Here is a 229774-nt window from a genome sequence, read left to right as displayed (position 1 = left end):
CTAATCCTAGCAGGATTAGTGAATGTCTTTCCAGTATTCCTTCTTCAGTGCGTAAGCAACGACGAAGAGGACTGCCAAAAAGGCCAGAACGAAGAAGCCCAGGGTACGACGGAACTCCTGCTGCGGCTCGCCCATCCATACCATGAAACCGACCAGGTCGGACACGGCCTTGTCGAACTCGGCCGGAGCCAGTTGGCCCGGAACGGCCAGTTCCAGCTTGTGGGTTTCGTGGTTGCGAACTTGCTGACCTTGCAGGCCATACAGGATGTGCGGCATGCCAACGTTTTCGAAGATCACGTTGTTCCAGCCGGTCGGACGGTTCGGGTCGCGATAGAAGGAACGCAGGTAGGTGTACAACCAGTCTGCGCCGGCGGCTGCATTGCCGGCTTCGCCACGGGCCCGGGCGACGATGGTCAGATCAGGCGGGGTGGCGCCGAACCACAGCTTCTGTTCATCGGAACGTGCCGCAATGGTCATCAGGCCACCGATCTTGTCGGAGGTAAACATCAGGTTGTCCTTGACCTGGGACTCGGTCAGACCGAGATCCATCAGGTTCTTGTAGCGCATGTAGGACGCACCGTGACAGTTCAGGCAGTAATTGACGAACAGCTTGGCGCCGTTCTGCAATGCCGCCTTGTCGCCCACCGAGCCCGGCCACTTGTCGAGTTGGACATGACCACTGCTGGCCAAGGCCATGACCGGCGCGAAGAGCAATGCGATCAGGAATTTTTTCATTTTAGGCATCCTCTCACTTGAACGTCACACGGTCCGGGACCGGGCTGAACTTGTCCATCCGTGACCACCACGGCATGCCGAGGAAGAATCCGAAGTAGAACACCGAACAAATCTGCGAAACCAGTTCACCCATCGGCGACGGCGACAGGGTGCCGAGATAGCCAAGGATGAAGAAGCAGATGACGAAGATGGTCAGCAGGGTCTTGTAGATCGGGCCGCGGTAGCGGATCGACTTGACCGGGCTGCGATCGAGCCAGGGCAGGAAGGCGAAGATGACGACCGAAGCACCCATGGCGACCACGCCCCAGAACTTGGCATCAAGACCGAACAGCGGATAGGTCACGGCGCGCAGGATCGAGTAGAACGGGGTGAAGTACCAGACCGGAGCAATGTGCGGCGGGGTCTTCAGCGGGTCGGCCGGATAGAAGTTCGGCGTTTCGAGGAAGTAGCCGCCACCTTCCGGTGCCCAGAACATCACGGCGGAGAAGACCATCAGGAAGACGATCACGCCGACGATGTCCTTGACTGTGTAGTACGGGTGGAACGGGATACCGTCGCGCGGAATGCCGTTTTCGTCCTTGTTGGCCTTGATTTCGACACCGTCCGGATTGTTGGAGCCGGTTTCGTGCAGGGCCAGCACGTGAGCAGCGACCAGACCGATCAGGACGAGCGGGAAGGCGATCACGTGGAAGGAGAAGAAGCGGTTCAGCGTTGCATCACCGACGACGAAGTCGCCGCGGATGATGATGGACAGGTCCGGCCCGATGATGGGGATGGCGGAGAACAGGTTGACGATAACCTGGGCTCCCCAGAAGGACATCTGCCCCCACGGCAGCAGGTAGCCGAAGAAGGCTTCGCCCATCAGGCACAGGAAGATGCCGACGCCGAACAGCCAGGTCAGTTCACGCGGTTTGCGATAGGAACCGTAGAGCAGGCCACGGAACATGTGCATGTAAACCACGATGAAGAAGGCCGAGGCACCGGTCGAGTGCATGTAGCGGATCAGCCAGCCGCCCGGCACGTCGCGCATGATGTACTCGACGGAGGCGAAGGCAACCGGCACGCCGTTGGCGTTGACCGCGGCATCCGGCTTGTAGTGCATAACCAGGAAGATGCCGGTGACGATCTGGATGACCAGAACGAGCAGGGCCAGGGAGCCGAAGAAGTACCAGAAATTGAAGTTCTTCGGGGCGTAGTATTCGGACAGGTGACCCTTCCACATGGAAGTTGCCGGGAAGCGGGCGTCGAGCCACTCCAGGGCATTACCGGCCAGCGAACCGTCGGACTTGTATTTTTCGAAATTGCCAGCAGCCATTTCTTATGCTCCCTTCTTGTCTTCGCCGATCAGGATGCGGGTATCGGCCATGTAGAAGTGCGGCGGCACTTCGAGGTTGGTCGGAGCAGGCTTCGACTTGTACACGCGACCGGCGAAGTCGAAGGTCGAACCGTGGCAGGGGCACAGGAAGCCGCCCAGCCATTCGCCCGGCATGCCTTCTTCGGCGCCCTTCTTGAATTTTTGCGACGGCGAGCAGCCGAGGTGGGTGCAGATACCGACGACGACCATGATTTCCGGCTTGATGGAGCGGGTATCGTTCTTGGCGTAAGCCGGCTGCTGGTTCTTTTCGGACTTCGGGTCAGCGACCGCGTCGGCCAGCTTGGGCAGGGTGTCCAGCATGTCCTTGGTGCGGTTGATGATCCACACCGGCTTGCCGCGCCACTCGACGGTCATCATCTGACCCGGTTCGAGTTTGCTGATATCGACTTCGACCGGAGCGCCTGCTGCCTTGGCGCGTTCGGAAGGAAGCAAGCTGGAGACGAACGGCACAAGCGCGGCAACCGCACCTGCCCCGCCCACGGCTGCGGTCGCGACGACCAGACGCCGCCGTCCGCAGTCCACTTTTCCTTGATTGCTCATTACGCTGACCCCTAAAGGAATTGGATGGGATAAAAATAAACGCTCAATTATACGACAAGGGAACCGTCGTTAAAAGACGCTGTCACCCAGAACAGCTCTTTCGCTCGCGCAAAGCCTGCGCCAGCGTACCGCTGTCGACATATTCCAACTCCCCGCCAACCGGCACACCGCGGGCGATCCGGGTGACACCAACCCCCTTGGGCTTGAGCATCGCGGTGATGTAATGCGCAGTCGCCTCGCCCTCGTTGGTGTAGTTGGTGGCCAGGATGACCTCCTTGACCACGCCGTCGAGCGCCCGCGCCATCAGGCGATCGAGACCGAGTTCGCGCGGACCGACGCCATCGAGCGGCGAAATGCGGCCCATCAGGACGTAGTACAACCCCTGATAGCTCAGGGTCTGCTCCATCATGTTCATGTCGACCGGCGTCTCGACCACGCACAGGACGCTCGGGTCGCGGCGCGGCGACAGGCAGCGCTCGCAGACTTCAGCTTCGGAAAAGGTATTGCAGCGCTGGCAATGGCGAATCGCCTGCAGCGCGTGCTGCACCGCATCGCCCAGGCGCTGAGCACCGGAACGATCGCGTTGCAGCAGATGGTAGGCCATGCGCTGCGCCGATTTCGGCCCGACTCCGGGCAGGCAACGCAAGGCCTCGATCAGCGAATCGAGCGCTGAAGGATTCACCGAATCAGAACGGCAGCTTGAATCCGGGCGGCAGATTGAGGCCGGCCGTAAAGCCCGCCATCTTTTCCTTGCTCAGCGCCTCGCCGCGGCGCACGGCGTCGTTCAGGGCGGCAGCGACCAGATCTTCGAGCATTTCGCGATCGTCCATCACCGACGGATCGATGCTGACCCGGCGCACTTCGTGGGCACAGGTCATCACCACCTTGACCATGCCAGCCCCGGACTGCCCCTCGACTTCGAGCTGGGCCAGCTGATCCTGGGCCTTCTTCATGTTTTCCTGCATTGCCTGCGCCTGCTTCATCAGGCCACCCAAGCCACCCTTCATCATGTTCATTTCTCCGTTAGACGATTGGTTTGATTGATGTTTGTACGACGGACGCTCCCAGGGTGTCGATCGCGTCGCGAACGAATCCATCCTGAGCGATCGCGCTCTCCGCTCTTTCCTGCTGCTCTTGGCGCTGCTTGCCTACCGTCGCGGCCGGCGTATCGACCTCGTTTTCGCCCAGCTCAATGCGCAACTGCACCGGGCGGCCGAGATATTCGGCCAGCGCCTGCTGCAGGCGCTCGGGATTGGGCTTCATCTGCAGATGCGCCTGCTTGGGCGACAGGCGGAGCAGGCATTGGCCGTCGGTCAGTTGGCGCAACTCGCAATTCTGGGCCAACTCGCGGGCCAGGCCACTGATAGCCAGCGCGGCAACGATCTGGTGCCAGTCGCTTTCGCCCGCCGCGGCCGGAACCCGAGGGGCGGCAGCGGGTGCAACTTCGGGTCGCGCCTGGACCGGCGCCGAAACGGGCGGCTGAGCAGCTTGTACTGGCGGGCTCGGCGGCCGGGCGGCAGGCGCCAGGTGGGCACGACTGCGCGCGGCAACCGAACCGACCACATCGGCCACCGTGCTCGGACGGAAAGCATGCAGGCGGAGCAGGGTCATGACAAAACCCGAATATTCATCCGGCGCGCTGGCCAGCTCGGTCCGCCCAACATTGACGATCTGGTAGGCCAGCTGCACAAACTCAGGAGAAAACGCCTCGGCCAGCGCCTGAATGCGCTCCTTTTCCGGCTCGTCGTCATCGATGGCCGCCGGCACCCACTGTATGATTTGGATGCGCGTCAGCAAGGCCCCCAGCTCCTGCAAGGCCGCCGAGAACGACAGGCTGCGCACGCCCATGTCGGTCGCCACCTGCAGCAGCGCAGCGCCTTCGCCGGCTTGCAAGGCTTCGAGAATAGCAAGCAGGAAATCCTGATCAACCGTGCCGAGCATGCCGCGGACCTGCGCCTCCTCGACCTTGCCGGCGCCGTGGGCGATAGCCTGATCGAGCAAGGACAAGGCGTCGCGCATGCTGCCGGCCGCCGAACGGGCGACCAGTGACAGCGCCGGCATGTCGTAGGGAACGCCTTCAGCTTGCAGGATGTGGGCAAGATGCCCGGTGATGGCCACCGCCGGCATCTGCTTCAGATTGAACTGCAGGCAGCGCGACAGCACGGTGACGGGAATTTTCTGCGGGTCGGTCGTCGCCAGGATGAACTTGACGTGCTCCGGCGGCTCTTCCAGGGTCTTCAACATGGCGTTGAAGGCCGAATTGGACAGCATGTGGACTTCGTCGATCACATAGACCTTGAAGCGGCCGCGCGTCGGGGCATAGACGGCGTTCTCGAGCAACTGCCGCATTTCGTCGACACGGGTATTGGTCGCCGCATCGACCTCGAGCAGATCGACGAAACGACCGCTGTCGATTTCCTGGCAGGCGGAACATTGGCCGCACGGGGTAGCCGTGATGCCGGTCTCGCAATTCAGCGACTTGGCGAGAATACGCGCGATGGTCGTCTTGCCGACGCCGCGGGTGCCGGTAAATAGATAGGCATGGTGCAGGCGTTGTTCGGCAAGGGCGTGCGACAAGGCGCGCACCACATGCTCCTGCCCAACCAGCGTCGAAAAATTGCGCGGCCGCCACTTGCGCGCAAGAACCTGATAACTCATGCGCCCCACACCCACGGAGAAAAAATGAAAATGGCGAGCCTAACCCCCGGCACTTGCAGTTAATGGCTGTGGCTGCTTCCTTCCGGACCTGACCAGGTTCACCACCCTGCAATGCGGGGAGACCCGCCGTTGCGAATTCTAACACAGCCCTTCCGCCCCAGACGGCGAAAGCTGGAATTAAGTTGCCGCCCGGCAAGCGGCGGAAACTACTCCGCCGCCTCGGCCACCCGACGGGCACGCACGGCGGCTGCCAGCTTTTCCATGACTGCGACGCTGTCGTCCCAGTTGATGCAAGCATCGGTGATGCTCTGGCCGTAGACCAGCGGCATGTCCGGCGACAGATCCTGGCGGCCTTCGACCAGATGCGACTCGACCATGACCCCGACAATGCGCTCTTCGCCGCCGGCGATCTGCTCGGCGACGCTGTCGCAGACTTCTATTTGCAGCTTGAACTGCTTGCGGCTGTTGCCGTGCGAGAAATCGACCATCAGGCGGGCGGCGAGGCCGGCCTTGGCGATTTCCTGGCAGGCGGCGTCGACGCTCGGTGCATCGTAGTTCGGCTCCTTGCCGCCGCGCAGGATGACGTGGCAGTCCTCGTTGCCCATGGTGGACACGATTGCGGTGTGACCGGACTTGGTGACCGACAGGAAATGGTGCGGCGAATTGGCCGAACGGATGGCGTCGACGGCGATGCGCATGTTGCCGTCGGTGCCGTTCTTGAACCCGACCGGGCAGGACAGCCCGGAGGCCAGTTCGCGATGCACCTGCGACTCGGTGGTGCGGGCGCCGATGGCGCCCCAGGCGATCAGGTCAGCCGTGTATTGCGGCGTGATGGTATCGAGGAACTCGGTAGCACACGGCAAGTCCAACTCGTTCACTTCGAGCAGGATGCGGCGCGCCAGGCGCAGGCCTTCGTTGATGCGGAAAGTGTTGTCGAGGCGCGGATCGTTGATCAGCCCCTTCCAGCCCACCGTGGTGCGCGGCTTTTCGAAATAGACGCGCATGACGACGATGAGGTCTTCGGCAAAGCGCTCGGCCTCCTTCGCCAGCTTCTTGGCGTAATCCATCGCCAGGTCGTAGTCGTGGATCGAGCACGGGCCGATGACGACCAGCAGGCGGTCGTCAGCGCCATGCAGCACACGATGGATGGCCTGGCGGGCGGTATAGGTGGTCTGCGCGGCACGACTGGACACCGGGTATTCGCGGAAGACGTGGGCCGGCGGCACCAGTTCCTTGATTTCCTTGATGCGAACATCGTCGGTATTCGGCTTGCTCGTTTGCGTGCTGTGCGGCGTCGTCATGACCAGACCCATTCAAAAATTGCTGAAAACCAGTCATTCTACCGGATGTCCATGGATGATTTCGACCCCGCACCCTCGCCGGAAATCAATGCCCGCCCCGTGAAGGGACGCGGCGCGGTGGGCAACGTCGATCACCGCTTCACGAACGAAACGCGCCGGGCCGTCGATGACGGCTGGCAACAGGCCGAACCGTCGCTGCCGCAAACCCGCCTGCACGTCGACAGCGCCAAAAGCATCATCAGCCGCAACGATTCGCCCGATCTCGGTTTCGACCAGTCGCTGAACCCCTATCGCGGTTGCGAGCACGGCTGCATCTATTGCTACGCCCGCCCAACGCATGCTTGGCTCGGCCTGTCGCCGGGACTCGATTTCGAAACGCAGATATTCGCCAAGCCTGACGCGCCGCGCCTGCTGCGCGAGGAGTTGGCCAAACCGGGCTACGTCTGCTCGACCATCGCCCTCGGCACGGCAACCGATGCCTACCAGCCGTTCGAACGCAAGGAAAAGCTGACCCGCGCCATCCTGCAAGTGATGCTGGAAACCCGGCACCCGGTCAGCGTCGTCACCAAATCGTCGCTGATTGTGCGCGACATCGACCTGTGGGCCGAGCTGGCCGGCCAGAAACTGTCGCATGCGGCCATTTCGCTGACCACGCTGGACGGTCCGCTGGCGCGCCAACTCGAACCGCGGGCCAGCGCGCCGCACGCCCGCCTGGAGGCGATGGGCGAACTGGCGGCGGCCGGCATTCCGGCCACCGCCCTGATCGCGCCGCTGATTCCCGGCATCAACGACCACGAACTGGAAAAGCTGCTCGCCGCCGCCAAGGAGCATGGCGCGAGCAGTGCGCGCTATACGGTGCTGCGCCTGCCGTACGAAGTTGCGCCCCTCTTCCGCGACTGGCTGAACTGGCATGCGCCGGAAAAAGCCGCCCGCGTCATGTCGGTGCTCTACGATCTGCGCGGACAACGCGCCAATGACCCGAATTTTGGCAGCCGGATGACGGGGCTCGGTCATTATGCCGAACTGCTGCGCCAGCGCTTCGCCCTGGCCTGCCGGCGCCTAGCGCTAAATCACGACTGGCCGCAACTCGATACCACGCGTTTCGTCCCGCCGCCCGCCGGCGACGCGCGCGCAACGCGGCAACTCAGCCTGTTCTGATTATTTCGGCAGCTTTTCGTACAGGCCGACGACGCCTTCCATTTCTTCCAGGATGCGTTCGCTGGTCGTCGCCACCGCAGTCTGCGGACGCTTGTCGCCCCCGACTTTCTGGCCGAGCGCGTTCTCGAAGAAGAACCACTGCTGCTTGACCAGCTCCAGGGTGTCCTTGATCTGCTGGGTATTGGCCGGGGCCGAACCCAGTTCCTTCAGGGCCTCGGCGAACTCCTTGCGCGCCTTGTCGAGATTGGTCGCGCTGCTCGCGTCGGCCACGCCCCAGGCCGTCGCCTGGTAGAACTTGGCCATGCGCTGGGCCAGCATGCGCTGGCGCCCCGACAGGTTGACCAGACGGCCGGCGGTGGAGGACGACTGCTTCTCGAGCTGAACGGTGCCTTGCTGGGCGAGGGCCAGCACTTCATCCGACAGCGCCAGTACCTTGCGGCCGCCGTCCTGCGACGGTGCCTTGCCGACCAGCACATCCTTGTAGGTCAGCCACGATTTTTCCAGATTGACGTAGGTCGTCTTGATTTCCGGGGTCGGCGCATAGTTCTTCAGCTCGACGAGCTGACGGTCGAAAGCAGCGACCGAGTTGTCGAGTACCTTCTTGCTGCGCTCGATATCGACTTCCTGGCCGATCTGGAAATATGCCTTGGCCATGCGCTGGGAGAGCATGCGCTGGCGCCCCGCCTTATTGATGGCGGCATTGATGTCGCTTATTTGAGCGAGCGCGCCTTCACTGGCCAGACCGAGAAAAAAAACGAGGCAAACACCCAGAAAAGTCTTCAAGAAGACCTCCGCAAAAAAGAGGGACGATCCTGAAGACTAGCGGCTACGCAAAACGTTCCACCATGATATGCATCAACAACGCTACCTGCGAAACTGAATCAGGGCAGCTGGGCCAGATAGTTGGCGACGGCCGTCACGTCTTCGTTCTTGAGGGGGGCCGTGGCGATGGTCATCAGCTTGTTGTTGCGGATGCCCGTACCATCACGGTAGCGAGTGATAGTCGATTGCAGGTAAGGCAGTTTCTGGCCGGCGAGGCGCGGATACAACTCGCCGCCGCGCGCCTGTTCGCCGTGGCAGCGCACGCACAGCTTGGCGAACAATTCCTTGCCCCGGGCGGCCTGCGCCACGTCGGCCTTGGCCGGCGGAACCTGCTCGCTGGCGTAGAACAGGGCGATCTGCAGGCGGTCGTCATCCTTGAGCACCTTGATCAGCCCTTCCATGAACTGGTCCTTGCGCTCGCCGGCGCCGAACTTGCGAATCTGTTCAAGCAGGTAGGCCGGATTCTGGCCGGCCAGGTTGGGCACTTCCGGCGACTTGCTGATGCCGGTTTCGCCATGGCAGTTGGCGCAGAAGAACGAAGCCTTGCGCCCGGCCTCGGCAGCCGCCTTCATGGCCGCCGGATCGCCCTGTATGGTTTTCAGACGTTCCTGTGCCGATGGTTGAGCCAGCGCCGAAGCGCTTGCCAGAAGAAAACCAGACGCGATGAGAAATAGCCGCACGAGCATTACCCCTACCAAAGAAGTGGTAATTATGCAGTACCCCCAACCGTCAGTCCATCGATACGCAAGGTTGGCTGGCCGACGCCGACCGGCACGCTCTGGCCGTCCTTGCCGCAGGTGCCGACGCCGGGGTCGAGCTTCAGGTCGTTGCCGATCATCGAGACGCGGGTCAGCGCATCCGGACCGTTGCCGATCAGCGTGGCGCCCTTGATCGGACGCGTCACCTTGCCGTCCTCGATCAGGTAGGCCTCGCTCATCGAGAAAACGAACTTGCCGCTGGTGATGTCGACCTGGCCACCGCCGAAATTGGCTGCGTAGATGCCCTTCTTGACCGACTGGATGATTTCCTGAGGGTCATGCTGGCCGGCCAGCATCATGGTGTTGGTCATGCGCGGCAGCGGCAGGTGAGCGAAGGATTCGCGGCGCCCGTTGCCGGTCGGCGCGACGCCCATCAGGCGGGCGTTCAGGCTGTCCTGCATGTAGCCCTTGAGGATGCCGTCCTCGATCAGCACATTGCGCTGGGTCGGGTTGCCCTCGTCGTCGAAATTCAGCGAACCGCGCCGGTCGTTGATGGTGCCGTCGTCGATGACGGTGACGCCCTTGGCCGCCACGCGCTGGCCGATGCGGCCGCTGAAGGCGGAGCTGCCCTTGCGGTTGAAATCACCTTCCAGGCCGTGGCCGACCGCTTCGTGGAGCAGGATGCCCGGCCAGCCGGAACCGAGGACGACCGTCATCTGGCCGGCCGGGGCCGGTTCGGCATGCAGGTTGACCACCGCCTGATGCACGGCCTCCTTGGCGTAGCGTTGCAGGATTTCGTCGTCGAAATAGCCGAAGTCGAAACGCCCGCCGCCGCCGGCGCCGCCCTGCTCGCGCTTGCCGTTTTCCTCGACGATGACCGATACCGAACAACGGACCAGCGGCCGCACATCGGCGGCCAGCCGGCCGTCCGAGCCGGCAACCAGGATCACCTCGTATTCGCCGGCCAGCGAGGCCATGACCTGCACGACGCGCGGGTCGATGGCCCGGGCGTAGCCTTCCAGGCGTTCGAGCAGCTTGACCTTGGCGTCGGCCGGCAGCGAGGCGATGGGATCGTGCGGCACGTACAGCGAGCGGCTGGCCTTGATGGCCTGCAAGGCGGGCAGCGTGCCTGAATGCCCGGCGGCAGCGATGGCCCGCACAGCATTGGCCGCATCGCCGAGCGCTTGGGAACTGATATCGTCGGAATAGGCGAAGGCCGTCTTCTCGCCGGAAATGGCGCGCACGCCGACGCCCTGGTCGATGTTGAAGCTGCCCGACTTGACGATGCCCTCATCCAGGCTCCAGGCCTCGGAACGGGAATACTGGAAATAGAGGTCGGCATAGTCGACCTGGTTTTTCATGATTTGTCCGAAGGTCCGCGACAAATCCCCCTCGGTCAGCGAAAAGGGGGTGAGCAGCAGGGACTCGGCTTGCGCCAGGGCAGTCGGTTGGGTCATGAAGCTTCCTTACAGTTTGCGATGGGCGAGGGCCGGCAGGCTCTCGCGGATTTCGGCGATGCGGTGGTGGTCGAGATCGGCGATGACGACGCCCGGCCCCTTGGCCTTGCGGTCGACAATCTCGCCCCACGGATCGATGATCATGCTGTTGCCGTGCGTTTCACGGCCGCTCTCGTGCCGCCCTCCCTGTCCGACCGCCAGCAGGTAGCATTGGTTCTCGATGGCGCGGGCACGGAGCAGGATTTCCCAGTGCGCGCGGCCGGTCGTTTCGGTGAAGGCGGCCGGCACCAGGATCAGATCGACCGGCGCCAGCGCCCGGTACAGCTCGGGGAAACGCAGGTCGTAGCAGATCGACAGGGCGACCTTGCCGAACGGCGTGTCGACGGCAACCGGTTGGTCGCCGGCTTCGATGAAACTGGCTTCATCGTAGGCCTCGTCGCCCTTGCGGAAACCGAACAGGTGCACCTTGTCGTAGCGCGCCACGCACTGGCCGGACGGATCGAAAACCAGGCTGGCGTTGCGCATCTTGTCAGGCGTCGAAGCGGCCAGCGGGATGGTCCCGGCAAACAGCCAGATGCCATGCCGACGTGCGGTTTCTTCCAGCCAGGCCTGGATCGGCCCGGCGCCGAAGGTTTCCCGGGCGCGGACGCGGTCGGCATCGGCGGCGCCGATAACTGGGAAATACTCGGGCAGGACGACCAGTTGTGCGCCCTGCGCCACGGCGTCGGCAACCAGGCGTGCCGCCGTTTCCAGGTTGTCCGCCACACGCGGCCCGGAGACCATCTGCACGGCGGCGATCCGGCAATTCTGCTTGCTCACGGCTTGTCTTCCTCTTCGCTCTTCGGTTTCACTTCCTGCGCCGACTCGCCGGCCTTGTCCACCTTGGGATCGGCCCACGTTCCGGTGACATGATAGCGGTAGCTGAACAAGCGGTTGATGGGATTGTTCGGCATCACCGTGTTGGCCAGCAGCGCCGCCGCGCCGACCACCGGATTGACCAGCACCGCGCCGACGGCGGCGACGTTGCCGATTTCCGGGCGGACGACGACCTGCAGATTCTGCGTTTCGGCCTTGAGGTCGGTTTCGCCCTGCATTTCGATGCGCGCGGCTGGCCCCTTGATGCGCAAGGGTTCGATGGTGCGCATGACCCCCTTGGTGATCGAGAATTTGCCGTCGATACTGTCGAAAGCCAGGCCATCGCTGAAGATGTCGCGGAAATCCAGGGTCAGGCGGCGCGGCAGCGATTGCAGCGAGATCAGGCCGAGCAGTTTGCCGACCCCGGGCTCCAGCTTGTTGAACTGGCCTTTCTCGGCCTCGACGGCCAAGCGGCCGGTCAGCGTCGGGTAGTGGATGCCGGTCAGCGGACCGCTCCATTGCAGGTCGCCGGTCAATTTGGCTGTGCCGCGGCGTACCGCGTCGGCGTAGCCCAGGCGGTCGAGCAGCTTGCCGACATCCTTGGCCGTCAATTCGAAGTCGAGCCGGGTCTGGTGGCGGCCATTGTTGATCCACACCCCCTTGCCCTTCAAGGCGCCATCCGGGTTCTGCAAATTGAGCGTATCAAGGTTCCACGCCCCCCTGTCGTTGCGTGCCTTCAACTCCAGCTTGCCCAGCGCCTTGTCGCCGATGTGCAGGTCGTCCACCGACAGGCTCATGCCGGGCAGCGTATTGATCAGCGTCGTGCTGCCTTCGCTCACTTCCGCCGCCGGGCGTAGCAGCAGGCGCTTGAAATTGCCCTCGACCCAGCCTTCGCCGGCGCTCTTCCAGAATACGTCGCCGACCGCTTCGCGCGTATTGAGGCCGATCTGCCAGCCGTTGTCGCGCGGCCGCAGCGTCGTGTCGACATTGCTGAAATCACGCTCGAAAACACGCAGCGACGGGGTTTTCAACGTGACGAGGCTGAGTGCCAGTCCGCCCTGATCCCCCCCTCCGCCGCCCCCGCCGGTGGCGCCGTCCGGCAGATAGTTTTTCCACAGGTCGGCATCGATGCGCGGCGCCGCCACGCGGACCGCCAGGCCCTTGTCCGGCAAGCGGGGTTCGGCGTCGCCGACGGCGAACACACCGCGCTCCCAGTTCTCCCCCCGGCGGACGACAATGCCCTGGCCGACCTTGCCCAGCGTGATCCGGTACTGCTCGCGCAGGGCGTCCGGATTGGTCCGTTCGATGCGCAGCGGCAGCGCCATGGTCGACGTCTTGTTCAAGGGCTCAGGCAAGGGCGAACTGACGCCGACCAGGTCCGACTCGACCACCACCTCGGCATTGCGCTTGCGGATGGCGATGTCGGCCTTCCATCCGGCACTGCCGGTCAGGTGGTTGATCAGCGGCCAGCCGAAGTAACCGCTCACCTCCTTGATCTGCGCCGTCCCGGCGGCCTGTACCGCTACCTTGTCGCCGACGCTGCGGACCTGCACCTTGAGCGGCCCGCCGAACACCCGGCCGGCGATGTCCTGGGCCGTCGCGCTGTTCTCGGTCAGTTGTAGGCGGCCATTGACCTGGGTCAGCGGCGGCAGGCCGGCCAGTGGCTGCAGCTGGTTGTTCTGGAAGCGGTAATCGCCGCGCATCTTGGTATCCTGCGCGTGGCGCAAGGGAATATCGAGTTCCAGATTCAGGCTGCCGTTGCCGGCGGCCTTCATGCCGTTGGTGAAATGGTCGATGGTCTCGGCGATCGGGCTCTGCTCGATGAAACGCAGGAATTCGCTGGTCGGCCCCTGAGCCAGGCCGCGCACCAGCAGCATTTCCTCGTGCGACTCGAAATCCGGAATCTGGACATGCACGCCGGACAGGCTGGCGCCGAGGATGCGCCCCTTGCTGGCGACGATGCGCATACCAGTGTCAAAACTCATGTCGGCCGCAATGCCGTCGATGGCCGGCCAGCCCGGCACGTAATCGACCTTGGCGTCGGCCGCCCTGGCGGTAACCAGGAACTTGCCGCCCTTGCCGTCGCGGAAGGGGAAGTCCTGCAGCTTGCCTTTGAGAATCAGCTTGCCGTCGTAGCCGTGCCCGGCGACGATGCCACGCCTGATCCAGGCGCGCGCCTCGGCATTGACGACATGCGGCATGTAGCGCCAGACGGCGGTCGCCTCGGCCCGGTCAACCTTGGCAGTCAGGTCGATTTCCCCCGGCCCGTCGCCGGTATAGCGATAGACACCCTGCGCCGATCCGGCCGCATCCGGCCCGGCGAATTCCAGCTTGTCGAGGCGGATATCGGTGGCCCCGGCCGTGTTTTTCCAGCTTGCCTTGGCCTTCAGGGCGGTCAGCGCAATATGCGGCTCGGGGAAAATGGCCGGCAGGGAGAGCGCTGACTTGCCCGAATCGACGACCAGGTCGCCGCTCTTCTCGTTCACATCGACCGTGCCGGACAGCCCCTCGGCGCCGGGGAAATAGCCGCCTGGCTCGAGCCCGAGTTCATGGAAGCCGGCCTTCAGGCTGTAGCGCTGCAGCGTTTCGCCATCCAGCGTCCATCCCGCCCGCAATTCGGCGATACGCCCTTGCGGCTTGTGCTTGTCGAGCAATTCCCGGCTCTTCGGATCGAGCGGCATGTACGCGGCGAGCTTGGCGAGCACTGCCAGATCGAGAAAACTGGCGCTGGCATTGCCCTGGACGACGGCAGTTTGCGGATTCTGGCGCCATTCCAGCTTGAAGTCGGTGGGCGCGACACGCACGCCATCCTGGGTCAGCAATTCGACCTTGTGCCCGGCCAGCGCCCATTCGTCGGCCTTGTAGCGCCCTTCCAGACGGCCGCGCATGCTGGCCAGGTCGAGTTCGGGCAATTTGCGCCCGAGGCGGATGCGCAGTTCCTCGAGCGCCACATCGGCCGTCAGCTTGCCGGCGCCATCGTCGAGGTCGCCCCACACGCGCAGGGCGCCCCGTCCTTGCGGCAGCAGCACCGGATAATCGAACCACGCCCGCCAGCCGGCGAGGTCGGCATAGTCCAGCTCGACGAAGATCTTGCCGGTCAGGTGTTCCAATGCATCGCCTAGGTCGCCCTTGACCTCGCCGCGGATGTCCACCCGCGCCGCCAGCTTGTCCGGCGGTGCTGCCGACAGGCCGAAGAGATGGCGCCGACCGCTGTTGTCGAGCGCGAACTGCAGGTCTTCGAGAACCAGCGGCGGCGCGTTGCGCAGGCGGTCATCCCAGACGATGGTGGCGTCGCGGATACGGATGCGCTTCTGTTCGAGCACCCACTCGGCGAAGGCCGGGTCGCTCTCGCCTTCGGTATCCATGCCAGCGACGGTGAGCTTGCCGGTGGTTTCGCGGCGAACGTGGAGGACCGGCCCGTCGAAAGCGAGCAGTGCCAGGGTCGGACGCATACGCAGCAGGCTCTGCCAGGACAGCACGCCTTCGACACGGGACAGCGAAAAGGCCGGCATGCCCTGGCGGTCGGCGACCACCACGTCGTCGAGCACCAGATCCGGATTCAGCCCCTCCCAGCGCGCCTCGATGCGGCCGATGCTGACCGGCTGGCCGACCGCCTTGCTGGCCGCTTGTTCGATCTGGGCGCGGTAGTCGGCGACCTTGGGCAGCACCGCATAGCGCAGGCCAAGGACCAAGGCGGTGAACAGCAACCAGCCGACGAACAGCAGCCAGCCGCCCCAGCGCAGGCCGCGGGCGACCGCGGGCTTGGCCAGGACAGGCCACAGCCAGTGCAGACGGTGATAGACCGCAGCACGAGTATCCGGCGATATGACACCGGAACGGCGGCTCAACGGCTCATTCACCGGCGGATCCGTTTTGCCTTTGGGGGTTATAGCTCACTACAATCAGCAATTCGCCAAAACCTGCATTCTATCCTTTTCGGCCTGCGCGCCGCCCGAACATCATCATGGACACACTGCCCGATCCCCGCTGGCAAGCCGCCCTCGACCACAGCCGCTACCTGAGCAATCTGCTCTATGCGCGCCCCGAGCTCATTCCCGAACTGGCAGCGACGTGGCAGCAGCCGCTGAGCGAGGAATTGCTGATGGTGCCGCTGCGCCGCGATTTCACCGACGACGATGCGCTGCGCTCTGCGCTGCGCTGCCTGCGCCACCGGGCGATGGCGCATCTCGTGCTGCGCGACCTGTGCGGCCAGGCGCCGCTGGCCGAAATCGTGGAGAGCATGACCCTGCTCGCCGACGTCACCACCAACTTCGCACTCGACTACTATCATCGGCAGCTCGCCGACAGCTACGGCGAGCCGCTCGACAGCCAGAGCCGCCCACAGCGCCTGCTGGTTATCGGCATGGGCAAGCTTGGCGGCCGCGAGCTGAACGTGTCGTCCGACGTCGATTACATCTTCATCTACCCGGAAGAAGGCGATACCGCCGGCCCGAAAAAGAGCATCGAGAATTACGATTTCTTCAACCGGCTCGGCAAACGGCTGATTGGCGCCCTCGGTGACCTGACGGCCGACGGCCAGGTTTTCCGGGTCGACATGCGCCTGCGCCCGAACGGCGATTCCGGCCCGCTGGTCTGCTCGCTCGACGCGCTGGAAAACTACTTCATCACCCAGGGCCGCGAATGGGAGCGCTACGCCTGGATCAAGGGGCGCGCCATGAACGCCGGCGCAAACCTGCAGCCGGAATGGGTCACCGCGATGCAGAAGATCGCCCGCCCCTTTGTCTTCCGCAAGTATCTCGATTTCGGCGCCATCAACGCCATGCGCGACCTGCACGCGCAGATCCGCCGCGAAGTGGCGCGCAAGGACATGGCCGACCACATCAAGCTGGGTCCGGGCGGCATCCGCGAAATCGAGTTCATGGCCCAGGTCTTCCAGCTCATCCGCGGCGGGCGCGACCCCGCCCTGCAGATCCGCCCTACCCTCGCCGTCCTCGCCCTGCTCGCTGAGCGCAAGCTGATCCCGGCCGACACCGAGCGTGAACTGCACGATGCTTACGTTTTCCTGCGCCGGCTGGAACATCGCCTGCAGTACGTCGAGGACAAGCAGACGCACATGCTGCCCGACACGCCGGCGGAGCGCGAGAAGATCGCCCTGAGCATGGGCTTTGCCGACTGGAACGCCCTGCAGGCCGTGCTTGGCAAGCATCGCGAAATCGTCAGCCGGCATTTCGAGGCAGTGTTTTCCGACCCGGAAGCCGGCGAACACCCCCTGATCGGCCTGTGGCTCGGCCAGACCGACCCGGACACCGCCATCGAAAGCCTGGGCAATCTCGGTTTCCGCCACCCCGCCGAGGCCATCGCCCGCCTGACCGACCTGCGCGCGTCCAACCGCTACCAGCAATTGCCGGCGGCCAACCGTGCGCGGCTCGATGCCGTCGGCCCGCGCCTGATCGAGGCCGCCGGCGCAACGAGCGATCCTGACATCACCCTGGTGCGCGGCCTGAGCTTCCTCGAAGGCATTGCCCGGCGCGGCGCCTATCTGGCCCTGCTGCAGCAATATCCGATGGCCCTGCGCCGGGTCGCCGACATGATGTGCGCGTCGAACTGGGCGGCCGACTATCTGAACCGCTATCCGCTGCTCCTCGACGAGCTGCTCGACCCGCGCCTTTACGAAATCGCCACCGACTGGACCGGCTTCCGCGAAAGCCTGCGCGACAACCTGGCCCAGCACGCCGGCGACACCGAGCGCGAAATGGACATCCTGCGCGAAGTGCATCACGCCCAGGTCTTCCGGCTGCTGGCGCAGGACCTGGCCGGTCTGCAGACCATCGAGCGGCTGTCCGACCACCTGACCGAACTGGCCGACACCATCGTCCAGGAAACCCTGCCGCTGTGCTGGCAGACCATTAAGAAGCGGCACTGCACCAGCCCGAAATTCGCCGTCATCGGCTACGGCAAGATGGGCGGCAAGGAACTCGGCTACGCGTCCGACCTCGACCTGGTCTACCTGTACGACGACGATGACCAGGAAGCCGCCGAGCATTACACCCGGCTGAGCCAGCGGCTGAGCACCTGGCTGTCGAGCCAGACGCCGGCCGGCATCCTGTTCGAGACCGACCTGCGCCTGCGCCCCAACGGCGACTCCGGCCTGCTCGCCGTGTCGGTCGATGCCTTCCGCGACTACCAGCTGAAGAACGCCTGGGTGTGGGAACATCAGGCCCTGACCCGCGCCCGCTTCTGTGCAGGCGACCCCGCGGTCGGCCGCCGCTTCGAGGAAATCCGCATTGAAATCCTGCGCCAGCCGCGCGACCTGGCGACGCTGCGCGACGAAGTGGTCGCCATGCGGCAGAAAATGTATGACGCGCACGCCCTTAACAGCGCCACCGACTTCGCGCTGAAACACGACCCGGGCGGCATCATCGACGTCGAATTCATCGTCCAGTACCTCATTCTCGGCTATGCCCACCACCACGCCGAACTGACCGGCAATCTCGGCAATATCGCTCTCTTGCGCATTGCCGGCGAACTGGGGCTGATCGATCCGGCGCAGGGCAAGGCGGCCGGCAATGCCTACCGCGAATACCGCCGCCTGCAGCATGCCAAGCGTCTATCCACCACGCCCAAGGCGCCGATTCCGCGCGACGAGGTCGAAGCGCACATCACCGCCGTGCGCGGGCTGTGGCAGGCGGTGCTGGGCGGCTGAGGCATCAACAACGACAAGGGCCGCCTGGGCGCTACGCCAGGCGGCCGGTCATGTTCGGAAAATCAGGGAAGCTCTGCGATCGGGCCGCTCAGCGCCAGTGGCGATGTTCGCCATGGTGCCGATGATGATGCTCGCGCCAGCCGTAGCGCGGTCCCTCATCGTAGTAATAGCCGCTATAGCCATAGGACGGAACGACGACGCGCGGGACGTAAACCGGCGGTGGCGGCGGCGCATAGACTACCCGTGGCGGGGCGTAATAAACGGCCGGCGGCGGGGCATAGTAGGCGGGGTAACCCGCTTGGACACTGATGCCGACGTTCGGGCCATGCGCGTGTGCGGCGGACAATAGCCCGGCCGACAGGGCCAGGCCGAGCAGAACAGCTCGGAGAGTTTTCATGATCGGTCTCCTTTTGCGACAGATGTGGCAGATGCCTATACCGATTAGAACGCGCGAAGCGGCATGTGGTTGTCCGTCTTAACAATTGGAAACAAAAAGGCCGCGGCTGCGGCGCCATGAAAAAGCCGCTTTTCGGCGGCGGCGCGGGCTTCCCGCCGTTTTTTACAGGTCTGCGGTGTGCACCGGCACGCGCTGGCCTCGGCGGCTAGGCCTGCTCCCAGGCCCGGCTGAAGGCGTACTTGAGCAGGGCGCTGGTCCCTTCGATGCCGACCTTGCGCTTGATGTTCAGACGATGGGTTTCGACCGTACGCACGCTCATCCCGAGCTGGGCGGCGATCTGCTTGTTGTTGGCCCCTTCGGCGAGGATGGCGAGTACTTCCTTCTCGCGGTGGGTAAGCAGCGCCGGGGCGGCGGCTGGTGAAGCGAGCGGCAGCACGCCGGACGAGTAGTAGCTGCCGCCGGCGAGTACCGCCTCGATGGCGGCGAACAGCTCGGTGGCCGGCGCGTCCTTGAGCACGTAGGCGCGCGCCCCGGCGGCCATCGCCTTGGCGACGTACTCCGGGCTGTCATACATGGTCAGCACCACCAGTCGAGTGGGCAGGTCGCCGCCGGCGAGGCGGCCGATCAGGTCGAGGCCACTTTCGCCGCGCAAGCCAATGTCGATCAGCGCCAGATCCGGTCTTTGATCGCGGATCAGTTGTTCACCGGCCTGGGCGTCGCCGGCTTCGCCGATGACGCTCAGCCCGGGCAGCGATTCGATACAGATGCGCACCCCGTCGCGGACGAAGGGATGATCGTCGACGATCGCGACGCGGATGGTTTCAGGCTGGGTCGTCATGGTTTTCCTTGGTGCCGTGAGGCGGGGCGAAGAGCGGGACGGCCACCCGTATTTCCGTCCCCTGCGGGCCGGAGGCGATGGTCAGCGCGCCGCGCAGCGCGACGGCCCGTTCGCGCATGTTGTGCAGGCCGATGCCGTCGCTGGCGCCAGGCGTATCGGTGGCGAAACCGTGTCCATCATCGATCAGGCTCAGGCTCAGTTCGTGGGCATTCTGCTCGGTGACGATGCGCACCGAGGCGGCGCCGGCGTGGCACTCGACATTGCACAACGCCTCCTGGGTGATGCGGAACAACGTGGTGGCGACGGCCGGCGACCACTCGCCGCCGCTCCCGCGGTGCACGACAGACACCGCCAGGCCGGTGCGGCCCGAGAATTCGCGGCCGAGGTGATCGAGGGCGGCGAGCAGGCCGAGGTCGTCGAGGATGGCCGGGCGCAGGGCGTGCGAGATGCGCCGCACCTCGCCCAGGGTCTCGTTGAGCCGGCCGACGCCGCGCTCGAGCAGCGGCGCGGCGGCGGCGACCCGTTCGCTGCCGGCCGTCAGGTGGTTGAAGGCGGATTCGATGAAGAACTTCACCGAGACCAGCATCTGCGTCACGCCGTCGTGCAGTTCGCGCGCCAGCCGGGCGCGCTCCTCTTCCTGCGACGAGACGACCTTGCCGGCCAGTTGGCGCAGCTCGTTTTCGGCCAGGCGATGCTCGCTGATGTTGAGCGCCAGACCGCCCGCGGCGACCAACAGCGCGGCGACCAGCGCGATGCCGGCGACGATGGTCAGATTGGCGTCGATCTGCCGCGCCGATTCCTGCTGCATGCGCTCCAGCGTTTGCGCGACGTCGTCGAGATAGATGCCGGTGCCCAGCATCCAGCCCCAGCGCTCAAGCGCCAGCACGTAGCCCAGTTTCTGTTCGGTGCGATGGGTCGACGGCCGCTCCCACAGATAGGGCACGTAGCCGCCCCCTTCCCTGGCCTTGGCCAGCAGACGCTGGATGGTGGGCACCCCGCTGGCGTCGCGCAATTCCCACAGGTTGCGGCCGACCAGTTCGGGCTGGCGCGGATGCATCAGGTTGTTGCCCTGCATGTCGTAGACGAAGAAGTAGCCGTCCTCGCCGAATTCGAGGCGGGCCAGCACGGCCTTCACCGCGTCCTTGGCCGCCTCGTCGTTACGCCCGCCGTCGTAGATTGGAGCGATCGCCGCCCGCGCCAGCTCGATGTAATGGCGGAGTTCGGCCTCCTTCATGGCATTGAGCACCGGCCCGACGGCGGCGGCTTCCTCGCGAGCCAGGGTTTTCCCTTGGCGCAGGATGGACAGCGCGATGGCGAGGCAGGCGACGACCAGCGGAACGACCGCCAGCAGAAGGATCTTGCGGCGCAGGCGGCGTTCCGGCGCTTCCGGACTACGTGCTAGCGCGTAGTCGTGCTGCGTAGTAACTCGGATTTCTTCCATTCGCCAGTCCTTATACATTTGCCCGAGAGCCAACCTGGGCCGACAGCTAGTGTAGCGGCTGGCGCGCCGGGGCGGACTTAGTAGATTCCATACCATCACAAAAGTGAGGAGACACATGAAAACCATCCAGCGCCAACTCGGCTGGGCGGCCGTTGCCGTTCTCGGGGCCTCTGCCCTCGGCATCGTCGCCCTGCAGCGCGGTGAAAGCATCAACGCCCTGTGGTTGATCATCGCCGCCGTCTGTACCTACCTGATCGCCTACCGTTACTACAGCCTGTTCATCGCCGACCGGGTCATGCAGCTCGACCCGACGCGCATGACGCCGGCCGTGCGCCACAACGACGGCCTCGACTACGTGCCGACCAACAAGTACGTGCTGTTCGGCCACCATTTCGCCGCCATCGCCGGTGCCGGCCCGCTGGTCGGCCCGGTCCTCGCCGCCCAGATGGGCTACCTGCCCGGCATGCTGTGGATCCTGGCCGGCGTCGTATTCGCCGGCGCGGTGCAGGACTTCATGGTCCTCTTCATCTCGACGCGCCGCGACGGGCGCTCGCTGGGCGACCTGGTCAAATCGGAACTGGGCGCCATCCCCGGCGTCATCGCGCTGTTCGGCACCTTCATGATCATGGTCATCATTCTTGCCGTGCTCGCCCTGATCGTGGTCAAGGCCCTGGCCGACTCGCCGTGGGGCACCTTCACCGTCGCCGCCACCATCCCCATCGCCATCCTGATGGGCATCTACAGCCGCTACATCCGTCCGGGCCGCATCGGCGAAATGTCGGTCATCGGCTTCGTTCTGCTCATGGCCTCGATCATCTACGGCGGCGACGTCGCCGCCAGCCCGACCTGGGGCCCGCTGTTCACCTTCGACGGCAAGCAGCTGACCTGGATGCTGATCGGCTACGGCTTCATCGCTTCGGTGCTGCCGGTATGGCTGCTGCTGGCGCCGCGCGACTACCTGTCCACCTTCCTGAAGATCGGCACCATCCTCGGCCTGGCCGTCGGTATCGCCGTCGTCGCGCCCAACCTGCAAATGCCGGCGCTGACCAAGTTCGTCGATGGCAGCGGCCCGGTGTGGGCAGGTAGCCTGTTCCCATTCCTTTTCATCACCATCGCCTGCGGCGCCGTGTCCGGCTTCCATGCGCTGATTTCCTCCGGCACCACGCCGAAGCTGCTCGACAACGAGAAGAATGCCCGCATCATCGGCTACGGCGGCATGCTGATGGAGTCCTTCGTCGCCATCATGGCCCTGGTCGCCGCCTCGGTGATCGATCCGGGCGTTTATTTCGCCATGAACAGCCCGGCCGCCGTCATCGGCAAGACCGCCCAGGACGCCGCCCAGGTCATTTCCCAGTGGGGCTTCGTGGTGACCCCGGAAATGCTGCTGCAAACCGCGCAGGACGTCGGTGAAAACAGCATCATCTCGCGCGCCGGCGGCGCTCCGACCCTGGCCGTCGGCATGGCCCACATCCTGTCCAGCGTCATCGGCGGCAAGACGATGATGGCCTTCTGGTACCACTTCGCCATCCTCTTCGAAGCCCTGTTCATCCTCACCGCCGTTGATGCCGGCACCCGCGCCGGGCGCTTCATGCTGCAGGACCTGCTCGGCACCTTCGTGCCGTCGCTGAAGCGCACCAACTCGCTGGTCGCCAGCCTGATCGCCACCGGCCTGTGCGTCGCCGCCTGGGGCTATTTCCTGTACCAGGGCGTGGTCGACCCGCTGGGCGGCATCAACACCCTGTGGCCGCTATTCGGCATCGCCAACCAGATGCTGGCCGGCGTCGCGCTGATGCTGGGCACCGTCGTGCTGTTCAAGATGAAGCGCCAGCGCTACGCCTGGGTCACCATCGTGCCCACCGTCTGGCTCCTGGCCTGCACGCTGACCGCCGGCTGGCAGAAGGTCTTCCACGAGAACCCGAAGATCGGCTTCCTGGCCGCCGCCAACAAGTACCAGACGGCGCTGGCCGACGGCAAGCTGCTGGCCCCGGCGAAGAGCGTCGAGCAGATGCAGCAGATCGTCCTCAACAACTACATCGATGCCGGCATGGCCATGATGTTCCTGTTCCTGGTGGTCAGCATCCTGTGCTTCGCCGTGCCGGCCTGTATCAGGGCGCTCGGCAAGGGTGAGCGCAGCGACGCCGAGACGCCGTTCGAACCGATGCCCGAAGGGGCGTCGGCTTAAGGCGGCAGACCGATGTTTTCGGACCTCGCCCGCGTCGGCAAGTATCTCGGCCAGGCCGCCCGACTGATGGTGGGCGTCCCCGACTACGACGCCTACGTGCAGCACATGCGGCTGACCCACCCGGAGCAGCCGGTCATGAGCTACGAGGAGTTCTTCCGCGAGCGCCAGGAGGCCCGCTACGGTGGCGCCGACGGGCGCCCCGGCCGCTGCTGCTGAACGGGCGGCGCACCGCATCCGCCCCGGACGGCAGACCGCCGCCCGGGGCAACCTCACGAGATGACCATGAACCCTGACCTGACCCTGATCCCGGTCACCATCCTCACCGGCTTCCTGGGCGCCGGCAAGACCACCCTGCTCAACCGCCTGCTGGCCGCCAGCGGCGAGACACGCATCGCCGTCGTCGAAAACGAATTCGGCGCCGTGGGCATCGACAGCGGCCTGATCGCAGACGCCACCGGGCGCCCGGACATTACCGTCGTCGAACTGGCCAACGGCTGCGTCTGCTGCAGCGTACGCGGCGAAATGAGCCGTGCCCTGGCCGATCTGGCCGAGCGCCGCGCCGCCGGCGAACTGCATTTCGACCGCCTGCTGCTGGAAACCACCGGCGTCGCCGACCCCGCTCCGGTCGCCCAGGCCTTTTTCGTCGACGAAGGCGTGCGCGACCGCTACGTGCTGGACGGCATCGTCACCCTGGTCGACTGCGTGCATGCCGAACGGCAGCTCGACGAGCAGCGGGTGGCCGCTGCCCAGATCGGTTTCGCCGACCGCCTGCTACTGACCAAGACCGATCTGGCGGACGCCGCGCAGATCGACGCCCTCATCGCCCGCCTGCGGCAAATCAACGCCCGGGCGCCGATAGCCCCGTCGCCGACCGCTGCGACAGAGGTCCGGGCGCTGCTGCAACTCAACGCCTTCCACCTCGACGAAGTGCTCGAAGTCGATCCGGGCTTTCTCGCCGGCCATCACCCGAACGGCCTGGCGCGCAGTGGCCAGGCTGCTCCGCAGACCGACGGGCATTCGTGGAACGACGACGTCTCGTCGCTGGTCCTCAGCCACCCCGGCGCCGTCGATCTGGAAAAGATCGGCGCCTTCGTCGAAGACCTGCTGGAGCGCTACGGCAACGACCTGCTGCGCTACAAGGGCGTCCTCGCCGTGCAGCAGCGCGCCGAACGCCTGATATTCCAGGGCGTCCATCGCATTGCCGGCTTCGACTACGGCCGGCCGTGGGGCGAGGCGGAAGAGCGGGCGGGCCGCATTGTCATGATCGGCCGTCGGCTCGACCAGCCGGCGATCCGCGCCGCCTTCGCCGCGGCTTGCGCCTGAGCAACAGTCGCCGGCCATTTGGTCCGCTGGAATTGAAAAAGCCGCTGAACAGCGGCTTTTTTCTTAGGCGGAAGTGCGTCGGCTACTTTTTCAGCGAATCGCGGATTTCGCGCAGCAGCACGATGTCTTCCGGGGTGGCCGGGGCTTCCGGCGCTGGCGCCGGCTCTTCCTTGCGCAGGCGGTTCATCTGCTTGACCATCATGAAAATGATGAAGGCCAGGATGATGAAATTGACCAGGATGGTCAGGAAGGAACCATAGGCGAAAACGGCAATCCCGGCTTTCTTCAGGTCGGCCAGCGTAGCCAGGTTGTTCGGATTGTCGCCAAGAACGACGAACAGGTTGGAGAAATCCAGCTTGCCGACGACGCGGCTGACAATCGGCATGATCAGGTCGCCGACGATGGAATCGACAATCTTGCCGAAGGCGCCGCCGATGATGACGCCGACCGCCAGGTCCATTGCATTGCCCTTGACGGCAAATTCCTTGAACTCCTGAATCATTCCCATGCTGTTCCCTCCGTGGCGTGATTGACGCTTTGATTATTCTCTCCGGCCAAGCAGCCGGTCAAGCAATTTTCATAACTGCGATTTAGCCGGGAAGGCCTTGCCAAGCCGCTCGACGGCTGCCCGCAGCGTCTCCTCGCGCTTGGCGAAACAGAAGCGCACCACGTTGTCATCCCGCCCGTCGGCATAGAAGGCGGAGACCGGAATGACGGCGACGCCGACCTCCCGGGTCAGCCATTCCGCGAAGGCGCGGTCTGGCAGGTCGGAGATGCGGTCGTAGCGCGCCAGCTGGAAGTAGGTGCCGCGACAGGGCAACAGTTCGAAGGGCGTCGCCGCCATCAGTTGCCGGAAGAAATCCCGCTTTTCCTGATAGAACGCCGCCAACCCGAGATGGCGCGACGCATCCTGCATGTACTCGGCGATCGCCAGCTGCGACGGGGCATGCACGGTGAACACGTTGAACTGGTGCACCTTGCGGAATTCCGCCATCAGCGCCGCCGGGCCGACCACGTAGCCGATCTTCCAGCCGGTGATGTGGTAGGTCTTGCCGAAGCTGGAGACGACGATGGTGCGCGCCGCCAGCTCGGGATGGCCGCACAGACTGACATGCCGCTCGCCGTCGAACAGGATGTGCTCGTACACCTCGTCGGACAGGATCACGATGTCGGTGCCGCGCACCAGTTCGGCCAGGCGGTCCACATCGGCCGCCGTGAGCAGGCTGCCGGTCGGGTTGTGCGGCGAATTGACGATGATCATCCGCGTTTTCGGCGTGATCAGCGACGCCACCTGCGCCCAGTCCGGCGCGTAGTCGGGGAATTGCAGCTGGGCATGCACCGCCTTGCCGCCGACCGTCTCGATGGCCGGCACATAGCTGTCGTACACCGGTTCGAAGACGATGACTTCGTCACCCGGCCGGACGAAGGCGGCAACGGCGGTGAAAATGGCCTGCGTCGCCCCGGCCGTGACGGTGACCTCGGATTCGACATCGAAGCGCGTGCCGTACAGCGCCGCCACCTTGTCGGCGATGGCCTGGCGCAGTTCCGGCAGGCCGGCCATCGGCGGGTACTGGTTGCGGCCGGCCAGCATGTGGCGGTGCATGGCGTCGAACAGCGCCGGCTCGGCCTGGAAATCGGGGAAGCCCTGCGACAGGTTGACGGCGCCGCACTCGGCGGCCAGCCGGCTCATCACGGTGAAGATGGTCGTTCCCATGTCCGGGAAGCGGGAGTCGATGCGGACGGCGGTTTCCATGGCGGGCGACGGACGATGATCAAGCGGCCACTATGCCACAGCTGTTCACCGGCAGACGAGGACGTCGCACTGCGATTCAGCCAGCAGGTGCTTGGTCGTGCTACCGAGCAGCAGTTCCTCGAACATCCCCTCGCCGTGCTTGCCGACCACGATCAGGTCGCAGTCCGATTCCTGTTCCTGCTCCAGAATTCGCTGCGACACGTCGCCGGGCACGACGAGTTGGCGAATCCGCTCCGGCGCCAGGCCGCTGGCGGCGACCAGGCGATCCAGCCCGGCCCGCGCCCGCTCGGCGGCGAGGGCGCGGTAATGGCCGATCTTGGCGTCATCGACGCCGGCATAGCGCAGCTGCCCCTCGAAGGGCACGTCGAAGGCGTGCATCACAGTCAGCTTGGCCGTCGGTGCCAGCATCGCCGCCAACTGCAGCGAGCGCAGCGCGATGGGCGAAAAATCGACAGGCACCAGCAGGTGGCGGTAGGGCTCGTGCGGTGGTTGCTTGACCACCAGCACCGGGCAGCGCGCGGCGCCGAGCAGGCGTTCGGCCGTCGAGCCGAGCAGGATGTGGCGCAGGAAACTGCTGCCCCGCGCGCCGAGCACCAGCAGGTCGGCCGACAGCGCATCGGCGTGGGCGAGCAGGCTGGGCAGCAGGTCGCCGTCGGTCACGGCGACCGCCGGTGCGACGCCGTAACGCCGGTGAATGGCCTCACCCAGCACCTGCAGCGTGCCGCGCAGGCCGTCGAGCAGGGCCTGTTCGATCCCGCCCTCGCCGGCCGCCAGCAATTGCCGCAACTGTTCGAGCGGGGCGCGGCCGGTGACGTGGACCAGGGCCAGCCGGGCATTGACCCCGGTGGCGACCAGGGCCGCCCGCTCGGCGGCATGACGTGCCGGCGCCGACAGGTCGGTCGCCGCGACGATGTTGTTCAATGCTGCCATCCGGATGCCTCCTTTCGCTTCAGGCGACGACGGTTCAGGCCTTGCCGGCCAGCTCCGCTATCCGCCGCGACACATGGCCGGCCATGCCCTTGGCCAGCTCCTCTTCGCCGAAAAAGACCGTGCCCAGCCCTTCCTTGCGCAGCAGGGCCGACTCGGCCTCGCCGTGGGTGCGCAGCACGATGTCGATGTCCGGGTTCAGCGTGCGCGCCACCTCGGCCATCTTCCGCACGTCGATCGCGTCCGGCGTCGCCACCACCAGCATCGCCGCGTCGGCGATGTGCGCCTGGATCAGCACCGCTGGCTCGGCGGCATCGCCCGACACGGCGGGGATGCCCTTCTGGCGCAGGCTTTCGACCAGCTCCCGGTTCTGCTCGGCGACGACAAAGGGGATGTCCAGCCGGCGCAGATCCTCGGCGATGCGCTGGCCGACGCGGCCATAGCCGACCAGCACGACCTGGCGCTCGAGGTATTTGCGCTCCGTCGTCATCGGCAATTCAGCGTAGGGGTCGCCGCGCTGCTCCAGTTCGCGGGCCAGCGCCGAGCGGCGCAGGATCCACCGACGCAACGGGTCGATGGCCGAGAACATCACGGGGTTGAGGGCAATCGAGAACAGTGCCCCGGCCAGGATCAGGCTCATTCCCTCCGCCGACACCAGGCCGAGCGCCTGGCCGAGGCCGGCCAGGATGAAGGAGAACTCACCGATCTGGGCCAGGCTGGCGGCAACGGTCAGCGCCGTGTTCAACGGGTAGCGGAAGACGAGGACGATGGCCAGCGCGGCCAGTGTCTTGCCGAGCATGATGATGGCGACGACGCTGAGCACGCGCAGCGGCTGCTCGACCAGGATGCTGGGCTGGAAGAGCATGCCGACCGAAACGAAGAAGAGCACCGAGAAGGCGTCGCGCAAGGGCAGCGATTCCTCGGCCGCACGGTGGCTGTATTCCGACTCGCGCATCACCATGCCGGCAAAGAAGGCGCCGAGGGCGAAGGAAACGCTGAACAGCTGGGCCGCGCCGTAGGCGATGCCGATGGCCGCCGCCACCACCGACAGCGTGAACAGTTCGCGTGAGCCGGTGCCGGCCACCTGCCAGAGCAGCCACGGAATGACCTTGCGGCCGACGATCATCATCAGGCCGATGAAGGCACCGACTTCGAGCAGGGTCTTGGCGATGGTGATGGCGAGCGAACCGCCGGCCGCCCCGCCCGCCGCCGTGCCGCCCAGCATGCCGGCCAACGGCGGCAGCAGGACGAGGACGAGAACGGTGGCCAGATCCTCGACCACCAGCCAGCCGACCGCGATGCGCCCGTTCATGCTGTCGAGCACGCCGCGCGCTTCCAGCGCCTTGAGCAGGACGACGGTGCTGGCGCAGGACAGCGACAGGCCGAACAGCAGACCGTGTCCCCAGTCCCAGCCCCAGGCCGTCGCCACGCCCAGGCCGAGCAGGGTCGCACAGCCCATCTGGACGACGGCGCCGGGCACGGCGATGCGTTTGACGGCGAGCAGGTCGCCGAGCGAGAAATGCAGCCCGACGCCGAACATCAGCAACATCACACCGATTTCGGACAACTGCGCGGCGATGTTCAGATCGGCGACGAAGCCGGGCGTTGCCGGTCCGATCAGGATGCCGGCGACCAGATAGCCGACCAGTGCTGGCAGCTTGATGCGCTCGGCGATGAAACCCAGAATCAGCGCCATCCCGAAGCCGGCGGCGAGAGTCGTGATCAGTGAGATATTGTGATCCATAATGCCTTTCTGTTTAACCGATTAGCTTTTATCATCGGCTCGCCTTCCGTTCCAGCGAGGCAAAACGGAGCTTCGCTCAGATAAAACCGAACAGTTGATCAACCAACTACGGTTTTTGTTCATAGCTTGACCGCTTTTTTCCGTCGCAGTTGCATCGGTTTGCCGCTACCGCGCCCGGAGCGCGCCCCCTGTGCCAAAATGCGCCCCATGAACATCGACGGCATCCCCACTCGCACGCTGCGCGCCCACCCCGAGCGGCGCGTCATCGACATCATCGACCAGACCCGGCTGCCGCATGCGCTGCACTGGGTCCGCGTCGCCACGCTGGAGGAAGCGGCGCACGCCATCCGCGCCATGCAGGTGCGCGGCGCCCCGCTGATCGGCGCCACCGCTGCCTACGGCCTGGCCATCGCGCTCGATTTCGAGGCCTCCGACCGGCGCCTCGACGAAGCGGTCGCCGTGCTCGGCGCCACCCGCCCGACGGCGGTCAACCTGCACTGGGCGCTGGCCCGCATGGAAAAGCATCTGCGTCCGTTGCCGGCCGAGGCACGTTGCGCCGCCGCCTGGATCGAAGCCGCCGCCATCGCTGAGGAAGACGTGGCGCAGAATGCCGCCATCGGCCAGCACGGACTGAAACTGTGGAACGATCTGATCGTCGCCGACGGCCAGACGCTGAACATCATGACCCACTGCAACGCCGGCTGGCTGGCCACCGTCGATTGGGGCACCGCCCTGTCGCCGGTCTACGCCGCGCACGACGCCGGGGTGCCGGTGCACGTCTGGGTCTCCGAAACCCGGCCGCGCAACCAGGGCCTGCTCACCGCCTGGGAGCTGGAACAGCATGGCGTGCCGCACACCCTGATCGCCGACAACGCCGCCGGGCTGCTCATGCGCTCGGGCAAGGTCGATGCGGTGATCGTCGGCGCCGACCGCATCGCCGCCAACGGCGACGTCGCCAACAAGGTCGGCACCTACCTGAAGGCGCTGGCCTGCGCCGACAACGGCATTCCCTTCTACGTCGCCGCACCGCGCTCGACCCTCGATTTCGCCTGCCGCGAGGGCGCCGACATCCCGATCGAGGAACGCGACGGCGACGAATTTCGCCTGGTGCATGGCCTCGACCAGCACGCCCAGCCATCCGCCCTGCGCCAGCTGCCGGCCGGCGAGGATGTCGCCAACCCGGCTTTCGACGTGACGCCGAACTGGCTGGTCAAGGCCATCATCACCGAACGCGGCGTCTGCCCGGCCAGCCGCGAAGGGCTGCTCGCCCTCTACCCGGAAGAAGCCGGTGACTGACCCGCGACTTGACCTGATCGCCGCCGCCCAGGCCATGCAGCCGGCCGGGCTGAACAAGGGCACCTCGGGCAACGTCAGCGTGCGCCATGGCGACAGCTTCTACATCACGCCGACCGGCATGCCCTACGCCCAACTGGTCGCCGACGACATTCCGCTGATGGCCCTCGACGGTTCGCACCAGGGCGCGCGCAAGCCGTCGTCGGAATGGCGTTTCCACCGCGACCTCTACGCCGCCCGGCCGGAAGTCGGCGCCGTGCTGCACGCCCATTCGCCCTTCGCCGTCAGCCTGGCCTGCCTGCGCCGCGACATTCCGCCCTTCCACTACATGATCGCCCGCTTCGGCGGCGACACGATACGCTGCGCCGACTACGCCATTTTCGGCTCGCCCGAACTGTCGGCATCGGCCATGACCGCCATGGCCGGCCGCCAAGGCTGCCTGCTCGCCAACCACGGCCTGCTCGTCGCCGGCCGCGACCTCACCGAAGCCCTGGCGCTGGCCATCGAACTCGAGGAGTTGTGCGAACAATACTGGCGTGCCTGCCAGTTGGGCGAACCGGTCCTGCTCTCGGCTGGCGAGATGGCCGATGTCCTCGTCAAGTTCGCCGGCTACGGCCAGCAATGAGCCGCCCGCACGACCTGTCGCGCTGGGCCCACCGGCACCAGTACGGTACCGGCAACGCGGCTGCCGAACGCAGCACGCGCCTGGTGATGTGGATCACCATCGCCACCATGCTGGTCGAGATCGTCGCCGGCTGGTGGTTCAATTCCATGGCGGTGCTCGCCGACGGCTGGCACATGAGTTCGCACGCCCTGGCCATCGGCCTGTCGGCCTTCGCCTATGGCGCCGCCCGCAAGTACGCCGACGACCCCAGCTTCGCCTTCGGCACGTGGAAGATCGAAGTCCTGGCCAGCTACAGCAGCGCGCTCTTCCTGCTCGCCGTGGCCGCTGCCATGGTTTTCGGCTCGCTCGAACGGCTGTGGTCGCCGCAACCCATCCATTACCCGGAAGCGATGGGCGTCGCCGTCGTCGGCCTAGTCATCAACCTGGTCTGCGCGCTGATCCTCGGCGGCGCGCACGCGCACGGCCATGAGCATGGACACGGCCACGATCACGGCCATCACAGCCACCACCATGACCACCATCACGATCTCAACCTGAAGGCCGCCTATATCCACGTCGTCACCGACGCGTTGACCTCGGTGCTCGCCATCGCCGCGCTGGCCGGTGGCTGGCTGTGCGGCTGGGCCTGGCTCGACCCGGCGACCGGCCTGGTCGGCGCCGTGCTGGTCGCGCTATGGGCGAAGAACCTGATCGTGCAGAGCGGCCGGGTGCTGCTCGACCGCGAAATGGATCACCCTGTGGTCGACGAAATCCGCGAGGTCATCGCCGCCTTGCCCGCCGACAGCGGCACGCAACTGACTGACCTGCACGTCTGGCGAGTCGGCAACGGCGCTTATGCCTGCGCCCTCAGCCTGCTCACCCACGACGCCACGCTGACGCCGCTGGATATCCGCCAGGCGCTCGGCGTACATGAGGAAATCGTGCATGCCACCGTCGAGATCCACCGCTGCGACGAATGCGCCTGAGCGGCAGGCGAGATCCCCGCCCTAGGACACGGCGCTGCCCGCCCCCGCAAACCCGCAGGGCAAGAAACAGGCGCGGCCCATCGCTTGCGGTGAGCGCCTTCTAAAGCAGTTCGTTCCGTTCGCGCTCGACCCGGGCGATGTAGCGCTGGATGCGGTTCTGATCGGCTGGCGGCAGGTCGTTGAACTGCAGCCCGAGGCGCCACTGACGCTGGCCGGAACGCCCTTCCAGTTCGGTGACGTGGCGCAGGGTGGCGGAGAAGCGAAGGTCGTGCTCGTCCTCGGGCAGGGCGAAGCGACAGTTTTCCAGCACCGTGCCGGGCACTAGGCCGTCCGGCAGCATTCCCGCGCTCAGGCCGACGCCGGCCACCGAGATATCGTGTCCAGGCTGGGTCAGCAGCGCGCCGCCGGCCAGCCGGCCCAGGAAGGACAGCGGCCGGCCACGCGGCGTCTCGATCCGGAAGGTGTCGCGGCGTTGCAGGCGGACCAGGGTTTTCGGCAAGGCCACCGCGAAGGCTTTGCTGCCGCTGAAGAGAATCTCTCGGGCGCGGCCGGTGGCGAACTGGACATGGATGCCGTGCGGCCGGCCGACGAAGACATTGCGCTCGCTGGCCAGGAAGCGCTGGTTGAGTTCATTGCTGCCGCTGCAGTCGAAGACCAGGCCCTTGTCGTGATGGGCGGAGAGCAGGGTGGTCAGGAACAGCTCGTTGCCGAAGTGCACGGAAAAGCGATCGCCGTCGCGGGCAAAGCCGCTGAGCATGAAGCCGACCGGCCGCGCCCCGCTGATTTGGAAGCGGTCCTCGATCTCGGCTTCGGACAGTTGTGCAATCTGGCTCATGTCGCTTCGAGTACGCGCAACAGTGAGGCCGTATCGTCACGTCCCCAACCTTGCGCCATCAGTGCATTCAACTGCTGCCCGACGACCGCTGTCAATGGGACCGGAACGCCGCTTTGCCGCGCCGCGGCGAGCACCAGGCCGAAATCCTTGTGATGCAGCCGCGCCTCGATGCCGGCGGAAAAATCGCGGCGCACCATGCGATCGCCCATCACGTCTAGAACGCGGGAGGCCGCCGAGCCGCCGGCCAGTGCCTGGCGCACCTTGCCGCAATCGACGCCTGAGGCGGCGGCCAGCCGCATCGCCTCGGCCGAGGCCTGGATAGCGGCAACCATGATCATCTGGTTGCAGGCCTTGGCGACCTGCCCCGCCCCGTTCGGCCCGACATGGACGATGCGCTTGCCGAGACATTCGAGCAACGGTCGCACCCGTTCCAGCACGTCGGCATCGCCGCCGGCATAATGGCCAACGTGGCGTCGATGGCGCCCTGCCCACCGCCGGAAACCGGCGCGTCGAGCATGTGGATGCCTTTCTCGGCCAGCCGGGCCGCAATGCGGCGAGCGACGTCCGGGGCAATGGTCGAGCAGTCGATCAGCACCGAACCCGGCGCCATGCCGTCGATCAGGCCATCCTTGCCGAGCGCCACGCCTTCGACATCGGCGCTCGACGTAATGACGGTGAACACCACCTCGCAACACCGTCCCAGTTCGGCCGGCGTGGCGCACGGCGTTGCCGGCAGGCCGGCAGCACTTTCCGGGCGGCGCGCCCAGACGAACAATTCATGCCCTGCCCGCTGCAGGTGCAAGGCCATCGGGCGCCCCATGACGCCCAGGCCGATGAAACCTACTTTCATTCCTGTCCCGACAATTTTTCCAACAATTTGAGCACGGCGATGGAGTCTTCCTCGCCGTAGCCGCTGCCGACCATGGCGTTGAACATCTGCGCCGTCGCCGCCGAACCGGGCAGGCAGAGGCCCAGTTCATGCGCCGTCTGCATGACGATGTTCAAATCCTTTTCATGCATCCAGCTCTTGAAACCGGGTTTGAAATTGCGATCCAGCATGCGCTGGCCGTGGTTCTCGAGGATGCGCGAATAGGCGAAGCCGCCGAGCAGGGCCTCGCGCACCTTGCCGCCGTCGACGCCGTTCTTGGAGGCGAAGGCCAGGGCCTCGGCCACCGCCAGCACGCCCATGCCGGTCATGATCTGATTGGCCGCCTTGGCCACCTGGCCGGCGCCGGACTGGCCGACGTGGATGATGTTCTTGCCCATGCAGGCGAAAGCCGGCTGAGCCTTGGCAAAAGCCGCTTCGCTGCCGCCGGCCATGATCGACAATGTGCCGGCGATGGCACCGACTTCGCCGCCCGACACCGGCGCATCGACGAAATCGATGCCGGCCGCGGCCAGTTCCTCACCGATCTTGCGCGCCGCGCCCGGTGCGATGGTGCTCATGTCAACGGCGACCAGGCCCGGCTCCGCGGCGCTGGCGACGCCGCGCATCACTTCGGCAACATCCGGCGCGTCAGCGACCATGGAAATCACCAGTTCGTTGCCCTTTGCCGCGTCGGCCGGGCTGACCGCGGCGCGGGCGCCAGCGGCAAGCAGCGGCTGCATGGATTCGGCGCGGCGCGCCCAGACGGTGACCTCGTGGCCGCCCTTGATGAGATTGAGCGCCATGGGGCGCCCCATGATGCCAAGGCCGATGAATCCGATTTTCATGCTGAGCTCCGTGTCGAGAAGCCTCGATTTTAGGCGACCACTCGCTGCGGTCCAAGCGGGATCAGGCCGGCAACGCCGCCAACAGCCCGAAACCGCCGAAGCCGACCACTTCCTCGGCCGACGCCGGCTGGTAGAAATGGAAGCCCTGCACCCGCTCGCATTCCAGGCTGCGCAGGAATTCGGCCTGGGCAAGGTTTTCCACGCCTTCGGCGACCAGCTGCAGGCCGAGCGAGCGGCCGAGCAGGACGATGGAGGTGAGCAGCGACGCGGCATCCGGATCGCTATCGATATCGGCCAGGAACGAGCGGTCGATTTTCAGGCGATCGAGCGGGAAACGGCGCAGGTAGGCGAGCGACGAATAGCCGGTACCGAAATCGTCGATGGCCAGCCGCACACCCATGCCGCGCAGTTCGGCCATCGTCGTTATGGCCGCGTCCACCCCGTGCATGATGGTGCTCTCGGTGATTTCCAGTTCCAGACGCCCGGCATCCAGGCCGGTCTCGGCCAGGATGGCGCGCACCGACTGGGCGAACTCCGGCTGGCGGAACTGGTGGGCCGAGATATTGACTGCCATCTCGCCCATGTCGATGCCCTGGTCGATCCAGGACCTGGCCTGACGACAGGCGGTGAGCAGCACCCAATGGCCGAGCGGCAGGATCAGGCCGCACTCTTCGGCGACCGGGATGAATTCGGCCGGGCCGATCAGGCCGCGCGTCGGATGGCGCCAGCGGACCAGGGCTTCGACGCCGACCACCTTGCCACTAAGCAGGTCGATCTGCGGCTGGTAATGCAGGACCAGCTGGTTGTCGGCCAGCGCCCGCCACAGTTCGCTCTCCAGATGCAGACGGCGGGTCGCGGCGGCCTTCATCGGCTCGGTGAAGAATTTGTAATTGGCCCGGCCGTTGGCCTTGGCGTAGTACATCGCGGTGTCGGCATTGCGGATCAGCGTCTGCGCATCGCGGCCGTCCTCGGGGTAGAGGCTGATGCCGATCGACGGCGTCATGTGCAGGGCGTGGCCGTCGATGTCGCTCGGCTCGCCGATGACCCGGCTTAGCCGGCCGGACAGTTCGATGACCGTTTCTTCGCTGCGCAGACGGTCGATGAAAATGACGAATTCGTCGCCGCCCAGGCGGAACAGCCGCTGGTGGTGGCCCATCTGGCCGCTCATGCGGCGGGCCAGCTCGCCGAGCAGACGGTCGCCGGCCGGATGTCCCAGTGAATCGTTGACGGTCTTGAAATTGTCGAGGTCGATGATCATCAGCGCCATGCGATCCATGCCGGGCACCGCCGCCTCGATCGCCGCGTGCAGGTGGGCATCGAGGGCCAGCCGGTTGGGCAGGTTGGTCAGCGGGTCGTGGCGGGCCAGATATTCCAGCCGCTGCGCCTGGGCCTTGCTTTCGCTGATGTCGCAGAAAACGGCGACGTAATGCGAGACATTGGCGCCATCCTGGCAAATGGCCGCGATGCGCATCTGCTTGGGATAGATGGTTCCGTCCTTGCGCCGGTCCCAGATTTCGCCTTCCCAGCAGCCGTTCTGCGCGACGAAATCCCAGATGCTGCGGTGCATGGACAGACCAAGATGGTCGGCGCTGAGCCGGGTCGGCGTCTTGCCGATGACGTCCTCGGGCCGGTAGCCGGTAATGGTCGTGAAAGCGGCGTTGATGGACAGGATGCGCTGCGCGTTGTCGGTCACCATCATGGCTTCCGAGGCGTGATCGACGACCAGCCGCTGCAAGGCAAGGCGCGCTGCTCCCTCGTGCTCGGCCCGTTGCAATTGGCGGCCAGCCCGCCAGACCAGGGCGGTGAGAAGCAGGCCGAGCACCACGACGAGCAATTTGGGCGGCAGATCGGCCCGTACCCCCCAGTCGCCGAGCGGCTGGAGCGCGGACTTGGCCGAACGACCGAGCAGCCACAGGTCGTGGCCGATCACGCACCACACTAGCACCAGCGCCGCCAGGGCGAACAGGACGAATTTGCGGCCGGCAACGGCCGGAAGCTGAGTCAAAGTTGCACTACCAAAACAGGAAGATGATCGGCAGTGTAGCCGAGGCAACTATAACTTTCAGCCTAATTGTGAGCGGGCCGCCCCAGAGGGCAATACGCATACACAACAAACGCTTACGACGTCGTATCAAATCTTGGTCCGGGAGCGGATTGCCGGCTGTGGGCTATCGGCAACAGCCGCCGTCGCCGCTGCGCTTGACGCCCATCTTGATCAGCAGCTTTTCCGGCGGACAGAAGCCGGTGAAACCGCTTTGTAGCAGATTGAGTCCGACAAAAGCGGTAAAGGCGAGGAACCACCCCGAGACGAAAAGCGGGCTGCCGTGCCAGCCGAGGGCCAGGGACAACAGCACGAAGAAGCCGGCCATGATGCGGATGATGCGTTCGATGGTCATGGATGTTCCTTTCGGAAAGCGGAGAAGTAGAGGACCGGGATGACCACCAGGGTGAGCAGGGTGGACACCAGGATGCCGAAGATCAGGGCCAGCGCCAGGCCGTTGAAGATCGGGTCGTCGACAATGAACAGCGCGCCAAGCATGGCGGCCAGCGCGGTCAGCGCGATCGGCTTGGCGCGCACGGCGGCCGACTGGATCACCGCATCGTGGAAGTTGATGCCGGCGGCGACCTGCTGCTTGATGAAATCGACGAGCAGAATGGAGTTGCGGACGATGATGCCGGCCAGCGCGATCATGCCGATCATCGACGTGGCGGTGAATTGCGAACCGAACAGCGCGTGGCCGGGCATGACGCCGATGATGGTCAGCGGAATCGGTGCCATGATGATCAGCGGTACCAGATAGCTGCCGAAATGGGCGACGACCAGCAGGTAGATCAGGATCAGGCCGACGGCGTAGGCGATGCCCATGTCGCGGAAGGTTTCGTAAGTCACCTTCCATTCGCCGTCCCACTTCACGCTGTAGCCGACATAGGGATCAGCCGGCTGGCGGATGAACCATTCGCCCAGGCTGCCACCTTCGGCCAGCCCCATGCCGTTGATCTTCGCCCGGATGTCGAACATGCCGTAGAGCGGCGAATCGAGCTGGCCGCCCATGTCACCGATGACGTATACCACCGGCAGCAGGTCCTTGTGGTAGATCGTCTTCTCGCGTGCCGCATCACGCACCTCGACCAGTTCGGAAATGGGGAGCAGCCGGCCCTCTGTTGCGTCCCCCCGGGAGCGGACGCGGAGTTTCAACAGCGTGTCGAGCGAGGACTGCTTTTCGGACGGCAGCGTGATGCGCACCGGAATTTCGAACTTGGATTCGGTATTGCGCGCCGGCGTCACGTCCATGCCGGCCAGCCCCATGCCGACCACCTCGACGATGTCGCTCTGCGCCACCCCGAGCTGCGCCGCCTTGCTCTGCAGTACGTGCAGCACGAACTTGCGGGAATCGGCATCGATGTAGTCGTCGACCGCGACGATATCCGCAGTCTGCGCGAAGGCGGCGCGCACCCGCTTGCCGACGCTGATCTGGCCCGCGTAGTCCGGCCCGTAGACTTCGGCGACGATGGGCGACAGTACCGGCGGCCCGGGCGGCACTTCGACAACCTTGGCGACGCCGCCATTCTTCCAGCCGATGGCTTCGATGCGTTCGCGCAGCGACACGGCGATGTCGTGGCTCTGCCGCGAGCGGTGGTGCTTGTCGGCCAGATTGACCTGGATGTCGCCCTTCTCCGGCGCCGCCCGCAGGTAGTACTGGCGGACCAGGCCGTTGAAGTTGATCGGGCTGGCGGTGCCGGCATAGGCCTGGTAATTGACGACATCCGGCTCGCTCGCAAGTTCGCTGCCGATTTCGTGCAGCACGCGTGCCGTTTCCTCGAGCGGCGTGCCGACCGGCAGATCGACGACGACCTGGAATTCGCTCTTGTTGTCGAAGGGCAGCATTTTCAGCACGACCAGCTGCAACCAGGCCAGCGACACCGAGCCGAAAATCAGCAGCACGACGGCGATGGCCAGCTTGAGCCGCGCCTTGCCGCCGGACAGAGGATCGAGGAAGGGGGTGAGCAGACGGCGGAAAGTGCGGTCGAGGCGCGCGTCAAGCTTCGCGGGCTGATGTTCCGCGTGGCCGCCGCCGTGCGCTTTCATCAGCCTAGCCGCCAGCCAGGGTGTGACGACGAAGGCGACGGCCAGCGAAATGGCCATGCCCATGGCCGAATTGATCGGGATCGGGCTCATGTACGGCCCCATCAGGCCGGTCACGAAAGCCATCGGCAGCAAGGCGGCGATGACGGTCAATGTCGCCAGGATGGTCGGTCCGCCGACTTCGTCGACAGCACCGGGAATGATCTCGAGCAGGGTCTTGTCCGGATGCAGCCCTTGCCAGCGATGGATATTCTCGACGACGACGATGGCGTCGTCGACCAGGATGCCGATCGAGAAGATCAGCGCGAACAGCGACACCCGGTTCAGCGTGAAGCCCCAGGCCCACGAAGCGAACAGCGTGGCGGCCAGGGTCAGCGTCACGGCGACGCCGACGATCAACGCCTCGCGCCGACCGAGTGCAAAAAAGACCAGGGCGACGACGAAGGCCGTGGCGAAGGCCAGCTTGCCGATCAGCTTCTGCGCCTTCTCGGTGGCCGTCGCGCCGTAATTGCGGGTGATGGTAACTTCGACGCCTTCCGGAATCACCGTATTGTGCAGGCTGTCGATGCGGCTGATCGCCGCCGTCGCCACGTCGGCGGCATTGACGCCCGGCTGCTTGGACAACTGGATGGTCACTGCCGGGAATTCTCCATCCTTGCTGCCGAACCAGGCATAACGCCGGGGCTGGTCGGGGCCGTCGTCGACCGTGGCAACGTCGCTCAGATAGATTGGCTTGCGCCCTTTTTCGTCGCCCCGCACGGCGACGACCAGATGCTTCACATCGGCAACAGACTCCAGATAGGTGCCGGTCTGCACCAGCACCTCGCGGTTGCCGGCGGTCAGGCTGCCCGACGATTGCAGCGCGTTCGACACCTTCAGGGCACCGGCGATATCCTGCGGCGTGACGCCGTAGGCATTCATCCGTTCGGCATCCATCAGCACGCGGATGGCGTGATCCGGGCCGCCCAGCGTCGATATGTCGCGCGTCCCCTTGATCCGTTTCAGCTCGATCTCGACAGCGCGCGCCACCTGCTGCAAGTCGTAGGCAGAACGCCCCGGGTCCGCCGTCCAGAAGGTCAGGGAAACGATGGGGACGTCATCGATGCCACGCGGCTTGATTACCGGCTCCTGCACGCCGAGGTTGGGGGGCAGCCAGTCGCGGTGTGAGTGGACCGTATCGTAGAGGCGCAGCACCGCATCGTTGTATTTGACGCCGACATCGAACTGCACGGTGATCACCGCCAGACCCGGGCGCGACATCGAATAGACGTGCTCGACGCCATGCATCCGCGCCAGCACCTGCTCGCCGGGGCGGGCGACGAGGTTCTCGACATCCTTGGCCGAGGCCCCGGGAAAGGCGATCAGCACATCGGCCATGGTCACGTCGATCTGCGGCTCCTCCTCGCGCGGCGTGACCAGGGTGGCGAAAACCCCCATCAACAGGGCGACCAGCGCCAGCAGCGGGGTCATCCGCGAGGCCTGGAAGGCGGCCGCAATGCGCCCGGCGATCCCGAGCTTACCGTTGTCGTTGACCATCGCTTACCTGCCCGCTGCCGGCGCGGCCTTCAGCGCAATCGCCGCCTTGACCGGATCGGTCACCACCTTGTCGCCGGCGGCCAGCCCGGCCAGCACTTCGATTTCGCCCTGCCCAACGGCGTCGCCCAGGCGCAACTGGCGCAGGCTCAGACGGCCGTCAGCCCCCTGCACATACACCGTCGCCACCTCGCCCCGTCGCCAGACTGCCGTCGCCGGCACCGTCAGCTTCTCGCCCTGGCCGGTGACGAAATGCGCACGGACGAACATGCCGGGTCTGGCTTCCGGCATCGGCGGCAAGACCACCCGAACTTGCGAAACATGGGTCGCCGCATCGGCCGTCGGCAGCAGTTGCACGGCCGTCGCCTCGACCCACTTGCCGAGTTCCGGGAACTCGACCCGGGCCGTGCGCACGCCACGCATCTCGTTCAGGCGATACTGCGGAATGCTCGCCGTAACGCGCAGCCCGCCCGGCTGGAAGATCGTGAACAGGGGCGTTCCCGGCATGGCCATGTCTCCCAGTTCGGCATGGCGACGGGCGACGATGCCGGCAATCGGGGCGACGATGGTGGCATGGCTCTGGCTGACGCCGGCTGCGGCACGGCTGGCCGACGCCGCGTCGAAATCCGCTTTCGCCTTGTCGAGTGCGGCAGCACTCATGAACTTCTGCGCGACGAGGCTTTTGGTCCGTTCGAAATTAACCTTGGCATTGGCGTACTGCGCCTCGGCGGCACGCACGGCTTCCGCCGCCTCGCGGGCATCAAGGCGCATCAGCACCTCGCCCTTCTTCACCGCCTGCCCCACATCCGCGCTGACCGCCACGATCCGCCCCGGCAACTGGGCGCCGACGGTGGTCTGCTGGACAGCTTCGACTACCGCCTCAACCGGGAAGCCCAATTCGACGGCATGCGGCCGGACCGTTAGCACCGTCAGCGGCTCTGCTTGCACACTTGCCGCAAACAGCCCAAGACCGATCAGCGCAGCACGCAAAATATATATCCTCATGAATATTAGAATACTCTAATTCACAAAGACAGAGCAAGCCGCCGACGGCATTGACTGCATTGCTTGCCGGCGAAACGGCGATTTACCGGAAAATGTCGTTCCCGCACAGGCGGGAACCGAGAGCAGCGGATACGACCTTCAGGAGAGCCCCAGATTACCCGGCCAACGCGTTAATGACTGATATCAGGCCGGCTTCCAGATATTCCGGCAGCGCGTCTCGACGATCCACCAACTGCAGGCCGCGCCGCACAGTGCCAGGAATACCGCGACGCCCAGCCCGCCGCGCCAGGCGGCGAGGTCGTACACCCGCGCGCCGGCGACCATCTCGCCCTTCCAGCCGAGGTCCATGACCCAGCCGACCAGCGGCTGGAACAAGGCGGCGGCCAGGAAGCTGCCCATATTGGTGACGCTGGTGGACATCCCGGACAGCATCGGCGGATTGACCTCCTTGGCGCAGGCCCAGGTCAGCGAGAAGCCGGAAGTGGCGACGCCGAGCAGCGCGAACATGGCGTAGGACAGCTCGACCGGTAACTGGACGCCGGACAGTAGCCACAGCCAGACCAGGCCATAGACGTGGCTGGCGACGATGATCACCGGCTTGCGCTTGCCCAGCCGATCGGACAAGGTGCCGAGCAGCAGGCAGCCGACGGCGAAACCGCCGAACCACAGCGACAGGTGCGAGGCGGCGACCGGGCGCGTCATCTCGTGCACCTGCATCAGGTAGGGCACGGTCCACAGGCCGGCGAAGGTGAAGAAGGCGCCGCAGGTCCCGGTATTGACCAGGATGGCCGGCCAGGTCGAGCGGTTGCGCACTACCGACAGCAGGCTGTTGACGAGCACCGTGCGGTCGAACTTCGGCGCCCCGCCCTGGGCTGCACTCTGCTCCGGGCGGTCGCGGACGATAAGCCAGCACAGCACGGCGAGGATCAGCGACAGCGCGCCGACGCCGATGAACACGCCACGCCAGCCGGTGGCCTGGGCGACGGCCGAGAGCGGCGCGCCGGCCAGCACCGAGCCGAGGTTTCCGATCAGCATGCAGACGCCGACCATGGTGGCGAAGCGGTTTTCCTCGAACCACACGGCGATCAGCTTGAGCATGGCGATGAAGGTCACCGACACGCCGAGGCCGATCAGCGTGCGGCCGACCAGGGCGATGTCGAGCGACGGGGCGAAGCCGAACAGGAAGCTGCCGACGCCGCCGATGATGCCGCCCAGGACCAGGATGCGGCGCGGCCCCAGGGTGTCGGCCAGCATGCCGGTCGGCACCTGCATGATGGTATAGACGTAGAAATAGGTCGCAGCCAGGACGCCGAGCGAAGCCGCCGAAGTCTGGAAGGCGGCGGCCAGGTCGTTGGCGATGCCGGCCGGGGCGAAGCGCTGGAAAAAGGACAGCACGTAGGCCAGGGCGACAATGCCAAGGGCCAGCCAGCGGCGTTTCATCTGTTCGGGGGTCAGATTTTTCATGCGTTCTCTCGGTCGGTCATATCGTTATGGTGATTCCCGCCGAGGCGGGCTGACCTGATTCTAGCTTACGTTAACGTCAACTGCGGCCGAAAAATCCCCGAGCCAGATTCAGGACGCCGTGTCGATGAGCAGGGTCTCGATTTCTGTCCGCCCGACCGGGCTGGCCATGGCGATCACGGTAAACCCCGGCTTGAGCAGGAAATCCTTGTCCGGATTGAACTGCCAGTCGCCGTTGCGCTCGCGCACGGCGAGCAGCACGTAATGGGCGCTGCGCAGTTTCAGCGAACCGAGCGGCTTGGGAATGAAGCCGGCCGGCACCGCCACTTCCTCGACGCGCAGGTTTTTCTCCGACTTCAGCATCTCGTCGAGAAAGGACACCACATGCGGCCGGATCATCGCCGAGGCGATGCGCATGCCGCCGGTGAAATCCGGCGAAACGATGGCATCCGCCCCCGCCTTGCGCATCTTTTCGATATTGCGCGTCTCGGTGCAGCGCGCCACGACACGCAGCTCGGGCTTCAGTTGCTTGGCGGTCAGGACGATCATCAGGTTACGCGAATCGTCGCCGGTGACCGCGAACAGTCCTTTGGCATCCCCCAGGCCGGCGGCGAGCAACACGTCGTCGTCGCTGGCATCGCCGTGCAGGTACAGGAAGCCGGGATTCTTTTCCTTATAGTCGGCAAGCAGATGCAGTTCCTCGTCGATGCCGACGAAGTGACGGTTGGTCGCCTCCAGTTCGTGCGCGATGTTGCGCCCGACCCGGCCGTAGCCGCACAGCAGGTAATGGCCTTTGAGTTTCTTGATCAGTTTTTCCATGCGTCTTCTCCGCAGGGTTCCATTGAGGTCGGTTTCGAGCAGGGCAACAGTCACGACCGAAAAAAGCAGCGACAGGTTGCCGGCGCCGAGGATGCCGATGACGACGGTCAGCATGCGTGCCGGCTCGTTGCTCGACATGTCGATGATTTCGCCGAAGCCGATGGTGGCCACGGTGATGAAGGTCATGTAGAAGCAGTCGAACCACGAGTACTTGTGCTCGGTGAGCACCATGTAGCCGATGGTGCCGAACATGTGCACGAAGACCAGCGCGCCGATGGCGAAATAAAGCAGCCGGAGGATGTAGCCGGTCTGCAGCGTATTGATCGGCCCCATGCCGCCGTTATTGCTCATTCAGCCAGCGGTATCGATTGGGTCGTGAAGATCACCGCCTTGCCGCCGTCCATGTTGGCATGGAGCGACTCGACCAAAGGCGGATTGATCGGCTGCTCGGCATCCCACTTGATGATGAAGTTGGCGCCCGAGCCGCCGGATGCATCGTTCAGTTCGACGAACAATTCCAGCGTGCCCAGCGGCGGAATCAGCATCGGCGTCGGCACGCGCTCGGCCAGCAGCTTGCCGTTGGTGTCGAAATACCTGGCCGACAGGACACGCAGGGGGCGCTTGGCATCGGTATTGCGGACGCTGACCAGGGCCGAGAGCAGAACGTAGGAAGCCTTGCCGCTCTTGCCCAGGTTGCCGTACAGCATGTGCGAGTAGATGGGCAGGTAGAGCGTCTGCCCCTTGATCAGCGGGCGCGCCTCCTGAGCACTTGCGGTCAGTGCCAGCGCCGCCACCGCCAGTCCCCCCAGCAATTTCCGTATCGTGATCGGCCAACCCATGTTTTCCCCCTTGTAGGCATCGACAGGCGACAAACCTGCCGACATTTTCCCCGATTCTGCCACAAGCCGGCAGAGGCACCGGCCGGCGGCTTGTCCTGGCTTTTCTCCAGCACGCCACCCAAAAATTCCATTTGCATCACCGGGCCGGCATTCGATTACAATCGGCGTTTTCCGGGCGACATAACAACAAACCATGCGCCAGACCGCGCTTATCGTTGACGGTGATTCCGACTCACGCCACCTGCTGAGTTCGGCGCTGGCCGCCGCCGGCATCGACAGCATCCACGCCGCGCCCGGTGCCGCCGTGTGGCAGCAACTGGATCACGCGCCGGACATCATCATCCTCGACCTCAGCCTGCCCGATGGCGACGGCCTCGACTTGCTGCGCCAGTTGCGGCAGACCTCCGACCTGCCCGTCCTCATCCACGCCACCGGTTCCGACGAAAGCCAGCGCATCACCGGCATCGAACTCGGCGCCGACGACTTCCTGCCCAAGTCATGCACCATGCGTGAATTGCTCGCCCGCGTCCGCGGGTTGCTGCGGCGCACCCGGCGCAGTGCCCCAACGCCCCGCAGCGAACCGCGCCGACTGCACTTCGGCGAATGGACCCTGGACACGGCAACCCGCCAACTGACGCGCCCCGACAATGCCTCACCCACGCTCGGCGGCCCCGGTTACGCGTTGCTGCTCGCCTTCCTCGAACACCCCTTCGAGCCGCTGTCGCGCGAACACCTGTCGCGTGTCCTCAATCGCGAATACATGCCCTACGACCGGATCATCGACGTACACGTCAGCCAGATCCGCCGTGCCCTCGGCCAACAGGCGGACGGCAGCAGTTTCATCAGGACCTTGCGCTCGCAGGGCTACGTCTTCGTCGCCGAGGTCGCCAGCAGCACCTAGGCAGGCGTCGGAATCCGGCTTCCTGCCCCGCACAGGGCGAGGCCCCCTTTTTTCCCGGCCATGAGGGATAATTCCGGCGCATTTGTCGTACCGCCCGTGCCCCGCTGTTGTGTCCAATCCCGTGATACGCCACGCTCCGACGTCCGCCATTGCCTAACCGCCCCCTCGTTTTCCGCCAACTGATCGCCGCCGCTGTCATCGTCAGCCTGTGGCTGAATGGCCTGCCGGCCGCACTGGGCTGGGATTTCGAAAGACTGCAGCAACTGCTGACCAGCCGCTTCGGGCAAAACCAGGTGTCGCTGCTGCGCGAATGGCAGCAGCTTGTCGGTAGCGGCAAAGGGATGTCGGACAACGACAAGCTCAAACGGGTCAACGACTTCTTCAACCAGCACATCGCCTTCGACGATGACATGTCGATCTGGGGCCAGAGCGACTATTGGGCAACGCCCATCGAAGTGATCGGCCAGGGCCGCGGCGATTGCGAAGATTACTCGATCGCCAAGTACTACTCGCTGCTCGAACTGGGCATCCCGGTCAACAAGCTGCGCCTGGTCTATGTCAAGGCCGTGCAGAGCAACCAGGGCACGACCCTACAGGTCGCCCACATGGTGCTCGCCTACTACCCGACACCGACTGCCGACCCGATCATTCTCGACAATTTGAACGGCAATCTCGTCCCCGCCTCGAAGCGGAACGACCTCCTGCCAATTTTCAGTTTCAACGGCGCCGGCCTGTGGATGGGCACCGGCAATACATCGAGCAAGAGCAACCTGTCCCGCTGGCAGGACCTGCTGGCCCGGGCGCGCGCCGAAGGCTTCCAGTGAGGTAATCGAACATGTCCCTTTTCCGACAAATCTGGCTGGCGGTCATCGCCAGCACCGTCATCGCCTTTGCCGGCAGCTTCCTGGCCAGCATGCTGACGGCGCGCCACTACCTGGAACAGCAACTGGCGATCAAGAACAACGACAACGCCGCATCGCTCGCCCTGGCCATCTCGCAACTCGACAAGGACCCGGTGACCATCGAACTGCAAGTCGCCGCCCTCGCCGACAGCGGCCAGTACGCCGTCGTCCGCCTGACCGACCCGGATGGCAAGACCATGATCGAAAAGACCAGCCCGCCACTCGCCGGCAACGTCCCGGACTGGTTCGTCCATCTCTTCCCCATCCCATCGGCGCCCGGCCACGCGCAGATCAACAACGGCTGGAACCAGTTCGCCACCATCGAACTGGTCAGTCACAGCCACTTTGCCTACCAGGAGTTGTGGAGCGGCGCCTTCAAGCTGCTCGGCTGGTTCACCGTCGCCGGCGGCCTGATGGGCCTGCTCGGCATGCAGCTGCTGCGCCGGATCAAGCGGCCGCTCGACGCCGTCGTCGGCCAGGCGCAGGCGATCAGCGAACGGCGCTTCATCAGCATCGCCGAGCCGACAACCCCGGAACTGAAAAGCGTGGCCGGCGCCATGAACGCCATGGTCGACCGCCTGCAGGCGATGTTTGCAGAAGAAGCCGCCCGCCTCGAACAGGTGCGCCGCGAAGCCAACCTCGACGCGCTGACCGGCCTCGCCAACCGTGCCTTCTTCATGAACCAGCTCGCCTCCGCCCTCAGCGACGACGATGCGGCACCACACGGCACCCTGCTCCTGCTCCGCCTGGCCGACCTGGCCGGCATCAACCGGCGCGCCGGCCGCGAGATGGCGGACGAACTGTTGCGTCGCGTCGGCCAAGCCCTGGTCGGCATCGTTGGCGAAAATCCGAACGCCGCGGCAGCCCGCCTCAACGGTGCCGATTTCGCCCTGCTCCTTCCCGGTGTACCGGACGCCGCTCGGTTCGCCGAAAAACTGCTCCGCCTGCTCAACGACCTCGTCGCGGCCGGCCTGATCGACAGCGAGCGCATCGGCCACATCGCTTCCAGCACTTATTTGCACGGCCACGCGGTCGGCCATTTGCTGTCGCGCCTGGATACCGCGCTGGCTGCGGCCGAAAATCAGAGCGGTCTGGCCTGGCAGCAGGCCGACAACCAGAGCGACCAGCAGGCCAGCTCGAACGCGGACTGGAAGAAACTGCTCGATGGCGCCATCCGTTCGCAACGCCTGCGCCTGATCGAATTCCCGGTCGCCGGCAGCGGCGGCCAGCTGCTGCATCTCGAATGCCCGCTCCGCCTGCAGGCCGCCGAAGATGGCGAATGGCTGGCCGCCGGCAGCTTCATGCCGATGGCCTCACGCCTGGCGATGACCGCCGAGCTTGACCTCGCCGCCGCCCGCCTCGCCCTCGAACGCATCGCCGCCGGCGCTTCCGCCGTGGCAGTCAATCTGTCCGGCGAGTCGATCATCGACGCCGCCTTCCGTGCCCGCCTGTTGGCCCTGATCGGCAGCCGCAAGGAGCTAGCCCCCCGCCTGTGGCTGGAAATTTCCGAGGTCGGCGTCTTCCAGCATTTCCCGGCCTTCCAGGCCTTCTGCGACGCGCTGCGACCGCTCGGCTGCCGCCTCGGCATCGAGCACTTCGGCCGCCAGTTCAGCGAAATCGGCCGCCTGCACGGCATGGGGCTGGATTACCTGAAGGTAGACGGCAGCTTCATCCGCGCCATCGACAGCCAAAGCGGCAACCAGGCTTTCCTGAAGGGCTTGTGCAGCATCGCCCACAACATCGGCCTGACCGTCATCGCCGAAGGCGTCCAGACGCAGGCCGAACTCGCCACCCTGCCCGAACTGGGCTTCGACGGCGCCACCGGCCCGGCGGTACCGCGGAGCTGAGCGATGAGCACCGAAATCGAACTCAAGCTGCAGTTGAGCCCGAAGGCAGCCCGGCAACTCGCCAAGCACCCGCTGCTCGCCAACATTCCGGCCCAACGCCAACACCTGCTCAACACCTACTTCGACACACCCAAGCTCGAACTGCACAAACGCCGCGTCGCCGTCCGTTTCCGCAAGAAAGGCTGGCAATGGCTGTGTACCGTCAAGTCCGCCGAGCCCGCCAGCGGCGGCCTGGCCATGCGCAGCGAATGGGAAACCCAGGCCACACCGGGCACTTTCGATTTCAGCCATGTCGACAATGCCGAGTTCCGCAGCTTCCTTGAAGCGCGTATCGATCAGTTGGAGCCGGTGTTCACCACCGATTTCAAGCGCCAGATCTGGCATGTCCCGTTTGGCGAATCGCTGATCGAACTGGCCATCGACCGCGGCTGGATCGAGAGCCGTGGTAAGCGTTTGCCCCTATGTGAAATAGAACTCGAACTGATCTCCGGCAAGGTCGACGACATCTTCTGGCTGACCCGCCAGTTGCAGGGCGACCATCACCTGCTCCCGGCCATCGCCAGCAAGGCCGAACGCGGCTACAACCTGTTCCTCGACACCCCGTTGCACCCGTTCAAGGCCAAGCCGCCGGCCGTCCATGCCGACCAGACCCCGGTCGAAGCCTTCCGCTGCATCGCCCTGAACTGCCTGGAACACTTCCAGCGAAACGAGCAAGGCCTGCTCACCAGCAAGGATCCCGAATTCGTCCACCAGGCCCGCGTCGCCCTGCGCCGCCTGCGCTCGGCGATCAAACTGTTCGCTCCGGTGCTCCCCTCGGAATTTGTCACCATTTATGGCCAGACTTGGCAAACCTTAGGCAGCGCGCTTGGCGAAGCGCGCAACTGGGATGTCTTCCTCGAAGAAACCCTGCCCCCCATCGTCACCGCCTTTCCGAACGACAAGGACATCAAGCGCCTGCGTAAAAGTGCACAACGAAAGGCTCAAAGCGCTCGCAAAGCGGTAATCGCCCTGCTCGCCGTAGACGAATACCCGCGCCTGCTGCTCGAATTCACTGCCGCCGTCTATACAGTCGGCCAAACCCTTCCCATCCCGCTGGCCGACTTTGCCCGTCAGCAAATAGCCCGGCACGCCCGCAAGGCACGCAAATTGGCCATCCGCCACGCCGAACTGACGCCGAGCGAACGCCACAACATGCGTATCGCATTCAAAAAATTACGTTATACGTTGGAGTTTTGTTTCGCCAAATCACTATCAAAAAAACAGACCCACTACTTCGTCACCCTAACTCGATTGCAGGATATTCTCGGAAAAATAAATGATTATGTAACAGCGGAAGAAATACTTTCAATTACCCCAGGGAATAACAATCATGAAGTGGTGACTGCCTGGATTCGCAGTCGTCATTCTTTAGCGATCGCACAGTTACCAGAAATTCTCAAACCTTGGTTCAAACAACACATACATTGAACCGTTGAGTTACCTATTTCGAGCTCCCACCCCATCCAAATAGCGAGCCACTTGAGGAAACTGTGGCCGCATAACAGCCAAAGCATCTAGCGCCTCAAGGTAACGCTCGTGGCCATGCATATTACGCAACCTTTTCAATTCGATATCTGCCTTGTCGGGTTGATCATTTAATAGCAACGCAATTGAATATCTAAATAGTGCAGGTGGAAATGGAAATCGATGTGCAATTTTTTCCATGCCATTTAACTCATCCGCAGACATATTGGGTGTTGCTGTTGATTTTCCAAACTTAAAAAATCCTTTCCACTGGGTAAGGAGACGAATATCCTGAATTTCATCTACTCGCTCATTTGGAGCAAAACCCGCACTAATCATGCGTAGGTACCTATACTCGCTTTCAACGCGAGCATAATCAACAAGAAGCAACCCGAACCCACTCACCGCCAACACAGCAAAGGAAAAAATTACCAACTCCGCGCCCCTCCCGCCTTCCTGAGCATATTCACCTTCAACCATGCCTGCGATAAACATAATTGGAAATAGAAAGTAAGCGTAATAAAGCGGGAATTCCAGTAGTGAATGGACGCCTACCAATCCTATCATTGCAATGACGATTACACTTTCTGCATTCAGTCTAGCTTTTATTCGCGTATAAAACCAGATTGCGATTCCGATTAAGAATACCACTCCGATAACCGGCCCATTCCAAAGAACCATATCTAATATGAAATTGTGGCTATACTCAAAAAATGGAGTTTCTGCATAGCGCTCCGCATTGAGTGCATGCATTTTACCGATTTGCAGCCAACCGTATCCCGACATAGGGATTTCTTGCATGGCATGCAAAGCCAAAGCCCAAATATTCAAACGCCCTTGATCTTGGGCCGACCTGAGCATTCCAGATGACGACAAAAACATTAGTTCGCTGAGCTTGGGCAAGCTAAACCACAGCAATACACATAACCCACATGAAGCGATTAAAAATCTGAACTGTTTTATCCTGAGCTTTTTTGTAGTCAAAACAAGCCAAACAAATAAAATTGCGAACAGAATTTGCAGCAAAGCTGTGCGGGAGCGCGAGGTGGCTACCGCCAACCCAAGAATAGAGACTGCAAGCCACCCAACAAAAGACGATATACGCCCGATTTCCACCAACCAAACCGTGGCCAAAATACCCAGCAAACATAGCGTGGCCAAATTATTTGGCTGGCCAATATTTCCAATTGATCGCCCACCTCCCATAGCTTCTATTGTCCAAATACCCAACGGATCCATCTGAAGCCACTGCTGTATTGCAATTAGCCCAGAAACCAATCCACCGAAAACCAAAACACGACAAAATAAATCAAACGTTCCAATATTATTTTTTATGAAAGCATCACCCAGATAATAAGAAAATGCTGCGCCAACAATGTAAAGCGACGCTACAGCAGAGTCACCGATGAATTCGACTCCACCAAAACAATATTGAAACCAAGGATAAAGCGATAACGCAAATAACACCCACACAGATACAGGTATGCAGGCGAAACTATTTTTCCTGGAAATAAACTGTGCCGACGCCGCGAAAATCAATGCAAAAACAGCAGCAATTTCGTTGTAATAAGACCCCCATGGATAATAGTGATTTGGGACTAGCCATGAAATAATGCAACAGGCACCCGCGATCAACCAAAGTATTTTAGTCATAAATAAAAAAGGGTGTGCATAGCACACCCTTTATATGAATTCATTTTATGCCAGATTAGGGAGCGTACGTACCGGCAGAAGAAACTGACGTCTTGCAAGAGCCCGGCAGATATTTCAAGACGGTATTATCAGTCGCACCGCACTGCCACTGACCAACTTGCACCGGAATAGATGAGGTGGTCAAAGTTGTACCGTTATTATCTTGCGGAATCAGGTAAACATACTGATTGTTAAGGCCGGGATCAATACCAGCATTGATCTGAACACGAATCGCACCGTTTTCGTTGGTCGAAATTTGCTTCACGTACTTGCTGGTCTGCGAAGCGCTTTCACAACCCCAATTCCCTCCCGACGGAGCAGAAGACGAGCCCGATGCGGACTGATAAACGTCAGTTACGGAAGTGCGACAGCCGCTGGCAGCCAATACGATTTCAGACATTTTCGCTTTTTTCGTATAGTCCTGGTAAGCAGGAAGTGCCACTGCCGCCAAAATACCGATGATAGCTACAACGATCATCAGTTCGATCAGGGTAAAACCTTGTTGAACACGCTTCATTTGAATCTCCTTTTAGGCAAAAGGCGGGAAGAACCGCTTGGCTAATCTAATACAGATTCCATGCCAGCTTTTCAAACACAAATGACACAAGACACCACATATGTAAAAACTCGTTATTATTCAAAGCATTGGCGCACTATTGAAAAGCTAAAATTCCTCTCGCCCCCCTTTTCCGGCGGTACGACATGACAATTTTCGGCACCTTAACTTGACGAGATACGGCAGGAATATCGCGTTGTACGCCAACGGCTACAGAAACCTTCAAAGGAGGACATTTTAGTAACGGATTTGTTGCGAGCTGCAAAATCACTTCACAGAGCACCGAAAAGATCTTCCCGAAAGAGCTCCGATTCGGTGAACAACAAAGAGTCAGGGCCTGAGGTGTTTGTTTCAGAACACGAACAACTGGTTGTTCTGCAGCATTTCCAGATTAAAGTCGCCCAGACCGCTCTCGATCTCCAGCATCGTCCGCTCAACCTCCCCCGGCTTCAGATGCGTTATGAATATCTCGCAGGGGCGATTGAGCCGGCGCAGTTCGTCGCCCAGTAGGCGCGGACACATGTGTTTCGATAGCATGGCCAGTGAGCATTCACGATTCGAAAAGGCGCATTCGATCAGCAAGTAGCGCAAATTCGGCACTCGGGCGACTGCCTGCCAGAAAGCCTCGCAGGGCCCCGTATCGCCGGAAAAAACCAGGCTTCCTTGGCCCGAATTGAGGCAATAGCCGACTGCCGGCACCGTGTGGTCGACCGGCAATGCCGTTATCCGCCGTTCGCCGAGGCGAATTTCGGCGCCGACCTCGATCGGCTGAAAGCGTAGGAATGGGCGCTCGGCATCAGGCAGTTGCGAGAAATCCGGCCAGATGGTCCAGTTGAAAATGTGCCGCTGCAAGGCGTCGAGCACATCCGGGGCACCATAGACCAGCAGGGGCTTGTCACGTTGATTGGCGACGGTATCGATCATCAAGGGCAAGGCGACCACGTGATCGAGGTGGGCGTGGGTCAGGAAGATGTGGTTAATGGCCTGCAGTTCGGCGACCGACAATTCGGTGGCACCGGTTCCGGCATCGATCAGGATGTCATGGTCGACAAGAAAGGAGGTGGTCCGCAGATGCCGGCCACCGATACCACCACTACAGCCGAGTACGCGTAGTTTCATGCCTTGGGCACCACAGTCTTGCCAGCAATGTTCCGATCAGTCGCTAGGCCGCCGGAGAAGCCCGGTGACCATACTCAAAGCTGGATTCTAGCCCTCAGCTACCGATCGGCCCAGCAAGCATCGTGAAATACGTCACACTCGCATCAACGAAAAACAGTGGCGGAATTCAGGGCGCCCTTAAGCCTTCAGGAAAAATTCCATCTTGATGCCGGCAATCTCGATCACGTCGTGGTCGCCCAATGGGTGGGCCTGGGCGTCGAGGCTGCGGCCATTGACCGACGGGAACTGTCGGCCTTCAACGTGGGTGATGAAATAGCCATGCGGCCGCCGGGCGATGACGGCGACCTGTAGGCCGGGCTTGCCCAGCGTGGTCAGGGTCTTGGTTAGTTCCAGTTCCTTGCCGGCATTCGGCCCATTCAGCAATTGAATGGCCGCGCCCGGCAAAGGTGCCGGTGGCTTGGGCTGGGAAACGACACCGACGCTCGAGCGAACCAAGGGATCGGGCGATTCCAGTTGCAATTCGGTCGGCATTTTGAGTTGTCCGGAACGAATCGCCGCATTCTTTTCAAAATCGCTCGCCGCGGCACCGGCCTGCAAATCGGCCATGTATTTGAGCTTGTATTTGCCCAGTTCGATGATGTCGTTGTTGCGCAGAAAGTGCTTCTTGATCGGCTGGCCATTGACCAGGGTGCCGTTGGTGCTGTTCATGTCTTCGAGAAAGGAGTCGGCGAGGATGGTGACCACCACCGCGTGCTCGCCGGAAATGGCCAGGTTGTCGATCTGGATGTCGTTATGCGGCTTGCGCCCGATACTCAGCCGCTCCTTGTTGAGCTGAATTTCCTTGAGGACCAATCCATCCATCGACAGGATCAGTTTTGCCATCTCTTTTACCTCGCCTCACTTCAATAGCTGCTGCAATCGCTGCCACCAACCCCGGGGTGCTGAAAAGTCGGCCAGCACCTTGACCAGGATGACCGACACATTATCGCGCCCGCCATTGTCATTGGCCATCTGTACCAGATGGTTTGCCGCCAATTGCAGGTTTCCCCTCAGCGTGCGCAAGGCGAGGGCGATCTCCTCGTCCTCGACCATGTCATTCAAGCCATCCGAGCATAGCAGCACGATATCGCCCGCCACCACATCGAAGTCATGAACCTCGACATCGACCATGGGATCGACACCAAGCGCCCGGGTCACCAGATTCTTGTGATCCGAGTATCGCGCCTGTTCCGGACTAATCATGCCACTATCAATCTGTTCCTGTAAGAGAGAATGATCACGGGTGAGCAATTGCAGATCATCGCCGCGCAGACGATAGAGGCGGGAATCGCCGATATGAGCGACGCTCATCCGGTTGTCGTAGAACCAGGCCAGGACCAGGGTGGTCCCCATGCCGGCATAGCGCGGAGTGCTTTCGGAGGCATGGAATATGGCGAAATTGGCCGCCCCGACCTCGTTGACGATGTGGCGCTCGACGGTTGCCACGTCGCAACCCAGCGCATGATCCTTTAGGGACGACGAAGCGATGAGCCGTTCGAGATCCTCTGCCAGCCTGGTGATCGCCATTCCGCTGGCGACCTCGCCGGCGTTGTAGCCGCCCATCCCGTCGGCCAGAATGGCCAGGCCGAGCCGGGAATCGGCAAAGATGGCGTCCTCGTTGTGCGAGCGGACAACGCCCGGATCGGTGCACTGCGCTATTTCAAGCGCATTTTCCGGGATCACCGCACGGACCTCGCGAACCAGGTTCGCCACGAGCCAAGCGCCAGTGCTTCCCGCATGGCGACAGCCTTTGCTGCGTCACGGATTTCACCTGCGGTGGCTATCGTTGTCATATGACTACATTCTCTTCGGTCGCAAGGCCCCGGTCAAACCCGATCAATAGGGCAGCAGCGTACCGACTCCCCGCTCCTCAGCGGCCTGCACCACGCGCAAAGCCACGGCCAGATCCTGGATGGCCATTCCCTGCGACTCGAACAACGTAATCTGCTGCGCCGACTCACGGCCGGCGCGGCGGCCAACGATGACATCGCCCAGTTCGACCAGCTGCCGTTCATACAGCCGCCCCTTCTCCAGTAGTGGCAGCAGGTCGCCGGCTTCGGCCAGGGCCGTCGGCACCGCATCGACCACGATCACGTCGCAACGGCGAACCGCCGCTTCCGACAACTCCTGGCGGATCAGCGCATTCGATCCGGCCGCATTGATGTGCACGCCCGGCTCCAGCCATTCGGCATCGAACAAGGGCTGCGCCGCGGAGGTCACGGTACCGAGCAGATCGCTGCCGCGCACCGCATCTTCCGCACTGGCGGCCGGCACGACGGCGACACCGGTCAATGCGCTCAGGCGCTGGCAGAAAGCCTGCAATTTTTCCGCCTTGCGGCTGAAGACCTTGACCTGTTTCAGGGGCAGCGCCGTACAGATCGCCCGCACATGCCCCTCCGCCTGCCAACCGGCACCGAACACGCCGGCCACCGCAGCATCGGGCCGGGCCAGCCGGCGCGCCGCGACGCCGCTCGCCGCCCCCGTCCGCATCATGCCGAGATAATCGGCCGCGATGACGGCACGCAGTACGCCACTCGCCGCATCGAAGAGATGAACCAGGAAGCGGTTGCCCGAACGATTGCTGGTGTAAGCCTTGTAGCCGAGCACGCCCTGCGCCGGCAAGGCGCCTTGCAGGATGTGCAGCGCCGTCTGCGGCAGGCGGCTGCGTGCCCTGTGGATATCGATGGCCTGCCCGAGCGCCAGGTCGCGGTGTGCCGATTCGACGCCGGCGAGCGCCATGTCCATGGTCAGCAGTTGCTTGACGTCGTCTTCCGAGAGATAGAGGGCCATGGTCGTGACTCCTAAGAAGCGCTGACAAAATGCAGCGAAGCGGTCCTGGCTATGCGGACCGACGAAGACAGTACAAACTGTGCGGCAAGGAGGTTCAACGACGCCATGGGCATTTTGTCTGCGCCTCTAAACGATGGTGACATCCTGCTTGGCCAAAATTCGCTGTTCCAGCCAGCGCCCGACGCCAACGACGAGAACGGCGCCAATCGCGCCAGCCAGCGTCGCCGTCCATTCCGGCAAGGACGGCAACAGGGCGCGCACGCCCGGATCGCTGAAAATCATCTGGCCGGCGACATAGCCGAGCAAGCCGGCCCCGAGCAGGACGATGACCGGAAAGCGTTCCATCCAATGCATGATCAACTGGCTAGACCAGACGATCAGCGGAATGCTCACCGCCAGGCCGAACAGCAGCAGGAGCAAATTGCCATGAGCTGCCCCGGCGACGCCGATAACGTTGTCCAGGCTCATCACGAAATCGGCGACGACGATGGTCTTCACTGCGCCCCACAGATGGGCGGAAGGTTCGATATCGTGCCCTTCCTCGTCCTCGGGCAGCATCAGTTTGATGGCGATCCATATCAGCAGCAGCCCGCCGACGCATTTCAGCCAGGGCAGATTCATGACCAGTGCGGCAAAGACGGTGAGCACAACGCGCAGGCTGACCGCACCGGCGACGCCCCAGAAAATTCCCTTCCGGCGCTGTTCGGGCGCCAGATTTCGGCAGGCCAGCGCGATGACGACCGCGTTGTCGCCGGAGAGCACGATATCGATCAGGATGATCTGGCCGACGGCGATCCAGAACGCAGCAGAAGTAAGGTCAAGTTCCATAAATCGAACAAATAAAAAGGCGGGCACCAGGCCCGCCTTTCTGGGTTGAGCTAGGCTCGTATTTTACAGCATGGCCTTCAGCAGCTTGGCCATTTCGGACGGGTTGCGCGTGACCTTGAAGCCGCACTCTTCCATGATGGCGAGCTTGGCATCGGCGGTATCGGCACCGCCGGAGATCAGGGCGCCAGCGTGGCCCATGCGCTTGCCGGCCGGGGCGGTAACACCGGCGATGAAGCCGACGATCGGCTTCTTCATGTTGGCCTTGCACCACTGGGCGGCTTCGGCTTCATCGGGACCGCCGATTTCGCCGATCATGATGACGGCGTCGGTGTCCGGATCGTCGTTGAACATTTTCATGACGTCGATGTGCTTCAGACCGTTGATCGGGTCGCCACCGATACCGACGGCGGACGACTGGCCGAGGCCCAGTTCGGTCAACTGACCGACGGCTTCGTAGGTCAGCGTACCAGAACGGGAAACCACGCCGATACGACCCTTGCGGTGGATGTGACCCGGCATGATGCCGATCTTCACTTCGTCCGGGGTGATTAGGCCTGGGCAGTTCGGGCCGAGGAGCAGGGTCTTCTTGCCGCCCTTGGCTTCCTTTTCCTTCATCTTGTTGCGCACCATCAGCATGTCGCGGACGGGGATGCCTTCGGTGATACAGATAGCCAGATCGAGGTCGGCTTCAACCGCTTCCCAGATGGCGGCGGCAGCACCGGCGGGCGGCACGTAGATGACGGACACGGTGGCGCCGGTTTCGGCGGCGGCTTCCTTGACGGAACCGTAGATGGGGATGTCGAAAATCTTTTCGCCAGCCTTCTTCGGGTTCACGCCAGCGACGAAGCACTCCTTGCCGTTCGCGTATTCCTGGCACTTTTCGGTGTGGAACTGGCCGGTCTTGCCGGTGATGCCCTGGGTGATGATGCGGGTGTTCTTGTTGATCAGAATGGACATTCGGGGCTCCTTACTTGACCGCTTCGACGATCTTGGTGGCGGCTTCAGCCATGGAATCGGCAGAGATGATGGGCAGACCGGAATCCTTCAGGATCTGCTTGCCGATCTCTTCGTTGGTGCCCTTCATGCGGACGACCAGCGGCACGGACAGATGGGTTTCCTTGGCTGCGGCGACGACGCCGGTGGCGATGGTGTCGCAGCGCATGATGCCGCCGAAGATGTTGACCAGAATGCCCTTGACCTTCGGGTTCTTGAGCATGATCTTGAAGGCTTCGGTAACCTTCTCGGTCGTGGCGCCGCCGCCGACGTCCAGGAAGTTGGCCGGCTCGGCACCGAACAGCTTGATGGTGTCCATGGTGGCCATGGCCAGACCGGCACCGTTCACCAGACAGCCGATGTTGCCGTCGAGCGAGATGTAGGCCAGGTCGAACTTGGAAGCTTCGATTTCGTCGGCGTCTTCTTCGTCCAGGTCGCGCATGGCGACGATTTCTTCCTGACGGTACAGGGCGTTGGAATCGAAGTTGAACTTGGCGTCGAGCGCCTTGACGGTGCCGTCAGCTTCGTGGATCAGCGGGTTGATTTCGGCCAGCGAAGCGTCGGTTTCCATGTAGCAGGTGTACAGCTTCTTCAGCGTATCGACACACTGCGGAACCGAAGCGTCGTTCATGCCCATGCCCTTGGCCAGGGTCAGCGCCTGCTCGTCGGTCAGGCCGACCAGCGGGTTGATGAAAACCTTGACGATCTTTTCCGGGGTCTTGTGGGCAACTTCTTCAATGTCCATGCCGCCTTCGTAGGAAGCCATCATGGCCACGGACTGCGTGGCGCGGTCGGTCAGTGCGGCGACGTAGTATTCGTGCTGGATGTCGGCGCCTTCTTCGATCAGCAGGTGACGGACCTTCTGGCCTTCCGGGCCGGTCTGGTGCGTGATCAGCTGCATGCCGAGGATCTGGCTGGCGTATTCGCGAACTTTTTCGAGCGAGGTTGCGACCTTGACGCCACCACCCTTGCCACGGCCACCGGCGTGAATCTGGGCCTTGACCACCCAGACCTTGCCGCCCAGGGTTTCCGCTGCCTTGACTGCGTCATCGACGGTCGTGCAGTGAATCCCGCGCGGAACCGTAACGCCGAATTTCTTCAGGATTTGCTTGCCCTGATATTCGTGAATTTTCATGCGCTTTCCTTGCGTTTAGTTGAGTTGCGAGCAATGAGCAGTAGCCGAAATATCCCCCGACCCCGCCCGGTTATAGCGTTTTAACCTCAAATCTTATCACAGAGATCAAAAACATGATCAGCCTAAAATTCATAATTACAGGACTGATTCCGACGCCACCATGGCCTTGCGCAGCAATGGCAAAAGCAGGGCCGCGGCGAAGATCAAACTGAGCACCGCGGCCAGCCAGAAACCGGCGACGCCGAGGGGCGTAGTCCAGCGGTAGCAAAGCCAGGCACCGCCGAGCAAGCCGACACCCCAGAAGCAGAAAGTCTGAACCAGCATCGGCACGAAAGTGACCCGGTACGCCCGCAGGCAATGCCCCGCCACCGTCTGCAAGGCATCGAAGAATTGATAGATGGCGACGTAGCCGACCAAGCCGACCGCCACCTGGCGCACCGCCGGGTCGTCGGTGTAGGCAGCGACGAGGGGCGCGGCGCCCAGCCAGAGCAGCAGGCCGACCAGCGACGATGATCCGGCCGCCAGCCACAGGCCGGCGCGTACCGTCGCCCTCGCCATCGCCTGATCGCGGCTGCCGACCGCCCGGCCGAGAGCGGCCATCGTGGCGATGGCCAAGGACAGCGGCAGCATGTAGGTCAGTGCCGAAAGATTCGCCACGACGCGATGGCCGGCCACCACCGTCGCGCCGAGCGAGGCGACGAACAGGCTGATCAGCGTGAAGGCGGTAATCTCGACAAGGTTAGACAAGCCCATCGGCACGCCAAGGCGCAGCAACTCCCGCCAGGTCGGCCAATGCGGCCGGCTCCAGTTGGCCAGCGGCCGGTAGCGCCGGCCGAGCGGCCCGAGGACCAGATAGAGCGCGCCGCCAGCACAGGCCAGCCAGGCGATGATGATGTTGGACAGCGCGCAGCCGGCCACCCCGAGCGGTTCGCCCGACCAGCCCTGCAGGGCCAGGCCCCAGGCCAGCACGGCATGCAGCCCCAGAGCGGCCAGCCCGATGCTCATCAGGACGCGTGGTTTGCCCAGGGCGTTACAGAAGGCATAGAAGGTGCGATAGAACAGCGAGGCCGGCAGGCTCCAGGCGAGCAGGCCGAGATACTGGCGAACCTTGGCTTCGACCGCCGCATCCATCGTGGACAGCCCGAGCACGCCTCCCGGGAAAGTCAGGAAGAGGACGCCCGGCACGGCCAGCAGTACAGACAGCCAGAAACCTTGCTGCAGCACGTTAGCCACCTCGTCGTCACGGCCGGCCCCGTGCAGGTGGGCAACCACCGGCGCCACCGCCTGCAGCACGCCAACCAGGGCGAACACCACCGAAATCTGTATGCCGCCGCCAATCGCCACCGCCGCCAGATCGACCGAACTGACATGGCCGAGCACCGCGGTATCGACCACCATCATGCCGATGGAGGCGAGCTGGGCAATCAGGATGGGAAAAGCATGGGCAATCAGCCCGCGGGCAGCGGCGCGAAACATGACCGGCATTGTCGCATGGCGAAGCCGGGCAAACCGCAGTTGAACGGGCAACAGAAAAGGCATGGCAGTTGATCTGGCTCAAGCACCGGCTTTTCCCACAATATGAAAATTGCTGGTTCAGGAGGGAGTGCATAATGAAACAAGGCCTACACGCCATCGAAAACGCCAGCCGCGACGAAATCGCCGCACTGCAGACCGAGAGACTGAAATGGACGTTGCACCACGTCTACCGCAACGTTGCCCACTACAAGACCGCTTTTGACCAGGCCGGCGTGCATCCGGACGATTTCAAAGCGCTGGCCGATCTGGCGAAATTTCCCTTCACCACCAAGCAGGACCTGCGCGACAACTACCCCTACAACATGTTCGCCGTATCGCGCGAAAAGGTCGCCCGCGTCCATGCCTCGAGCGGCACCACCGGCAAGCCGACCGTCGTCGGCTACACGAAAAAGGACATCGACACCTGGGCCGACCTGATCGCCCGCTCGATCTACGCCTCCGGTGGCCGGCCGGGCGACATCGTCCATGTCGCCTACGGCTACGGGCTGTTCACCGGCGGCCTGGGCGCCCACTACGGGGCCGAGAAACTGGGCTGCACGGTCATCCCCATGTCCGGCGGGCAGACCGAGAAGCAAGTCCAGCTGATCTGCGACTTCAAGCCGAACATCATCATGGTCACCCCGTCGTACATGCTCAACATCGCCGACGAATTCCGCCGCCAGGGCATCGATCCGACCAGCACCGACCTGCGCATCGGCATCCACGGCGCCGAGCCGTGGAGCGACGCCATGCGCCGCGAAATCGAGGCCGCCTTCGCCATCGACGCCATCGACATCTACGGCCTGTCGGAAGTCATGGGCCCGGGGGTCGCCAACGAATGCGCCGAGAGCAAGGACGGCCCGGTGATCTGGGAAGACCATTTCTATCCGGAAATCATCGATCCGCTGACCGGCGAAGTGCTGCCCGAGGGCAGCCAGGGCGAACTGGTGTTCACCTCGCTGACCAAGGAGGCGATGCCCATCGTCCGTTACCGTACCCGCGACCTGACCCGCCTGCTGGCGCCGACGTCGCGCTCCATGCGCCGCATCGACCGCATCACCGGCCGTTCGGACGACATGCTGATCATCCGCGGCGTCAACGTCTTCCCGTCGCAGATCGAGGAACTGATCCTCAAGCAGCCCAAGCTGTCGCCGCATTATCTGATCGAAGTCAGCCGCGACGGCCACCTCGATTCGATGAAGGTCAATGTCGAAATCAAGCCGGAATTCGCCTTCGCCAGCGGCCCGGAAAAGGAATTCGTGGCGCACGACCTGCAGCACCACATCAAGTCCTACATCGGCGTCTCGGCCCGCATCGAAGTGGTCGAGGTCGGCGGCATCGAACGTTCGATCGGCAAGGCCCGGCGCGTCATCGACAAGCGCCCGAAGTAAGGGGCAGCACCCCGCTTCCGGGCGGGGCCGCTCACGCCGTCAGACGATACGGGCGCGCAGGCCGCCGACGCCATCGACGCCCGCTTCCAGCACGTCGCCGCGCTGCAGCGGCCCGACCCCGGCCGGCGTGCCGCTGTAGATCAGGTCGCCGGCTTCCAGGCGGACCATGGTCGACAGGTTGGCGATGATGTCCGGCACCTTCCACAGCATGTCGGACAAATCACCCTGCTGGCGTAGCTGGCCATTGACGTTGAGCCAGATGCGGCCGCTCGCCGGGTGTCCGCAGGCTGCAACCGGGTTGATCACGCCGGCCACCGCCGACTGGTCGAAGCCCTTGCTCATATCCCAGGGATGGCTCTTTTCCTTTGCCCGCGCCTGGATGTCCCGGCGCGTCAGGTCGAGCCCGACGGCGTAACCGAAGATCATACCCGCAGCGGCGTCGACCGTAATGTTTTCGCCGCCGGCGCCCAAGGCGACGACCATTTCGATCTCATGGTGCAGGTTCTGCGTCAGCGACGGATATTTCACCGCCAGCTCGCCGTCGCCCGCCACCAGGGCATCGGCCGGCTTGGCGAAGAAAAAGGGCGGCTCGCGGCCCTCCGCCTGGTCGGTAGCGCCCATTTCGCGGGCGTGTTCAGCGTAGTTGCGGCCGACACAGAAAATGCGGCGGACCGGAAAACGGGCATCGGTTCCGGCAATCGGCAGGGACGAAACGGGGTGGGGATTAAAAACGTAGTTCACGACCGTACTCTCCGTAATGCTGACGCGCTCCGTGGAATATTTCACCGCGCATTAAAACCAAAGTGATACTTTTGCGACAAGTACAAAAACGATACGCGAGAAGCATCATGACAAGCCAACTGACCCGCATTGTCGCACTTTCCGCCCTGCTCGCCCCGGGCATGGCCAACGCCGTCGGTTTCGGGGAAATCGTCCTGCACTCCCGCATTGGCGAAACCCTGTTTGCCGAGGTTCCCATTCTGCACAGCAGCGGCGATGCGCCGGTTGCTGCCTGCTTTTCGATGCTTGCGCTGCGCGGTTCCGACCTGCCGGTCATTACCGCTGCCAAGCCCCGCCTGGTGCGCCGGGGCCAGGGCTATATCCTGCAGATCGTCGGCAGCAAGCCAGTCAGCGAACCGATCTTCGCCATCGGCCTGCGCGCCGGATGCGGTTACGACATCGAACGCGAATATGTGCTGATGCCGGAAGCCCCCATGGCGCTGCCGCAGGCCGCCGTCGCTGCCGACATACCGGTGCCCGCCAGAAAACCCGGTCGCCAAGGCGCCTGGCTGGCCCGCGACGGCGATACCCTCGAAGATATCGCCGACGCCCAGGCTCCGGCCACTGAGAGCGAGCGCCAGCGCTTGCTCGACGGCCTGCAAAGGGCCAATCGGGGCCTTTCACCGGACCAGCCGCTGGCCGAAGGAACCCGCATCCGCATGCCCGGGCGCCAGCCGGCACCTCGCCAGGAAACGCCCCCCTTGGCCGCCGTACCGGCTGCTACCAGCGAAACGCCTACCCAGCCGCGCAAGGCACGCCCCGCCCCCCCGGCCCCGCCGGTCGCCAAGGTCGGCGGCACGGACCGCCTGCTGCTCGGCGCCGCGCCCGAAGAGAAGAAACCCGCCCCAGTAGGAAATTCCGGACTCACGCTGGCCGAAACCGACGAACGCCTGCTCAAGCTGGAGACCACCCTGCACTTGCTGACCAAGGAAGTGGAAAAACTGGATCAGGCACTCGATCTGGCCAGCAAGGCCATCGAGGCCCAGAATCAGCTGCAGCTGGCGCAGTCTACCAGTACGCCGCCGGCCGCCGGACCGACGGTAGCCGCAGCGCTGCCCGGCAACCCGCCGCGCGCCAATTGGCCGGAACTGGCCATCAGCGCCGCGGTGGGCGCCGTCATGTCGGTCGGTATGGCGCAATTTCTCGGTCGGCGCCGGCGCTACCCGGGTGACGACGAAGTGCCGCTGGCTTTTGCCGGTTACCGGCCGGAAGTGGTTCCTCGCGAAAAGCCTGCCATCCCCATCCATTCCTCATCTCCTGTTACGCCTGAGCCACTCCAGCCCACCCAACCTACCGAGGAAGAGCTTTCCGCCCCCCATCTGCTGGAAGACCGTTTCCACCCAAGCAAAGAGCCGGAAATCCTTAACCTCAAAAACGAAGACGAAAATTCAGTCCTCGCGCTGGCCGAAATCATGTTGTCCTTCGGCCGCCTGCGCGGCGCCACCGAAACGCTGGCCGAGCACATCGAACAGGCCATGCCGGCCAGCATCGCGCCGTGGAGCATGCTGCTTGACCTCTACCGCCGCGGCGGCATGCGCCTCGAATTCGAAGCGCTGGCCCGCCAAATCCACAGCCGCTTCAACATCGAGGTAGCCGACTGGAACGAGTCGACGACACCGGTCTCCGGGCTGAAAACGCTGGAGGACTATCCCCACGTCGTGCAGAAGGCCACCCGGCTATGGGGCACCCAGGACGGCGTCAATTATCTGCACGGCCTGGTGCACGACACCCGTGCCGGGCTGCGCAGCGGATTCCCGCTCGAGGTAGTCGAGGAAATCGCCCTGCTGCTGGGTGTTCAGAAGGACGCCTACGGCCTCGGGCACTGACGCTCGCAGAACTCAAACCGGGTTGTCGACATCGACGAATTCGCAGGCAATGCCGAATTGCTGCGCCAGATGGCCGGCCAGCGCCTGCACGCCATAGCGCTCCGTGGCGTGATGGCCGGCCGCGATGTAGGCGACGCCGCTCTCCCGCGCCAGATGCACGGTCTGCTCCGAAATTTCGCCGGACAGATAGGCATCGACGCCCAGCGCGATGGCCTGTTCGAAATAGCCTTGGGCGCCACCGGAACACCAACCGATGCGGCGTATCGCCCGCTCGGCCTCGCCGATGACCAGCGGAGTGCGGCCCAGCACGTGTTCCACATCCGCGCTCAGCGCCGCCAACGAGCAAGGCGTGGTCAAGCGGCCCAGCCAAGCAATGTCCTGCTCGCCGAAGCGGCCGTCCGCCACCCAGCCCAGCCGCTGCGCCAGTTGTGCGTTGTTGCCCAGCTCCGGATGCGCATCGAGCGGCAGGTGGTAGGCAAGCAGGTTGATGTCGTTGGCCAGCAGGCTGGCCAAGCGTTGGCGCCGGATGCCGGTAATGCGACCGTCCTCACCTTTCCAGAAATAGCCGTGGTGCACGAGAATGGCATCGGCATTTCTGGCAACGGCGACATCAAGCAGCGCCTGGCTTGCCGTAACGCCTGCCACGACGCGTAGGATATCGCCGCGTCCTTCCACTTGCAGGCCATTTGGGCAATAATCCTTGAACTTCCCGGGCACCAACAGCCCGTCCAGATAGTCCACCAATTCTTCACGCTTCATTCGAGACGATTTCCATGCAGAGGTTGTGGCTGATTTTTGCACAAACGGTAACTGTTGCGCTTGCCGTTCTGTTTGTTGTCTCCACGCTGAAGCCCGAATGGCTGCCGCTGCGTTCTGGCGTCGTCGCCCTGCAGGAAGTCGCTTCCAGCGCCGATGACGGCAAGGTCGCCCCGCTTGGCTCCTACCGCGAAGCCGCCCGCGCGGCCCTCCCTTCGGTCGTGCACATCTACACCACGCAGGAAATCAAACAGCCGCGGCATCCGCTGTTCGACGACCCGATTTTCCGCCACTTCTTCGGCGACCGTCCGGAAGGCCAGACGCAGCGCAATTCCGGCCTCGGCTCCGGCGTCATTGTCAGCCCCAACGGCTACATCCTGACCAATTACCATGTCATCGAAAGTGCCGACGACATCCAGGTCTCGCTCAACGACAGCAAGACCTACAAGGCCAAGGTCATCGGCAGCGATCCCGAGTCCGACCTCGCCATCCTGCAAATCAAGGCCGACAAGCTGCCCGCCATCACCTTCGGCCAGACCGACAACCTGCGTGTTGGCGACGTCGTGCTCGCCATCGGCAACCCGTTCGGCGTCGGCCAGACGGTGACCATGGGTATCGTCTCGGCACTCGGCCGCTCGCATCTCGGCATCAACACCTTCGAAAACTTCATCCAGACCGACGCCGCCATCAACCCGGGCAATTCCGGCGGCGCCCTGGTCGACAGCGAGGGTCACCTGGTCGGCATCAACACCGCCATCTACTCGCGCAGCGGCGGTTCGCTCGGCATCGGCTTTGCCATCCCGGTGTCCAGCGCACGCAGCATCATGGAACAGATCATCCGCACCGGCTCGGTGACGCGCGGCTGGGTCGGCGTTGAAGCCCAGGAAATCACCCCGGAACTGGCCGAATCCTTCGGACTGCCCGGCACCGAGGGTTCCCTGATCGCCGGCGTCGTGCGCGGCAGTCCGGCCGACAGCGCCGGCATCCGCCCCGGCGACGTGCTGCTCTCTGTCAATGGCAAACCGGTGAAGGACCCGCAAGTCATGCTCGACCTGATCGCCGCGCTCGCCCCCAACGAACACGCCGCCTTCCGCCTGCGCCGCGACAAAGGCATCGTCGAACTCCAGGTCAAGATCGGCAAGCGGCCCGCCATGCGCGCCGAACGCGAATAGCCCCCGGCCATAGGCTGGCTGCCGGGCAAAATTGATGCAAAATCGGGAGGGTCCGAGGCGACCGAAACGCACGCCGCCCCCTCCTCCGGCGGCACGGCGGCCCCTCCGGCCTTATACCTATTGAATACCGGGCGGAGGATAGCTACGATGGAGCGATGGATCCGTCAGCCGCCCCTCCAGCCGAGCTACCTCTCGTGCCGCGCAGCGCATGGCCGGCGATCGTCGCGCTGCTGCTGGCGATCGGCCTGGTCATCGCCGCCGCCTGGAACGCCCAGGCCAGCCTGGCCGAAATGAACGCCGTCACCGATGCGCGGGCAAAGGCGCGCACCGGCCGCTTCTCCCTCGAACACGTCCTGTCGCTGTTCAAGGACGTCGAAACCGGCGCCCGAGGCTTTGTCATCACCGGCCAGGAAAGTTACCTCGCCCCTTACCAACATGGCCTCCAGTCGCTGCCGACCGCCTACCGGCAACTGCAGGCCAGCCTCGACGCCTCCTACCCGAGCGGATTCGACTGGTCAGCCATGGACACCTTGGTCCGCCAACGGCTGGACCTGGCCGAGCAGGTCATTGCCGAACGCCGCCAGAAGGAGCGCGTCAGCACCGAGGAATACCCGCTGCTCGAGCACGGCAAACAGGTCATGGACCAGATCCGCGACAACTTCGCAAAACTGGACGCGCATCAGCAGCAGCGGGTAGACCAGTTGAACGAGCAGGTCCGCGAACTGCGCCGCCGGGCCGTCTTCTTCTCGGTCCTGAGCACCGGCGCCACCGTCATGCTCGTCTCGGTGGCGGCCTATCTGCTGCTGCGCGAGCGGCAATTGCGCCGGCGGCTGGAAGGCTTGCTGCGCCGGAGCAACTCATCGCTGGAAGGCGTGGTGGCCGAGCGCACGGCCGAATTGAGCGAAGCGCACCGGCGGCTGGCCGGGTTTGCCGGCGAGCAGGAACGCCATATCGAAGCCGAACGCCGGCGCCTGTCGCGCGAGGTGCACGACCAGATCGGCCAGGTGCTGACCGCCATCCGCCTGATTTTCCGCTCGCTGCCGCCGAGCAGCCTGCCCGCCGACCAGGAAGCGGCGCTCGAAAAGGCGCTCGACCTGGGCATTGCCAGTACCCGGCGCATCGCCGCCGAACTGCGCCCGCCGCTGCTCGACGATCTGGGTCTGGCGGCTGCGCTGCAGCACTTCGCGGAGCAGTTCGGCCAGCGCAGCGAGTTGGCCTGCACGGTCACCGTCGCCGATCAGACGGTGCTCGGCGAGGCCCAGAAGCTGTCCCTGTTCCGCATCGTCCAGGAAGCGTGCACCAATATCCTGCGCCATGCGGCGGCCAGCCGCATCGACATCACCGGCCGCCTGGACGGCACACACTACCTGCTGGCCATCTGCGACGACGGCCGCGGTTTCGACCCGGGAAAAATCCGCCCCGGCGCTCTCGGCCTGCTCGGCATGCGCGAACGGGCGGCGCTGATCGGCGGTGAATGTAAAATATCGACCTCGCCCGGCGCTGGCACCTGCATCGAAATCCGCCTGCAGCCGAATCAGGAGGCCAACGCATGAACGTTCTGCTCGTCGAGGACCACCCCATTTTCCGCTTCGGCGTCCGCCAGCTGATCGCCCAGCGCTGGCCGGAAGCAGCCATCAGCGAGGCCGCCAGCCTGGCCGATGCACTGGAGCTGATACGCCAGCGCCGGTTCGACGCCGGCGTCATCGACCTTAACCTGCCTGATGCCGAAGGCGTCGAAAGCGTATCGCAGGTGCGCCGCGGGGCCCCCAACCTGCGCCTGGTCGTCCTCAGCCTGAACACCGAGGCGGGTTACGCTACCCGCGTCCTGCAACTGGGCGCCGCAGCCTACCTGACCAAGGACCGCGCGGCCGACGAACTAATCCTCGCCCTCGAACGCGTGCTGGCCGGCGGCCGCTACATCACCGCATCCCTGGCCGACCACCTGGCCGATCTGATGGCCGGTGGCGGTGCGATGCGGGCGCCGCACGAGGAACTGTCGACGCAGGAATACCGCGTCATGCTGCAACTGGCGGCCGGCCACCGGGTCGGCGAAATCGCCGAAACCATGAAGCTGTCGCCCAAGACGGTCAGCACCTACCGCAGCCGCATCCTCGACAAGCTGGGCGTCGACGGCAACGTCGAACTGGCTCGCTACTGCATCAGCCACGGGCTTTCGCTCGACACCTTGTAGGCCGCGGCCTACAGCACAATCCGCCGCGTCTGACGGGCGAATCAGGTCACGCTGCTGATATTCCTTGACCGGGGTCGGCACACTGGAGGCAAGTCAAAAAAGCCTTCAGGAGACGCTCCCATGAACATCGTTATCGTCGAAGACTCCGAGCTGATCAGCCACCAGTTGATCCGCCTGATCGCCACCCAGCCGCGCATCCGGATCTGCGGCGTCGCCGGCGACGAGGAAGAGGCCGTGCAGCAGATCCTCGACTGCCGCCCGGATGCAGTGCTGCTCGACCTAGCGCTGTCGCCGGGCAGCGGCGTGCGCGTTCTCGAACGCATCCGCGAAGCGGGCTGCGCCGCCCGCGTCCTGATCCTCAGCAACAACACCGACGCCGCCTTGAAGGCCGCCTGCATTGAGCAGGGCATCTCCGGCTTTTTCGACAAGAGCGCCGACGCCCATTTGTGCCTGGAAAAACTGTTCGGCTGGCTGCCGGAACTGCCGCGCAACGAAGCGGCCCGCCTGCGTGCCCTGCAATCGGTGCATCTGCTCGACTCGCCTGAACAGGAGACTTTCGACAACCTGACCCGCCTCGCCCAGGAACTGACCGATGCGCCGATGGCGCTGATCAGCCTGATCGACAAGGATCGCCAGTGGTTCTTGTCGCACGCCGGCCTGGCGACGCGGCAAACCTCGCGCTCAGTGGCCTTCTGCGCCCACGCCATCCTGCACAGCGAGCTGATGGAAGTGCCCGACGCGCTGGCCGACCCGCGCTTCAACGACAATCCGCTGGTCATCGGCGCGCCGCACATCCGCTACTACGCCGGCGTGCCGCTAATCCTGCCCTCTGGTGAAGCGCTCGGCACATTGTGCATACTCGACACCCAGGTGCGCCAGTTGAGCGAGCGCCAGAAGCAGGCGCTGACCACGCTGGCCCGCGGCGCATTGAGCGAAATCGAGCTGCGTCGGCGCGTCATCACGCTGGAAGAGGAAATCGAACGCCGGCAGCAGGCCGAGGCGCATGTGCACCACCTGGCGACACGCGATCCGCTGACCGGCCTGGTCAACCGCGTGACGCTGCGCGACCGCCTGGAACAGCAGATTCGCCAGGCCTCGCGCCAGCAGAATCCAGTCGGCTTGCTGCTCATCGATGTCGACCGCTTCAAGGAGATCAACGACACGCTGGGCCATGCCGTCGGCGACGACGCTTTGCAGACCATTGGCGAGCGCCTGTCCGGCAGTCTGCGCGGCTCCGATACGGTGGCCCGACTCGGCGGCGACGAATTCGCCGTCATCCTGCCCGAACTGGCCGATACCGACGAAGCGGCCCTCGTCGCCAACAAACTGCTGCAGGCGGTCAACGAGCCGACGCGGAGCAGCGAACACCGCCTGCGCATCGACGCCAGCATCGGCGTCGCTGTCTTCCCCGAGCACGGCGACGGCGCCGACGCCTTGTTGCGCCACGCCGGCCTCGCCATGGTCGAAGCCAAGCAACGGGGCGGCGGCCGGATCAGCGTCTTCTCGCAACGCCTCGACGACCATGCCGAGGCCACCGCCGCGCTTGCCAACGACCTGCGCCGGGCGCTCGACCGCAACGAACTGGTCCTCCATTACCAGCCGCAGGCCAACCTGACCGGCGACCGCCTGTGCGGCGTCGAAGCCTTGGTCCGCTGGCAGCACCCGCACCTCGGCATCATCGGTCCGGACCGGTTCATTCCGATGGCCGAGACGCGTGGCTTCATCCACGAAATCGGCCGCCAAGTGCTCAACCGGGCCTTGGCTCAGCTCGCCGCCTGGGATCAGGCGCAGGTGCCGGTGAGCCGGATATCGGTCAACATTTCGGCGCACGAACTGCGTCCCTGCTTCGTCGAAAGTGTCGAAGCGGCGCTCGCCCGGCACGGCCTGACGCCCGACCGCCTGGAACTAGAAATCACCGAATCGGCGCTCACCTCGGACGGGGTCGACACCCTGGCCCTGCTCGCCCGGCTGCGCAGCCTCGGCATCAGTATCGCCATTGACGATTTCGGTGTCGGCTATTCGTCACTCGGTCAGTTGCACCGCCTGCCGATCGACTGCCTGAAAATCGACAAATGCTTCGTCCACGACATCGACCGCAGCGACGCCGACGCCGCCATCGTCAGCGCCGTGGTCACCATGGCCGAGGCGCTGGGCATGCATACCGTCGTCGAAGGCGTCGAGACCGAAACACAGCGGCAAAAACTGGCCGAACTCGGCTGCGATTGCGTGCAGGGCTATCTGCTCAGCCGACCGCTGACGGCCGATGCAATTCCAATGTGGGTTGCAAACTTCATCGAAAACCACCCGGTAGCCGCGACAGCCTAGACGCGTGACGACGGCCGTCCATTTTCGGTAGCATAACGTTTCAGGGCTTGAAGCCAGATGAACGCGGAAAACGGCATCCGCTTAATGCTGTCGGCTAACCGGGACTACTTAAAGTGTGTCAATTATTGGGGATGAACTGCAATGTCCCGACCGACATCTGCTTTTCCTTCAGCGGCTTCCAGGCCCGCGGCGGCGGCACCGACGTGCATTCCGACGGCTGGGGCATCGCCTTCTTCGAGGGCAAGGGCACTCGCCTTTTCCTCGATCCGCAGCCTTCGGCCACTTCGCCGGTGGCCGAACTGGTCCGCCACTACCCGATCCGCTCGAAAAACGTCATCGCCCACATCCGCAAGGCGACACAGGGCGCGGTCGGCCTGGAGAACACACATCCGTTCATGCGTGAACTGTGGGGCCGCTACTGGATTTTCGCCCATAACGGCAACCTGCTCGATTTCGCCCCGCCGCTCGACGGCAGTTTCATCCCGGTCGGCCTGACCGACAGCGAACGCGCCTTTTGCTGGCTATTGCAGGAACTGCGCCATCGCTTCGGCGGTCAGGCCCCGGAACGCACCGACCTGTTCGACGCCCTGCATCAACTGACGCTGGAAGTCACCCAACACGGCGAATTCAATTTCCTGCTCTCCAATGGCGACTGCCTGTTCGCCCACGCCTCGACCAAGCTCAGCCACATCGTCCGCCAAGCGCCGTTCGCCCGGGCCCACCTGAAGGACCAGGACGTTACCGTCGATTTCAGCGACGTCACCTCGCCGAACGACCGCGTCGCCGTCATTGCCACCCTGCCGCTGACCGACAACGAAACCTGGACCGACATGCCGCCGGGAACCCTGTGGTGGTTCGAGGAAGGCGCCGCGGTGAAAACCCTGCCCACCCGTCCCGGCCCCATAAAAAAACCGGCCTGAGCGGGCCGGTCGTTTACTCACGCTGCGCTTTGGCGGCTGGCGGTCAGGACAGCTTGCGGAATTCCTCTTCCGCCTTGTCCATCTCGGCGTCCGTAGCTACCGCTGCTGCCGGCTTAGGGGCGGAAACCAGACGTGAAGCAAGGATGCCCAGCTCGTAGAGCAGGCACATCGGAATGGCCAGCGCCAACTGCGACACCACGTCCGGCGGCGTCACCACCGCGGCGACGACAAAGGCGCCGACGATAAAGTAGGAACGCCATTCCTTGAGTTTCTCAACGGTCACGAGGCCCAGCTTGACCAGCACCACCAGCGCCACCGGCACTTCGAAGGTAATGCCGAAAGCGAGGAACATGGTCATCACGAAGGACAGGTAGGCCTCGATGTCCGGCGCCGGCGTGATGCTCTTCGGCGCGAAGCTGGCGATGAAGCTGAACACCTGGCCGAAGACGAAGAAGTAGCAGAAGGACATGCCGGCGATGAAGAGCAGCGTGCTGGAAATGATCAGCGGAATGCCGAGACGCTTCTCGTGGGCGTACAGACCGGGCGCGATGAAGGCCCAGGCCTGGTAGAGGATGTACGGCAGGGCCAGCACGAAGGCCACCATGGCCGTCACCTTGAGCGGCACCATGAAGGGGGTGATGACGCCGATGGCCACCATCTTGGTCCCTTCCGGCAAGGCCTTGGTCAACGGTGCGGCGAGGATGTCGTAGATTTCGCCCGGCCCCGGATAGATGCACAGCACGCCGAGCACGACGGCGATGGCGATCAGGCTGCGCAGCAAACGGTCACGCAACTCGACCAGATGCGAAATGAAGGATTCTTCCTGGGCGTCGCTCATGCGCTGGGCTTGCTCGTCGTTTCGGCGGCTGCCGGCGGCAGGCCTTCGGCCAACTGGGCGGCCGATTGCAATTCAGCCACCGCTTCCTGTGCCGGCGCCTCAACGACGGTACGCGCCGCATCGACTTCCTTGCGTACCGACTCCTCCATGGCGCGGGCGGAATCGGCGACCTGGGTCTGCAGCTTCTTCAATTCGTCGAGCTGAATCTCGCGATTGATATCCGACTTGACGTCATTGACATAGCGCTGGGCGCGGCCGAGCAGATGCCCGAGCGTACGCGCCACCTTGGGCAGCCGCTCGGGGCCGATGACGATCAGCGCCACGATGCCGATCACCATCAATTCGGAAAAGCCGATATCGAACATAGCTGTGAGTAGTTAGCTGCCAGTCACTAGTCTTTAGCCAAAACCAACGACTAGCGATTCGCGACTAGCTCTTGGTCTTTTCCTTGACTTCGACGTCAATGGTCTGGCCGCCGACCTGCTGCGTCGGTTTGGCTTCCTCGGCCGGCTTGTCGGCGCTGGCTTCCTTCATGCCGTCCTTGAAGCCCTTCACCGCGCCGCCCAGATCCTGGCCGACGTTGCGCAGCTTCTTGGTACCGAAAATGAGCATGACGATGACCAGAACGATCAACCAGTGCCAAATGGAAAAACTGCCCATGGTTTGTCTCCTAGATACGTTTCAGCATGGGGCCGACCGGGTCCGGACCGCCCACGATGTGCGCGTGCAGGTGCTGCACTTCCTGCTGCCCCACACGACCTGTGTTAATGATGACCCGGAACCCGTCCGGACTTCCTTGAGCCACCGCAATTTCGTTGGCCTTGGCCAGGATTTTGCCGAGCACGGGGGCCTCCTCCGCCGTCACCGAGGCCAGCGACGTGACGTGCTTCTTCGGAATGACCAGCACGTGCACCGGGCGGGCCGGATTGATGTCGTTGAAGGCGAGGATGTCCTCATCTTCGTAGACCTTGGACGAGGGGATTTGTCCCGCCACGATCTTGCAGAAAATACAGTCGCTCACTTCTGCCCCCGCGCAGCCTTCTCGTCGATGCCGGAAATCCCTTCGCGGCGGCGCATTTCCTGCGACACGTCCTCGATGGTCATGTCGAAGAACGCCAAGAGAACCAGGATGTGATAAATCACGTCCGTCGATTCGCGAACAATGTTCAGGCGCTTGCCATCCTTGCCAGCCATGATCAGTTCGGCACATTCCTCGCCAATCTTCTTCAGGATCGAATCCGGTCCCTCAGAGAACAGCTTGGCGGTATACGACTTTTCCGGGTCGGCATGCTTGCGCGTAGCCAGCGTCTCGGAAAGACGGTGCAGGATGTCATGCGTGCTCATTTGTAGATTTCCTTCGGGTCTTTCAAAACCGGATCGGCCGGAACCCAGCGATCCCCTTGCAATTCATTGAAGAAGCAGCTTTCCCGGCCGGTATGGCAGGCGATGCCGCCCACCTGTTCGATCGACAGCAGCAAAACGTCGCCGTCGCAATCGGTGCGGATGGACTTCACTTTCTGAAAGTGCCCCGACTCCTCGCCCTTGCGCCACAGCCGCTTCCTGGAGCGCGACCAGTATACCGCGTTGCCGCAGGCCAGCGTTTCCTGCAGCGACTCGCGGTTCATGTAGGCGAACATCACGACGCGGCCGTTCTGGTCCTGCGCGATGGCGGGAATCATGCCGTCGGCGTCCCACTTCAGGGCGGCCAGCCAGTCGAGGGAATTGTCCAGATCGCTCACAGGCGGACTTCGATACCGCGGGTGGCCATGTATTCCTTGGCCTGGCGCACGGTGTATTCGCCAAAGTGGAAGATGGAAGCCGCCAGCACGGCGTCGGCGCGCCCTTCGGAAACGCCGTCGGCCAAGTGCTGCAGGTTGCCGACGCCGCCGGAAGCGATGACCGGAATCCTGACCGCATCGGACACGCCACGGGTCAGGGGCAGGTCGAAGCCGTTCTTGGTGCCGTCGCGGTCCATGCTGGTGAGCAGGATTTCACCGGCGCCCAGCGCCTCGACCTTCTTTGCCCATTCGATGGCGTCCAGCCCGGTATCGTTGCGGCCGCCATGGGTAAACACGTGCCACTTGCCCGGTGCCACCTGCTTGGCGTCGATGGCGACGACGATACACTGTGAGCCGACCTTGCTGCTGGCGTCGAAAACCAGATCGGGATTCTGCACGGCCGCCGTGTTCATCGACACCTTGTCGGCGCCGGCATTGAGCAGGCGACGCACATCCTCGACCTTGCGCACGCCACCGCCGACGGTCAACGGAATGAAGACCTGCTCGGCGCAGGCTTCGACGATGTGCAGGATGATGTCGCGCTGATCGGACGAAGCCGTGATGTCGAGGAAGGTCACCTCGTCGGCGCCCTGCTCGTTGTAGCGGCGGGCGATCTCGATCGGATCGCCGGCGTCGCGCAGGCCGACGAAATTGGTGCCCTTGACGACCCGGCCGGCCGTCACGTCGAGGCAGGGAATGATCCGCTTGGCGAGCATCAGGCGCCCGCTTTGGGCAGCAACTCGTCGGCGAGCTTCTGGGCCGCGGCGAAGTCGAGCGAACCGTCGTACACGGCACGGCCGGCGATGGTGCCGACCACGCCTTCGCCTTGCACGGCGCACAGCGCCTTGATGTCGTCGAGGTTGGACAGGCCGCCGGAAGCGATGACCGGAATGGTCAGCGCCTGTGCCAGACGGACGGTCGCTTCGATATTGATGCCGGACAGCATGCCGTCGCGGCCGATGTCCGTATAGATGATCGATTCGACGCCGTAGTCCTCGTACTTCTTGCCGAGATCGACCACGTCGTGGCCGGTCAGCTTGGACCAGCCGTCGGTCGCCACCTTGCCGTCCTTGGCGTCGAGGCCGACGATGATGTGGCCGGGGAAGGCGACGCAGGCATCGTGCAGGAAACCGGGGTTCTTGACCGCCGCCGTGCCGATGATGACGTAGGACAGGCCGCCGTCGAGGCAGGCCTCGATGGTGTCGAGGTCGCGGATGCCGCCGCCGAGCTGGACCGGGATTTCGTCGCCGACTTCGGCCAGGATGGCCTTGATCGCCGCCGCGTTCTTCGGCTTGCCGGCGAAGGCGCCGTTCAGGTCGACCAGATGCAGGCGCCGGGCGCCCTGGTCGAGCCAGCGTCGCGCCTGCTCGGCGGGACTATCGGAAAAAACGGTGGCCTGTTCCATCAGGCCCTGCTTCAAACGGACGCACTGGCCGTCCTTGAGGTCAATCGCAGGAATAATCAGCATGGGAGTCTAGGAGAATAAATTCGACGAAAGCGAATCAGGGGTGCCACTCGACAAAGTTCTTCAGCAATTGCAAACCGTCGCGGGCGCTTTTCTCGGGGTGGAATTGAACCGCGAAGATATTATCCCGCCCTACCGCACAGGTAAAGGGGACGCCATATTCGCAGGTGCCGGCCACCAGCGCCGCATCGGCAGGCTGCACGAAATAGCTGTGCACGAAATAGAAGCGGGCGCCATCGGCGATGCCGCTCCACAAGGCATGCGGCACCTGGCGCACCTCGTTCCAGCCCATGTGCGGCACCTTCAGGCGCTCGCCGGTGGCCAGGAACATTTTCTCATCGGGAAAACGCACGACGTTGCCGGGGAAGACGCCGAGCGCTGGCACGTTGCCTTCATCGCTGTGCTCGAACAGCATCTGTTCGCCGACGCAGATGCCGAGAAAAGGTTTTTCCCTGGCCGCCTGCAGGACGGCAGCGCGCAGGCCACGGGCGTCGAGTTCGGCCATGCAGTCGGGCATCGCCCCCTGCCCCGGGAAGACGACGCGCTCAGCAGCCGCCACGACGGCCGGATCGGCCGTGACGACGACCGGCTTGCCGCCGGCAACATGCTCCAGCGCCTTCGACACGGAACGCAGATTGCCCATGCCGTAGTCGATGACGGCGATGGCGCCGCCGACCTTGCCGCCAGCGCTCACAGCGTGCCTTTCGTCGACGGCATGGCGCCGGCCATGCGCGGATCGGGCGTCACCGCCATGCGCAGGGCACGACCGAAGGCCTTGAAGACGGTCTCGGCCTGGTGGTGGGCGTTCTTGCCGCGCAGGTTGTCGATGTGCAGCGTCATGCCGGCGTGGTTGACCAGGCCGTGGAAGAATTCGCCGATCAGGTCGACATCGAACTGGCCGATGGTCGCCCGGGTGAATTCGACATGCTGCTCCAGCCCGGGACGGCCGGACAGGTCGATCACGACGCGCGACAGGGCTTCGTCGAGCGGCACGTAGCTGTGACCGTAGCGGGTCAGACCCTTCTTGTCGCCCCAGGCCTTGGCCAGCGCCTGACCAAAGGTGATGCCGATATCCTCGACGGTATGGTGCGCGTCGATGTGCAGGTCGCCCTGGGCATCGACATCGAGGTCGATCAGGCCGTGACGGGCGATCTGGTCGAGCATGTGATCGAGAAAAGGCACGCCGGTGGCGAATTTGCCCTGGCCGGTGCCATCGAGATTGAGACGCACGGTGATCTGCGTCTCGAGGGTATTACGGGTAACTTCGGCTTGCCGCATGACAGTTGGCTGCAAAACGTTGAATCGGAAGGCCATGATACCATTTCGCCCTGACTTTCCGCTTTCCGTGAATTCCCCATGAGCCGCTTCTGGAGCCAGGTCGTCAACGACCTCACCCCCTACGTCCCGGGCGAGCAGCCCAAGATCGCCAATCTGATCAAGCTGAACACCAACGAGAACCCCTATCCGCCCTCGCCCAAGGTGCTGGCGGCAGTCCAGGCGGAACTCGACGGCGACGCGGCGCGCCTGCGCCTCTACCCGGACCCCAACTCCGATCTGCTCAAGGCGGCCGTTGCCCGGCTGCACGGCGTGTCGGCGCAGCAGGTCTTCGTCGGCAACGGTTCGGACGAGGTGCTGGCCCACATTTTCATGGCCCTGCTCAAGCATGAAGCGCCCATCCTGTTCCCTGACATCACCTACAGCTTCTACCCGGTGTATTGCGGGCTGTACGGGGTCGACTATCAGACCGTGCCGCTGGCCGAGGATTTTTCGCTCGATCCGGCCGGCTACGTTGGCAAGGCGAACGGCGGCATAATTTTCCCCAATCCCAATGCGCCGACCGGCCGCCTGCTCGCCGTCGACGCCATCGAACAGATCGCCAAGGCCAATCCGGATTCGGTCGTCGTCGTCGATGAAGCCTATGTCGACTTCGGCGGCGAATCGGCGATCAAGCTGGTCGACCGCTACGACAACCTGCTGGTCGTCCACACGCTGTCCAAGTCGCGCTCGCTGGCCGGCCTGCGCGTCGGCTTCGCGGTCGGCCATCCGGCCCTGATCGAAGGGCTGGAACGGGTCAAGAACAGCTTCAACTCCTACCCGCTGGATCGCCTGGCCATCGTCGGCGCCGTCGCCGCCATGGAAGACACGGCCCATTTCGAGCAGTGCTGCCAGGCCGTCATCGCCACGCGCGACACGCTGTCGGCCGATCTGGCCAAGCTCGACTTCGAAGTGCTGCCGTCGGCGGCCAATTTCATCTTCGCCCGCCACCCGCAGCGCGATGCCGCCGAACTGGCCACGGCGCTGCGCGAGCGCAGCATCATCGTCCGCCATTTCAAGCTGCCGCGCATCGACCAGTTCCTGCGCATCACGGTCGGCACCGATGCCGAGTGCCGGGCCCTGGTCGACGGGCTGCGCGAAATCTTGGGCTGAGCCTCATGGAAACCGTCTGGAAACGCCCCGATGGCAGCATCGTGGCCTGCACCGAGAAGATCAAGGTCCTGCGCGAAAACCTCGAGGAACTGCGCCAGATGGCGCAGGACGCCTTCGAGGACGCGCTGTTGATGGAATGCGACGAAGCCCAGATCCGCGCCGTCTTCCAGGAAGTGATCGCCGGGCTGGAAAACCCCTACAACAAGGACTGAGCTCAGACCAGCCCGAGCAGTCCCAAGCCGGCACCGATGGCGATGAACCACAGCGGGTGAAGCTTGAGGCGCAGGTTGGCGGCGAGCGTCGCCGCCACCAGCAGCCACGCCGTCCAGCCAAAGTCGGCGGCCTGCGCAATCAGCGTCGCCCCCGAGAAAATGAGGCCGACCGCCAGCGGCGAGACGCCGAGACTGATCGCTTTTTGCCAGCGCTTACCGGCAAAGCTTTCCCAGCGATCGATCAACAGGTAGATCAGGATGCTCATCGGCAGGCACATGGCCGCCGTTGCCGCCAGGGCCCCGGCGAGGCCAGCGATTTCCCAGCCGATCAGCGTCACCACCAGCACATTCGGCCCCGGCGCAGCCTGGGCAATGGCGTAGAGGTTGGTGAAGGTCGTGTTGTCCAGCCAGTGGTGGTTTTCGACCACCACACGATGCATTTCGGGCAGCAGCGCCGTCGCGCCGCCGAAAGCGACGCCGGACAGCAGCGCGAATTCGAGAAAAAGCTGGAGCGCAATCATTTGCGGCCCAGTTTCCAATAGGCCACACCACCGGAAAGCAGCAGGCCGCCGAGCATGACCACCGGCATCGGCCAGCGCAGCCAAGCGATGGCGGCGACAACCAGAATGGTGAAGGGCAGGAAGGCCGGCTTATCCTTGATCGCCATTCCCATCCGCCAAGCCGTCGCAAAAAGCAGGCCGCAACCGACGGCGGCAATGCCGCGCAGCATGCCCTGCGCCAGCGGCAGGCTACCGTAGTGGTCGTAAATCAGCGCCAGCAGCAGAACGACAGCCAACGGGCCGGCGAGCAGTCCGAGCGGTGCGACGATGGCCCCCAGCAGACCCTGATAGCGCTTGCCGACCACCACCGCCAGGTTGATCACGTTGGGGCCGGGCAGGAACTGGCAGAGGCCCAACTGGGCATTGAATTCCTCGCCGGTCATCCAGTGGCGCTCCTCCACTAGCATGCGCCGGGCGAAAGGCAGCACGCCGCCGAAACCGGACAGGCCGACCGCGGAGAAACCCAAAAAAAGCGCCCGGAGGTCCGGGCGGCTTCTGGAAGTGCTTGTATCGTTCAAGGCGCTTGCCGACTCAGCCTTCCAGCCGGAATTCGGCCGACTTGGCGTGCGCCGGCAGGCCTTCGCCATGCGCCAGCGTCGAGGCGATGCGGCCCAGGGTCTGGGCGCCGGCCTTGGATACATTGATCAGGCTGGTCCGCTTCTGGAAGTCGTATACGCCGAGCGGCGACGAGAAACGGGCGGAACCGGACGTCGGCAGCACGTGGTTCGGCCCGGCACAGTAGTCGCCGAGCGATTCCGAGGTGTAGTGGCCGATGAATATGGCGCCGGCGTGGTGAATCTTGGCGACCCACGGATCGGGATCGGCCAGCGCCAGTTCGAGGTGTTCCGGGGCGACGCGGTTGGCGATGGCGACCGCCTCTTCCATGTCGCGCACCAGGATGAAGGCACCGCGGTCGGTCAACGAGGTTTCGATCACGGCGCGGCGCGGCATGGTCGGCAGCAGCTTCTCGATGCTGGCCTGCACCTGCTCGATGAAAGCGGCGTCGGTGCAGATCAGGATGGACTGCGCCAACTCGTCGTGTTCGGCCTGCGAGAAGAGGTCCATCGCCACCCAGTCCGGATTGCCGGAACCGTCCGACACGACCAGGATTTCCGACGGCCCGGCGACCATGTCGATGCCGACGATGCCGAACACCCGGCGCTTGGCAGTGGCGACGTAGGCATTGCCCGGGCCGACGATCTTGTCCACCTGCGGCACGGTCTGCGTGCCGTAGGCCAGCGCGCCGACAGCCTGGGCGCCGCCCATGGCAAACACTCGGTCGACACCGGCCAGACAGGCCGCCGCCAGGACCAGCTGGTTGCGCTCGCCATCCGGCGTCGGGACAACCATGATCAGTTCCTTGACGCCCGCGACCTTGGCCGGAATGGCGTTCATCAGCACCGACGACGGGTAGGCCGCCTTGCCGCCCGGCACGTAGAGGCCGACGCGGTCGAGCGGGGTGATCATCTGGCCGAGCATGGTGCCATCGGCTTCGGTGTAGGACCAGCCGTCGAGCTTCTGGCGCTCGTGGTAGGCCTTGACGCGGGCAGCCGCGGCTTCCAGCGCGGCGCGGCGGTCGGCCGGCAGGCCGTCGAGGGCCTGCTGCATTTCGGCCTTGGACAGTTCGAGGTCGGCCATCGAGCCCGCCGTCAGGCGATCGAACTTGTTGGTGTACTCGACGACGGCTACATCGCCGCGCGCCTTGACGTCGGCCAGGATGCCGGCGACCGTGCGCTCGATGCCTTCATCGGCCGCCGCCTCGAAGGCGAGCAGCGCATCCATTTGTGCCTTGAAGTCGGCGTCGACCGTAGACAGGCGCTTGATGGCAATCATGGGCTTACTTCTCCACCGCCTGGGCAAAGGCGTCGATAATCGGTTGCAGGGTTTCGCGCTTGACCTTGAGCGAGGCCTGATTGACGACGAGGCGCGACGAAATGTCCATGATGTGCTCGCAGGCGACCAGTTTGTTGGCCTTCAGCGTGCCGCCGGTGGACACCAGGTCGACGATGGCGTCGGCCAGGCCAGCCAGCGGCGCCAGTTCCATCGAGCCGTAGAGCTTGATCAGGTCGATATGGACGCCCTTGGCGGCGAAATGCTCGCGCGCCGTCTTGGTGTACTTGGATGCCACCTTGAGGCGGGCGCCCTGGCGGACGGCGTTGTCGTAATCGAAGCCTTCCGGAACGGCGACCATCATCCGGCACTTGGCGATCTTCAGGTCGAGCGGCGCGTAGAGGCCCTCGCCGCCGTGCTCGATCAGCACGTCCTTGCCGGCCACGCCGATGTCGGCGGCACCGTACTGGACATAGGTCGGCACATCGGTGGCGCGGACGATGACCACCCGCACGTTCGGCTGATTGGTCTCGATGATCAGCTTGCGGGAGGTTTCCGGGTTCTCGGTCGGCACGATCCCTGCGGCGGCCAGCAGCGGCAGGGTTTCGTCGAAAATGCGGCCCTTGGACAGGGCGATGGTGATGGTCGTCACGGGCAGGCTTGCTAAAAAGGCGAAAGCGCCATTTTAGCAGAGCCCCTTACAGATACCCGAGGTGACGCGGCAACCAGAGCGCCAGATCGGGCACAAAAGTAACCAGGAACATCGTTCCGGCCATCGCCGCCACCATCCACAACACCCAGGGCACGGTCGATTCCATCGACACGCCGGCCATCCGGCAGGTCACCATCAGGTTCACGCCGAGCGGCGGATGGAACTGGCCGAGCGCCATGTTCATGGTGATGATGACGCCGAACCACACCAGGTCCCAGTTGAAGTGCATGGCGATAGGCACCAGCAGCGGCAGGAAGATGAAGTAGATCGAGATGGCGTCGAGGAACATGCCGGCGATCAGCAGCAGCAACTGGATGCTGAGCAGCATCGGGATTTCCGACAGTCCAGTGCCGAGCAAGGCGGCCGCCAGATGGTCGAAGGTGCCCAGCGTATTGCTCGCCCAGGCGAAAACGCTGGCCAGGGCGACCACGGTCAGGATCACCGAGGAAATCTCGGCCGACTCGACCAGCACGTTGTAGATATCCTTCCAGTTCAGCGTCCGGTAGATCACCGTGCCGACCAGCACGCCGTAGAATACAGCGACCACCGCCGCCTCGGTCGGCGTGAACAGGCCGCTGCGCATGCCGCCGAGAATGATGACCGGCGCCGCCAGGCCCCAGCCGGCCTCCTTCAGGCTTTTCCAGAACGGCGGGCGCTTTTCCTGCACATCGGCCTCGAAGCCGTGTTTCACCGACAGCCACCAGGCGACCAGGATCAGGGTCAGGCCGGACAGGATGCCGGGGATCATGCCGGCGGCGAACAGCGCCGGCACCGAGGCCTGCGGCACGAGCAGGCTGTAGATGACGAAGGCGATGGATGGCGGGATCAGGATGTCGGTCGACCCGGCGGCAGCAATGACGCCGGCCGTGAAGGAGCGCGGATAACCAGCCTTGAGCATGGACGGCAGCATCACCGCACCGACCGCCGCCGAATCGGCTGGCCCGGAGCCGGAAATGCCGCCGAGGATCATCGCCACCAGAATGGCGACGATGGCTAGGCTGCCCCGGCGCTGGCCGACCAGCGCCGAAGCGAAACGGACGATGGTGGCCGCCACGCCGGCCTTTTCGAATATCAGGCCGGCAATGACGAAAACCGGGATGGCCATCAACGGATATTTGGCAATGCCGGTATAGACGTTGGTCGGCAGCGACAGCATGCCGAAATCGGCAATCGCCACCACCGTTACACCCGCAAGCCCCATGGCCACCGCCAGCGGCACGCCGGACAGCATCAGGACGATGAAGATGCCAAAGAGTATCCAGTCCATCACTTGCCTCCTCGCCACAAGACGGCCAGCAGGCGCATCACGATCAACACCGAGAGCAGCGGCAGCCAGACGGTGTACCACCATTGCGGCACACCAAGCGACGGCGAAGTCACCTCGAAACTGTAGTCATCCCACGCCATCAGCACGCCGTACCAGGCAAGCAGGCCGAACATGATGAGCGAGCAGAAGGCGGCAAAGCGGCGCACCGCAGGTTGCCAGGCCGGGCGGCGATCGACGAAAAAGGTGATAGCGATATGGTGGTTGCTGGCAAAGGCATGCGACGCCCCGACCAGCGTCATCACCACCAGCAGCGCCACGGAGATTTCCTCGGTGAAGGCAAAGGAAATATCGGTGAAATAACGGACCAGCACGTTGGCCATGGTCAGCAGGCACAACACGCCCATCGAGGCGGCCATCAGGAAACGCTCGACGGCGCCGAGCGTCAGCTTGCCGCCCGGGGCGGCTTTGTCGGATTCAGACATGGATCACTTGCAGAAAAACGCCGCACCGACCTCCGTCGGCGCGGCGAGATAGGGACAGGCTCAGCGCTTGGCGATGGCCGCTTCGGCCTTCTTGACCAGATCGGCCCCGATGGTCTTCGACCACTTGTCGTAAACCGGGCGGGTGGCCTGCACGAAGGCATCACGCTGGGCTGCGGTCGGCTGGGTGACGGTCACGCCGGCCGCCTCGATTTGCTTGAGGACGGCGTTGTCGTTGCCGGCAATCCCCTTGCGCGCTTTCTCGACGTTCTCGCGACCGGCTTGCAGCGCCGCCTGGCGTACGGCCTCGCGGTCGGCCGGCGTCCAGCTGTTCCAAACCTGCTTGTTCACCACAAAAATCAGCGGATCGGCGACGTAGTGCCACAGGGTGAGGTATTTCTGGCCGACCGTCGACAGCTTGGCGGCGACGAAGACCGACAGCGGGTTCTCTTGGCCGTCGACGGCGCCGGAAGCCAGCGCCGGCTGGGCATCGGCCCAGCTCATCTGGGTCGGATTGGCACCGAGCGCCGAGAAGGTCTCGTTGTACAGCGGCGAACCGACGACGCGGAACTTCATGCCCTTCATGTCAGCCGGCGAGGCAATCGGGCGCTTGGAGTTGGACATTTCGCGGAAGCCGTTCTCGCCCCAGGCCAGCGGGATCACGTCGCCGCGCTTTTCCAGCACGCCGAACAAATCCTTGCCGACTTCGCCCTGGGTCAGCACATCGATCGCCTTGTAGTCGGGCATCAGGAAGGGCAGCGAGAAGAGGTTCAGCTCCTTGATCTGCGGCGACCAGTTGATGGTCGAGCCGATCGACATGTCGATCACGCCCTGGCGGATGGCGGTGAATTCGCGCGTCTGTTCGCCGCCAACCAGCGAATTGCCGGAGTAGAGCTTGATGTTGATGCGCCCTTGCGTCTTTTCCTTGACCAGCTCGATCCAGCGTTCGCCGGCCTGCCCCCAGGTAAAGGCCGTACCCAGCGTGGTCGACAGGCGGTACTCGGCACGATAGGTCTGCGCCTGGGCGCTGGCCGCACCAAACAGGGTGGTGGCCACGGCAGCGGCGATGAAGGTTCTGCGCAACATCGATATCTCCTCGTTCTTATGGGGTAAAGCGTCGATTATGGAGGCAGCCCATGCCATGTGCAACCGATGGTGTAAACGCAAAAAAGCCCGGCAAGCCGGGCTTTTCGCGATCAGCAGGACGACTTAGTCGGCCTTCTGGATGTTCGCGGCTTGCTTGCCCTTCGGGCCGGTAACGATGTCGAAGGTGACCTTCTGGTTTTCGACCAGGGTCTTGAAACCGTTGCCTTGAATTGCGGAGAAGTGAGCGAAGAGGTCTTCACCGCCGCCGTCCGGAGAGATGAAACCAAAACCCTTAGCGTCGTTGAACCACTTGACGGTACCAGTTGCCATTTGTAGCTTCCTTGGAAAAGATTGAAAAAATTACGAGAGCCAAGACCGAGGAGCTGACAAACCGATTACGGTGCAGGAACAACACACTGCCTGGAAATCCCGAAGTTCGGAGTATGTAGCAGCATTTCGAATACGCCAAGCATTTTTTTCGCTTTCCGTTGACACGCAGTCCGGAAGTCGAAATTTCAGCGACGAAACAACAGCCAACACACTCCAGAAATCAATGCACCCGCTTGACCGAAGCCCACAGTTTGGTGAGTTTTGGCTACGGCGTAACGCCGGCATTAGCCTGCGCAGAAAGTTGGCGTGTTAATGCACTCGCTTTACTGAGGCACCAAGGCGCGCCAACTTTTCCTCGATCCGCTCGTAGCCGCGATCGAGGTGATAGATGCGATCGATCAGCGTCTCGCCTTCGGCCACTAGGCCGGCGATGACCAGCGACGCCGAGGCGCGCAGGTCGGTGGCCATCACGGTCGCCCCTTCCAGCCGCTCGACGCCGCGCACGATGGCGTTGTTGCCTTCGATCTGGATGTTGGCCCCCAGGCGCATCAACTCGTTGACGTGCATGAAGCGGTTTTCGAAGATGGTTTCGCGGATGGTGGCTACCCCGTCGGCAATGCAATTGATAGCCATGAACTGGGCCTGCATGTCGGTCGGGAAAGCCGGGTACGGTGCCGTGCGCAGGCTGACCGCCTTCAGGCGCTTCGGCGCGACCAGGCGGATGGCATCACGCTCGACGGTGATGTCGCAACCGGCGTCCATCAGCTTGTCGACCACGGTATCGAGATAGGCCGCCGAGGTTTTCAGTAGGCGGATATCACCGCCGGTGACCGCTGCGGCACACAGATAGGTGCCAGTCTCGATGCGGTCCGGCATGATGGCATGCGTCGCACCATGCAGCTTGTCGACGCCCTGGATGCGGATGACGTCGGTGCCGGCCCCGGAAATGCGGGCCCCCATCGAAATCAGACAGTTGGCCAGATCGACCACTTCCGGCTCGCGCGCGGCGTTCTCGATGATCGTCTCGCCCTCAGCCAGGCAGGCCGCCATCATCAGGTTCTCGGTACCGGTCACGGTCACCATGTCGGTACAGATGCGGGCACCCTTCAGACGGGTTGCCTTGGCGTGCACATAGCCCTGCTCGACCTTGACCTCGGCACCCATGGCCTGCAGGCCCTTGATGTGCTGATCCACCGGCCGGGCGCCGATGGCGCAGCCGCCGGGCAACGAAACGCGGGCTTCGCCGCCGCGGGCAACCAGCGGGCCGAGGACCAGGATCGAGGCACGCATGGTCTTGACCATTTCGTACGAGGCGACCGGGTTGTTCAGGCCGCCGCCGTTGAGGACTAGGCCGTCCACGCCATCCATGGTCACGCCGACGCCCATGTCGCCAAGCAGGCGCAGCATGGTCGAAATGTCGTTCAGGTGCGGGACATTGGTGAAATGCACCGGCTCGGCGGTGAGCAGCGAGGCACAGAGGATGGGCAGCGCCGCGTTCTTGGCGCCGGACATGGCGACTTCGCCGGAGAGCGCCTTGCCCCCTTCAATCAACAACTTATCCACGCTGCGCGCTCCATTCTTCCGGGGTGAGGGTCTTGAACGACAGGGCGTGCAATTCCCCGGTCGCCAGTTTTTCCTGCAGGGTCTGATAGACACGCTGCTGGCGCTGCACGCGGTTCTTGCCGACAAACTCGCTGCTCACGATGATGGCCTGAAAGTGCTGGCCGTCGCCATCCAGTTCGAGGAAATCGCAGGCCATGCCGGCCAGGATCAGTTGCTTGATGTGTTCGGGATTCATCGTGTTCAGGCTCTTAGCTTCCAGCCCCGCTTCAGCAGGCCAAGCGTCCCCCAGGACACTGCTGCGAAGCAGGTGACGACGACTAGCAGACTGGTTTCCGGCGCCACGTCGGAGACGCCGAAAAAGCCATATCTGAAGCCGTCGATCATGTAAAAAACAGGATTGTAATGCGACACGCGCTGCCAAAACGCGGGCAAGGTGTAAATGGAGTAGAAAACGCCGGACAACATGGTCAGCGGCATGATCAGGAAATTCTGGAAGGAGGCCAACTGGTCGAACTTTTCCGACCAGATGCCGGCAATCATGCCGAGGGCACCGAACAAGGCGCCGCCGAGCACGGAAAACGCGACGATCCAGAGCGGCGCCACCACTTTCAGTTCGACGAACCAGACGGTGGCCAGCAGAACCCCCAGCCCGACCATCAGGCCGCGCAGCATGGCAGCCAGCACATAGGCCGCAAAAAAGGCGCTGTACGGGATGGGCGGCAGCAGCACGAAAACGATGGAGCCGGTGATCTTGGCCTGGATCAGGCTGGACGAGGAATTGGCGAAGGCATTCTGCAACACCTGCATCATGACCAGGCCAGGAATCAGGAAACTGGTGTAGCGCACGCCATGCACCGTGACGTGGTCGTCGAGGACATGGCCGAAGATCAAAAGATAGAGTAGCGCCGTCAGCACCGGCGCAGCGACCGTCTGGAAAGCCACCTTCCAGAAGCGCAGGAACTCCTTTTCGAGCAGGGTCAGGAAACCGATCATGACTTCAGTGTCCGCACGAAAACCTCTTCCAGCGATGCGCCCGGATGGGCCGCCATCAGATTGGCCGTCGTATCCAGCGCCACGACCCGGCCCTGCTTCATCAGCGCGATGCGGTTGCACAGTGCTTCGGCTTCTTCGAGGTAATGCGTGGTCAGGATGATGGTATGGCCCTCGCCGTTCAGGCGGCGGATGAACTGCCACAAGCCTTGGCGCAATTCGACGTCGACGCCGGCCGTCGGTTCGTCGAGTACGATGACCGGCGGCTTGTGCACCAGCGCCTGGGCGACCAGCACCCGACGCTTCATGCCGCCCGACAGGCGGCGCATATTGACGTCGGCCTTGCTGGTCAGGTCGAGGTTCTCGAGGATTTCGTCGATCCAGTCGTCGTTCTTGCGGATGCCGAAGTAGCCGGACTGGATGCGCAGGGTTTCCCGCACGTTGAAGAAGGGGTCGAACACCAGTTCCTGCGGCACGACGCCTAGCAAGCGGCGCGCCTCGCGAAAGTCGCGGATCACATCGTGACCCATGACGCTGATCACCCCCGAATCGGGACGGACCAGCCCGGCCAGCGATGAAATCAATGTCGTCTTGCCCGCTCCATTTGGCCCCAGCAAGCCGAAGAACTCGCCTTGCCCGATCTCGAGCGACACCCCGGCCAAGGCCTGCAATGAACCGAAATGCTTGACGACGTCAACGATGGATACAGCAGCAACCATTGATTTGCCCTTCAAGCCAGGGGCAGGAGATCGGCAACACCGTACAGTTCGGCCAGCGAACGCACCCCGGCTGGAATATGGGCAAATTTGACGTGCGCGCCGGCTGCACCGGCTGCCCGCAACCAGCCGAGCATCACCGCGATGGCCGACGAGTCGGCCTCGTCCACCGCCGAAAAATCGAAGACCACCTCGCCCGCCTGCAAAGCAGAACGGCCTGCGTCGAGCAGGCCGCCGGCATTGGCCATGGTCAGGGGCGCCTTGACCAGCAGGCGCCCTTCCTGTCGTTCGATCATTTCTTCTGGTTCGCTTCCAGGGACTTGTTCTTGGCCGCGATGGAGCCAATCAGACCGTCGATGCCGCCGTTGCGCACTTCCTGGCCGAACTGGTCGCGGTAATTGGTCACCAGACTGATGCCGGCCACCACCACGTCGTAAACCTTCCAGCCCGTATCCTGCTTTTCCAGGCTGTAATCGAGCTGGACCGGCTTGTTGCCCGGTTGATGGACCTCGGTACGCACCAGCACGTCGAGGTCAGCCGGCGCCATCTTGACCGGCTTATAGACGACCTTCTGATTCTTGTAGCTGGTCAGCGCGTTGGAATAGGTGCGCACCAGCAGGGTCTTGAACTCACCGGTCAATTGCTGCTGCTGTTGCGGGTTGGCCTTGCGCCATTCCTTGCCCAGCGCCAGCGCGGTCATGTGCTGAAAGTTGAAATGCGGCAGCACTTTCTTGTCGACCAGATCGATGACTTTGTTGGTGCTGCCATTCTGAATATCCTTGTCGTGTCGAATGATATCCAGGACTTCTTCGGTCACGCGCTGCACCAGCGCATCCGGCGCTTCATCGGCCAAAACGGCAGTGGAGACTAATCCGGCAAAAAACAGGGCGAATATTTTTTTCATTGTTGGCAGAAAAAACGATCAATCATCCAGCCGCGGCGGGCGGCCATCGAAAATCTGGTTGCGACGGCGCTGCTGGTAAGCGTCGCGGATATAGGCATACTTGTCGAGCGCGGCCTCTTCGACCACCTTGTCGGCCGGCAACAGGCTGGCGCGAACATCGACGAAGCGCAGGGCGACCATGCTATTGCGTACCGAAACACGCTCCACCCGCCACACCGGATCGACAAAGGAATCGACACCAAAGCCTGCCGTATCGCGCACGTTGCGCGGCCCGATGACCGGCCAGAACAGGTAGCCGCCACTGCCGACACCCCACACCGCCAGGGTCTGGCCGAAATCTTCGTCATGCTTTTCGAGGCCCAGTTCGCTAGCCACATCGAACAAGCCGAAAATGCCGACGGTCGAGTTGATCAGCAGGCGGCCGATATCGACGCCGGCATCGCTGAACTTGCCCTGCAGCGCGCTATTGACGCCTATCCACAGGTCGCCGACGTTGCCGAAGAAATTGCCGACACCGGCCTTGACCGGCAGCGGCACGGCATTGTCATAAACCTGCGCGACCGGCTTGGCGGCATATTTGTCGATGGCTTCATTGACCGCGAACATCGAGCGGTTGAAACCCTCGTAGGGATCCTGCGAATTCTCTTCGGCCAGCACTTGGCCGGCACAAGCGAGAGCCACGAGCCCGCGGAGGGCCCAGCGATATCCTTTGCGCATCGGAGATAAGCCGAGACTTTTCGTCATTTCTTGTCCTGTCCGTCTGCTGCTTTGCTAAATAAAAACTGACTAATCAACTTTTCCAGCACAACCGCCGACTGCGTCTTGGCGACTGTATCGCCAGCCTGCAGCATCTTCTCGTCGCCACCCGCATCGAAACCGACGTACTGCTCCCCGAGCAGACCTGCCGTGAAGATCGAGGCAAACGTGTCTTTCGGGAAACGATAACGGCCGTCGATCGACATGCTGACCACGGCCTCGTAGGTCTTGGCATCGAACTGGATATCGGTAATCCGACCGACCACCACACCGGCGCTTTTCACCGGCCCCCGTACCTTGAGGCCACCAATGTTATCAAACTTGGCTTGCAGCACATACGTCTCGGACAGGTGCGCCGACGAAAGGTTGCCCACCTTGAGCGCCAGAAACATGATGGCGGCAATGCCGGCGGCGACGAAAAATCCGACCCACAGGTCGAGAACGGTACGGTTCATGAAGTTCCCCGGAACATGAACGATGTCAGAATGAAATCGAGGGCCAGCACGGCCAGCACCGACGTCACCACCGTGCGCGTAATCGCCCGCGATACGCCCTCGGCAGTCGGCACTGAATCGTAGCCTTCGAAAACGGCGATCAGCGAGACCGCAACACCGAAAACAAAACTTTTGACGATGCCGTTCCAGACGTCGAAACGAAAATCGACGCTGGACTGCATCTGCGACCAGTACGAACCGTCATCTACGCCGATGAAAACGACGCCGATCAGCCAGCCGCCCAAAACGCCCATGGCCGAGAAAATGGCCGCCAGCAGGGGCATCGAGATGACCCCGCCCCAGAAACGCGGGGCGACAACGCGGGCGATCGGATTGACCGCCATCATGTCCATCGCCTTGAGCTGCTCGGTCGTCTTCATCAGACCGATCTCGGCGGTCACCGACGAACCGGCGCGCGACGCGAAGAAGATGGCGGCCAACACCGGCCCCAGCTCGCGGGTCAGCGACAGGGCGACCAGCGTACCCAGAGCCTCTGTCGAACCGAAGCGCTGCAGGATTTCGTAGCCCTGCAAGCCGAGCACCATGCCGACGAACAGGCCGGAAACCAAAATAATCAGCAGCGACAGGACGCCGCTGAAATAAATCTCGCGCAGCGTCAGGTGCAGGCGTCGAAAGGAAGCGCCGGAATACATCAGCACCACCCAGAAGAAGCGCGCAGCGAAACCCAGCCGCCAGATGCGATCGACGGTGGAATGACCAAGCTTGCGCAATAATTCAACGGGATTAGCCATGCGCCCCCCCGCCCAGGAATTCATCGCGCACCGAAGCGGCCGGATAATCGAAATGCACTGGCCCATCGACCTCGGCATAGACGAACTGGTGCACGAAGGGATCCTTCGAGGCACGGATTTCGTCCGGTGTTCCCTCGGCCACGACGCGCCCGCCGTTCATGAAATAGATGTAGTCGACGATGAGCAGGGACTCGTGAATGTCGTGGGTGACCATGATCGAGGTCGCCCCCAGCGCATCGTTCAACTTGCGGATCAACTGGCCGATCACCCCGAGCGCGATCGGGTCGAGGCCGGTGAAGGGCTCGTCGTACATGACCAGCATCGGATCGAGCGCCAAAGCGCGAGCCAGGGCGACGCGGCGGGCCATGCCGCCGGACAATTCCCCTGGCATTAATTTGTGCGCACCGCGCAATCCGACGGCTTCAAGCTTCATCAGCACCAAATCGCGGATCATTTCCTCCGACAGATCGGTATGTTCGCGCATGGGAAAAGCCACGTTGTCGAATACCGACATGTCGGTAAACAGCGCGCCGAACTGGAACAGCATACCCATGCGGCGGCGCAGGCTGTACAGCTCCGCCTGCGACATCTCACACACCTGGTGCTTTTCCAGACGAACCCGCCCGCCGGTCGGCCGCAGCTGGCCGCCGATGCAGCGCAGCAGCGTCGTTTTACCGCAACCCGAGCCGCCCATGATGGCCACCACCTTGCCGCGCGGGATCTTCATATTGATCCCCTGCAGCACCGGTCGTCCGTCATAAGCGAAGTGAAGGTCCTCGATATCGACCAGGATGTCGTCGGACAAGATGCTTTCCCAAAACAAAAGTTTGTCGATTTTATCAGAATGCCCCGCCGTCGCCCGGAAACGACAAGGCTATAATCGGAAAAATTTCACATGGAATGTTGCGCCTTTGTCAGTTGCCAAGCCGCTCCTGCTGATTGTCGATGACGATCCCCTGATCAGCGAATCGCTCAGTTTTGCCTTCGCGCAGGAATACGACGTACTGACCAGCCATTCCCGCTCGCATGCCGGCAACCTGCTCCGGCAACTGCGCAATCCGCCGCGCCTGGCCCTGGTCGATCTCGGCCTGCCGCCCTTGCCACACCGCCCGGATGAAGGGTTTGCCCTGATCGGCGAGTTGCTGGCGCGCTATCCGGACCTGAAAATCATCGTCCTGTCCGGCCAGAGCGACAACGAAAATGCCCGCCACGCCCGCACGCTTGGCGCCGTCGAATTCGTCGCCAAGCCTTGCGACCCCGCCCGGCTGGCCGAACTGTTCCGGCAGGTCCTGCGCTTCGACGCCCCGCCATCCGGCGAAACGGCCCACGGCCTAATCGGCGAAAGCCTGCCCATGCAGCGCCTGCGCCTCCAACTCGGCCAGTACGCCAACCTTGCCTATCCGGTGCTCATCGAAGGTGAATCGGGCAGCGGCAAGGACATCGTCGCCAGCCATTACCTGCACCGCCAGACCGAACGGCACGACAAACCTTTCCTCGCCCTGAACTGCGCAGCCATATCGCCCACCCTGCTCGAACCGACCCTGTTCGGCTACGCCAAGGGCGCCTTCACCGGCGCCAACACCGCCAGGGCGGGCTATTTCGAGGATGCGGACAGCGGCACGCTGTTCCTCGACGAAATCGGCGAATTGCCGCTCGACCTGCAGCCCAAATTGCTGCGCGTCCTCGAAAACGGCGAATACCAGCGGGTCGGCGAAACCCAGACCCGCATTTCGACCGCCCGCATCATCACCGCCACCAACCGCGACCTGCGCCAGGAAATGAAGATGGGGCGCTTCCGCACTGACCTCTACCATCGCCTGTCAGTGTTTACCGTAACCGTGCCGCCTGTGCGCGAAACGGGTCTCGACCGCGTGCTGCTGCTCGAACACTTCCGCAAGAGCTGCGCCGCCGCCGTACGCGCCGAACCGTTTGCGCTAGCCCCCGATGCCCAGTCGCTGTGGCTGGACTACCCCTTTCCCGGCAACGTCCGTGAACTGCGCAACATCGTCATTCGGCTGACGGCGCGCTACGCCGGCCAGGCCGTGACGGCCGGCCAACTGAGCGCTGAGCTTGATTATCCGGATAGCGCCGTTTCTCCTGTGGCAACCACCGGTCTCGATGCATCCCAACCGGAAGATGTGCGCCAGGCCGCCCGCCAGCATCTCGAACGCGCCTCGCACCTGAATCTCGACGCCACACTCGACCTGTGGCAACGGGGCTACATCGAAGCCGCCATCGAACTGAGCGGCGGCAACATGAGCGAAGCGGCGCGCCGCCTCGGCATCAACCGCACCACCCTGTACAACCGCATGGAAGGCTGGAACCGGCAATGAGCCTTTACCTCGAGCATTTCGGCATGCGCGAACCGCCGTTCCGCATCACACCCCACACCGACTTCTTCTTCACCGGTGCCAACCGCGGCCCGACGCTCGACGCGCTGATCTACGCCATCACCCAGGACGAAGGCATCGTCAAGGTCACCGGCGAAGTGGGTAGTGGGAAGACCATGCTCTGCCGCATGCTGCTCGAACGCCTGCCTCACAACGTCGAAACCCTGTATCTGGCCAACCCGTCGCTGTCGCGCCATGAAATCCTCGGTGCCATCGCCGACGAACTGGGCATCCCGACCGACGGCAAGGCCACCCATTCTCTGACCCGTGCCCTGCAGGAGGCGCTGATCGAACGCTACGCCGAGGGCAAGCGCGTCGTGCTGCTCATCGATGAGGCGCACGCGATGCCGGCCGAATCGCTGGAAGAAATCCGCCTGCTATCGAACCTCGAGTCGAAAGCGACCAAGCTGCTGCAGATTGCGCTGTTCGCTCAACCGGAACTCGACGAACGACTGGCGGCAACCGACATGCGCCAGCTGCGCGAACGGATCACCCAGCATTTCAACCTGGCGCCCCTGAAACAGGCCGACGTCGCCGCCTATATCGAATTCCGGCTACGCACCGCCGGCTACCACGGCCCCAATCCGTTTACCGAGGAAGCTGTCCGGATGATCACCCGGATTTCCGAGGGTCTGTCCCGGCGCATCAACATCATCGCCGACAAGGCCCTACTGGCCGCCTACTCAAGCGGTAGCCACCAGGTGGACGCAGCCGAAGTGCGCACAGCCGAGCAGGATGCCCGTTTTTCCCCGCTGCAAACAAAAACCGCCTTCAAGCTCCAGCCGCTGCTGTGGGGCATTGCCGGAGCCAGCATTGCCGCCGCGCTGATCGGGATGGCCGTCACCCTGGGCCAACATCCAGCAATGCCGACCGGCAACGCCGTCGTGGCACGCCCCCCGCAGCCGCCCCAGACCAGCCCACCGACGACCAGCATCCCGCAGAGCCCGCCGCCCGCAGTAACGGCTGGCACGCCGGAGAAACTGCGCTTCGGGCCGCTCACCCGCCAGCACCTCGGGCAATACGACGAGTGGATCAAGGATGCGCCGCGCAATCATTACTTCCTGCAACTGCTGGCCACCGACGCATCGCACACCGGCGAAGTCGAAGGTTTCCTCGCCCGCGCCATCGACGCCATCGAACCGGCGCACATCCGGGTCTATCGCTCCAGCCTGTCCGGCCGCGACCGGATCGGCGTGATTTATGGCGATTTCGCGAGCCGGGAAGAGGCGGTGGCCGCCATGCAAGCCCTGCCCGAATCGATCAAGACCATCCAACCTTTCCCCCGACAAGTGAGCAAGCTGCATTAGGGGCATCCCTGGCAAGCTTCAGATAACGTGCTAGCATCGTGCGATAACTACAGATATGCGACTACACCGTTCAGACAAGGCATGACCCGATGAAAATCGGATTTACCGTTACCACGCTCGCCGCCATCCTGATTGCCGCCTGCTCGGCGCCCATGCCGCGCGAGCCGCTGAAAGGGCACCTGAACAACGACAACACGCCGGCCGCCACCGCCGGCAGCATCCCGGCCCCGGTCCAGCAGACCCTGGCCCTCCCCAAGCCGCGCCCGACACGCAAGGCCGAGACCTACAGCGTGGTGGTCAACAACGTGCCGGTCCGCGACCTGCTGTTCGCGCTGGCCCGCGACGCCAAGGTCAATGTTGACATCCACCCCGGCATCAGCGGCAACGTCACGCTGAACGCCATCGACCAGACCCTGCCGCAACTGCTGACCCGCATCGCCAAGCAGGTCGACATGCGCTTCGAACTGGACGGCCCGAACCTCGCCGTGATGCCCGACTCGCCCTTTCTGAAGCACTACAAGGTCGATTACGTCAATATGGCCCGCAACGTCACGGGCGCGATATCGGCCAATACGCAGATCGCCACCGGCGTGCCGACCGGCGGCAGCGGCGCGCCGGCAGTCGGTACGACGGGCGGCAACGTTTCCAATACCCGCATCGAAAACGTCTCCAAGAACCAGTTCTGGGAATCGCTCGAGAAGAACATCAAGGACATCCTGCGCGAAACCGACAAGGTCCTGCCCGAAGGGTCGAGCGAAACCAGCTACGAGCAGAACAACGAGCAGTCGGCGAGCGGCGCCGCAGCCCTGCCGCAAACCGGCCGCCGCGCCGCGCAGTCCATCGCCAATGCCCTGCAGACCAACCCGGCGCCCAGTTCGGCCAGCCAGGGAACCGGTACCACCGTCGTCCGCCACAGCACCTTCCGCGAAGCGGCATCCGTCATCATGAATGCCGAAACCGGCGTCATCACCGTCCGCGCCACCCAGCGCCAGCATGACCGGATCCAGGAATTTGTGGACCGCGTGATGAACTCGGCCCGCCGGCAGGTGCTGATCGAGACGACCATCGTTGAAGTGACCCTGAACGATGGTTACCAGCAAGGCATAGACTGGACCAAGATGACCAGCGGCGGGCTTTTCCAGTTCTTCGGCAACACGCTGACGACCACGGCCAAGAACCTGAGTTACACCGGCGGCGACCCGACCGCCGCCATCACCATGCTCAGCCAGTTCGGCACGACCAAGGTGCTGTCCAGTCCGCGGCTGTCGGTCATGAACAACCAGACGGCGCTGCTCAAGGTGGTCGAGAACATCGTCTTCTTCAACGTCAAATCCGAATTGGCCATTGCCAACACCAATCTGGTCGGCGGAACGCCCATCCGCTCCTACACGACGACGCCGCAAACCGTCAGCGTCGGCCTGGTGATGAGCGTTACGCCGCAGATCAGCGACAGCGATGTCGTCACCCTGAACGTGCGCCCCACCATCACGGCGCTGGGGGCATTCATCCAGGACCCCAATCCCGACCTGAATGGCTTGAACAAGGTCCCGCAGATCCGGACCCGCGAAATCGAGTCGGTCATGCGCGTCAGCAGCGGCAATACCGCCGTCCTGGGCGGCCTCATGGAAGACAAGATCGACTATCAGAACCAGCGGGTACCGGTCGTCAGCCAGATCCCCATTCTCGGCGAGGTCGCCAACAACCGGAACAATCTGGGCAGGAAAACGGAACTGGTGGTCTTCCTCCGCCCCGTCGTCATCAAGGATGCCAGCCTAGACGGCGACTATGCTCCGCTGAAGGGCTACCTGCCGGGTGACAATTTCTTCGTCCAGCCAAATGAAGCCCAGCCCTTCAACATCGTCCCGAGCCGCTGAGAGCCGCGCATGAGCCTGTTGATGGATGCCCTGAAACGGGCCGAAACCGCCAAGCAGGAGGCGGCCCGCGCCCAGTTCGGCATTGCGCCGGCAACACCGACCGAACCGGTGCTCAGCCTGGAACCGCGAACCGGCGCCGCACCGGGGGCCGCGGCAAATCCCTTGCCGGATCTCGCCAACCATATCGATGCCGTCGACGCCGATCTGGCCGGCACCCCGCTCTCACCGGGCGCCCCGGCCAGTAGCCCGTCCCTGGCCAAAGAAACCCTCACCCTGCAGCCGGCCGAGCCAAGCGCACGGGAGACCGTGCGCAACGCCTTTGCCGCCAAGCAACAGACCGCAGCCAACAGGCCGTCCCGCCTGCCGCTCTGGCTGGCCATCGGCACCCTCAGCATTGCCGGCCTCGGCATTGGCGGCTACGTCTGGTACCAACTGAACGCCATGAATCGCGGCACGCTGGCGGCCAATACACCGTATATTCCCCCGCCCCCCGTGCCGCAGCCGGCGCCGCCAGCCCCTGCCGCGTCTGCGCAGCCCCCCGTCGCCCAGCCGGCACGCCCGGACGAGACGGCACTTTTCGCGCCGCGCCGGGAGCCTCCCCCCGCCCACCCAGCCGTGACTGATGCCGACGCCCCCAACGCCATCCGGCTGACCCGCACCCGCCCCGAAGTCGATCCCGGCCTGGCGCATGGGCAGACCAGCCTGCAACGCGGCGACATCGAAGTGGCGCGCCGCGACTTCGAGCAGGTCGTCCAGCGCGCCCCGAACAATACCGACGCCTTGCTGGCGCTGGCCGCCATCGCCCAGCGCCAGGGACGTGCAACCGATGCCGAGGCGCTGCGCCAGCGCGCGCTGGTCGCCAATCCAAGCGATCCGGCCACCCAAGCGGCCGCCCTCAGTGGCAGCGCGGCGGAGGCTGATCCGCAAAACACCGAGAGCCGCCTGAAGAGCCTGCTTTCGGCGCAACCGGAATCGGCGGCCCTCAATTTCGCCCTGGGCAACCTGTATTCGCGGCAGAACCGCTGGCCGGAAGCGCAACAGGTCTATTTCAACGCGGTCGCTACCGAAAGCGATAATCCAGACTACCTGTTCAACCTGGCGGTCAGCCTCGATCATCTGCGCCAGCCGCGTCTGGCTGCCCAGCATTACCGCATGGCGCTGGAAGCTGCCACGCGCCGGCCGGCAGCGTTCGATCGCGCCAGGGTCGAGAAACGCCTGAGCGAATTGCTGGCGGAGCCGGCACGCTGAACCGAGCATGAGCACATCCGCCCTCCAGCGCCGGCCGCTCGGCCAGATCCTGATTTCCGAAGGCATCCTGTCGGAAGACCAGTTGCGCATCGCGCTGCTCGAGCAGATGAAGCAGAACCAGCCGATCGGCAAATTGCTGGTGTCGCTCGGCTTCGTCACTGAGGCAACGCTGCGTCAGGCACTGTCGGAAAGCCTGGGCAAGCAGAGCATCGACCTGCGCAATGCTGTCGTTGACCCGCTGGCGCTCAAACGGGTGCCGCGCGAGCTGGCCAAGCGCCACCACCTGTTGCCGCTCGACTACGACGTCCATAACCGGCGGCTGGCATTGGCCATTTCGGACGTCAACGACATCGTCGGCCTCGACCGGGTACGTGCCCAACTCGAGGAAGGCACCGAGATCGAGACCCTGCTCGCCGGCGAATCGGAAATCGACCACGCCATCGACCAGTACTACGGCCACGAACTGTCGATCGACGGCATCCTGCACGAAATCGAGACCGGCGAAATCGACTGGCACAGTCTGTCGGCCGCCGACAACGAATACAGCCAGCCGGTCGTCCGCCTGATCGATTCGATCCTGACCGACGCCGTGAAACGCGAGGCGTCGGACATCCACTTCGAGCCGGAAGCCAACTTCCTCCGCATCCGCTACCGCATCGACGGCATGTTGCGCCAGATCCGCGCCCTGCATAAATCCTACTGGCCGGCGATGACCGTGCGCATCAAGGTGCTGTCCGGCATGAACATCGCCGAAATGCGTGCCCCGCAGGATGGCCGCATCGGCCTGACGGTGTCGGGGCGGCCGATCGACTTCCGCGTCGCCAGCCAGCCGACCATCCATGGCGAAAACATCGTGCTACGCATCCTCGACCGCCAGAAGGGCATCGTGCCGCTCGAGGAACTGGGCCTGACCGAGGAGCACCTGCACCAGCTGAAACTGATGATCTCCCGGCCGGAAGGTATCATCCTGGTTACCGGCCCGACCGGCAGCGGCAAGACGACGACGCTGTATTCGGTGCTGAACCATATCAATTCCGAGGGAATCCACATCATGACCCTCGAAGATCCGGTCGAATACCCGATGGCCATGGTGCGCCAAACCTCGGTGGCCGAAGCGGCTAAACTCGATTTCGCCAACGGCATCCGCTCGATGATGCGCCAGGATCCCGACGTCATCCTGGTCGGCGAGGTGCGCGATGCCGAAACCGCCGAGATGGCCTTCCGCGCCGCGATGACCGGCCACCAGGTGTATACGACCCTGCACACAAACTCGGCCATCGGCGCCGTGCCGCGCCTGCTCGACATCGGCGTGCTGCCCGACATCCTCGCCGGCAACATCATCGGCATCATCGCCCAGCGCCTGATCCGCCGCCTGTGCGGGCATTGCAAGACGCCCTACCATGCCGAACCGCACGAGATCCGCCTGCTCGGCCCGCTCGGAGAAGGTCCGCATCCGGTGCTGTTCCGCCCGACCGGCTGCGAACTGTGCGATTTCCAGGGCTATCGTGGCCGGGTCGCCATCATGGAGCTGTTGCGTATCGATAGCGGCATCGACGAATTGATCGCCCTCCGGTCGACCACGCATGAAATCCGCAACCGTGCCGTGTTGCAAGGCTTCAAGACGCTGGCTGACGACGGCATGCAGCGCGTCCTCGACGGCGTGACCTCGCTGGAGGAACTGGCCCGCGTCGTCGACCTGACCGACAGGATGTAGGCAGGCCATGCTCTTCGACTACAAGGCGGTCAGCGCGGAAGGTCGAATGACTTACGGGCGGCTAGATGCGATCAACCTGATCGACCTCGAAATGCGCCTCAAGCGCATGAATCTCGACCTGGTCACCGGCAATCCAATCCAGCAGCGCACGCTGTTCGGCCAGCGCGGCGTACCGCGTCCGGAACTGATCAACTTCTGCTTTCACCTCGAACAGCTGACCCGGGCCGGCGTGCCCATACTCGAGGGGCTGACCGACCTGCGCGACTCCATCGAGCATCCGCGCTTTCGCGAGGTGATGGCCGGCATGATCGAAAGCATCGAAGGCGGCCAGACGCTATCGCAGGCCATGGCCGCGCACCCGGATATCTTCAGCCAGGTCTTCAGCAACCTGATCCGCGCCGGGGAGTCGAGCGGCCAGCTGCCTGACGTGCTGGCCAGCCTGAGCGAATCCCTGAAATGGGAGGACGAGCTGGCGTCGCATACCAAGAAGCTGCTGATTTACCCGGCTTTCGTCGCCAGCATCGTGTTGACCGCCACCTTCTTCCTGATGGTGTACATGGTTCCGCAGCTGAAGATTTTTGTGCGCAACATGGGGCAGGCCCTGCCCCCGCATACGCAGCTGCTGTTTTTCGTTTCCGACCTGCTGGTCGGTTACTGGTACCTGTTCCTGGCCACGCCGGTCGTCGCTTTCCTGGTCGGGCTGCAACTGGTGCGTACCAACCCGCTGGCCCGCCTGCGTTTCGACGGCATCAAGCTGCGCCTCCCAGTCGTCGGGCCGATCCTGAAAAAAATCATCCTGTCGCGCTTCGCCAGCACCTTCGCCATGCTCTACGCGTCGGGGATCCCGGTCCTCGAATCGATCCGCACCACCCAGCACATCGTCGGCAACCACGTCATTCGCCGCGGGCTAGAGCGCGTCGAGCAATCGATCCGCGAGGGCCACAACGTGGCGGGCGCCTTCCACGACGTCGGCCTATTCCCGCCCCTCGTCATCCGCATGTTGCGCATCGGGGAAAGCACCGGCGGCCTCGACAAGGCGCTGCTCAACGTCAGTTACTTCTACAACCGCGACGTCAAGGAATCGGTCGGCAAGGCCCAGGCCCTGATCGAACCGATGCTGACCCTGTTCATGGGCGCCCTGCTCGGCTGGATCATGCTGTCGGTCATCGGCCCGATCTACGACGTGATCAGTAAAATCAAGACGTGAAAACCCGCCTCCTCTACCTCAATACCCACCGCCTCTTTGCCTATGCCTGGCAGCAGGGCAATTTGCTGGCGGAAGGCGTTTTCGACAACGACGAGGAAGGCCTGCGCGAGTTTTCGCAATATCTCGATGCTCGCCACAGCGACCGTTTCGCCCTGCTCGCTAACGTCGCCGAAGAAGGCCATGCCTACGAAACGATCCCCTTCCTGCACGGGCCGGATCGCCAGGCGCTGATCAGCCGCAAAATCGGCCAGCATTTCCAGGGCACCTCACTGGCCACCGCCATTTCGCTGGGCTACGAAAAGACCCAGCGCAAGAACGAGAAACTGCTTTTCGCCGCCCTCACCAACCCCGGTCATTTCGAACCGTGGCTGCAACGACTGGGCAGCGCCGAGATAGCGCTCTCCGGCATCTACAGCGTGGCCCAGCTGGGCGGCCGATTATTGAAAAAACTGGGGCTGGGCGGCGGCCGCTGCCTGCTGCTCAGCATGCAGGATCATTCGATTCGCTCGAGCTACCTGGTTGACAGCCAAGCCCATTTTTCCCGCATGGCGCCCTTGACCGACAGCAGCATCGCGGGAATCGCCAGCACCTTTGCGGCCGAGTCCGGCAAACTCCATCAATACCTGATCGGCCAGCGCCTGATCGGTCGCGACGAAGCCTTGCCAGTCTTCATTGTCGCCCATCCGCTGACGCTCCCGGCCATCGAAAAAGCCTGCCCCGACCGCGGCCAGCTCAGTTTCCGCCTCATCGACAGCCATACCGCCGCCGCCAAGCTCTCGCTGCACACGGTCCCCGATGATAATCGCTGCGACCTGCTGTTCATGCATCTGCTGGCCATCGCCACCCCGGCGCAGCAATTCGGCAGCGAAATCCACCGCCGTCATTTCCGCCTGTCGCAGTTGCGCAACGGACTCCTGGCCGCCGGCTTCATCGCCGTGCTGGGCAGTGTGCTGTATTCGGCCAAACAGACTTATGACGCGCACGAGCGGCGCGAAGAAGCCCGCGTCCTGGCGATGAGCGATGCTGACTTGAGCCGGCGTTACCGCGAAACGGCCAGCACGCTGCCGCAGCTCGATATCGATAACGATACCTTGCGCCAGTTGACGACACGTTATACCGAACTGAGCCGCCAGCAGCGCCAGCCCGGCCCAGCTTTCGCGAGGGTCAGTCAGGCCCTCGACCGCATTCCGGCGATCAACCTCGAAGGGATCGAATGGAAGAACGATGGCGCCTATGACCCGGCGAAAGAGCCTGACATGCGCGAAGTCACCATCGTGCGGGGTTCGATCAATCTGCCACAGGCGGAACCCCGCAAGGTGCTCGGAGTTTTCGACAACTTTGTCGATATCCTGCGCAGCCAGCCCGATATGTCGGTCAATGTGCAGCAACGGCCGTTCGACATCGAATCGGGCAGCGCCCTGCGCGGCGGCGACGGACAGGAGGAGGCGGCAAAGCCGCGTCAGTTCGTGGTCGAAATCGCCCGGAGGCAAGCACCATGAAGCTGACCAGGCGCGATTTCCAGAAGCTGCTTGTTCCCATCGTCGCAACCCTGATGCTTTTTGGCGCAGCAGGGGCTCTGGCCTGGTGGACGCAGACCGACGCCGAGCAGGCCGGCCAGGAACGCAACCGGGCGGCCGAAGCCAAATCCCGCATCGAAATGCGCCTGCGCCAGTTTCACAGCGAGGAACGTGATCTCCAGGAACGCAGTCAGCTCTTGCAGCGCCTCCAGGACTCCGGCGTGCTGGGAGAGGAACGGCGGCTGGACTGGATGGAGCAGTTGCGCAACACGCAGCGCGACCTGGGCATTCCAGGCATGAAATACGAATTCTCCGCCCAGGTACCCCTCAACAAAAACACCCCGGCCGGCTACGCCTGGTTCAACAGCCCGCTACGCCTGCAATTGCGGCTGCTGCACGAAGGCGATCTGCTCAATACCCTCGGCCGGATTCAGCAGGATGCCAAGGCGCTGGTGATTGTCCGCTCGTGCAAGTTGCTCCCGCTCCCAGCTTCGACCGAGCGTCGCGAAATGACCGCTCGGCTGAGCGCCGATTGCGAACTCGACTGGCTGACCGCCCGGCGGCCAATAGGAAGGAACTGACCGTGTGGCGCGTCATCCTGACCCTCCTGCTGACTCTTTCCAACGCTGTCGCCCAAGCCGACAGTGCACCGCTCGGCCGCCTCTTTTTCGATGCCGACCAACGCGCCATCCTCGACCAGCAACGCCAGCGCAACCCGTGGTTCGGGCAGCAAAACGACAATACCGAAACCGGCCAGACCTTCAACGGCGAAGTACGCAGCAGCAGCGGCCGCCGCACCCGCTGGATCAACGGCGAAGCGGACTGGAACACTGGCAGCCCGGCACCTCGAGTACCGGTGGGGAATACGTACTATCCGGAAAGCGGGCAGAGCGTTAGTCTGTTGGGCGGCGGACGGATCGTCGTGCGGCCGGCGCGCCCGATGCCTTGACCATGACGACCACCCTGCGTTCGCAAGTCGGCAGCGCACTGCTCATGCTGCTTTTCCTGATCGTCGGGATCGGCACCACCCTGTTGTTGTCGTCGCTCTCTCCAGGGCAGCAGCAGCGGGAACAGAACAGCCGGACGCAGGCCGCCCTGCGCCAGGCCAAGGAAGCTCTGATCGCCTGGTCGGTTACTCACAAATCCATTCCTGGCCGGCTACCATGCCCCGAAGACATTACAACCATCGGCACACCAACCGAGGGCAAGGCTCTGAGTAACTGCACCAGTCCTAGCATCTTGATTGGCCGCATTGCTTGGCGTGACCTGGGCCTGTCGGAGCCGCGCGACGGCACCGGTGAACAGCTCTGGTATGTTCTTTCCCCGGGTTTCCGTAGCACTCCGCCGGTGGGCAGTGCCGGTGTTGCAAACGGACAACTCCAGCTCGATGGCACCTATAACGGCATCGCTGCGCTGATCATCGCGCCCGGTACCCCACTGCCCGGCCAAACGCGCACACCACCCAGCATCGCTTCGCCGCCGGCCAGCGTCAATTATCTGGACCTGGGCAATGCCACCGGCCCAGCTTTCGTCAACAACGGCCCCGCAGCTACTTTCAACGATCAAGTCATCACCATCACCACCCAGGAATTGCTCCAGGCCTTGAGTTCCCGGGTATTGGCCGAGATTCGCGGAGCCTTTGACGTCCAAAACGGTTTGCGTCGCTACTACAATGACAACGGCAGCTTCCCGCCCGCCGGAACGCCATTGGACAACCTGAATTTCGATAACACAACACGAAGCTGGCTCGCCCCGACCGCCAACCCCGGACTGTGGTTTTCGCTGGTCGGCTACACCACTCCGTCACCGACCACCGCCCAACTTACCCTGGGCACCCTAACGCTGAAAGTGATTCCGTGCACGGCCGCCCCCTGCCCCTGATTCGACGAGCGAACCGTGGCTTCACGCTAATCGAACTGGCCATCGTCCTAATCATCGTCGCGCTGCTTTCCGGAGGATTGATGATGACGGTGAGCGCCCAGATGGAGCGGATCGCCACATCGGATACCCAACGCCGCCTGGATGAAGCGCGTGATGCCCTGCTCGGATTTGCCGCTGCCAATGGGCGCCTGCCCTGCCCCGCCGTTGGTGGAGCGACCGGTATCGAAGGACCGCTAGGTGGCGGCGTCTGCAGCAACAACTGGGATGGCTTCCTGCCGGCGATCACGCTCGGCATCGGCCCGACCAACGACAATGGCTATGCGCTCGATGGCTGGGGTAATCCAATCCGCTATGCCATTACCACCTACAATAACAGTGCGTATTGCCCCGGCCACGTATTTGCCACAGCCAACTGCATCAAGGCAGTATGGAACGGAGGCATTTCATTGGGTAACGCGCCGGATCTTCGTATTTGCAACACGGCCACAGGCATGACCGGAACAGGCGCTACGGCCAGTTGCGCGACTGGCAGCGAATTGGCTAATAACGCGGTGGCAGTCGTTTTTTCCCGAGGCAGGAACGGAGCATCTCCACCTGCAAGCAGCGATGAAATTGCAAATGGCGATGCAGATCGCGCCTTTGTCTCGCACCCCCCCATCCCATCCGGCCCCAACGAGTTTGACGATCTGGTGATCTGGCTTTCCCCCAACATCCTCTACAACCGCATGATTGCCGCCGGCCGTCTGCCCTGATTGCGCTCCGCCGCGCCTTATTGACCTGCGCCACCACGACTGCCAAACTGCTTATCCAGCCCTTATAAGCCACACCGGCTAGTCATTTCGTGAGTCTGCACTCCACCATCGTTTCCCTGCGCAGCGGCGGCATTCTGCCGACAGATGACGCCGAAATGCGCCTGAAGAAATCGCTGCTGGTTTTCGCCACCGGCCTGTTCTGCACCGGGTCGATGCTGTGGCTGTTCCTGTACGGTCAGATGGGTCCCCAGTTCTCGGCGACGCCTCCGTTTGTCTTTCAATTGCTGCTCGTCGCCAATCTGATCTATTTCATGCGCAGCGGCAATTTCGACTGGTTTCGCGTCACCCAGCTGTCGATTTTCCTGTTCGCCCCCTTCGTCGTGCAATGGAGTATCGGTAACTTCATCACCGCTAGCGGAACGAGCCTGTGGGGCTTGCTGGCGCCGATCGGGGCGGTGCTGCTGTGCGGGCCGCGGGAATCGATTGCCTGGTTTATCGCCTACATCTTCCTGACCGCGCTGTCGGGCTTCTTCGACTATTACCTGGCGGGGACGCCGGCGAGCAATACCCACAAGGTTTCGACCGAAACCAGCGTCTTTTTCTTTGCGCTCAATTTCGCCGCGATTTCCAGTATCGTCTATCTGCTGCTGAACTACGCCATCGTCGAAAAGGGCAAGCTGCAGGCCAGCCTGCAGGAAACCCACCGCTTGCTGCAGGTCGAACAGGACCGTTCGGAACGCCTGCTCCTCAACATCCTGCCCGGCCCCATCGCCGAACGGCTGAAACACGATAGCCAGGCCATCGCTGACGGTTTTGCAGAGGTCACAGTGATGTTTGTCGATATCGTCAATTTCACCCGCCTGGCCGAAGGCATGACCCCACAGCAGGTCTTTGCCATGCTCAACCGGATTTTCTCGTCCTTCGACGAACTGGCCGACCAGTACGGCATGGAAAAAATCAAGACCATCGGCGATGCCTACATGGTCGCCGGCGGGCTGAACGACGGATCAGATAACTTCACCCGTTCCATCGCCGAGCTGGCGATCGCCATGCGCGACTTGCTGCACCGCGACTTCACGGTCAACGCCATGCAGTTGAACGTGCGAATCGGCATCGGCACCGGCCCGGTTGTCGCCGGCGTGGTTGGCAAGAAGAAATTTATCTACGACCTGTGGGGCGACACCGTCAATCTGGCCAGTCGGATCACCAGTGAAGGGACGCCAGGCATGATCCACGTCGACACCAATACCTATCGACGCTTGGCCAGTGAATTCGAATTCGCCCCGGCCGTGGAGATTTATCTGAAGGGCAAGGGCAATACCCACGTTTATCGTCTGGACGGTCTCAAGTCGCTGGCAGCGGCCTAAGCGGCGACAGGACGAAACGCACCAGACCGGCGCGATTTTCGGCCAGCGCCAGCCGATAGTCCAGGCTGTCGGCCTGGCGGGCGGCATGGTAAAGGCCGATGCCAAGGCCGTCGTTGGAGGGCACCGGTTCGCTAAGCAGGGTCTTGGCCAAAGCTTGCGGAATTGCCGAGCCGTTATCCGAGACGGCCAGACTGGCGCCGTCAAAAATCACCGCAATGGGCAAGCCGGGTTCACGCTGGCGCTTGGCCAGGGAATTCTGCAACAGGTTCTCGGCCACGCTGTCGAAAAGCGCCCGCGGCACCGCCGGGCCGGCCTGCGGAGTGCCTTGCCACGCAATCCCGGCGTGGGCATAGCGATCCTGTAAGCGACGCCACCATAATTCGGCCTCGATCGTTTCGGAATCGTCGGCCTGCGGCGACTGCAACTTGTCCAGGGTTGATTTCAGCCGGTCGGCAATCTGCGGCAACTGGCGGCGCAGCAGCCCGGCCACTTCGGCCGGATCGCCCGGTTGAGTAGCCGCGTAACATAGGACCTGCAGGGATTGCAGCAGATTCTTCACGTCATGGGTGACCCTTGCCCCGGTTTCGTAGATGGCCTGGGCATAGCCCAGTTGCTGCAACTGCTGACTCTGACGCTTGACCAGGTAGAACTCGACGGCGAGGCGCAACAGCCATTCGACGTGCCAGCGCAGCGCCGGCGACGGCACATGGCGAAAATGCACCGTCAAGGTCAATTCACCGGCCACGCAAACATGCCGGTGCGGCGACGACTCGCCAACCTCCCCGTAACCATCGCTCATCTGCCAAGAAATGCCGAGCACCCACGGCGTGGCCGCCAGGCGTTGCATTGCGGCCGTGAGAAAACGAGCCGGATCGGCATTCTTTTCGCTCTCTTCCGACAGATGAACCAGCCATTGCTCGAGCGGCATGCCCAACGACAGCAGATAGTGTGAAATCGCTGAGCCTATCCCCGAGAAGCCGGCCCGCGGATTCCACGCCCAGGCCACAAGCAGCAAGGCGCCGGCCACGCTCATCGACGTTTTGAACAGGGATTCGACATAGCCGGCACCGCCGATCGGCATATAGGCCAGCGCGCCCAGCACCAGCACCGACATAACCAGGAAGACCAGCATTCCGTAAAACAGGTCGAAGGCTTCACCGGATTTCCTCCGCGGCGCCCTGGCCGGGAAGAGCAGCAAAGCCGGCAAGGCCATGGGCATGAAAACAGCCAGGGAATGCCGCAGAGCGGAATCTATCTGGGCGGCAGGAGAAATTTCCGGCACGACGCCAAGGACAGCAAGCCCGATCAGATAGCCGAAAGCCAGCAGGTATCCCGCCCGCTCGCTGCGCTGTTCGGTCCCCACGGCACGGCCGCCAATGGTTGCAGCCAGGACGCCACACCAGACCAGCAGCAACCAGGGGCCAAGCAGCACGGTCGACAACAGCGCGGCGCCCAGCAGCACGCTTGCCTGGCGTCCGTTGATCCGCTGCTCGCCGGCGACGAAGGGCTGCCAGATCAGAAACAGGCCGAGCGCGGCCAGCCACAAGAGGCGAACCGCCGGCACCTGCCAGCCCCCGAAAGCCAATGCGTGCACCATCAACAGATGACTGGTCAACAATAAATGCGGCCAATTCGCCAGCCGCTTTCCCCAGGTTCGACCGAACCCGGCGTTCATCTTTCCGACACCCTGTCCATATTTCGACACTTGCAAGCCAGTTTCTCGCCTCAGATTATCAAATTCAGCCCAAAAATCATGGGCATACTTATTGCTGTACGTTGACAAAAACCATATGCCGGAGCATGCCATGAAAAATCAACAAAAGGGCTTCACCCTGGTCGAAATCGCCATCGTACTGGTGATTATCGGCCTGCTGCTGGGAGGAGTCCTGAAGGGTCAGGAGTTGATCAACAGCGCCAAGGTTAAAAATCTGGCCAACGACTTCCGTACCATTCCCGTGTTTATTTACGGTTATCAGGACAAATTCAAGCGCCTACCTGGCGATGATCTCAATGCCGACACTCGCTTTACTGGTGGCAAAAAGGCAAGCGCTACCGGGCAAACAGTAGGTAACGGAATCATCGAGGGCACCTGGAATTCCACCGACGTCACCAGCGAAAATGTACTGTTCTGGCAGCATGTGCGCTTGGCCGGTTTAGCTCCCGGCTCAACCGATTTCACAAGCGCCGCAACTGCCAGCCTGCCTTCAAACGCAGAAGGAGGTACTGTTGGCATTCAAATGAGCACACCGATCAAAGGCATGAGTGGGACTTACTACATTTGTTCATCGGGTATCAACAACAAATTAGCCCAGCAGTTAGATACCACTCTCGATGATGGCGCAGGCGACAAGGGAACCGTACGCGCCCAATCCGGGAATACGACGGACTCCACCAAAGATGGTGAAACCTACACTGACGGCAAGAGCTATGTCGTTTGTCTCGCCTTCTAATATTTCTTCTAAGCCCTAAAGCCCGCCTTAGCGGGCTTTTTCATTTCTGCAGCAAGCGCTCCTCGGCGGCGCTCACCGCCTCCGGCAAACCGAGCACAACGACGACATCGCCTTCCTCGAGCAGTGTCTCCGGCGCCGGCTCGAGTGCCCGGATGCCACGACGGCGTATAGCGCTGACTTCGCAGCCCAGGTTGTCCAAGTCCAGATCATCCAGCGTCCGACCCACCGCTGCCGCTCCGGCGCCCAGCAGAACCGAGTGCATGCGTGGCTGGTGTTCGTCTTCCTCGTCGTGATCGCGGTCGGTGATGCCGCGATAGAAGCCGCGCAACAGACTGTAGCGCTGAGAACGGGTCTGGCGGATACGCTTGAGCACGCGATTGATCGGCACGCCGACCAGCACCAGCGCGTGTGATGCCAGCATCAGGCTGGCCTCCAGCGCTTCCGGCACCACTTCGGCCGCTCCGGCTTTGGTCAGGCGGTCCATGTCGCGCTCGTCTGCCGTACGCACGATCACCGGCAGGTCATGGCGCAGTTCCTGGACGTGGTGCAGGATTTTTTCGGAGAGCGCGGTATCGCTGACGGTGACTATGACCACACTGGCCCGCATCAGACCGGCCGCCATCAGCGCCTCCTTACGTCCTGCATCGCCATAGACGACGTTTTCGCCGCCGGTCGAGGCTTCATGTACGCGGTCCGGATCGACGTCTAGCGCCACGTAATTGATATCCTCCTGCCCCAGGAAGCGAGCCAGGTATTGGCCGTTGCGGCCGAACCCGCACAGGATCGCATGCTTTTCCGAACCCATCGACTGGGCGGCGATGCGGGTCAGCTGCATCGAGCGCATCAGCCATTCGCTGGCCACGAAGCGGACGACAATGCGCTCGCTGTACTGGACGATGAAGGGCGCGATGAGCATCGACAAGACCAGAGATGTCAGCGCGACCTGCTGGATTTCCCGCGGCATGCGCATGACTTCGCCGAGCAGCACGAAGCCGAATTCGCCACCGGCACACAGCCACAGCGCAGAGCGGATGGCATTGCCGGGAGAGGCGCCGAGCCGCCACGACAGCAGCCCGACCGTCAGCGCCTTAACCAGCAACAGCGCAGCCACGGCGAGCAATACCTGCCACCACAGGCCGACCAGGATGTGCAGGTCGAGTTTCACCCCGATGGTCACGAAGAATAGGCCCATCAGCACGTCGCGAAAGGGCTTGATGTCCTCCTCGACCTGAAACTTGTATTCCGTTTCCGAAATCAGCATGCCGGCGACGAATGCGCCCAGAGCCAGCGACAAACCGGCCAGTTCGGTGATGGTAGCCAGGCTGAGCGTGATCAGCAGCACGTTGAGGATGAAAACCTCCGACGACTTGGCGCGGGCGACGAAGTGAAACCACTTGCGCATCAGGCGCTGGCCGAATACCAGAATGAGCGCCAGCACGACCACCGCCTTGACCAGGGCGACGGCCAGCAGCGCCGCCAGTTTTTCCGGCGGCTGGGTCAGCGACGGGATGATGACCAGCAACGGCACCACTGCCAGGTCCTGGAACAGCAGCACGCCCATGATTTCGCGGCCGTGCGCCGAATCGAGCTGCATGCGCTCGGCGAGCAGCTTGGTAATCACCGCCGTCGACGACATGGCGAACACGCCGCCGAGGGCGATGCCGAGTTGCCAGCTGACTCCGAAGAGCATGATCAGCCCGGCGATCAGCGCCATGGTGATGCCCACCTGCAGCAGGCCCAGGCCGAAGACGATGCGCTTCATCGAAAACAGCTTGGGCAGTGAAAATTCCAGGCCGATCGAGAACATCAGGAAAACGACGCCGAACTCGGCCAGCGATTCCGCCCGGTGCATGTCATTCATCAGGTTCAGGGCATGCGGCCCGATCACGCTGCCGACGAACAGGTAGCCGAGCACCGGCGGCAGGTTGAAGCGCCGGAAAATCACCACGGCCAGGACCGAGGCGCCAAGCAGCAACAGGACGAGAGAAAGTGCGCTCAAGGGCCGTTTTCGCGATTCAGGTATACTTCCCGCATCTTAACCGCAGCCCCGCCATGAACCCAAGCCTTAACGCTCATCGCTTTTCGCCGGAACGCGCTCTGGAACTCGGTCGCCAGACCCTGAACATCGAAGCGGCCGCAGTGGAGGCCCTGCAAGGGCGACTCGATGGCGATTTCTCCCGCGCCGTCGAGCTGATCCTCAATTGCCACGGCCGTCTGATCGTCAGCGGCATGGGCAAATCCGGGCACATCGCGCGCAAGATTGCGGCAACCATGGCAAGTACCGGCACCCCGGCCTATTTCGTCCATCCGGCCGAAGCCAGCCATGGCGACCTGGGCATGATCACCCGCGACGACGTGCTGCTCGCCCTGTCCAATTCCGGCGAATCGGGCGAATTGCTCAGCATCCTGCCGGCACTGAAGCGCCAGGGCGCCCGCATCATCGCGATGACCGGCGTGCCGACCTCTACGCTGGCGCGCGAAGCCGACATCCATCTCGATGCCGGCGTCGCTCAGGAAGCCTGCCCGCACAACCTGGCGCCGACAGCCAGCACTACCGCCGCGCTAGCACTGGGCGATGCCCTGGCCGTTGCGCTGCTCGACGCCCGCGGCTTCGGCCCCGAGGATTTCGCCCGCTCGCACCCCGGCGGCTCGCTTGGTCGCCGCCTGCTCACCCACGTCCGCGACGTGATGCGCGCCGACGACCGCGTACCCGCCGTGGCACCGACTGCCAGCATCACCGACGCCATCATCGCCATGTCGCGCGGCGGCCTCGGCCTGGTGGCGATCACCGATCCGGCCAACACAGTGCTCGGCATCTTCACCGACGGCGACCTGCGCCGTGCCTTCGAAAAGCGCATCGACCTGCAGCAAGGCGACATCGCCACGGTCATGCACCCCAATCCGCGCACTATCGGTCCCGACCGCCTCGCCGTCGAAGCCGTGGAAATGATGGAACGCCTGCGCATCAACGCCCTGCTCGTCGTCGATGCCGACAACCACCTGATCGGCGCCCTCAACATGCACGATCTATTCACCGCCAAGGTCATCTGATGGACGCCCAAACCCGCGCCACCCGTATCAAGCTCATCGCCTTCGACATCGACGGGGTGATGACCGACGGCGGCCTGCACTATTCCGACGACGGCCACGAATTCAAGACCTTCAACGTCCAGGACGGCCTTGGCATCGTGCTGCTCAAACGCGTCGGCATCGAGGTCGCCATCATCACCGGGCGCAATTCCGGCGTCGTTTCCCACCGCGCCGCCGATCTCGGCGTCACGCACGTCTATCAGGGCGTCGGCAACAAGCGGGACGTCGCCGCCAAGCTGCTCGACAAGCTGGGCCTGGACTGGTCGGAACTCGCCTTCATGGGCGACGATCTGATCGATCTGCCAGCCATGGCGCACGCCGGACTCACCATTGCGCCGGCCAACGCCCGGCCCATCGTCAAGGAACGCGTCCATACCATCACCGCAGCGGCCGGCGGCCAGGGGGCCGTGCGCGAAGCCATCGAATTCATTCTCGCCGCTCAGGGCAAGCTCGAAGAAGCCTTCGCGCCCTACCTCGACCCGCAATGAAGCACTGGCCCAGCCAACTCTTCCCCATCATTATCCTGTCCGTGCTGGCCACGCTGACTTTCTGGCTGCAAAGCGCCACCGAGCCGGGTAATGACAAGCACGACGGCAAGTTCCGCCACGATCCGGACGGCATTGCCGAAAACTTCATTGTCCGCCGCTTTGATGAAACCGGACACGTCAAGTATCGGCTGACCGGCCCCTACATGGTCCACTACGCGGACGACGACTCGTCCGAACTCAAGTCGCCCGTGCTGATCAGCTATCGCCCGGACGCGCCGCAAATCCGCGTCACGTCCAATTTCGCCAAGATCACGTCCAAAGGCGAAGTCGCCTACCTGTGGGACGATGTCCGCATCACCCGGGCAGCCACTGTCGACCACCCCGAGCTGCTGGCCCGCACGCCGGACCTGACGGTACAGACCGATGCCGGCTTCGCCTTCACCAACAGCCCGGTGGAAATCACGCAAGGTCAATCCTGGATCACCGGTGTGGGTGCCGAGATTGACAACAACAAATCGACCTTCGTTCTGCAATCGCAGGTCAAAGGGCAATACATTCGATCGAAAACAACGCCATGACCGTTCGCCTTGTCACGCTCACCCTCTGCCTGCTGGCCTCGCTTCCCGTCTACGCTGAAAAAGCTGACAGAGACAAACCCATGCTGCTCGAGGCAGCCAAGGTTTCCATCGACGACGCCAAGAAAATCCAGATTCTCGAAGGCGACGTCGTCATCACCAAGGGCACCATGATCCTCAAGGCCGACCGCGTCATCATCACCGAAGACCGCTATGGCTTTCAGAAAGGTACGGCCTTCAGCGGCAAGAACGGCCTCGCCCGCTTCCGTCAGAAACGCGAAGGCAAGGACGAATACGTCGACGGCGAAGCCGAGCGCATCGAATACAACACCAATACCGAGATTGCCGAACTGTTCCACCGCGCCTGGGTCAAGAGCGGCGACGACCAGGTCAAGGGCGACTACATCTGGTACGACGCGGTCAATGAAAAATACCTGGTCACCGCCGGCGAATCCCGCGATCCGAATGCCGCACCGCCACGCGTTCGCGCCGTCATCCAGCCAAAGAACAAGGAAACCGAGCCAGAGCGTCCGGCTACCCGTGGCGAACGCCTGCAGCTCAAGGGTTCTGGCGGCATCTCGACCCAACCCGCACAACCGTAGTGCATCGCGCTGGGGCAGCCTGACGAAAAATATCTTACCGCCCCAGCGAAAATACAACAAGTTACTGATTTTTATTGATAATTAAATTTTTGTGCACTGCACAAAAGATTGTTGACAAGCGAACAATCATCCCTATAATAAAGTCCATGCTGCAGCGCAACATCATCACGATGGAAGGGCTGCCAGGAACTCGTAATTCGGCATGACTTTTTATTAGGAGAAACCCCATGTTCACGACCCCCGAGCAATTCGCCGCCGCCAACAAGGCCACCGTCGACTCCCTGCTGTCCCTGGCCAACACCGCCCTGGCTTCCGCCGAGCGCATCGCCGCCCTGAACCTGAACACCGCCCGTTCCGTGATCGAAGACTCCGTCTCTGGCGCCAAGGCCCTGATGGCCGCCAAGGACGTTCAGGAAGCCCTGTCCATCCAGGCTTCGCTGGCCCAGCCGAATGTCGAAAAGGCCGTTGCCTACTCGCGCAGCGTCTACGAAATCTCCGCCCAGACCCAGGAAGAACTGGCCAAGATGGCTGAAGTCCAGTTCGGCGACTTCCAGAAGACCGTTGCCGGCCTGCTGGACAAGGCTGCCAAGTCCGCTCCGGCCGGTTCCGACGTTGCCGTCGCTGCGGTCAAGAGCGCCATCGCCGCCGCCAACTCCGCCTTCGACAACATGAACAAGGCTGCCAAGCAAGTTGCCGAAATCACCGAAGCCAACGTCGCTGCCGCCACCAACGCCACCGTCAAGGCCGTCGGCGCTGCTGCCAAGGGCAAGAAGTAATCAGGTTTTAAAGTAAAGCCCCCGCTTCGGCGGGGGTTTGTCGTTTCATCCGCACCACCAAACTAAAACTGGAGAAGATGATGAGCAACCCGAATTTCGAACAACTGACCGCCGCCCAAAAGGCCAACGCCGAAGTCATGATGGCCCTGATGCGTACCGCCTTCGACGGCGTCGAGCGTCTGACCGCCCTCAACATGGCCGCTTCCCGTGAGTTCTTCAACAACACGGTTGCCAATGCACAGCAACTGCTGTCGGCCAAGGACGTCAACGCCGTCGCCAAGCTGAACTCCGAACTGGCCCAGCCGAACATCGACAAGATGGTCAGCTACTCGCGCAGCGTCTATGACCTGGTTTCCGAAATGCAGAAGGAAATCACCTCGGTCATGGAAGCCCAGTACAGCACCTTCGCCAAGAACGCCGAATCCGCTGTTGCCAAGGCCAAGGCCTCCGCACCGGTCGGTGGCGACGTTTTCGCCGCCACGATGCAGTCCATGCTCGGCGCCTCGACCAAGGCTTTCGACCAGATGACCTCGATGGCCAAGCAGCTGTCCGACATCACCGAAGCCAACCTGCAAGCAGCCAGCACCGCCGTTGCCGCTCCGGCCAAGAAGAGCGCGACCGCCGCTGCCGCCAAGAAAGTCGCCAAGTAATCCGGCGATCCCGGCCCATAAAAAACCCGCGACTTTCGCGGGTTTTTTTACGTCCTCATTTCGCTCCGACTACGGCCGCCACTCCCAGTGGATGTCGCGCCTGTCGATCTCGACGCGGATTTCCTCCATCGCCCGATCGACCAGTTCGGGGGCACCTTCGACGCCGAGTTCCAGATGCCGGCGCTCCTTGCCGACCAGCGAGGGCAGCGAGAACAGACGCAGGCTCGGATAGTCGGCGACGATGCGCTCCATCAGGTCGAGCAATGCACTTTCGTAGGCGTTCGGCCCAGTGAGCAGAAAAGCCTTTTCAACGCTGTCCGCCACCGGCTGAAATTCGTCCCGGTAGAAGGTATCGAGCGCCCATTCGATCATCGGGTGCGCCATTTGCGGAAAACCGGGCACGAAGTAATGGTCCTTGGCCATGAAGCCGGCAATCCGGTTGAACGGATTGGGAACCATCCGCACGCCGGCCGGGAAGGTGACCAGCAGCTTGCGCTGGTCGCTGATTTCCTCGCCGGCGAAGCGGATCTTCAGTTCCTCGAAGGCCTCGGGGTGCAGTTCCAACCCAACGCCAAGCGCCGCTGCCACCGCCTGCCGGGTGTGGTCGTCCGGCGTGTTGCCGATGCCACCGCAGGAAAACACCACGTCGCCGTCCGCCATCGTCCGCTTGAAGGTTTCAGCCAGGCGCTGGCGATCGTCGCCCAGGTATTCGACCCAACTGAGGCGCAGGCCGCGGGCGGCGAGCAGTTCGGCGATCTTTGCGAAGTGCTTGTCCTGGCGTTTCCCCGACAGGATTTCATCGCCGATGATCACGGCGCCAAAGGTGCGACTCATATGCGTTCTCCCTCGATGGTGACGACGGCGCCGCCACGCGAGCGGCGCAGCGCTTCCAGCCCGTAATGGACGAAGGCCAGTGCGGCTAACGCCGGCACCAGCAGGCCGACAAGCGGCACATGGGCGAGCAAGGCCATGGTCAGGCCGAGCATGAACAGGGGCGTCTTATTCTGCTGGCGAATTTCCGCCCATTCAGCCGCGGTGGCGTGCATCGACAAGGCGTCGTAGGCGAACGTCCGACGATTCAGCCAGCCCATCAGCAACAGAGGCACGAGCAGCGAAAAGCCGGGAATGAGCCAGAGCGGAATGGTGGCGACCCAGCCGATGACGAAAATCGCCGCGGCCAGCAGGCTATTGAGCGCTGCCGCGACAAAACTGTCCTTGCCCATCGCCGCCACGTCGCGATATTCGATAGTCGCTAGGTGATTCAACATCAGCGGCATGATGACGATGGCGGCGAGCAGCGAGGCAGTCATGTAGGCCACCGCGAATATCGCCAGCCAGCCGCCCATATAAGCCAGGAGGTGAGCCAGCCAGACCAGCCCCCAGCCGACAAGCAGGGTCATCGGCGGATAGTCCATCAGGTGCTGGACGACGGCGCCGAGCACCCAGATCGCCAGGCCGATGCTAAGCAGCAGCGAGAACAGGGCCGGCGTCAGGACGTAGAGCCAGACCTTGCCGTCCTTCAGGTTGGCGAAGGTCCGCGCCAAGGCGAGCATCACGTCAGCCATTCTTGATCCCTTCCCATTGCTTCTGCAGGCGCTTGGTAGACACCGGCACCGGCGTACGCAGTTCCTGCGCATACAGACCGACGCGTAGTTCTTCCAGCAGCCAGCGGAATTGCTCAATCTGCGGATCGACCGTCCCCATCTTGGCCAGTTGGATGGCGCGCCGTTCGTAATTGGTCCACAGCGGGCCGTATTCGGCCATCAGGGACGCATCGCGGCCCGGATTGGCCTTCAGCTTGTCGAGGCGAACGACAATGGCTTTGAGGTAGCGCGGGTAGTGCTGCAGGCGCTCGAACGGCGTATCGACCACGAAGTTCTTGCCGAGCAGGCGCTTCAGTTGCGCCTCGATGTCGGCAACCACCGCTGCCTGCGCCTTGAAAGCCGGCAGCTTCTTGCTGACCGCCTGCCACTCGGTCAGCACGGTGCCGACCAGGCGGCAAACCTCCTGCATGATCAGCCCGAGCCGCGCCTTGGCCTCAGCGCAGCGGGCCTTGAATGCTTCCGGCGTGGTCGGCAGCGGTTCGGTCAGGCAGGCGCGCTCGAACGTCAGGGCCACGATCTGCCGCTTCAATTCGTCGGTGGTGCCCAGCGCCATGTACTGCATGCCCATCTGGGTCAGGCCGGGGACGTTCTTGTCGAAGTACTTCACCTGCTCCTTGAACTGCAGCATGAACAGCCGGGCCAGGCCCTTGAGGTGCGTCTCGGCGGCTTCCTCGGCCGAGTCGAAGACTTTCAGGCTGACCGTTTCGCCGTCGTCGACCAGCGCCGGGTAGCCGATCACCGTTTGCTTGCCAACCGGGACTTCCATCAACTCCGGCAGCTCGCCGAAGGTCCAGTCGGTCAGTTGCGTATATTCGGACGGTGTTTCGTGCAGCTCGGCGAATTCCTCCTTGGCCTCCTTGCCCCATTCGCCGCGCAAGGCAACCAGACTGCGGTTCATATCGAGTTGCCGGCCGTGCTCGTCGATCAGCTTGTAGTTCATCGAGAAATGCGGCGGTAGCGCGTCGGGGCGGAAGGCATCTGGCGTCACTGCCCAGCCGCGAGCATTCAGGCCGCGCGCTTCGAGGATGTAGTCGATCAGCGGCGGGATCAGCCCGGCGTTCATCTTCTTGTCGTTGCCGGCCGTGGCGGCGATGAACTCGTCGACGAATTCCGGCACTGGCACCAGCTTGGCGCGGATCTTCTGCGGCAGTGTCTTGATCAGCTGGACCAGTTTTTCCTTCAACAGGCCGGGTACCAGCCATTCCATGCGCGCTGCCGGAATCTGGTTGAGCTGAGCCAGCGGCAGGGTCAGCGTCACGCCGTCCTTCGGCGAGCCGGGCTCGAAGTGGTAGCTCAGCGCGTAATCCACGCCGCCGACCTTGAGGTGATGCGGGAAGGCCTCGGTCGTCACGCCGGCCGCCGAGTGGCGCATCAGGTCGTCCTTGGCGAGGAACAGCAGCTTGGGATTTTCCTGCTCGGCGCTCTTGCGCCAATGGTCGAAGGTGGCGCCGTTGTGAATGTCGGCCGGGATCAGGTGGTCATAGAAGGCGTAGATCAGCTCGTCATCGACCAGCACGTCCTGCCGGCGCTGTTTATGCTCGATCTTCTCGATGTCGCGGATCTGCTTCTGGTTGTGCTGGAAGAAGGGCCAGCGTTTGGCGAAACTCTCGTCGATTTCCTCGGCGACCAGGCCCTGGCGGATGAAAATCTCGCGCGCTTCGGCCGGCGCCAGCGGGCCGTAGTGGATGCGCCGCTTCGGGTTGATCACGATGCCGTAGAGCGTCGTGCGCTCCCAGCCGGCGACCTGCATGGCCTTCTTTTCCCAGTGCGGATCGAAGTACTGGCGCTTGATAAGGTGAGCACCCACTTTCTCGATCCAGCCATCTTCGATGCGCGCCACGCAGCGGCCGAACAGGCGCGTCGTCTCGGTGATCTCGGCCGCCATGATCCACTTGCCGGCCTTCTTCTGCAGCGGCGACGAGGGGTGGATCAGGTAGCGGATGCCGCGCGCGCCGAGGTAGTAGCCCGATTCATCCGACTTGCAGCCGATGTTGCCGAGCAGCCCCGACAGCAGGGCTTGGTGGATGGCCTCGTAGGTGCCGGGGATGTCGTTTTCCTTCCAGCCCAGCTCGGTGACCATGGCGTGCACCTGGCCATGCACCTCGCGCCATTCGCGCAGGCGCAGGTAGGAGAGGAAATGGGCGTGGCAGGTATCGACCAGTGATTTGTTCGATTTCTTGTGGTCGACGGCATTCCTGAACCAGGCCCACAGTTTGACCCAGCCGAGGAATTCCGATTTCTCGTCGGCAAATTGCTTGTGCTTCTCGTCAGCGGCCTGCTGGCGCTCCTGCGGACGTTCGCGCGGGTCTTGCGTGGACAGCCCGGCGGCGATGACCAGCACTTCAGAGAGGCAGCCCAAATCGCGGGCTGCAACCAGCATGCGGCCGATGCGCGGGTCGAGCGGCAGCCTGGCCAGCGCATCGCCAACCTTGGTCAGGCGATTCTCGTCATCCAACGCACCAAGTTCCTGCAGCAGCGCGTAGCCGTCATTGATCGCCTTCCCCGGCGGCGGCTCGATGAAGGGGAAAGTCTCGACATCGGTCAGGCGCAGCGACTTCATGCGCAGGATGACGCCGGCCAGTGAGGAACGCAGGATTTCCGGATCGGTGAACGGCGCCCGGGCGTTGAAATCGGCTTCGTCGTAAAGGCGCACGCAGACGCCGGCCGCCACCCGGCCGCAGCGACCGGCGCGCTGGCGTGCCGCCGCCTGCGAAATCGGCTCGACCTGCAACTGCTCGACCTTGTTGCGGTAGGAATAGCGCTTGACCCGGGCCAGTCCGGTGTCTATCACGTAGCGGATGCCCGGGACGGTCAGCGAGGTTTCGGCGACGTTGGTGGCCAGCACGATGCGCCGCTGGCCGCCCGAGGGCTTGAAGATGCGGTCCTGATCAGAAGCCGACAGGCGGGAGAACAGCGGCAGGATTTCCGGGGCGTGGGCGGTGCTCAGCCCCGGCCGGGCTAGCGCGTGCTTCCTCAGCGCCTCCGCCGCCTCGCGGATTTCCCGCTCGCCGGGCAGGAAGACCAGGATGTCGCCGGCACCGAGGCGCGACAGTTCGTCAGCGGCGTCCACAATGGCGTCGTAGAGGTCGCGTTCGTCGTCCTTCTTGTCGAGGTCCGCGACCGGCCGATAACGCACTTCGACCGGGTAGAGCCGGCCGGACACCTCGATCACCGGCGCCGGCTTTTCGCCCATGGCGAAATGCTGCGCGAAGCGCTCGGCATCGATGGTCGCCGAGGTGATGATCAGCTTGAGGTCCGGCCGCTTGGGCAGCAACTGCTTCAGGTAGCCGAGCAGAAAGTCGATGTTCAGGCTGCGCTCGTGCGCCTCGTCGATAATGATCGCCTCGTAGGCGTTCAGATAGGGATCAGACTGCGACTCGGCGAGCAGGATGCCGTCAGTCATCAGCTTGACCCAGCTTTCCGGCGTGCTCTTGTCGTGGAAGCGAATCTTGACGCCGACCCCGGCGCCGACCTGGGTCTTCAGTTCATGCGCCAGGCGCGTCGCCACCGAGCGGGCGGCCAGCCGGCGCGGCTGGGTGTGGCCGATCAGGCCGCGGGCACCGATGCCGAGATCGAGGCAGATTTTCGGCAACTGTGTCGTCTTGCCCGAGCCAGTCTCGCCGCAGACGATGACCACCTGGTTTTTCGCGATCAACTCGGCAATGTCGGCCCGCCGTTCATTGACCGGCAGATCGCCCTGAAATTCCGGCTTGGGCAGCTTGCCGCGCCGCTCGGCAACGGCCGCTTTCGAGCGTTCACGCAGGGCGGCGAATTCGGTCTGCGCCCGTTCGCGCTTGTCTCCGGCCGCCTGGCGCAGGTCGCGGGCCAGCGCCCGGAGCTTGCGGGCATCGGAAGTCAGGGTGTCGAGAAGGGTATCGTCGCGCCGCGATTGGGCGCCGTGCTGTCTTGCCTGGGTCATGGGCCGGGATTATCGCATTCCGGGTCCGGTTTGCCGTCGGCACCGCGGGCTTGCAGGCTAAACCACGACAGGCGAACGCGGCTCGCCCGGCATGGTCGAAACGGTTCGTAAACCGTTGCGATCCAAACCTCGGGAATCCAGCCATGTATTACGGAGAACGCTTCAATGCCTGGACACATCTGGTCGGCGCCCTGTTCGCGCTGACCGGTGCAGTCTGGCTGGTGACACTGGCGGCGGCCAGCGGCGATGGCTGGAAAGTATTCAGCATGTCGGTGTATGGCGCGACGCTGGTCCTCCTCTACAGCATCTCGACGATCTATCACAGCGTGCGCGGGAGGATCAAACGGGTATTGCGCAAGCTGGACCACCTGTCGATCTACCTGCTGATTGCCGGCAGCTATACGCCCTTTTGCCTGATCAGCCTGCGCGGCGCATGGGGCTGGTGGCTGTTCGGCATCGTCTGGTCGCTGGCGGCCATCGGCATGCTGCAGGAGATCAAGCCTCGCTCCGAGGCGCGCGTCCTGTCGCTGGTCATTTACGCGATCATGGGCTGGATCGTCCTGGTGGCGATCAACCCCCTGCTCGCCAGTCTCGGGCTGGCGGGCTTCTGGTGGCTGGCAGCGGGCGGCATCGCCTACACCGCGGGGATCGTTTTCTTCGCCTTCGACGGGAAATTCCGCCACTGGCACGGCATCTGGCACCTGTTCGTGATTGCCGGCAGCCTGGCCCATTTCATCGCCATCCTGTTCTACGTTGTCTGAATCGGCGAAAATGCCAGCCGACTACGCCGGCAAGGACATCGATGCGCCACCAGGGACGAATCACCCAATGGAAGGATGAGCAGGGCTACGGCTTCATCACCCCTAACGGTGGCGGTGAAGGCGTTTTCCTGCATATCAAGGCTTTCCGGGGCCGCCGGGAACGCCCCGTCGGCGACGAGATCGTCACCTACGAGCTGGCCCGCGATCCGAAAGGGCGGCTCCAAGCAGCAGCCGTCGAATTCGTGCGCGGCACGGGCAGACGAAACGCCAGGCCTGCCGACGGCCCGAGTTCGTGGCCTACGCTCGCCAGCGGCCTGTTCATCGCCTTCCTGATCGCCGCCGCGCTGGCCGGCAAGCTGCCGCTGCCCGTACTCGGGCTGTATGCCGGCGCCAGCGGGGTCGCCTTCATCGCCTACTGGATGGACAAGAGCGCGGCGCGCGCCGGCCGCTGGCGCACCCCGGAAAGCACATTGCACCTGCTCTCCCTGATCGGCGGCTGGCCGGGCGCCCTGCTGGCCCAACGGCGCTTGCGCCACAAGTCGGCCAAACTGTCGTTCCAGATCGCCTTCTGGGCCACCGCACTGCTCAACTGCGGTGCGCTGGGTCTGCTCCTGAACCCGACCGGCGTCCGTGCCCTGCGCTCGGCACTGGCCATCGCCTAAAGTACCCCGAGAAAGATCCATGTCCCTGCCCCGCCTGAGCGTCACCCTCCTCCTGCTCGGAGCATTCACCGCGGCGAATGCCGACATGCCGCCGACGCTGGGCAATGTGCCCTACGGCCCGGCGCCGGAACAGCGTTTCGACCTGTACGCCCCGCAGAACGGGGATGCGCCGCTGATCGTGATGGTGCATGGTGGCGGCTGGCGCCGCGGCGACAAGGAAATGGGGCGCGTCGTAGACAACAAGGTGGCCCGCTGGCTGCCGCGCGGCATTGCCTTCGCCAGCATCAATTACCGCATGCAACCGACGGCCGCCCCGCTCGAACAGGCCCGCGACGTGGCACGCGCCCTGGCCGCAGTGCAACGGGATGGCGGCAAACTCGGCATCGACCGCGACAACATCGTATTGATGGGACATTCGGCCGGCGCCCACCTGATCGCCCTGCTCGCCGCCCGCCCGGACCTGGTGAACGAAGCCGGCGCCAGGCCGTGGCGCGGCACGGTACTGCTCGACAGCGGCGCCCTCGACGTACCTGCCATCATGAATGCTCGCCACCTGCCGCTCTACGACCGCGCCTTTGGCAGCAACCCGGCCGACTGGCTGGCCGCTTCGCCCTACCAACAACTGCGCGCAATCAGCGCTCCCATCCTGGCTGTCTGCTCAAGCCGCCGCGCCAACGCCTGCCCGCAAGCCGGGAACTTTGTCGCCAAGGCACAGGGGCTGGGCACCCGGGCCACCGTGCTGCCGCTGGACAAGACGCATGCCGAAATCAACGCGCAACTCGGCGACGACGCAGCCTACACGGCCGAAGTGGAACGCCACCTGGGCAACTGGTCAGCCGCCTTCGCCCAAAGCCTGCGTTAGCGCCTCAAGGGAGTCAGGGCTTGGCCGAACCGGTAAAGACCTCGGCCAGGGCCTCGGTCAGCGAAGCCGGGCGGTTGAACGTCTTGTCGAAACTGGCATTCCACACGTCGGCATGGGCGAAGTCCGCGCCCTGCAGGTCCGCACGGGAGAAATCGGCGAAACGCAGCGTAGCGCCCGCCAGACGGGTTCCTTTGAGCCGGGCCCCGGACAAGTCGGCGTTGTCGGCCGCCGCCCCAGTCAGGTCGGCCCCCGACAGATCCGTCCCCACCAACTTGGCGCCGATCATGACCCCGCGGAAAGCGTAACAGTCCTTGATCGAACCGCCTGACAGGTCGATGCCCTCCATCAGGATGTCTTTCAGATAGGCACGGCTGAAGTCGGCGCCACGCGCCGAGGTATCGATCAGGTTGGCGCCAAACAGATAGGCTCCCGACAGGTCGGCCTCCTGCAGATCGGCCCGGTCAAATATGGCGTGGAAGAGATCGGCGTTTTTCAGTTTGGCTTTGACCAGCCGGGCGCCCTGGAAGCGTGCCCACTTGGCGTTGGCGCCGGATAGATCGGCACCGGAGAGGTCGGCGCGCTGCAGATCGGTGTTCTCCAGCTTGGCGCCGACCAGACGCACGCCGCGCAAGTCCTTGCCGGCCAGGGATTGGCGCGAGTAATCGCAACCGGACAGATCGGCATTGGGGCGCAGCATGGCGCAATCCCCCGCCACGGCGCTGCCGGCCATCGCCCATCCCAAACCCGCCAACACCAGCCACCCTGGTTGCGCCATATCGACCTCCCTGCGGTTCGGCACGCTGCTCGCCAAGCGAATTCATTATGCCTTTATAAGTAGGCGGCGCCGGCGTAAATGCAATGGGCTGGTAGAAACCTACTGGGGCCGAGCTGCTGCGGCTTAGTGCTTGGCGCCCATCCACTGGGCGTTCTTGCCATCGCCGGTTTTTTCACAGACGACGGCGACGCCGGAAATGGCGGTCTGGGTTCCGACAGCCATGAACTTGCCGGCATCGCCGTTCCAGCACTGTGGGGCTTTCGGCTCGGATGCAGCAGCGGGTGCCGGGGCAGCCGGCTGGGTGGGGGTCGGCGCCTGGCTGGCACAGGCGGTGAGGCCAAGGGCGACGGCGGCAGTGGCGAGAAAGTTGCGCATGGAGTCTCCAGATGCATGGTTTAAGGTGAGGCCGGAATTTTCTTGCATGGATGTTTCCGTTTCGTTGCAGCCCGGCCGGAACTGTTTACCTTGGCGGCGGCCTAAGTTCTGACCGGCGGACATGCGGCACGAAAGCTGCCCTGAGCCGCCGGTTTGGTGTGATTTTTCCGGGCAATACCGCTACAGCGCGGCTTTTCCGAAGAGGATCAAGGTATGCCATCGATCAGGGAACAGGCCATCGAGACCATGCGCCGGGATCACGAACACCTGCTGCAATTGATCGACCGCATCCAGTCCATGTGCGACCAGCGCGATCGGCTGGATAACTGCAATGACTGCCATGCCAGCCAGCGCGGTATTTGCAGCGGCAATATCGAACAAACGATCCGGGCCTTTGTCGAAACGACGCTGAAACACAACGTGATCGAATTGATGTTCATGGAAGGCATCGTCCCGGCGGCGCACCGCATCGCGCACAACCAGGCGCATATGGCGATCGCCGAGCAATTGAAGGAAATTCGCGTGGTGTTTGCCAAGGACGGTAACGGGATTCATGCCATCGAAGGCATCGAACGGGTTCGCGAAACCCTGTTCGCCCATTTTCAGGAGCACGACCGGCAGCTCGAGGACTACCTCGGGGCGGCCGTCGCCGGTGCCTGACGGCAGTCGGCCCTTACTCTGCCCCTACCCTAGCGCACGGCGTATTGCTCCAGCGACGTGTTCTGTTGCCCGGATAAAGGGAGTCCCGTAGCGCCGTGCTCCGGTAATGCAAACGCTCAATCGGCGAGGGAAACAGGGTTTGCGCCGGCAGCGCCTTGGCGGCTCAGCCCCAGATGCGGGTAGCGCCGACCGTCAGCAAACCCAGATAAGTAGCCACCAGCGAGCCGGCCAGGTGCACCACAGCCAGGCCGATGGCCCAGCCCGGCTGGGCAGCGAGCAGGCGCTCGACGACTTCCGCCGAAAAGGTCGAAAAGGTGGTCAGGCCGCCCAGAAAACCGGTAATGGCGAACAGTTTCCAGGCCAGCGGAAAATGCGTGTTGAGGTGAAAAACGCCCACCGCGACGCCGACCAGATAACCGCCGAGCAGGTTGGCCGCCAGCGTACCGAGCGGCACGGCGATGAACAACGGATTGAGCGTCAGCCCGAGCAGCCAGCGCGTCCACGCACCAAGGGCGGCGCCGAAGCCGACGGCCAGGAAATTAAGCGCGGAGAGCTGGTGCAGGAAGGACATCCCCGAATTCTACTGTCTGAAGCGCCTCGGGCGGGTAAAATAACGCGCTTAATCAAAGAGGTTTTCCCGTGAGCAGCCCCAACCAGCCCGCCAACACCCCGGCCCCCGCCGCCAATTTCATCAAGAACATCGTCGAGGCGGATCTCGCCGCCGGCAAGCACGCCCAGCGCCACTGGGCTGGCCATCCGGGCACGGCCGCCGACCACGCCGCCGCGCCGCTGGATGCCGCGAAGATCCGCACCCGCTTCCCGCCCGAGCCGAACGGTTATCTGCACTTCGGCCATGCCAAGTCCATCCTGCTCAATTTCGGCCTCGCCCAAGCTTACGGCGGCCGCTGCCACCTGCGCTTCGACGACACCAACCCGGAGAAGGAAGAGCAGGAATATGTCGATTCCATCATCGACGCCGTCAAGTGGCTCGGCTGCTCGTGGGAGCAAGCCGGTGAAACCAACCTCTACCAGGCTTCCAACTACTTCGACTGGATGGCCCAGTTCGCCGAGTACCTGATTTCGGCCGGGCATGCCTACGTCGACAGCCAGAGCGCCGACGAAATGCGCGCCAATCGCGGCACGCTGACCCAGCCGGGCAAGGACTCGCCCTTCCGCACCCGCAGCGCCGCCGAGAGCATGGACCTCTTCAAGCGCATGCAGGCCGGCGAATTCCCGGACGGCGCCCACATCCTGCGCGCCAAGATCGACATGGCTTCGCCCAACATCAACCTGCGCGACCCGGCCATCTACCGCATCCGCCACGCCACCCACCACAATACCGGCGACAAGTGGTGCGTCTATCCGATGTACACCTTCGCCCATCCCATCGAGGATGCGCTGGAGAACATCACGCACTCGATTTGCACCCTGGAATTCGAAGACCAGCGCCCGTTCTACGACTGGCTGCTCGAACGCCTGGCCGAGGGCGGCCTGCTGCAGCGCCCGCTGCCACAGCAGATCGAGTTCTCGCGCCTCAACCTGACCTACGTTGTGCTCTCCAAGCGCAAGCTGATCCAGCTGGTCGACGAAAAGCATGTCGAAGGCTGGGACGACCCGCGCCTGCCGACCCTGGTCGGCGCCCGTCGTCGCGGCTATTCGGCGGATGGCTTCAGGCTGTTCATGGACCGCGTCGGTGTCACCAAGAACGATTCGCTGATCGACTACGTGCTGTTCGAGGACGCCATGCGCGAAGTGATGAACGAATCCGACCAGCGCCGCGTTGCCGTACTCGATCCGCTCAAGCTGATCATCGACAACTACCCCGAAAGCCAGTTCGAGGACTGCGCGGTGACCAACCACCCGCTGCACCCGGAACTCGGCACGCGCACCATGCCTTTCGGCCGCGAACTGTGGATCGAGGCCGAGGACTTCCAGGAAGTGCCTGAGAAGGGTTTCCGCCGCCTGTTCCCGGGCAACAAGGCGCGCCTGAAGTACGGCTACATTGTCGAATGCACCGGCTGCGACAAGGACGAAAACGGCAAGGTCGTCGCCGTGCACTGCACCTACCTGCCCGACACCAAGTCCGGTACGCCGGGCGCCGACAGCGTCAAGGTCAAGGGCAACCTGCACTGGGTCTCGGTGGCGCACGCCTATCCGGCCGAAGTCCGCCTCTACGACCGCCTGTTCAGCGTGCCCGCCCCTGGCGCCCGGCGCGAAGGCGATGCGCCGGAACTGGAGCGCAATTTCCTCGACGACCTCAACCCGGCCTCGAAGACCCTCATCACCGCCCAGCTCGAGCCCAGCCTGAAGGACGCCCTGCCCGAGCAGCGCTTCCAGTTCGAGCGCCACGGCTACTTCGCGGCCGACCGCGTCGATTCCAAGGCCGGCGCCCCGGTCTTCAACCGCGCCGTGACCCTCAAGGATTCGTGGGGCAAGGCCGGCTAATGCACGGCAGCACGGCGGCTGACGTTCTCGCCTTCTGGTTCGGCCGCCCGGACGAGCCCGGCTATGGCCAGCCGCGCAGCGAGTGGTTCCGCAAGGACGCCAGCTTCGACGAGACGATCCGCCAGCGCTTCCTGCCCGCCGTCGAGGCAGCGCTGGCCGGCCGGCTCGATGCCTGGACGGCCGACGCCGACGGCACGCTGGCCCTGCTCATCCTGCTCGATCAGTTTCCGCGCAACCTGTTTCGCAACGAGGCCCTTGCCTTTGCTGGTGACGCGGCTGCCCGCCGCCTGGCCGAACTGGCCGTCGCCCAAGGCTGGGACCGGGGCATGACGGCCGTCCAGCGGGTCTTCCTCTACCTTCCCTTCGAGCATAGCGAGGCGCTGGTCGACCAGGAACGCTCACTTTCGCTGTTCGCGGCGCTGGCTGCCGAACACCCCGGCAATGACGGCTTCCTCGATTATGCCCAGCGTCACCATGCGGTGATCGCCCGTTTCGGCCGTTTCCCGCACCGCAACGCGGCGCTCGGCCGCAGTTCGACGGCGGAAGAAACCGACTACCTGGCGCAACCGGGCGCCGGCTTCTGAGCAGCATGACCGTCCGCGACGTCGAACAACTCGGCCAGGTGTTCACGCCGCCCAACGTGGTGGCATTCATGCTTGATCTGTGCCGCAACAGCGGGCGCTTTCTCGAGCCTTCTGCCGGCGACGGCGCGTTTTTCGGCACCCTGCGCCAGCGCGGCACCGATTGCGTCGGCATCGAGATCGACCCGCGGGTCGCCCCGGAAGGCGCCGAGGTACGCGATTTCTTCGCCTACCCGCTAGGCGAGCAGTTCGACACCATCGTCGGCAACCCGCCCTACGTCCGCTACCAGGACGTCGCCGCCGGCACCAAGAAACGCCTGAAGTCTGAGCTGTTCGATGCGCGCAGCAACCTGTTCCTGTTCTTCATCGAGAAGGCCGTCCGCCACCTGAAGCCGGGCGGCGAACTGGTCTTCATCGTGCCGCGCGAGTTCATCAAGCTGACCGCCGCCAAGAAGCTGAACGCCTGGCTCTACCAGCAAGGCAGCATCACGCACTTCTACGAGACCGGCGACGTCCGCGTCTTCGACGGTGCGACGCCCAACTGCGCCATCTTCCGCTTCGAGAAGGGGCGCTTCGATAGGCAGATGGCCGACGGCCGCGTGTTCACTGAGGTCGACGGCCAGTTGATGTTCCTGCGCGACGATCACCGCATCCGCTTTGCCGACGTGTTCACCGTCAAGGTCGGCGCCGTATCCGGGGCCGATCACCTGTTCGCCCATCCCAAGGGCAACATGGAATTCGTCTATTCGAAGACCTGCGAGACCGGCGACACCCGGCGCATGCTGTACGGCATCAAGCATCCCCACCTCGACAAGCACAAGACCGAACTGCTCGCCCGCCGCGTACGCAAGTTCGATGAAGGCAACTGGTGGCAGTGGGGCCGCCATTTTCCGATCAACGAATTGCCGCGCATCTACGTCAATGGCCGGACGCGCCGTTCGGAACCATTTTTCCTGCACGACTGTCATGCTTTCGACGGCTCGATCCTGGCCCTGTTCACCAACAACCGCCGCATGCAGCGCCGTGACCTGATCGAGTGCACGATGATGCTGAACAAGGAAGTGGACTGGCAGCAGCTCGGTTTCGTCTGCGACGGCCGCTTCATCTTCACCCAGCGCAGCCTGCAGACCTGCCTGCTGCCCGACAAGTTTTCCCGTTATTTGCCCAAGGATCAGCCATGAGCTTCACCCAGCAACTCGCCGCCGCCTGGCAGAAGAACAATTCCCTGCTCTGCGTCGGCCTTGATCCCGACCCGGCCAAGTTCCCGGCCCACCTCAAGGGGCGTGACGATGCCATTTTCGAATTCTGTGCCGCCATCGTCGATGCCACGGCCGATCTGGTCTGCTCCTTCAAGCCGCAGATCGCCTACTTCGCCGCCCGCCGCGCCGAAGACCAGCTGGAAGCGCTGATCGCCCACATTCACGACAAACATCCGGGCATCCCGGTCATCCTCGACTCCAAGCGGGGCGACATCGGCTCCACCGCCGAGCAATACGCCGTCGAGGCCTTCGGGCGTTACAAGGCCGATGCCGTCACCGTGAACCCGTACATGGGCCGCGACTCGGTCGAACCCTACCTCGCCTATCCGGACAAAGGCGTCATCCTGCTCTGCCGCACCTCCAACCCCGGCGGCTCGGACCTGCAGTTCCTCGAGGTCGAAGGCGAAAAATTGTATGAACGCGTCGCCCGTCTGGCAGCCAAAGAGTGGAACAGCACGGGGCAGATCGGTCTCGTCGTCGGCGCCACCTTCCCGGCCGAAATCGCCCGCGTGCGGGCCATCGTCGGCGACATGCCGCTGCTCGTACCGGGGATCGGCGCCCAGGGCGGCGACATCGAGGCCACCGTCAAGGCCGGTCGAACGGCCGATGCCACCGGCTTGATGATCAACTCTTCGCGTGCCATTCTGTACGCCGGCAAGGACGAGGGTTATGCCGACGCTGCCCGTAAGGCTGCCCAGGAAACCCGCGACGCGATCAATCAGTACCGCTAGTACCGTTAAGAGGAGCCCGCCATGCGCATGGACGACTACCGCGAGAGCGACAACATCGAGGACCGCCGGGGTGGCGGCGGCGTTGGCGTGGGTGGTGTCGGCATCGGCGGGGTCATCCTGGCACTGGTCATCAGCTACTTCACCGGCATCAATCCGCTGACCCTGCTCGGCTTCATCGAGCAGACGCCGATTGCCCACCAACAGGCGCCGGCCGCGCACAAACCACCGGCCAATGACGAATCGGCCCGTTTCGTCTCCAAGGTGCTCGCCTCGACCGAAGATGTGTGGACCGATACCTTCCGCCAGAACGGCCGCCAGTACGAAGCGCCCAAGCTGGTGCTGTTCACCGGCGCGACGCCGACCGCCTGCGGCACCGGCCAGACTGCCATGGGGCCGTTCTACTGCCCGGGCGACCACAAGGTCTATATCGACCTCGCTTTCTACCGCGAGCTGAAAGAGCGCTTCCACGCCCCCGGCGAGTTCGCCCAGGCCTATGTCGTCGCCCACGAGGTCGGCCACCACATCCAGAACCTGCTCGGTATCGCCGACAAGGTGCAACATGCCCGCCAGCAATCCAGCAAGGCCGAAGGCAACGCCCTCTCGGTGCGCATGGAATTGCAGGCCGACTGTCTGGCCGGCGTCTGGGGCAAGCGTACCGACACCATGAAGAAGGTGCTGGAACCGGGCGATCTCGAAGCCGCCCTGACCGCCGCCACGGCCATCGGCGACGACCGCCTGCAGCAACAGGCGCAGGGCCGCATCGTGCCGGAAAGCTTCACCCACGGCACATCCGAACAGCGCGTCCGCTGGTTCAAGCGCGGCTTCGAAAGCGGCGATATGAACCAGTGCAATACCTTCAAGTCCTCCAACCTGTAAGCCGTACCGTTTGAACGAAACACCGAGTGCAGCACTGGTGCCGCCCGGCTGCCTGCAGCGCCGGTATGCCCCGCCATCGTTCCGGGTTGCGACATGTGCGCCGTGATGACCGGCCACTCCCATGAAATCGGCCGACATCCGTAGCCGGCCTAACCGATATCGACATGAAACGCTGGATCTCGCTTCTGCTTCTCACCTGCTCCCTGCATGCACTCGCCCTGCCCCGCAACGCGCCGGTCCCCGGCGGCGTCGCCCTCGTCGATCTCGGCCCGGCCGAACAGGCGGCGCCGACCGCCCGCTGGGGCGACCAGGCGCTGGCCGTGGTCAGGGACAAGGGGCGCTGGGTCGCGCTGGTCGGCATCCCACTCGACACACTGCCCGGCGAACTGGAAATCCGGGTAACCAAGGGAACCGTCACAGAACCGAAAACGGTCGCCGTCGGCATCAAGAATTACCCGGAACAACGCCTGACCATCAAGGACAAGCGCAAGGTCGAACCGTCAGCGGAAGATCTCGCTCGCATCGAACGCGAGCAAAAGGTCACCGAGGCCGTCAAAAAACGTTTCTCCGACGGCATCCCGGATACGGTGCTCGACCAGCCGGCGCCCGGTCCGCTCTCCTCGCGCTTCGGCCTGCGCCGCATCTTCAACGGCCTGCCGCGTAATCCGCACGCCGGCCTCGACGTGGCCGCCGGCACCGGTACGCCGGTACGCGCGCCGAGCGATGCGGTGGTGGCCAATACCGGCGATTACTTCTTCAACGGCAACACCGTTTTCCTCGACCATGGTCAGGGCCTGATCAGCGCCTACATGCACCTGTCGCGGATCGACGTCCGCCCCGGCCAGACGGTCAGGCGTGGCGACCCGCTTGGCGCCATCGGCTCGACCGGCCGGGTGACCGGCCCGCACCTGCACTGGGCGGTCATCCTCAACAACACGCCGGTCGATCCCGAACTGTTTCTGGTCAGGCCGTGAAGTAGTGGAGCAGATCGTCCATCTGCATCGGGAAGCGCCGGCCAAGCCCGCAGTCGGTGCTGCCTGCAACGGTTGCGGTGTGTGCTGTGCGCTGGAAACCTGCCCGGCCGCCCGCTTGCGTTTCCTGCAGGCCCGTGGCCCCTGCCCGGCGCTCGAATGGTCGCCGGACGACGGTTGCTACCGTTGCGGCCTGCTCGGCCACCCCGAACGCTACCTGGCCTGGCTGCCTGCCGCCACTGTTCTCTTGATCCGCCGCCTGATGCGTCGCTGGATCGCCGCCGGACAAGGCTGCGATTGCGCTGCCGACATTCAACCCTGACCTGCGCTCAGGGCAGCGCCAGCCAATTCTCGAAGGTAGCCGCTTGGCCGTGGACTTGCCCGGCAGCGTCGATCAGATTCCAGACGATGGCGTTTTCGATACGGAAGCGCTGCCCCTTGGCCGAAATCCGTACCCCGGCGTAATCGTCGATATAGCCGTCGCGCGTCACCCGTTCCAGCAGGCGCGCCCGCTCCTCGCGGGCCAGCGGCTCGGCGGAATAGCGCGACGGCAATTGGACAAAGTCCTCCCACTCCATGTCGAAAGCACGCAGGGCCAAGCGGTTGCCGTAGAAGAACACCGGATCGGCCTCCGTGCCATGGGCAACGATCACCCGTGGCGCCTCCCACAGCACCGGCCCGATGCCGCCGTCGGCATCGACCAGCGGCCGGCCGAGCAGGCGGGCGTAGCTGTCGGCGATCAGCGCCAGCCGCGGATCAGTCCCGGCATGGCGCGTCATAGCGCGGCGGTGACCGCCATTTCAACCCGCCAGCCCGGATTGGCCAGCCTGGCCTGCACGCAGGCCCGGGTCGGCGCGCAGCCCTCGGGCACCCAGGCATCCCACACGGCGTTCATGCCGTCGTAGTCGGCCATGTCGGGCAGGTAGACGGTGACCATCAGCAACTTGCTCTTGTCGCTCCCGGCCTGGGCGAGCAGACGATCGACGCCGGCAAGCAGGCTTTCGGTCTGGGCGACGATATCGCCATCAGTGGTAGAAGGCACCTCGACCAGATAAACGGTGCCGTTATGCACCACGCTGTCGGAATAGCGGCGGGTCGTGCCGTTGCGCTGTATCTGCATTTCGTATTTTCCAAATAAGCGAAGCCCATGCGTTTCAGGCACGGGCTTCAGTTACTGCGGCCCCTGCTCTTTCGGCTGGGGCATTACGGCTGGACGCCGTTAAGGAGTACTACTCGGTAATCTCAAGAAACGTTCCCTGCGATAACTGCCATAGATTCTCCAGCAGCGCAGCTGATACAGCCACTTCATGCCGGATTTGCTGCACACCCGACACGCCTTCAGCTTAGCACTCCCAGCAAAAAAATCCAGCGCCCGGGCCGAAGCCTCAGCGCCGGAAGATTACATTCGCGCCACGCGGCAACTGCGAGACCGGCACGTAGCCGACGGCTCCCGGCACGCCTTGGACGTATTTCAGCACTTCCTCGACGCTACCCAATTCCAAGGGCGGCGCCCCCTTGCCGACATAGCGGCGGACCAGCCAGTAACCGGTATATTGCTCCTCGGTCTGCTCCAGGTATGCCCGCAGAAACTCGTCGCGCGCCGCGTAGCCCGCCGGCAGATTTGCCGGCGCCACGGCGTGCTGGCCAATCGAAACGGAGCGGCCGGTATAAATGCGCTGCACGGTCGCCTTGTCCGCCTTCGGCAAGGCGTGGTGGCCGATGATCAGCACTTCCTCCGCCGTTGCGCCGCCCACCGCCCCGGCGAGGAGCAGACACGCGGCGAGCAGGCTGGAAACACGGCTCATGTCAGAAGGTGAAACTGTACGAGAGCGAGAACACATCGATTTGCCGATTTCCGCTTTCGCCCCCGACCGGCGCATCGACGAAGCTGGAAGCGACTTGCGTATCGACCCGCGACCACTCTGCCTTGATCACGCTTTTCGTCGTTATCCAGTATGAGGTTCCCAAGGCCACCGTCGACTGATCATAGGGGACGACAAGATCCGCCAACATGCGCTGATAGCCTTGCCAAGGGAGCGGGACCGCCCCGCTATTGCCATTAAGTCGCTGGTACAGATCAAGTGCGTCTCCAGTCGATTTGACTTTGGCATAGTAGGCATACGGCGTCCATGCACCGATACGTTTTGACAGCGCGACATACCCACCCCAGCGACTCAAGCCACGGCTGGCACTTTCTACCTTGGCCTTCCCGTATTCTCCGGTCAGCTTGAAGTTTTCCGGCAAGCTAACGCTCGCCCCAAGCGTAATGATTGGTACCCGCACCTTTTCGACGGTAGTCGATGAAAGGTTGTAACAGCCAAAGACTGGCGCTCCTGGGCAGTTCCCCATCTCGAAGCCAACCCCGGTTTTCTCTCCGGGCCGCGACGCTTCTCCCTCATGGTAGCCAAGCCGGAAGACATGCTCGAAACTACGAGCCGTCAGTACCAAGCCGGTACTCTTCATATCGATCGGCAAGAACCAGCTGCCAGGTGAATTAGTGTCGAATTTCCGATCACGGCCGTAATAGCGCCAGTACGTGCTGGCCTTGCCGGAGTAAGCCTCGGCCGTCCAATCGTAAGTCTCGCCGAACCAGGTCTTGCTAGCGCTCAGCCCGATGACGTCGGTGGTCGGGGCGATGGAATAGACTTCCTGGGGAAGGCGCACGAAGTCATAGGTGGCCCCGACATCGGCATTTTCGGTATTGAGCATGAAGGGCAGGCGCAGTTTCCCGACGCGGATCAACCAGTCGTCGCTCGGCCGCCAGGACACGAAAGCCCACGCCAGCGAGGCCTGCCACTGGGTATCCCGGTGATCGGAAGGCGCCACCTTGGCCTGGACGGTCGCCCCCCATTGCTGCGAAAACCGCGCATCGAGTTGGGCGCCCAGGATGCTGTCGCGCTTGAAGGTACCCTTCTCGTCGATGAAGCGCTGGTAATTCACCGGCTGGTCGGACTGGGCGTAACCGATCGTTCCGAACCCCGACCAGGTCATATCGAACGCCTGTGCGGGAAGGTGACAAGCCATCAATGCAATGGCCCCCGCCGCGCCCCAAAGTCTGTTTGGCATATTCACATCAACTACTCTTGTCATGACAACTCACTCGTCTGCCAGTTTAATCGCTATTTCCGCGAAAACCTTTTCCTGAGCGAGAAAAGCGTCGATCAGTACAGGGTCGAAATGGCTGCCGCGCCCGTCGACCAAAAGCCTGACGGCATCCTGATGAGTAAATGGCTCCTTATAAGGGCGCCGCGAACGCAAGGCATCGTAAACATCGGCCACCGCCATCAGGCGGGCAGCCAGCGGAATGGCTTCACCGGCCAGCCCGTCCGGGTAACCACTGCCATCCCAGCGCTCGTGGTGGCTGCGCGCGATCTGGCAGGCGAACATCAGCATCTCGTTCTCGCCGCCCATTTCCCGCAGTGAGCGTTGCAGCATGCTTTCCCCCTTGGCGCTATGGGTCTTCATAATCTCAAACTCTTCCGGAGTATGCCGCCCCGGCTTGAGCAGGATGTGATCGGGAATCGCAATCTTGCCAATATCATGCAAAGGAGCGGCCTTGGCGATGCGGTCAATCTGTTCGGCCAACAGGAAGGCGCGGTCCCGCGGCTGGCCGCTGATATGCTTTGCCAGCAGGCGGACATAATCCTGGGTCCGGCGAATGTGGTTACCGGTACATTCGTCCCGAAACTCGGCCAGCGAAACCATCACTCGTATCGTCGCCTCCTGCAGGCGAAAGACTTCGCTGACCCGCAGTTCAACTTCTTTTTGCAGCCAGGCGCTCTTGTCCTCGAGGAAAATTTGCCAGTTCCTGATTTGCAAATGGGTGCGCACCCGAGCCAGCACCACCGACGGAGCGATCGGCTTGTGGATGAAATCGACCGCTCCCATGGCCAATCCCTTCTCCTCGTCGTCGTTGCCCGATTTGGCGGTCAGGAAAATGATCGGGATACGGCTCGTCGCCGGATCGGCCTTCAGGCGCCGAAATACTTCATAGCCGTCCATCTCCGGCATCATGATGTCGAGCAGCACAAGATCGGGCGGCGACAGCGCCGCCAGTTCCAGCCCCTTGGCACCGCTGTTGGCCAGTTTGACGCGGTAGTGGGTGCGCAGCAACTGGTTGAGCAGGCTGAGGTTGCCCGGCGTGTCGTCGATAACCAGTACATTTGCCCGTTCTTCACTCACGGTGAGCACCTCCACCTTGTCCGTTGCGCGTGAGGGCGTCCAGCGCCTCATCGAAATTCCACTGGCCGATCGCGTAATCGATGGCCCCCATCTGCCGCGGCGAGTACAGCGCGGCAAAGCGTTCCTTGTTCTGACGCCAGAGTTCCTCGGCCTCACCATCCCCCTGGCGCAGTTGCTGGCACAAGCGCTCCAGCACTTCGTCCAGCGGCTCGTAGCGTTCGGGTAAGGCGTCGGCCGACACGTCGCCCGGCAAGGCGTCGAGTTCCGGCAGCAGGTCCGCCAGAATCGCCCGCACCGTGGCCACCCCGCCGGCCTGCCCGCCCCCGCCGACCGCGTCCAAGGCGGACTCGAGGCCAACCAAGGCCGCATGCAGCCGCGTCATGGCAAAGGTTCCGGCCAGCCCCTTCAGGGTATGCACCTGACGCCGTGCGGCCTCGCCATCGCCCTGTACCACGCGCGCTTCGAAAATATCGCACCACTGGCGGCAGTCTTCGGCAAAACGACGCAAGGCGCGCCGGAGAAAAGGCATCCGTCCGACAAACCGGCGCAGCAGTAATCCGGCATCGACCTCCCGGCTCGCCAGCAGGGCAGTGGCGAACTCATCCTCTCCTTCCGCCGGCGCCGCGTCCGCAGTGGTTGGTATTGCCGCCGGCGAGCGCCGGCCGAACTGCATTAATTGATCAAGCAGGAAATCCGGCTCGAATGGCTTGGCAACGTAGGCATTGACGCCCTGGGCGAGGCTCTCCTGCATGCCGTAGCCGACCACATGGGCCGTCATGGCAATGATCGGCAGGTCGCTGAAACAGGCTTGCTCGCGCAGACGGCGGGTGGCTTCGCGCCCATCCATGACCGGCATTTCAATGTCCATCAGCACCACCGCGTAATGCTCCGGAGGGTGGGCCGCCAGCATATCGAGCGCCTGCCGGCCGTCGGCGGCGATATCGACCTGCGCCCCCCAGTCCCGCAACAGTTCGCTGGCCACCTGCTGGTTGATGTCGTTGTCCTCAACGAGCAAGATGCGCATGCCCTCGAGATCGCGCGTATGGGTATCGCCCCGCAGGCGCTCGCTGCTTTTCCCGAGCTGCGGCAACTGACGCTGGCCGCAGATGCGGCGCAGGACGCCGGGCAACAGCGGCTTTTGCACGATTTCGGCAATCCCGGGCTGGATCGCCTCCTGGCGGAGCAAGGCGGCATCGCTGGCCGACACCACGATGGTCGTCGCTGGCAACTCGCCGCCCTGGGCGAGCAGCGCATCGATCACCTCGCCGCCGGTCATGTCCAGCAAGTTCCAGTCGAGCACGAGCAGATCGCAAGGCACCGCTTGCCCGGCCGCAGTCAGGCAGGCCAAGGCTTCGCCACCGCTCGCCACGCCAACCACCTCGGGGCAGCCCATGCTGCGCAGCAGGCCAACCATGCTGTCCCGGGCCACGGCATAGTCGTCGACCACCAGGGCGCGCCGGCACGGCAACGCCGGCAAGTCGTCGCCATTCTCAGCCAGCGGATCGGCGACGACCGGCATCTGGACGGTGAAACTGAAGGTGCTGCCTTTTTCGAAAGCGCTCTTCACGTTCAGTTCGCCGCTCATGGCGGCCACCAGACGCTTCGAAATGGCCAGGCCGAGCCCGGTTCCACCGTACTTGCGCGTGGTCGAGCCGTCGGCCTGGGAAAACTCCTTGAACAGCCGGCTGACCTGTTCGGGCGTCATGCCGATGCCTGTATCTTCGATGCAGAAGGAAACGGTGGCTGTCGTGCCGTCGCCGGACACCTCGGCGACCCTGAGCAGGACATGCCCGCGCTCGGTGAACTTGACGGCGTTGCTGAGCAGATTCATCAACACCTGCCCGAGGCGTAGCGGGTCGCCGACCAGGAACTGCAAGGCCGGCGACGGCCGGAAATCGAGGACCAGTTCCAGCCCCTTCGCTTCGGCCTTCTCCTGGACCACGAACAGGGCATTCTGGACGACCGCCTCGAGATCGAAGCGCAGCGTTTCGAGCGCCACCTTGCCGGCCTCGATCTTCGAATAGTCGAGGATGTCGTTGAGGATGCCGAGCAAGGAGCGCGCGGCCAGATGGATCTTGGCGACGTAATCGTGCTGGCGGGGCGGCAAGCCCGACTTGAGCGCCAGATAGGCCATGCCGATGATGGCGTTCATCGGCGTGCGTATCTCGTGGCTCATGTTGGCCAGAAAGATCGATTTGGCCTCGGCGGCAACCTCGGCGCGCGCCCGTGCCTGGCGCAAGGCACGCTGCACGACCTCGCGCTGTTCGAGGTCGACTTCGATAGCCGCCGCCATGCTGTCCATCGTCGACGCCAGGGCGTGCACTTCCGCCACGCCATCCACATCGCCAACGCGCTCGCTGTACATTTTCTCGGACAAGGCGATGGCCGTCCGGTGCATGGCCGTCAGCGGCGCCAGGACCCGGCGTTTCAGATAGCCGTAGCCGAAAAAGAGGACGAGCAGCGCGCCGACCAGCAAAAGCAAGGCTGCCACGATCCAGGTGCGCAGCATGTCGCCGGCGGCGACCAGGGCATTCTTGGTCCGCTGGTCCACCTGGCGGGACAATTCATCGACTGCAATGGCGAGATCAGCCCGGTGTTTCAGGTAGCGCGTTTCATGCAGCAGCTTTGCGGCAAATTCCCGCTCCGGCTCGGCCTCGGAAACCATTTCGTGCTTGACCGGATCGTACAGCCCCTGCGTCGCGGCAAATGCGATTTGCTCGACCTCCTTCATTTCGTCAGAGACCTTGAAGACACGCAGTAGCAGCACCTGTTCATCGGCATCGAAACCAAGGCGGCTACCCCGCTCGGCGAGGGCGACCCCCAACCCCTCGCTCGGCGGCACGTAAGTCCGCATGCCGCTGATCACCTGCTCCCAATAGGTGGCCGACGCTGCCGCAGGCGGTGGCTTGGTGCCTTCGCGGATGGCCAGGATGTCGTAGTAATAGATCAGGAAACGCGGATTGGCCGTCGCCACATACGATGAAACTAGGCGGCTGAGCAATTCGACGTCATGGCGTATTTCGGTGATCAGTTCCAGCGAGTCCTGGCGGTGGCGTGCCGCCGAGTAGGCTTCGTTGTAGGCGGACAAGGCACCGAGAGTCACGCCGCCAATCATGCCCAGCATGCAGGCCAGGGCCAGCAGGACGCGCAGCAAGGCCTTACGCAGGCTAGTGTGACGCCCCCCGGAACGCAAACTGGATTCCTGGCGATCACTGCGGATTAAGCCCAATCCTGCCTCCCCGCAAGAAACATGAAAACCGAATCATATGACATATCGAAATGATTGCGCGATATCAACTCGTCGCATCGGGATGATTGGCCTAAGCCGGCCGTTCGTTCAGAATAGCGGCATCCGCCCTTCTCCTCTGGCCCCATGGACAACCTCATCAAGGACACCGCAACGCTGGAGCTTTTTTGCTGGCTCGAGCCCGGCGCCGAGCTGCCGGGCTGGGACATCCTGAAAGGCAGCCCGTTCGGCGCCACGCTCGCCGCGCCGGAAGGCGGCGAACCGACGCCCGGCGACCAGCTGCTGTCGGTGCAAAACTACTTTGCCGAATACCACCTCGAGTATTTCCGGCAACGCCGCTACAACCACTTTCCGAGCCGCCTGCACGCCATGCTGCAGTTCGCCACGCGCACCGACGCCATGACCTTCCGCTTCAAGCATCCGCAGCGCGTCTTTGGCAAGAACCTCGTCTGCGCCCAGACCCAGGGCGCCTACATCTGCTCCTTCCACGACGCCAGCTGGCTCGACTATCTGCGCCTCCCGCACAGCCTGTCGCTCAGCGCCCTCGACGAAGTGGCCGACTACTACTGGTCCGGCAAGACCGTCGAGGAAGTCGGCCTGACCTTCATGAACGAACCGTGGCAGGAGCCGCCGGTCATCGAGGCGCTGTACCAAGGCACGCTGAAGCCGGTCTGGGGCCACCAACAATCCGGCTGGCTGCCGGGTTTCCGCTAGGATTTGCCATGCGTCGCATCGCCATCATTGTCGCCGTCCTTGCCGTGCTCGGCCTCGGCTTGTTCTGGGCGACGCGGCCGAAACCGGTCCCCGTCGTGCTCAAGGAAGTAGCGGAAGGCAAGGTCGAAGCCACCCTGTCCAACACCCGCGCCGGGACCGTCGAAGCCTGCCTGCGCACCAAGCTGTCGACCATCATCGGCGGCCGTATCGAATACCTCGGCGTCAAGGAGGGCGACAAGGTCAAGAAGGGGCAACTGCTGCTCAAGCTGTGGAACGACGACCAGCAGGCCAATGCGGCACTGGCCCAGGCCCAGATCACGCTCAGTGCCAAGCGCGTTGACGAAGCCTGCATCGCCGCCAGCAATGCCGAGAAGGAGGCCGTTCGCCAAAGCGAGTTGCGCGCCAAGGGTTTCGTGTCGACCAGCAAGGAAGAAGCTGCCCGCACCGACGCCGAAGTCCGCCGCGCCGCCTGCAATACGGCTAAAGCGGACGTCGCCCAGGCCGAAGCCAAGTTCCGCGCCACCCGCGTCGAACAGGGCCGGGTCGCACTGTACGCACCTTTCGACGGCACGGTCGCCAAGATCGTCGGCGAACTGGGCGAATATTCCACCCCGTCGCCCCCCGGCGTGCCGACGCCGCCGGCCATCGACCTGATCGACGACTCCTGCCTCTACGTCAAAGCGCCGATGGACGAGGTCGACGCCCCGAAGATCCAGGTCAACCAAGCCGTGCGCATCACCCTCGACGCCCTGCCCGGCAAGATCCTGCCCGGCAAGGTGCGGCGCGTCGCCCCCTATGTTTCCGCCGTCGAGAAGCAGGCGCGGACGGTGGACATCGAAGTCGATTTCGAGCAACCAGAAGCCACCGGCAAGCTGCTCGTCGGCTACAGCGCCGATGTCGAAGTCATCCTCGCCGGCCGCGACAAGGTCCTGCGCGTGCCGACCGCCGCCATCCAGGAAGGCGGCCGTGTGCTGGTCTACAACGCCGACAGCGGCAAGCTGGAGGAGCGCCGGATCAAGGCCGGGCTGGCCAACTGGGAATACACCGAGGTGGTCGAGGGCGTGCAGGCCGGCGAGCGCATCGTCACCTCGCTCGACAAGGAAGGCATCAAGGCCGGCGCCAAGGTGACGCCGGACGAAAAAACACAAACCAAGGCGAAATAGGCGCATGGCGCTGATCGAACTGTCTGGCATTGAACGGCGCTTCCAGCTCGGCGACACCACGGTCAATGCGCTGAGCGGCCTGAACCTGCAGATAGATGCCGGGCAATACGTTGCCGTGATGGGGCCGTCCGGTTCGGGCAAATCCACCCTGCTCAACCTGCTCGGCCTGCTCGACCGCCCCAATGCCGGCAGCTACCGCCTGGAGGGGCGCGACGTCACCACGCTGTCGCCCGAAGAACAGGCGACCGTGCGCAGCACCCGCATCGGCTTCGTCTTCCAGAGTTTCCACCTGGTGCCGCGCCTCACCGCGGCCGAAAACATTGGCTTGCCGATGACCCTGGCCGGCATCGCCCCGGCCGAGCGGAAGCGGCGCGTTGCCCAGGCACTCAAGGACTTCGGCCTGGATAACCGCGCCGACCACAAGCCGGACCAGCTCTCCGGCGGCCAGCGCCAGCGCGTCGCCATCGCCCGCGCCACCATCATGCAACCCGCCCTGCTCCTCGCCGACGAGCCGACCGGCAACCTCGACCGCCAGACCGGCGACGAGGTGGTGCGCCTGCTCGAAGCACTGAACACCCAGGGCGTCACGCTGGTCGTCGTCACCCATGACCCGGCGCTGGGCGCCCGCGCCGGCCGCCAGCTGGTCATGGAGGATGGCCGCCTCAAGCACGACAGCGCCCACCCGGCACCGAACGCCGATGCGCCTGGCTGATACCCTGCGCTTCGCCCGCGATGCCGCTACCGGCTACCCGGTACGCACGGCCTTGTCGGTGTTGGCCATGTCGATCGGCGTCGCCGCCGTCGTCATCCTGACCGCACTGGGCGACGGGGCGCGGCGCTATGTCATCGGCCAGTTTTCGTCGCTCGGCAGCAATCTGGTCATCGTCCTGCCCGGCCGTTCCGGCACCGGCGGCTTCAACCCGGCCAATGCCATCACCACCACGCCGCGCGACCTGACCATCGACGACGCCGGCAGCCTGCGCCGCCTGCCCAGCGTGCGGCGCGTCGCCCCGCTCGCCGTCGGCACCTCGGAAATCGCCTATGGCGGCAAGCTGCGCGAAGCCATGGTCGCCGGGTCGACCGCCGAGTTCATCCCGATCCGCAATTTCGAACTGGTGCAGGGCAGCCCGCTGCCGGACGAGGACTGGAACCGGGGCTCGTCGGTCGCCATCATCGGTGCCACGCTACGCCAGGAAATATTCGGAACCGGCCCCGCTGTCGGCCAACTGGTCCGCGTTGGCGACCGCCGCCTGCGCGTCATCGGCGTCCTCAAGCCGGTCGGCCAGGGCTTGGGCATGAACACTGACGAACTGGTCATCGTGCCGGTATCGCTGGCGCAGGCGATGTTCAACTCCAACACCCTGTTCCGCATCCTGATCGAAGCCAACAGCCGGGAAGCCATCCCCGCCGCCAAGGCACAAGCCCTGGAACTGCTCAAACAACGCCACCGCGGCGAAGAAGACGTCACCGTAATCACCCAGGACGCCGTTCTCGCCACCTTCGACAAACTGCTCGGCGCGCTGACCCTCGGCGTCGCCGGCATCGCCGCGATCAGCCTGGCCGTCGCCGGCATCCTGGTGATGAACGTCATGCTCGTCGCCGTCACCCAGCGCACCGGCGAAATCGGGCTGCTCAAGGCGCTCGGCGCCTCGGCGAGCACCATCCGACTGGCCTTCCTGACCGAGGCGGCGATGCTGTCGGCGCTCGGCGCCCTGCTCGGCTACCTGCTCGGCCAACTCGGCGCCTTCGCTCTGCGCCAGTTCTTCCCGGTCTTTCCGGCCTATCCGCCGGATTGGGCCGTGATCGCCGGCCTAGGCACCGCACTCACGACCGGCCTGCTGTTCGGCGTCATGCCGGCGCGCCGGGCGGCGCGGCTTGACCCCGTACAAGCCTTGATGAAGCATTAGCAACTGTCTGCCACGAGGCAGGCTCCAGCGGGCCGCCACCATTCAGGTTCCGCCCGGGCCGACCGGCGAAACCGCCACCTGCGTGGGTGGCGCCGATATCACATCCTTGTGCAGCAGCATTGCGGACAGCTTGGCGATGAACGGGCGGTCCCGCTCCGGCGCATTGGCATGCCAGTGGCGCATGAAGTCATCCAAGCTGGCCGACGGGTCATCGGGATGCAGATTCAGATAGCTGATGGCCTCCCAGCTCTTGGAATCGGCGAAGAACAGCGGCAGAACCGACTTGGCGACCAGATCGTTCTGATCCCGGCGGTAGGGGTCGGCCCGCAACTGAGCCTGACGCTCCTGCAGCCATTCGCGCAACTCGGTATTTTCCGGCAGCGTGCGATGGCGTTCGGCAATGAGGAATTTGAAGAAACGCCGTAAATCCTTGGCGTGGCTGGCCAACTCAGGCTCGGGCGGGGCCACGGACCATTCGGTCGCCAGCGTCTCGAGGGCATAGAGCGAAGCCGTCTCGCATATCGTTTCTTCGAACCACTGGTTCTGCCGGGAGACTTCGCCGCCCGCATGACCATAGTTGGACAGCACATGGCAGAACTCGTGGGCGAATTCGTAAACGTAGAGATGCCAACGCGCTTGGTCGGCATGCAGCCGGATCATATATTCGCCGTTCGGCCCCCGGTCATAAAGCGCCACGGGGTTCGAATCGGTATGGCTGACGCGGACCGTGATCGGCGCCCGGTCGGGCTGCTGATCGAGCAACAGATCGGCCACCGAATGCAGAACGCGTTCGATCTGACCGGTATCGACCGCCCCCCAGCCCTGGTTATCGACCTGAATGTTGACCGCAGCCCGCTTTTTTACCGTGGCCACAGGCTCGGTCCGGGCCGCGAAAGACACCATCACCCCCAAGGCAATGGAGGCCATGACAAAAGGCAGGCGCACGAGCAGTACCTCCCTGCAAATAGACGTGATATTTAGATTGTCATCGTTTTGCTTGGTTCGCTCGGATAGCGTGTTGCGCATATCATTGCCGAACCACTCCGGTAAATTTAATCCCCAATCCCAACCGGCCGCAACTCTCCACGACACCTCCGCCCCATCGCATACCCATGCTCTGGTCCGATGCCTTTCAGCTTGCCCTGCGCGCCGTCACCGCCCAGCGCCTGCGCAGCTTCCTGACCCTGCTCGGCATTGCCGTCGGCATTGCCGCGGTGATCCTGCTCACCTCCATCGGCGAAGGCATACACCGTTTCGTGCTGGCCGAATTCAGCCAGTTCGGCACCAACGTCGTCGGCATCCACCCGGGCAAGACCAAGACCGGCGGCGCACCGTCCGGACTGCCGACCAGCGCCCGCCCGCTGTCGCTCGACGACGCCAAGGCGCTGGCCGGCCTGCCGCACGTCGTTTCCGCCACGCCCAGCATCTGGGGCAATGCAGAAGTTGGCGCCAACGGCCGTTTGCGTCGGACCTCGGTCTATGGCGTCGGGCCGCAGATGCTGGAAGTGTTCAAGGGCAAGGTGCGCGTCGGCCAGTTCCTGCCCAGCGACGACGCGGACAGTGCGCGCGCCCTGGTCGTCCTCGGCCCGAAGCTGAAGGAAGAGCTCTACGGCCCAGAAAACGCCCTCGGCACGCGGCTGCGCATCGGCCCCGACCAGTTTAGGGTGATCGGCGTCCTCGAACCCAAGGGCCAGTTCCTCGGCATCGATCTCGACGACACTGCCTTCATTCCGGCCGCCCGGGCGCTGGAAATCTTCAATCGCGACGGCCTGAACGAAATCGACCTGGCCACCGAGGAAGGCATCTCGTCGAAAGTGGTCGCCGATGCGGCGCGCGAGCGCATGATCAGCCGCCACGGCCATGAGGACTTCACCATCGTCACGCAGGAAGAGATGCTGGCGACGCTGTCCAATATCCTCAACGTACTGACCATGGCCGTCGGCGCGCTGGGCGGCATTTCCCTGCTCGTCGGCGGGGTCGGCATCGTTACCATCATGACCATCGCCGTCAGCGAACGCACCGGTGAAATCGGCCTGCTGGTCGCCCTCGGCGCACCACGGCGGACCATCCTGCTGCTTTTTCTTGGCGAGGCCATCGCGCTCTCGGCCATTGGCGGCCTGATGGGCCTGCTCATCGGCTTCGGACTGGCACAGCTGATCCATCTGCTGTTGCCGGCACTTCCGGTGCATACGCCGCTCACCTTTGTCCTGCTCGCCGAAGGACTGGCCATTGCCATCGGCCTTGCTGCGGGCGTCCTGCCGGCTCGCCGTGCTGCCCGGCTCGATCCGGTCGAGGCATTGCGTGCCGAATAATAGGCTATTCATCCATACGCATCGGTATGGTAGAGTGCATTTTTCCCAACTGATAAGAGCAAGGAGTCCAGCATGACCTATCACATCGATCAGCTGCATCCCGGCATGTCCGCCAGCACCTCCAAGACTGTCACCGAAGCCGACATCATCCTGTTCGCCGGCATCTCGACCGACGTCAACCCAGCCCACCTCGACGAGGAATACTGCAAGGGCACGATGTTCGGCACCCGCATTGCCCACGGCATGCTGTCGGCTGGCTTCATCTCCGCCACCCTGGCCAACAAGCTGCCCGGCCCCGGCACCATCTATCTGTCGCAGACGCTGAAATTCAAGGCCCCGGTCAAGCCGGGCGACACCGTCACCGCCACCGTTACCGTACGCGAAGTCAGTCTCGAAAAGAACCGCGTGATCCTCGACACGGTGTGCACCGTTGGCGGCAAGACGGTCATCGACGGCGAATGCCTGATGATGCCGCCGGTCCGCGCCGCCAAGCCCACCGGCACGGTTTGATTCGCTCGCTAGGCAAGCACTCAATGCAAAACGCCGGCTTCAAGCCGGCGTTTTTTTGTTTTCTGAACACCGCCGGAAACCCCGGCCAGTGTCAAAAAGCCTCGTCAGCGCGCAGGAAGCGCCACTGCCCCAGCGGCAGGTCGCCCAGACGGATGCGTCCGATGCGCACCCGTTTCAGGCCTATCACCTTGAGACCGACCAGCTCGCACATGCGGCGGATCTGGCGCTTCTTGCCTTCCTTCAGGATGAAGTGCAGCTGATCCTCGTTCAATTGCTTGACCCAGGCCTGTTTCAACGGCTTGCCGTCGAGTTCCAGGCCGTGGCGCAGCAGGTCGAGCCCGCCCTCGATCATCTCGCCGGAAACGCGAACCAGGTATTCCTTCTCGGCCTCGCTATCCTCGCCAATCAGCCTTTTCGCCACCCGGCCATCGCTGGTCAGCACCAGCAGGCCGGTCGAATCGATATCGAGTCGTCCAGCCGGCGCCAGTCCGCGCAACATCCACGGTTTGAATTCCGGATCGCCCGACTGCACGACCTGGGCCTCCGGCGTAATCAAGGTCACCGCCGGGATGCAGCCCGGTTCCGGTTGTCCGGAGACATAGCCGACCGGCTTGTGGAGCAGGATGGTGACCTGCTTGGCCTGATCCTTCTGCGCTTCCTTCGAAATCGAAATCTCGGCCGACGGATCGATGCGCGAACCCAGCTCGCTGACCGGCTCGCCATTGACGAAGACCCAACCGCGCTCGATCCACAGGTCGGCCTCGCGGCGCGAACACAGGCCGCGCTCGGACATCACCTTGGACAGACGAACGCCTGCCGGCGGCGGCCCCTTGGGCTGCTCAGCCACTTTAGGCGCATCGACCGCTGCGGCCCGATGCGACTTCCACGGGTCTTCAGCCGCCGGACGTGACATCGGCCGGGCTGCAGCGGGTTTGCGCTCCGCCGCCTTGCCCCAGGGATTTTCGTTCGTGCGCTCAGGTGAACGCCCGGATGCTTTAGCCCCATCCCTCGACGCCGTACGGGCGCCGCGATGCGGCTTGCCCGGAGGCTTCGAGCGCGCATCGTCACGCGCTTTTTCGCTGCGCGGCGCGCGAACAGCCTTGGCTTTCGCCTCGGCTTCCTGTTTTTCCTGCAAGGTCTGGCGAACACGCGGCGGACCGCCGCGCAACGGCTTGCGTGCAGGCTTGTCGCCGGCTTCGCGGTCAATTGCAGCCTTGTTGATGCGAAGGGTACCGTCAGCCTTAACCGGCACATCGGCATCAACGGGAGCCGGACAGTTTACCGGCTTTTCCGTAGCAGCAGGCTGCGGCTCGGCAGCAGGCTTCGCTGCCGCAGGAGCCTCAGCCGGGGCATCAGGCTTGCGCCACTTCGCCCAGGGATCGTCGGCAACGCTCATTGCAGATCGAGCAGTTCGACCTCGAAAACCAGCGTGGCGTTCGGCGGAATGACGCCGCCCGCGCCGCGCGCGCCGTAACCGAGTTGCGGCGGAATGGTCAGCTTGCGCGTACCGCCAACCTTCATGCCCTGCACGCCTTCGTCCCAGCCGGCGATCACATGGCGCTGGCCGAGCGGGAACTGGAAGGGATCGTTGCGATCTTTGCTCGAATCGAACTTGCTGCCGTTGGTTAGCCAGCCGGTGTAGTGCACCGTCACGAAATGACCGGCCTTGGCCTCAGCGCCGTTGCCTTCGACGGTATCTTCGTAGATCAGGCCGGAGGCCGTGGTGATTTCAGCCATGAGAAGCTCCTTTGCGAAAGGCGGGAAGTCTACCATAAGCCATTGAAAAGCCTTTGACTTATCAGTATTTCTCCGTATAATGCGCGGTTCTTTGTAGCACCCTTTGTATTAATTTCGGAGTCCAACCCATGTATGCGGTCATAAAAACCGGCGGCAAGCAGTATCGCGTTTCCGCTGGTCAAAAACTTAAAGTAGAACAGATACCGGCAGACGTTGGCGCAGAAGTCACTCTCGACCAGATCCTCATGGTAGGCGAAGGCGAGTCCGTGAAGATCGGCGCCCCCTTCCTTGCTGGCGCCACCGTCAAGTGCACCGTGGTTTCCCACGGCCGCCACGACAAGGTCAAGATCTTCAAGATGCGTCGTCGTAAGCACTACCAGAAGCGTCAAGGCCATCGTCAGAACTACACCGAACTGCGCATCGACACGATCGCTGCCTAAGTTCAGACAAGGAGCTAAAACATGGCACACAAAAAGGCAGGCGGTAGTTCACGTAACGGCCGCGACTCACAAGCTCAACGACTGGGCGTCAAGCGCTACGGCGGTCAATTCGTCCTGGCTGGCAACATCATCGTTCGCCAGCGCGGCACTGAGTTCCACCCGGGCGAAAACGTCGGCTGCGGCAAGGATCACACCCTGTTCGCACTGAAGGACGGCGTGATCCAGTTCACCATCAAGGGCGAAAAGAAGCGCCGCACGGTCTCGATCGTTCCGGCCGCCGAATAAATCGGCCCGGCGGAAATCGAAGAAGCCCTATCCGCCACGGATAGGGCTTTTTTCTTTATTGGCCTGAACTTTCGCCGAGAGTCCAAGCCAATAAAGAACCCAACGCCCCGGCGGGGCAAGAGAGAAACAGCATGAAATTTATCGACGAAGCCAAGATTTACGTAAAAGCCGGCGACGGTGGCAACGGCATCGCCACGTTCCGCCGCGAAAAATACATCCCGATGGGCGGCCCCAATGGTGGCGACGGCGGCAAGGGCGGCAGCGTCTATGTCGTCGCCGACCGCAACATCAACACCCTGGTCGATTACCGCTACACCCGCAAGTTCCTCGGCCAGCGCGGCGAGAACGGTGGCAGCGCCGACTGCTACGGCGCCGGCGGCGAGGACATCGTGCTGCGCATGCCGGTCGGCACGGTCGTCACCGACCTCAACACCGGCGACATCCTGGCCGATCTCGCCGAACACGACCAGAAGGTCCTGATCGCCAAGGGCGGCAAGGGCGGCCTCGGCAACATCCACTTCAAGTCCTCGACCAACCGCGCGCCGCGCCAATGCACCAAGGGTGAACAAGGCGAGGAACACGAACTCGGTCTCGAACTGCGCGTGCTGGCCGACGTCGGCCTGCTCGGCCTGCCCAACGCCGGCAAGAGCACGCTGATCCGCGCCATTTCCGCCGCCCGCCCGAAGGTGGCCGACTACCCCTTCACCACGCTGCACCCCAATCTTGGCGTCGTCCGCGTCGGCGCCGAAAAGAGCTTCGTTGTTGCCGACGTACCCGGCCTGATCGAAGGCGCAGCCGACGGCGCCGGCCTCGGCATCCGCTTCCTCAAGCATCTGCAGCGCACTCGCATCCTGCTCCACCTCGTCGATATCGCCCCGATCGATCCGGGCGCCAACCCGGTGCGCGATGCCAAGGCCATCGTCGGCGAACTCGCCAAACACGACCCGGAACTGGTTGAAAAACCGCGCTGGCTGATCCTCAACAAACTCGACCTGATCCCGGAAGAAGACCGCGAAAAGGCGATCAAGGACTTCCTGAAGGCCTACAAGAAAGCCACCAAGTACGACGGTCCGGTTTTCCCGATTACCGCCATCAACGGCGAAGGCACCAAGCCGCTGATCTACGCCATCCAGGAAGCCCTCGAACAGATGGCCGTTCCGGAGATCGCCGACGATGAGGACGAAGAAGGGACGGCGGAAGAAGCATGAGCCAGACCCGCCTCGCCAACGCCAAACGCCTGGTCGTCAAGGTCGGCTCGGCATTGGTCACCAATAACGGCACCGGCCTTGACCTCGCCGCAATTAACGACTGGGCGCGGCAAATTGCCCAGCTACGCGACCAGAAGCGGGAAATCGTCCTTGTCTCCTCGGGCGCCGTCGCTTGCGGCGTGCAGCGCCTGGGCTGGGACCGCCGCCCAAAGACGGTGCACGAAAAGCAGGCCGCCGCCGCCGTCGGCCAGGCCGGGCTGGTCGAGGCCTACGAAGCAGCCTTCAACAAGCACGGCATGCACACCGCGCAAATCCTACTCACCCATGACGACCTGGCCGACCGCAAACGCTACCTGAACGCCCGCTCGACACTGACCACCCTGCTCGAACTCGGTGTCGTACCGATCATCAACGAGAACGACACCGTCGTTACCGACGAAATCAAGTTCGGCGACAACGATACGCTCGGCGCCCTAGTTGCCAACCTGCTCGAGGCCGACGCGTTGATCATCCTGACCGACCAGAAAGGCCTGTACACAGCCGACCCGCGCAAGGATGCGAATGCCACGCTGATCCAGGAGGCCGTCGCCGGCGACGAATCGCTGGAAGCCATGGCCGGCGGCGCCGGTAGCCGTGTCGGCACCGGCGGCATGATCACCAAGGTGATCGCAGCCAAACGTGCCGCCCGCAGCGGCGCCCACACCGCCATCGCCAGCGGTCACGAAACCGATCCGATCGCCCGTCTCGCGACCGGCGAACTGGTCGGCACCCTGTTGATTTCGCAAACCCCGCCGCTAACCGCCCGCAAGCAATGGCTGGCCGATCACCTACAACTGGCCGGTCGCCTAATGCTGGACGCTGGCGCCGTCGAAGCCCTGCGCGCCGGCAAAAGTCTGCTCCCGATCGGCGTCACGGCAGTCGACGGCGAGTTCGAGCGCGGCGCAGCAGTCGCCTGCATCAGCCCGGAAGGCCGCGAAATCGCCCGTGGCCTGAGCAACTATGGCAGCGGCGAAGCCCGCCTCATCGCCCGCAAGACGACGGCCGACATCGAGAGTATTCTCGGTTATGTCGACGAACCGGAAATCATTCATCGGGACAACCTGATCCTGTCCTGACACCCAAAATAAAGCCCCGGAATTCCGGGGCTTTTCATGGGCTACGCAACAAAACGGGCGCCGAAGCGCCCGTAGATTCCTGTCGAAAGGGAATCGATCAGAAGCGGTAGGTCACACCGACGCCTGCCGTAACCGGGCTCAGGTTCAGGTTACCGAGCTTGGAGCCACCGGCATACACGTCGGTATCCATCTTGATGTACTTGACGTCGACGTTCAGGCCGATGTTCTTGGTGAACATGTAGTCGAAGCCGACTTGACCAGCCAGGCCCCAGCTGCTGCGCTCGACGGACGCGACGCCGCCCAGGATATTGTTGGTGTTGTAGAAGAAGGTGTAGTTCACCCCGGCACCAACGTAGGGCTTGAAGGCACCCAGTTCGGTAAAGTGGTACTGCAGCAACAGGGAGGGCGGCAGCGCCTTGATGGTGCCTTGCTTGACGCCGGCGATCTTGATATCAACTTCCTGCGGATAGGTCAGAACCAGTTCAGCCGCCAGATTCTTGGTAAAGAAATACGACAGATCGATTTCCGGAATCCACAGGTTGTCAGCCTCAACCTTGGCCCCCACCGTCCGATCCAGACCATCCTTCTGGCCGTTCTTGAAGTCGATATAGACGGCACGCGCCCGGACCATGAACGAGCCTTCGTCAGCCTTGACGACAGGCGCCGACAGAACGCCGGTAGCAACCAGTGCAGCAACCAGAATCTTCTTAGACATACACCACTCCCTTTTTGTTAGAAAAGGGGATGCTACATCCGTAGTAACTAGTTATTTTGACCTATGTCAACAACCACACTTCTAGCATGGCTTCTATACAACCCGGTGAGTAAATCACAACATACAAACAAAAACGGGAGCCGAAGCTCCCGTTTCATTTCCAAACTGGTTAAACCAGATTAGAAAGCGTGGTTGATACCAACACCCCAAATGGAAGCGTGACCACCAGAGGACGGGATAACGAAGTTACCATCGGCATAGGTCGGAGCGGCCGGAGCAACAGCATTATTGGTAACGCTACGCGAACCAGTATCGCCGTTGCTGACGCGGTTGTAACCAGCGTACAGCTTGGTGCGCTTGGACAGACCATGGGTGTAAGCCAGCGAGAACGAAGACTGGTTATCGTCAGCAGTGGTGCTAGCATACTTCAGGCGAGCGTAAGTAGCATGGACAGCGCCGGTAGCGGTGGTCGGAACAGAAACGCCAACTTGCCAGGTCTTGTCAGACTTGCCAGTTGCAGCAGCTTCGGCCTTCTGGTTTTGATAGGAAGCGAACAGCTTGGCGACTTGGAAGTCATAAGAACCGCCCAGGCCCCATTCGCGAACGTCGTCTTCGGCAACGGATGCGTTAGCGTTAACACGGGTATAGATGGCGGTTGCATTCAGGCCAGCGACCTTGTAATTGACGCTGCCCAGATAAGCATTGCTATCACGACCGTTCGGATTGGTAGCGGTGTTATTACGGGATTCGGTCAGGCGAGCGGTATTCAGGGCAACGGTCACGCCGGCGAAGGTCGGCGAGATGTAAGCAACAGCGTTGTTAGCGCGGCCGGTGGAACCGCAGGACAGCAGAGTGCGACCGTTCAGCTTGTCGTTGGTGGCGAAAGCACCGCCAGCCAGCGGGTTGACCGAGCAAGCCCAGTCATAACCGGCGGTCTGCAGACGACCACCAACCAGGGTGCCGTAGTTGCTGGTCAGGCCAACAAATTGCTGGCGAGCAACGGTGCTGGACCACGGAGCGTCGGCAGAACCGAGAGCAGCGTTGTCATCCATGGCCAGAGCGTATTCCAGGGTGAACAGCGCCTTCAGGCCGTTGCCCAGATCCTCGACACCCTTGAAACCGATACGGGAACCAGCCAGGCCACCGGATTCAATAGAGTTAACACCCTTAGCGCCGCTACCAGAAGCGTGCAAGTAGGCCACGTCAGCAACACCGTAGATGGTGACGTTGGATTGAGCGAAAGCAGCGGTAGAAGCCAGGCCAGCGATGGCCAGGGCAATAATCTTCTTTTGCATCAGAAAAATCTCCTTAGTGGTTAGTTTTTGGTTTGACCTGTAGGCCAGACCAAGCTTTACCTCTCGGATCGAGAAGTTGCAACGATTGTCGCAAGGGCCATATGACCAAGCAATCGGTCTTTGCGTTGCTGCGACGCTTTTGGCAGGTTTTGTTGTTTTAGCGCAACACGCTCAAACGAATAGACGAGCCAGTTCGACACCCGGCTCCGGGGCACGCATGAAAGCCTCGCCGACCAGGAAAGTTTCGACCTGGTTGGCACGCATCAGGGCAACATCTTCGGGCTTCAGGATGCCGCTTTCGGTGACGACGATGCGATCGTCGGGAATCCGCGATAGCAAGCCGAGCGTTGTATCGAGCGTAACCTCGAAGGTGCGCAGGTTGCGGTTGTTGATGCCGAGCAGCGGTGTCTTCAGTTGCAGCGCGACATCCAGCTCTTCACCGTTGTGCACTTCGACCAGTACGGCCATGCCGTAGCCCATGGCCTGCGCTTCGAGGGCCTGCATTTCGGCCAGGTTCAAGGCAGCGGCGATGAGCAGGATGCAGTCCGCCCCCATCGCCCGCGCTTCGGCGACCTGATAGGCGTCGACCATGAAGTCCTTGCGCAACACCGGCAAGGCACAGGCGGCGCGGGCAGCCTGCAGATATTCCGGGCAGCCCTGGAAGTAGTGGCGATCGGTCAGCACGGACAGACAGGCCGCGCCATGCTGTTCATAGCTGCGGGCGATTTCCGCCGGCCGGAAATCCGGACGGATTACTCCTTTCGAGGGACTGGCCTTCTTGATTTCGGCTATGACAGCCGGACGGCCAGCGGCAATCTTGTTGCGGATGGCACCGACAAAATCCCGGGTGGCCGATTGCGCAGCCGCCTCGGCCTCGACAACGGCGAGCGGCTTGACGGCGAGCGCAGTGGCGACTTCTTCGCGTTTGGTGGCGATGATCTTGTTGAGGATATCGCTCATGACTTAGTGCCCAGACGTTGTGTGCATTGCACGAACTGATCGAGCTTGGCGCGTGCCGCGCCGCTGGCGATGGCTTCCCGAGCCCGGGTGATGCCATCGCCGATGCTGTCGGCGACATTGGCGACATAAAGTGCGGCGCCGGCATTCAGGCAGACGATCTCGCGCGCCGGCCCAGGCTTGTTGGCGAGAACGCCGAGCAGCATTTCGCGGGATTCGCCGGCGCTGCCGACGCGCAGGTTGCGCAAGGACTGCATCTGCACACCGTAATCTTCAGGGTGAATCTCGTATTCGCGGATTTCGCCGTCCTTCAATTCGCCGACCATGGTGGCGGCCCCCAGCGAAATTTCGTCGAGACAATCCTTGCCATGCACCACCAGCACGCGTTCGGCGCCGAGGCGCTGCATGACGCGCACGAGGATGCCGACCAAGTCGGGATGGAAGACGCCCATCAGGGTATTGGGGGCGCCAGCCGGATTGGTCAGCGGACCGAGGATATTGAACAGGGTACGCACCCCCATTTCGCGGCGCACCGGAGCGACGTGCTTCATCGCGCTATGGTGGTTCGGCGCAAACATGAAGCCGAAGCCGGTTTCGGCGATACAGGCGGCAACCTGCTCGGGCGACAGCATGATGTTGGCGCCGATCGCTTCCAGCACGTCGGCGCTGCCGGAACTGGACGACACGCTGCGCCCGCCGTGCTTGGCCACCTTGCCACCGGCGGCAGCGACGACGAAGGCCGAGGTCGAGGAAATGTTGAAACTGTGCGCTGCATCGCCGCCAGTGCCGACGATATCGACGAAATGCTTGTCGTAGGGCACCTTGACCGGCGTCGCCAACTCGCGCATCACGGATGCGGCAGCAGCGATCTCGCCGATGGTCTCCTTCTTGACGCGCAGGCCAGTGATGATGGCGGCGATCATGACCGGCGTGACTTCGCCGCTCATGATCTGGCGCATCAGGGAAACCATTTCGTCATGGAAGATTTCGCGGTGTTCGATGACGCGCTGCAGGGCGGCTTGCGGGGTCATTGCTTGTGTTCCTCGAGGAAGTTCTTGAGCAGATCATGGCCGCGCTCGGTCAGGATCGATTCGGGGTGAAACTGGACCCCCTCGACGGCCAGCGTCTTGTGGCGCACGCCCATGATTTCGTCGTCATCGGTCCACGCGGTGATTTCCAGGCAATCGGGCAGCGATTCGCGCTCGATGGCCAGCGAGTGATAGCGGGTGCAGGTCAGCGGGTTGGGCAGGCCGCGGAAGACGCCGATATCCTTGTGGTGCACCGGCGACACCTTGCCGTGCATCAGTTGCTTGGCATGCACGATCTTGCCGCCGAAGGCTTCACCGATGGCCTGATGGCCGAGGCAGACGCCGAGCAACGGTATCTTGCCGGCGAATTCCTTGATGGCCGCCAGCGAAACGCCGGCCTGGGCCGGGGCGCAGGGGCCGGGGGAAATCACCAGGTATTCGGGCTTCAAGCGGGCGATCTCGGCCAGCGTGATTGCATCGTTGCGGAAAACCTTCACATCCTGGCCCAGCTCGCCGAAGTACTGGACGATGTTGTAGGTGAAGCTATCGTAGTTGTCGATCATCAGCAGCATGCTGTTGATTCCTTGCCTGTTTCGTAAGCTCTAAATTCTACCTTATGGACTACCGTTCGACGTGCCCCGAACACGCCAGAACGACGGCAAACCATGGCCGGCGATCCCGTTCGGGTTAAAATGCGCCCTTTCCAGCCGGATTCGCCCATGACCGCCGCCCTTGCCATCCCTCCGCACAGCCTGTCCATCGTCGTCCCGTTCTACAACGAGGAAGACAATATTGCGCCGCTGGTCAAGCGGGTGCATGAGGCGCTAGTCGGTTACGAGCATCCGTGGGAACTGGTCCTGGTCGATGACGGCAGCAGCGATGCGACGGTCGAGCGCGCCTTGCAGAGCGCCCGCGAATACGGCCCGCACGTCCGCATCGTCGAACTAACCCGCAATTTCAAGCAGACGGCGGCCATGCAGGCCGGCCTCGATGCGGCGCGCGGCGACGTGATCGTGACCATGGACGGCGACCTGCAGAACGATCCGATCGACATCCCGCGCATGGTCGCTCGCCTGCTCAACGAGGATCTCGACCTGGTCGCCGGCTGGCGCCAGAACCGCCAGGACGGCCTCTTCCTGCGCAAAATCCCGTCCAAGATCGCCAACCGCCTGATCGCCCGCATGACCGGCGTCAAGCTGCGCGACTATGGCTGCAGCCTGAAGGCCTATCGCGGCGATGTGATCAAGCGCGTCCGCCTGTATGGCGAGATGCACCGCTTCATCCCGGCCTGGATGGCCACCGTCACCACGCCGCGCCGCATCGCCGAGGAAGCGACGACGCATCACCCGCGCACGGCCGGCGTGTCGAAATACGGCATTTCGCGCACCTTCCGCGTCATCCTCGACCTGATCGCCGTCTATTTCTTCATGCGCTTCCGCGCCCGCCCCGGCCATTTCTTCGGCAGCATCGGCCTGGCGCTGACCGCCCTCTCCGGACTGGTCCTCGGCTGGCTGGGCTGGGTCAAGTTCGGCCTCGGCGAATCGATCGGCGGCCGCCCGCTGCTCATCGTCGGCATCGGCACCCTGATCGCCGGCGTGCACTTCATCACCACCGGCGTGCTGTCCGAACTGCTCGCCCGCATCTATTTCGAATCGGGCACCGTGCTGTCCTATTCCGCCCGCCAGACCCCGGCGCTGGCTATCGACGAGGCCTGGCACAAGCCGGATTGATCCTCGGGGGGTACGCTCAACGTGCCCCAACCAATCTGGTGATATCGGAAACCCGAGGCCGTGGGGCAGCGCTCCCACGGCACACCGACAGCTCATCACCGGAGCATGGCCGAAGGCTCGGCCACCCTGCCCCGTCAAATCAATGACTTGACGCGTCTCCGATCTGCCCGCCTCGGCTGGCACGCCACGTGCAATGCAGATGGCACGGAACCGACCTCCGGTTTCCACTCAGATCAACAAGGAGACTCAATGAACCTGAACCGCAAGCTTTCCCGTTGCCTGCTCGTCGCCGCCGGCCTGCTCGCATCCGTCGCCGCCTGGGCCGGGCTGCCCAACGTCGTCATCCTGGCCACCGGCGGCACCATTGCCGGCGCCGGCGCCGAAGCGACCAACAGCGCCACCTACCAGGCCGCCAAGGTGCCGGTCGACAAACTGATTGCCGGCGTCCCCGAATTGGCCAAGGTGGCCAGCGTACGCGGCGAGCAGGTTTTTCAGATCGCTTCCGAAAGCTTGGCCAACGAGCAGTTGCTCGCCCTCGCCAAGCGCGTTGCCGCCCTCTCCAAGCAAGGCGACGTGGACGGCATCGTCGTCACCCACGGCACCGATACCCTCGAGGAAACCGCCTACTTCCTGAACCTGGTCGTGCATAGCGACAAGCCCATCGTGGTCGTCGGCTCGATGCGCCCGGGCACCGCCATGTCGGCCGACGGCATGCTCAACCTGTTCAACGCGGTGAGCGTGGCCGCCAGCCAGGATGCCCGCGGCAAGGGCGTACTGGTCGCCATGAACGACGAACTGAACAGCGGCCGCGACGTTGCCAAGATGATCAACATCAAGACCGAAGCCTTCAAGAGCCCGTGGGGCCCGCTCGGCATGGTGGTCGAAGGCAAGAACTACTGGTTCCGCCTGCCGGCCAAGCGCCATACGGTCAATTCCGAATTCGACATCGACAAGATCGCCAGCCTGCCGCTGGTCGAAATCGCCTACGGCCAGGGCAATGCCAACGACACCGCCTATCGCGCCTTTGCCGACAAGGGCGCCAAGGCCATCATCCACGCCGGCACCGGCAACGGCTCGGTGAGCAACCGCGTCGTCCCCGCCCTGCGCGAACTGCGCGGCAAGGGCGTGCAGATCATCCGCTCATCGCACGTCAATGCCGGCGGCTTCGTCGTGCGCAATGCCGAACAGCCGGACGACAAGTACGACTGGATCGTCGCCCACGACCTGAACCCGCAGAAGGCACGCATCCTGGCCGCTGTAGCGCTGACCAAGACCAGCGACAGCAAGGAACTGCAGCGCATTTTCTGGGAATACTGAGTTCCCGCCCCTGCCTCACCCCACTAGCAAACACTAGATCGCCCGGGCCGGCCGTGATGCCGGCCTGAGCGCAAGCTCCCCTGCCCGACCGCACATGCTGCAGCGCTTCGCTGCCGGCAGGGAGGCATTCATTCCGAGAATAAGGATCAAGCACATGAAGAAAATCGTTATTGCCCTGGCCGGTGCCGGCCTGATCGCCAGCCTGTCCCCGCTCACCGCTCAGGCCAGCGAACTGGACGACATGAAACAGGCCCTGCAGAAACTACAGGACCGGATCGCCCAACTCGAGGCCAAGAAGGAAGAGCCGCGCCCGGCGGCGAACAGCGTTCCCCTGCTCTCCGGCACGGCGCTGGGCGGCAACCCGAGCGCCACGCTCTACGGCAAGCTCGACCTGTTCACCGAATACAACTCCGGCGGCAACAAGGGCGACCGCCTCGCCCTCGAATCCGGCGGCCTCAACGGCAGCCGCCTGGGGGTCAAGGGCGGCGCCGACATCAAGGACGGCCTGCGTGCCATCTACCAGTTGGAAGCCGGCTTCTTCGCCAACAAGGGCACCCTCGCCCAGGGCGGCCGCTTCTTCGGCCGCCAGGCCTACGCCGGCGTCGAAAGCACGACCTGGGGCCGCCTGACCGCCGGGCGCCAGTATTCGCCGATGTACAACAGCGTCATCGCCTACGACGCCTTCGAACAGGGCTACGGCTCGCCGACCACCGACGGCAACGTCAGCACCGGCGGCACTCGCTTCGACAGCGCCCTCGTTTACGCCACGCCAACCTGGGCCGGTCTGAGCGCCACCGCCATGCTGGCCTTGGGCGGCGAAACCGGCAAGAGCTCGGACGCCGCCGCGCTGGCGGTCAATTACGAAAACGGCCCGCTCGGCCTGACCTGCGCCTACCAGCGCGACGACCACAACGGCACGGCAACGGCGGTGGTCAAGAACGCCTTTGTCGGCGCCAGCTACCAGGTCCGCAACACCAAGCTGCTGGCCGGTTTCGGCCGGGCGACGACCGACAACGACAACGGGATCAACACCGCTCGCCGGGAATGGATGGTCGGCAGCCGCACCGCCGCCACCCCCACCGGCCAGTTGCTGCTCGCCTACGCCGAGGGGCGCACCGCGGATGCGAGCCCGAACGACAAGGGACGCGTCGCCACCGCCGGCTGGGTGGAAAGCATCAGTGCCCAGTCGCGCGTCTATGGCATCGTCTCGGCGCACAAGAACGCCGCCGGCTCGGCCCTGGTTCCGATGGGCACCAGCTCCGCCGGCAACTACGTGGTCAATCCTGGCGACTCGGCCTACGGCTTGGCGCTGGGCTATCAGTACGCCTTCTAAGCGCGTCGCCTAAACGAAACGGTGGTTGCCGTGCTGACTTGATCGGCATGGCAACGCCCGCTGGCGGCGAAGAGACCTACCCCCGCCAAGCCATCGTTCAAATCAAGCCGTATTTCTTCAGCTTGTCGTGCAGCGTGGTACGGGCGATGCGCAGCGCATCGGCCGTACGCTGGATATTGCCCTGCTGGCGCGAAAACTCGTCGTCGATCAGCAAACGCTCGTAGTTCTCGACCGCCTCGGTCAGCGATGGCGCTTCGCTGGCGCCGATGACCTGGCCGCCGATGCCGAGCACATGGCAGTCGGCGGCGTTGCGCAATTCGCGGATATTGCCTGGCCAGTCCTGAGCCATCAGACGGCGCAGGGTTTCCGGGGTCAGGGGTGGCGGCGGCCGGTTGTAGCGTTTGGCCGCCTGGAGCAGGAAGCTGTCGTAGAGCGCCGGAATGTCCTCGCGCCGTTCGCGCAGCGGCGGCAGTTCGATGCGCACCACATTGAGCCGGTAATACAGGTCGGCGCGGAACTTGCCCTGCTCCGACCAAACTTTCAGGTCTTCCTTGCTGGCCGCGACGACGCGGCAGTTCACCGGAATCAGCTGGTTCGAGCCCAGGCGCTCGATCACCCGTTCCTGTAGTACGCGCAACAGCTTGATCTGCATGTTCATCGGCATGCTTTCCAGCTCGTCGAGGAACAGCGTGCCGCCGCTGGCGTACTCGATCTTGCCGATGCGCCGCTTCTGCGCACCGGTGAAGGCACCCTGCTCATGGCCGAACAGCTCGCTGTCGAGCAGGTTGTCGGCCATGCCGCCGCAGTTGATGGCGACGTAGTTTTCCTGGCCGGGGCGCGCCAGGTCGTGCAGGCAGCGGGCGACCATTTCCTTGCCGGTCCCCGTTTCACCGACGATCAGCACATCGACCGCCGCAGTGGCAACATCGAGAATCAGGCGGCGCACCTTCTGCATCTGCGGCGAACGGCCGATCAGGCGCGCTTCCAGGTCGTCGCGGTAATCCAGGCGGCGGCGCAGGGACTCGACCTCGAGGACCAGTTCGCGCTTCTCCAGCGCCCGCCGCACGACGTCGACCAGGTCGTCGATGGAAAACGGCTTCTGCATGAAGTCGTAGGCGCCGTTGCGCATGGCCTCGACGGCGAGGGTGACATCGCCGTGCCCGGTGATGATGATCACCGGCAGGTCGGCGTCCTTGTCGCGCACCCGGCACAGCAGATCCATGCCGCTCATGCCCGGCAGGCGCATGTCGGTGACGATGATGCCGGGGAAATCCGGGGTCAGGCGGCGCTCGGCTTCTTCGGCCGAGGCGGTGGCGACGACCGGGATGCCGGCCAGTTGCAGCGCCTGCTCGCAGCCGAGGCGGACATTCGGGTCGTCCTCGACGAGCAGGACTTGCAGGGGCATTTTCATGATGGTTTTTCCTGGTCTTCGCCGGTAAAGGGCGGCAACAGCACGACGAAGCGCGCCCCGCCGCCCGGCGCGGGGCCGGCCAGCAGGTCGCCCCCGAAATCGCGCAGGATGTCGCGCGAAATGGTCAAGCCAAGCCCCAGGCCCTCGCCCGGCTGCTTGGTCGTAAAGAAAGGCTCGAACAGGCGGGTCAGTGCCTCTTCCGTAAATCCGAAGCCGCTATCGGCAACCGCCAGCGCCAGTTGCCCGGAACTGGCCCGATCGACCGAGAAGGAAAGTCGGCGCACCGCCTCGCCCTGCATGGCGTCGAGCGCGTTGCCAATCAGGTTGACCAGCACCTGCTGAAGGCGATTGCGGTCGCACCAGGCGATCCAGGCGCCGGATGCCAAATTGCGGTCTACCGTGACGCCCTCCCGGCGCAGGCGGGCATCGAACAGGAAGAGCGCCCCATCCACGGCCTGCGCCACGTCGACCGCCGAATTGACGGCCGGCGACTTGCGGGCGAAGGTCTTCAACTGGCCGATGATGTTGCCCATCTGCTCGATCAACTGTTCGACGATGGCCATGTTCTTCTCGGTGGTCGCCATGTCGCCGCGCCGCATGAATTCGACGGCGTTGGCGGCCAGGGCGCGGATCGCCCCGAGCGGCTGGCTCAGCTCATGGGTGATGCCGGTGGCCATCTGCCCGAGCACTGCCAGCTTGGCCGCCTGCACCAGCTCGTCCTGGGCGGCGCGCAGGATCTGTTCGGCGCGCTGGCGTTCGCCCACCTCGCGCTGCAGGCCGGCGACGGCGTCCGACAGATCGGCCGTACGTTCCTCGACCTTGCGTTCGAGTTCCTGGTTGGCCCGTTCGAGCAAGGCCCGCGCCTCTTCCCGGCCGCGCGCCAGACGCCGGCGCTGACGGGCGTAGAGGACACCGAGCAACAGGCAGCCGAAGGCGGCGACGCTGAGGGCGGCATGGGTGGCGGCCTGCACACCGACCGGGCGCAGGTCGGAAAAGACCACGATGCGCCACGCCGTTCCCGGCAGGTTGCGCGACAGGGCCAGATACTGGCGCTCGCCCTTGACCCCCTGCAAGTCGCCGCGCAGGTGCTTGGGCAGGCGGACCAGCACGCCGTCTCCGGCCCCGCTCAGGTCGATATCGAGGCTGAGTTCGCCGAGCGGGTGGCCGGCAAACTGCTGGCGCCCGATCTGGTCCAGGGCCGCATGTTCCTTCGGCTGCAGCGTCGCATAGCGCCACTCGGGCGGCGAGGCGAGGAGGACCACGTCGTTGCTATCGACGATCAGGGCCGGGGCCTCCTGGGCCAGCCAGCGCCGTTCCAGCTCGTGCAGGCCGGACTTGACGACGGCGACGCCGATCACCCGCCAATCCTGCTTTTCGTCGCGCACCGGCAGGGCGAAGTAATAGCCGGGCTCCTGGCGCACCGAATCGACCGCGTAATGGCGGGCCGGCGTGCCCTGCACTGCGTTGCGGAAAAACGGCATGTAGGACAGATCGGCGCCCAGCAGGTTGTCGGAAAATATCCAGTCGCTGGAGGCGACGACGCGACCGCTGGTGTCGAGCACGAAAATGGCCGGGCCGCCCAGGTGGTCATTCAGTTTCTGCAGGAAATGGTTGGCCGCCGCCTGATGGACATCCTGCTCTTCGGCCGGCGCCCGCAGCAGGGTGAGAATGTCCGGATTCAGCTCGACAGCACTGGGAATCGAGGCGTGGCGGGTGACTTCGCTATCGATCGCCGAGGCCAGGATGTCCAGCTGGTGGCTGGCGGCATCGCGCATCCGCTCGATTCCGAAATGCTCCGACAGGCGATAGGAGAAAAGGCCGAGCAGCAACAGGACGACCAGCAGCACGGCCAGGCCGAGCGCCCGATGCGGTTGCGGCAGGGTGGTCGGTAATAAGGCTTTGGGACGGTTCATGCTCGGTGCTGCACGGCGGGGCCGCTAAGCGCCAGCCATGAAAGTGCGCACCCCGGAGCCGACGAACTGGACGCCGATGCAGACCAGCAGGAAGCCGGTCAGGCGGGCCACGACGTTGAGGCCCTCGGCACCGAGATGGCGCGACACCCAGCGCGCCGAATGGAGGACCAGCCAGATCACCAGGCAGGTGATGGCAATGCTGGCCACGGTCGCGGCATAGGCGGTGACGCGGCGCATGCCGCCGGACAGTTCGGCGATCTCCGACGAAATACCGATCACCGTCGCCAGCGCCCCCGGCCCGGCGATGCCCGGCATGGCCAGCGGGAAGAAGGCGAAGCTGCCGTTGCCGCCGGCCGGCGCGGCGTCACTGGTGCCGAACAGCATGCGGTAGCCGATGAGCGCCACGGTCAGGCCGCCGGCGATGCGCAGGGCGCCGAAAGAAATGCCGAAGGCCTCGAGAATGAAGACGCCGGCGAACAAGCCTACGGTCAGCAGCAAAAACCCGTAAAAACAGGCGCGCCGCGCTTCCCGCGACGTGGCGCCGACCTCGAGGTCGGCCGCCAGCGACAGGAAGACCGGAATCTTCGACAACGGATTGGTGATCGTCAGCAGGCTGATCAGCCCGCCGAGAAAAAAGCTGATCGCCAGCCGGTTCAGGCTATCTACCATGTTCGACTATGCCCCGGGCGCGCTCAGTGGTGCAGGATCTTGGCGAGGAAGTGCTGCGCCCGCTGCGAACGCGGATTGGCGAAGAACGTCTCCTTGCTGTCGTCCTCGACGATGGCGCCCTGGTCCATGAAGATGACGCGGTCGGCCACCCGCTTGGCGAAGCCCATTTCATGCGTCACGCACATCATGGTCATGCCTTCGTGGGCCAGTTCGGTCATCACGTCGAGCACTTCGTTGACCATTTCCGGGTCCAGGGCCGAAGTCGGCTCGTCGAACAGCATGCAGATCGGGTCCATGGCCAGCGCCCGCGCAATCGCCACGCGCTGCTGCTGGCCGCCCGACAGCTGGCCGGGGTATTTGGCGGCGTGCGCCTTGAGGCCGACCCGGTCGAGCAGCTTGAGCCCCTTGTCCATGGCTTCATCCTGGCTGCGGCCGAGCACCTTGACTTGGGCGATGGCCAGGTTCTGGGTGATGCTCATGTGCGGGAACAACTCGAAGTTCTGGAACACCATGCCGACGCGGGCGCGCAGCTTGGACAGGTTGGTCTTGGGGTCGCCGACCGAGGTGCCGTCGACAATGATTTCGCCGGACTGGAAGGGTTCCAGGCCATTGACGCACTTGATCAGCGTCGACTTGCCGGAGCCGGACGGACCGCAGACGACGATGACCTCGCCCTTGGCGACCGAAGTGGTGCATTCCTTGAGCACCTGGAAACTACCGTAATGCTTGCTGACGTTGGCGATCTGGATCATGGGATGTCTCCTTGGGCGGCGCTCAGGCCGGGGTGTATTTTTTCTGCAGACGCTTGACGATCTGCGATGCGGCGAAGCAGATGACGAAATAGACGGCGCCGGCGAAGAGCAGCAGTTCGACCAGCCGGCCGTCGCGGTCGCCGACCTTGTAGGCGGCGCCGAAGAAGTCGGCGAGGGCCGAGACATAGACCAGCGAGGTGTCCTGGAACAGGATGATGGCCTGGGTCAGGAGCAGCGGCACCATGTTGCGGAAGGCCTGCGGCAGAACGACCAGGCGCATGGCCTGGGCGTAGGTCATGCCCAGCGCCGAGGCGGCGGCGACCTGTCCCTTCGGCACGCTCTGGATGCCGGCGCGGATGATTTCCGAGTAATAGGCCGACTCGAACAGCGCAAAGCCCATCATCGCCGAACTGAGGCGCAGGTCGCTGCCCGGCGGGAAGTCGAGCAGGGTCTCGATGAAGCGCGGCACGATCAGGAAGAACCAGAGCAACACCATGACCAAGGGCACGGCGCGGAACAGGTTGACATAGCCGGCGGCGAACCACGACAGCGGCTTGACCGACGACAGGCGCATCATGGCCAGCAGGGTGCCCCAGACGATGCCGACAACCACCGCCTGGATGGTGATGGCCAGCGAAATCTTCATGCCGTCCCACAGGAAGGGCAAGGCGCCAGGGATGGAGGACCAGTCGAATTCGTACATTTCACTTCCCTCCGATATAGCCAGGCACCGCGATGCGCTTCTCGAAGCGGTGCATCAGAGTCATCACGGTGACGTTGATGATGATGTAGGACAGCGTCACGGCAATGAAGGATTCGTAGGGCTGGGCGGTGTAATCGACCAGCTGACGGCCCTGGGCGGCCAGTTCGAGCAGGCCGATGGTCGAGCAGACGGCGGAATTCTTGAAGATATTGAGAAATTCCGAAGTCAGCGGCGGGACGACCAGGCGGAAGGCCATCGGCAGCATCACGAAGCGGTAGGTCTGCGGCAGCGTGAAGCCAAGCGCCAGACCGGCATTCTTCTGCCCCCTGGGCAGCGAGTTGATGCCGGCGCGTACCTGTTCGGCGACCCGGGCGCTGGTGAACAGACCGAGGCAGACCACCGAGGCGAGGAACTGCTGCAACACCGGGTTGGCCTGCTTGAAGGCATTGCCGATACTGGCCGGCAACAGTTCGGGCAGCACGAAATACCAGATGAACAGTTGCACCAGCAGCGGCACGTTGCGGAACAGCTCGACATACGCCGTGGCGATGCCGGCCAGCGTCTTGTTCGGCACCGTGCGCAGGACGCCGACCAGCGCGCCGAGCAGCAGCGCCAGGACCCAGGCGGTCAAGGACAGCGCGATGGTCATTTTGAAGCCGGCGAACATCCAGCCCAGATAGGTGTCGTCACCCGAAGCCGACGGCTGCAGGAAGACGCCCCAATTCCATTGGTAGCTCATGCTTACCCCCTTTCCCGAAGTTTCACCCCGGGGTGCCGGGCACCCCGGAATGCGCCGGAATTACTCGAAAGCCTTGTCGTTCGGAGCCTTCATCAAGGCCTTCATGTCGTCGGAGAGCGGCATGTTGAGGTTCAGGCCCTTGGGCGGGATCGGATTGAGAAACCACTTGGCGTAGATCTTTTCGGCGTCGCCGGAAGTCAGCGCCTTGGTCAGCGCGGCATCGACCACCTTCTTGAAACCCGGATCGTCCTTGCGCAGCATGCAGCCATAGGCTTCTTTCGACTGGGCCGCACCGACCACCGCCCAGTCGCCCGGCTTCTTGGCCTTGGCCATTTCGCCGTAGAGCAGCGCATCGTCCATCATGAAGGCGACCGCACGGCCGGTTTCCAGCGTCAGGAAGGATTCGCCGTGATCCTTGGCGGAAATCACGTTCATCTTCATCTGCTTGTCTTCGTTCATCTTGCGGATCAGGCGCTCCGACGTCGTACCGGCGGTGGTCACGACGTTCTTGCCGGCCAGATCGGGGAAGTCCTTGATGCCGGAATCCTTCTTGGTCATCAGCTTGGTGCCGATGACGAAAATGCTGGTCGAGAAGGCGACTTGCTTCTGGCGTTCGGTGTTGTTGGTCGTCGAGCCGCACTCGATATCGACAGTGCCGTTCTGCACCAGCGTGATGCGATTGGCGGAGGTGACCGGCATCAGCTTGGTGTCGAGCTTGGCCAGCTTGAGCTCGCTCTTGATCGCATCGACCACCTTCAGCATCAACTCCTGCGAATAGCCGATGACCTGCTGCTTGTCGTCATAGTAGGAAAAGGGAATCGAGGATTCGCGATGGCCCAGCGTGATGCTGCCGGCGTCCTTGATCTTCTTCAGGGTCTGGGACTCCTGCGCCATGGCGGAGGCGGAGCAGGCTGCCAATACGGCAGCGGCGATAACGATGCGTTTCATTTTATAGGTCTCCTCAAATGCGAAGCCGCCCTCGGCTACGTTGCTTCATCATACGCACATGCCATGCCAAGAACAACGGAAACGAAAGTCGTCATAAGCAGCTGTTTTTAAAAAGATTTAATGGCAAAAAACGAAGCCAACCGTCGGTTTTCCGACAGCGCGCTCCTACAGCCATCGGTTTCCCGACAGCCAACAGGCCAGGACCATGAAAAAAGCCGCCCGTGGGCGGCTTTTTCGACTGGCAGTGCAGGCTTCAGTTGAAGCGGGTATCGAGCCCCTGCTCGGCCAGTTCGGCGGCGCGCAGCACGGCGCGGGCCTTGTTCTGGGTTTCCTGCCATTCCGATTCGGGATTCGAATCGGCGACGATGCCGGCGCCGGCCTGGACGTGGAGCTTGTGGTCCTTGATGACGCCGGTGCGGATGGCGATGGCGACGTCCATGTCGCCGTTGAAGCTGAGGTAGCCGACCGAACCGGCATAGATACCGCGCTTGACCGGTTCCAGTTCGTCGATGATTTCCATGGCCCGCACCTTGGGGGCACCGGACACGGTGCCCGCCGGGAAGGTGGCGCGCAGCACGTCAAGGGCGTCGAGGCCCGGCTGCAGCTTACCTTCGACGTTGGACACGATATGCATCACGTGCGAGTAACGCTCGACAATCATGTTCTCGGTCAGCTTCACCGAACCGACGCGGGCGACACGGCCGCAGTCGTTGCGGCCGAGGTCGAGCAACTGGGTGTGCTCGGCGCGCTCCTTCTCGTCGGCCAGCAGTTCGGTGGCGAGTGCGGCATCCTCTTCCGGCGAGGCCCCGCGCTTGCGCGTGCCGGCAATCGGCCGCACCGTGACCCGCTCGCCTTCGAGGCGGACGAGGATTTCCGGCGAAGCGCCGACCACGTGGTAGTCCTCGAAGTCGAAATAGAACATGTAGGGCGACGGATTCAGGCTGCGCAGGGTGCGGTAGAGTGCCAGCGGGCTGGCCTGGAAGGGCTTGGTCATGCGCTGCGACAGCACCACCTGCATGATGTCGCCCTCGGTGATGTAGCTCTTGGCCTTGAGCACGGCCTGCTTGAAGGCGGCTTCGCCGAAGGTGGACACCGCCGGCTCGGAATGCACCGGCTGTTCGCAGGGCAGAGTGACCGGGGTGCGCAGCTTGCCGAGCAGTTCCTTCAAGCGGCTGCGCGCCTTCTGGTAGGCGCCAGGGAAGCCGGGCTCGGCATAGACGATCAGGGTCAGCTTGCCGGACAGGTTGTCGACGACGGCCAGTTCCTCGGAGAGCAACAAGCCGATGTCCGGCGTGCCGATTTCATCCGGCTTGTGGGTACGGGTCAGGCGGGTTTCGACATAGCGCACGGTGTCGTAGCCGAAACAGCCGACCAGGCCGCCGCAGAAGCGCGGCAGGCCGCTCGCCGGCGGGGCGCGGAAGCGCTGCATGTACTTGCCGATGAAGTCGAGCGGATTGGTGTCGTCCTCGCGCTCGGCAATGCGGTTGCCGGTCAGCACCAGCACCTGGTGGCCATTGACCACGATGCGGGTCGAGGCGGCCAGGCCGATGATCGAGTAGCGGCCGAAGCGCTCGCCGCCCTGCACCGATTCGAGCAGGTAAGTATAAGGACCGTTGGCCAGCTTCATGTAGATCGACAGCGGGGTGTCGAGATCGGCAAACGTCTCCAGCGAAACGGGGATACGGTTGTAACCTTGCGCGGCCAGCGCGTTGAATTCGGTTTCAGTCATGGGAAGCCTCGAAAATGACAGGGTGTTGCAAAACTGGGTGCGCCGGAGTAGCGCCAGACGGACGAGCGGTCAGGGACGCCAGCGGCGCCAACGAAGCTCGATGTTCCAGTGATGCAAGGTCGTCATTTCGTCAGGAGGTCTTGAAAGTGAGCGCCTGCCGGTGGGCGGCAAACAGGTCGGATACTAGCGCATCGCAATCGGCACTGTCCACCGGCTTGCCCTCGTTGTAGCCGTACGGCACGCAGTAGGTTGGGCAGCCGGCGGCGCGGGCGGCGTGGATGTCGTTTTCCGAATCGCCGATATGCAGATTGCGATCCGGGCGCACGCCGAACAGGCGGCAGGCATGCAGGATGGGCTCCGGGTGCGGCTTCTTGTGCGCCGTAGTGTCGCCGGAGACGACGACGTCAAAATAGTCGGCCATCCCCATGCGTTCGAGCAGCGCCTCGGTGAACATGCCCGGCTTGTTGGTCACCACGCCCATTTTCAGGCCGCCGGCTTTCCACGCTTGGAGGCCCTCGATGACACCCGGGTAGACCTGGGTGAAACGGCCATTGACCTCGGTGTAATGGCGCTTGAACGATTCGATGGCGGCGTGCAGCGCCTCGGCGGTCGGCGCCTTGTCGTGCGTCAGGCAGCGTTCGACGAGCACGGCCATGCCCTTGCCGACGAAACTGTGCACCTCGGCCTGGGTGCGTTGCGGGGCGCCGACTTCGTCGAGCATCAGACGGCAGGCCTCGGCGAGATCGGCAATGGTATCGAGCAAGGTGCCGTCGAGATCGAAGGTGACGGATTGGAAATGCATGGCAGTCATCCGGAGGGCTAAGGGGTCAGCCGCGAGTATATAGCGGGCACCGTGGCGGACAGTTAACGAACGCTGAAGCTGACCCGGTCGAAGCGCCCCTGCTCGTCCATGACCGTGATATCAACCCGCCCCGACTCGCTCAGGCGATGGATGAAGGGCAGGTGCGCCGGGCGATGGCCGGCCAACCGACCATTGATCAGCCAATACACCGGCCCGCGCTGGCCACGGACTTCCAGGCGCAGGACAGGGTCCTGATCGGGGCGAACGCGCTTGATCACTTCGCCAGAGGTAACGCCGGAAATGCGCAAGCCGGCTTCCGGGTCGGACTGTCGCCGGCAGGCGGGGTCCCAGGCCGGCGGCAGGGCCTTGCGCGCCAAATCACCGCCCAGCCATGGCTCAAGCGCCGCCGGCCAGCGCACAGCGTCGATCTTCCGGCGCGGTCGGTCGGTGCATTCTGCCGTGGTGCGCAAGCCGCTGCGAGCATCGACTTCGTAGCTGTAGCGCGCCTCGCCGCTGCGCAAGCGGTCGGCAAAAGTCGGCGGCGCGGTGTCGTTGAGCAGCCAAGCCAGGGCCTGCCGCTGACACAGCCCTTCCTCGGCCGGATCGTAGCGGGTACCGAGTGGCCAGCAGATTTTCTCCTGGCGCACCGACAGCGGAGGCGTCCGCTGGGCCGGCGCCTGCTGATCGAGGGCGCTGAAGATATCGACCAGCAGCGGGGCCGCGATATTGGCTCCGAAGAAGCCAGGATTGGGCGTGCCGTCCGGGCGGCCGATCCACACGCCGACGGTCAGGCGGTCGGACACGCCGATCGACCAGGCATCGCGAAAACCGAAGCTGGTCCCGGTCTTCCACGCGATGCCGCGCCGAATGCCGCTGCCGGCCTCGACGGCGCGGCCGACCGGACCGCCGGATTCGAGTATGTCGCGGATGATGAAGGCCGCCCCCGCCGACAGCATGCGCTGCTCGACCCTGGGTGCCTCCGGCGTATAGCGCGGCTTGCCGGAAACCCCTTGGCGGGCAAAGGCGGTGTAGGCGCCGACCAGCTGTTCGAGGGTCGTCCCCGCACCGCCGAGGATGACCGCCAGGTTAGGCGACTCGCCCTTGGGGAAATCGAGCTTCAGGCCGCCCCGGCGCAAGGCGGCGACGAAGCGGTTCGGGTCGAGGCGGTCGAGTACTTCGACGGCCGGCACGTTGAGCGACTTGGTCAGCGCTTCGGAAACGCTGACCGGCCCGTGGAAGCTTTGCTGGAAATTGCCCGGCTGGTAGCCGCCGAAGGATTGCGGCACGTCGCCGAGCAGGGATTCGGAGTGGATCAGCCCCTCGTCGATGGCCAGGCCGTAGAGGAAGGGCTTGAGCGTGGAACCCGGCGAGCGCGAGGCGCGCACCATGTCGACATGGGCGAAGCGGTCGGCATCGGAAAAATCGGCCGAACCGGCGTAGGCCCGCACTTCCAGCGTCTCGTTGTCGACGACCAGGACGGCCATCGAGACGCGGGGCGGCAAGCCGGCCAGGCGGTTGGCGAGCAGCAATTCGACCGTCTGCTGGGCCTGGGCATCGAGCGTGGTATCGATGCGCTGGCGCCCAGCCGCCTCCTTGCGCAGCCGTTCAGCCAGCAGCGGCGCCAGCAGCGGATCGCGCACGGTCTGGGCGACCACTGGCTCCTGCAGCGCATCGCCGATGTCGGCGGCCGACCACACGCCGGCCATGCGCTGCAGCACCTTGTCGCGCGCCTGGCGAGCGCGCGCCGGCTGGCGGTCCGGGCGCAGGCGGGACGGCGCCTGCGGCAGCACGGCGAGCAACGCGGCATCGGCATGGCTCAAGCGCCGGGCCGGCTTGCCGAGATAGGCCCGGCTGGCCGCCTCGACGCCTTCGAGGACGCCGCCCATCGGCGCGTAATTGACGTAGATGCCGAGAATTTCGTCCTTGGAGTAATGCGCTTCGAGCTGCACGGCGCGCACGATCTGCCGCAGCTTGCCGGGCAGCGTACGCGGTATCGGTTCGAGGATGCGCGCCACCTGCATGGTCAGCGTCGAGCCGCCGGAGACGATCTCGCCATGGCGCAACCATTGCCAGCCGGCACGGGCCAGGGCCAGCGGATTGACCCCGGGATGCCAGCGGAACCAGCGGTCTTCATAGCCTTCCAGCGCGGCGAGATAGAGCGGCGAGACATCACTGAGCGCGACCGGATGGCGCCAGACATGGTCGCGATCGGGAAAGGCCCGCAACGGCGTGCCGTCGCGGGCGACGATGAGCAAGGCATGCGGCGCATCGCGCCCGGGCACCGGCGGCGGGAAAACCGCATCGAGAACGACCAGCGCGAGCAGCAAAGCCAGCCCAATCAGCCAGGCCCGGCGCCGGCGCAACAGGCCATGCAGGCGCTGGCGCCGGATGTGCGGCCAGCTCAAGCGCGGCACAACCGCATCACGGCTTGGCCACCCCCGCCTTGCCCTCCTTGCCATCGCTGACCGTCAGCGTGGCTTCGCCGGTGGCCAGGCCATAGACGTCGGGGCGATACATGTCCTCGGCGTAGATCGGCGGGAAGACGAACTTGCCGGGGGTGACCACGCGCGCCCGGTAGAACAGGGCGAGCTTGCCCTGCAAACGGGCGGCGACGACAAAACGGTCGTCGCGGAACTCGACATGCTGGATGCGCGGATCGCGCATCGCTTCGGCCGGATTGACGTTGTCGATCAGCGTGCTGGCGATGCCCTCGCCCTGCGCCAGGTTCAGGTTCTCGATCTCCAGGCCGGCCGGAATGCGGTCGACCACCATGCCGGTATTGACCCAGCTGCGCGGATTGACATTGATGCGGACGATGACCGATTCGCCGACGCGCAGCACGCGCGGCTTCATCGGCTTGCCGTCGGCCTCGAACAGGTCGCGCGACAAGGCAATGGCGTCGTCGCGATTGGCCGGCATCTTGGCCGGGTTGCCGCTCAGGCTCAGTTGCAGATAGAGCTTTTCCTTGTGCGTATTCTTGACGCGCCAGCCGCCCTGCAGCGCCTCCGCACTCAGCGACCGGATCACGCTGCCGGTGGCGCTCAGGTTTTCCGGACGCTCCTTGCCCGCCAACTCGGCGGTCCAGGCGGTGTCGCCTTCACGCTGGCCGGCGAACTGGCGGCCGAGCAGGAAGAGCGCCAGCTTCTCCTGCGTGCTGGTGTAGCGGTTCTTGCCCAGCTCGGCAGCGGCCACGGCCACCAGATTGTCCTTGCCCTCCACCTTGAGCTTGTGGCGTTCGAGCAGCGCGAAGGACAGTGCCGCATCGCGCAGCGGACTGCCGTAATCGCCCCACCAGTAGCCGGTATCGCGGCTCTTCTTCACCCCTTCGGCCAGCGCCGTCTGCGCCCGCGTCTCGTCGCCCATCAGCTTGAGGGCAAGGCCGAGATGGACCAGGGCCAGCCCGGAGTGGGCCTGTTCGCGCAATTCGAACATCTGGCGCAGGGTGGACAGCGGCGCCTTCGACTCGCGGGCCAGCACATAGCCGCCGTAGGCGAGCACCCCGAAACGGCCGGAACCGGCAAAGCGGTAGTCCTGCCAGCCATTGTCGCGGTACGTCACTTTGCCGCTGGGCAAGCCGGCCGCCCCTTCCTGCAGGTTCTTGAGCAGGAAATCCATGGCGTTCTTCTGCATGGCCTCGGGCACCGAGAAGCCCTGCTCGCGGGCATCGAGCAGGAAGTTGGAGACGTAGGCCGACAGCCAGTACTGGTATTCGGAAACGTTGCCCCACAAGCTGAAGCCGCCGTTGGGCGCCTGCATGGCACCGAGGCGGGCGATGACCTTGTCGAGCATGTCGGCGCGTTGCTCGCGGCTGTAGGGCTTGAGGCCGAACAGGCGGGCGCCTTCCTCATCGACGAAGACATGCGGATAGGCGGTCGACGTCGTCTGCTCGGCGCAGCCGTAGGGGTAGGTCAGCAGTCCCTGGATGGCACCACGCACATCGATCGGCGCCTTGTCGGAAATGAGCAGATGCGCCTGGACGGTGCTGCGGACGAAGCCGCCGAGTTCCACTTCCTTGATGTCGACGCTTTCGCCGGGGCCGACCGCCAGCAGCTTCAGGATCTGTTGCTGCGGCGTGGCGGCCTGGACCTGCAGGCCGAAGCTGCGCTCCAGCTTGAGGCCGGCGGCGCTGCTCACGGCGACGCGCACATCGGCCAGGCCGAAGGCGTTTCCGGCCTCGACGCCGAAGCGCAAAGTCTGCTTCTGCTGGTCCTTGAGATCGATTTCGCGCTCGGCATTCTGGATCTTCAGCCCATCGCCGTTGATGACGCGGACCTTGAGCTTTTGCGCTTCGCCCGACAGGTTGTGCAGATCGAGCGCGATGGTGGCATTGTCGCCGACCGTCAGGAAACGCGGCGTCATCAGCTCGGCGACCAGCGGCGCGGCGACCACGGTTTCCGCCTCGGCGCTGCCGAAGCGGTCGGGTGCGGCGACAACGGCCATCAGGCGCAGCGTGCCGTTGAAATCCGGCACATCGAGCGCGACTTCCGCTTCGCCCTGCTCGTTCATCTGCACCGGCCCGGAGAACAGGTCGACCAGCCTGACCTTCTTGGGCAGGCTCTTGGTCGCCTTGGGCGCGGCGTCGCCGCCAAACTTCAGCTTGCCCTTCTGGCCGGCCATCTTCTCGATCAGGCGGCCGTAGACATCGTACTGATCGGCGCCGTAGCGCTGCTTGCCGAAGAAATGGCCGTGCGGATCGGGCGTCGTGAAGCGGGTGATGTTGAGGATGCCGACATCGACCGCCGACAGCGTGACCATGGCTTTCTGGCCGGCCGCGCCGGCAGCCTTGACCTTCACCTTGAGCTTGGTCTCGGGCAGCATTTTCTTCGGCGCCTCGACGCTGACCGCCAGCTTGCGGTCGGCCCGGTCGAGCGGCAGGTGAGCGAGGCCGAGCGCCCGGGCCGGCGTGACCTTCTCGCCGGAACCGCCTGGCCGCAGCACGCTGACCGAGACGTACAGGTCATGCCGCTTCCATTCCTTGTCGACCGGAATGTCGAGAGTGGTGCCGTCGGCCGACACCGAGGTGCGCTTGACCCACAGCGTCTTGTCGCCATCGACCGTGACCAGCGCCTCGCCGGCATGCGGCGGCGTGATGGTCAGCCTGGCCGTATCGCCGTCGCGGTAGGCGGGCTTGTCGAATTTCAGCGCCACGCGGTCCGGACGGACGCCCTGGGTTTCGTCGCTGCGCGCGCTCCAGCCCGCATAGAAACGATACTTGCTCGTCTGGCGGGTTTCGGGATCGGTGATTTCCAGCCGGTAGCGGCCGTACTTCACCGGCAGGCCGAGCTTGCCACGGCCGCCGTCGGGAACGCTCACGCTGGCGGTATCGACCAGCTCGTCGGTTTCGGTAAAGCCGGAATGCCAGCCGCGCTGATCGTCGAAACGCCAGTAGTAATCGCGGTTCTCGCGGAACAGGCGAACCGGCAAGCCCTTGCCGCCGTGCAGCTTGCCGTCGGCGTTGGCGCGGATCACCTCGAACTGGGCGACGCTGCCTTCGCGGGCATAGTCGCCGGTGAACAGCGGCCGTACGCCGACCAGGACCGGCGCCGGCCAGATGACCCGTTCGAAATTGCGTACCACCGGGCGGCCGCCGCTCTCCAGCAGGCTCAGCGTGGTGCGTACCGTATAGGGCGAACGCTTGCCCTGGGCCGGCGACAGATCGACACCCAGCTCCAGATTGCCGTTTTCGTCGAGGACGTTCTGCTCCAGCTCGACGCGTTCGCGCTGGCTGTCCTCGTTGGCATCGCCGAACTCGAAACCGGGCAGCTTCTGGGCCAGCGGATTCTTCTGGCGCTCGAACACCGCAACACCAAGCAACTGGTTGCCGGCCGCCGGCGCGCCGTACAGGTAGGCGCCCTTGACGGCGATGTTCAGCGTGTCGTCCGGCGCCACGGAGGCCTGCTGGCTGGACAGGTCGAGCTTCATGCGCTCGGGCAGGAATTCCTCGACGCCGAAGCGGTAGCTGGTCGTCGCCTGCTTGTCGGCCGGGTCGGCGCGCAATTCCAGCGTCCAGAAACCGGTCGGCGCATCGACCGGCAAGTCGATAGTGCTCTGGTAGTAGCCGGGGAGCTTGGGGTCGGGCTGCCAGGTGGCCGTGAACTGGCTTTTACCATCCGGCCGGCGCAGGATGGCCTGGATGGGCTGCGGCGCCACCGGCCGTCCGTCGGCATCGCGGGCGTGGACCGACAGCGCGAATTTCTCGCCCGGCCGGTAGAGATTGCGCCCGGAATAAGCGAACAAGCGCACCGGGCGGCCGGGCAGGCCGGCCACGTCATATTCGGACAGGTCGAGCGCCGGTTCCTTGAGGGTGATCATCGACACCTGCTGCCCCTGGCGAGCAACCACGACGCGGGCGCTGGCCGGGCGTTCGACAAATGCCGCACGGCCGGTGCTATCGGTCTCGGCACGGGCGACGACCTTGGCATTCTCATCCAGCCAGCTGACCTCGACGCCGGAAACGGCCTTGCCGCTGCTCAGCGAACTGACGTAGGCGTCGGCGCCCTTGGTGAACAGCCGGGTAGCGAGACCGAGGTCGCTGACGTAGAAATAGGTTACCTGGTAATCGTAGCGGAAGCGGTTTGGCTGGCTCATCACCGCGATGTAGATGCCGGGCTCGCGCAATTCCTTGATGTCCTCGACCGGAATGAAGGTGACGTTGCGCTTGTTCGCCTTCTGCTCGGTCAGGAAGCGGCCGACGAAAACGCTGTCGGTCAGCTTGTGCAGGGCATCGAGCGACCAGTTGTTGACGGCGCCCTTGAGGTCGGTGGCGCGCCAGTCGTAGCCTTCTTCGTAATCGTATTCGCCGTCGTCGTCCTGGCGGCGGTTCGGCGGCTTGCGCGGCCCGCTGATCACCTTGTCGAGGAAACGCGGCAACTGGTCGGGCTTGACGCGCAGGAACTGGATGTCGACTTCCGGCACATTGACAGTGACCACGGGCAGCCCGCCGTTCTGCTTGGCGGGCAGGACCATGCCGCGGCTGGCGAAATAGTAGGCCGGCGACACGGTGGCAGTGAGGACGGAATAGCGCCCTTCCTCGTTCAGTTTCTGGCCACCGGCCGACGGCAGGCCGGCCGCGATGCGCAGCACGTAGCGGGTTTGTGGCTTGATGTGCGGGAAGTACAGGAGGCGCGGATTGTCGCCGACCACCCAGGCGCCCTTGACCAGCTTGCCGCCCTCGGTCCTGACGTCTTCCGGCTTGGTGCTGACCTGCGGATTGGCAACCGGGGTCGAGCTGTCACCGTAGCCCTCTTCCTCGTCTGCCTCGTCACGCTGTTTTGCGCCATCCCCGGCGCGCGCCGGCATTTCGAAGACCTGGATCTGCTCGTCGTAGCCACCCCGGCTGCTCATCGGATGGGTGAAGCTGATGGCCAGGGCCGGCGAGCCTTCGAAATCGCGGTTGGCGACATCGGCGATCTGGAAGGGGCCGCTATCCGCCGGATTCGCACCGTCGCCGGTCAGCGGCGAGACAAAGTGCAGGACGGCGGCGATGGCGGCGAGCGCCACCAGCAGCAGGGCGACAACCCGGAAATTCAGTCGCAGGGATGGAAACGACATCGACGGCCCCTCATGGATGAAAGGAAAGAAGACTCTTCAGGCAAAAGCCTGGCCGCGAATTATGACATTGATCTAGGCGGGGCGTGGCGCCCTGCCCGTTGCCGACCTCAGACCTTGGCCAACTCGGCGCGCAAGGCGCCGACGATGGAATCGTAGCGATGCGGATCGCTGTCCTTGCCGGCGCCATAGACGGCCGACCCGGCGACGAAAGCATCGACCCCGGCGCGGGCGATCTCGGCGATGTTGGCGGTGTTCACGCCACCGTCGATTTCGAGGCGGATGCGCCGGCCGCTCTGCTGCTCATAGGCGTCGAGCTTGGCGCGGGCCTGGCGTGCCTTGGCCAGCGTGCCGGGAATGAACTTCTGGCCGCCGAAACCGGGGTTGACGCTCATCAGCAGCACGACATCGATCTTATCCAAGACGTAGTCCAGGTAATCGAGCGGGGTGGCGGGATTGAAGACCAGGCCGCCCTGACAGCCGCCGTCGCGGATCAGCGACAGGCTGCGGTCGATGTGTTCGGAGGCTTCCGGGTGGAAGGTGATGATGTTGGCCCCGGCCTTGATGAAATCGGGGATGATGCGGTCCACCGGCTTGACCATCAGGTGCACGTCGATCGGCGCCGCGGTGCACGGCCGGATGGCTTCACAAACCAGCGGGCCGATGGTCAGGTTGGGAACATAATGGTTGTCCATCACGTCAAAGTGAATCCAGTCGGCCCCCGAGGCGATGACGTTGGCCACCTCCTCGCCCAGTTTGGCGAAGTTGGCGGACAGAATGCTCGGTGCAATGACGTAATCTTTGGCTGACATGATGCTTTCCTGAACAATAACGAACGAAATTATCCCATGCCCGACAACAAGTACCGAATCGAAGTCAGTCCCCAGCCGCAATTCATCCCGGATCAATCCGACCCGGAAAATGACCGCTACATCTTTGCCTACACAATCGCCATCAGGAACATCGGCGAAGTGCCTGCCCAGCTGATTTCCCGGCACTGGATCATCACCGACGCCAACAACGAGGTGCAGGAAGTACGTGGCCTGGGCGTGGTCGGCAAACAGCCCCTGCTCCAGCCCGGCGAGAGCTTCGAATACACCAGCGGCTCGTCTCTGACGACGCCGATCGGCACGATGAAGGGGACTTACCAGATGGTGGCCGAGGACGGCACCCATTTCGAGGCCGAAATCCCTGAATTCGTGCTCGCCATCCCGCGCGCCCTGCATTGAGCCTGAGGCACACCTATACGCTGATCGCGCCGTTCTACGACGCGGCCATCGCCCGGGCCACCGAGTCCGCCCGCCAACGCAGCCTGGCCGCCTTGCCCGCCGAACCGGGCCGGGTGCTGCTGGCCGGTGTCGGCACCGGGCTCGACCTGCCGTTGCTCCCCGGCCGCCACCATTACGTCGGCCTCGACCTGACCCACGCCATGCTGCGCCGCGCCTTGCCGCGCGCCGGTTCGGTCGATTTCGCCCCGGTCCAGGGCGATGCGCAATGCCTGCCCTTCGCTGATGACAGCTTCGACAGCGCCGTGCTGCACCTGATTCTAGCCGTGGTGCCGGAGCCAGCCCGCTGTCTGGGTGAAATCGCCCGGGTGGTCAAACCCGGCGGCAGCGTGCTGGTTTTCGACAAATTCCTACGCCACGGCCAGCCCGCTTTGTTGCGCCGCTTGGCCAATCCACTCATGCGCCGCATCGCGACCCGGCTCGATGTGGTGTTCGAGGATTTATTGCGCGATGTGCCAGAACTGGCGCTCGAATACGACCAACCAGCCCTAGCCGGCGGTTGGTTCCGGACTATCCGCCTGCGCCGGCTCTGACGGCTCGACGGCCAGCGCTTCCGGCTCGTCCCTGCCCAAGGCATCCTCGACCCAGGCCTGCATCAGCGTGTAAGTCACCGCCAGCACGACCGGCCCGACGAAAATACCGATCAGTCCGAAACCGAGCATGCCGCCGATGACGCCGGCGAAGATGAGGAGCAGCGGCAGGTCGGCGCCGCGCTTGATCAGCATCGGGCGCAGGAAGTTGTCGAGGCTGGCGACGATCAGGCTCCATACCAGCAGGAAAGTCGCCCAGCCGGTATCGCCGGTCCAGTACATCCAGCCGACAGCCGGCAGCAGGACCGGGATCGGCCCGACCTGGGCGATGCACAGCATCAGCATCACGGCCGACAGCAGCGAGGCCAGCGGCACGCCGGCCACGGCCAGGCCGATGCCGCCGAGGACAGTCTGAACGATGGCCGTGACACCGACCCCGAGCGCCACGCCGCGGATGGCCTGCCCGGCCAGGATGATCGAATTCTCACCCCGCTCACCGGCCAGACGGCGGCCGAAACGACGCGCCATGCGAGCGCCGGCTTCGCCCCCCGAATAGAAAATAGCCGAGATAGTCACCACCAGCAGAAACTGGATCAGCATGCCGCCGAAACCGCCGACCTGGGCGAGTACCCACTTGCCGGCATCGGCCGCATAGGGCGTTGCCTTGGCGACGATATCGGCCGTCCCGCCTGCAGCCAGTTGCGTCCAGCCCGCCGCCAGCCGCTCGCCGACCAGCGGCAAGGTCTTCACCCATTCCGGCGGCAGGGGCAGACCATTGGCCGCCACCGCCTTGCCGGCGGCGGTGAGCTGTTCCGAATGCTCGAAGATGGTATCGACCGCCAGCCACAGCGGCAGCACCAGCAGGAGCAGCATGCCCAGACTCATGATCGCCACCGCCAGACCCCGCCGCTGGCCGAGACGCGTCTCGAGTGCCGTAAAGAGCGGCCAGGTGGCAACCACCAGCATCGCCGCCCACACCGCAGCGGCCAGAAACGGCCGCAATACCCACAGGCTGAGGCCGATCAGCCCGAGTATGCACAGGATGGCCAGGGTATTCCTGGCCAGGTCACGGCGAATATCAGTCATAAAAATGGAAGCTGAAACGAGACTCAGCAGAATATAGCGCGGATTCGCCAATCCTTTGCTTTGGCGACAATGTCGTCGAGCGTCGTGCCATCCGCCAGGGTCACATGACGATACGCACCGGCATTGAGCAGCCGTTCAGCCACTTCAGCATGCCCGTTGGCAACCGCCTTGAGCAAGGGACTGGCCCCGTCCCTGGCAGTGAGATTCGGATTTGCCTGGCTTTCGAGCAGCAGACCGACAACTGCCTCATGCCCGCGCGCCGCCGCCTGCAGAAGGGGACTGATCCCGGCGTTGCTCAGCACATTGGCCGAAACACCCCGCTCCAGCAGCAGTTTCACGACCACCTGATAACCGCTGAAAGCCGCCCAGTGCAGCGGACTGTAACCACCCCGGTCTGTGGCGAAGACATCGGCACCGAATTCGAGCAGCATCAGCGCCAATTGTTCGCGACCATGGAAAGCGGCGATCATCAACGGAGTCCATTCCCGGGCATCGCGTGTATCGACATCAAAGCCGGCCCGCACGAACATCGCGCAGACCTCGTGATTGCCCGCTTCGGCTGCCTTGGCAAAACCGTCCCGGTTAAACGCGAAACCTTGACTTTCAATTTCCTTGACCAGACGCTCACGGTCCCACTGATAGAAGGCCGCTGGCGGCTCCGGGGCGCTTACCTCTTCCGCGGCGACCAGATGGCCGATCCGGTCAAAAGCCATGCTCAACGAGATGATTTCGGCCGCCACGTCAGGCGGAAAGCCCTGGCGATTTGGCCGGCTGGGAATCATCAGCTCGGTGAAATAATCTGCCGCTGCCTCGGGGTTATTCCATATCGCCTCAAGCTTCCGGGCAACATGGGGAAAGCGCGCCACCAATTGATGCGGATACTTGTCGTGGAATTCGCTTTCCAGCAGGAACGCAAGTAAAGGCTTGGCATCAGTCATTTCACACGGGTACTCCGGAGATCGACCGGAGCGCGGCTGCTACACGCACTCATGGAGCGGACCTCAACTTTGCTATGCATTGCACAAATAGACAACAAAAGGCCCGCGCAGTTGCGGGCCTTGTTTGGGCAACCGGGCCATGCCTACAGAAAGGAGATCAGGAGCGGTAGTCGGCGTTGATCTTGACGTAGTCGTACGAGAAATCGCAAGTGTAAACATTGGCTTGCACGGCACCGCGGCCGAGATCGACACGCACAGTGATTTCGGCCTGGGCCATGACACGGGCACCGTCTTCCTCGCGATAGGCGGCAGCGCGGCCGCCGTTCTCGGCGACCAGCACATCGTCGAGCCAGACCTTGACGCCATCGACGTCGAGATCGCTGATGCCGGCGTAGCCGACGGCGGCCAAGATGCGGCCAAGGTTGGGATCGGAGGCGAAGAAAGCGGTCTTGACCAGCGGCGAGTGGCCGATGGCGTAGCCGACCTGGCGGCATTCCTCGACGCTCTTGCCGCCCTGCACGGCGACGGTGATGAACTTGGTTGCGCCCTCGCCGTCGCGGACGATGGCCTGCGCCAGTTCGACGGCCACGGCGACGATGGCGGCCTTGACCTCGGCCCAGCCGGCATCACTTTCAGACGCGAAGGCGGCACCGGACTGGCCGGTGGCGATCATCACGAAGGAGTCGTTGGTCGAGGTATCGCCATCGACGGTAATGCAGTTGAAGGAGGCGTCGGCCGCTTCCTTGACCAGCTTGTCGAGCATGCCCTGGGCGATGCCGGCATCGGTGGCGACGAAGCCGAGCATGGTCGCCATGTTCGGCTTGATCATGCCGGCGCCCTTGGAGACGCCGGAGATACTGATCGTCTTGCCGCCGACCGTGACGCGACGCGACGCCGCCTTGGCGATGGTGTCGGTGGTCATGATGGCGTGCGCGGCGGCATGCCAGTTGTCGGCCTTCAGATCGGCCTGGGCGGCCGGCAGGCCGGCTTTCAGGCGATCGACCGGCAGCGGTTCGAGAATGACGCCGGTCGAGAAGGGCAGCACTTGGTCGGCGTTGACGCCGAGCAGTTCGGCCACGGCGTTGCAGGAAGCCTGGGCCGTCTGGCGGCCCGGTTCGCCGGTGCCGGCGTTGGCGATGCCGGTATTGATGACCAGGGCGCGGATGGCCTTGCCGGCGGCCAGATGGTTGCGGCACAGCTGTACCGGCGCCGCGCAGAAGCGGTTCTGCGTAAATACGCCGGCCACCGTGCAGCCATCATCGAGGGCGACCAGGGTCAGGTCGCGGCGATTTTTCTTGCGGATTTCGGCTTCGGCGACACCGAGACGGACACCGGCGACCGGAAACAGTTGATCGGCAGCAGGCGTGGCGTAATTGACAGGCATTCTCTTGGCTCCAAAAGCATCAAGGCACCCTGGGGTGCCTTGGGGGTCAGATCAGGACAGCTTTCCGTGGCAGTGCTTGTATTTCTTGCCCGAACCGCAGGGGCAGGGATCGTTGCGGCCGATCTTCGGCCCGGCATCACCCGGCGGCACAGCCTGCGGCTGCGCCTCACCCTCGCCCAGCGCTTCGTCGTAACCGGCGTGCTGGTACTGCACGTTCTGGACTTCGGCGTGCGGCGCGGTTTCCTCGACGTCTTCCTGCGAACGAATCTGCACGGTATAGACGATACGGGTCACTTCACGGCGAACCAGGTCGAGCAGTCCTTCGAACAGTTCGAAGGCTTCACGCTTGTATTCCTGCTTCGGGTTCTTCTGAGCATAGCCGCGCAGGTGGATGCCCTGGCGCAGATGATCGAGCGCCGCCAGGTGCTCGCGCCAGTGGCTGTCCAGGCTCTGCAGCATGACATTGCGTTCGAACTGATGGAAGTTCGGCGCACCGACCAGTTCGACCTTGGCCTGGTAAACCTCGTCGGCACCCTTGATGATGCGCTCGAGGATTTCCTCGTCGGACAGCGTCGGCTCGTTCTTGAACCATTCGGCAACCGGGGCGGTGATCTGCAGTTCGGAAGCCAGGGCCCGCTCCAGGCCCTCCATGTCCCATTGCTCTTCGACCGACTCTTCCGGCACATAGGCGCGGAAGGTTTCGACGATGACGCTCTGGCGCATGGCGGTGATGGTTTCGGAAATATCGTCGGTTTCCAGCAATTCGTTGCGCTGGTGGTAGATCACCTTGCGCTGGTCGTTGGAGACGTCGTCGTATTCCAGCAATTGCTTGCGAATGTCGAAGTTGCGGGCCTCGACCTTGCGCTGCGCCGATTCCAGCGAGCGGGTAACGAGCGGATGCTCGATGGCCTCGCCTTCCGGCATCTTCAGCTTGTCCATGATGGCGCGCAGGCGCTCGCCAGCGAAGATGCGCAGCAGTTGGTCGTCGAGCGACAGGTAGAAGCGCGAGGAACCGGCATCGCCCTGGCGGCCGGCGCGACCGCGCAGCTGATTGTCGATACGGCGCGACTCGTGGCGTTCGGAACCGATGATGTGCAGGCCGCCGGAAGCCAGGACCTGCTCATGCACCTTCTGCCAGTCGGCGCGCAGCGCGGCGATCTGGGCGTCCTTATCGGCGGCTGCCAGCGCCTCGTCGTTGGCGACGGCGTCGATCTGCTTCTGGATATTGCCGCCGAGCACGATGTCGGTACCACGACCGGCCATGTTGGTGGCGATGGTGATCATTCCCGGACGACCGGCTTCGGCGACGATTTCGGCTTCCCGGGCGTGCTGCTTGGCGTTGAGCACCTGGTGCGCCAGCTTTTCCTGGTCGAGCAGGTGCGACAGCAATTCGGAATTCTCGATCGACGTGGTGCCGACCAGCACCGGCTGGCCGCGCTTCGAGCAATCCTTGATGTCGGCGATGATCGCCGCGTGCTTTTCGTCGGCCGTCTTGTACACCAGGTCGTTCATGTCCTTGCGCACCATCGGCCGATGGGTCGGGATGACGACGGTTTCCAGGCCGTAAATCTGCTGGAATTCGTAGGCTTCGGTGTCGGCCGTGCCGGTCATGCCGGACAGGCGGGCGTACATCCGAAAATAGTTCTGGAAGGTGATCGAGGCCAGGGTCTGGTTCTCGGCCTGGATTTCCACGCCTTCCTTGGCTTCGACGGCCTGGTGCAGGCCGTCCGACCAGCGGCGACCGGCCATCAGGCGGCCGGTGAATTCGTCGACGATGACCACTTCGCCGTTCTGCACGACGTAGTGCTGGTCCTTGTGGAACAGCGACAGCGCGCGCAGGGCGGCGTTCAGGTGGTGCATCAGCGAAATGTTGGCGGCGTCGTAGAGGCTGGAGCCTTCCTTGAGCAGTCCATGCTCGGCGAGCAGTTGCTCGGCGTGTTCGTAGCCGGCCTCCGACAGATGGACCTGATGGCCCTTCTCGTCCACCCAGTAGTCGCCTTCGCCATTCTCTTCCATGGCGCGGGTCAGTTGCGGCACCACCGACTTCATCTGCAGGTAGAGGTCGGTATGGTCGTCGGCCTGGCCGGAGATGATCAGCGGCGTCCGCGCTTCGTCGATCAGGATGGAGTCCACTTCGTCAACGATGGCGAAATTCAGGCCGCGCTGCACGCGCTGGTCGGCGGCATAGACCATGTTGTCGCGCAGGTAGTCGAAGCCGAATTCGTTATTGGTGCCGTAGGTGATGTCGGCGGCGTAGGCGGCCTGCTTGGCCTCGTGATCCATCTGCGACAGGTTGACGCCGACGGTCAGGCCTAGGAAGCGGTGCAAGCGCCCCATCCACTCGGAGTCACGGGTCGCCAGGTAGTCGTTGACCGTGATGACATGGACGCCCTGGCCGGAAATGGCATTCAGGTAGGCGGGCAGCGTGCCGACCAGGGTCTTGCCTTCGCCGGTCCGCATTTCGGCGATCTTGCCGTAGTGCAGGACCATGCCGCCGATCATCTGGACGTCGAAGTGGCGCATGCCGAGGACGCGCTTGCCGGCCTCGCGGACGACGGCAAAGGCTTCCGGCAGCAGGTCGTCGAGCGACTCGCCGTTGGCGTGGCGCTGGCGGAACTCGTCGGTCTTGGCCTGCAATTGCTCGTCGGAGAGCGCCTGCAGGGCCGACTCGAACGCATTGATGCGCTTGACGGTCTGGGAATATTGCTTGATCAGCCGGTCGTTGCGGCTGCCGAAAATCTTCTTGAGTAGGCCGGATATCATCGCGATGGTAGGTGGTTGCGCGGGTGGCGGCAAAGCGTCGATTCTAGCACGCCCCTCCCCCCCGATGATGACGACCTAAATCAAGACCATACGGATCAGGCTAGCGGCGCTTGACCTGGGCGTATTCGCTCCCTTGCTTCAGGAAAAATGCCGGATTCTGGGCGACGCCCTGCATGCGCACCTCGAAATGCAGATGCGCACCGGTCGACCGACCGGTCGTCCCCACGGCGCCGATGCGCTCGCCGCGCTTGACCAGCGCGGCCGGCCTGATGTCCATGCGCGACAGATGGGCATAGCGGGAAGTCAGGCCGTCGCCGTGGTCGATATCGATGACGTTGCCGAAATCGGGATGGTAGCTGGCCGAGAGCACCACGCCGTCGGCCGCGGCGACGACCGGGGTGCCGGTTTCGGCATTGAAATCGATGCCCTCGTGCATGGCGCGCAGGCCGGCGATCGGATCTTCGCGATGGCCGAACGGCGAGCCGAGATAGGCGTCCTTGACCGGCAGCGTGGTCGGCAACAGACGATCCTTGACGCGTTTTTCGAGCAGCTTGATTTCGAGATAGGCCAGATCGTCGCTGCGCTGATCGAGCGCGGTCGCCAGACGTTCTATTTCCCGCTGCAACTCGGTGGCGTTCATCGGCGCCGGCACATACGGACCGCCCTGCGCCGCCTTGAGCGTATCGGCCGGATGCTCACGCTTGATGCCGGCAGCGCCGGAAAGGCGATCGCCGAGGACGTCGAGCTGCAGCACCTGGGCCTGCAGCTCGCCGAGGCGGGTGGCCATCAACTGCAGATTGTTGTCGAGATGGTCGCGCGTTTTCCGCATTTCCTGCAGTTGCCGGGTAACCAGCAGATCCTCGATCAGCGGCAGGCGCAGGTGCACCGACAGCCAGGACAACAGCGCCGAGGTAGACAGCACCACGGCGAGCAAGACGAACAGCGTCGCCGCCACGTGGCGAGGCATAATGGTGATAGTGCGCGCCGCCTTCAGATGGCGCGAAACCAGAATAATCTGCACGGAACCTCCATGTACAAAGGGCCAGAGCAATACCTCAACAGCGACGCGGCAGCGAGCCGGGTCATGGCTCACGCGCGCCTGCTGCAAAAGCTCTCACGCCGCTTCGAAGCAATAGCCCCAGCCGGGCTGCGCCACGCCGCACGCGTTGCCAACTACAAGTCGGGGAAAATCGTTATCCACACCGATAACGGCGCGGTCGCCGCCAAAATTCGCCAGATGAGTCAGCGTTTGTGCGACGAGTTATCCAAAGGAGGGACGCAGTGTAGCGACATGGAAGTCAAAGTGCAACCCAGACAAATTACTTACCAATCAACGACTTCAACTTTGAAACCACTCTCCGTCAAGGCTTTTGGCATGTTGCAGTCGACCGCGGAAAGTTTGCCCAAAGGGCCGCTGCGCGATGCCCTCGACAGGCTGCTGGAACGGGCGGCTAGAACGGAATGATGGCCAGGCGCTCGACGAACATCAGCGCAAAAATCAGCAGGGCGAAGACGACCGCGTAGCGGAACAGCCGCCAGCTGAAGGCCAGATAGTTGCGATTACCGGTGAAGGCGTAGACCACCAGGCCGGTGCCGATGGCGATCACGACCATGACTGCCAGCAGACGCAGCAGCCACATGGATGCTTAGGCGGCCTGGGCCAGCCAGCGGGTGACGCCGCTCGGCGCCTGCTCCGCGACGTCGAAGGTAGCGAATTCCCAAGCCTCCTGCTGCTCGAGCAGGGCGCGCGCCAGCTGGTTGTTCAGCGCATGGCCGCCCTTGTGGGACGAATAGGCGGCGAGTAGCGGATGACCGAGCAGATAGAGGTCGCCGACGGCATCGAGAATCTTGTGCTTCACGAACTCGTCGCCGTAGCGCAGGCCATCCTGGTTCAGGACGCGGAATTCGTCGAGGACGATGGCGTTTTCCAGGCCGCCGCCCAGCGCCAGGCCGTTTTCGCGCAGGTATTCGACTTCCTGCATGAAGCCGAAGGTACGGGCGCGCGACACTTCGCGGACATAGGACTGCTCGGCGAAGTCGATTTCGGCCTTCTGCGCCGATTTGTCGATGGCCGGGTGATTGAAGACGATGGAAAAGGCCAGCTTGTAGCCGTCGTAGGGCACGAAACGCGCCCACTTGTCGCCATCCCTGACCTCGATGGGCCGGGTGACGCGTATGAACTTCTTGGCGGCCTCCTGCTCCTCGATGCCAGCGGACTGGATCAGGAAAACGAAAGGCGCGGCCGAACCGTCGAGAATGGGCACTTCCGGCGCATCCAGGTCGATCCAGGCGTTGTCGATGCCCAGCCCGGCAAGGGCCGACATCAGGTGTTCGATGGTACCTACCTTCACCCCGTCCTTTTCCAGACAGGAGCACATGCGCGTATCGCCGACCATGAAGGCCTTGGCCGGAATGTCGAGCGGCTCGGGCAGATCGACGCGACGGAAGACGATGCCGGTATCCGGAGCTGCCGGGCGCAGGGTCATATTGACCTTGACGCCGCCATGCAGGCCGACACCTGAGGCGCGAATAACCGTCTTGAGCGTGCGTTGCTTGAGCATGCTAAGTACTTGAATGATTGGGGAAGGTGACGGATTGTAACACAAGCCGTCACCGCCCTTTTTCAGAGAAAGCTTTTGTTACGCTTTAATCCGCCTGTTTGCGCAGGAAAGCCGGGATGTCGTAACGGTCAACGCCACTGTTGGCCAGGGCTTCGACGGTAGCGCTGTTGCCACCGCGTTGGCCACGGCCGCGCAGTACAGCCGGCACATCCAGATGCGAATAGTCCGGCGTCGAGCCGAACGCCACGGCATCATGCGTACCGGTAGCCTGGGCCTGGACCAGCACCGGCTGGGTGAATACTTCCGGCTTGCTGCGTACGGCGGCGGCTGCCTGGCCGAGGCCGGTGGCGACCACGGTGACACGCAGGGCGTCGCCCATCAGTTCGTCGTAAACCGCACCGAAGATGATGTGGGCGTCTTCGGCAGCGAAGGCCTTGACGGTATTCATCACTTCGTTGACTTCCTTCATCTTCAGGTTGCCCTTGGCGGCGGTGATATTCACCAGGACGCCCTTGGCACCGGACAGATTGACGCCTTCGAGCAGCGGCGAGGCGACGGCCTGTTCGGCGGCGATGCGGGCGCGATCGACGCCGGCAGCGGCGGCGGAGCCCATCATGGCGCGGCCCATTTCACCCATGACCGTGCGCACGTCTTCGAAGTCGACGTTGACCAGGCCCGGGTAGGTGATGATTTCGGCAATGCCACCGACGGCGTTCTTCAGCACGTCATCGGCTGCCTTGAAGCAATCGTCGACATCGGCATCGTCGCCCATGACTTCCATCAGCTTGTCGTTGAGGATGACGATCAGCGAATCGACGTGCTTGGAAAATTCGGCGATACCGGCTTCGGCCGCCTTCAGGCGCTTGCCGCCTTCGAAGCTGAACGGCTTGGTGACCACGCCGACGGTCAGGATGCCCATTTCACGGGCGATTTCGGCGACTACCGGGGCAGCGCCGGTACCCGTGCCACCGCCCATGCCGGCGGTGATGAAGGCCATGTGGGCGCCTTCCAGCGAAGCGCGGATTTCGTCGCGGTGCGCCTGGGCGGCTTCCTGGCCCTTTTCCGGCTTGGCGCCGGCACCGAGGCCGCTCTTGCCGAGCGACAGCTTGCTCGATGCAGCATTGCGGCTCAGGGCCTGCGCATCGGTGTTGGCGGCGATGAATTCAACGCCGTTCACGCCTTCGTTGATCATGTGTTCGATAGCATTGCCGCCGGCACCGCCGACGCCGAACACTTTGATGATGGTGCCCACTTCCTCGTCCTTCTCGATGATCTCAAACATGACTACCTCCTCTGAAAAAACCGTTTAAATTCAAATATCAAAAGTTCTTGACGAACCAATCTTTCATACTGGAAAAGACATCCTTGATGCCCTGCTTTTCCTGAATCTTCTGGCCGCGCTTGCGCTGGGCCTGCGCTTCGAGCAGCAGGCCGAAAGCCGTCGAGAAGCGCGGGCTTTGCACGACGTCGGCCAGGCTGCCCTGGTATTTCGGGTTGCCGAGGCGAACCGGCATGTGGAAGATTTCCTCGCCCAACTCGACCATGCCCGGCATGACGCTGGCGCCGCCGGTCAGCACGATGCCGGAGGACAGCACTTCCTCGAAGCCGGCGCGGCGCAGCTCGTTCTGGATCAGTTCGTACAGTTCCTCGACGCGCGGCTGGATCACGTCGGCCAGCGCGCGGCGGCTCAGGCTGCGGCTCGGCCGGTCGTCGACGCCGGCCACGTCGAGGCTTTCGTTGACGTCGGCCAGTTGCGACAGGGCGCAGCCGTACTTGCACTTGATGTCCTCGGCTTCGCGGGTCGGCGTGCGCAGGGCCATGGCGATGTCGTTGGTCACCTGGTCGCCGGCGATGGGGATGACCGAGGTGTGGCGGATGGCGCCCTGGGTCCACACCGCGATGTCGGTGGTGCCGCCGCCGATGTCAATCAGGCAGACGCCGAGATCCTTCTCGTCCTCGGACAGCACCGCGTAGCTGGAAGCCAGCGGCTGCAGCACGAGATCATTCACTTCCAGGCCGCAGCGGCGTACGCACTTGACGATGTTCTGGGCGGCCGACACGGCGCCGGTGACGATGTGTGTCTTCACCTCCAGTCGCATGCCGCTCATGCCGATCGGCTCGCGAATGCCGTCCTGGCCGTCGATGACGAATTCCTGGGTGAGGATGTGCAGGATTTCCTGGTCGGCCGGAATCGGCATGGCGCGGGCGGTTTCGATGACGCGCTCGACATCGCTTTGCGTTACTTCCTTGTCCTTGATCGCCACCATGCCGTTCGAGTTGAAGCTCTTGATGTGGCTGCCGGCGATGCCCGTATAGACGTTGCTCACCTTGCAGTCGGCCATCAGCTCGACTTCCTGGATGACGCGGCTGATGGTGTGCACCGTTTCCTCGATGTTCACCACGACGCCCTTCTTCAGGCCGCGCGAATCCTGCGAGCCCATACCGATGACGTTCAGCGCGCCTTCGTTGTTGATCTCGGCGACCAGCGCGACGATCTTCGACGTGCCGATGTCGAGACCGACGACCAGATCCTTGTTATCCCTGCTCATATGCTTACTTTCCCTTCCCCTCGCCCGCCACTCGCATGGCGAAACCGTTCGGATACCGCAAATCCACCACTGCCGGCCTGACCGCCCGTTTGGCGACCATTTCCGGATAAACCTCGATAAAGCGCGCCAGCCGCACGCCGACCGGCGACTTGGGCTGTTCGCGGCCGATATCGACCAACATGCCGTTCTGCAACTTCAGTGCCCAGGCCAGGCGCGGCGACAGCGTCAACTGCACCGGCACCTCGCCGACCGTCTTGAAGGTGCCGACCAGTTCGCCGAATTCCTTCAGCACTTCGGACGCCGTGCCCTGCGGACCGTAGAGCAGCGGCATGGCGCTCGCCTCGCTTTCCGGCAGGCTGGCCGCGAAGACCTCGCCGTAGCTGTTCACCAGCTCGCCCCGCCCCTCGCCCCAGCGCGCCACCGGCTTGTGTTCCTCGACGCTGATTTCCAGCCGGTCCGGCCACAGGCGGCGGATATCCACCTTGCGCACCCAGGGCAGCTTCTCCAGCGCGCCGCGCACCGTTTCCAGGTTGATGCTGAAGAAATTGCCCTTCAGTGCCGCCGGCAGCACCTGCTCCACCTCGCCGCGCTTGGTATGCGGCAAGGCGTCGGCAAACACCACATGGCGCACCGGCAAGGATGGCACGCGCACCAACCAGACCGCGGCGGCGGCCAGCAACGCCGCCGCGGCGACCAGCATCAGCAGGTCGGCGATGGCGTTGAGCAGGTGCGGTTTGTTCCACATGCATCGTTCTCAGTCGTTGGCAGCCAGTTCGAGGACACGGCGGACCAGCGCCGGGTATTCCATGCCGGCGACCCGGGCGCCCATCGGCACCAGCGAATGGTCGGTCATGCCCGGCGCGGTATTCACTTCCAGGTAGTAGTGATTGCCTTCTTCGTCCATCAGGAAATCGACCCGCCCCCAACCGCGGCCGCCCAGGATGCGGAAGGCTTCCAGCGCGCCCTTGCGGATTTCCATTTCCTTGGCTTCCGGCAGGCCGCAGGGGCACAGGTATTGGGTGTCGTCACGGTTGTACTTGGCCTCGTAGTCGTACCACTCGGTAGCCGGCTCGATCTTGATGATGGGCAGCACCTCGTCGCCGACGATGCCGACCGTGTATTCGCCGCCCATCACGCCCTTTTCGGCGATAACCAGCGGATCGTGCTTGGCAGCCTCTTCATAGGCAGCCTTCAGTTCGCCACGCGCCTTGACCTTGGTGACGCCGATCGACGAGCCTTCGCGGGCCGGCTTGACGAAGAGCGGCAGGCCGAGCTGTTCCTCGATTTCCGCAAAATCGGAATCGGCGTTGAGCAGCGCGTATTCGGGCACCGGCAGGCCGGCCGCCTGCCACATCAGCTTGGTGCGGAACTTGTCCATGGCCAGCGCGGAGGCCAGCACGCCGGAGCCGGTGTAGGGGATGTGCATGACCTCCAGGGCCCCCTGGATGGTGCCGTCCTCGCCGTGGCGGCCGTGCAGCGCGATGAAGGCGCGGTCGTAGCCCTTCAGGTCGTCCAGGGTCTGGGTGGCCGGATCGAAGGGATGGACGTCGATGCCCTGCCCTTGCAAGGCGGCCAGCACGCGCGAACCGCTATTGAGGGAAACCTCGCGCTCGGCGGACGTACCGCCGAAGAGGACTGCGACTTTGCCGAAACTGCTGCTCATTTGCCTTCCACCAACTTGCCGGGCACCGCACCGATCGAGCCGGCACCCATGGTCAACACCACGTCGCCGTCACGGGCGACATCCATGATCGTTTGCGGCATGGCCGCGATATCCTCGACGAACACCGGCTCCACCTTGCCGGTGACGCGAAGGGCGCGGGCCAGCGAGCGGCCGTCGGCGGCGACGATGGGCGCTTCGCCGGCGGCGTAGATTTCAGCCAGACACAGCGCATCGACGGTGTTCAGCACCTTGACGAAATCCTCGAAACAGTCGCGGGTGCGCGTGTAGCGGTGCGGCTGGAAAGCCAGCACCAGCCGGCGCCCCGGGAAGGCGCCACGGGCAGCGGCCAGCGTCGCGGCCATCTCGACCGGGTGGTGTCCGTAGTCATCGACCAGCGTGAAGCTGCCGCCGGCCGGCAGGGCTACTTCGCCGTAGCGCTGGAAGCGGCGGCCGACGCCCTTGAACTCGGCCAGCGCCTTGACGATGGCGGCATCGGCCACCTGCACTTCGGTGGCCACGGCGATGGCGGCCAGGGCGTTGAGCACGTTGTGCATGCCCGGCGTGTTGAGCACGATGGGCAGGCGCGTCGTCGTGCCATTGACGCGGACGCAGTCGAAACGCATGCGGCCATCCTCGGCGACGATGTTCTCGGCGTAGAAATTGTTTTCCGGCGACAGACCGTAGGTGATGATCTGCTTCGGCACACGCCGCATGATGTCGCGCACGTTGGCATCGTCGCCGCAGACAACGGCAACGCCGTAGAAGGGCAGACGGTTCAGGAAATCAACGAAGGCCGTCTTCAGGCGCTCAAAGTCGTGGCCGTAGGTTTCCATGTGGTCGGCGTCGATGTTGGTGACCACCGAGATGACCGGCGACAGGAACAGGAAGGAGGCGTCCGACTCGTCGGCCTCGGCCACCAGAAAATCGCCACTGCCCAGGCGGGCGTTGGCGCCGGCGGCGTTCAAGCGACCGCCGATGACGAAGGTCGGATCGATGCCACCTTCAGCCAGGATGCTGGTCACCAGGCTGGTGGTTGTCGTCTTGCCGTGCGTGCCGGCGATGGCGATGCCGCTCTTCAGGCGCATCAATTCGGCCAGCATCTGGGCGCGCGGTACGACCGGGATTTTCTTCTCGCGAGCGGCGACCACTTCCGGGTTGTCGGCCTTGACGGCGGTGGACACCACCAGTGCGTCGGCACCGACGATGTTCTCGGCGGCGTGGCCGACCATCACCTTGACCCCCTCCGCTTCGAGGCGGCGGGTCGTCGCGCTGGCCGCGATGTCGGAGCCGCTGACCGTGAAGTCGAGGTGGGCGAGCACTTCGGCAATGCCGCTCATGCCCGAACCACCGACGCCGACGAAGTGGATGTTCTTGACCTTGTGTTTCATTTGGCAATATCCGAACAAAGTTGGGCCACATCTCCGGTGGCGTCGGGTTTGGCCAGGCTGCGGGCCTTTTCGGCCATCTCCAGCAACTGGCCGCGGGAATAATTGCGGATCAGGGCCACGGCTTCCGGCGTCAATTCGCTTTGCGGCAGCAGGAAGGCGCCGCCGACCTTGACCAGGAACTTGGCGTTGCCGGTCTGGTGGTCGTCCACCGCATGCGGGAAGGGCACCAGGATGCTGGCCACGCCGGCAGCCGTCAGTTCGGCGATGGTCAGCGCGCCGGCCCGGCAGATGACCAGATCGGCCCACTCGTAGGCGCCAGCCATGTCGTCGATGAAGGACACGCAGTGGGCCGCCACGCCCGCGGCGGCGTAATTGGCTTTGAGGGCCTCGAGGTGCTTTTCGCCGGCCTGATGGACGATTTGCGGCAATTCGGCCTCGCCGAGCAGGGCCATGCCCTTGGGTACCATCTCGTTGAGCGCCTGGGCGCCCAGGCTGCCGCCGATAACCAGGATGCGCAGGGCGCCGCTACGTTCGGCGAAGCGCTCGGCCGGCGGGGCGATCTTGGCGATTTCGGGACGCACCGGATTGCCCACCCAGGCTCCCTTGTTCAGCACCTCGGGGAAGCCGGTCGCGATGCGGTCGGCGACGCCGGCCAGCACGCGATTGGCCAGTCCGGCCACCGAATTCTGTTCGTGCAGGACCAACGGCACGCCGGTCAGCGCGGCCATCATGCCGCCCGGAAAAGTGATGTAGCCGCCCATGCCGAGCACGACGTCAGGCTTGACCTGGCGGATGGCCTGCAAGCCTTGCCAGAAGCCGCGCAGCAGATTGAGCGGCAGCAGCAGCTTGCGCACGATGCCCTTGCCGCGCAGCGCCGAGAACTTGATCCAGACCATGTCGAAACCGTGCTGCGGCACCAGCCGGGCTTCCATGCCGTCCGGATTGCCCAGCCAGACGACGCGCCAGCCGGCGTCGCGCAACTGGTGGGCGACGGCGAGGGCCGGAAAAATGTGGCCGCCGGTGCCGCCGGCCATGACGAGGATGGTCTTGCTCATAGCTTGCCCCCGCGCATCAATTGGCGATTTTCCCAGTCAACGCGAAGAAGGATGGCCAGCGCCACGCAGTTGGCCAGCACGCCGGAGCCGCCGAAGCTCATCAGCGGCAGGGTCAGGCCCTTGGTCGGCAGCAGGCCCATATTCACGCCCATGTTGATGAAGGACTGCACGCCGAACCAGATACCCATGCCCATGGCGACCAGCGCCGGGTAGAGGCGGTCCAGCTGCACGCACTGGCGGCCGATGGCGAAGGCGCGCTGCACGAGGATGGCGAACAGGGCGATGATCGCCAGCACGCCGAAGAAACCGAGTTCCTCGGCGATGACGGCGAGCAGGAAGTCGGTATGAGCTTCCGGCAGGTAGAACAGTTTTTCGACACTGGCGCCCAGCCCGACGCCGAACAGTTCGCCGCGCCCGAAGGCGATCAGCGAATGCGACAGCTGATAGCCGCGGCCGAAGGCATCGGCCCACGGGTCCATGAAGCCGAACACGCGGTCGCGCCGGTAAGGCGAGACGATGATCATGATCGTGAAGGCGATGAGCAGGCCGACGATCAGCATGGCGAACAGGCGGGCCTTGAGGCCGCCGAGGAAGAGGATGCCCATGGCGATGGAGATGATCACCACGAAGGCGCCGAAGTCCGGCTCCTTGAGGAGCAGCATGCCGACAATGGCCATGGCGCCGAACATGGGCAGGAAGGCCTGCTTCAGGTCATGCATGACGTTGATCTTGCGCACCGTGTAGTCGGCAGCGTAGAGCACGGCGAACAGCTTCATCAGCTCGGACGGCTGCAGGTTGGCGAAGCCGAGCGAGATCCAGCGGCGGGCGCCATTGACGTCGCGGCCGATGCCGGGAACCAGCACCAGGGCGAGCAGCACGACACCGGCCATGAACAGGTAGGGGGCGTAGCGCTGCCACAGCTTGAGCGGAATCTGGAAGGTCACCGCCGCGGCGACCATGCCGATGCACAGGAAGACGCCCTGGCGGATCAGGTAATAGGCCGGCTGGTGGCCGGTGCTGCGCCCGCCTTCGGCAATGGCGATGGACGCCGAATAGACGAAGACCAGGCCGGCGAAGAGCAGCAGCAACACGCTCCACAGCAGCGCGTAGTCGATTTCGGCCACCTGGCGGCGCGGGGCGTCGAGAGCGCCGATCATCATGACTTCAGGCCCTCCACCGCGTCAATGAAGGCCTGCGCCCGATGGGCGTAGTTCTTGTACATGTCGAGGCTGGCGCAGGCCGGCGACAACAGCACGCAATCGCCGGCTTCGGCCTGGGCGGCCAGCCAGCGCACGGCGGCTTCCATGTCGCCGACGATGCGAGTCGGCACACCGCTGCCTTCGAGGGCCATGCCGATGGCGGCGGCGTCGCGGCCAATCAGGGCGATGGCGCGGCCATGCTTTTCCAGCGCCGGCTTGAGCGGTGAAAAATCCTGCCCCTTGCCGTCGCCACCAAGGACGATGGCGACCTTGCGGCCCATGCCCTCGATAGCAGCGAGCGTGGCGCCGACATTGGTGCCTTTGGAATCGTCGACATAGAGGACGCCGCCGATTTCGGCCACGGTTTCGACGCGATGCGGCAGGCCCTTGAACCCCTTCAGCGGCGCGACCAGACGTTGCGGCGCAACGCCGACCGCCTCGCACAGGGCCAGGGCGGCCATGGCGTTGGCGGCATTGTGCAGGCCAGACAGTTGCAGGTCAGCCAGCGCGACCAGCGCTTCCTTGCCGCGCACGATGGCGCCGTCGGCAAAACCGTAATCGACGCCGCGCGGCGCCGGGTTGAGGCCGAAGGTGATCATCTTTCGGCCGCAGCGGCCGTTGCCCATCGACCAGTCGTCGTCACGGTTGAGGATCATCGCGCCCTTGCCCTGGAAGACGCGCGACTTGGCGGCGGCGTAGTTGGCCAGGCTGCCTTCATAACGATCGAGATGATCTTCCGAGACGTTGAGCACCGTGGCGGCGGCGGCCTTCAGGTGATGCGTCGTTTCGAGCTGGAAGCTGGACAGCTCGACCACCCACACCTCCGGCAGGAACCCAGCATCCTGCGCATCCATCAAGGCATCGAGCGCCGACGGCGAGATGTTGCCGCAGGCGACGGCCGGCACGCCGGCGCCGTTGAGCAGGTGGGCGGTCAGCGCCGTGGTCGTCGTCTTGCCGTTGCTGCCAGTGATGGCGACGATCAGCGAGCCGGGCACCTGCTCGCGCACGCCGGCGGCGAACAGTTCAATTTCGGACACCAGCTTGTCGGCGACGGCGGCGATTTCCGGCGTCGCCTTGGGCACGCCCGGTGACAGGGCGACCAGTTCGGGCCACACGAAGGTTTCAGCGGCGAACGGCCCGGCCAGCAGTTCAGCCCCCGGCGCCACGCGCTGCAGCGCCTCGACGTTGGGCGGATTCACTCGCGAATCGGCGACGCGCACGACGGCTCCCTGGCGATGCAGCCACTTGGCCATCGCCAGTCCGGACTCGCCGAGTCCGACAACTAGTACGCGTTTGCCTTTCAGTTCCATGTGTTCAGCGCAGCTTCAGGGTAGACAGCCCGATCAGCACGAGCATGATGGTGATGATCCAGAAGCGGACGACGACCTGCGTCTCCTTCCAGCCGGTCTGTTCGAAGTGGTGGTGCAGCGGCGCCATGCGCAGGATGCGCCGCCCCTCGCCGTACTTCTTCTTGGTGTATTTGAAGTAGCTGACCTGCAGCATCACCGACAGGGTTTCGATGACGAAGACGCCGCCCATGATGAGCAGCACGATTTCCTGGCGGACGATGACGGCGATGGTGCCGAGCGCCGCGCCGAGCGCCAGCGCGCCGACGTCGCCCATGAACACTTCGGCCGGGTAGGCGTTGAACCACAGGAAGCCGAGACCCGCCCCGGCGATGGCGCCGAGCAGGATGCACAGTTCGCCGGCCCCCGGCACGTAGGGAATGAGCAGGTACTTGGCATACACCGCGTGGCCGGTGACGTAGGCGATCAGCGCGAAGGCCGAGGCGATCATGACGGTCGGCATGATCGCCAGGCCGTCCAGGCCATCGGTCAGGTTGACCGCATTGCTGGTGCCGACAATCACAAAGTAAGTCAGGGTGATGAAGCCGACGACACCGAGCGGGTAGCTGATGGTCTTGATGAAGGGGATGATCAGTTCGGTCTGCGCCGGGCTCTTGGCCGAGAAGGCGATGAACAGCGCGGCGCCGATGCCGAGCACCGACTGCCAGAAGAACTTCCAGCGGCTGGCCAGGCCGTTCGGGTCACGGTAGACCACCTTCTTCCAGTCGTCGTACCAGCCGACGATGCCGTAACCCAGCGTGACGACCAGCACGGTCCACACGTACTTGTTGGTCAGGTCGCCCCACAGCAGCGTGGTGATGCCGATGGCGATGAGGATGAGCACGCCGCCCATGGTCGGCGTCCCGGACTTGACGAGGTGGGTCTGCGGCCCGTCGGTGCGCACCGCCTGCCCGATCTTCTTGGCGGCCAGCCAGCGGATGACGCGCGGCCCGGCGGCCAGCGAAATGAGCAGCGCCGTCATCGCCGCCAGCACGGCGCGCAGCGTGATGTAGTTGAAGACGTTGAAGAAGCGAACGTCCTGGGCGAGCCATTGGGCAAGAGCCAGCAGCATCAGTTTTTCTCCTCGGGAGCGACGGGTGCTGCCAGTGCATCGGCCACCCGTTCCATTTTCATGAAGCGCGAGCCCTTGACCAGCACGGTGGTGTCGGGGCCCAATTCCTTGTCGACGGCGGCGATCAGCTTGTCGACATTGCAGAAGTGCCGTGCCCCCTCGCCGAAGTTGCGCACGGCCAACTGCGACGTGTCGCCCAGCGCGAACAGGCGATCGATGCCCTGGCTCTTGGCGTAGCCGCCGATCTCGTCGTGGTACTGCCCGCTGGCTTCGCCGATTTCGCCCATATCACCGAGCACCAGCAGCTTGCGGCCAATGGTCGAGGCCAGCACGTCGATGCCGGCGCGCACCGAATCCGGGTTGGCGTTGTAGGTATCGTCGAGTATCTCGGCGCCCTGCTTGCCGGCGCGGCGCTGCAGGCGGCCCTTGACGCCGGAGAAGGCCGCCAGGCCTTCGACCACGGCGGCCAGCCCGACACCGGCCGCCAGGCAGGCGGCAGCGGCGGCCACGGCATTGCGCGCGTTGTGCCGGCCGGGGATGCGCAGCTTCACGGTGGCGACGCCTTCCGGCGCCTGCAGTTCGAGTTCGGTTTCCAGGCCGTGCTGGTGCACGACACCGACCACATCGGCGGCGCCGTCGACGGCGAAGGTGCGCACCGGACGTCCGCCGGCCATGCCGCGCCAGGCGGCGGCATAAGCGTCGTCGGCGTTGATCACCGCTACGCCGTCGGCCGGCAGGCCGTTGAAGATGGAACCCTTCTCGCGTGCCACTTCGTCCAGATCGCCCATCCCTTCGAGGTGGGCGCGCTGGGCATTGGTGAGCAGCGCCACGGTCGGCGCGCCGATGGGGGCCAGATAGCCGATTTCGCCCGGATGGTTCATGCCCATCTCGATCACCGCGGCGCGATGCGAAGCACTCAGGCCGAGCAGGGTCAGCGGCAGGCCGATGTCGTTGTTCAGGTTGCCGCGGGTGGACAGCACGGCCGCGCCGAAGGCTGCCTTGAGGATGGCGGCGATCATTTCCTTGGTCGTCGTCTTGCCGTTGGAGCCGGTGACGGCAATGACCGGCAGGTCGAACTGGGCGCGCCAGGCGGCGGCCAGACGGCCCAGGGCCAGGCGGGTATCGGCTACCACCACCGCCGAAGCGCCGGCCGGCACCTTGGCTTCATCCGACACCAGCACGGCGGCGGCGCCACTGGCCAGGGCCTGGGTCAGGAAATCGTGCGCATCGAAACGCTCGCCGGCCAGGGCGATGAACAAGGCCCCCGGAGTAATCGCCCGGGTATCGGTCGTGATGCCGGCGAGCGCTACATCGGCGCCCACCAGACGCCCCTGTACGGCGTTTGCGACTTGCGACAGCAGCCAGTTCATGCCGCGTCCTCCACTCTGTTGCGGCGCAGGGTCAATGCCGCTGCGGCCTGTTCGACATCGGAGAAGGGCAGACGGACGCCGCCCATGTCCTGATACGGTTCGTGTCCCTTGCCGGCGAGCAGGATCACGTCCTGCGCATCAGCCTCGAGCACCGCCTGGCGGATAGCCGCGGCGCGGTCGACCACGGTTTCGGCATGCGTCATGCCGGCGACAATTTCGTCGATGATGGCCTGCGGCTCCTCACTGCGCGGGTTGTCGCTGGTCACCAGCACGCGGTCGGCGCAACGCTCGGCGACGCCGCCCATCTGCGGACGCTTGCCGCGGTCGCGGTCGCCGCCGCAGCCGAAGACCACGCTGAGGCGGCCGCCGCGCGGCGTCGCCACGTCGCGCAGGGCAAGCAGGGCGTTTTCCAGGGCATCCGGCGTGTGCGCGTAGTCGATGACGACCAGCGGCTCGCCGTTGCCGCCCACCCGCTCCATGCGTCCCGGTGGCGGCGTCAGTTCCGACAGGCGCAGCGCCACGTCGGCCGCCGGCAGGCCGGCATCGAACAGCACGGCGGCAATCGCCAGCAGGTTGGACACGTTGTAGCGGCCGACCAGCGCCGTATCGACCACAGCCCGGCCATTGGGCAGAACCAGGTTGAAACGTTGACCGAAGGGAGTGTCGACCAGTTCCTCGGCGCGCACGACGGCATGGAAATCGCGGCGCGCCTCGCCGATGCTGTAGCCGAGGACGCGCATGGCCGAGGTGCTGCGCATCAACTGGCAGCCGAACTCGTCGTCCACATTGACGATGGCGGTGCGCAGGCGCGGCCAGTGGAACAGCTTTTCCTTGGCCGCGGCATAGGCTTCCATCGTGCCGTGGTAGTCAAGATGGTCGCGGGTGAAATTGGTGAATACCGCGACATCGACGCGGGCGCCGTTCATGCGCCCCTCCTCGATGCCGATCGAGCTGGCTTCCAGGGCGCAGGCGGCCGCGTGCTGGCTGCGGAATTCGGCCAGGTAGCGCATCAGCGTCGTCGCTTCCGGCGTCGTGAAGCCGGTTTCCGCCATCGCGTCCGGGAAGCCGGCGCCCAGCGTGCCGATGATGGCGCAGGGCTTGGGGTAGGCGCGGGCCAGGCACTGGCTGATGGTGGTCTTGCCGTTGGTGCCGGTGATGGCGATCAGCGACAGGGCCTCGCTGGGATGGCCATAGACGGCATGAGCCAGCGGCCCGGCCAGCGGGCGCAGCGCGGCATGCGACAGGTTGGGGACGGCCCACTCGGCATTCCAGACGAAATCGCCGCCCGGCTGCCAGAGCAGGGCGACAGCGCCCTTGGCCAGGGCATCGGCGATGTAGCGACGGCCGTCGGCCAGATCGCCGGGGTAGGCCAGGAACAGGTCGCCCGGCCGCACTTGGCGGCTGTCGTCGGCCACGCCGCTCACCACGACGCCAAGCGCTTCCAGGCGGTCGAGAATTTCGCGCGGCGTGCTCATAGCTTGCCTTTCTCGGCGTCGCTCGCCGCCACCTGGATCGGCGCATCCGGCGCGATGCCCAGGGTGCGCAGGGCGCCGCCCATGATCTGCGAGAAGACCGGGCCGGCCACGTCGCCGCCGAAGTGACCGCCGGCGGTGGGTTCGTCAATCATCACCGCCACCACCAGGCGCGGCTCGCTGATCGGCGCGATGCCGACGAAGGACGCCACGTATTTCCGGGCATAGACGCCGCCCTCGATCTTGTACGCCGTACCGGTCTTGCCGCCGACGCGGTAACCCGGGACGCGCGCCTTCGGGGCAGTGCCCTCCGGGCCGGCCGCCATTTCCAGCATGGCGCGCAGTTCGCGGGCGGTCTGCGGCGAAAAGACACGGGTGCCGTGCGGCGGTGCGTCTTCAATTTTGACCAGCGACAAAGGCATCAATTCGCCGTCGCGGGCAAATACCGTATAGGCCCGTGCCATCTGGATCAGGCTGACGGCGATGCCGTGGCCGTAGGACATGGTCGCCTGCTCGATCGGGCGCCAGTTCTTCCACGGCCGCAGGCGGCCATTCACTTCGCCCGGGAAGCCGAGATTCGGCGCCTGGCCGAAGCCAACGCTGTCGAACAGGTCCCACATTTCCTTGGGCGAAAAACCCAAGGCGATCTTGGCGGTGCCGACGTTCGACGACTTTTGAATGACCTGCGCCACGGTCAACGCGCCGTGGGGGTGGGCATCCGAAATAGTGGCCGGGCCGATACTCATCTTGCCCGGGGCGCAATTGATGATGGTGTCGAAGCGGACCTTACCCTTTTCCAGCGCCAGGGCGGCCGTAAACGGCTTCATCACCGAACCCGGCTCGTAGGTGTCGGTGATCGCCCGGTTGCGCAACTGGGCGCCGGACAGCTTTTCCCGGTTGTTCGGGTTGTAGGTCGGCCAGTTGGCCAAAGCCAGGATTTCGCCATTACGCGCATCGATGACCACCGCCCCGCCTGCCTTGGCGCTGTGTTTCTCGATCGCTTCCTTCAACTGGCTGTAGGCCAGGTACTGGATCTTGGAATCGAGCGCCAGACGGACATCCTTGCCATCCTGCGGCGGCTTGGTGGCCCCGACGTCCTCAACGATATTGCCGCGCCGATCGCGGATCACCGTGCGGCTGCCCGAGCGGCCGAGCAGGCTGTTCTGGAAGGCCAGTTCAACGCCCTCCAGCCCCTTGTCGTCGACGCCGGTGAAACCGACGATATGCGCCGTCATGTCGCCGGTCGGATAGAAGCGGCGGTATTCGCGCTCCTGATGCACGCCGGGGAATTTCAGCGCGGCGATGCGATCGGCCGTTTCCGGCGACACCTGGCGCTTGATGAAGGTGAAGGTCTTCTCGGTGGCGATCTTGCCATCCAGCTCGCGCACGCTGATGCCGAGCAACTCGGCCAGCTGACCCTTCTGCGGCGCGGTCATGGTCCGCGCATCGCCCGGAATCGCCCAGATGGTCTTCATCGGCGTGGACACGGCCAGCAGGTCGCCATTGCGGTCGATGACCTTGCCACGCGAGGCGGAAATCTCGATGTCGCGCAGATAGCGCGAATCGCCCTTCTGCTGCAGGAAATCGTTATTGATCACCTGCAGGTAGAAGCCGCGCGCCACCAGGGCGAGGAAAGCCCCCATCAGCAGCAGGCCGACCATGCGCGAACGCCAGCCCTGCAGGGCCAGCTGCAAGACCGGACTCTCGGTGAAGCGGTGACCGCGCTGCGGACGACGCCGAACCACCATCAGCGCCCCCCCTTCTTGGCCACGACCGGTGCCTGCACGACACGGCCCAAGGCATCCGGAGCGACCATGCGCAGCCGGTCGCGGGCAATTTTTTCGATACGCGGATGGTTCGCCCAGGTCGACATTTCAAGCTGCAGCTGGCCGTACTCGATATCGAGCTGACGCGCCCGCTCCTGCTCCGCCTCCAACGCCTGGAACAGCTTGCGCGCCCGGTGCTGGGAGGTCACCGCACCCAGCGCACAAACGACGACGATCAGGAGAAGGATCATATTGAAACGCAGCATCACAGCTTCTCGGCCACGCGCATCACTGCACTGCGTGCCCGCGGATTGGCCTCGATCTCAGCCGCACTCGGCTTGATCGCCTTGCCGACCAGGCGGAGCTTGGGTTTCGGCAATTGATCGGCACGCAAGGGCAGGTTCTTGGGCAGGGCATCCGGCGTCGCTTGCGCGCGCATGAAATTCTTGACGATGCGGTCCTCGAGCGAGTGGAAGGAAATCACGGCCAGACGGCCACCCGGCTTGAGCAGGTCGAGCGCCTGCGGCAGGGCTATCTCCAGCTGGCGGAGCTCTTGGTTGATATGAATCCGTAGAGCTTGAAAGCTGCGCGTCGCCGGGTCCTGCCCTGGTTCACGGGTGCGCACGGCCTCGCGTACGAGGGCCGCGAACTGACCTGTTGTGACAATAGGTTGTTCGACCCGAGCAGCCACAACCTTCTTTGCAATCTGGAAAGCAAACCGTTCTTCGCCATAGTTTCTAATGACCTCCGTTATGTCTCTCACCTCGGCCCGCGCCAGCCACTCGGCCGCCGTCTCGCCCTGCGTGGTATCCATACGCATGTCGAGCGGCGCGTCGTAGCGAAAGCTGAAGCCGCGTTCCCCGTCGTCGATTTGCGGCGACGACACCCCCACATCAAACAAAACCCCATCGACCCCCGAAATCCCGGCCTCTTGCGCCGCCTCGGCCAATTCGCCAAAGGCGCGATGCACCAACAGGAAACGGGAATCGTCAATCGCCTCGCCCGCGGCAATCGCCTGCGGGTCGCGGTCGAGCGCCACCAGGCGCCCCCGCTCATTCAGAACAGAAAGGATGCGGCGACTGTGGCCGCCGCGGCCGAACGTAGCATCGACGTAAACGCCGTCAGCCTTGATCGCCAGGGACTCTACCGCCTCATCGAGCAGCACCGTGACGTGGGCGCCGCCCTTCGTCACAGCACCAGGTCTCCGAAGCCGGGCGGCATGTCGCCCGACAGGGCCTCCGCCGCCAGGTCGTTCTGCTGCTTCCAGCCGGCCTCGCTCCAGATTTCGAAGTGCGAACCCATGCCGACCAGGTAGACGGTCTTTTCGAGCTGTGCGTATTCGCGCAGCTCCGGCGCAACCAGAATGCGGCCGGCCGAATCCGGCTCCTCGGTACGCGCATTACCGACCAGCACCCGCTTGATCGATGCGGCACGCGGATCGAGGCTGGACGCCTTGAGAATCTGGTCGCGAATCGGCGCCCAGGCCGGCGACGGGTAAAGCAGCAGGCAGCGATGCGGATGCGCCGTCAGGACGAGCGAGCCCTCGCTGGCGGCGAGCAGGGCTTCGCGATGTCTTGCCGGAATGGCAAGCCGCCCTTTCGCATCCAGATTAAGTGCCGCAGCCCCTTCGAACATCCCTCGTCTCGCTCCCCGTTTACCCACTTTTCAACACGTTTACCCACTTTAAAACAACAAACCCCCTCCGTCAATAGTGGAATCGCGAATTTTTTCTTACGCAACAAGGACTTACGCGCACTTTCAATAGTCATTTTATTGAAAATTTTTCCTTAAAAATCAAGGCACGAAAATCAACACTTAAAGTGACTTATCAGGAGTTGATCGAAGTCAAAAGTCAGCACGACGCCAGCATGCCGGCGTGGTAAAAAGTGGAGGCTAGGCGGGGAAAATTTGGCGGAGCACCGGAGAATCCGGCCGCCGCTCAGTCGCAGTGAATTGAGACCCGGTTACGACCTTCGTGCTTGGCCTGGTAGAGCGCCTGGTCGGCGCAGCGGGTCAGATCGTCGGGCGTCTTGCCGTGATCGGGATAGGCGGAAACGCCAAGGGAAATGGTGAAGGTCAGTTGGAAATTGCCGTGGGCGATTGACAGCCGCTCGACCGCCGCCCGCCACGCCTCGGCCCGCAGCATGGCAACGTCGAGCGGCATGTTCGGCAGCAGGATCAGGAACTCCTCGCCGCCATAGCGGCACGCCACGTCCTCGGCCCGAATGTCGGCCGACAGCGTCGCCGCCAGCGTGCGCAGCACCTCGTCGCCGACCTGGTGGCCGTAGGTGTCGTTGACCCGCTTGAAATAATCGATATCGAGCATGACCAGCGACAAGGGATTGCCTTCGCGCCGGGCGCGCGACACTTCACGATCCAGCGTCTCGTCGAGATAGCGCCGGTTGTACAGGCCGGTCAGGCTGTCGCGCACGGCCAGTTCCTGCAACGCCACCTGCAGGCGCCCGATTTCCTCGATCCGCGCATGCAGCTGCCGATTGCTTTCCTTCAAGGCGCGCTCGGCCGCCTTGCGCTCGCTGATATTGCGGGTGATGCCGAGGATGGTGCGCGCCACGCCGTCGGCGTCGAGCAGGTAACTGGACACCACCTCGGTCGATATCTGCGTCCCGTCCTTGCAAATCTGCTCGAATTCGCTGACCAGTACACTCCCCGCACGGTCGCCAGACGCAATGCGGCGCAGGCCGAGGTCGATTTCGCGCGCCAGCCGGGTGGCCGAATCCGGCGTCAGCCGGGCGTCGAATGGCTGCCCGACGACTTCTTCTGGCGTATAGCCAGTCATTTCGCCGACCGACGGACTGACATAGGTATAACAACGGGTCGGAATATCGATGGTCCAGATCACGTCGTGGCTGTTGTCGGCCAGCATGCGGTAACGCGCCTCGCTTTCGCGCAAACGCCCCGCCGTCGCCGCCTCCCGCCCGCCGGCGCGCAAGACGCGGATGAGAACCAGCGACAAGGCCAGGAAGAGCAGCAAACCCGCCACCGCGGCCAGCCAGGCGGTATGCCGCCAGTCGGCCAGATAATCCACGCTGGCCCGCCCGGCGGTCACGTAAAACGGATAGTCGCCCAGGCGGCGAAAGCCATAGATGCGCTCGACACCGTCAACCGCCGCCCACAGGCGTATCGTTCCCGAGCGGACCCCGGCTTCGATCTGCTCCTGCAGTGCATTATGGAGCACGGGCTTGTTGGCCGCGGCTGACACGAAGGGCCGGCGCAAGACCACCCCGCCGTCCTCCGTGCGCCGCAACGAGACCGCGCCATTGACCCCGACGCCGACACTCTCGAACCAGGACGACAGATAGGCCAGATCGAGTTGGGCAACGATCAGCGCGCGCAAACCACCGGCCTCGTCGCGAACCGGAACCGCCACGTTAAGCACCGGCCGGTTGGTCAGGCGGTCGGTCTGCACCTCGGAAAAGAAAAGACCATTCCCCGCTCCGTGCGCAAAGGCCTTGAAATAACTGCGATCGCTGAAGTCGACACCTTCGGCACGGCCTTTCGAGGCATAGAGAAGCACGCCCTGTGCATCGAGTATGCGGAAGCTATCGACCTCAGGGAACTGCCGCGCGTGAAAACCCAACTCGCGGACCACGCTGCCACGAAAATTTGCCGCCGTGGCATGGCTGCACGCATCAGCCGGCAAACCCACCGCCAGATGCTCGAGTGCCGCCTGGATACGCTGGATGGCGCCGGACAGGCGCGTCTCCAGCAAGGCAGACACGGCCACCACTTCCGCCTCGGCATTGCGCTCGACCTGGCGACGCCCTTCCTGCAGCAGAAAGGCCACCAGGAACGCAACCCCCAGCCACGTCAAGACAAAAAAGAGCACCAACCGCACTTGCGACGAGCGAAAAGCCCGCCCCACCGCTTGGCCGAATACCTCTTTTTTCATCAAGAACCGCCCTTCGGGCAGCCCTGCCGGGAACCGCCACACCCGCAATCGACGGTGTGGCGGCAGTCCATCATTTGACTTGGTTCAGCTTTTGTTCGATGCGAGCCAGGGGAACAGCTCCCGGGATGCGTTCGCCGTCGCCGAAAAACAGGGTCGGCGTACCGGAAATATTCAATTTGCGCCCGAATTCCTGGTTCTTCGTGATGGCCGACGTGTCGCAATCCTCGCGCCCAGCCGGCGCCTTGCCGTCGAGCATCCAGTCGTTCCAGGTTTTGGCGCGATCCGCCGTACACCAGATCTGGCGTGACTTGCGCACCGAATCCTCGGACAGGATGGGCAGCAGGAAGGTATAGATCGTCACGTTGTCGAGCTTCAGCATTTCCTTGGCCAGGCGCTTGCAGTAGCCGCAATTGGGATCTTCGAAAGTCGCCAGCACCCGCTTGCCGTCGCCGCGCACCTGCTTGATGGCGCGGTCCAGCGGCAATTCGTTGAATCGGATCGCCGTCAGTTTCCTCATGCGCTCTTCGGTGACGTTTTTCATCGTCTTGCCGTCGATCAGCGGGCCAACGATGATCGCCGTTGCCTTCTCGTCGGTATAAACGATGTTGCCGTCGGCAAAAACCTCGTACAAGCCGAGATAGCCCGACTTGGTAACGCTCTCCACCTTGGTGCCCAGCTTGGCTTCCATGGCCTTGCGGATATCGGCCTCGTCGGCGACGGCCAGTGAAGCGCAGGCCATGGCCAACGTCAGGGACAACATCTTTTTCAACATGGAATTCTCCTAAAGCGCACCGAGTGCATAGCGCACCAGGGCATTCTTGATGAACGGCAGGCCATTGGTCACATTCAGGCCCAGATTGCGCAACGGCCGCAAACCGGGGGACGACTCCTTGAACAGCCGGCGCAAGCTGTCGGTCGTCGTCTGCATCAACACCGTCTCTTCACGGCGGGCGCGTTGATAGCGCTGCAGGAAACGCTGTTCGCCAATGTCCTGCCAGGGCTGCGCGGCCGCCAGCAGGCCGGCCAATTCCCGCGCATCCTGAAAACCGAGATTGATGCCGTGACCGGACAGCGGGTGGATGCCGTGCGCCGCATCGCCGACCAGCGCCAGACGCGGCGCCACGGTTTGCGGCACGCGCATCAGGCGCAACGGGAAAGCGGCCGGCGGGGTCAGCAACTCCAAGTCGCCGAGAACCTGCTCGCCGGCTGCGGCAACGCGGTCGCAGAAAGCCTGCGGGGATAAAGTGCACAATTCGTCGGCATGAGCATCATTCGTGGACCAGACGATGGAAATGCGGTTCCCCGGCAGCGGCAGGTAGGCCAGCACGCCATCGTCGCGGAACCACTGGAAGGCGCAATGGCGATGCGGCTGGCCGGTGCTGAAGTTGGCCACCACGCCCTTCTCGCCGTACGAGGTGTTGATCGCCGCCAACCCGGCCGACTGGCGCACCCATGAATCGCGACCGTCGGCACCGACTAGCAGTGGGGCAGCCAAGACGGTGCCGTTAGTCAGCTGCAGGACTGCCGCATCGTGGCGGCATTCCAGGGAAGCCGGGCGCGCCGGGCAAAACAGCGTCAGATTGCTTTGCCGCTTGACGCTCTCCCAGAACTCGCAGGCCATCAACGAGGATTCGAGGATGCAACCCAGCTCCGGAACACCGGTTTCATACGCGGAAAAACCCAGCTTGCCGCCCTGGTCGCCGAATATCTGCATGGCCCGGATCGGGGCGATGCGGGTTTCGTCGAGATGGCGCCAGGCGCCGATGGCGTCGAGAAAGTCCTTGTTGGCCGGACTGATCGCGTAAATACGCGCATCCCAGCCGTCAGGGCGGCGCGGCGGCTGACTTTCCACCAGCGCGATACGCAGCCGTGCATCCCGCAACGCAAGCGCCAAACTGGCGCCGGCCAAGCCACCGCCCACAATGATCAGATCAAACTGCTGCATGTCGGCAATTATGCCGGTTCAGGGGACAGATACAAACAGATCAGGACGGGTTGCCGCCACCGCCGGACTGCGGCTTGTTCTGGCGCGGCCGACGATTGTTGTTGGTGCGCGGGCGATGCTTCTTCTGCTGCTGCCCACCACCGCCACCACCGCCGCCACCCTGCTTGCCGTGCTGCATGTTGCCACGGCCCTGGTTGCCGCCACCGCCATGCTGTTCGTTGCCGGAGATGCGATTGCCCGGTGCGAGCTGGATTTCCAGCTCGATGATTTCGTCCCATTGTTCGTCGGTGCGATCACGCTCGGGAACGGACAGCAATTCGCGCAGACGACGGCGAGTATCAATCTGCGGCGTTACGACCGGCTGATTCTCGGGAGTGTCTTCAGGGGGATTTTCAGGATTGGAATCGTTCATTGGAAACTAAAAAGCGGAGCCCGCCAAAGGCGAACCCCGCATTTAAAAAGCGCCGAAATCACTTTTTCTTGGCAGCAGCCTTTTTGGCAGCGACAGCCGCCTTGAAAGCCGTACCGGCGGAGAACTTCGGTACCGTGGTAGCGGGAATTTTGAGCGTGGCGCCGGTCTTCGGATTCTTGCCGGTGCGCGCTGCGCGCTTTGCGGACTTGAAGGTTCCGAAACCCACGAGCGTAACGGATTCGCCCTTGGTTACGGTCTTGACCACCGCGCCGATGATGGCAGACAACGCCTTGTCGGCAGCAGCCTTGGTGATACCAGCTTCTTTTGCAGCAACTTCGACCAGCTCGGATTTATTCATCTAAGTGCCTCCTGTTACCTACTAACGTTTAAGAAAACTGGCCGTCTTGACGGCAGCACGGTAAAAGTAGCATACCTTTTTGGATAGGTGTTGGCCCAGTGGGGCTTTATAGCGGGTTCTACACGATTTTTTGTAATAACCACACGCGTTTTCACCCCCTTGAAACAAGAACCCCGGTACGAGACCGGGGTTCCATTTCATGCCTCACGGATGAAGCTTACTTTTTCTCGGCAGCGTCCTCGGCCGGCTTCGGCTTGTCACCGTGCGAAATCTCCAGCGCGCCCTCGTTCTGCTTGCCGATATGCTGGTCAATCTGCGGCAACTGGTGGGCGATACCCTTGTGGCAGTCGATACAGGTCTTGCCTTCATCAAATGCCTTCGGGTGCATGCGGGCCGGACGGTCGCCTTGCTCGGTGTAGTCCATGAACGAATAGTTATGGCAATTGCGGCACTCGCGGGAATCGGCCTTCTTCATGCGATCCCACTCATGCTGCGCCAGCTCATGACGCTTCTTGTTGAACTTCTCCGGCGTATTCACGCTGCCCAGTATCTTGTGCAGGACTTCGTTGGAAGCCTGCATCTTGCGGATCATCTTCGGGCCCCATTCCTTCGGCACGTGGCAATCCGGGCAGGTAGCGCGGACGCCGGTCCGGTTGGTGTAGTGCACCGTGTTCTGGTATTCGCGGAACACATTCTCTTCCATTTCGTGGCAGGAGATACAGAAGGATTCCTTGTTGGTCGCTTCCAGAGCCCAGTTGAAGCCGCCCCAGAAAACGATGCCGCCGACGAAAATCAGCAGGACCGTGACCAGGCCGATGCGCTTGACCCAGGCGGGCGTGTATTTTTCGAGACTCATCATTCCCCCTTCTTGGTAGCCGGTTTATAGGTGTTCTCGACCAGCGGCTTGGCATCGAACTGCGGCACGTGGCACTGCATGCAGAAGTAACGGCGCGGCGAGATATTCTTCAGCTTGTTGTCCTCGCGGTCGAGGTAGTGCGACTTGGCCACCTTGGTGGCGCCGGTTTCCTCGGCGCGATCGCGGGAGTGGCAGTCCATGCACTTGTTGAAGTTCTGCGTGATGTTGTAGCCCTTGATACTGTGCGGGATCAGCGGCGGCTGCTTCTGGAAGTTGCGCTGGATATTGGACTGATCCTTCTCGGGCTTGAACATGTTGACCTTGGAGTTACCCTCGATCGTCACGCCCCCAATTTCGTTGACCAGTTCCTGCGCGCTGGCCATGCCGATGCCGCCCAAGGCGATGCCGGCGGCCAAGGCCAGAGTGGTAATCAATTTCATCTTTTCACCTCCGAGTGGCGACCGGCAGATGCCGCCGGTCGCTGTTCGTTATTGTCGTTTCGGGTATCAGGCCTTGGTCACCTTGACCGCGCACTTCTTGTAGTCCGTTTCCTTGGAAATCGGGCAGGTCGCATCCAGCGTCAGCTTATTGACCAGGCGACCGGCATCGAAGAACGGAATGAAGACCAGGCCACGCGGCGGCTTGTTGCGCCCGCGCGTTTCGACGCGCATGGTCACCTCGCCGCGACGGGAGGCGATCTTGACCTCCATGCCGCGCTGCAGGCCGCGATCGCGCGCATCGTCCGGGTGCATAAAGACAACGGCGTCCGGGAAGGACTTGTACAACTCCGGTACGCGGCGGGTCATCGAACCGGTATGCCAGTGCTCCAGCACACGGCCGGTACACAGCCACAGGTTGTACTCGGTATCCGGCATTTCCGGCGGATCCTGGTACGGCAGGGCGAAGATGACCGCCTTGCCATCCTTGTGGCCGTAGAATTTGACGCCTTCGCCCTTCTTGACGTACGGATCGTAGCCTTCGCGGAAGCGCCACAGGGTTTCCTTGCCCTCGACAACCGGCCAGCGCAGGCCGCGTGCCTGGTGGTACATGTCGAACGGCGCCAGATCGTGGCCGTGGCCGCGACCGAAGTGGGCGTATTCCTCGAACAGACCCTTCTGGATGTAGAAGCCGATCAGCTTGGAATCGTCGTTGTCGAAGCCAGGCTGGGTTTCGGTCAGCTTGTACTTATTGACCACGCCGTTGGCGTACAGCACGTCGAACATCGTCTTGCCCTTGTACTTCGGGGCCTTGGCAAGCAGATCGGCCGGCCAGACTTCTTCCATCTTGAAGCGCTTGGAAAATTCCATGATCTGCCACAGGTCGGAGCGGGCCTCGCCCGGCGCCTTGACCTGCTGGCGCCACATCTGGGTGCGGCGCTCGGCATTGCCGTAGGCGCCTTCCTTCTCGACCCACATGGCGGTCGGCAGGATGAGGTCGGCGGCCATGGCCGAAACGGTCGGGTACGGATCGGACACAACGATGAAGTTGTCCGGATTGCGCCAACCCGGGTACAGCTCCTGGTTGATGTTCGGACCGGCCTGCATGTTGTTGTTGCACATGTTCCAGTAGAAATTGACCTTGCCGTCCTTCAGGGCACGGGCCATGGCTACGGCGTGCAGACCGACCTTGTCGTTGATCGTACCTTCCGGCAGTTGCCAGATTTCCTCGGTGTGCTTGCGGTGATCCGGGTTGGTGACGACCATGTCGGCCGGCAGGCGATGCGCAAAGGTACCGACTTCGCGCGCCGTACCGCAGGCAGACGGCTGGCCGGTCAGCGAGAACGGACTATTGCCCGGCTCGGAAATCTTGCCGACCAGCAGATGCACGTTGTAGATCATGTTATTGACCCACGTGCCGCGCGTGTGCTGGTTGAAGCCCATGGTCCAGAAGGAAATACACTTGACCTTCGGATCGGCGTACAGCTCGGCCATCGCGATCAGGTCCTTGGACGGCACGCCGGAAATCTTCGACACCTTGTCGGCGGTGTAGTCGGAGACGAACTTCTTGAAGTCGTCGAAGGTGATTGGCTCGGACTTGCCGGTGTCCCCCTTCGGTTTGCCGTCTTCACCCGGATAGCCGTTGCTGGTTGCCTTCTTTTCCAGTTCGTGGGTCGGACGCAGACCGTAGCCAATATCCGTGACCCCCTTCTTGAAATTGACGTGCTTGCTGACGAAGTCCTGATTCACCTTGCCGGTCGAGATGATGTGGTGGCAGATGAAGTTCAGGATGGCCAGGTCGGTGTTCGGCTTGAACACCATCGGGATGTCGGCCAGTTCGAAGGAACGATGCTCGAAGGTCGACAGCACGCCAACCTTGACGTTCTTGTTCGACAGCTTGCGGTCGGTGATGCGCGTCCAGAGGATCGGATGCATCTCGGCCATGTTCGAGCCCCACAGGAAGAAGGCGTCGGCATGCTCGATGTCGTCATAGCAGCCCATCGGCTCGTCGATGCCGAAGGTGCGCATGAAGCCGGCCACGGCGGAAGCCATGCAGTGGCGGGCATTGGGGTCGAGGTTGTTGGAGCGGAAACCGGCCTTCCATAGTTTGGAGGCGGCATAGCCTTCCCAGATGGTCCATTGGCCCGAGCCGAACATGGCGATGCCGTTCTGGCCCTTGGCCTTCAGCGTCGCCTTGCACTTCTCTTCCATGATGTCGAAAGCCTGTTTCCAGGAGATCGGCTTGAACTCGCCATTCTTGTCGAACTTGCCATCCTTCATGCGCAGCATCGGCGTCTTCAGGCGATCCTGGCCGTACATGATCTTGGACAGGAAATAACCCTTGATGCAGTTCAGGCCGCGATTGACCGGGGCATCCGGGTCGCCCTGGGTGGCCACCACACGGCCTTCCTGGGTGCCGACCAGCACGCCGCAGCCAGTGCCGCAGAAGCGGCAAGCTGCCTTGTCCCAGCGGATGTCGTCCTTGCCGCCCTGCGCCAGCGCCGTCCCCGGAGCTGCCATCCCGGCTGCCGACATGGCGGCCGCGGCCGCATTGGCCTTGATGAAATCGCGTCGATTGAGTTTCACGCCTGTACCTCCTCGGTTTCTACTGATTCGTCGTCGCTGTACTGATAAACCATGGCCACCGTTGCGACGCCGGGAACACCATGCAGGGCTACATATTTATTGGCAGCCGATTCGAGATCGTCGTCTTCAAGCACGACAACCATTTTTCCTTCCGGGGTTTCGGCATGAATTTCCACACCGGAAAGCGCCAGCAGAGCATCGCGCGCCTCCGCCAAACGGGTGGGTGCAATGTGCAAAATGGCACTGGAAATATTCATGGGCGACAACCTCCTGAAACGCAGACGGCAGCAAGCGCTACCACGGGGCGTAATCTCTCCGAATAGTAGGGTTATTCAATTGATTTGAGTCAATTTCGCCCGGACGGATAATTCAATGTAGTACCAACGCACGGAAATCGTTAGTTCTTTTGAACTAAGTCACTGACGCACAGAAGTTTGCGCTGATATTTCCCATAGCTATCGTCGGTATTGAAGTAATCAATTAGATCAATAGCACTACCTTCCCTAAGATTCAATTCGTGTTCAACACCCAACCGTTCAGGAGAAAACAAATGTCGCTCATCAACACCCAGATTCAACCGTTCAAGGCCCAGGCTTTCCACAACGGCAAGTTCATCGAAGTCACCGACGCCAGCCTGAAGGGCAAGTGGTCCGTCATGATCTTCATGCCGGCCGCCTTCACCTTCAACTGCCCGACCGAAATCGAAGATGCCGCCAACAACTACGCCGAGTTCCAGAAGGCTGGCGCCGAGGTGTACATCGTCACCACCGACACCCATTTCTCGCACAAGGTTTGGCACGAAACCTCCCCGGCCGTCGGCAAAGCCCAGTTCCCCCTGGTTGGCGACCCGACGCACGCCCTGACCAATGCCTTCGGTGTACACATCCCTGAAGAAGGCCTGGCCCTGCGCGGCACCTTCGTGATCAACCCGGACGGCGTCATCAAGACCGTTGAAATCCACTCCAACGAAATCGCCCGTGACGTGTCCGAGACCCTGCGCAAGCTGAAGGCCGCTCAATACACCGCCAGCCACCCGAACGAAGTCTGCCCGGCCAAGTGGAAGGAAGGCGAAAAGACCCTGGCTCCGTCGCTGGACCTGGTCGGCAAGATCTAAGCCCCCAACTGCCAACAGAGATACATAAAAAAGAGAAACCCGCCGCCATCCCGGCGGCGGGATTTCAGCGCAATGCCCCGGTCTGCGGGCCATTGCAGTGAAATTCAGCAACGGGAGAGAAACCATGCTTGACGCCAATATCAAGGCCCAGTTGTCGGCCTACCTCGAAAAACTTCAACGCCCGATCGAACTCGTCGCCTCCTTCGACGACAGCGCCAAGGCCCGCGAAATGCGCGACCTGCTGGTCGATATCGCCAGCCTCTCTGCCAAGGTCAGCCTGCGCGAAAACGGCAACGCCGCCCGCCGCCCCTCCTTCGCCATCGGCCTGCCCGGCGAAGCGCCGCGCATCCACTTTGCCGGCATCCCGATGGGGCACGAATTCACCTCGCTCGTCCTCGCCCTGCTGCAGACCGGCGGCCATCCGCCCAAGGTCGAGCAGTCGGTCATCGACCAGATCAAGGCGCTGCCCGGCAGCTTCGACTTCGAAACCTACATCTCGCTGTCCTGCCACAACTGCCCGGACGTCGTGCAGGCGCTCAACCTGATGGCCGTGCTCAACCCCGGCGTGACCAGCACGATGATCGACGGCGCCATGTTCCAGGACGAAGTGAACGCCCGCCAGATCATGGCCGTGCCGACCACCTACCTGAACGGTGCCGAATTCGGCGCGGGCCGCATGCTCATCGAGGAAATCCTCGCCAAGGTCGACACTGGCGCCGCCGCGCGCGCCGCCGAAGAACTCGGCAAAAAGGACGCCTTCGACGTTCTCGTCGTCGGCGGCGGCCCGGCCGGCGCGGCCGCGGCCATCTACGCCGCGCGCAAGGGCATCCGCACTGGCGTCGTCGCCGAGCGTTTCGGCGGCCAGGTCATGGACACGCTGGGCATCGAAAATTTCATCTCGGTCAGCCACACCGAAGGCCCCAAGCTGGTCGCCGCGCTGGAACAGCACGTCAAGGACTATGAAGTCGACGTCATGAACCTACAGCGCGCCGCCAAGCTGACGCCGGGTGAACTGATCGAAGTCGAACTCGAAAACGGCGCCACGCTGAAGAGCAAGTCGGTCATCCTCGCCACCGGCGCCCGCTGGCGCGAAATGAACGTGCCCGGCGAAAAGGAATACAAGGCCAAGGGCGTCTGCTTCTGCCCGCATTGCGACGGCCCGCTGTTCAAAGGCAAGCGCGTTGCGGTCGTCGGCGGCGGCAACTCGGGCGTCGAGGCGGCAATCGACCTCGCCGGCATCGTCGCCCACGTCACCCTGCTCGAGTTCGCCGACACCCTGCGCGCCGACGCCGTCCTGCAGAAAAAGCTGTACAGCCTACCCAACATCACGGTCATCAAGTCGGCCCAAACGACCGAAGTGACCGGCGACGGCCAAAAGGTGAACGGCATTGTCTACAAGGACCGGGTCAGCGAGGAGGTCAAGTTCGTCGAACTGGAAGGCATCTTCGTCCAGATCGGCCTGCTGCCCAACACCGACTGGCTGAAAGGCACGGTGGACCTGAGCCGCTTTGGTGAAATCGAGATCGATGCCAAGGGCCACACCTCGGTGCCCGGTGTTTTCGCCGCCGGCGACTGCACGACCGTGCCCTACAAGCAGATCGTCATCGCCATGGGCGCCGGCGCAACGGCATCGCTCAGCGCCTTCGACCACCTGATCCGCTCGTAATCAGCTCCCACCCATCCAGCCCGGCAAGGCCCCTGAGCCTTGCCGGGCTTTCTTGTTGGCGGGCTATACTGGCCCGACCGCCCATGCCCGGAGCCAGCCATGCACCTGCCCAAACACCAACTCGCCATGACCGTCCTGATGACGCCCGACATGGCCAACTTCTCCGGCAATGTTCACGGCGGCACCATCCTCAAGCTGCTCGACCAGGTCGCCTACGCTTGCGCCAGCCGGTACGCCAGCCAGTACGTCGTCACCCTGTCCGTCGACCAGGTCATGTTCCGCCAGCCCATCCACGTCGGCGAACTGGTCACCTTCCTCGCCTCGGTGAACTACACCGGCAACACGTCGATGGAAATCGGCGTCAAGGTTCTGGCCGAAAGCATCCGCGACCAGGTCGTCCGCCACGCCAACAGCTGCTTCTTCACCATGGTGGCGGTAGGCGACAACGGACAAACCACCCCGGTTCCGCCGCTCGAACCCAAGACCCCCGAAGAAATACGCCGCTACCAGGGTGCCCAGCTACGCCGCGAACTGCGCAAGGAATTCGAAACACGGCAAAAGCAACTGCAGGCCGGCACCCCTGGCTAATTCGGGAACGTAAACGACAAAGCCCGCTGACGGATCAGCGGGCTTCGGTATTACATGAATGGAATGGTAGAGACTAGTGGTTCGTTCACTACAATAATAAGAACAATGAACTAAAAACCATTCCTATCGATGTAAGCCGCACTTGAATCGGCAAATTGAACTGCACCACTTTAGCTATGCCATAGAATTCAGAAAGGAGGCTTACTCTAATTTGGTGCCATTGGGCGCGACTGCCGACTGCTTTGGAGCAGCCTTAGTGGCGGCCTCACGGGTATAGTCCATAAAAGCTTTTGCTTCGAGGTTCGTGGCCGATGCTTTATCCAATACAACCAGAGCCTGCTCTATCCACTTTGGACGGTCTTCTTCCTTGAGCGAAGCGTAATTGCGCGAAACGATAAAGTAGCCTTTTTGCATCTGCCCTTTGTTAAACAATATTCCGCGCTCGTCCCGCGTGTCTACCCGGAACATCGGTTCAGGCTCCTTACCAGGGCATGTCTTCTTATTGATGACCATAGCGTAACCGGTGATCTTACCGGGCTCTGGTGGATTGACTACCCGAACACCTCCAGATTCCGTCACCTCTTCCCACGTGCGTTCATAGGGCACAGCAAAGCCTGTGTATTTGCATTTGCCATCCTCATAGGGCGGGGTACTGAGTGTGAAGAGGTTATAACCCTCTTCACGGAACATGATGGGGATTATCTGCCCGAGCTGCTGCGGAAACTTAGTATCCATCGTGTTGTAGAGCTTGATATCGGCCAGCAGGCTTGCACCGATGAAAACCAAATTCAATACAAGTTCAACCATGGGAGCCAATTGTCATCAATTCGAAGGCCGCCATGATAAACCACACTATCGATCACGTTCCTTAGGTTTATCTTTTGTCCGTCGCTAGCAGGAAAATCTCAACAGCCAGCCCCCGCTTCCTTTCTTCGCCATCTTTCCGCCAGCCAATGGAGCAACAACATGAGGCGTAAACGACAAAGCCCCGGAGGTTGTCCGGGGCTTTGTCTTTGAATCTTGTGGTGGTGATGGGCAGAATCGAACTGCCGACCTATGGGTTATGAATCCATCGCTCTAACCGTCTGAGCTACATCACCACGCTTAGAGGGCGCGAATTATAGTTGGGCGGCGGACGGATGGTCAACCGCGTTATAATGCGCAACTTTCCTGCCGCCCGCTTGCCGAAGCGGCACCCACTGATTTTCAAAGCATTTCCATGACCAAAAAGCTTTTCATCCGCACTTTCGGGTGCCAGATGAACGAGTACGATTCGGACAAGATGGCCGACGTGCTCAACGCCTCCGAAGGTATCGTCAAGACCGACAACCCCGAAGAAGCCGACATCATCCTGTTCAACACCTGCTCGGTGCGCGAAAAGGCGCAGGAGAAGGTTTTCCACGACCTGGGCCGGGTCAAGCACCTGAAACAGCAGAACCCGAACCTGGTGATCGGCGTCGGCGGCTGCGTGGCCAGCCAGGAGGGCGAGGCCATCGTGTCGCGCGCGCCCTACGTCGATATCGTGTTCGGCCCGCAGACCCTGCACCGCCTGCCGCAGCTGATCGCCGAGCGCAAGAGCAAGGGCAAGGCGGCGGTCGATGTGTCCTTCCCGGAAATCGAGAAGTTCGACGCCATGCCGCCATCCGAGATCAAGGGTGCCACCGCTTTCGTGTCGATCATGGAAGGCTGCTCCAAGTTCTGCACCTTCTGCATCGTGCCCTACACCCGCGGCGGCGAAGTGTCGCGGCCGTTTACCGACGTGCTGACCGAAGTGGCCGACCTGGCCGCCCACGGCGTCGGCGAGGTGACCCTGCTCGGCCAGAACGTCAATGCCTACCGCGGCGACATGGAAGGCACCGACGAGAAGGCCGACCTGGCGATGCTCATCGAGTACATCGCCGAAGTGCCGGGCATCGAGCGCATCCGCTACACCACCTCGCACCCGCGCGAGATGTCGCAGCGCCTGATCGATACCTACGCCAAGGTGCCGAAGCTGGTGTCGCACCTGCATCTGCCGGTGCAGGCCGGTTCCGACCGCGTACTGGCGGCGATGAAGCGCGGCTACACGACGCTCGAGTACAAGTCCATCATCCGCAAGCTGCGCGCCGCGCGGCCGGACATTTCGATGTCCACCGACTTCATCGTCGGTTTCCCGGGCGAAACGGACGAGGATTTCGAGAAAACCATGAAGCTGATCGACGACGTCCAGTTCGACGCCTCGTTCTCCTTCATCTACAGCCCGCGCCCCGGCACGCCGGCGCTGGACCTCGACGACAGCACGCCGGCCGAGGTCAAGTCGGCCCGCCTGTCGCGCCTGCAGAAGCGCATCGACGAACTGGCGCAGGCCGTCAGCCAGTCCATGGTTGGCAGCGTGCAGCGCGTGCTGATCGAGGGCACCTCGAAGAAGGACGCCCACGAACTGGCCGGCCGCACCGACAACAACCGGATCGTCAATTTCGCCGGCAATCCGCGCCTGATCAACACCTTCGTCGATGTCCGCATCACCTCGGCCCTGCCGCACAGTCTGCGAGGCGAAATTGTCATCCGCGAAGACTAAGCCGGCGCCCAAGTCGCGACCAGTCGAGTTCGCCCTCGCACCGGTCGACAACGCGCTGCTGGCCAATCTGTGCGGGCCGCTCGACGAGAACATCCGGCAGATCGAGACCGGTTTCGACGTGCTCATCCGCCGCCGCAACGAGCGCCTGTCGATCACCGGCGAGAAGGCGCAGCTGACGGCCGATGCCCTGCGCCACTTCTACGCCATGGCACGCGAACCGCTGTCGGTCGATGAAATCCAGCTCGGCCTGATCGAATTCCTCAATGCCCCGGTACGCCGCATTTCGCGCGCCGCCGAAGGCCCGGTGGATGGCCCGCAACTGGTCACCCGCAAGACCGAGCTGCACGGCCGCACGCCGCGCCAGGTCGAATACCTGAAGCACATCCAGGAACACGACATCACCTTCGGCATCGGTCCGGCCGGCACCGGCAAGACCTATCTGGCCGTCGCCTCGGCCGTCGATGCTTTCGAGCGCGACCTGGTCGAACGCATCATCCTGACCCGGCCGGCGGTCGAGGCCGGCGAGCGCCTCGGCTTCCTGCCCGGCGACCTGACACAGAAGATCGACCCCTACTTGCGCCCGTTGTACGACGCGCTGTACGACCTGATGGGTGCCGACCGCGTCGCCAAGCTGTACGAGAAGCGCGCCATCGAAATCGCCCCCCTCGCCTTCATGCGCGGCCGCACGCTGAACCACGCCTTCATCATCCTCGACGAAGCGCAGAACACCACGCCGGAGCAGATGAAGATGTTCCTGACCCGCATCGGCATCGGCGCCAAGGCGGTGGTCACCGGCGACATCACCCAGATCGACCTGCCCAAGGGCCACAAGAGCGGCCTCAAGGAAGCCATCGACGTGCTGCGCGACGTGCGCGGCATCGCTTTCACCCATTTCAAGAAGGAAGACGTGGTGCGCCACCCGCTGGTTGCCCGCATCGTCGACGCCTATGAAAAACGCCAGCAATCGGCTTAATCTGTCCGTGCAATATGTCTGTAACCGCGAGGGCCTACCCTTGCGGACGGATTTCGTGCGCTGGGCCCGCGCCGCGTTAGTCGGCGGCGGCGAAGTGACCATCCGCCTGGTCGATGCCGACGAAGGCCAGACGCTGAACAACGAGTACCGCGGCAAGGACTACGCGACCAACGTGCTGTCCTTTCCGTACGACACCGAGCCAGTGGTGACAGGAGACCTGGTCATCTGTCCGAGCGTGGTGGCGCGCGAGGCGGCGGAGCAGAACAAGCCACTGGCGGCGCATTACGCACACCTGACGGTGCATGGTATGCTGCATTTGCAGGGCTGGGATCATGACAATGACGATGATGCCGACGCCATGGAAAACGAAGAAAAGGAAATACTTGCCGCGCTGGGCTATCCCGACCCGTACGCCGCCTGAAAAATATGGACAGTGACAGTAAACCGAGTTTCATCGAACGACTGACTTCCCTGCTGCTGCGCGAACCCGAAGATCGCGAGCAGCTGCTTGAAATCCTGCACTCGGCCTACGAGCGCAACCTGATGGACGCCGATGCGCTGACCATCATCGAAGGAGCGCTGGCCGCCTCCGACACCCGCGTCACCGACGTAATGATCCCGCGGGCCCAGATGGACGTCATCGACGTCGACGACGCGATGGACGAGATCGTTCCCATCGTCATCGACGCCGCCCACTCGCGCTTTCCGGTGGTCGACGGCGACCGCGACAACGTGCTCGGCATCCTGCTCGCCAAGGACCTGCTGCGCATCCACACCGAAGAGAGTTTCGACCTGCGCGACTGGCTGCGCCCGGCCGTCTTCATCCCGGAATCGAAGCGCCTCAACGTGCTGCTCCGCGAATTCCGCGTCTCGCGCAACCACATGGCCATCGTGGTCAACGAATACGGCGGCGTCGCCGGCCTGGTCACCATCGAGGACGTGCTCGAGCAGATCGTCGGCGACATCGAGGACGAATACGACTTCGACGAGGCGCACGACAACATCCGCCAGGACTCCACCGGCCGCTATCGGGTCAAGGCGCGTACCGAGATCGAGGACTTCAACGAAGCCTTTGCCTCCGAATTCTCCGATGAGGAATTCGACACCGTCGGTGGCCTGATCCTGCGCCACCTCGGCCGCGTCCCCAAGCGCAACGAAGTCGTCGATATCGACGGCATGCGCTTCCAGGTGCTGCGCGCCGACAGCCGCCGCCTGTACACCCTGCTCGTCGACCCACCCAAACAACAGACCAGTGCTGACCAGACTGCCTGAGCGGTCGCCGGCACGTCTCGCCCTGGCTGCGCTGATCGGCGCGACGGGGGTGCTGTGCTTCGCCCCGTTCGAGCTATTCTGGCTGGCGCCCGCCGTATGGGCCGGCTTTTTCGCGCTGCTGCTGCGCGCCGAATCGCCCCGCGAGGGCCTGCTGACCGGCCTCGCCTTCGGCCTCGGCTTCTTCCTGTGCGGCGTGTCGTGGGTCTATGTCAGCCTGTCGGTTTTCGGCGGCATGCCGTGGTGGCTGGCCGGGCCGGCCGCCTTCCTGTTCTGCACGGTGATGGCCTTGTTCCCGATGGCCGCCGGCTGGGTTTTCAAGTGCTGGCAGCCGGCCGGTTTCTGGCAGCAAGCCCTGCTCTTCGCCGCCCTGCTCGCCGCCGGCGACTGGGTGCGCAGCTGGTTGTTCACTGGCTTTCCATGGCTAGCCATCGGCTATTCGCAGACGCCACCCAGCCCGCTGGCCGGCTTTGCGCCGCTGCTCGGCGTCTTCGGCCTATCCGCGCTGGTCGCGCTGAGCGGCGCCTTGCTGCTGCGCTGGCGAGTCGGCGCCACGGTGCTGGCCGTGCTCGCCGTGTCCGGATTCGGCCTGTGCCAGGTCGCATGGACGGCTCCGCTGGGCGCCCCGATCAGCGTCGCGCTGATCCAGGGCAACATCCCGCAGGAAATGAAGTTCCGGCCGGAAGCCTTCGTCCGCACCCTGAACCTCTACCGCGAACTGATCGAGGCCAACCCGGCGCAACTGACGCTGCTGCCGGAAACCGCCTTCCCGGTTTTCCTCGACCAGCTGCCCGAAGACTATCTCAACGCCCTGAAAGCGCTGGCCAGCCGCCAGAATGGCGACATCGTCTTTGGCACCCTGACCGGCGAGGGTGAGGCCTACTACAACAGCGCCGTCAGTCTCGGCACCTCGCCGCTGCAGGTCTATAGCAAGAGCCATCTGGTGCCCTACGGCGAATTCATCCCGCCCGGCTTCGCCTGGTTCATGGCCTACGCCAACATCCCGGCCTCGTCCTTCTCGCGCGGCCCGGAGCGGCAGGCGCCGCTGGCCGTCGCCGGCCAGCAGGTGGCGGCCAACATCTGCTACGAAGACGTTTTCGGCAACGAGATCGTCCGCGCCCTGCCGGAGGCCGGCATCCTGGCCAACCTGTCCAACACGGCCTGGTTCGGCCGTTCGCTGGCCCAGCCGCAGCACCTGCAGATCGCCCAGATGCGCGCACTGGAGACCGGCCGCCCCATGCTGCGCGCCACCAACACCGGCATGACCGCCATCGTCGGGCCGGACGGCACGGTGCGCGCCGCGCTGCCGCCGTTTACCACCGGCGTCCTGACCGGCAATGTGCAGGCCCACACCGGCGCCACGCCTTACGGCCGCCTGGGCGACTGGCCGGCCATAGCGCTCATTATGCTGATGCTGCTCCTCGGCCTGGCGCGCAAACGCTGATCGCTCACCGCCGTTTCGGCGCTTGGCACGCTCCATGCAATGAAAGGGTCATCAAACCCTTGCAGGAGAAGCATCATGGATGGCGGACTGGCTGAAATCCTTATCGGCGTCACGGTTGGCGCCTTTTCACCCCTCGCATTGATTGCCAGCTGGGAAATGCTGCGCCGCACCAAAACGAGTCATACCGATTAAGGCGCGCACCGGGATTGTTCCCGGCAGCGCCGGGCAAGCCCAAGCCGGCCGTTCACTCCGCCTTCAGACGATCGGCGAAGGCGTGACGGAGCTTGGCCGCCTTGGGTCCGACGACCGCCATGCAATAGCCCTGATAGGGGTTACGGCGGAAATACTGGTGGTGGTATTCCTCGGCCTCGAAGAAGGTGGTGGCCGGCGTCACTTCGGTGACGATGGGGTCGGCCCACAGTCCCTCGGCGTTGAGGCGGGCGACCATGGCCTCGGCGGCGGCCTTCTGGGCGTCGTTATGGTAAAAAATCGCCGACCGGTACTGGCTGCCCACATCATGCCCTTGCCGGTTCAGCGTCGTCGGATCATGAATGGTGAAGAAGGCGGTGAGCAGCGTGTCGTAGTCGATAATCGCCGGGTCGAAGCGAATCTGCACGACCTCGGCGTGGCCGCTGTCGCCGCGGCAAACTGCCTCGTAATTCGGCCGTGGCAACTGCCCGCCCATATAGCCAGGGAGAACGGAAATCACGCCATCGAGTTGCTCGAAGGCCGCTTCAAGACACCAGAAGCAGCCCCCGGCCAGGGTCGCCACAGCAAGTTTGGGTTGGGGCATCGTTGTTATAGGTCGCATGACGATACCGGTCGGACCTTGCCGCCGGCCGTGAGTTCCCGGCCGGCTGGCGGCGAACGGTCAGGCGGCGCGCAAGCGCTGGGCCGCCTGCTCCAGACGCTGGCGCTCGGCCAGCACCTTGCCGGCATAGCGCCGGCCGGCGTCGCCGATGGCGCCGCCGAACTGCTGCAGACCTTCCTCCAGGCCGCCCTGGCGGCGAATGGATTCCTTCAGCACACGGGCGCCGACCTGGACATTGGTCACCGGATCGAGGAAAGACGTGCTGTCCTCGGGCAGCTTGTCCTGATGGTAGCGCGGCACCACCTGCATCAGGCCCTGGGCACCGACCACACTCTGCGAGAACGGGTTGAATCCCGACTCGACGCCGATGACGGCGATGATCAGCAGCGGATCGATATGCAGTTCCTTGCCGACGCTCTGCGCCGTGGCGAAAATAGGCTGCACCGCCTCGATCGAGACCTTGTAGCGGCGGGTCACGTAGTCCATCGCACCACGCAGACGCGGCGCCAGGACCTCAACGGCCGGGGTGTCAGTTTCGATGGCCTCGGCGTCGGCTTCTTCCTCAACCTCTTCAGCCGGCAAGACCTTCTGGATGAAGGGCATATCGAGGCTGATGAGTCCGCTCTGGACGCCGATCACGCTGATAATGAAAACCAGGCCGGCGGCCATCAGCAATTTTTGAAAAACCTCCACCATCAACGCGGAAACGCGCTGCATGGAAGGCGAACTAAGGGTCGTAGCGTTCATGCGACCTCCTTGACTGTTGCCACTGCGCAAAACGACCGCGCAGCGAACGGTTACAGGGGGGTACGACATCGGCGGGAAGCGTGTGAAGGGAAATCGCTTCAAAGCGCGGCAGGTAGAAGAAGAGCGCCGCAAAAACCGATGTTGCACCGCAACACAAATCCAGTTTATTGATTTGATTGATCTAGGTCAACTAAACAGCCGTCAAGAAACGGGTTCGATGTTGCGTCGCGACAACACTAGTACAAACGCACTACCCCTTTCCAGCCGTCCACTTCGACCTCGTCGCCGTCGTGAAGTGCCGCCAGGATGCCCGGCAGATTGACCACCGCCGGCAGACCGAATTCCCGCGCCACGATGGCGCCGTGCGACAGGTAGCCGCCGGTTTCAACCACCAGCCCGCCGGCCTTCAGGAACAGGGGCGTCCACCCGGGATCGGTCGATGGTGCAACGAGAATTTCGCCGGGTTGCAGGGCCAGTCCTTCGGACGGATGGCGCAGGCGGCGCACCTTGCCGCGTGCCACCCCGGTGCCGGTGGCGACACCACGGAAACGCCGCCCGTCAGCAGGCTTGATCGGAGCTGTCTCCGCCGGCGGCTGCGGCGCCGTTTGCCCGGTCGGTGCCAGGGTCAGCCATTCATGCGGCGTGGTCGCCTGCCAGCGGGCGAACAGCGCGCGGCGTTCGGCCAGCCGGGCGCGCAGCCCGGCCAGCGGCAGCAAGCCGATAGCGTAACGTTCGACCTCGCTGGGCAGCAGGTGAAAGATGTCGTCGGGCCTGTCGAGCGCCCCTTCGCCGACCAGCCGCTCGCCGATCAACAGCCACAGGCGCCTACTGGCGGCGAGCAGCGAAATGATCGCGCTGCGGGCCGCCTCGCGCCGGTTGCTGTCGCGATTGGCGGCCTTGACCTGGGCGCGCAGCAGGGGCCGATACCAGAACGGCAACTCGCGGCGGATGCGCTCCCACGCCGCGTCGGCCGCCGCCTGCTGCCGGGCGCGCATTGCCACCGCGTCGACCTCAGCCAGTGCTGGCAACTGTTCGAGCAGACGCTCGGGCTGCTCGCTCCAGCGCGGGCTGCGCAAATACGTTTCGTAATGGCCGCGATGCCCGTAGCGGTCGAGGAAAGTGGCGAAGGCGCGAGCGAATTCCGGGGCGTCCTGCGGCAGCCGGCCGGGCGCGACTGCTTTGGCCAACCGGGCCAGGTCGAGCAGAGCGTAACCCTGCTGCGCGGTCACGCTCGGTTCGCCGCCGGCGAGCAGCGCCGAGCCGATGGCTTCGCTCTCGCCGGGGAAAGCGCGCTCCAGCGTGTCGAGCAGCAGGCTCAGGCTGCCGCCGCCCGATCCCTGCAGGAAGAACATGCCGACGAACTCACGGGCCGGCTTGAGCACACGAAAGAGCAGTGCCGTGATGTCGGCGTTGTTGTCCGGCAAGGGGGCATCGCGTAGCTCGCGGGCGATGGCCAGCGCCTGTGCCACTTCAGCATCGCCGCGCCGCCCCATGGCCGGGGCGTGGCGCAGGTAGCGCAGTGTGTTGCCGCCCCGGGTCAGGCGTTGACGCCAGGTCGGTGGTGTCGTGGCGATGACCGACTGGTGGCCGCCCATCAGGGCGTTGAAGCGCTCGGGCAGCAGGCCGATGCAGTCCCAGGCTTCCCATTGCATGATCGACGCTTCGAGGTAGAGACGGCCGTCGAACAGCCCGGCGCGCTGCACCCCGGGCAGCACTGGGTAGCCGGCCAGCTTCCACCCCTGTTCGAGCAGATCGTTGCAGCCGCGGCGCGAGAAATTCCAGTCCATCGCCTGCAGCGCTACGGGCATCACCTCGCAGGTATTGCCGCGCGTCCAGATCGCCGGCTGGGCTGCCAAGGCCGGATAGGTGTGGTGCGGGCGCCGGGTCACCGGCCGCGCCTGGGTCAGCCAGAACTGCCCGCCGTCCCAAACCCATTCGAGATCGTAGAAAGGCGCGACGAAATCGCAGGCCAGCGCCGCATCGCGCAGCAGCGCCGCCAGCGCTTCGGCCTGCGCGTCGTCGAGCACCCGCACCTGCGCCCGGGCGAGCGGTACCGGCTGGCGCTGCGTGCCGCCGTCCGGCGCCGGGACGGACATCGTCTCCTTGCTGCCCGGCCGCGATTCGAGCAGACGCCAGACATCGGTCGTATCTTCGGCAAAGACATATTCGTCGCCGGCCGCTTCGCCGCCGACCAGCGTCTCGCCCAGCCCCCAGTGGGCATGGACGACCATGCGGTCGTCGCGCCCATTGGCCGGGTCGCAGGTGAAGGCGATGCCCGAGGCTTCGGCGGCGAGCAGCGGCATGACGACCACCGCCATGGCCGGCTCGCCGTCGATCTGCAGACGCTGCCGGTAGGCCGTCGCCGTCGGTGTATCCAGGGAGGCCCACACCTCGGCCACCGCCCCGACCAGCGCCTGGGCGCCGACCACGTTCAGGCAGGAGCGATAGATGCCGGCGAAGGATGCGGCGGCGGCATCCTCGCCGACCGCCGACGAGCGCACGGCGAGCGCTGTTCCCTGCCAGCCGCGGGCGACCAGTTCGGCGTGTAGCAACTGTTGCAGGTCGGGCGACACACCGCCGCTGCGTTGCCGGCTCCACCCTGCGGGGATGACGAAGAAATCGGGTACCGGCAGGCCGTAGCGCTGCAATTGCCCGAGCTGTCTGCCTTTACCGCCGACCTGCTCAGTGACGGCCGACGCCGCTTGTGCCGCGGAAATCAGGGACAAGTTGCCGCTCATGGCCTGGCTCCCAAACCATTGCAGATGAGGTCGAGCATGGTGGCGAACTCGGCGGCTAGCGACAGCCGCTCGTCGCTCAGGCAGCGCAGCAGGGTCGCCAGGTGCGCAAACTGGAAATGCATGGCGAGCAAAGGCGCCGGCAGATCGGCGCGGAATTCGCCCGTCGCCTGCCCCTGCGCGATCAGTTCAGCAAAGATCAGGTCCATGCCGCTGCGTTCGCGCCCTTCGCTCGGCAGGCGATGGTCAGCCAGCCGGTAGCGGACGTAGGGCAACAGAAAGGTGCGCCGGCTCTCGCACCACGCCGCCTGCAATTCGAGAAAGCGGGCCAGCCGCGCCCGTCCCGCGCCCACCCGCGCCAGTTCCGGCTGGATGTCCGGCCAGGCGGCGCGCAGTTCGCTATGGAAGACATGGCGCAGCAAGGCCTCCTTGGCCGGGAAATGCCGGTACAGCGTGACCTTGGACACATCGGCCACCTCGGCGATGCGCTCCATGGTCACCGCCTCGAAGCCATCGGCCTCGAACAGGCGCCAGGCGGTGTCGGCGAGGTGATCCAGCTGTTGCTGCCGCTTGCGTTCGCGGCGGCCGGCTTCGGCCGGAGAATTGACGGTAGCGCTTGCTTGTTCGGTCATGCTGACGATTCCTTTCCTGCCCAATCGGGCCATGCGAGGCAGCCCCGACGCGACGACAGCTTTTTTCACCGTCGCCACAAATTCGATAACGACGTAAATTATTGAACGTCGTTCACAATTTTGCAAGCATAGGCGAAGCGCTGAACATCGCCGGGAAAAGCAAGTAAAATCGAGCGTTTCGAATCAAGATCGAGTGCGTCCGATGACGACCAGCCAGAAACCGACATTTCAAGAAATCATCCTGCGTCTGCAGCAATACTGGAGCGACAAGGGCTGTGCCCTGCTCCAGCCTTACGACATGGAAGTCGGCGCCGGCACCAGCCATACCGCGACCTTTCTGCGCGCCATCGGCCCGGAGCCGTGGAAAGCCGCCTATGTCCAGCCGTCGCGCCGCCCCAAGGATGGCCGCTACGGCGAAAACCCGAACCGCATGCAGCACTACTACCAGTTTCAGGTGGTCTTGAAACCGGCGCCGGACAATATTCTGGAGTTGTATCTCGGTTCGCTGGAAGCCCTCGGCTTCGACCTGAAGAAGAACGACGTGCGTTTCGTCGAGGACGACTGGGAAAACCCGACCCTGGGCGCCTGGGGCCTGGGCTGGGAAGTGTGGATGAACGGCATGGAAGTGACGCAATTCACCTACTTCCAGCAGGTCGGCGGCATCGACTGCAAGCCGATCACCGGCGAAATCACCTACGGCATCGAGCGTCTGGCCATGTACCTGCAGGGCGTCGAGAACGTGTACGACCTGGTGTGGACCGACGGCCTGACCTATGGCGACGTCTATCACCAGAACGAGGTCGAGCAATCGACCTACAACTTCGAGCATTCCGACGTGGACTTCCTGTTCCACGCCTTCGGCGCGCACGAAAAGCAGGCGCAGCACCTGATGGGCGCCCAACTGGCGCTACCCGCCTACGAACAGGTGCTCAAGGCCGCCCACACCTTCAACCTGCTCGACGCCCGCGGCGCCATCTCGGTGACCGAGCGCGCCGCCTACATCGGCCGCATCCGCAACCTGGCCCGCGCCGTGGCGCAAGCCTATCTCGATTCCCGCGCCCGCCTCGGCTTCCCGATGGCGCCGAAGGAATGGGCCGCCGAAGTGCTGGCCAAGCTCGAAGAACAGAACGCCAAGAAAGCCGCTTGAGATGACCGCCAAGAACCTCCTCGTTGAACTGTTCGTTGAAGAACTGCCGCCCAAGGCACTGAAGAAGCTGGGCGAAGCCTTTTCGTCCGCACTGGCCAACTCCCTCAAGAAAGATGGCCTGGCCGGAGACAATGCCGCCGTCACTGCCTACGCTTCGCCGCGCCGTCTGGCCGCGCACATTACGGGCGTGCAGGCCGTCGCCGCCGACAAGCCGGTCGTCCAGAAGCTGATGCCGGTCGCCGTCGGTCTCGACGCCGCCGGCAACGCCACGCCGGCCCTGCTCAAGAAGCTGTCCGCTCTCGGTGCCGACGCCTCCGCCGTCGCCAGCCTGCGCCGCGAGAATGACGGCAAGGCCGACATCCTGTTCTACGACAGCCTGGCCAAGGGTGCCACGCTGGCCGAAGGCCTGCAGAAGGCCGTCGAGACCGCCCTCGCTGCGCTGCCCATCCCCAAGGTCATGACCTACCAGCTGGCCGACGGCTGGAGCACGGTCAATTTCGTGCGCCCGGCGCACGCCCTGGTCGCCCTGCATGGCGCCGACATCGTGCCGGTTGCCGTGCTCGGCCTGGAATCCGGCCGCGCCACCAAGGGCCATCGCTTCGAAGCGGCCATCGATCCGGTCGTCATCGCCGACGCCGACAGCTATGCCGCCACGCTGCTCAAGGATGGTTCGGTGATCGCCTCCTTCGCCGAGCGCAAGGCCGAGATCGCCCGCCAGCTCGAAGCGGCCGCCGCCAAGGCCGGTGGCAAGCCGATCGACGACGATGCCCTGCTCGACGAAGTGACCGCCCTGGTCGAACGCCCGAATGTATTGATCGGCCAGTTCGAGGCCGAATTCCTGGCCGTGCCGCAGGAATGCCTGATCCTGACCATGAAGGCCAACCAGAAGTATTTCCCGCTGCTCGACGCTGCCGGCAAGCTGACCAACAAGTTCCTGGTCGTCAGCAACATTAGCCCGGACGACGCTTCCGCCGTCATCGGCGGCAACGAGCGCGTGGTGCGCCCGCGCCTGGCCGACGCCAAGTTCTTCTTCGACCAGGATCGCAAGAAATCGCTGGAAAGCCGCGTCATCGGCCTGTCCAAGGTCGTTTATCACAACAAGCTGGGCACCCAGGGCGAGCGCATGCAGCGCGTTGCCGCGATCGCCCGCGCCATCGCCGAGCAACTGGGCGGCGGCACCCTGACCCAGCATGCAGAACAGGCTGCCGTGCTGGCCAAGGCCGACCTGCTGACCGACATGGTCGGCGAATTCCCCGAACTGCAGGGCATCATGGGCCGCTACTACGCCCAGCACGACGGCCTCAACGCCGACGTCGCCGATGCCGTCGAGGATCACTACAAGCCGCGCTTTGCCGGCGACTCGCTGCCGCGCGGCCTGGTCGGCACCGTCGTCGCGCTGGCCGACAAGCTGGAAACCCTGGTCGGCATGTTCGGCATCGGCCAGATTCCGACTGGCGACCGCGACCCGTTCGCCCTGCGCCGCCATGCGCTGGGCGTCATCCGCATGCTGGCCGAGGGCGATCTCGGCCTGCCGCTCGACGTGCTGCTCGCTTCGGCCGCCGTGCCGTTCGCCGCGGTGGAAGGCTTCAAGCCGGCCGAGGCCGCGCTGGCCGACTTCATCTACGACCGTCTGGCCGGCAACCTGCGCGAGCAGGGCTACACGGCGCAGGAAGTCGATGCCGTGGTGTCGCAACGGCCGCAGCGCCTGGGCGATATCCCCAAGCGTCTGGCCGCCGTGCGCGCCTTCTCGGCCCTACCCGAAGCCGCCGCGCTGGCCGCCGCCAACAAGCGGGTCGGCAACATCCTGAAGAAGGTCGAGAACGCCGTCGAGGCGGTGGTCGACAACGCCCTGCTCAAGGAAAGCGCCGAAGTCGCCCTCCATGACGCGCTGGTCGAAGTCGTGCCGCAAGCCGATGCCGCCTTCGTCACCGGCGACTACACCGAATCGCTGACCGCGCTCGCCGCGCTGCGCAGCCCGGTCGATGCCTTCTTCGACGGCGTGATGGTCAATGCCGACGACCCGGCCCTGCGCGCCAACCGGCTCGGCCTGCTCGCCAAGCTGCATGCCGCGATGAACCAGGTCGCCGACCTGTCGAAGCTCTCCGCCTAAGTCAGGAACGTCGCCATGGCCCACAAGATCGTCATTCTCGACCGCGACGGCGTGATCAATTTCGATTCCGCCCAGTTCATCAAGAGCCCGGATGAATGGAAGCCGATTCCCGGCAGCGTGGAGGCTATCGCCAAGCTGAAGCAGAACGGCTACCGCGTGGTCGTGGCGACCAACCAGTCGGGCGTCGGGCGCGGCCTGTTCGACATGGACACGCTGAACAAGATCCACGCCAAGATGCACAAGACGGTGGTCGATGGCGGCGGCCAGATCGACGCCATTTTCTACTGCCCGCATGCCGCGGACTCGAAGTGCGATTGCCGCAAGCCCAAGCCGGGCATGTTCAAGCGCATTTCGGAAACGCTCAACGTCGAATTGAATGGCGTTCCGGCCATCGGCGACTCGCTGCGCGACCTGCAGGCCTGCGTCGTGCTGGGTTGCCAGCCGATGCTGGTGCGGACCGGCAAGGGCGAGAAGACCAAGGCCGACGGCAACCTGCCGGACGGCACGCTGGAATTCGCCGACCTGGCAGCTGCCGTCGAGCACATCCTCGGCAAGGCGAAGAAATGAACGCCATCCGCTCGACCCTGTTCATGGCCTACGCCATCCTCTGGTCGGTGCTCAGCGCGCCGCTGGTCGTCATCGCCGGCCCGCTGCTACCAGGCAACTGGGCCTATCGCTTCGGCAAGCTGTGGCGCCTGGGCACCCAGTTCGGCGTCGAGAACATCCTCGGCATCCGGCCCAAGGTCATCGGCCGCGAAAACATGCCGAAGGAAGCCTGCGTCATCCTGTCCAAGCACCAGTCGGCCTGGGAAACGATGACCCTGCAGGACTGCGTGCCGGACGGCGCCTATTGCGTCTTCGTGCTGAAGAAGGAACTGCTCAAGGTGCCCT

Annotated in this window: 216 protein-coding genes, 1 tRNA gene, 1 other RNA gene and 2 pseudogenes (1 of these 220 cut by a window edge); 79 read left to right on the top strand and 141 right to left on the bottom strand. The window is 63.7% G+C overall.

From position 1 onward, the window contains the following. Positions 1-15 precede the first annotated feature (15 nt). From LZ012_RS06740 to aroG, 8 genes are all read right to left on the bottom strand, one after another. Positions 16-735 (bottom strand): cytochrome c1, encoded by a 720-nt coding sequence (locus tag LZ012_RS06740; RefSeq protein WP_275708909.1) that lies wholly within the window; start codon positions 733-735, stop codon positions 16-18. A gap of 13 nt (positions 736-748) precedes the next feature. After that, a complete protein-coding gene (locus tag LZ012_RS06735; RefSeq protein WP_420839479.1) occupies positions 749-2050 on the bottom strand; it encodes a cytochrome b in 1302 nt (433 codons plus the stop codon). A 3-nt stretch (positions 2051-2053) separates the two neighbouring features. Continuing rightward, the gene (gene petA, locus LZ012_RS06730) at positions 2054-2650 is read right to left on the bottom strand and encodes a ubiquinol-cytochrome c reductase iron-sulfur subunit (RefSeq protein ID WP_275708905.1); all 597 of its coding nucleotides are present in this window, start codon (positions 2648-2650) and stop codon (positions 2054-2056) included. An 82-nt stretch (positions 2651-2732) separates the two neighbouring features. Further along, on the bottom strand, positions 2733-3332 hold the full coding sequence (gene recR / locus LZ012_RS06725; protein ID WP_275708902.1) for a recombination mediator RecR: 600 nt from the start codon (positions 3330-3332) through the stop codon (positions 2733-2735). A gap of 4 nt (positions 3333-3336) precedes the next feature. Further along, positions 3337-3660, bottom strand: a complete 324-nt coding sequence (locus LZ012_RS06720; protein ID WP_275708900.1) for a YbaB/EbfC family nucleoid-associated protein — start codon at positions 3658-3660, stop codon at positions 3337-3339. A gap of 13 nt (positions 3661-3673) precedes the next feature. After that, positions 3674-5308, bottom strand: a complete 1635-nt coding sequence (gene dnaX / locus LZ012_RS06715; RefSeq protein ID WP_275708898.1) for a DNA polymerase III subunit gamma/tau — start codon at positions 5306-5308, stop codon at positions 3674-3676. 29 nt (positions 5309-5337) lie between these two features. Beyond that, positions 5338-5436, bottom strand: an RNA gene (gene ffs, locus LZ012_RS06710) — signal recognition particle sRNA small type. Between the two features lie 78 nt (positions 5437-5514). After that, the gene (aroG, locus tag LZ012_RS06705) at positions 5515-6621 is read right to left on the bottom strand and encodes a 3-deoxy-7-phosphoheptulonate synthase AroG (protein WP_275708895.1); all 1107 of its coding nucleotides are present in this window, start codon (positions 6619-6621) and stop codon (positions 5515-5517) included. Positions 6622-6660: 39 nt separating this feature from the next. Here aroG and LZ012_RS06700 point away from each other — a divergent pair, with 39 nt between their 5' ends. Further along, positions 6661-7767: a PA0069 family radical SAM protein gene (locus LZ012_RS06700; RefSeq protein ID WP_275708893.1), complete on the top strand. Its 1107-nt coding sequence runs from the start codon at positions 6661-6663 to the stop codon at positions 7765-7767. On the opposite strand, the gene LZ012_RS06695 is transcribed toward LZ012_RS06700, so the two are convergent. The 5 genes from LZ012_RS06695 to LZ012_RS06675 form a co-directional block, all read right to left on the bottom strand. Then, positions 7768-8550, bottom strand: a complete 783-nt coding sequence (locus tag LZ012_RS06695) for a type IV pili methyl-accepting chemotaxis transducer N-terminal domain-containing protein (protein WP_275708891.1) — start codon at positions 8548-8550, stop codon at positions 7768-7770. A 98-nt stretch (positions 8551-8648) separates the two neighbouring features. Further along, the gene (locus LZ012_RS06690) at positions 8649-9275 is read right to left on the bottom strand and encodes a c-type cytochrome (protein ID WP_275708888.1); all 627 of its coding nucleotides are present in this window, start codon (positions 9273-9275) and stop codon (positions 8649-8651) included. 23 nt (positions 9276-9298) lie between these two features. After that, positions 9299-10744: a metalloprotease TldD gene (gene tldD / locus LZ012_RS06685; protein ID WP_275708885.1), complete on the bottom strand. Its 1446-nt coding sequence runs from the start codon at positions 10742-10744 to the stop codon at positions 9299-9301. Positions 10745-10753: 9 nt separating this feature from the next. Next, entirely contained in the window at positions 10754-11563 is an 810-nt protein-coding gene (locus LZ012_RS06680) for a carbon-nitrogen hydrolase family protein (RefSeq protein ID WP_275708883.1), read from the bottom strand. Then, a complete protein-coding gene (locus tag LZ012_RS06675) occupies positions 11560-15459 on the bottom strand; it encodes a YhdP family protein (protein ID WP_275708881.1) in 3900 nt (1299 codons plus the stop codon). Before LZ012_RS06675 ends, LZ012_RS06680 begins: the two co-directional genes overlap by 4 nt. 104 nt (positions 15460-15563) lie before the next feature. Here LZ012_RS06675 and glnE point away from each other — a divergent pair, with 104 nt between their 5' ends. Continuing rightward, a complete protein-coding gene (gene glnE / locus LZ012_RS06670; protein ID WP_275708879.1) occupies positions 15564-18263 on the top strand; it encodes a bifunctional [glutamate--ammonia ligase]-adenylyl-L-tyrosine phosphorylase/[glutamate--ammonia-ligase] adenylyltransferase in 2700 nt (899 codons plus the stop codon). A gap of 88 nt (positions 18264-18351) precedes the next feature. On the opposite strand, the gene LZ012_RS06665 is transcribed toward glnE, so the two are convergent. From LZ012_RS06665 to LZ012_RS06655, 3 genes are all read right to left on the bottom strand, one after another. Continuing rightward, on the bottom strand, positions 18352-18660 hold the full coding sequence (locus LZ012_RS06665; RefSeq protein WP_275708877.1) for a hypothetical protein: 309 nt from the start codon (positions 18658-18660) through the stop codon (positions 18352-18354). A gap of 205 nt (positions 18661-18865) precedes the next feature. Beyond that, on the bottom strand, positions 18866-19498 hold the full coding sequence (locus LZ012_RS06660; protein WP_275708875.1) for a response regulator: 633 nt from the start codon (positions 19496-19498) through the stop codon (positions 18866-18868). Continuing rightward, positions 19482-20939: a cache domain-containing protein gene (locus LZ012_RS06655; protein WP_275708873.1), complete on the bottom strand. Its 1458-nt coding sequence runs from the start codon at positions 20937-20939 to the stop codon at positions 19482-19484. Before LZ012_RS06655 ends, LZ012_RS06660 begins: the two co-directional genes overlap by 17 nt. A gap of 115 nt (positions 20940-21054) precedes the next feature. On the opposite strand from LZ012_RS06655, the gene LZ012_RS06650 reads away from it, so the two are divergent. From LZ012_RS06650 to LZ012_RS06640, 3 genes are all read left to right on the top strand, one after another. After that, positions 21055-23121 (top strand): carbon starvation CstA family protein, encoded by a 2067-nt coding sequence (locus tag LZ012_RS06650; RefSeq protein WP_275708870.1) that lies wholly within the window; start codon positions 21055-21057, stop codon positions 23119-23121. Positions 23122-23133: 12 nt separating this feature from the next. Then, positions 23134-23337 (top strand): YbdD/YjiX family protein, encoded by a 204-nt coding sequence (locus LZ012_RS06645; protein WP_275708868.1) that lies wholly within the window; start codon positions 23134-23136, stop codon positions 23335-23337. 66 nt (positions 23338-23403) lie between these two features. Beyond that, on the top strand, positions 23404-24444 hold the full coding sequence (locus tag LZ012_RS06640) for a CobW family GTP-binding protein (protein WP_275708866.1): 1041 nt from the start codon (positions 23404-23406) through the stop codon (positions 24442-24444). 82 nt (positions 24445-24526) lie between these two features. Here LZ012_RS06640 and mscL read toward each other — a convergent pair whose 3' ends face one another. The 4 genes from mscL to LZ012_RS06620 form a co-directional block, all read right to left on the bottom strand. Next, a complete protein-coding gene (gene mscL / locus LZ012_RS06635) occupies positions 24527-24952 on the bottom strand; it encodes a large conductance mechanosensitive channel protein MscL (protein WP_275708863.1) in 426 nt (141 codons plus the stop codon). 69 nt (positions 24953-25021) lie between these two features. Then, positions 25022-26197 (bottom strand): pyridoxal phosphate-dependent aminotransferase, encoded by a 1176-nt coding sequence (locus tag LZ012_RS06630; RefSeq protein ID WP_275708861.1) that lies wholly within the window; start codon positions 26195-26197, stop codon positions 25022-25024. Positions 26198-26242: 45 nt separating this feature from the next. Continuing rightward, positions 26243-27127 carry a universal stress protein gene (locus tag LZ012_RS06625; protein ID WP_275708858.1) on the bottom strand — a complete coding sequence of 295 codons (885 nt, stop codon included), beginning with the start codon at positions 27125-27127 and terminating at the stop codon, positions 26243-26245. A 34-nt stretch (positions 27128-27161) separates the two neighbouring features. Then, positions 27162-28868, bottom strand: coding sequence for a cation:proton antiporter domain-containing protein (locus LZ012_RS06620; RefSeq protein WP_275708856.1), 1707 nt, complete (start codon positions 28866-28868; stop codon positions 27162-27164). A 207-nt stretch (positions 28869-29075) separates the two neighbouring features. Between LZ012_RS06620 and mtnA the strand changes: the two genes are divergently transcribed. From mtnA to dmeF, 3 genes are read left to right on the top strand one after another with little or no spacing between them, the layout of a single operon-like run. Continuing rightward, on the top strand, positions 29076-30164 hold the full coding sequence (mtnA, locus tag LZ012_RS06615; protein WP_275708854.1) for an S-methyl-5-thioribose-1-phosphate isomerase: 1089 nt from the start codon (positions 29076-29078) through the stop codon (positions 30162-30164). Beyond that, on the top strand, positions 30157-30786 hold the full coding sequence (locus LZ012_RS06610) for a class II aldolase/adducin family protein (protein ID WP_275708852.1): 630 nt from the start codon (positions 30157-30159) through the stop codon (positions 30784-30786). Before mtnA ends, LZ012_RS06610 begins: the two co-directional genes overlap by 8 nt. After that, entirely contained in the window at positions 30783-31751 is a 969-nt protein-coding gene (gene dmeF / locus LZ012_RS06605; protein WP_275708850.1) for a CDF family Co(II)/Ni(II) efflux transporter DmeF, read from the top strand. Before LZ012_RS06610 ends, dmeF begins: the two co-directional genes overlap by 4 nt. A 100-nt stretch (positions 31752-31851) precedes the next feature. Here dmeF and LZ012_RS06600 read toward each other — a convergent pair whose 3' ends face one another. The 10 genes and pseudogenes from LZ012_RS06600 to LZ012_RS06555 form a co-directional block, all read right to left on the bottom strand. Beyond that, positions 31852-32586 carry a flagellar brake protein gene (locus LZ012_RS06600; RefSeq protein ID WP_275708848.1) on the bottom strand — a complete coding sequence of 245 codons (735 nt, stop codon included), beginning with the start codon at positions 32584-32586 and terminating at the stop codon, positions 31852-31854. Continuing rightward, a pseudogene (locus tag LZ012_RS06595) lies at positions 32583-33451 on the bottom strand (NAD(P)-dependent oxidoreductase). The gene LZ012_RS06600 and the pseudogene LZ012_RS06595 overlap by 4 nt, the downstream one beginning before the upstream one ends. Further along, positions 33433-34299: an NAD(P)-dependent oxidoreductase gene (locus LZ012_RS06590; RefSeq protein ID WP_275708846.1), complete on the bottom strand. Its 867-nt coding sequence runs from the start codon at positions 34297-34299 to the stop codon at positions 33433-33435. The pseudogene LZ012_RS06595 and the gene LZ012_RS06590 overlap by 19 nt, the downstream one beginning before the upstream one ends. A gap of 61 nt (positions 34300-34360) precedes the next feature. Beyond that, entirely contained in the window at positions 34361-36304 is a 1944-nt protein-coding gene (locus LZ012_RS06585) for a putative bifunctional diguanylate cyclase/phosphodiesterase (RefSeq protein WP_275708844.1), read from the bottom strand. Between the two features lie 163 nt (positions 36305-36467). Then, the gene (locus LZ012_RS06580) at positions 36468-36695 is read right to left on the bottom strand and encodes a YgaP family membrane protein (RefSeq protein ID WP_275708842.1); all 228 of its coding nucleotides are present in this window, start codon (positions 36693-36695) and stop codon (positions 36468-36470) included. Beyond that, the gene (locus LZ012_RS06575; protein ID WP_275708840.1) at positions 36692-39919 is read right to left on the bottom strand and encodes an efflux RND transporter permease subunit; all 3228 of its coding nucleotides are present in this window, start codon (positions 39917-39919) and stop codon (positions 36692-36694) included. Before LZ012_RS06575 ends, LZ012_RS06580 begins: the two co-directional genes overlap by 4 nt. Before the next feature lie 3 nt (positions 39920-39922). Next, complete coding sequence (locus LZ012_RS06570; protein ID WP_275708838.1) at positions 39923-40921, bottom strand: efflux RND transporter periplasmic adaptor subunit; 999 nt, start codon at positions 40919-40921, stop codon at positions 39923-39925. A gap of 183 nt (positions 40922-41104) precedes the next feature. Beyond that, positions 41105-42385 carry an MFS transporter gene (locus LZ012_RS06565; RefSeq protein WP_275708836.1) on the bottom strand — a complete coding sequence of 427 codons (1281 nt, stop codon included), beginning with the start codon at positions 42383-42385 and terminating at the stop codon, positions 41105-41107. A gap of 108 nt (positions 42386-42493) precedes the next feature. Then, positions 42494-43552 carry a potassium channel family protein gene (locus tag LZ012_RS06560; protein WP_275708833.1) on the bottom strand — a complete coding sequence of 353 codons (1059 nt, stop codon included), beginning with the start codon at positions 43550-43552 and terminating at the stop codon, positions 42494-42496. Continuing rightward, the gene (locus LZ012_RS06555) at positions 43549-44085 is read right to left on the bottom strand and encodes a DUF3124 domain-containing protein (protein ID WP_275708831.1); all 537 of its coding nucleotides are present in this window, start codon (positions 44083-44085) and stop codon (positions 43549-43551) included. The genes LZ012_RS06560 and LZ012_RS06555 overlap by 4 nt, the downstream gene beginning before the upstream one ends. 148 nt (positions 44086-44233) lie before the next feature. Here LZ012_RS06555 and LZ012_RS06550 point away from each other — a divergent pair, with 148 nt between their 5' ends. From LZ012_RS06550 to LZ012_RS06535, 4 genes are all read left to right on the top strand, one after another. Then, on the top strand, positions 44234-44941 hold the full coding sequence (locus LZ012_RS06550) for a response regulator (RefSeq protein WP_275708829.1): 708 nt from the start codon (positions 44234-44236) through the stop codon (positions 44939-44941). Between the two features lie 149 nt (positions 44942-45090). Further along, positions 45091-45765, top strand: a complete 675-nt coding sequence (locus LZ012_RS06545) for a transglutaminase-like cysteine peptidase (RefSeq protein ID WP_275708827.1) — start codon at positions 45091-45093, stop codon at positions 45763-45765. An 11-nt stretch (positions 45766-45776) separates the two neighbouring features. After that, the gene (locus tag LZ012_RS06540) at positions 45777-47690 is read left to right on the top strand and encodes a bifunctional diguanylate cyclase/phosphodiesterase (RefSeq protein ID WP_275708825.1); all 1914 of its coding nucleotides are present in this window, start codon (positions 45777-45779) and stop codon (positions 47688-47690) included. Between the two features lie 3 nt (positions 47691-47693). Beyond that, entirely contained in the window at positions 47694-49157 is a 1464-nt protein-coding gene (locus LZ012_RS06535; protein WP_275708823.1) for a CYTH and CHAD domain-containing protein, read from the top strand. Between the two features lie 9 nt (positions 49158-49166). On the opposite strand, the gene LZ012_RS06530 is transcribed toward LZ012_RS06535, so the two are convergent. From LZ012_RS06530 to LZ012_RS06485, 10 genes are all read right to left on the bottom strand, one after another. Further along, the gene (locus tag LZ012_RS06530; protein ID WP_275708820.1) at positions 49167-50846 is read right to left on the bottom strand and encodes a PglL family O-oligosaccharyltransferase; all 1680 of its coding nucleotides are present in this window, start codon (positions 50844-50846) and stop codon (positions 49167-49169) included. Between the two features lie 55 nt (positions 50847-50901). Further along, positions 50902-51402 carry a pilin gene (locus LZ012_RS06525; protein ID WP_275708818.1) on the bottom strand — a complete coding sequence of 167 codons (501 nt, stop codon included), beginning with the start codon at positions 51400-51402 and terminating at the stop codon, positions 50902-50904. Positions 51403-51792: 390 nt separating this feature from the next. Then, on the bottom strand, positions 51793-52560 hold the full coding sequence (locus LZ012_RS06520; RefSeq protein WP_275708816.1) for a 3',5'-cyclic-nucleotide phosphodiesterase: 768 nt from the start codon (positions 52558-52560) through the stop codon (positions 51793-51795). Positions 52561-52737: 177 nt separating this feature from the next. Next, positions 52738-53442 carry an FHA domain-containing protein gene (locus tag LZ012_RS06515; protein ID WP_275708814.1) on the bottom strand — a complete coding sequence of 235 codons (705 nt, stop codon included), beginning with the start codon at positions 53440-53442 and terminating at the stop codon, positions 52738-52740. Positions 53443-53457: 15 nt separating this feature from the next. Beyond that, positions 53458-54312 (bottom strand): Stp1/IreP family PP2C-type Ser/Thr phosphatase, encoded by an 855-nt coding sequence (locus tag LZ012_RS06510; RefSeq protein ID WP_275708812.1) that lies wholly within the window; start codon positions 54310-54312, stop codon positions 53458-53460. Between the two features lie 123 nt (positions 54313-54435). Further along, on the bottom strand, positions 54436-55389 hold the full coding sequence (locus LZ012_RS06505) for an ornithine cyclodeaminase family protein (protein ID WP_275708810.1): 954 nt from the start codon (positions 55387-55389) through the stop codon (positions 54436-54438). A gap of 126 nt (positions 55390-55515) precedes the next feature. Beyond that, positions 55516-56217, bottom strand: a complete 702-nt coding sequence (locus tag LZ012_RS06500) for a TerC family protein (protein WP_275708807.1) — start codon at positions 56215-56217, stop codon at positions 55516-55518. Positions 56218-56280: 63 nt separating this feature from the next. Continuing rightward, the gene (sucD, locus tag LZ012_RS06495; protein WP_027457755.1) at positions 56281-57174 is read right to left on the bottom strand and encodes a succinate--CoA ligase subunit alpha; all 894 of its coding nucleotides are present in this window, start codon (positions 57172-57174) and stop codon (positions 56281-56283) included. 10 nt (positions 57175-57184) lie between these two features. Further along, a complete protein-coding gene (gene sucC, locus LZ012_RS06490; RefSeq protein WP_275708805.1) occupies positions 57185-58345 on the bottom strand; it encodes an ADP-forming succinate--CoA ligase subunit beta in 1161 nt (386 codons plus the stop codon). Between the two features lie 135 nt (positions 58346-58480). Next, a complete protein-coding gene (locus LZ012_RS06485) occupies positions 58481-59821 on the bottom strand; it encodes an MATE family efflux transporter (RefSeq protein WP_275708802.1) in 1341 nt (446 codons plus the stop codon). A gap of 134 nt (positions 59822-59955) precedes the next feature. Between LZ012_RS06485 and paaK the strand changes: the two genes are divergently transcribed. Next, a complete protein-coding gene (gene paaK / locus LZ012_RS06480) occupies positions 59956-61251 on the top strand; it encodes a phenylacetate--CoA ligase PaaK (protein WP_275708800.1) in 1296 nt (431 codons plus the stop codon). Positions 61252-61290: 39 nt separating this feature from the next. Here paaK and LZ012_RS06475 read toward each other — a convergent pair whose 3' ends face one another. Continuing rightward, positions 61291-61992, bottom strand: coding sequence for a fumarylacetoacetate hydrolase family protein (locus LZ012_RS06475; RefSeq protein ID WP_275708798.1), 702 nt, complete (start codon positions 61990-61992; stop codon positions 61291-61293). A 107-nt stretch (positions 61993-62099) separates the two neighbouring features. Between LZ012_RS06475 and LZ012_RS06470 the strand changes: the two genes are divergently transcribed. Further along, positions 62100-63857 carry a type IV pilus assembly protein FimV gene (locus LZ012_RS06470; RefSeq protein ID WP_275708796.1) on the top strand — a complete coding sequence of 586 codons (1758 nt, stop codon included), beginning with the start codon at positions 62100-62102 and terminating at the stop codon, positions 63855-63857. A 12-nt stretch (positions 63858-63869) separates the two neighbouring features. On the opposite strand, the gene LZ012_RS06465 is transcribed toward LZ012_RS06470, so the two are convergent. Continuing rightward, positions 63870-64616: a Nif3-like dinuclear metal center hexameric protein gene (locus tag LZ012_RS06465; protein WP_275708794.1), complete on the bottom strand. Its 747-nt coding sequence runs from the start codon at positions 64614-64616 to the stop codon at positions 63870-63872. Between the two features lie 14 nt (positions 64617-64630). Here LZ012_RS06465 and LZ012_RS06460 point away from each other — a divergent pair, with 14 nt between their 5' ends. From LZ012_RS06460 to LZ012_RS06440, 5 genes are all read left to right on the top strand, one after another. After that, on the top strand, positions 64631-65785 hold the full coding sequence (locus tag LZ012_RS06460) for a Do family serine endopeptidase (RefSeq protein ID WP_275708791.1): 1155 nt from the start codon (positions 64631-64633) through the stop codon (positions 65783-65785). Positions 65786-65940: 155 nt separating this feature from the next. Beyond that, positions 65941-67338 (top strand): CHASE3 domain-containing protein, encoded by a 1398-nt coding sequence (locus tag LZ012_RS06455; RefSeq protein ID WP_275708789.1) that lies wholly within the window; start codon positions 65941-65943, stop codon positions 67336-67338. Next, positions 67335-67976 (top strand): response regulator, encoded by a 642-nt coding sequence (locus tag LZ012_RS06450; RefSeq protein WP_275708787.1) that lies wholly within the window; start codon positions 67335-67337, stop codon positions 67974-67976. Before LZ012_RS06455 ends, LZ012_RS06450 begins: the two co-directional genes overlap by 4 nt. Positions 67977-68096: 120 nt before the next feature. Next, a complete protein-coding gene (locus LZ012_RS06445) occupies positions 68097-70301 on the top strand; it encodes an EAL domain-containing protein (protein ID WP_275708785.1) in 2205 nt (734 codons plus the stop codon). 113 nt (positions 70302-70414) lie between these two features. Further along, a complete protein-coding gene (locus LZ012_RS06440; RefSeq protein WP_275708783.1) occupies positions 70415-71221 on the top strand; it encodes a class II glutamine amidotransferase in 807 nt (268 codons plus the stop codon). Positions 71222-71264: 43 nt separating this feature from the next. On the opposite strand, the gene tatC is transcribed toward LZ012_RS06440, so the two are convergent. From tatC to hisB, 10 genes are all read right to left on the bottom strand, one after another. After that, positions 71265-72059, bottom strand: a complete 795-nt coding sequence (gene tatC / locus LZ012_RS06435; protein ID WP_275708781.1) for a twin-arginine translocase subunit TatC — start codon at positions 72057-72059, stop codon at positions 71265-71267. Continuing rightward, a complete protein-coding gene (gene tatB / locus LZ012_RS06430; protein WP_275708779.1) occupies positions 72056-72424 on the bottom strand; it encodes a Sec-independent protein translocase protein TatB in 369 nt (122 codons plus the stop codon). Before tatB ends, tatC begins: the two co-directional genes overlap by 4 nt. 64 nt (positions 72425-72488) lie before the next feature. Next, positions 72489-72719 carry a Sec-independent protein translocase subunit TatA gene (gene tatA, locus LZ012_RS06425; RefSeq protein WP_275708777.1) on the bottom strand — a complete coding sequence of 77 codons (231 nt, stop codon included), beginning with the start codon at positions 72717-72719 and terminating at the stop codon, positions 72489-72491. A gap of 10 nt (positions 72720-72729) precedes the next feature. Continuing rightward, positions 72730-73080: a histidine triad nucleotide-binding protein gene (locus LZ012_RS06420; RefSeq protein ID WP_275708775.1), complete on the bottom strand. Its 351-nt coding sequence runs from the start codon at positions 73078-73080 to the stop codon at positions 72730-72732. Then, positions 73077-73403 carry a phosphoribosyl-ATP diphosphatase gene (locus LZ012_RS06415; protein WP_275708773.1) on the bottom strand — a complete coding sequence of 109 codons (327 nt, stop codon included), beginning with the start codon at positions 73401-73403 and terminating at the stop codon, positions 73077-73079. Before LZ012_RS06415 ends, LZ012_RS06420 begins: the two co-directional genes overlap by 4 nt. Continuing rightward, entirely contained in the window at positions 73400-73789 is a 390-nt protein-coding gene (gene hisI, locus LZ012_RS06410; protein WP_420839497.1) for a phosphoribosyl-AMP cyclohydrolase, read from the bottom strand. Before hisI ends, LZ012_RS06415 begins: the two co-directional genes overlap by 4 nt. 5 nt (positions 73790-73794) lie before the next feature. Next, entirely contained in the window at positions 73795-74553 is a 759-nt protein-coding gene (gene hisF / locus LZ012_RS06405; protein WP_275708771.1) for an imidazole glycerol phosphate synthase subunit HisF, read from the bottom strand. Then, entirely contained in the window at positions 74553-75305 is a 753-nt protein-coding gene (gene hisA, locus LZ012_RS06400; RefSeq protein ID WP_275708769.1) for a 1-(5-phosphoribosyl)-5-[(5-phosphoribosylamino)methylideneamino]imidazole-4-carboxamide isomerase, read from the bottom strand. Before hisA ends, hisF begins: the two co-directional genes overlap by 1 nt. A 34-nt stretch (positions 75306-75339) precedes the next feature. After that, complete coding sequence (gene hisH, locus LZ012_RS06395; protein ID WP_275708767.1) at positions 75340-75996, bottom strand: imidazole glycerol phosphate synthase subunit HisH; 657 nt, start codon at positions 75994-75996, stop codon at positions 75340-75342. Then, complete coding sequence (gene hisB, locus LZ012_RS06390; protein ID WP_275708765.1) at positions 75993-76580, bottom strand: imidazoleglycerol-phosphate dehydratase HisB; 588 nt, start codon at positions 76578-76580, stop codon at positions 75993-75995. Before hisB ends, hisH begins: the two co-directional genes overlap by 4 nt. Positions 76581-76658: 78 nt before the next feature. Between hisB and hisC the strand changes: the two genes are divergently transcribed. Both hisC and LZ012_RS06380 read left to right on the top strand, forming a co-directional pair. Then, positions 76659-77729 carry a histidinol-phosphate transaminase gene (hisC, locus tag LZ012_RS06385; protein ID WP_275708763.1) on the top strand — a complete coding sequence of 357 codons (1071 nt, stop codon included), beginning with the start codon at positions 76659-76661 and terminating at the stop codon, positions 77727-77729. Between the two features lie 5 nt (positions 77730-77734). Further along, positions 77735-77941, top strand: a complete 207-nt coding sequence (locus tag LZ012_RS06380) for a hypothetical protein (protein ID WP_275708761.1) — start codon at positions 77735-77737, stop codon at positions 77939-77941. Between the two features lie 2 nt (positions 77942-77943). Here LZ012_RS06380 and LZ012_RS06375 read toward each other — a convergent pair whose 3' ends face one another. From LZ012_RS06375 to LZ012_RS06290, 18 genes and pseudogenes are all read right to left on the bottom strand, one after another. Beyond that, positions 77944-78462: a chromate transporter gene (locus LZ012_RS06375; protein ID WP_275708759.1), complete on the bottom strand. Its 519-nt coding sequence runs from the start codon at positions 78460-78462 to the stop codon at positions 77944-77946. Further along, complete coding sequence (locus tag LZ012_RS06370) at positions 78459-78968, bottom strand: chromate transporter (protein ID WP_275708757.1); 510 nt, start codon at positions 78966-78968, stop codon at positions 78459-78461. Before LZ012_RS06370 ends, LZ012_RS06375 begins: the two co-directional genes overlap by 4 nt. Before the next feature lie 64 nt (positions 78969-79032). Further along, entirely contained in the window at positions 79033-80334 is a 1302-nt protein-coding gene (hisD, locus tag LZ012_RS06365; protein ID WP_275708755.1) for a histidinol dehydrogenase, read from the bottom strand. A 4-nt stretch (positions 80335-80338) separates the two neighbouring features. Continuing rightward, positions 80339-80983, bottom strand: a complete 645-nt coding sequence (hisG, locus tag LZ012_RS06360; protein WP_275708742.1) for an ATP phosphoribosyltransferase — start codon at positions 80981-80983, stop codon at positions 80339-80341. Positions 80984-81029: 46 nt separating this feature from the next. Next, positions 81030-82310, bottom strand: a complete 1281-nt coding sequence (locus tag LZ012_RS06355) for a TRAP transporter large permease (RefSeq protein WP_275708740.1) — start codon at positions 82308-82310, stop codon at positions 81030-81032. Further along, on the bottom strand, positions 82310-82792 hold the full coding sequence (locus LZ012_RS06350) for a TRAP transporter small permease (protein WP_275708737.1): 483 nt from the start codon (positions 82790-82792) through the stop codon (positions 82310-82312). Before LZ012_RS06350 ends, LZ012_RS06355 begins: the two co-directional genes overlap by 1 nt. A gap of 60 nt (positions 82793-82852) precedes the next feature. Continuing rightward, entirely contained in the window at positions 82853-83875 is a 1023-nt protein-coding gene (locus LZ012_RS06345; protein WP_275708735.1) for a DctP family TRAP transporter solute-binding subunit, read from the bottom strand. 123 nt (positions 83876-83998) lie between these two features. Next, positions 83999-84205, bottom strand: coding sequence for a cold-shock protein (locus LZ012_RS06340; protein WP_027457731.1), 207 nt, complete (start codon positions 84203-84205; stop codon positions 83999-84001). Between the two features lie 309 nt (positions 84206-84514). Further along, positions 84515-85768 (bottom strand): UDP-N-acetylglucosamine 1-carboxyvinyltransferase, encoded by a 1254-nt coding sequence (gene murA, locus LZ012_RS06335; protein ID WP_275708733.1) that lies wholly within the window; start codon positions 85766-85768, stop codon positions 84515-84517. Beyond that, positions 85761-86003, bottom strand: a complete 243-nt coding sequence (locus LZ012_RS06330) for a BolA family protein (protein WP_275708731.1) — start codon at positions 86001-86003, stop codon at positions 85761-85763. The genes murA and LZ012_RS06330 overlap by 8 nt, the downstream gene beginning before the upstream one ends. A gap of 5 nt (positions 86004-86008) precedes the next feature. Then, positions 86009-86761, bottom strand: coding sequence for an ABC transporter permease (locus LZ012_RS06325; RefSeq protein WP_275708729.1), 753 nt, complete (start codon positions 86759-86761; stop codon positions 86009-86011). Between the two features lie 29 nt (positions 86762-86790). Next, a pseudogene (locus LZ012_RS06320) lies at positions 86791-87477 on the bottom strand (ABC transporter ATP-binding protein); the annotation flags it as partial. A gap of 11 nt (positions 87478-87488) precedes the next feature. Beyond that, the gene (locus tag LZ012_RS06315) at positions 87489-87770 is read right to left on the bottom strand and encodes an STAS domain-containing protein (RefSeq protein ID WP_275708727.1); all 282 of its coding nucleotides are present in this window, start codon (positions 87768-87770) and stop codon (positions 87489-87491) included. Continuing rightward, positions 87767-88378 (bottom strand): MlaC/ttg2D family ABC transporter substrate-binding protein, encoded by a 612-nt coding sequence (locus LZ012_RS06310; protein WP_275708725.1) that lies wholly within the window; start codon positions 88376-88378, stop codon positions 87767-87769. Before LZ012_RS06310 ends, LZ012_RS06315 begins: the two co-directional genes overlap by 4 nt. An 18-nt stretch (positions 88379-88396) precedes the next feature. Beyond that, positions 88397-89059 carry an MlaA family lipoprotein gene (locus LZ012_RS06305; RefSeq protein ID WP_275708723.1) on the bottom strand — a complete coding sequence of 221 codons (663 nt, stop codon included), beginning with the start codon at positions 89057-89059 and terminating at the stop codon, positions 88397-88399. 59 nt (positions 89060-89118) lie between these two features. Continuing rightward, positions 89119-89589, bottom strand: a complete 471-nt coding sequence (gene mlaD, locus LZ012_RS06300) for an outer membrane lipid asymmetry maintenance protein MlaD (RefSeq protein ID WP_275708721.1) — start codon at positions 89587-89589, stop codon at positions 89119-89121. Then, positions 89586-90380 (bottom strand): lipid asymmetry maintenance ABC transporter permease subunit MlaE, encoded by a 795-nt coding sequence (gene mlaE / locus LZ012_RS06295; RefSeq protein ID WP_275708719.1) that lies wholly within the window; start codon positions 90378-90380, stop codon positions 89586-89588. Before mlaE ends, mlaD begins: the two co-directional genes overlap by 4 nt. Continuing rightward, positions 90373-91185: an ABC transporter ATP-binding protein gene (locus tag LZ012_RS06290; RefSeq protein ID WP_275708717.1), complete on the bottom strand. Its 813-nt coding sequence runs from the start codon at positions 91183-91185 to the stop codon at positions 90373-90375. The genes mlaE and LZ012_RS06290 overlap by 8 nt, the downstream gene beginning before the upstream one ends. Before the next feature lie 106 nt (positions 91186-91291). Here LZ012_RS06290 and LZ012_RS06285 point away from each other — a divergent pair, with 106 nt between their 5' ends. The 12 genes from LZ012_RS06285 (at position 91292) to LZ012_RS06230 (ending at position 105637) form a co-directional block, all read left to right on the top strand. Further along, positions 91292-92713, top strand: a complete 1422-nt coding sequence (locus tag LZ012_RS06285; protein ID WP_275708714.1) for a sigma-54-dependent transcriptional regulator — start codon at positions 91292-91294, stop codon at positions 92711-92713. Next, a complete protein-coding gene (locus LZ012_RS06280; RefSeq protein ID WP_275708712.1) occupies positions 92710-94077 on the top strand; it encodes an AAA family ATPase in 1368 nt (455 codons plus the stop codon). Before LZ012_RS06285 ends, LZ012_RS06280 begins: the two co-directional genes overlap by 4 nt. 89 nt (positions 94078-94166) lie before the next feature. Beyond that, positions 94167-95951 (top strand): pilus (MSHA type) biogenesis protein MshL, encoded by a 1785-nt coding sequence (locus LZ012_RS06275; RefSeq protein ID WP_275708710.1) that lies wholly within the window; start codon positions 94167-94169, stop codon positions 95949-95951. 9 nt (positions 95952-95960) lie between these two features. Continuing rightward, on the top strand, positions 95961-97199 hold the full coding sequence (locus LZ012_RS06270; RefSeq protein WP_275708708.1) for a tetratricopeptide repeat protein: 1239 nt from the start codon (positions 95961-95963) through the stop codon (positions 97197-97199). A gap of 7 nt (positions 97200-97206) precedes the next feature. Continuing rightward, positions 97207-98913 (top strand): GspE/PulE family protein, encoded by a 1707-nt coding sequence (locus LZ012_RS06265; protein ID WP_275708707.1) that lies wholly within the window; start codon positions 97207-97209, stop codon positions 98911-98913. Between the two features lie 7 nt (positions 98914-98920). Then, a complete protein-coding gene (locus LZ012_RS06260) occupies positions 98921-100120 on the top strand; it encodes a type II secretion system F family protein (protein WP_275708705.1) in 1200 nt (399 codons plus the stop codon). Beyond that, the gene (locus tag LZ012_RS06255) at positions 100117-101619 is read left to right on the top strand and encodes a hypothetical protein (protein ID WP_275708703.1); all 1503 of its coding nucleotides are present in this window, start codon (positions 100117-100119) and stop codon (positions 101617-101619) included. The genes LZ012_RS06260 and LZ012_RS06255 overlap by 4 nt, the downstream gene beginning before the upstream one ends. Further along, complete coding sequence (locus LZ012_RS06250; RefSeq protein WP_275708701.1) at positions 101616-102218, top strand: hypothetical protein; 603 nt, start codon at positions 101616-101618, stop codon at positions 102216-102218. Before LZ012_RS06255 ends, LZ012_RS06250 begins: the two co-directional genes overlap by 4 nt. Positions 102219-102220: 2 nt before the next feature. After that, the gene (locus tag LZ012_RS06245; RefSeq protein ID WP_275708699.1) at positions 102221-102586 is read left to right on the top strand and encodes a hypothetical protein; all 366 of its coding nucleotides are present in this window, start codon (positions 102221-102223) and stop codon (positions 102584-102586) included. Between the two features lie 2 nt (positions 102587-102588). Next, the gene (locus LZ012_RS06240) at positions 102589-103518 is read left to right on the top strand and encodes a hypothetical protein (protein ID WP_275708697.1); all 930 of its coding nucleotides are present in this window, start codon (positions 102589-102591) and stop codon (positions 103516-103518) included. Beyond that, positions 103494-104270, top strand: a complete 777-nt coding sequence (locus LZ012_RS06235; protein WP_275708695.1) for a type II secretion system protein — start codon at positions 103494-103496, stop codon at positions 104268-104270. Before LZ012_RS06240 ends, LZ012_RS06235 begins: the two co-directional genes overlap by 25 nt. Positions 104271-104359: 89 nt before the next feature. Further along, positions 104360-105637, top strand: coding sequence for an adenylate/guanylate cyclase domain-containing protein (locus LZ012_RS06230; RefSeq protein WP_275708693.1), 1278 nt, complete (start codon positions 104360-104362; stop codon positions 105635-105637). On the opposite strand, the gene LZ012_RS06225 is transcribed toward LZ012_RS06230, so the two are convergent. Further along, complete coding sequence (locus LZ012_RS06225) at positions 105615-107420, bottom strand: hypothetical protein (RefSeq protein WP_275708691.1); 1806 nt, start codon at positions 107418-107420, stop codon at positions 105615-105617. The genes LZ012_RS06230 and LZ012_RS06225 overlap by 23 nt on opposite strands. Positions 107421-107442: 22 nt before the next feature. Here LZ012_RS06225 and LZ012_RS06220 point away from each other — a divergent pair, with 22 nt between their 5' ends. Beyond that, positions 107443-108087, top strand: coding sequence for a prepilin-type N-terminal cleavage/methylation domain-containing protein (locus tag LZ012_RS06220; RefSeq protein ID WP_275708689.1), 645 nt, complete (start codon positions 107443-107445; stop codon positions 108085-108087). Between the two features lie 40 nt (positions 108088-108127). Here the strand turns inward: LZ012_RS06220 and LZ012_RS06215 are convergent, their stop codons facing one another. Then, complete coding sequence (locus tag LZ012_RS06215) at positions 108128-110086, bottom strand: monovalent cation:proton antiporter family protein (protein ID WP_275708687.1); 1959 nt, start codon at positions 110084-110086, stop codon at positions 108128-108130. A 53-nt stretch (positions 110087-110139) separates the two neighbouring features. On the opposite strand from LZ012_RS06215, the gene LZ012_RS06210 reads away from it, so the two are divergent. The 6 genes from LZ012_RS06210 to LZ012_RS06185 all read left to right on the top strand — a co-directional run bounded on the left by LZ012_RS06210 (position 110140) and on the right by LZ012_RS06185 (position 114268). Continuing rightward, a complete protein-coding gene (locus tag LZ012_RS06210; RefSeq protein WP_275708684.1) occupies positions 110140-111138 on the top strand; it encodes a KpsF/GutQ family sugar-phosphate isomerase in 999 nt (332 codons plus the stop codon). Further along, the gene (locus tag LZ012_RS06205) at positions 111138-111665 is read left to right on the top strand and encodes a KdsC family phosphatase (protein WP_275708682.1); all 528 of its coding nucleotides are present in this window, start codon (positions 111138-111140) and stop codon (positions 111663-111665) included. The genes LZ012_RS06210 and LZ012_RS06205 overlap by 1 nt, the downstream gene beginning before the upstream one ends. Then, positions 111662-112243, top strand: a complete 582-nt coding sequence (gene lptC / locus LZ012_RS06200; RefSeq protein ID WP_275708680.1) for an LPS export ABC transporter periplasmic protein LptC — start codon at positions 111662-111664, stop codon at positions 112241-112243. The genes LZ012_RS06205 and lptC overlap by 4 nt, the downstream gene beginning before the upstream one ends. Beyond that, positions 112240-112842 carry a lipopolysaccharide transport periplasmic protein LptA gene (gene lptA / locus LZ012_RS06195; RefSeq protein ID WP_275708676.1) on the top strand — a complete coding sequence of 201 codons (603 nt, stop codon included), beginning with the start codon at positions 112240-112242 and terminating at the stop codon, positions 112840-112842. Before lptC ends, lptA begins: the two co-directional genes overlap by 4 nt. 227 nt (positions 112843-113069) lie before the next feature. Beyond that, entirely contained in the window at positions 113070-113618 is a 549-nt protein-coding gene (locus LZ012_RS06190; protein ID WP_275708674.1) for a phasin family protein, read from the top strand. 80 nt (positions 113619-113698) lie between these two features. Further along, positions 113699-114268, top strand: a complete 570-nt coding sequence (locus LZ012_RS06185) for a phasin family protein (protein WP_275708672.1) — start codon at positions 113699-113701, stop codon at positions 114266-114268. A 69-nt stretch (positions 114269-114337) separates the two neighbouring features. Here LZ012_RS06185 and LZ012_RS06180 read toward each other — a convergent pair whose 3' ends face one another. From LZ012_RS06180 to hrpA, 3 genes are read right to left on the bottom strand one after another with little or no spacing between them, the layout of a single operon-like run. Next, entirely contained in the window at positions 114338-115102 is a 765-nt protein-coding gene (locus LZ012_RS06180) for a competence/damage-inducible protein A (RefSeq protein WP_275708670.1), read from the bottom strand. Next, positions 115099-115833, bottom strand: a complete 735-nt coding sequence (locus tag LZ012_RS06175; protein ID WP_275708668.1) for an EI24 domain-containing protein — start codon at positions 115831-115833, stop codon at positions 115099-115101. The genes LZ012_RS06180 and LZ012_RS06175 overlap by 4 nt, the downstream gene beginning before the upstream one ends. Then, entirely contained in the window at positions 115826-119791 is a 3966-nt protein-coding gene (gene hrpA, locus LZ012_RS06170) for an ATP-dependent RNA helicase HrpA (RefSeq protein ID WP_275708666.1), read from the bottom strand. The genes LZ012_RS06175 and hrpA overlap by 8 nt, the downstream gene beginning before the upstream one ends. A gap of 143 nt (positions 119792-119934) precedes the next feature. Between hrpA and trhA the strand changes: the two genes are divergently transcribed. From trhA to LZ012_RS06155, 3 genes are read left to right on the top strand one after another with little or no spacing between them, the layout of a single operon-like run. After that, a complete protein-coding gene (gene trhA, locus LZ012_RS06165; protein WP_275708663.1) occupies positions 119935-120552 on the top strand; it encodes a PAQR family membrane homeostasis protein TrhA in 618 nt (205 codons plus the stop codon). A gap of 41 nt (positions 120553-120593) precedes the next feature. Further along, positions 120594-121214: a DUF1294 domain-containing protein gene (locus LZ012_RS06160; protein WP_275708661.1), complete on the top strand. Its 621-nt coding sequence runs from the start codon at positions 120594-120596 to the stop codon at positions 121212-121214. Positions 121215-121233: 19 nt separating this feature from the next. Continuing rightward, positions 121234-122076 carry an alpha/beta hydrolase gene (locus LZ012_RS06155; protein ID WP_275708659.1) on the top strand — a complete coding sequence of 281 codons (843 nt, stop codon included), beginning with the start codon at positions 121234-121236 and terminating at the stop codon, positions 122074-122076. A gap of 13 nt (positions 122077-122089) precedes the next feature. On the opposite strand, the gene LZ012_RS06150 is transcribed toward LZ012_RS06155, so the two are convergent. Further along, positions 122090-122875, bottom strand: a complete 786-nt coding sequence (locus LZ012_RS06150; protein WP_275708657.1) for a pentapeptide repeat-containing protein — start codon at positions 122873-122875, stop codon at positions 122090-122092. Positions 122876-122974: 99 nt separating this feature from the next. Continuing rightward, complete coding sequence (locus tag LZ012_RS06145) at positions 122975-123226, bottom strand: hypothetical protein (protein ID WP_275708655.1); 252 nt, start codon at positions 123224-123226, stop codon at positions 122975-122977. Between the two features lie 213 nt (positions 123227-123439). On the opposite strand from LZ012_RS06145, the gene LZ012_RS06140 reads away from it, so the two are divergent. Then, positions 123440-123886 carry a hypothetical protein gene (locus tag LZ012_RS06140; RefSeq protein WP_275708653.1) on the top strand — a complete coding sequence of 149 codons (447 nt, stop codon included), beginning with the start codon at positions 123440-123442 and terminating at the stop codon, positions 123884-123886. 163 nt (positions 123887-124049) lie between these two features. On the opposite strand, the gene crcB is transcribed toward LZ012_RS06140, so the two are convergent. Next, positions 124050-124457, bottom strand: coding sequence for a fluoride efflux transporter CrcB (gene crcB, locus LZ012_RS06135; RefSeq protein ID WP_275708651.1), 408 nt, complete (start codon positions 124455-124457; stop codon positions 124050-124052). A gap of 68 nt (positions 124458-124525) precedes the next feature. Between crcB and LZ012_RS06130 the strand changes: the two genes are divergently transcribed. From LZ012_RS06130 to LZ012_RS06100, 7 genes are all read left to right on the top strand, one after another. Continuing rightward, positions 124526-126331 (top strand): glutamine--tRNA ligase/YqeY domain fusion protein, encoded by a 1806-nt coding sequence (locus LZ012_RS06130; protein ID WP_275708649.1) that lies wholly within the window; start codon positions 124526-124528, stop codon positions 126329-126331. After that, positions 126331-126915, top strand: a complete 585-nt coding sequence (locus LZ012_RS06125; protein WP_275708647.1) for a DUF924 family protein — start codon at positions 126331-126333, stop codon at positions 126913-126915. The genes LZ012_RS06130 and LZ012_RS06125 overlap by 1 nt, the downstream gene beginning before the upstream one ends. A 5-nt stretch (positions 126916-126920) precedes the next feature. Then, complete coding sequence (locus tag LZ012_RS06120) at positions 126921-128093, top strand: class I SAM-dependent methyltransferase (protein WP_275708645.1); 1173 nt, start codon at positions 126921-126923, stop codon at positions 128091-128093. Then, positions 128090-128902: an orotidine-5'-phosphate decarboxylase gene (gene pyrF, locus LZ012_RS06115; RefSeq protein ID WP_275708642.1), complete on the top strand. Its 813-nt coding sequence runs from the start codon at positions 128090-128092 to the stop codon at positions 128900-128902. The genes LZ012_RS06120 and pyrF overlap by 4 nt, the downstream gene beginning before the upstream one ends. A gap of 21 nt (positions 128903-128923) precedes the next feature. Then, positions 128924-129778, top strand: a complete 855-nt coding sequence (gene ypfJ, locus LZ012_RS06110) for a KPN_02809 family neutral zinc metallopeptidase (RefSeq protein WP_275708640.1) — start codon at positions 128924-128926, stop codon at positions 129776-129778. A 164-nt stretch (positions 129779-129942) separates the two neighbouring features. Then, on the top strand, positions 129943-130752 hold the full coding sequence (locus tag LZ012_RS06105) for a peptidoglycan DD-metalloendopeptidase family protein (protein WP_275708638.1): 810 nt from the start codon (positions 129943-129945) through the stop codon (positions 130750-130752). A 4-nt stretch (positions 130753-130756) separates the two neighbouring features. Continuing rightward, positions 130757-131071: a hypothetical protein gene (locus LZ012_RS06100; protein ID WP_275708636.1), complete on the top strand. Its 315-nt coding sequence runs from the start codon at positions 130757-130759 to the stop codon at positions 131069-131071. Positions 131072-131078: 7 nt separating this feature from the next. On the opposite strand, the gene LZ012_RS06095 is transcribed toward LZ012_RS06100, so the two are convergent. From LZ012_RS06095 to LZ012_RS06070, 6 genes are all read right to left on the bottom strand, one after another. Continuing rightward, the gene (locus tag LZ012_RS06095; protein WP_275708634.1) at positions 131079-131528 is read right to left on the bottom strand and encodes an MEKHLA domain-containing protein; all 450 of its coding nucleotides are present in this window, start codon (positions 131526-131528) and stop codon (positions 131079-131081) included. Beyond that, positions 131525-131869: a RidA family protein gene (locus LZ012_RS06090; protein ID WP_275708632.1), complete on the bottom strand. Its 345-nt coding sequence runs from the start codon at positions 131867-131869 to the stop codon at positions 131525-131527. The genes LZ012_RS06095 and LZ012_RS06090 overlap by 4 nt, the downstream gene beginning before the upstream one ends. A gap of 265 nt (positions 131870-132134) precedes the next feature. Continuing rightward, entirely contained in the window at positions 132135-132554 is a 420-nt protein-coding gene (locus LZ012_RS06085) for a hypothetical protein (RefSeq protein ID WP_275708630.1), read from the bottom strand. A gap of 1 nt (position 132555) precedes the next feature. Further along, positions 132556-133839, bottom strand: coding sequence for a hypothetical protein (locus tag LZ012_RS06080; RefSeq protein WP_275708628.1), 1284 nt, complete (start codon positions 133837-133839; stop codon positions 132556-132558). A gap of 6 nt (positions 133840-133845) precedes the next feature. Then, positions 133846-134982, bottom strand: a complete 1137-nt coding sequence (locus tag LZ012_RS06075) for a response regulator (protein ID WP_275708625.1) — start codon at positions 134980-134982, stop codon at positions 133846-133848. Beyond that, positions 134924-138085, bottom strand: a complete 3162-nt coding sequence (locus LZ012_RS06070; RefSeq protein WP_275708623.1) for a hybrid sensor histidine kinase/response regulator — start codon at positions 138083-138085, stop codon at positions 134924-134926. The genes LZ012_RS06075 and LZ012_RS06070 overlap by 59 nt, the downstream gene beginning before the upstream one ends. 219 nt (positions 138086-138304) lie before the next feature. Here LZ012_RS06070 and LZ012_RS06065 point away from each other — a divergent pair, with 219 nt between their 5' ends. Genes LZ012_RS06065 through LZ012_RS06050 form a run of 4 tightly spaced genes read left to right on the top strand, consistent with a single transcriptional unit; the run spans position 138305 to position 141962 of the window. After that, on the top strand, positions 138305-138892 hold the full coding sequence (locus tag LZ012_RS06065; RefSeq protein WP_275708621.1) for a hypothetical protein: 588 nt from the start codon (positions 138305-138307) through the stop codon (positions 138890-138892). Between the two features lie 8 nt (positions 138893-138900). Beyond that, positions 138901-140055, top strand: coding sequence for an efflux RND transporter periplasmic adaptor subunit (locus LZ012_RS06060; RefSeq protein ID WP_275708619.1), 1155 nt, complete (start codon positions 138901-138903; stop codon positions 140053-140055). 4 nt (positions 140056-140059) lie between these two features. Then, positions 140060-140767, top strand: a complete 708-nt coding sequence (locus tag LZ012_RS06055) for an ABC transporter ATP-binding protein (protein WP_275708616.1) — start codon at positions 140060-140062, stop codon at positions 140765-140767. Further along, the gene (locus LZ012_RS06050) at positions 140754-141962 is read left to right on the top strand and encodes an ABC transporter permease (protein ID WP_275708614.1); all 1209 of its coding nucleotides are present in this window, start codon (positions 140754-140756) and stop codon (positions 141960-141962) included. Before LZ012_RS06055 ends, LZ012_RS06050 begins: the two co-directional genes overlap by 14 nt. A 42-nt stretch (positions 141963-142004) precedes the next feature. Here LZ012_RS06050 and LZ012_RS06045 read toward each other — a convergent pair whose 3' ends face one another. Next, entirely contained in the window at positions 142005-142988 is a 984-nt protein-coding gene (locus LZ012_RS06045; protein ID WP_275708611.1) for a hypothetical protein, read from the bottom strand. A gap of 86 nt (positions 142989-143074) precedes the next feature. On the opposite strand from LZ012_RS06045, the gene LZ012_RS06040 reads away from it, so the two are divergent. Both LZ012_RS06040 and LZ012_RS06035 read left to right on the top strand, forming a co-directional pair. Further along, complete coding sequence (locus tag LZ012_RS06040) at positions 143075-144274, top strand: ABC transporter permease (protein ID WP_275708609.1); 1200 nt, start codon at positions 143075-143077, stop codon at positions 144272-144274. 72 nt (positions 144275-144346) lie between these two features. Further along, the gene (locus LZ012_RS06035; RefSeq protein ID WP_275708607.1) at positions 144347-144784 is read left to right on the top strand and encodes a MaoC family dehydratase; all 438 of its coding nucleotides are present in this window, start codon (positions 144347-144349) and stop codon (positions 144782-144784) included. Between the two features lie 91 nt (positions 144785-144875). Here LZ012_RS06035 and LZ012_RS06030 read toward each other — a convergent pair whose 3' ends face one another. Next, positions 144876-146180, bottom strand: a complete 1305-nt coding sequence (locus tag LZ012_RS06030; protein WP_275708605.1) for a pseudouridine synthase — start codon at positions 146178-146180, stop codon at positions 144876-144878. Beyond that, complete coding sequence (locus LZ012_RS06025) at positions 146177-146521, bottom strand: FKBP-type peptidyl-prolyl cis-trans isomerase (protein WP_275708603.1); 345 nt, start codon at positions 146519-146521, stop codon at positions 146177-146179. The genes LZ012_RS06030 and LZ012_RS06025 overlap by 4 nt, the downstream gene beginning before the upstream one ends. 128 nt (positions 146522-146649) lie before the next feature. On the opposite strand from LZ012_RS06025, the gene rplU reads away from it, so the two are divergent. The 4 genes from rplU (at position 146650) to proB (ending at position 149569) form a co-directional block, all read left to right on the top strand. Then, complete coding sequence (gene rplU / locus LZ012_RS06020; protein WP_011289195.1) at positions 146650-146961, top strand: 50S ribosomal protein L21; 312 nt, start codon at positions 146650-146652, stop codon at positions 146959-146961. A gap of 21 nt (positions 146962-146982) precedes the next feature. Then, entirely contained in the window at positions 146983-147246 is a 264-nt protein-coding gene (gene rpmA, locus LZ012_RS06015) for a 50S ribosomal protein L27 (RefSeq protein WP_275708601.1), read from the top strand. A 131-nt stretch (positions 147247-147377) separates the two neighbouring features. Beyond that, entirely contained in the window at positions 147378-148454 is a 1077-nt protein-coding gene (gene cgtA / locus LZ012_RS06010) for an Obg family GTPase CgtA (RefSeq protein ID WP_275708599.1), read from the top strand. Further along, positions 148451-149569, top strand: a complete 1119-nt coding sequence (gene proB, locus LZ012_RS06005; protein WP_275708597.1) for a glutamate 5-kinase — start codon at positions 148451-148453, stop codon at positions 149567-149569. Before cgtA ends, proB begins: the two co-directional genes overlap by 4 nt. Positions 149570-149666: 97 nt before the next feature. Here the strand turns inward: proB and LZ012_RS06000 are convergent, their stop codons facing one another. The 5 genes from LZ012_RS06000 to LZ012_RS05980 all read right to left on the bottom strand — a co-directional run bounded on the left by LZ012_RS06000 (position 149667) and on the right by LZ012_RS05980 (position 154136). Then, positions 149667-150284, bottom strand: a complete 618-nt coding sequence (locus tag LZ012_RS06000; protein WP_275708595.1) for an OmpW/AlkL family protein — start codon at positions 150282-150284, stop codon at positions 149667-149669. Positions 150285-150463: 179 nt separating this feature from the next. After that, complete coding sequence (locus tag LZ012_RS05995) at positions 150464-151579, bottom strand: porin (RefSeq protein ID WP_275708593.1); 1116 nt, start codon at positions 151577-151579, stop codon at positions 150464-150466. 171 nt (positions 151580-151750) lie between these two features. Then, positions 151751-152539 (bottom strand): indole-3-glycerol phosphate synthase TrpC, encoded by a 789-nt coding sequence (trpC, locus tag LZ012_RS05990; protein ID WP_275708591.1) that lies wholly within the window; start codon positions 152537-152539, stop codon positions 151751-151753. Then, on the bottom strand, positions 152536-153567 hold the full coding sequence (gene trpD, locus LZ012_RS05985; RefSeq protein ID WP_275708589.1) for an anthranilate phosphoribosyltransferase: 1032 nt from the start codon (positions 153565-153567) through the stop codon (positions 152536-152538). Before trpD ends, trpC begins: the two co-directional genes overlap by 4 nt. Beyond that, positions 153564-154136 carry an aminodeoxychorismate/anthranilate synthase component II gene (locus LZ012_RS05980; RefSeq protein ID WP_275708587.1) on the bottom strand — a complete coding sequence of 191 codons (573 nt, stop codon included), beginning with the start codon at positions 154134-154136 and terminating at the stop codon, positions 153564-153566. The genes trpD and LZ012_RS05980 overlap by 4 nt, the downstream gene beginning before the upstream one ends. 147 nt (positions 154137-154283) lie before the next feature. On the opposite strand from LZ012_RS05980, the gene LZ012_RS05975 reads away from it, so the two are divergent. The 3 genes from LZ012_RS05975 (at position 154284) to LZ012_RS05965 (ending at position 157944) form a co-directional block, all read left to right on the top strand. Beyond that, positions 154284-155294, top strand: coding sequence for a glycosyltransferase family 2 protein (locus tag LZ012_RS05975; RefSeq protein WP_275708584.1), 1011 nt, complete (start codon positions 154284-154286; stop codon positions 155292-155294). A gap of 249 nt (positions 155295-155543) precedes the next feature. Continuing rightward, complete coding sequence (locus LZ012_RS05970) at positions 155544-156611, top strand: asparaginase (RefSeq protein WP_275708582.1); 1068 nt, start codon at positions 155544-155546, stop codon at positions 156609-156611. 154 nt (positions 156612-156765) lie between these two features. Further along, positions 156766-157944, top strand: coding sequence for a porin (locus LZ012_RS05965; RefSeq protein WP_275708580.1), 1179 nt, complete (start codon positions 156766-156768; stop codon positions 157942-157944). Between the two features lie 97 nt (positions 157945-158041). On the opposite strand, the gene LZ012_RS05960 is transcribed toward LZ012_RS05965, so the two are convergent. From LZ012_RS05960 to rpe, 12 genes are all read right to left on the bottom strand, one after another. Further along, positions 158042-159355, bottom strand: a complete 1314-nt coding sequence (locus LZ012_RS05960; RefSeq protein WP_275708578.1) for a sigma-54-dependent transcriptional regulator — start codon at positions 159353-159355, stop codon at positions 158042-158044. Beyond that, complete coding sequence (locus tag LZ012_RS05955) at positions 159352-161268, bottom strand: sensor histidine kinase (RefSeq protein WP_275708576.1); 1917 nt, start codon at positions 161266-161268, stop codon at positions 159352-159354. The genes LZ012_RS05960 and LZ012_RS05955 overlap by 4 nt, the downstream gene beginning before the upstream one ends. Before the next feature lie 24 nt (positions 161269-161292). Next, on the bottom strand, positions 161293-161937 hold the full coding sequence (locus LZ012_RS05950) for a MarC family NAAT transporter (protein WP_275708574.1): 645 nt from the start codon (positions 161935-161937) through the stop codon (positions 161293-161295). A 23-nt stretch (positions 161938-161960) separates the two neighbouring features. Beyond that, a complete protein-coding gene (locus LZ012_RS05945) occupies positions 161961-162689 on the bottom strand; it encodes an amino acid ABC transporter ATP-binding protein (protein WP_275708573.1) in 729 nt (242 codons plus the stop codon). A gap of 22 nt (positions 162690-162711) precedes the next feature. Next, on the bottom strand, positions 162712-163392 hold the full coding sequence (gltK, locus tag LZ012_RS05940) for a glutamate/aspartate ABC transporter permease GltK (RefSeq protein ID WP_275708571.1): 681 nt from the start codon (positions 163390-163392) through the stop codon (positions 162712-162714). 1 nt (position 163393) lies between these two features. After that, on the bottom strand, positions 163394-164131 hold the full coding sequence (locus tag LZ012_RS05935) for an amino acid ABC transporter permease (protein WP_275708568.1): 738 nt from the start codon (positions 164129-164131) through the stop codon (positions 163394-163396). A gap of 60 nt (positions 164132-164191) precedes the next feature. Next, on the bottom strand, positions 164192-165079 hold the full coding sequence (locus LZ012_RS05930; protein ID WP_275708566.1) for a glutamate/aspartate ABC transporter substrate-binding protein: 888 nt from the start codon (positions 165077-165079) through the stop codon (positions 164192-164194). Between the two features lie 253 nt (positions 165080-165332). Then, on the bottom strand, positions 165333-166808 hold the full coding sequence (gene trpE / locus LZ012_RS05925) for an anthranilate synthase component I (protein ID WP_275708564.1): 1476 nt from the start codon (positions 166806-166808) through the stop codon (positions 165333-165335). A 130-nt stretch (positions 166809-166938) separates the two neighbouring features. Continuing rightward, entirely contained in the window at positions 166939-167610 is a 672-nt protein-coding gene (locus LZ012_RS05920; protein WP_275708562.1) for a phosphoglycolate phosphatase, read from the bottom strand. A gap of 62 nt (positions 167611-167672) precedes the next feature. After that, positions 167673-170015: a penicillin-binding protein 1C gene (gene pbpC / locus LZ012_RS05915; RefSeq protein ID WP_275708560.1), complete on the bottom strand. Its 2343-nt coding sequence runs from the start codon at positions 170013-170015 to the stop codon at positions 167673-167675. 16 nt (positions 170016-170031) lie between these two features. Then, positions 170032-175161 (bottom strand): alpha-2-macroglobulin family protein, encoded by a 5130-nt coding sequence (locus LZ012_RS05910; RefSeq protein WP_275708558.1) that lies wholly within the window; start codon positions 175159-175161, stop codon positions 170032-170034. Between the two features lie 107 nt (positions 175162-175268). After that, positions 175269-175970: a ribulose-phosphate 3-epimerase gene (gene rpe / locus LZ012_RS05905; RefSeq protein WP_275708556.1), complete on the bottom strand. Its 702-nt coding sequence runs from the start codon at positions 175968-175970 to the stop codon at positions 175269-175271. Positions 175971-176006: 36 nt separating this feature from the next. Between rpe and apaG the strand changes: the two genes are divergently transcribed. Both apaG and LZ012_RS05895 read left to right on the top strand, forming a co-directional pair. After that, complete coding sequence (apaG, locus tag LZ012_RS05900) at positions 176007-176387, top strand: Co2+/Mg2+ efflux protein ApaG (protein WP_275708554.1); 381 nt, start codon at positions 176007-176009, stop codon at positions 176385-176387. Beyond that, entirely contained in the window at positions 176384-176977 is a 594-nt protein-coding gene (locus LZ012_RS05895) for a class I SAM-dependent methyltransferase (RefSeq protein WP_275708552.1), read from the top strand. The genes apaG and LZ012_RS05895 overlap by 4 nt, the downstream gene beginning before the upstream one ends. Here the strand turns inward: LZ012_RS05895 and ydiK are convergent. From ydiK to LZ012_RS05870, 5 genes are all read right to left on the bottom strand, one after another. After that, positions 176933-178060 carry an AI-2E family transporter YdiK gene (ydiK, locus tag LZ012_RS05890; RefSeq protein ID WP_275708550.1) on the bottom strand — a complete coding sequence of 376 codons (1128 nt, stop codon included), beginning with the start codon at positions 178058-178060 and terminating at the stop codon, positions 176933-176935. The genes LZ012_RS05895 and ydiK overlap by 45 nt on opposite strands. A gap of 23 nt (positions 178061-178083) precedes the next feature. Continuing rightward, complete coding sequence (locus LZ012_RS05885; protein ID WP_275708548.1) at positions 178084-178998, bottom strand: ankyrin repeat domain-containing protein; 915 nt, start codon at positions 178996-178998, stop codon at positions 178084-178086. A 157-nt stretch (positions 178999-179155) separates the two neighbouring features. Next, the gene (gene argJ, locus LZ012_RS05880; RefSeq protein WP_275708546.1) at positions 179156-180382 is read right to left on the bottom strand and encodes a bifunctional glutamate N-acetyltransferase/amino-acid acetyltransferase ArgJ; all 1227 of its coding nucleotides are present in this window, start codon (positions 180380-180382) and stop codon (positions 179156-179158) included. Positions 180383-180433: 51 nt separating this feature from the next. After that, on the bottom strand, positions 180434-183145 hold the full coding sequence (gene secA / locus LZ012_RS05875) for a preprotein translocase subunit SecA (RefSeq protein WP_275708544.1): 2712 nt from the start codon (positions 183143-183145) through the stop codon (positions 180434-180436). A 100-nt stretch (positions 183146-183245) separates the two neighbouring features. Then, on the bottom strand, positions 183246-184166 hold the full coding sequence (locus tag LZ012_RS05870; RefSeq protein ID WP_275708541.1) for a M23 family metallopeptidase: 921 nt from the start codon (positions 184164-184166) through the stop codon (positions 183246-183248). A gap of 9 nt (positions 184167-184175) precedes the next feature. On the opposite strand from LZ012_RS05870, the gene LZ012_RS05865 reads away from it, so the two are divergent. Next, complete coding sequence (locus LZ012_RS05865; protein WP_275708539.1) at positions 184176-184610, top strand: DciA family protein; 435 nt, start codon at positions 184176-184178, stop codon at positions 184608-184610. On the opposite strand, the gene LZ012_RS05860 is transcribed toward LZ012_RS05865, so the two are convergent. The 26 genes from LZ012_RS05860 to LZ012_RS05735 form a co-directional block, all read right to left on the bottom strand. Further along, positions 184597-184785, bottom strand: a complete 189-nt coding sequence (locus LZ012_RS05860) for a hypothetical protein (protein WP_275708537.1) — start codon at positions 184783-184785, stop codon at positions 184597-184599. The two genes, LZ012_RS05865 and LZ012_RS05860, sit on opposite strands and share 14 nt — an antisense overlap. Before the next feature lie 6 nt (positions 184786-184791). Next, positions 184792-185706: a UDP-3-O-acyl-N-acetylglucosamine deacetylase gene (gene lpxC, locus LZ012_RS05855; protein WP_275708535.1), complete on the bottom strand. Its 915-nt coding sequence runs from the start codon at positions 185704-185706 to the stop codon at positions 184792-184794. 85 nt (positions 185707-185791) lie between these two features. After that, a complete protein-coding gene (gene ftsZ, locus LZ012_RS05850) occupies positions 185792-186988 on the bottom strand; it encodes a cell division protein FtsZ (RefSeq protein WP_275708533.1) in 1197 nt (398 codons plus the stop codon). Between the two features lie 37 nt (positions 186989-187025). Continuing rightward, positions 187026-188255: a cell division protein FtsA gene (gene ftsA, locus LZ012_RS05845; RefSeq protein ID WP_275708531.1), complete on the bottom strand. Its 1230-nt coding sequence runs from the start codon at positions 188253-188255 to the stop codon at positions 187026-187028. A gap of 4 nt (positions 188256-188259) precedes the next feature. Next, a complete protein-coding gene (locus tag LZ012_RS05840) occupies positions 188260-189000 on the bottom strand; it encodes a cell division protein FtsQ/DivIB (protein WP_275708529.1) in 741 nt (246 codons plus the stop codon). Positions 189001-189009: 9 nt separating this feature from the next. Further along, the gene (locus LZ012_RS05835) at positions 189010-189918 is read right to left on the bottom strand and encodes a D-alanine--D-alanine ligase (protein ID WP_275708527.1); all 909 of its coding nucleotides are present in this window, start codon (positions 189916-189918) and stop codon (positions 189010-189012) included. Further along, a complete protein-coding gene (gene murC / locus LZ012_RS05830; RefSeq protein WP_275708525.1) occupies positions 189915-191306 on the bottom strand; it encodes a UDP-N-acetylmuramate--L-alanine ligase in 1392 nt (463 codons plus the stop codon). Before murC ends, LZ012_RS05835 begins: the two co-directional genes overlap by 4 nt. After that, positions 191303-192361, bottom strand: coding sequence for an undecaprenyldiphospho-muramoylpentapeptide beta-N-acetylglucosaminyltransferase (gene murG, locus LZ012_RS05825; protein ID WP_275708523.1), 1059 nt, complete (start codon positions 192359-192361; stop codon positions 191303-191305). Before murG ends, murC begins: the two co-directional genes overlap by 4 nt. Continuing rightward, entirely contained in the window at positions 192358-193521 is a 1164-nt protein-coding gene (gene ftsW, locus LZ012_RS05820; protein WP_275708520.1) for a putative lipid II flippase FtsW, read from the bottom strand. The genes murG and ftsW overlap by 4 nt, the downstream gene beginning before the upstream one ends. Beyond that, complete coding sequence (gene murD, locus LZ012_RS05815) at positions 193518-194870, bottom strand: UDP-N-acetylmuramoyl-L-alanine--D-glutamate ligase (RefSeq protein ID WP_275708518.1); 1353 nt, start codon at positions 194868-194870, stop codon at positions 193518-193520. The genes ftsW and murD overlap by 4 nt, the downstream gene beginning before the upstream one ends. Positions 194871-194874: 4 nt before the next feature. After that, entirely contained in the window at positions 194875-195978 is a 1104-nt protein-coding gene (gene mraY, locus LZ012_RS05810; protein ID WP_275708516.1) for a phospho-N-acetylmuramoyl-pentapeptide-transferase, read from the bottom strand. After that, positions 195978-197348: a UDP-N-acetylmuramoyl-tripeptide--D-alanyl-D-alanine ligase gene (locus LZ012_RS05805; protein ID WP_275708513.1), complete on the bottom strand. Its 1371-nt coding sequence runs from the start codon at positions 197346-197348 to the stop codon at positions 195978-195980. The genes mraY and LZ012_RS05805 overlap by 1 nt, the downstream gene beginning before the upstream one ends. After that, on the bottom strand, positions 197345-198823 hold the full coding sequence (locus LZ012_RS05800; protein WP_275708511.1) for a UDP-N-acetylmuramoyl-L-alanyl-D-glutamate--2,6-diaminopimelate ligase: 1479 nt from the start codon (positions 198821-198823) through the stop codon (positions 197345-197347). The genes LZ012_RS05805 and LZ012_RS05800 overlap by 4 nt, the downstream gene beginning before the upstream one ends. After that, on the bottom strand, positions 198820-200568 hold the full coding sequence (locus LZ012_RS05795) for a peptidoglycan D,D-transpeptidase FtsI family protein (RefSeq protein ID WP_275708509.1): 1749 nt from the start codon (positions 200566-200568) through the stop codon (positions 198820-198822). The genes LZ012_RS05800 and LZ012_RS05795 overlap by 4 nt, the downstream gene beginning before the upstream one ends. Further along, the gene (ftsL, locus tag LZ012_RS05790) at positions 200568-200852 is read right to left on the bottom strand and encodes a cell division protein FtsL (protein WP_275708507.1); all 285 of its coding nucleotides are present in this window, start codon (positions 200850-200852) and stop codon (positions 200568-200570) included. Before ftsL ends, LZ012_RS05795 begins: the two co-directional genes overlap by 1 nt. Then, positions 200852-201778, bottom strand: a complete 927-nt coding sequence (gene rsmH / locus LZ012_RS05785) for a 16S rRNA (cytosine(1402)-N(4))-methyltransferase RsmH (RefSeq protein ID WP_275708505.1) — start codon at positions 201776-201778, stop codon at positions 200852-200854. The genes ftsL and rsmH overlap by 1 nt, the downstream gene beginning before the upstream one ends. Continuing rightward, positions 201775-202221, bottom strand: a complete 447-nt coding sequence (mraZ, locus tag LZ012_RS05780; RefSeq protein ID WP_275708503.1) for a division/cell wall cluster transcriptional repressor MraZ — start codon at positions 202219-202221, stop codon at positions 201775-201777. The genes rsmH and mraZ overlap by 4 nt, the downstream gene beginning before the upstream one ends. A 304-nt stretch (positions 202222-202525) precedes the next feature. Further along, positions 202526-204391 carry a diguanylate cyclase gene (locus LZ012_RS05775; RefSeq protein ID WP_275708501.1) on the bottom strand — a complete coding sequence of 622 codons (1866 nt, stop codon included), beginning with the start codon at positions 204389-204391 and terminating at the stop codon, positions 202526-202528. Positions 204392-204566: 175 nt separating this feature from the next. Further along, on the bottom strand, positions 204567-205268 hold the full coding sequence (locus LZ012_RS05770; RefSeq protein ID WP_275708499.1) for a DsbC family protein: 702 nt from the start codon (positions 205266-205268) through the stop codon (positions 204567-204569). A 9-nt stretch (positions 205269-205277) separates the two neighbouring features. Further along, positions 205278-206441 carry a UbiH/UbiF family hydroxylase gene (locus LZ012_RS05765; protein ID WP_275708497.1) on the bottom strand — a complete coding sequence of 388 codons (1164 nt, stop codon included), beginning with the start codon at positions 206439-206441 and terminating at the stop codon, positions 205278-205280. 40 nt (positions 206442-206481) lie between these two features. Further along, the gene (locus LZ012_RS05760; RefSeq protein ID WP_275708494.1) at positions 206482-206853 is read right to left on the bottom strand and encodes a hypothetical protein; all 372 of its coding nucleotides are present in this window, start codon (positions 206851-206853) and stop codon (positions 206482-206484) included. Positions 206854-206911: 58 nt separating this feature from the next. Then, on the bottom strand, positions 206912-207211 hold the full coding sequence (locus tag LZ012_RS05755; RefSeq protein ID WP_275708492.1) for an HU family DNA-binding protein: 300 nt from the start codon (positions 207209-207211) through the stop codon (positions 206912-206914). Between the two features lie 217 nt (positions 207212-207428). Beyond that, on the bottom strand, positions 207429-208067 hold the full coding sequence (locus LZ012_RS05750; RefSeq protein WP_275709635.1) for a NapC/NirT family cytochrome c: 639 nt from the start codon (positions 208065-208067) through the stop codon (positions 207429-207431). After that, complete coding sequence (locus LZ012_RS05745) at positions 208067-208507, bottom strand: nitrate reductase cytochrome c-type subunit (protein ID WP_275708490.1); 441 nt, start codon at positions 208505-208507, stop codon at positions 208067-208069. Before LZ012_RS05745 ends, LZ012_RS05750 begins: the two co-directional genes overlap by 1 nt. Before the next feature lie 66 nt (positions 208508-208573). Next, complete coding sequence (gene napA / locus LZ012_RS05740) at positions 208574-211090, bottom strand: nitrate reductase catalytic subunit NapA (RefSeq protein WP_275708488.1); 2517 nt, start codon at positions 211088-211090, stop codon at positions 208574-208576. Further along, complete coding sequence (locus LZ012_RS05735; RefSeq protein ID WP_275708486.1) at positions 211087-211347, bottom strand: chaperone NapD; 261 nt, start codon at positions 211345-211347, stop codon at positions 211087-211089. The genes napA and LZ012_RS05735 overlap by 4 nt, the downstream gene beginning before the upstream one ends. Before the next feature lie 293 nt (positions 211348-211640). On the opposite strand from LZ012_RS05735, the gene ahpC reads away from it, so the two are divergent. The 3 genes from ahpC (at position 211641) to LZ012_RS05720 (ending at position 214458) form a co-directional block, all read left to right on the top strand. Continuing rightward, positions 211641-212204: an alkyl hydroperoxide reductase subunit C gene (ahpC, locus tag LZ012_RS05730; RefSeq protein WP_275708484.1), complete on the top strand. Its 564-nt coding sequence runs from the start codon at positions 211641-211643 to the stop codon at positions 212202-212204. A 124-nt stretch (positions 212205-212328) separates the two neighbouring features. Further along, positions 212329-213870, top strand: a complete 1542-nt coding sequence (ahpF, locus tag LZ012_RS05725) for an alkyl hydroperoxide reductase subunit F (protein ID WP_275708482.1) — start codon at positions 212329-212331, stop codon at positions 213868-213870. A gap of 99 nt (positions 213871-213969) precedes the next feature. After that, entirely contained in the window at positions 213970-214458 is a 489-nt protein-coding gene (locus tag LZ012_RS05720) for an acyl-CoA thioesterase (RefSeq protein WP_275708480.1), read from the top strand. Between the two features lie 201 nt (positions 214459-214659). On the opposite strand, the gene LZ012_RS05715 is transcribed toward LZ012_RS05720, so the two are convergent. Continuing rightward, positions 214660-215265: a hypothetical protein gene (locus LZ012_RS05715; RefSeq protein WP_275708477.1), complete on the bottom strand. Its 606-nt coding sequence runs from the start codon at positions 215263-215265 to the stop codon at positions 214660-214662. Between the two features lie 216 nt (positions 215266-215481). After that, positions 215482-215558 (bottom strand) — tRNA-Met (locus LZ012_RS05710). Between the two features lie 119 nt (positions 215559-215677). Between LZ012_RS05710 and miaB the strand changes: the two genes are divergently transcribed. From miaB to lnt, 5 genes are read left to right on the top strand one after another with little or no spacing between them, the layout of a single operon-like run. After that, positions 215678-217015, top strand: coding sequence for a tRNA (N6-isopentenyl adenosine(37)-C2)-methylthiotransferase MiaB (gene miaB / locus LZ012_RS05705; RefSeq protein ID WP_275708474.1), 1338 nt, complete (start codon positions 215678-215680; stop codon positions 217013-217015). Then, entirely contained in the window at positions 216996-217988 is a 993-nt protein-coding gene (locus LZ012_RS05700; protein ID WP_275708472.1) for a PhoH family protein, read from the top strand. The genes miaB and LZ012_RS05700 overlap by 20 nt, the downstream gene beginning before the upstream one ends. Before the next feature lie 55 nt (positions 217989-218043). Further along, positions 218044-218409, top strand: coding sequence for an rRNA maturation RNase YbeY (gene ybeY / locus LZ012_RS05695; RefSeq protein WP_420839474.1), 366 nt, complete (start codon positions 218044-218046; stop codon positions 218407-218409). 5 nt (positions 218410-218414) lie between these two features. After that, positions 218415-219260 (top strand): HlyC/CorC family transporter, encoded by an 846-nt coding sequence (locus LZ012_RS05690; RefSeq protein ID WP_275708468.1) that lies wholly within the window; start codon positions 218415-218417, stop codon positions 219258-219260. Beyond that, positions 219241-220701 (top strand): apolipoprotein N-acyltransferase, encoded by a 1461-nt coding sequence (gene lnt / locus LZ012_RS05685; protein ID WP_275708466.1) that lies wholly within the window; start codon positions 219241-219243, stop codon positions 220699-220701. The genes LZ012_RS05690 and lnt overlap by 20 nt, the downstream gene beginning before the upstream one ends. 244 nt (positions 220702-220945) lie before the next feature. On the opposite strand, the gene msrA is transcribed toward lnt, so the two are convergent. From msrA to LZ012_RS05665, 4 genes are all read right to left on the bottom strand, one after another. After that, positions 220946-221494 (bottom strand): peptide-methionine (S)-S-oxide reductase MsrA, encoded by a 549-nt coding sequence (msrA, locus tag LZ012_RS05680; protein ID WP_275708464.1) that lies wholly within the window; start codon positions 221492-221494, stop codon positions 220946-220948. 78 nt (positions 221495-221572) lie between these two features. After that, a complete protein-coding gene (locus tag LZ012_RS05675) occupies positions 221573-222259 on the bottom strand; it encodes a transglycosylase SLT domain-containing protein (RefSeq protein WP_275708462.1) in 687 nt (228 codons plus the stop codon). A gap of 236 nt (positions 222260-222495) precedes the next feature. Then, positions 222496-224997: a PEP/pyruvate-binding domain-containing protein gene (locus LZ012_RS05670; protein ID WP_275708460.1), complete on the bottom strand. Its 2502-nt coding sequence runs from the start codon at positions 224995-224997 to the stop codon at positions 222496-222498. After that, a complete protein-coding gene (locus LZ012_RS05665; protein WP_275708458.1) occupies positions 224994-225626 on the bottom strand; it encodes a TetR/AcrR family transcriptional regulator in 633 nt (210 codons plus the stop codon). Before LZ012_RS05665 ends, LZ012_RS05670 begins: the two co-directional genes overlap by 4 nt. Positions 225627-225828: 202 nt before the next feature. Here LZ012_RS05665 and glyQ point away from each other — a divergent pair, with 202 nt between their 5' ends. The 4 genes in view from glyQ to LZ012_RS05645 are tightly spaced (at most 15 nt apart) and all read left to right on the top strand, a layout consistent with a single transcriptional unit that may run on beyond the window. Continuing rightward, complete coding sequence (gene glyQ / locus LZ012_RS05660; protein WP_275708456.1) at positions 225829-226773, top strand: glycine--tRNA ligase subunit alpha; 945 nt, start codon at positions 225829-225831, stop codon at positions 226771-226773. A gap of 1 nt (position 226774) precedes the next feature. Beyond that, entirely contained in the window at positions 226775-228883 is a 2109-nt protein-coding gene (gene glyS / locus LZ012_RS05655; protein ID WP_275708454.1) for a glycine--tRNA ligase subunit beta, read from the top strand. Positions 228884-228898: 15 nt separating this feature from the next. After that, a complete protein-coding gene (gene gmhB / locus LZ012_RS05650; RefSeq protein WP_275708452.1) occupies positions 228899-229450 on the top strand; it encodes a D-glycero-beta-D-manno-heptose 1,7-bisphosphate 7-phosphatase in 552 nt (183 codons plus the stop codon). Then, a protein-coding gene (locus LZ012_RS05645; protein WP_275708450.1) for a lysophospholipid acyltransferase family protein crosses the window boundary here: on the top strand, positions 229447-229774 show its 5' end (the start). The gene runs 422 nt beyond the window's last position; 328 of the gene's 750 nt are visible here — the first part of the coding sequence; its start codon is at positions 229447-229449; its stop codon lies off the right edge, out of view. Before gmhB ends, LZ012_RS05645 begins: the two co-directional genes overlap by 4 nt.

Origin of the sequence: Dechloromonas hankyongensis (assembly GCF_022012295.1) — a bacterium.
Taxonomy (GTDB): Bacteria; Pseudomonadota; Gammaproteobacteria; order Burkholderiales; family Rhodocyclaceae; genus Azonexus; species Azonexus hankyongensis.
This window is presented reverse-complemented; position numbering and strand designations above follow the sequence as displayed.

Coding starts and splice junctions, on each gene's coding strand:
- LZ012_RS06740 (WP_275708909.1), bottom strand. CDS start 735: ATGAAAAAATTCCTGATCGCATTGCTCTTCGCGCCGGTCATGGCCTTG.
- LZ012_RS06735 (WP_420839479.1), bottom strand. CDS start 2,050: ATGGCTGCTGGCAATTTCGAAAAATACAAGTCCGACGGTTCGCTGGCC.
- petA (WP_275708905.1), bottom strand. CDS start 2,650: ATGAGCAATCAAGGAAAAGTGGACTGCGGACGGCGGCGTCTGGTCGTC.
- LZ012_RS06720 (WP_275708900.1), bottom strand. CDS start 3,660: ATGATGAAGGGTGGCTTGGGTGGCCTGATGAAGCAGGCGCAGGCAATG.
- dnaX (WP_275708898.1), bottom strand. CDS start 5,308: ATGAGTTATCAGGTTCTTGCGCGCAAGTGGCGGCCGCGCAATTTTTCG.
- aroG (WP_275708895.1), bottom strand. CDS start 6,621: ATGGGTCTGGTCATGACGACGCCGCACAGCACGCAAACGAGCAAGCCG.
- LZ012_RS06700 (WP_275708893.1), top strand. CDS start 6,661: ATGGATGATTTCGACCCCGCACCCTCGCCGGAAATCAATGCCCGCCCC.
- LZ012_RS06690 (WP_275708888.1), bottom strand. CDS start 9,275: ATGCTCGTGCGGCTATTTCTCATCGCGTCTGGTTTTCTTCTGGCAAGC.
- tldD (WP_275708885.1), bottom strand. CDS start 10,744: ATGACCCAACCGACTGCCCTGGCGCAAGCCGAGTCCCTGCTGCTCACC.
- glnE (WP_275708879.1), top strand. CDS start 15,564: ATGGACACACTGCCCGATCCCCGCTGGCAAGCCGCCCTCGACCACAGC.
- LZ012_RS06665 (WP_275708877.1), bottom strand. CDS start 18,660: ATGAAAACTCTCCGAGCTGTTCTGCTCGGCCTGGCCCTGTCGGCCGGG.
- LZ012_RS06660 (WP_275708875.1), bottom strand. CDS start 19,498: ATGACGACCCAGCCTGAAACCATCCGCGTCGCGATCGTCGACGATCAT.
- LZ012_RS06655 (WP_275708873.1), bottom strand. CDS start 20,939: ATGGAAGAAATCCGAGTTACTACGCAGCACGACTACGCGCTAGCACGT.
- LZ012_RS06650 (WP_275708870.1), top strand. CDS start 21,055: ATGAAAACCATCCAGCGCCAACTCGGCTGGGCGGCCGTTGCCGTTCTC.
- LZ012_RS06645 (WP_275708868.1), top strand. CDS start 23,134: ATGTTTTCGGACCTCGCCCGCGTCGGCAAGTATCTCGGCCAGGCCGCC.
- LZ012_RS06640 (WP_275708866.1), top strand. CDS start 23,404: ATGAACCCTGACCTGACCCTGATCCCGGTCACCATCCTCACCGGCTTC.
- mscL (WP_275708863.1), bottom strand. CDS start 24,952: ATGGGAATGATTCAGGAGTTCAAGGAATTTGCCGTCAAGGGCAATGCA.
- LZ012_RS06630 (WP_275708861.1), bottom strand. CDS start 26,197: ATGGAAACCGCCGTCCGCATCGACTCCCGCTTCCCGGACATGGGAACG.
- LZ012_RS06625 (WP_275708858.1), bottom strand. CDS start 27,127: ATGGCAGCATTGAACAACATCGTCGCGGCGACCGACCTGTCGGCGCCG.
- LZ012_RS06620 (WP_275708856.1), bottom strand. CDS start 28,868: ATGGATCACAATATCTCACTGATCACGACTCTCGCCGCCGGCTTCGGG.
- mtnA (WP_275708854.1), top strand. CDS start 29,076: ATGAACATCGACGGCATCCCCACTCGCACGCTGCGCGCCCACCCCGAG.
- dmeF (WP_275708850.1), top strand. CDS start 30,783: ATGAGCCGCCCGCACGACCTGTCGCGCTGGGCCCACCGGCACCAGTAC.
- LZ012_RS06600 (WP_275708848.1), bottom strand. CDS start 32,586: ATGAGCCAGATTGCACAACTGTCCGAAGCCGAGATCGAGGACCGCTTC.
- LZ012_RS06590 (WP_275708846.1), bottom strand. CDS start 34,299: ATGAAAATCGGATTCATCGGCCTTGGCATCATGGGGCGCCCCATGGCG.
- LZ012_RS06580 (WP_275708842.1), bottom strand. CDS start 36,695: ATGACCATCGAACGCATCATCCGCATCATGGCCGGCTTCTTCGTGCTG.
- LZ012_RS06575 (WP_275708840.1), bottom strand. CDS start 39,919: ATGGTCAACGACAACGGTAAGCTCGGGATCGCCGGGCGCATTGCGGCC.
- LZ012_RS06570 (WP_275708838.1), bottom strand. CDS start 40,921: ATGAGGATATATATTTTGCGTGCTGCGCTGATCGGTCTTGGGCTGTTT.
- LZ012_RS06565 (WP_275708836.1), bottom strand. CDS start 42,385: ATGAAAAATCTGACCCCCGAACAGATGAAACGCCGCTGGCTGGCCCTT.
- LZ012_RS06560 (WP_275708833.1), bottom strand. CDS start 43,552: ATGAGCAATAACGGCGGCATGGGGCCGATCAATACGCTGCAGACCGGC.
- LZ012_RS06555 (WP_275708831.1), bottom strand. CDS start 44,085: ATGTCGGCAGGTTTGTCGCCTGTCGATGCCTACAAGGGGGAAAACATG.
- LZ012_RS06550 (WP_275708829.1), top strand. CDS start 44,234: ATGCGCCAGACCGCGCTTATCGTTGACGGTGATTCCGACTCACGCCAC.
- LZ012_RS06540 (WP_275708825.1), top strand. CDS start 45,777: ATGTCCCTTTTCCGACAAATCTGGCTGGCGGTCATCGCCAGCACCGTC.
- LZ012_RS06535 (WP_275708823.1), top strand. CDS start 47,694: ATGAGCACCGAAATCGAACTCAAGCTGCAGTTGAGCCCGAAGGCAGCC.
- LZ012_RS06530 (WP_275708820.1), bottom strand. CDS start 50,846: ATGACTAAAATACTTTGGTTGATCGCGGGTGCCTGTTGCATTATTTCA.
- LZ012_RS06525 (WP_275708818.1), bottom strand. CDS start 51,402: ATGAAGCGTGTTCAACAAGGTTTTACCCTGATCGAACTGATGATCGTT.
- LZ012_RS06520 (WP_275708816.1), bottom strand. CDS start 52,560: ATGAAACTACGCGTACTCGGCTGTAGTGGTGGTATCGGTGGCCGGCAT.
- LZ012_RS06515 (WP_275708814.1), bottom strand. CDS start 53,442: ATGGCAAAACTGATCCTGTCGATGGATGGATTGGTCCTCAAGGAAATT.
- LZ012_RS06505 (WP_275708810.1), bottom strand. CDS start 55,389: ATGGCCCTCTATCTCTCGGAAGACGACGTCAAGCAACTGCTGACCATG.
- LZ012_RS06500 (WP_275708807.1), bottom strand. CDS start 56,217: ATGGAACTTGACCTTACTTCTGCTGCGTTCTGGATCGCCGTCGGCCAG.
- sucD (WP_027457755.1), bottom strand. CDS start 57,174: ATGTCCATTCTGATCAACAAGAACACCCGCATCATCACCCAGGGCATC.
- sucC (WP_275708805.1), bottom strand. CDS start 58,345: ATGAAAATTCACGAATATCAGGGCAAGCAAATCCTGAAGAAATTCGGC.
- LZ012_RS06485 (WP_275708802.1), bottom strand. CDS start 59,821: ATGTTTCGCGCCGCTGCCCGCGGGCTGATTGCCCATGCTTTTCCCATC.
- paaK (WP_275708800.1), top strand. CDS start 59,956: ATGAAACAAGGCCTACACGCCATCGAAAACGCCAGCCGCGACGAAATC.
- LZ012_RS06470 (WP_275708796.1), top strand. CDS start 62,100: ATGACAAGCCAACTGACCCGCATTGTCGCACTTTCCGCCCTGCTCGCC.
- LZ012_RS06465 (WP_275708794.1), bottom strand. CDS start 64,616: ATGAAGCGTGAAGAATTGGTGGACTATCTGGACGGGCTGTTGGTGCCC.
- LZ012_RS06460 (WP_275708791.1), top strand. CDS start 64,631: ATGCAGAGGTTGTGGCTGATTTTTGCACAAACGGTAACTGTTGCGCTT.
- LZ012_RS06455 (WP_275708789.1), top strand. CDS start 65,941: ATGGATCCGTCAGCCGCCCCTCCAGCCGAGCTACCTCTCGTGCCGCGC.
- LZ012_RS06450 (WP_275708787.1), top strand. CDS start 67,335: ATGAACGTTCTGCTCGTCGAGGACCACCCCATTTTCCGCTTCGGCGTC.
- LZ012_RS06445 (WP_275708785.1), top strand. CDS start 68,097: ATGAACATCGTTATCGTCGAAGACTCCGAGCTGATCAGCCACCAGTTG.
- tatC (WP_275708781.1), bottom strand. CDS start 72,059: ATGAGCGACGCCCAGGAAGAATCCTTCATTTCGCATCTGGTCGAGTTG.
- tatB (WP_275708779.1), bottom strand. CDS start 72,424: ATGTTCGATATCGGCTTTTCCGAATTGATGGTGATCGGCATCGTGGCG.
- tatA (WP_275708777.1), bottom strand. CDS start 72,719: ATGGGCAGTTTTTCCATTTGGCACTGGTTGATCGTTCTGGTCATCGTC.
- LZ012_RS06415 (WP_275708773.1), bottom strand. CDS start 73,403: ATGAGCACGCATGACATCCTGCACCGTCTTTCCGAGACGCTGGCTACG.
- hisF (WP_275708771.1), bottom strand. CDS start 74,553: ATGCTCGCCAAGCGGATCATTCCCTGCCTCGACGTGACGGCCGGCCGG.
- hisA (WP_275708769.1), bottom strand. CDS start 75,305: ATGCTGATTATTCCTGCGATTGACCTCAAGGACGGCCAGTGCGTCCGT.
- hisB (WP_275708765.1), bottom strand. CDS start 76,580: ATGCGGCAAGCCGAAGTTACCCGTAATACCCTCGAGACGCAGATCACC.
- hisC (WP_275708763.1), top strand. CDS start 76,659: ATGAGCCGCTTCTGGAGCCAGGTCGTCAACGACCTCACCCCCTACGTC.
- LZ012_RS06380 (WP_275708761.1), top strand. CDS start 77,735: ATGGAAACCGTCTGGAAACGCCCCGATGGCAGCATCGTGGCCTGCACC.
- LZ012_RS06375 (WP_275708759.1), bottom strand. CDS start 78,462: ATGATTGCGCTCCAGCTTTTTCTCGAATTCGCGCTGCTGTCCGGCGTC.
- hisD (WP_275708755.1), bottom strand. CDS start 80,334: ATGATTGCCATCAAGCGCCTGTCTACGGTCGACGCCGACTTCAAGGCA.
- LZ012_RS06355 (WP_275708740.1), bottom strand. CDS start 82,310: ATGGACTGGATACTCTTTGGCATCTTCATCGTCCTGATGCTGTCCGGC.
- LZ012_RS06350 (WP_275708737.1), bottom strand. CDS start 82,792: ATGTCTGAATCCGACAAAGCCGCCCCGGGCGGCAAGCTGACGCTCGGC.
- LZ012_RS06345 (WP_275708735.1), bottom strand. CDS start 83,875: ATGTTGCGCAGAACCTTCATCGCCGCTGCCGTGGCCACCACCCTGTTT.
- LZ012_RS06340 (WP_027457731.1), bottom strand. CDS start 84,205: ATGGCAACTGGTACCGTCAAGTGGTTCAACGACGCTAAGGGTTTTGGT.
- LZ012_RS06330 (WP_275708731.1), bottom strand. CDS start 86,003: ATGAATCCCGAACACATCAAGCAACTGATCCTGGCCGGCATGGCCTGC.
- LZ012_RS06325 (WP_275708729.1), bottom strand. CDS start 86,761: ATGATCGGTTTCCTGACCCTGCTCGAAAAGGAGTTCCTGCGCTTCTGG.
- LZ012_RS06315 (WP_275708727.1), bottom strand. CDS start 87,770: ATGATCGAACGACAGGAAGGGCGCCTGCTGGTCAAGGCGCCCCTGACC.
- LZ012_RS06310 (WP_275708725.1), bottom strand. CDS start 88,378: ATGAAAAAAATATTCGCCCTGTTTTTTGCCGGATTAGTCTCCACTGCC.
- mlaD (WP_275708721.1), bottom strand. CDS start 89,589: ATGAACCGTACCGTTCTCGACCTGTGGGTCGGATTTTTCGTCGCCGCC.
- mlaE (WP_275708719.1), bottom strand. CDS start 90,380: ATGGCTAATCCCGTTGAATTATTGCGCAAGCTTGGTCATTCCACCGTC.
- LZ012_RS06280 (WP_275708712.1), top strand. CDS start 92,710: ATGAGCCTTTACCTCGAGCATTTCGGCATGCGCGAACCGCCGTTCCGC.
- LZ012_RS06275 (WP_275708710.1), top strand. CDS start 94,167: ATGAAAATCGGATTTACCGTTACCACGCTCGCCGCCATCCTGATTGCC.
- LZ012_RS06270 (WP_275708708.1), top strand. CDS start 95,961: ATGAGCCTGTTGATGGATGCCCTGAAACGGGCCGAAACCGCCAAGCAG.
- LZ012_RS06265 (WP_275708707.1), top strand. CDS start 97,207: ATGAGCACATCCGCCCTCCAGCGCCGGCCGCTCGGCCAGATCCTGATT.
- LZ012_RS06260 (WP_275708705.1), top strand. CDS start 98,921: ATGCTCTTCGACTACAAGGCGGTCAGCGCGGAAGGTCGAATGACTTAC.
- LZ012_RS06250 (WP_275708701.1), top strand. CDS start 101,616: ATGAAGCTGACCAGGCGCGATTTCCAGAAGCTGCTTGTTCCCATCGTC.
- LZ012_RS06240 (WP_275708697.1), top strand. CDS start 102,589: ATGACGACCACCCTGCGTTCGCAAGTCGGCAGCGCACTGCTCATGCTG.
- LZ012_RS06220 (WP_275708689.1), top strand. CDS start 107,443: ATGAAAAATCAACAAAAGGGCTTCACCCTGGTCGAAATCGCCATCGTA.
- LZ012_RS06210 (WP_275708684.1), top strand. CDS start 110,140: ATGAACCCAAGCCTTAACGCTCATCGCTTTTCGCCGGAACGCGCTCTG.
- LZ012_RS06205 (WP_275708682.1), top strand. CDS start 111,138: ATGGACGCCCAAACCCGCGCCACCCGTATCAAGCTCATCGCCTTCGAC.
- lptC (WP_275708680.1), top strand. CDS start 111,662: ATGAAGCACTGGCCCAGCCAACTCTTCCCCATCATTATCCTGTCCGTG.
- lptA (WP_275708676.1), top strand. CDS start 112,240: ATGACCGTTCGCCTTGTCACGCTCACCCTCTGCCTGCTGGCCTCGCTT.
- LZ012_RS06190 (WP_275708674.1), top strand. CDS start 113,070: ATGTTCACGACCCCCGAGCAATTCGCCGCCGCCAACAAGGCCACCGTC.
- LZ012_RS06185 (WP_275708672.1), top strand. CDS start 113,699: ATGAGCAACCCGAATTTCGAACAACTGACCGCCGCCCAAAAGGCCAAC.
- LZ012_RS06180 (WP_275708670.1), bottom strand. CDS start 115,102: ATGAGTCGCACCTTTGGCGCCGTGATCATCGGCGATGAAATCCTGTCG.
- LZ012_RS06175 (WP_275708668.1), bottom strand. CDS start 115,833: ATGGCTGACGTGATGCTCGCCTTGGCGCGGACCTTCGCCAACCTGAAG.
- hrpA (WP_275708666.1), bottom strand. CDS start 119,791: ATGACCCAGGCAAGACAGCACGGCGCCCAATCGCGGCGCGACGATACC.
- trhA (WP_275708663.1), top strand. CDS start 119,935: ATGTATTACGGAGAACGCTTCAATGCCTGGACACATCTGGTCGGCGCC.
- LZ012_RS06160 (WP_275708661.1), top strand. CDS start 120,594: ATGCGCCACCAGGGACGAATCACCCAATGGAAGGATGAGCAGGGCTAC.
- LZ012_RS06155 (WP_275708659.1), top strand. CDS start 121,234: ATGTCCCTGCCCCGCCTGAGCGTCACCCTCCTCCTGCTCGGAGCATTC.
- LZ012_RS06145 (WP_275708655.1), bottom strand. CDS start 123,226: ATGCGCAACTTTCTCGCCACTGCCGCCGTCGCCCTTGGCCTCACCGCC.
- LZ012_RS06140 (WP_275708653.1), top strand. CDS start 123,440: ATGCCATCGATCAGGGAACAGGCCATCGAGACCATGCGCCGGGATCAC.
- crcB (WP_275708651.1), bottom strand. CDS start 124,457: ATGTCCTTCCTGCACCAGCTCTCCGCGCTTAATTTCCTGGCCGTCGGC.
- LZ012_RS06125 (WP_275708647.1), top strand. CDS start 126,331: ATGCACGGCAGCACGGCGGCTGACGTTCTCGCCTTCTGGTTCGGCCGC.
- LZ012_RS06120 (WP_275708645.1), top strand. CDS start 126,921: ATGACCGTCCGCGACGTCGAACAACTCGGCCAGGTGTTCACGCCGCCC.
- pyrF (WP_275708642.1), top strand. CDS start 128,090: ATGAGCTTCACCCAGCAACTCGCCGCCGCCTGGCAGAAGAACAATTCC.
- ypfJ (WP_275708640.1), top strand. CDS start 128,924: ATGCGCATGGACGACTACCGCGAGAGCGACAACATCGAGGACCGCCGG.
- LZ012_RS06105 (WP_275708638.1), top strand. CDS start 129,943: ATGAAACGCTGGATCTCGCTTCTGCTTCTCACCTGCTCCCTGCATGCA.
- LZ012_RS06095 (WP_275708634.1), bottom strand. CDS start 131,528: ATGACGCGCCATGCCGGGACTGATCCGCGGCTGGCGCTGATCGCCGAC.
- LZ012_RS06090 (WP_275708632.1), bottom strand. CDS start 131,869: ATGCAGATACAGCGCAACGGCACGACCCGCCGCTATTCCGACAGCGTG.
- LZ012_RS06085 (WP_275708630.1), bottom strand. CDS start 132,554: ATGAGCCGTGTTTCCAGCCTGCTCGCCGCGTGTCTGCTCCTCGCCGGG.
- LZ012_RS06080 (WP_275708628.1), bottom strand. CDS start 133,839: ATGACAAGAGTAGTTGATGTGAATATGCCAAACAGACTTTGGGGCGCG.
- LZ012_RS06075 (WP_275708625.1), bottom strand. CDS start 134,982: ATGAGGCGCTGGACGCCCTCACGCGCAACGGACAAGGTGGAGGTGCTC.
- LZ012_RS06065 (WP_275708621.1), top strand. CDS start 138,305: ATGGACAACCTCATCAAGGACACCGCAACGCTGGAGCTTTTTTGCTGG.
- LZ012_RS06060 (WP_275708619.1), top strand. CDS start 138,901: ATGCGTCGCATCGCCATCATTGTCGCCGTCCTTGCCGTGCTCGGCCTC.
- LZ012_RS06055 (WP_275708616.1), top strand. CDS start 140,060: ATGGCGCTGATCGAACTGTCTGGCATTGAACGGCGCTTCCAGCTCGGC.
- LZ012_RS06050 (WP_275708614.1), top strand. CDS start 140,754: ATGCGCCTGGCTGATACCCTGCGCTTCGCCCGCGATGCCGCTACCGGC.
- LZ012_RS06045 (WP_275708611.1), bottom strand. CDS start 142,988: ATGCGCAACACGCTATCCGAGCGAACCAAGCAAAACGATGACAATCTA.
- LZ012_RS06040 (WP_275708609.1), top strand. CDS start 143,075: ATGCTCTGGTCCGATGCCTTTCAGCTTGCCCTGCGCGCCGTCACCGCC.
- LZ012_RS06035 (WP_275708607.1), top strand. CDS start 144,347: ATGACCTATCACATCGATCAGCTGCATCCCGGCATGTCCGCCAGCACC.
- LZ012_RS06030 (WP_275708605.1), bottom strand. CDS start 146,180: ATGAGCGTTGCCGACGATCCCTGGGCGAAGTGGCGCAAGCCTGATGCC.
- LZ012_RS06025 (WP_275708603.1), bottom strand. CDS start 146,521: ATGGCTGAAATCACCACGGCCTCCGGCCTGATCTACGAAGATACCGTC.
- rplU (WP_011289195.1), top strand. CDS start 146,650: ATGTATGCGGTCATAAAAACCGGCGGCAAGCAGTATCGCGTTTCCGCT.
- rpmA (WP_275708601.1), top strand. CDS start 146,983: ATGGCACACAAAAAGGCAGGCGGTAGTTCACGTAACGGCCGCGACTCA.
- cgtA (WP_275708599.1), top strand. CDS start 147,378: ATGAAATTTATCGACGAAGCCAAGATTTACGTAAAAGCCGGCGACGGT.
- proB (WP_275708597.1), top strand. CDS start 148,451: ATGAGCCAGACCCGCCTCGCCAACGCCAAACGCCTGGTCGTCAAGGTC.
- LZ012_RS06000 (WP_275708595.1), bottom strand. CDS start 150,284: ATGTCTAAGAAGATTCTGGTTGCTGCACTGGTTGCTACCGGCGTTCTG.
- LZ012_RS05995 (WP_275708593.1), bottom strand. CDS start 151,579: ATGCAAAAGAAGATTATTGCCCTGGCCATCGCTGGCCTGGCTTCTACC.
- trpC (WP_275708591.1), bottom strand. CDS start 152,539: ATGAGCGATATCCTCAACAAGATCATCGCCACCAAACGCGAAGAAGTC.
- trpD (WP_275708589.1), bottom strand. CDS start 153,567: ATGACCCCGCAAGCCGCCCTGCAGCGCGTCATCGAACACCGCGAAATC.
- LZ012_RS05980 (WP_275708587.1), bottom strand. CDS start 154,136: ATGCTGCTGATGATCGACAACTACGATAGCTTCACCTACAACATCGTC.
- LZ012_RS05975 (WP_275708584.1), top strand. CDS start 154,284: ATGACCGCCGCCCTTGCCATCCCTCCGCACAGCCTGTCCATCGTCGTC.
- LZ012_RS05970 (WP_275708582.1), top strand. CDS start 155,544: ATGAACCTGAACCGCAAGCTTTCCCGTTGCCTGCTCGTCGCCGCCGGC.
- LZ012_RS05965 (WP_275708580.1), top strand. CDS start 156,766: ATGAAGAAAATCGTTATTGCCCTGGCCGGTGCCGGCCTGATCGCCAGC.
- LZ012_RS05960 (WP_275708578.1), bottom strand. CDS start 159,355: ATGAAAATGCCCCTGCAAGTCCTGCTCGTCGAGGACGACCCGAATGTC.
- LZ012_RS05955 (WP_275708576.1), bottom strand. CDS start 161,268: ATGAACCGTCCCAAAGCCTTATTACCGACCACCCTGCCGCAACCGCAT.
- LZ012_RS05950 (WP_275708574.1), bottom strand. CDS start 161,937: ATGGTAGATAGCCTGAACCGGCTGGCGATCAGCTTTTTTCTCGGCGGG.
- LZ012_RS05945 (WP_275708573.1), bottom strand. CDS start 162,689: ATGATCCAGATCGCCAACGTCAGCAAGCATTACGGTAGTTTCCAGGTG.
- gltK (WP_275708571.1), bottom strand. CDS start 163,392: ATGTACGAATTCGACTGGTCCTCCATCCCTGGCGCCTTGCCCTTCCTG.
- LZ012_RS05935 (WP_275708568.1), bottom strand. CDS start 164,131: ATGAGCTACCAATGGAATTGGGGCGTCTTCCTGCAGCCGTCGGCTTCG.
- LZ012_RS05930 (WP_275708566.1), bottom strand. CDS start 165,079: ATGAAACGCATCGTTATCGCCGCTGCCGTATTGGCAGCCTGCTCCGCC.
- trpE (WP_275708564.1), bottom strand. CDS start 166,808: ATGACTGAAACCGAATTCAACGCGCTGGCCGCGCAAGGTTACAACCGT.
- LZ012_RS05920 (WP_275708562.1), bottom strand. CDS start 167,610: ATGCATTTCCAATCCGTCACCTTCGATCTCGACGGCACCTTGCTCGAT.
- LZ012_RS05910 (WP_275708558.1), bottom strand. CDS start 175,161: ATGTCGTTTCCATCCCTGCGACTGAATTTCCGGGTTGTCGCCCTGCTG.
- rpe (WP_275708556.1), bottom strand. CDS start 175,970: ATGTCAGCCAAAGATTACGTCATTGCACCGAGCATTCTGTCCGCCAAC.
- apaG (WP_275708554.1), top strand. CDS start 176,007: ATGCCCGACAACAAGTACCGAATCGAAGTCAGTCCCCAGCCGCAATTC.
- ydiK (WP_275708550.1), bottom strand. CDS start 178,060: ATGACTGATATTCGCCGTGACCTGGCCAGGAATACCCTGGCCATCCTG.
- LZ012_RS05885 (WP_275708548.1), bottom strand. CDS start 178,998: ATGACTGATGCCAAGCCTTTACTTGCGTTCCTGCTGGAAAGCGAATTC.
- argJ (WP_275708546.1), bottom strand. CDS start 180,382: ATGCCTGTCAATTACGCCACGCCTGCTGCCGATCAACTGTTTCCGGTC.
- secA (WP_275708544.1), bottom strand. CDS start 183,145: ATGATATCCGGCCTACTCAAGAAGATTTTCGGCAGCCGCAACGACCGG.
- LZ012_RS05865 (WP_275708539.1), top strand. CDS start 184,176: ATGTACAAAGGGCCAGAGCAATACCTCAACAGCGACGCGGCAGCGAGC.
- LZ012_RS05860 (WP_275708537.1), bottom strand. CDS start 184,785: ATGTGGCTGCTGCGTCTGCTGGCAGTCATGGTCGTGATCGCCATCGGC.
- lpxC (WP_275708535.1), bottom strand. CDS start 185,706: ATGCTCAAGCAACGCACGCTCAAGACGGTTATTCGCGCCTCAGGTGTC.
- ftsZ (WP_275708533.1), bottom strand. CDS start 186,988: ATGTTTGAGATCATCGAGAAGGACGAGGAAGTGGGCACCATCATCAAA.
- ftsA (WP_275708531.1), bottom strand. CDS start 188,255: ATGAGCAGGGATAACAAGGATCTGGTCGTCGGTCTCGACATCGGCACG.
- LZ012_RS05840 (WP_275708529.1), bottom strand. CDS start 189,000: ATGTGGAACAAACCGCACCTGCTCAACGCCATCGCCGACCTGCTGATG.
- LZ012_RS05835 (WP_275708527.1), bottom strand. CDS start 189,918: ATGAGCAGCAGTTTCGGCAAAGTCGCAGTCCTCTTCGGCGGTACGTCC.
- murC (WP_275708525.1), bottom strand. CDS start 191,306: ATGAAACACAAGGTCAAGAACATCCACTTCGTCGGCGTCGGTGGTTCG.
- murG (WP_275708523.1), bottom strand. CDS start 192,361: ATGAGCAAGACCATCCTCGTCATGGCCGGCGGCACCGGCGGCCACATT.
- ftsW (WP_275708520.1), bottom strand. CDS start 193,521: ATGATGATCGGCGCTCTCGACGCCCCGCGCCGCCAGGTGGCCGAAATC.
- murD (WP_275708518.1), bottom strand. CDS start 194,870: ATGGAACTGAAAGGCAAACGCGTACTAGTTGTCGGACTCGGCGAGTCC.
- mraY (WP_275708516.1), bottom strand. CDS start 195,978: ATGCTGCTGGCTCTTGCCCAATGGCTCGCCCAGGACGTTCGCTTCTTC.
- LZ012_RS05805 (WP_275708513.1), bottom strand. CDS start 197,348: ATGAACTGGCTGCTGTCGCAAGTCGCAAACGCCGTACAGGGGCGTCTG.
- LZ012_RS05800 (WP_275708511.1), bottom strand. CDS start 198,823: ATGAGCACGCCGCGCGAAATTCTCGACCGCCTGGAAGCGCTTGGCGTC.
- LZ012_RS05795 (WP_275708509.1), bottom strand. CDS start 200,568: ATGGTGGTTCGGCGTCGTCCGCAGCGCGGTCACCGCTTCACCGAGAGT.
- ftsL (WP_275708507.1), bottom strand. CDS start 200,852: ATGCTGCGTTTCAATATGATCCTTCTCCTGATCGTCGTCGTTTGTGCG.
- mraZ (WP_275708503.1), bottom strand. CDS start 202,221: ATGTTCGAAGGGGCTGCGGCACTTAATCTGGATGCGAAAGGGCGGCTT.
- LZ012_RS05770 (WP_275708499.1), bottom strand. CDS start 205,268: ATGTTGAAAAAGATGTTGTCCCTGACGTTGGCCATGGCCTGCGCTTCA.
- LZ012_RS05765 (WP_275708497.1), bottom strand. CDS start 206,441: ATGCAGCAGTTTGATCTGATCATTGTGGGCGGTGGCTTGGCCGGCGCC.
- LZ012_RS05760 (WP_275708494.1), bottom strand. CDS start 206,853: ATGAACGATTCCAATCCTGAAAATCCCCCTGAAGACACTCCCGAGAAT.
- LZ012_RS05755 (WP_275708492.1), bottom strand. CDS start 207,211: ATGAATAAATCCGAGCTGGTCGAAGTTGCTGCAAAAGAAGCTGGTATC.
- LZ012_RS05750 (WP_275709635.1), bottom strand. CDS start 208,067: ATGAGTCTCGAAAAATACACGCCCGCCTGGGTCAAGCGCATCGGCCTG.
- LZ012_RS05745 (WP_275708490.1), bottom strand. CDS start 208,507: ATGAAATTGATTACCACTCTGGCCTTGGCCGCCGGCATCGCCTTGGGC.
- LZ012_RS05735 (WP_275708486.1), bottom strand. CDS start 211,347: ATGAATATTTCCAGTGCCATTTTGCACATTGCACCCACCCGTTTGGCG.
- ahpC (WP_275708484.1), top strand. CDS start 211,641: ATGTCGCTCATCAACACCCAGATTCAACCGTTCAAGGCCCAGGCTTTC.
- ahpF (WP_275708482.1), top strand. CDS start 212,329: ATGCTTGACGCCAATATCAAGGCCCAGTTGTCGGCCTACCTCGAAAAA.
- LZ012_RS05720 (WP_275708480.1), top strand. CDS start 213,970: ATGCACCTGCCCAAACACCAACTCGCCATGACCGTCCTGATGACGCCC.
- LZ012_RS05715 (WP_275708477.1), bottom strand. CDS start 215,265: ATGGTTGAACTTGTATTGAATTTGGTTTTCATCGGTGCAAGCCTGCTG.
- miaB (WP_275708474.1), top strand. CDS start 215,678: ATGACCAAAAAGCTTTTCATCCGCACTTTCGGGTGCCAGATGAACGAG.
- LZ012_RS05690 (WP_275708468.1), top strand. CDS start 218,415: ATGGACAGTGACAGTAAACCGAGTTTCATCGAACGACTGACTTCCCTG.
- msrA (WP_275708464.1), bottom strand. CDS start 221,494: ATGCCCCAACCCAAACTTGCTGTGGCGACCCTGGCCGGGGGCTGCTTC.
- LZ012_RS05675 (WP_275708462.1), bottom strand. CDS start 222,259: ATGAACGCTACGACCCTTAGTTCGCCTTCCATGCAGCGCGTTTCCGCG.
- LZ012_RS05670 (WP_275708460.1), bottom strand. CDS start 224,997: ATGAGCGGCAACTTGTCCCTGATTTCCGCGGCACAAGCGGCGTCGGCC.
- LZ012_RS05665 (WP_275708458.1), bottom strand. CDS start 225,626: ATGACCGAACAAGCAAGCGCTACCGTCAATTCTCCGGCCGAAGCCGGC.
- glyQ (WP_275708456.1), top strand. CDS start 225,829: ATGACGACCAGCCAGAAACCGACATTTCAAGAAATCATCCTGCGTCTG.
- glyS (WP_275708454.1), top strand. CDS start 226,775: ATGACCGCCAAGAACCTCCTCGTTGAACTGTTCGTTGAAGAACTGCCG.
- gmhB (WP_275708452.1), top strand. CDS start 228,899: ATGGCCCACAAGATCGTCATTCTCGACCGCGACGGCGTGATCAATTTC.